Source organism: Amycolatopsis keratiniphila (assembly GCF_000400635.2).
GTDB lineage: Bacteria > Actinomycetota > Actinomycetes > Mycobacteriales > Pseudonocardiaceae > Amycolatopsis > Amycolatopsis keratiniphila.
The window spans coordinates 2,845,745-3,076,430 of the sequence record NC_021252.1 but is presented as its reverse complement, the minus strand read 5'-3'; the positions used below and the strand labels follow the sequence as shown (position 1 = coordinate 3,076,430).

Genomic DNA, 230,686 nt, shown 5'->3' with positions numbered 1-230,686 from the left:
GTCGACGTCCCAGTGGGCGAGGTAGTAGGGCATCACCGAGAGGTCGTTGGAACCGACCCTGACCCGGCAGGTGCGCTCGTCGATGGCCTCGATCGTCCCGGCGGTCGGGGACACGTACTCGGCGAGCGCCTCCGCCGAGGCGTTGACCCGAAGCACCATCTGGTGCGGATACGGCGACGACGTGATCCCGCGGGAGACGTAGGCCGCGAGGTCCTCGGCGGGCGGTTCCCTCGGCGTGAACCGGAAGCTGGTCGCCGGGACGCCGTCGATGCGGTCGACCCGGAAGGTCCGCCAGTCGTCGCGATCGAGATCGAACGCGACCAGGTACCACCGGCGCCCGGTGTGCACCAGGCGCAACGGCTCGATGTAGCGCTCGGTGACGTCGCCGCTGTGGCTGCGATAGCCGAACCGGAGCCGCTGATGGTCGCGGCAGGCGGACGCGATGACCGTCAGCGCGGCCGCGTCGATGACCGGGACGACGCCGCCGAGCGGGATCATCGCGGCGTTCAGCGCGGTCACCCGGTGCCGGAGCCGGGCGGGCAGCACCTGCTCCAGCTTCGTGAGCGCGCGCACCGAGGTCTCCTCGATCCCCGAGACCGTCCCGTTCGCGGCCGTGCGGAGCCCGACGGCGACCGCGACCGCCTCGTCGTCGTCCAGCAGCAAGGGCGGCAGCGCGGCCCCCGCGCCGAGCCGGTAGCCGCCCGCGACCCCGGGCGTGGCGTGCACCGGGTAGCCCAGCTCCCGCAGCCGCTCGACGTCGCGCCGGACCGTGCGGACGTCCACCTGCAGCCGGTCGGCCAGGTCGGCGCCCGGCCAGTCGCGCCGCGCCTGCAGCAGGGAGAGGAGCCTCAGCAGCCGTGCCGACGTGCCGGTGGTCATCGGTTCGCTCGCTTCATGGGAGGGAGTCTGGCAGACATTCAGGACAGGTCCGGTCCGCATTGGCTCGCGGCGCGGGTTGGGCAGCCTGAGGTACATGAAGGCCCCCTTCCTTGCGCCTGGCGCAAGGAAGGGGCCTTCATGTACTTGGGAGGTGCGAAGGTCGAGTTTCCTCGGCTGAGCCGAGGGAAGGGGTCCTTCACGCGCCACCAGTGTGACTGCTGAGGCTGCCGGTGCACCTGGGGCTAATGTCGCGAGCCGGGAGTCCGTGAAGGCCTCCTTCACTACCTTCAGAGTAGGCAAGGAGGCCTTCACGGAGCGGGCATGCGATCAAGCCGCGCCCAAAAGCCAGCAGGCACCTAAGACACCCTTGGCTCTAACGACCTAATCACTCACGCCCCTTGGCCACGGTGGCGTGGTGGGCACGAGCCGTAAGGTGGGCCAGGTGATCGATCCCGCGCAGCTGCTGTCCGTCGCCCGTGAAGAGGCCGAACTCGGCAAGGCCGAGGGCGGGGTCCCGATCGGCGCCGCCCTCTTCGACACCACCGGTGTCCTGCTCGGCCGCGGCCACAATCGCCGGGTCCAGGACGGCGACCCGTCGATGCACGCCGAGACCTCCGCGTTCCGGAACGCGGGCAGGCGGCCGCACTACCGCGACACCATCATGGTCACCACCCTTTCCCCCTGCTGGTACTGCAGCGGACTGGTGCGCCAGTTCGGCATCGGCCGGGTGATCATCGGCGAGGCCACCACGTTCGAGGGCGGGCACGGCTGGCTCGAGGAGAACGGCGTCGAGATCACCCTGCTCGACGACCCCGCGTGCACCGCGCTGATGACCGAGTTCATCCGGGATCACCCGGAGTTGTGGTTCGAGGACATCGGCGTCCCGTCCGAGGACTAGCTTTCGGCCTCGAAGACGACGGTCCGGTTGCGCCCGGCCCCCTTCGCCGCGCGCATCGCCTGATCCGCCGCGCCGACGAGCCGGTCGAGCGTCTCGCCGCCGGCGGGATGCGACGACACCCCGATCGAGACGGTCGCCCCCGCGAACGTCCCACCCAGTGAGACGAACGTCGAGGAGATCCGCATCCGGATGCGTTCGGCGATCGCGTGCGCGTCGAATCGCGTGGTGCCGGGCAGCAGGACGACGAATTCCTCGCCGCCGAACCGGCCGACCAGGTCCGCCGCCCGGACCTCCGCGCGCAAAGTGTCCGCGACCGCACGGAGGACGTCGTCACCGACGTGCCTCCCGTGCCGGTCGTTGAGCCGGGCGAAGTGGTCAAGGTCGAGCATCAGCAGCGAAAGATCCGCGCCACGGCCCCGAAGCAGTTCGAACTGGGTGCGCGCACCGTCCAACCAGGACGACGCGGTGAGCAGTCCGGTACCGGCGTCCGTACCCGCGTGGCCGCGCAGGGCGCGCATCGTCCCCGCCCGGTGGAGTACCACGAGTGCCCCAGCGAGTACCACGGCGACGTACGGCCAATCCGCCGCCGACCACGCGAGCAGCAATCCGAACGCGACCATCGCCGCGTCGAAGGCGAACCCCGACGGTTCGGCCCCGAATTCGGCGGCGGGCGCGGCCAAAGCGGCGTCGACGGACAGGAAAATCAGGCCGGTGGCGAAAACCAGGGCGAAACTCTCGAAATCCCTTGGCGCGTCGGCGAACGGCGGCGCCCCCAGCAGTACCGGGATGATCGAGGCACCGAGCGCCGAAAGCATGGTGGCGGAGGCCGCGAACACCTGGCGGTGCGGGATCCCGCGCCGGATCCGGCACCAGCGATAGCCCGCCGAAGCGACGACGAGCACCGCGGCGAGCGCGGGCGGCAACAGCAAAGCGCCCGCGAAAATCCACGCCGCGTCCAGTCCGGCCCCGAGCCGCGTGTCGGCACGGGACCGCTCGACGGGCCGCGAAAGCTCAGAGCTGAGGATCATTCCCCCCAGCAGAGCCGAAAACGGCAGCAAGGACGACGGCGCGGGCGGCCGCAACACGAAGAGGTAGGCGGTGGCGGCGAAAGCGGCGAAGTCGACGAGGAGCAGGTATCCGATCAGGCCCCGCCTGGGTAGTTCCCACAGGCTCCAGGACCCCAGGATCCGGCGCGGCGCGGCGAGCCGGTCTCTCCGGCCGCGGCTTCCGGTCGCCATCAGGGAGTCCCCCACCATTTCGGCAAACTAGCCGGTAATCGCGGTGGTGTCGATCCGCTTTCCGGGTCATGCCCTCCCTACTAAGGTCGGTCGTTTCCCCCGGGAATTCCGGTGAATTCTTGACAGTCCTCAATGGTCTAGTCCACTGTGAGTGAGCACACAGTGACCTCCCGGTTGATACGCCGCGTCAAGACGGAGGTGCTCCACACCTGCGCGCCTCGCCGCGCGCGTACCAGTTGGAGGACCTATGAAATCCCTACGACGCTGGGCAACACTGGCCACCGCCGCCGGCGCCGCTCTCGCCACGGCCGTCGGCCTCGCCCCCGTCGCCTCGGCGGCACCGGACCCCGTGCTCGCCTCGCCCTATCTGTACCAGTGGTCGGGACAGACGGACCCCATCGCCGCGATGAACGCCACCGGGGTCAAGGCCTTCACCCTCGCGTTCATCCTCTCCGACGGCGGCTGCAACCCGAAATGGGACGGCAGCCGTTCCCTCACGGGCTCCGACGCCACGATGATCAACAACATCCGGGCCAAGGGCGGCGACGTCATCCCGTCGTTCGGCGGCTGGTCCGGCACGAAGCTCGGGCCGAAATGCGGTACCCCCGCGGCACTCGCCGGCGCGTATCAGAAGGTCATCGACGCCTACAAGCTCAAGGCGATCGACCTCGACATCGAGAACACCGACGAATTCGAGAACTACACCGTCCAGGACCGGATCCTGAACGCCATCAAGATCACGAAGCAGAAGAACCCCGGACTGCGCGTGGTCATCACCATCCCGACCGAGGTGAGCGGCCCCAACGCGCACGGGAAGCGGCTGATCAACCAGTCGAAGGCGCTCGGCGCGGGTGTCGACGCGTGGTCGGTCATGCCGTTCGACTTCTCCAGCGGCGGTGACATGGCGGGCAAGACCCGCAGTGCCGTGGACGGGCTGAAGAACGTCGTGAAGTCCACCTTCGGCCTGAGCGACGACGCGGCCTACCGGCGCAGCGGGCTTTCGTCGATGAACGGGAAGACCGACGTGGCGGGCGAGACCGTCAGCGTCGCCGACTTCCGTGCGATCCGCGACTACGCGGCGAGCAAACATCTCGCCCGGCTGTCGTTCTGGGCGGTGAACCGCGACTGCGACAACTGCGCGGGAATCTCGCAGGGCAAGTACGACTACACCAAGATCGTCGCGGGTTACACCGGCTGACTTCCGTTCCCCACCGGTGTCAGTCCCAGGGTGAGCCCTCGGTACAGGTGGTCGTGAGTGGCGATTCGGGTTCTAACCCGAATCGCCACTCACGACTGCATCACCGGCCGCAGTCCGCCTTCGTGTTCAGCGGCCTCCCCCGCGACCACACCAGATCGACCGGATGCACCGAACCGTCCGGATCGATCGACAGGATCGGCAACGCCTTGTCGAGCTGATTCCCCGTCGCCTGATCGAAAGCGATGAAGCCCGTCGCGCCGGGCACCGGGGAGTTGCAGTCGATGCTCCGCAACACGTCCGGCACCGAGACCGGATCCGACGAAACGTTCTGCACCGCGGCTTCGACGGCCGCCGCGACGGCGTCGTGTTCGATCATCGCGGCGCCGTCCCACAGTTCCGCCTTGGGAAAACCGTGGGTACCGGTGAATTCGGCGACGAAGTTGTCGTAATTCTTCTTGTACGTCGGATGCGCCGGATCGGCGGTGAACATATCCCACTGGTCGGGATACGCGAGGGCGGTGTAGCGGAGACGGACACTGATGTCCTTGTTCAGCGGCAAGGGTTTCCCGGCGAGCGTGCTCGCGTCGTCCCCGGTCATCACGGTCACCGTGTCGAGCCCCTCGCAGGCGCCGTCGCCGGCCAGCGCCGCCACGAGGGCACCGAGGTCCAGTCCACGGCCGGCGAAGTAGATCAGATCGGGTCTCGCGCCACAGATGTCGTTGTGCCACCTGCTGAACAGCCCTCGCAGATACGCCTCACGCGAGGTGTCGGTGAGCGGCTTGACATCGTAGGTCTTCGTGAAGATCACCGGCACCTTCGAGGAGCTCTGAAAGGCTTCGGCGAGCGTGGTCGCGTAGGTGTCCTCTTTGCTGACGCCCTGGATCATCATCACGCGCTTGAAACCGTGCGCGGCGATGTATCCGGCCGCGGCGCGGGCCTCGTCGGTGTTGGTCGGGCCCACGCGGAAGAAGTTGTCGATCCGCACGCCCTTGGGGTCGGTGTTCATGTTGTCCGCGGTGACGGTCGCGCCGATCGTGGCGATCCCGTGCCGCGACAGTTCGGCCACCAGCGCCCGGCTGCTCTCCGTGCTGATGCCGATGTCGGTGACCGCTACGATGCGCTGGGCGGCGGCCGCGGCGACGATCTCCTCCGCGACGACCTGCCAGTGCTCGGCGTTACTCCCGTAGTTGGCCAGCAGGAGCTTGATGCCCGGCGGCCCGTTCTTCGGCCACGCGGCGGTGATCGCGCCCTGGACCTCCCGCCGGACGAACGGGAACGGCTGGCTGTCGACCTTCGGATCGGGCGCGAGGTTCTCCAGCACCACGATGGTCTTGAAGTTCTCGCCCGCCTTCTCGTTGCGGCTCTTGATGAGCTTCTCCAACGGGTCGAGCGGATCGTCGGCCCGCATCGGACCGGAGTCGAGGTTCAGCCCGACGCAGACGTACGACGAGCCGATCGACTCCTCGTCCGCGTCCACCGCGCGCAGCCCCCGGCCGCAGGATTCCCACGGGCTGATCGACACCAGCGCGGCACCCAGCAGCACGACGACGATCGCGATCAGCAGCACTCGATGGCGGTGGGCCCAGCCGCGTGGCCGCACCGGTGGCCCCGTCGCCGCGCGTTCACGGGCCTCGGACATACGTGTTCTCAACGAATCGAGCCAGGACATGACGGAGTTCCGTTCCGGGTCAGGGGAATTCGCCGCGACGGGCGGCTTCCTTGGCCGACACGAGCGCGCCGACGTCGGGCTGGTGCGAAGTGGTGGCCAGAGCGGCGAAGGCGTTCGCGATCACCTGATGCTGGGCCTGCCCGCGGACCGCGAAGGGGTTGGCGGTCAGCCAGCCCGCCGCGATGAGCCGGGCGACGTTGTTCCGGATCTCGGACCGGCCGGCCGGGCACTGCGCGTTGTCGAGGTTGACGAGTTCTTCGTACAGTTCCGCGTGATCCCGCTCGGGCGGCAGATCGTCCGGCGCGTTCAGCACCAGTTCGAGCTTCGCGATCCACTCCGCGTGCGGGATCCGGTTGAACTCGCGCTCGAAGAACGTGACCACTTCGCCGATGTCGCCCAGCGCGAGGTTGCAGTAGGCCAGGCGCACCGGATCCTGTGCGGTGTCCGGATCGTCGCGCAGTGCCTTGAACTGGCCGGTGTAGGTCGGCCCGTCCCCGTCCCCGCGCCGGGCCAGCGCGGACACCAGGTTCGCCGCGATCCACGGATGCAGGGCGGCCTGGTCGTCGGTCGAACCGGGCGAGTTCCTGGCCGTCACCCACAACGACGTGCGCAGTTCGGTCAGGATCCGCCCGACGTGCGGTTGGTCGATCCGGCTCTGCGCGGCGTCCGGGATCAGCCAGGGCGCGGTCGCGAACGGGGCCGCGGTCACGAAGTCGTCGACGTGGACGTCGTCGAGGTGTTCGGTCAGGGCGAGCTTGGTCAGCCTGGTGTAGCAGGGATCCTCCCCGCCACGCGGATCGGTGGTCAGCAGGTCCCGATCGCCCTCGCGCGCGTCGCTCGCCCGCAGGCGCCCGGTGAGCTGCTCGACCGCCGACGGAAGGCCGCCGGTCGCCCGGTGCGCGAGCGTGACCTTCGGCGTGCGCGCGCCGGAATCGAGGATCCGCGCGATCCGCCCGATCGACTGGGGCGAGATCCGGACCGGGTAGTAGGCCGAGTCGAGGGCGCCGTTGGCCGGGTTCGCCCAGTCGTCGTACGAGGCCTCCTCGCAGTCCACCATCGGCCGGGCCACGGACCCGGCGGCGGGCACGGGTTTCCACGGCGCCAGCCACGCGGTGCCCCAGTCGTCGTGCCACCGTCCGCTGGTGGCGATGACCAGCAGCGCGTCGTGTGCGTCGCGGTCGTTCGGATGCTGGACGGCATGTCGTTCCCTGGCGGCGATCAGGTCGGCGAGGAACTCGGTCCCGCCGGGGTGGTCGACGTCGTCGAGCACCACCACCCAGTTGTGCCAGTGCCGGCGCTGCTGCGAGATGTCGCAGGTACAGGGACTCTTCTCCTCCGGCCTGGCCAGCCGCGGATGGTTCTCCCGGACGTCGCCGAGGAACGCCGCCATCAGCCACTCGGTGACCGCCTTGGCGTCACGGGCGCTGCCGTGCGCGAGCCGGTTGAGTTCGAGCAGCGCGTCGAATGGGGATCGCCCCTCGGCGTGGGGGAAGTCCGCCAGCGACCGCAGCGCCTTCCCGAGCCGGGGCCGGATGTTCCGCACCAGATGCGGGAACGTCTGGCGGAACAGATCCGCGTACGGGGGCTCGACGAGACCGGTCGCCTTCGCCGTCTCGGTCAGCGTGTCGAGTGTGCTGTCCATCGCCGGTGTCCAGATGATCCGGTCGAGACTGCCGAGCAGCGACTTCAGTTGCGCCAGGTCTTCGTCGCGATTTCGACCGGAAAGTTCCGCCTGGACTGCGATCAGCGCGATCGTGAAACGAATGAACTGCGGTTTCGGTCGATTTCGCCATTTTCTCGAAAACGAGTAGGCCAGTTTCGTGAGCACGTCGATCGTGCCCGCCCGGCCACCCTGCCCGAAATCGAATCCGGCGTGCACGACGCCCCAGCCCAAGTCGCGGCGGATCGCTTCCAGCGCGGTGGTCTTCCCCGAACCGACCGGCCCGAGCAGCAGCGTCACCGGCTGCGGGCGCGACGGATTCCCCGTCTCGCGGTTGATCAGCATTCTCCGGGCGAACTGCACCGCGGGAGAATGTCGGTCCACACTCATTTTCCTGTTTCAGCCCCTAGCCGTGCTCCGGGAGGAATGGAGAGTGCGAACCATCGTAGATATCCGGCCCAAGGCGGGGCACAGGAAAAATGACAAGCAGACACGAACGGACGAAACCGGAGATGAATCGTGATTCTTCTTCGACGGTGAGCGACGCCGTCGATCACCCGATCGGCGCTACCGGCCCCATTGCGGCCAGCGACCGCCTTGATGGCCGCCGCCGTAGTACCACTCGTAATACTGCTCGAAGTCGTGTTGGCCGGTGCGCGGCTCCGGGCGCTCTTCAGGTTCCGGCGTCGGCGTGGGGGACGGCGTCTCCGAGCCGTGCAGCGACGCGGTCATCGGCGGCGGCGGTGCGACACTGCCGCCCGGGGGTCCCGAGGGGACGGGCGAGGAGACCGGGACGTCGATCGCCTGCGGGGCGATGGTCAGCGACGGCGGCGGAAGCGGGGTGCCCGGGACGACGTCGGCCGGGTCGGCCGGGACGAGCACGACGGCCAGCAGCCCGACGAGCACGCCGCCCGCCGAAAGCGCCGAGATCCGCCGGATCCTGCCGGTGCCGGAAGCGGTTTCCGGAGCCCGGTGCTTCGGCCCGCGCGGTCCCCGGCGACGGGGCGCCGCACCGGCTTCCCGCATCAACGTGCTCAGTGTCTGTTGATGAACCCGCTGGCGAGTTCGACACAGCGGGCTCAGGGCGTCCTCACCGGCATCGCGGCGAGCCGTGCGTGCCATCGGCACCTCCCAACCCGGGCCCGTCGCTCGACGACGGCCTCATCCCGGGGTGGATCCTAGGAACGCGGGAGGTGCTTGTAAACGGTCGTCGTCCACTGCGGACAGACGATGCGGTGAAAGGTCAGGCCGCTGCGGTGACCGCGATCGCGGCTTCGCCCGCCTCGGTCAGCTCGGCGGGCACCCGGCCGGTGACCGCGGAGGGTCCGGTGGACTCGGCGGGGCGGATGTAGCCGCCGCGGGCCAGCGCGTGCGCGGTCATCTGATCGCAGCAGGCGAACCCGTCGATGAAGAGATCCGGCTCGCAGCTGCACGACATCTGGGCACGGCGCGCCGCGACCGCTCGCAGCATCGCCATCGCGCGATGGGACAGTTCGACCTCTGAACCGGACACCGGACTGGACCTCTCTCGATCAGCCACCTGAATCAGCAGCACTCACACCGTGTTATCGGCCGCTGCTCCATCAGTGTTAACAAGATCTCAGACGTTGTCGGTGACTTGTCGGTTCCGTCAGATCTTCGCCGACGCCAAGGTGGGTTCCAGCACCCGCGCCCACTGCGCGACGATCTGCTTGCGCCGCTTCGTGTCGTCGGTCAGCAGGTTCGCCAGGCCCAGGCCGCGGGCGAGATCGAGAGTGGCCTGGACCAGCTCGCGAACGCCCTGGTGGGACTCGTCGACACCGAGCAGCTCGACGGTCACCCGGTGTGCTTCGCGGCCGACGCGGGCCTCCAGCGGCACCAGGGTCGCCCGCAGTGACTCGTCGGTCGAAGCCGCGACCCACAGGTGGAGCGCGGCACGGAACAGCGGCCCGCTGTAGAGGTTGAGCACCATGTCGACGGCCCGCTCGATCCGTGACCGGCCCGACGGCAGTTCCGCCGCGCGGGCGCGTAGTTCCACGATCTGGATCTCGCCGACGTGCTCGACCGCGGCCGCGACCAGGTCCTCCCTGGTCGGGAAGTGGTGCTGGGCGGCACCACGCGAGACCCCGGCGCGTTCGGCGATGACCGCGACCGTGGTCCCGTGCCAGCCCAGCTCCCCGATCGTCTCGACGGCGGCCTCGACCAGCCGCCGCCGGGTCGTGCGGCTGCGTTCCTGCTGTGGTTCGCGGATCATGGCCCTGATTCTGGGGTACGCGCTTCGACCCAGAAATCGAGCTGCAGGTCTTCCTCCCGCTCGCCGATGCGGTACTTCGAGAAGTCGGTGACGCCCTCGGCGGCCAGCACCTCGTCGTCGAGGTAGAAGTTCCCCGTCGCCTCGGTGCTCGGTTTGGTGAGGATCGCGTGCGCGGCGTCGGCCATGATCTCCGGCGTCCGCGACTTGGCCGCCAGCTCCGCGCCGACGACGTTGCGGATCGCCGCGGTGTCGATCGTCGTGCGCGGCCACAGCGAGTTCGCCGCGATGCCGTACTGCCGCAGTTCCGCCGCGAGCCCGACGGTCACCAGGCTCATCGAGTACTTCGCGATGCTGTACGCGAGATGCCCGGCCTGGAACCACTTCTCGTCGAGACTGATCGGCGGCGACAGCGTCAGGATGTGCGCGTTCTCCGCCAGCTTCAAATACGGGATGGCGAGCTTCGACAGCAGGAACGATCCGCGCGCGTTGATGTCCTGCATCAGGTCGTAGCGCTTCATGCTGACGGATTCGGTCGGGGTCAGGTCGATCGCGCTCGCGTTGTTGAGCACGATGTCGATGCCGCCGAACTGCTCCGCGGTCCGCGCGATCGCGGCCTCGACCGAGGTGTCGTCGCGGACGTCGCCGACGATCGGCAGCGCCTGCCCGCCGGCGTCCTCGATCGCCTTGGCCGCGGTGTAGAGCGTGCCCGGCAGCTTCGGATGCGGCTCGGCGGTCTTCGCGAGCAGGGCGATGTTCGCCCCGTCGCGGGCGGCGCGGACCGCGATGGCCTCGCCGATCCCGCGGCTGCCGCCGGAGATGATGATCGTCTTGCCGTGGAGCGTGCTCATGAGCCGACCTCTCAGTACGACCGGGGCAGGCCGAGGCTGTGCTGGCCGACGAAGTTGAGCACCATCTCACGGCTCACCGGCGCGATCCGGCCGAGGCGGACGGCCGTGACCAGCGTACCCAGCCCGTATTCGCTGGCCAGGCCGTTCCCACCGTGGGTCTGCACGGCCTGGTCGACGGCCCGGATGGCGACCTCGGCGGCGGCGTACTTCGCCATGTTCGCGGACTCGCCCGCGCCGAAGTCGTCGCCGGAGTCGTAGAGCGAAGCCGCCTTCTGCGTCATGAGCTTGGCCAGTTCCAGCTCGATCTTGATCTCGGCCAGCGGATGCGCGAGCCCCTGGTGGGTACCGATCGGCGCACCCCACACCTTGCGTTCGTTGGCGTAGCCGACGGCCTTGCCCAGCGCGTAGCGCGCGATGCCGAGCGAGAACGACGCGCCCATGATGCGTTCGGGGTTGAGCCCGGCGAAGAGCTGCGCGATCGCCGCGTCCTCTTCGCCGACCAGCGCGTCGGCCGGCAGGTGGACGTCGTCGAGGAACAGCCCGAACTGCTTCTCCGGCGAGACGATGTCCATGTCGATCTGCTTGTACTCGAAGCCGGGCGTGTCGGTCGGGACGGTGAACAGCGCGGGCTTGAGCTTGCCGGTCTTGGCGTCCTCGGTGCGGCCGACGACCAGGACGGCGTCCGCCTCGTCGACGCCGGAGATGTAGACCTTCCGTCCACTGAGGACCCAACCGTCGGCGTCCCGTTTCGCGGTGGTGGTGATCTTGTGCGAGTTCGACCCGGCGTCCGGTTCGGTGATCGCGAAGACCATCCGCCTGCTGCCGTCGGCGATGCCCGGCAGCCAGCGCTTCTTCTGCTCGTCGGTGCCGAAGCGCGAGATGACCGTGCCGCAGATCGCCGGCGAGACGACCATGAGCAGCAGCGGGGAGCCCGCCGCGGCGAGTTCTTCGAGCACCGCGGCGAGATCCGCGATCCCCGCTCCCCCGCCGCCGTACTCCTCGGGCAGGTTCACGCCGAGGTAGCCCAGCCGTCCGGCCTCGGCCCACAGTTCCTCGGTCTTGAGCCCGGCACGCGCCTGCTTGGCGTAGTACTCGTAGCCGTACTTCTTGCCGAGTTCGGCGACCGCGGCCCGCAGCGCGACGCGCTCCTCGGGCTCGGTGAAGTTCATCGCGTTCATTCGTCGTCTCCTACCACCGCGAGGATCGTGCCCACTTCGACCTGTTGTCCGACCACCACCGGGAGTTCCGTCACGACGCCGTCGGCGGGCGCCGCGATCCGGTGTTCCATCTTCATCGCTTCGAGCCACAGCAACGGATCGCCGGTCTTGACGGTGTCGCCCGCCTCGACCGCGAGCCGGACGACCGTGCCCGGCATCGGCGCCACGAGCGAACCGGCGGCGAGCGCCGCGTCGGGATCGGTGTACCGCGGCACCACACCCAGCTCGACGGAGCCGTCCGGCGAATCGACGTACACCGTGTCGCCGTACCGCGCGACGGCGAACTTCCGCCGCACCCCGGAGACCTCCAGGACCACGCCGCCGTTCTCGGCGGAAACCAGTTCGACGCCCTCGAATCCGTCGGCGCGCAGACCGTCCCGGCCGAGGCTGTAGCCGACCTCGATCTCGTCGTCGCCGTGACGAAAACGTTTGCGCTGTCCTTGGGAACGGACGTTGCGCCAGCCGCTCGGCAGCCTGCTCTGCACCCGGGCCTCCGAGCGATTCGCGGCCGCACCGGACAACGCCGCGGCGAGCGCGGAAATCCGTACAGTGTCCACAGTGGCCAGTGGAGCCGCCAGGGTTTCGAGCCCGTGCCGGTCGAAGAACGCGGTGTCGGTCTCCCCGGCGAGGAAAGCATCGTGGCGCAACACGTTCACCAGCAGGTCGCGGTTGGTCACCACACCGTGGATCTCCGCGCCGGCCAAGGCTGCGGCCAGTGCCCGCGCCGCGCTCCGGCGATCCGGGGCGTACGCGATGACCTTGGCGAGCATCGGGTCGTAATGCACGCCGACGGTCTGCCCGCCGACGAAACCGGAGTCGAGCCGGACACCCGGGCCGACCTCGAATTCCCGCTGTGCCGCGGGAAGCTCGAAACGGTGCAAGGTGCCGCTCTGCGGCTGCCAGCCCGCGGCGGGGTCCTCGGCGTAGAGCCGGACCTCGATCGCGTGGCCGGTCGTCGCCGGCTCTTCGATCGGAAGGTGCTCGCCCTCCGCGATCCGCAGTTGCAGCGAGACGAGGTCGAGCCCCGTCGTGGCCTCGGTGACCGGATGCTCGACCTGGAGCCGCGTGTTCATCTCCAGGAAGTAGAACCGCCCGTCCGGTCCGGCGAGGAACTCGACCGTCCCGGCGCCGACGTAGTCGATCGCCTGCGCGGCCTTGCGGGCGGCGTCGAACAGCGCCTCCCGCATCGTCTCGTCGACGAACGGCGACGGCGCTTCTTCGACGACCTTCTGGTGGCGGCGCTGGATCGAGCATTCGCGCTCCCCCACCGCCCACACCGTGCCGTGGGTGTCGGCGAGCACCTGCACCTCGATGTGCCGGCCGGTCTCCAGATACCGCTCGCAAAACACGGTCGGGTCGCCGAACGCCGACGCGGCCTCCGCGCTCGCGCCTTCGACGGCCTCAGCGAGTTCGCCGAGCGTACGCACGACCCGCATACCGCGTCCGCCACCACCGGCGGACGCCTTGACCAGCAACGGAAGGTCGGCTTCGGTGACCTCGGCCGGGTCCAATTCGGACAGGATCGGGACACCGGCCTCGGCCATCATCCGCTTGGACTCGACCTTGGAGCCCATGCTCTCGATGGCTTCCGGCGGCGGGCCGACCCAGGTGAGCCCGGCGTCGGTCACGGCGCGGGCGAACGCGGCGTTCTCGGACAGGAACCCGTAGCCGGGGTGGATCGCGTCGGCGCCGGTCTCGACGGCCGCCTTGATCAGCAGTTCGGCCCGCAGGTACGTGTCGGCGGGCGCGTTGCCCGGCAGGCGGACGGCGAGATCCGCCTCGGCGGTGTGCGGCGCGTCGGCGTCCGCGTCGGAGAACACCGCGACCGTGCCGATCCCGGCGTCGCGGCAGGTGCGGAACACGCGACGGGCGATCTCACCGCGGTTGGCGACCAGAAGTTTCTCGATCATGCCGCTCACATCCTGAAGACGCCGAAGCCCTCGGCGCCCTTCACTGGTCCGTTGTGGATCACGGACAGGCTGAGCCCGAGCACCGTGCGGGTGTCGCGGGGATCGATGATCCCGTCGTCGTAAAGCATCCCGGAGAGGAACATCGGCATCGACTCGGCCTCGATCTGGCCCTCCACCATGGCGCGCATGGCGGCGTCGTGCTCCTCGTTGTACTCCTGCCCACGCGACGCGGCGGCGGCACGGGCCACAATGGACAGCACGCCCGCCAGCTGCTGCGGACCCATGACCGCGGACTTCGCACTGGGCCAGGCGAACAGGAATCGGGGATCGTAGGCCCGGCCGCACATGCCGTAATGCCCGGCGCCGTACGAGGCGCCCATGAGCACCGAGAGATGCGGCACCTTCGAGTTCGACACGGCGTTGATCATCATCGCGCCGTGTTTGATGATGCCGCTCTGCTCGTACTCCTTGCCGACCATGTAGCCGGTGGTGTTGTGCAGGAAGACCAGCGGTGTGTCGATCTGGTTGGCCAGCTGGATGAACTGCGCGGCCTTCTGCGACTCCTCGCCGAACAGCACACCTTGGGCGTTGGCGAGGATGCCGACCGGGTAGCCGTGGATGCTCGCCCAGCCGGTGGCGAGGCTGCTGCCGTACAAGGGTTTGAACTCGTCGAAGTCCGAGCCGTCGGCGACCCTGGCGATCACCTCGCGCGGATCGAACGGCACCTTGAGGTCGGTGGGCACGATGCCGAGCAGGTCTTCGGCGGAGTACAGCGGCTCGGCGTAGTCCGGTTTCGGCGTCGGGCCCTGTTTGGTCCAGTTGAGCCGTTTGACGATGCTGCGGCCGAGCCGGATCGCGTCCTCTTCGTCCGCCGCGAGGTAGTCGGCGAGGCCCGACGTGCGGGCGTGCATTTCGGCGCCGCCGAGCGATTCGTCGTCGGATTCCTCACCGGTCGCCATCTTGACCAGCGGCGGGCCGCCGAGGAACACCTTCGCCCGTTCCTTGACCATCACGACGTAGTCCGACATGCCGGGCAGGTACGCGCCACCCGCGGTCGAGTTGCCGAACACCAGCGCGATCGTGGGCACCTTCGCCGCCGAAGACCGCGTGAGGTCACGGAAGATCCGGCCGCCGGGGATGAAGATCTCCTTCTGCGTCGGCAGATCCGCCCCGCCCGACTCGACGAGGTTGATCACCGGCAGGCGGTTCTGCGCGGCGATGTCCGCGGCGCGGTAGCTCTTCTTGGCCGTCCACGGGTTGCTCGCCCCGCCTTTGACCGTCGGGTCGCTCGCCGAGATCATGCACTCGACGCCTTCGACCACGCCGATACCGGTGATCACGCTGGCGCCGACCTGGTAATCCGAACCCCAAGCAGCCAGCGGCGACAGTTCCAGGAACGGCGAGTCCTCGTCGAGGAGGAGTTCGATCCGTTCGCGGGCAAGCAGTTTGCCGCGTTTGCGGTGCCGGGCGACGTACTTCTCGCCGCCGCCCGCGATCGCCTTGGCGTGCTCGCCGTCGATCTCGGCGAGTTTGCCGAGCATGGATTCGCGGTTCTCCGCGAACTCCTCGCTCCGCGTGTCCACAGTGGACCGTATCGTGCTCATGCGGTGTATCCCAATCGCTTCGCGGCCAAGCCGGTGAGGATCTCGTTGGTCCCGCCGCCGATACCGAGGATGCGCACGTCACGGTAGTGACGCTCCACTTCGGACTCCCGCATGTAGCCGAGTCCGCCGTGCAGTTGCACGGCCTCGTTGACCACCCATTCGGCGGTCTCGACGGCGGTGTTCTTCGCGAAACAGGCTTCGGCGATGACCTCTTCGCCCGCGACGTGCCGCTGGGCGACCTGCCGGGTGTAGGTGCGGGCGACGTCGATCTTGCGGGCCATCTCGGTGAGCTTGTGCTGCACCAGCTGACGGGAGATCAGCGGACGGCCGAAGGTCTCGCGCAGGCGGCACCAGTCCAAGGTCAGGTCGAGTGCCCGCTGCGCGTGCGCGTAACCCTGCACGGCCAGCGAGACCCGCTCGGTGACGAACTGCGTGGCGACCTGCGCGAAGCCGCTGTTCTCGGCGCCGATCAGGTTTTCGGCGGGCACCCGGACGTCCACATAGGACAGCTCGGCGGTGTCCGAGCAGAGCCAGCCCATCTTCTCCAGCTTGCGGGAGACGGTGAAGCCAGGAGTGCCGCGTTCGACCACGATGAGCGAGATCCCGTGGGCGCCGGCTTCACCGGTGCGGACCACGGTGGTCACGAAGTCGGCGCGGCAGCCCGAGGTGATGAAGGTCTTGGCGCCGTTGATGACGTACTCGTCGCCCTCGCGCACCGCCGTCGTGCGGATCCCGGCGACGTCGGAGCCGCCGTCGGGTTCGGTGACCGCGAGCGAGCCGATCTTGGTGCCTTCCAGCGTCGGCCGGACCCAGCGTTCGATCTGTACCGGATCCCCGGCCGCCGCGATATGCGGGACGGCGATACCGCAGGTGAACAGCGAGGCGAAGAGGCCACCCGACCCGCCCGCGTAGTGCAGTTCCTCGGCGATGACGACGGCGTCGAGGTAGTCGCCGCCCCCACCGCCGACCGCCTCGGGGAAGCCGACGCCGAGCAGCCCGAGTTCCCCGGCCTTGCGGTGCAGATCGCGGGGCAGCTCGCCGTCGCGCTCCCAGTCGTCGAGGTGCGGCAGGATCTCGGTTTCGGCGAACCGCCGGACGGTCTTGCGCAGTTCGGCGCGTTCCGGCGTGGCGAAGGGGTCGGTCACAGGAGGGCCTCCGGGATGTCGATCTCGCGGGAGCGCAGCCATTCCCCGAGCGCCTTCGCCTGCGGGTCGAACCGCGCCTGCGACGCGACGCCCTCGCCGAGGATGCCTTCGACGACGAAGTTGACCGCCCGCAGATTCGGCAGCAGATGCCGCCGGACCTCGAGGTCCGCGGTCTCCGGGAGCAGCAGTTTGAACTCGGTGACGGTGAGCCGGTGCGCCAGCCAGCGCCACGCCTCGTCGGACCGCGCCCAGACGCCGACGTTCGCGTTGCCGCCCTTGTCGCCGCTGCGCGCGCCGACCACTTTGCCGAGCGGCACCCTGCGGACTTCGGCCTGCGTGAACGGCGCGGGCAGGGCCGATTCGTCCACTTCGGACAGAGGCAGGGTTTCGGCGGCGGGCGCGATGTCGCGGCGCGTCCCGTCCGGCAGGACGGCGACGTGCGGGACCTCTTGCGCGTCGACGAAAGCGGCTCGGTAGACGCCGTAGGGCGAGGCGGCCGCGGGCGGCGCGGTGACATGGAACCCGGGATAGCTCGCCAGCGCGAGTTCGATCGCCGCACCGCTGAACGCGCGTCCGGCGACCTCCGGATCGGCGTCCTTCACCGCGACGTGCAGCAGTGCGCTCGCCTGCTGCTCGGTTTCGGCGTCGGGCCGGTCGGTGCGGGCCAGGGTCCACCGCACGTCGGCGGGCGGCCGGGCCTTGAGCGCGCCTTCGAGCTGTTCCTTGACCAGTGCGGCTTTCGCCTCGATATCCAGTCCGGTGAGGACGAACGTCGTCTCGTTGCGGAAACCGCCGAGCCCGTTCAGGCAGACCTTGAGCGTCGGAGGCGGCGGCTCACCGGTGACGCCGCTGATCCGGACGCGGTCCGGGCCGTCCTCGGTGAGGGTCAGCGTGTCGAACCGCGTCGTGACGTCCGGCCCGGCGTAACGGGCGCCGGTGATCTCGTACAGCAGTTGCGCCGTCACGGTTCCGGCGTTCACGACACCGCCGGTGCCGGGGTGTTTGGTGATCACGCTGGAGCCGTCGGCGGAGATTTCGGCGATCGGGAACCCCGGGACGCCGATCCCGTGCTCGGTGAAGAAGGCGTAGTTGCCGCCGGTGGCCTGCGTCCCGCATTCGATCACATGCCCGGCCGCGACCGCGCCCGCCAGCGCGTCGTAGTCGTCGCGCGCCCAGCCGAAGTGCGCGGCTGCCGGACCGACGATCACCGACGCGTCGGTGACGCGGCCGGTCACCACGATGTCGGCGCCCGCGTTCAGGCATTCCGCGATCCCCCACGCGCCGAGATAGGCGTTGGCGGTCAAGGTCTTGCCGAAGCCGAGCTCCTCGGCGCGCTGGATGAGGTCGTCGCCTTCGACATGCGCGATCGCGACGTCGACGCCGAGCTTCGCGGCGAGTTCACGGAGCGCGTCCGCGAGGCCGGCGGGGTTGAGCCCACCGGCGTTCGCGACGATCTTGACGCCTTTTTCCTTCGCCAGCCCGAGATTCTGTTCCATCTGCCGCAAGAACGTCTTGGCGTACCCGCGGTTCGGGTCCTTCATCCGGTCGCGGCCGAGGATGAGCATGGTCAGCTCGGCCAGGTAGTCGCCGGTCAGCACGTCGAGCGGGCCGCCGGTGAGCATCTCGTGGACCGCGGAGAACCGGTCGCCGTAGAACCCGGAAGCGTTGCCGATGCGGATCGGGGTCATGCGAACTGCCCCGGCTTCCGCCCGGCACCGGGAGGCCCGGCGAAGGCCTGCGCGATCCCGAGCCATTCCTCGACGTCCTTGCCCGTGGCGACCAGGTCGGTGTCGGCGGGGTGACGGCGCTGGGTGATCACGAGACAGAAGTCGACCGCGCTCCCGGTGAGCCGCTGTCCGGCGTCCTCGGGACCGAAAGCCCAGGTGGTGCCGTCGGGCGCGGTCAGCTCGACGCGGAACTCCTCGGTGGGCGGGGCGAGCGAGTTGAGCTTGTAGGCGAAGTCGCGCGTGCGGGTGCCGAACCGGGCGATGTGCCAGATCCGGGCGGTGTTCTCCCGCGCGACGCCGAGCGTGTCGAAGATGTCCTGGCCGTGGGCCCAGGTTTCCATGAGGCGTGCCGTCACCATGGACGCGGCGCTCATCGGCGGGCCGTACCAAGGGATCTTCTGCCCGTCGGGCACCGCTGCGAGCGCTTCGGCGAGCTCCGCGCGACCGGCGCGCCACTCCTCCAGCAGCTCACGGGGCGGCGTCTTCGCGCCCTCCGCGGCGCCGTCGTCGACGTAGGACTCGCCCGTCGCGAGGAGCCCTTCGATCTCGGCCTGCCACTCGGCCTCGGATCCGCGCGCCGCGATCAGCGCCTTCTTGTCCGTCCAGGCCAGATGGGCTATCTGATGGGCGATCGTCCAGCCTTCGGCCGGGGTCTGCCGCGCCCAGTCCGACGCGGGCAGAGCCGCCACCACGTCGTCGATGGCCTGCGATTCCGCCGCGAGATCCCCAAGGATCACGCCCAGGTCAGCCATGCCCGCCTCCTCGCGTCTTCCCCAGGCTGGCACCCCGCGCCGGAAAAATCAAGCACGCCTGATTGTTTTAACGGCAGAAGCTACCCGGCGGTCAGCCGGAGATGATGCCCAGAGCGACGGCACGTCCGCCCTCCAGCGCGCGGATCCCCTCTTCCGCCGCCAGCTTCACCTGCTCCGGCGTGGCCCGCTCGGGGCCGAGAAGCGCGGTGATCGACGCGGCGAACACCCGGGCGGGATCGCCGACCGGCAGCCTGCTCCCGATCGAAGGGGCCGCCGTCAGGAAACCCGCGAGGAGGGCCTGCAACGCGAAGGCCTGATCGGCTATCTCCCAATCGGTCCTGGCGAGGTCGTGCCGCCGCCAGATGGGCAGGATGTGATGCAGGAACGCGCCCGCGCCCAGCGTTTCGAGCAGGGTCGCCGACCGGGGGTCGTCGGCGAGGACCCCGAGCAGGACGTCGTCGCCGGTCTGCAGCGCGTTGACGTACGGATGCCGGGCCGCGACCTCCAGCATGTTCGGGCCGAGGCGCGACGGCCGGGCCAGCTCGGGGTCCGCGGTGACCGCCGCGACGACCTCGTCGGCGAGCGCGACGAAATCGCGGCTGATCAGCCCGAGCAGCAGGTCTTCCTTGGTCTTCCAGTAAAGGTAGACGGTGCCCTTGCCGACGTGGGCCTTGGTGGCGACCTCCGCGATGGTGACGCCCTTGCTGCCCCGGCTCAGGAGCAGTTCGCCCGCCGCCGCCAGGATGCGTGCCGCCTTGGGCGAGCCGTGTTCAGGCAGTTCCGCCAACAGTGGTCCTCTCCGGTATCGCGCCGACGATATCCGCATTCTTGTACAACGCGATCTCGTCGAGCCGCATGATCCGGTCGGTCAGCCGTTTGCCGAGTTTGAAACGGCTCAGCACCGGCACCGCGCGCCGCAGCAGGAGCTGCATCCGGTTGTCCACGACGAAGATCTTCCGGTCGGCGAACGCGCCGTCCTGGTAGTGGTCGACGTAAGGCCGCAGTGCCCGTTCCCATTCGGAGAGGGCGGTGCCGAGGTCGCCGGGGTGCCGCTCCAGCATGCCGCCGAGCAGATCGGCTCCGGTGAGCCCGGACGAGACACCCATGCCGGCGTAGAGCGTGACGCACCAGGCGGCATCACCGATCAGGACGACATGTCCCTTGTGCCAACGGTCCAGGCGCACCTGCTCCACGGAGTCGAACAGCACGTCGTCGGCGGACTCCAGCGCGCCGACGACGTCACCGAGCACCTTTCCCAGTGGCCGCGGGCCGAACGCCGCGCGCACGCGTTCCGCGGGTGGCCGGGTGAACTCGGCGTCGACGTCGTCGGTGCGGTAGGTCAGCATGACCGTCGGATCGTGGTCGGAGAACGCGAAGACCCACATCGAGCGGTCCGGTTCGAGCAGCGTCGCCCCCTGTCCGGAGGCGAGACCGGCGGGCGTTCCGGTGTACTGGAAGGCCGCGACCATATAGCCCATCCGCCGCAGATACCTCTCGTGCGGGCCGAACACCAGCGACCGCACCGTGGACCGCAGCCCGTCCGCACCGACGACGAGGTCGAAGCGTTCGGTCGTCGCGGTGTCCGAAGCGGTGTCGAGCAAGGTGACGTCGACACCGTCGGCATCCTGCTCGATGGCGGCGGGGACGGTCGAGTACCGGATCTCCACATCGTCGGGGAGAACGGCGAAGGCGGCCTTCTCGACGTCACTCCGCAGCATCATCCAGGGTTTGCCGGGCAGGTCGGCGTACGACATCCCCGGACGGCTCGAGCCGTCACGGGCGAGGTCGAGGCCCTGCGCCAGCGAGGCCCGGTCGTGAATGGCGCCGGCCATGCCCAGCCTGGTCGCGGCGGCCTGGCCCGCCCCGAACAGCGCGACGAAGTATCCGCCGGAGCGCCTTTCCGGCGCTTTCTCGATCAGCACCGGCCGCCATCCGGCCTTGCGCAACCGCGCCGCCGTCGCGATCCCGCTGACACCCATCCCGACTACGAGTACCCGTCCCGCTTCGCTCCCGGTCATACTTCCGAACATACTGACCAAAATGTTCAGTTGGTCAGTATGTTGCCTGCGTCACAGCCATGCCGTCCGCTCAGTCACGCGTGTCGTCCATCCAGTCACACGTGTCGTCCGCCTGATCACACCTGCCGTCCGCAGGCGTTCCATCCACGGGCCCGAAAGGACTACTCGCGCGTCCCGGAAGCACTCAAGACACGCGCGGCCTGATCCGCTTCACTCCCCCGGCCGCTCGAATTCCCGGATCAGCACCGGATACTGCTCACCCCCGTGCCCGGCGGCGATCGCGCGATCCGCCATCGCCTTGATCAGCTTCGGCAGTTCGGCGTTCACGCCCAGCGCCTCGCTCTCCTCGACCATGTGCGCCATCGCCCGCGCGTCGGTCTCCAGCGCCGACACCTCGGCGGGAAAGGAACCCTGGTCGATCTGCTCCGCGTAGCCGGGCAGCCAGTCCGCCACCCCGGCGGCGATCTGCCGCGCGAACGGCGCGTACGTCGCGGCGTCGACACCGGCCGTCTTGAGCATCGCGGTGCCCTGGAGCCACGCGTTCAGCACGCTCCACATCATCGTCAGGCCGGCGACGTCGTACAGGGACGCGAGGCCGGGATCCTCGCCGAGGTGACTGACCGTGCCGAGCGTGCCGAGGTCGAAGTCCGGGGCCGGTCCGCTCAGCAGGATCACCGCCTCGTCGGTCCCGATCGACGACGGGATGGCCATGATCGCGCCATCCAGGTAGCGGGCGCCCTGTTTTTCGGCCCAGGCGGCGGTTTCCCGTGCCTGCGCGGAGTCGCCCGAGGTGAGATTGACCAGTGTCGTGCCGTCGAGGCGGGCGTCGCCGAGCAGTGCGCGCACGGCGGAATAGTCGGTGAGGCACACGATCGTCACGCCGCCGAGCGCGTCACCGATCGCAGGCGCGAGCCGCGCGCCTTCGGCGACCAAAGAGTCCGCCTTGGCGGCGGTCCGGTTCCACACGGTCGTGGGATGTCCGGCCTTCAGGAACGCGCGGGCGAGCGCGGTGCCCATCAGGCCGAGGCCGACGACCGAAATCGGGGTGTTCGTTTTGTCTGTCATGGCACGATCGTCAACGTTGATACCGGTATGAAGGTCAAGTGGGGAAAGCGATGAAGATCGGTGAACTGAGTCACCGGACGGGCGTCAACGCCCACCAGCTGCGCTACTACGAGGCGCAAGGCCTCTTGGAGGCGAGCCGCGGCACGAACGGCTATCGCGAGTACGACGAGACGGCGTTGCTGCGGGTGAGGCAGATCCGTCATCTGCTCGCCGCCGGCCTGTCGTCCGAGGACATCGCGTATCTGCTCCCCTGCGCGATCGGCGAGGAGCCCGAGCTGATCGGCTGCCCCGAGCTGCTGGCCGCGATGCGCGAACGGCTCGGCCGCCTGGACGAGCAGCTGGCCAAGCTCACGCGATCGCGTGACGCGCTGGCCGAGTACATCGTCGTGGCCGAACGGGTCGGCGCCGAGACCTACCCGCCGTTCGACGGCACCGCCGCGTGAACGAGGCGATCCGGCTACGGGAGCAAGGCACCGACGAGGCACGCCTGCGGCTGATCGAGCTGGCCGGGAAGAATCCGCGGGACGCCGTGATCGCCTACCAGACCGCGTGGGCGCACGATTCAGCCGGACTGGAAGCCGAAGCCGCCCCGTTCTACGAGCAGGCGCTCGCCGGCGAAGGTCTGTCCACAGAGGACAGGCACGGCGTGTTCGTCGGGCTCGGCAGCACGTATCGCGTCCTCGGCCGGTACGACGAGTCGCTCGCGACCTTGCGGCGCAGCCTCGGCGAGTTCCCGGACGACGCCGCGCTGCGGACCTTCCTCGCGATGGCGCTCTACAACGTCGGGGAGGCGCGCGAGGCGGCGGGAACCCTGTTGAAGGTGCTCGCGGCGACCAGCGCGGACGACGGCGTCCGGCGATACCGGCGAGCGGTCGAGTACTACGCGGACCATCTGGACGACGTCGAATGAGCCTTGTTGACACCTTGTCAACACTGGCTTACTTTCACGTCATGAGCGCGTACGCCGAAATCACCTACGAGGTCGAAGACCGCATCGCGACGGTCACGCTCAACCGGCCCGAGGCCCGCAACGGCTACACCATCCGCATGGCCGACGAACTCGGCGACGCGATGGACCGCGCCGACCGCGACGAGGACGTCCGCGTGGTGATCCTGACCGGCAACGGCAAGGACTTCTCGGTGGGCGCCGACCTCACGCAGGGCGGTTTCGACTTCGATCCGGAGACCGGGCCGGACGCGGCGTGGCAGGAGCCGGCGGGCCGCTGCTCGAAACGGATCTTCACGATGAACAAGCCGGTGATCGCGGCCCTGCGGGGAGCGGCCGTCGGCGGCGGCGTCACGATCACGCTGTCGTGCGACTACCGCCTCGCGTCCACGGACTCCCGGTTCGGCTTCGTGTTCGTCCGCCGCGGGATCTACCCCGAAGGCGCGTCCGCGTGGTTCCTCCCCCGGCTCGTCGGGATGGGCACGGCACTCGACTGGATGATCAGCGGCCGCGTCTTCGGCGCCGAGGAGGCGAAAACGGCCGGACTGGTCCACAGTGTCCACGAGCCCGAAGAAGTGCTCGGCAAGGCCCGCGAGCTGGCTCGCGAGATCGCCGCGACCACGTCGCCGGTCTCGGTCGCCGTGACCCGCCAGCTGCTGTACCGGATGGCGAGCGCGGAATCGCCGTTCCCCGTGCACGAACTCGACTCCCGGCTGATCGGCGGTCTGGGCTCCAGCCCGGACGCGGTCGAAGGGGTCGTGTCCTTCCTGCAGAAACGACCACCGGAGTTCTCCATGCGCGTCGACACCGACCAGCCCGCCTACCTGCCGTGGCTGGACAAGTGACCGCCTATCCCCCGGAACCCTGGAACCTGGCGGGTCAGGCGTACCTGTCGATCTGGCGTGTCCCCGTGAGCGGACTGCCCGCACTGCCCGGCGGTGTCGAGCCGATCGTGGTCGGCGGCCGCGCCCAGGTGTTCACCGCCTGGATCGACTACCAGGAGCCCGGGCAACTCCAGTACCACGAGCTGCTGGCGACGGTCGCGGTCCGCGGCGAGCGCCTCTCCGGCTCCATCACCGACATCTGGGTCGACAGCGAGGTCTCGCTCGCCGGCGGGCGGGCGCTGTGGGGTATCCCCAAGGATCTCGCCGCCCTCGACTTCGCCCACGGGCGGACCTTCACCGCCTCGGCGGCCACCCAGGACGACTGGATCGCGACGGCGGCCTTCACGCCTCGGCCAAGCCTCCCGGTGCGGATGCCCGCGGCCTTCGACGTCGTTCAAATGCTGGACGGCCGTCTCAAAAGGAGCCCCGTCCGGGCGAAGGCGAGGCCTTGTCCGGCGGCCGCGGACTGGCGGATCAACGAGTCCGGGCCGTTCGGCTTCCTGGCCGGTCAGCGGCCCGTGCTGAGCGCCTGCCTGCGCGATTTCAAGATCCTCTTCGGCGGTTGACCAGCCGCTCAGCGTGATCGTCTAACCCGCCAGGGTGAGCCGACGACACGCCACCCATTGGGGCACGTGCAGCCTCCGACCCCTACATGTAGTCTCTGGGAACCGGCACCGCCCAGCGACGGGGAGACCGCTCGGGAGCGGTGGTCGGGCAGCTTTGTGAACCTGCAGCGCACGGCCTTGTGAGGCCTTGTGGTGCTTCGACGCGCCCTTTTGGAGTGACGCATGTCAGTGGAAACCGGTCAGCGGCCGCCCTCGTCTTCGGACACCACGCCCGCGACCGTGCGAGTCATCCGGCGGGACGGCAGCGTGTCCCCCTTCGACGCGAACAAGATCTCGGTCGCCGTGACCAAGGCCTTCCTCGCCGTCGAGGGCGGTGACGCGGCCGCCTCGTCGCGGATCCACCACCTGGTCAAGGAACTGACCGAGCAGATCGAGACCACCCTGCTCCGCCACGCCGGCCCCGAGACCGCGCTGCACATCGAGCAGATCCAGGACATCGTCGAGCTCGCGCTCATGCGCGGCGAGCACCACAAGGTCGCCCGCGCGTACGTCCTGTACCGCGAGGAGCGCGCGAAGGCCCGTGAGGCCGAGAAGCCCGCGTCGTCCGACGTCGCCATCAGCGTCAAGGCGGCCGACGGCTCGCTCCGCCCGCTCGACTGGGCCCGCGTCGCGCACGTCGTCGGCGAGGCCGTCGCCGGTCTCGACGACGTCTCGGCCGAGCCGGTGCTGGCCGAGGCCAAGCGCAACCTCTACGACGGCATCAGCGCCGACGAGCTCGCCCTCGCGCAGATCATGGCCGCGCGCGTGCTCGTCGAGCAGGAGCCGAACTACTCCTACGTCAGCGCCCGGCTGCTCGCGGACAAGCTCCGCGGCGAGGCGCTCAGCTACCTCGCGGGCGTGCCGCAGCAGGCCAGCCAGGACGAGATGACCACCCGGTACCCGCAGTACTTCCGGGACTACCTCAAGCGCGCCGTCGAGCTGGAGCTGGTCAACCCCGAGCTGCAGGCCTTCGACCTCGACAAGATCACCGCGGCCATCCGCGCCGAGCGCGACCTCGACTTCGGCTTCCTCGGCCTGCAGACCCTGTACGACCGGTACTTCCAGCACCACGACGGCGTCCGTTTCGAGCTGCCGCAGGCGTTCTTCATGCGCGTCGCGATGGGTCTGGCGATCCGCGAGGACGACCGCGAGGCTCGTGCCATCGAGTTCTACGAGCTGCTCTCGACGTTCCACTTCATGGCGTCCACCCCGACGCTGTTCAACTCGGGCACCACGCGCCCGCAGCTGTCGTCCTGCTTCCTGACCACGGTCGACGACGACCTGGACTCGATCTTCCAGGCGTACAAGAACAACGCGCTGCTGGCGAAGTACTCGGGCGGTCTCGGCAACGACTGGACCCCGGTCCGCGGCCTCGGCGCGCACATCAAGGGCACCAACGGCCAGTCGCAGGGTGTCGTGCCGTTCCTCAAGATCGCCAACGACACCGCGGTCGCGGTGAACCAGGGCGGCAAGCGCAAGGGCGCGGCGTGCGCGTACCTCGAGACCTGGCACGTGGACATCGAGGAATTCCTCGACCTGCGCAAGAACACCGGTGACGACCGTCGTCGTACGCACGACATGAACACCGCGAACTGGGTGCCGGACGAGTTCCTGCGCCGCGTCGAGGCCGACGCGCAGTGGACGCTGTTCTCGCCGAACGAGACCCCGGACCTGCACGACCTCTACGGCAACGCGTTCGCCGAGCGCTACCGCGAGTACGAGGCCGCCGCCGAACGCGGTGAGCTCAAGGTGTTCCGCAAGGTCCGCGCGGTCGACCTGTGGCGCCGCATGCTGACCATGCTGTTCGAGACCGGCCACCCGTGGATCACCTTCAAGGACCCGTGCAACCTGCGTTCGCCGCAGCAGCACGTGGGTGTCGTGCACTCGTCCAACCTGTGCACCGAGATCACCCTGAACACCACCACCGACGAGGTCGCGGTCTGCAACCTCGGCTCGGTGAACCTGCTCAAGCACGTCACCCCCGAGGGCCTGGACACCAAGCGCCTCGAGAAGACCGTGCGCACGGCCGTTCGCATGCTCGACAACGTGATCGACATCAACTTCTACACGATCCCGGAGGCGCGCCGCTCCAACCTGCGTCACCGCCCGATCGGGCTGGGCCTGATGGGCTTCCAGGACGCGCTGTTCGAGATCGGCGTCCCGCTGTCCTCGGACGAGGCCGTGCAGTTCGCGGACACCAGCATGGAGCACATCAGCTACTACGCGATCTCGGCCTCGACCGACCTCGCGGAGGAGCGCGGACAGTACCAGACGTTCGAGGGTTCCTTATGGAGCAAGGGAATCCTGCCGATCGACTCGATGCAGCTCTTGATCGACGCCCGCCAGGGCGACGCGCTCGACGTCGACACCTCGTCCACTTTGGACTGGGCGCCGCTGCGTGAGCGGGTCAAGACCGTCGGTATGCGCAACTCCAACGTGATGGCGATCGCGCCGACCGCGACGATCTCCAACATCTGCGGCGTCGGGCAGTCGATCGAGCCGCTGTTCCAGAACCTGTTCGTCAAGTCGAACATGTCCGGTGACTTCACCGTGGTGAACCCGCACCTGGTCCGCTCGCTCAAGGAGCGCGGGCTGTGGGACGAGGTCATGGTGTCGGACCTGAAGTACTTCGACGGCAGCCTCGGCCAGATCGACCGCGTGCCGGACGACCTGAAGGCGCTGTACGCGACCGCGTTCGAGATCGAGTCCAAGTGGCTGGTGGACGCCGGTTCGCGTCGTCAGAAGTGGATCGACCAGGCGCAGTCGCTGAACCTGTACATCGCGGCGCCCAGCGGCCGCAAGCTCGACGAGCTGTACCGCTACGCCTGGCACAAGGGCCTCAAGACCACGTACTACCTGCGGGCCCGGTCCGCGACGCACGTGGAGAAGAGCACCCTGCGCGGCACCGACGGCAAGCTGAACGCGGTCTCGGCCACCCCGGCCCCCGCCGCACCCGCTTCGCCGAAGCCCGCCGCCACCCCGGCTCCCGCCGCTTCGCCCGCGCCGTCGGCTTCCGCCGCGGTCCCGGCCGTGCCGGTGACCGCTCCCGCCCCGGCCGCCAAGCCGGAGCCGAAGGAGATGCCGAAGGTCTCGGACGTCGACTTCGTCGCCACCGAAGGCGCCGCCTGCCGGATCGACGACCCCGACTGCGAAGCCTGCCAGTAAGACATCGTCGTGAGTGGCGATTCGGGTTAGAACCCGAATCGCCACTCACGACCCCCGACTCGTGAAGTGAGCCTCCATGACCACCTTTGACGCCTCCACCGACGCCACGGGCCTCGGTGAGATCGAAGTCGGCGCCGCCCGCATCAACGTCGACGACAAGCGGATGATCAACGCCCGCGCCGACGTCAACCAGCTGCTGCCGATGAAGTACACCTGGGCGTGGGAGAAGTACCTCGCCGGCTGCAACAACCACTGGATGCCGACCGAGGTCGCCATGCAGGCCGACATCGCGCTGTGGAAGTCGCCCGACGGCCTCACCGAGGACGAGCGCACCATGCTCAAGCGCAACCTCGGCTTCTTCGCCACCGCGGAATCGCTGGTGGCCAACAACATCGTGCTCGCGGTGTACCGGCAGATCACCAACCCCGAATGCCGCCAGTACCTGCTGCGCCAGGCGTTCGAGGAGGCCGTGCACACGCACACCTTCCAGTACATCTGCGAGAGCCTCGGCCTGGTCGAGGGCGAGCTGTTCAACATGTACCGCGAGGTCCCGTCCATCTCGGACAAGGACGCGTGGGCACTGAAGTACACGCAGAACCTGGAGAACCCGGACTTCGAGACCGGCACCCCGGAAGCCGACCAGAACTTCCTGCGTGACCTCGTCGCGTTCTACGTGATCTTCGAGGGCATGTGGTTCTACACCGGTTTCGCGCAGATCCTCTCGCTCGGCCGCCGGAACAAGATGATCGGCATCGCCGAGCAGTACCAGTACATCCTGCGCGACGAGTCGATCCACCTGAACTTCGGCATCGACTGCATCAACCAGATCAAGATCGAGAACCCGCACCTGTGGACCGAGGAGTTCCAGGCGGAGATCCGGACGATGCTCACCGAGGCGTGCGAGCTCGAGGTCGCCTACGCCCGCGACACCATGCCGCGCGGCATGCTCGGGCTCTCGGCCGAGCTGATCGAGCAGTACATGCACTTCATCACCGACCGGCGGGCCCAGCAGATCGGCCTCGCGCCGATCTTCGGCGAGACCGAGAACCCGTTCCCGTGGATGTCGGAGGCGATGGACCTCAAGAAGGAGAAGAACTTCTTCGAGACCCGCGTCATCGAGTACCAGTCGGGCGGAGCCCTCGACTGGGACTGACCCCGACCTCGTAACTCGCGTGTTCGAATCGCGAACTCGCGTGATCAGACACGTAACTCGCGTGATTGAACGGCGAACTCGCGTGACCAGACGGACGACACGCCGGGCGGCCTCCGCCCGGCGTGTTCCGTCTCCAGACACGCGAGTTACGCCTTCGATCACGCGAGTTCGCCGTTCAATCACGCGAGTCGTCCATCCGATCACGCGTGGCGTCCGGTTCGTCACATGTCCAGCGGGCCACTGGCGCCCCTCGGTACGCTCCGGAGTGCTACTGGTTCGCCCGGCCCCAGGCCGGGCGAGGTAACAGGGAACCCGGTGCGAATCCGGGACTGCCCCGCAGCGGTATGTGGGAACGAAAGCCGTCACCGTGCGAGACACGGTAAAGCACTGGGACACGGCGTCCCGGGAAGCGACGGCCGGTAGGAGCGAGCGAGTCGCCCACGAGTCCGAAGACCTGCCCGTGGTACGCGCGCCGACGGCGTGCGTGAGTCCGGGCCTCGTGGGATGGGCACGACCGAACGGCGGTCACTCCTGCGCGCTCCGGGCTCGCCCGACAAGCTCGCGAGGAGAGAGCTGTGACCGAAATCGGCACGACAGTGCTGGGCTACCCCCGGATCGGACCGGACCGGGAACTCAAGCGTTCACTCGAACGCTTCTGGGCGGGCAAGATCGACGAGGCCGAACTGCTCGGCACCGGCCGCGCGCTGCGCACCCGCACCTGGCGGGAGCTCAAGGACGCGGGGCTGGATTCCGTCCCCTCCAACACGTTCTCCCACTACGACCAGGTGCTCGACACCGCCGAGCTGTTCGGAGCGCTGCCGGAGCGCTTCACCACGCTCGGCCTCTCGCCGCTCGACACCTACTTCGCCGCCGCACGCGGGGTGCAGGACGCGCCGGCGATGGAGATGACGAAATGGTTCGACACGAACTACCACTACATCGTCCCCGAACTCGGCCCGGACATGACGTTCTCGCTCACCGGAACCAAGCCGCTCGACGAGTACCGCGAAGCCCGCGCGATCGGCGTCGAGACCCGGCCGGTCCTGGTGGGTCCGGTGACGTTCCTGCTGCTCGCGAAGCCCGCCGAGACGGCTCCGGAGGGCTTCCGTCCGCTGGAGCTGCTCGACAACCTTCTCGACGGCTACGTCGAACTACTGCGTCGTCTGCACGACGAAGGCGTCGAGTGGGTCCAGTTCGACGAGCCCGCCTTCGCCGCGGATCGCAGCGAGCGGGAGCTCAACGCGCTCATCCGCGCCTACCACCGGCTCGCGAAGGAGACCGCGCGGCCGAAGATCCTGGTCGCCGGGTACTTCGGCGGGCTCGGACGCGGCCTCGGCGTGCTCGCCCGCTCTCCGATCGACGCCATCGCCGTCGACCTCGTCACCGATGAGTCCTTTGTGGACGCCGTCGCCGCCGAACCCGCCCTGCGGGACAAGGAAGTGCTGGCCGGCGTGGTGGACGGGCGCAACGTCTGGCGCACGGATCCGACCCGCGCGCTCAGCCGGGCGGCGATGGTGCTGGGCACCGCGAAGTCGGTCAGCGTGTCGACGTCCTGCTCGCTGCTGCACGTGCCCTACGACGTCGAGCGGGAGGACGGACTTCACCCGCGGCTGAAGAGTTGGCTCGCCTTCGCCAGGCAGAAGGTCGACGAGGTCGTCCTGCTCGGGCGCGCGTTGCAGGAAGAAGGTGTCGACCTCTCCGCCGCGCGTGCCGCCGCCACGGATCGCGCGACGGCGGCCGACCTGGCCGACAGCGGGGTCCGCGCCCGGCTGGAGGCGTTGCGGCCGGAGGACACCGTCCGTTCCCCCTATACCCGGCGCGCGGCGGCCCAGCAGGCCGCGCTGAACCTGCCGCCGTTGCCGAGCACGACGATCGGCTCGTTCCCGCAGACCACCGAAGTCCGTAAGGCACGGGCGGCGCACAAGGCGGGTTCGCTGGACGACGCGGGCTACGAAGCCGCGATGAAGGCCGAGATCGAGCGCGTCGTCCGGCTGCAGGAGGACCTCGGCCTCGACGTGCTGGTGCACGGCGAGCCCGAGCGCAACGACATGGTGCAGTACTTCGCCGAGCGGCTGGCCGGTTTCGCGACCACCGACTTCGGGTGGGTGCAGTCCTACGGTTCGCGGTGCGTCCGGCCGCCGATCCTGTACGGCGACGTCTCGCGTCCGGAACCGATGACCGTCGAATGGGCGCGCTACGCGCAAGGCCTGACCGGCAAACCCGTCAAGGGCATGCTGACCGGGCCGGTGACGATCCTGGCGTGGTCGTTCGTCCGCGACGATCAGCCGCTGGGCGAGACCGCCCGTCAGGTGGCACTGGCCATCCGCGACGAGGTGCACGACCTGCAGGAGGCGGGCATCCGCGTCATCCAGGTGGATGAACCGGCGCTGCGGGAACTGCTCCCGCTGCGCGCGACGGCGCACGAGGCGTACTTCGCGTGGGCGGTTTCGTCGTTCCGGCTGGCGACTTCCGGGATCGACGACGCCACGCAGGTCCACACGCACATGTGCTACTCGGAGTTCGGTGACGTGGTCAAGGCGATCGACGCGCTCGACGCCGACGTCACCAGCATCGAGGCCGCGCGCTCGAAGATGGAGGTCGTCACCGACCTCGGCGCGGCGGGCTTCGGCCGCGGTGTCGGGCCGGGCGTGTACGACATCCACTCGCCGCGTGTCCCCGGCGTCGACGAGGTCGCCGGCCTGCTGCGGACCGCCGTCGGCGCCGTGCCCGCCGAGCGGATCTGGGTCAACCCGGACTGTGGCCTGAAGACCCGCGGCTACGCCGAGGTCGAACCGGCCCTGCGGAACCTCGTCGCCGCGGCCCACACGGTGCGCTCCGAGCTGGCCTGACCGGCCCGTGAAGGCCTCCTTCCCTACCCTCAAGGTAGTGAAGGAGGCCTTCACGGAACTTCCGCCGAGGTATTGTCAACGCGTCAATAAGGGTGCGATGGTGGAGCGGTAACCGGTCTCAGCGGGGAGATGGTCACCATGGCGAACACCGTCGAAAAGGTCACCGGGGCGCTGCGCGAGCGCGTTCCGCCGCTCACCTCGATCCCCCTGCCGCGTTCGGTCGACCAGCGCTGGCTCGGCGCGACCTGGCCGGTCCGTGAACTCGCGCCCGCCCCGCCGGGTCTCAAACCCGTCCTCGGCGACGAGGGTCCGCCGGTCATCGGGCACGCGCTGGACTTCATGCGCTTCGGCATCGAGTTCGGCCTCAAACGCTACGAGACCTACGGGCCGGTGTCGTGGATGGGCGCGTTCGGGCGCCGCATCGTCGCGCTCACCGGTCCGGAGGCCACCCAGATCGCGTTGGTGAACAAGGACAAGGCCTTCTCCCAGGAGGGCTGGAAGTTCTTCATCGAGCAGTTCTTCGACCGCGGCCTGATGCTGCTCGACTTCGGCGAGCACCATCTGCACCGCCGCATCATGCAGGCGGCGTTCACCCGCCAACGGCTCACCGGTTACGTCGACCAGATGGGACCGGCCCTGCGCGACGGCATCGGCGCGTGGGCGGACCGGCCGAACCCGCGGATCTACTGGTCACTCAAGCAACTCACGCTCGACGTCGCGACACGCGTGTTCATGGGTATGAAGTCCGGCGACGACGCGGCCGCGATCAACCGCGCGTTCGTGAACTCCGTGCGCGCGGGCACGGCCATCGTGCGGTTCCCCGTTCCCGGCGGCCGCTGGGCGGCGGGCCTGCACGGCCGCAAGGTCCTCGAACGCTACTTTTCGGCGAACCTGCCCGCGAAACGGGCGAGCGACGGCGACGACCTCTTCACCGCGTTGTGCCACGCCACCACCGAAGACGGCGACCGCTTCACCGACGCGGACGTCGTCAACCACATGATCTTCCTGATGATGGCCGCGCACGACACGTCGACCATCACCAGCGCCGCCGCCGTCTACCACCTCGCCAAGAACCCCGAATGGCAGGAACGGGCGCGCCGGGAATCACTCGCGCTCGGCGACGACGTGCCGGACATCGAGGCGCTGGAGACCCTGACGACACTGGACCTGGTGATCAAGGAAGCCCTGCGCCTGGTGGCCCCGGTCCCCTCGCTGACCAGGAAGACGGTGAAGGACACCGAGGTCCTCGGGCATTTCATTCCCGAAGGGACACTCGTCGGGATTTCCCCCACCTACAACCACTTCTCGCCGGAGCACTGGACGGATCCGATGCGGTTCGACCCGGACCGTTTCGGCGAGGACCGCCGCGAGGACAAGTCGCATCGCTACGCGTGGATGCCGTTCGGCGGCGGGGCGCACAAGTGCATCGGCCTGCATTTCGGGACGTTCGAGGTGAAGGCGCTGCTGCACGAGATGCTGCGCGCGTATCGATGGTCGGTCCCGGAGGACTACACCGCACGCTGGGATTACGTGTCGCTGCCCGTGCCGGCGGACGGCCTGCCGATCCGCCTGACGCCGCGGTGAGACCACGCCACGATCGAGCACTCTTGGTAACTTCCGGTCACCACTCGTGTAGTAGCGATCACCCTTTCAGCCGGTAGACACCCCGGATCGCGCATGATGCCGTGGCACTACACCCGGTCGGCTCATACCTAGTGTGGGTCCATGGGCTCGGACACCCGGTCTGAGCTGGCCATCAACCGCGCATGAAGAGGTGAAGTGTGCCCGAACCTGGTTCAGCGCCAGGGTTGGTGGACGTGGCCCGGAGATGGGCCGAGACGCTCGCTGACACTAAAGGAGTATCGCTTCCCAAGGAGCAACTCGAACAGCTGCTGCTCGGTGTCGCCAAGGACGCCGTCCTGGCCGAGCCCGACCATCAGCCCGCCGTGCTGCGCTTCTCCAAGCTCTATTCCGCCTCTCCCATCGGGATCGCCCTCGCCGACGCCAACGGCGCGATCGTGGAGGCGAACGCCGCGCTCGGCCGCCTCCTCGGCTGCCGGCCGGGCTCGCTGCGCGGCCGGGAGATCCCCGATCTCGGCTCCGCCGACCACGACGTCGCCCGCCTGCGGAACGCCCTCGCCCAGCTCATGACGCACGGCCAGCCGACGCAGGAGGAACGCCTGCTGCTGGACCACAGCGAGGAAGGCGCGCTCTGGGCCGACGTGACCCTGACCGATCTGCCCGGCGACCGGCCCGGTTCGACCTATCCGGTGCTGATGGTCTCCGACGCCAACGAAATCCACCTGCTGCAGGAACAACTGCGGCATCAGAACGTGCACGACCCGCTGACCGGCCTGCCCAACGCCACCGCGTTCGGCAACGCCCTCGAAGCCGCGCTGGCCGGGTCCGGCACCGAGCAGGTCGCGCTCGTCTATCTCGACGTCGACGGCTTCAAGGTGATCAACGACGGCCTCGGGGCCGGCGTGGGCGATCAAGTGCTGCGCGGGGTCGCGAACAAACTCACGTCCGTCTTCGCCGGCCGGTACGACGGTTCGGTCGCCCGGCTGTCCGGCGACGGGTTCGCCGTCCTGCTGCGCGGCGACTTCACCCCGCCCGAAGTGATCTCGCTGGTCGAGCAGGCCTTGGAGGAGCTGGTCGAGCCGATCTACCTCGGCGGGCACGGGATCGGGGTCAGCGCGAGCGCGGGCATCGTCGTCCGCCCCGCCGCCGACGGCGGGCCCGAAGACCTGCTTCGTGCCGCGGAGATCGCCCTGCACCGCGCGAAGGAGGCGGGCAAGGCGCAGTGGATGCTGTTCGATCCGGAACTCGACGCGCGTGACCGGGGCCGCTACCAGCTCGGCGCGGTGATCGCGGGAGCGCTGGAGAACGGCGAGTTCTCGCTGATCTACCAGCCGACGGTGAAGCTCGCGAATCCCGACCAGCTGGCCGCCGTCAACGCCGGGCTGCGGTGGAGCCATCCGGAGAAGGGTGAGCTGGACTCCGACGAGTTCTACCCGCTGGCGCAGATCACCGGGATGACCATCCCGCTCGGCCGGTGGCTGCTGGCCGAATCGCTCGCCGCCACCGCGCGGTGGCGGAACAGATTCGGCGAGGCCGCCCCCGACGTCTGCGTGCGGCTGCCGAACCGGCTGGCCATCGAGCCCGATCTGGTCCTGCTGGTCAAGGAACAGCTCGACCGGCACAACCTGCCCGCCCAGGCGCTGCGGCTGTGCACGGACCGCGAGTCCGTGCTCGACTCGAGCGGCGAGGTGCTCGATTCCTTCGCCGTACTGGCGGATCTTGGCGCGCAGCTGGTGCTGACCATCTCCGGTTCGGACGATCTGGAGCTGATCCCGCGGCACAGGCTGCCCGTCCGCCACGTGATCCTGTCCGGCCCGGTCGTCGACGCGCTCGCCCACGGCGAGAACGAGGCCGACGTCCGCCACCTGTGCCAGCTGGTCGCCAGGGCCAAGGAGCTGAAACTGCGCATCGGCGCGGAAGGCGTCCAGAGTCACGAACAGGCCGAACGACTGCGGCGGTACGGCGTCCTGGCGGCGCGTGGTTCGTTCGTGGCGGATTCCGCGACCGGCGACGAGGTCGACGAGCTGATCGAACGGCACGCCCACTGACGTGACAGGATCGCTCCATGGACCAAGGTGACCTCGCCCCGGACTTCACGCTGCCCGACGACAAGGGCGAAGAGCGCACGCTGTCGGACTTCCTCTCGTCCGGTCCGGTGGTGCTGTTCTTCTACCCCGCCGCGATGACCAGCGGCTGCACCGCGGAGAGCTGCCATTTCCGCGACCTGGCCGCGGAATTCGCCGAAGTGGGCGCGCACCGCGTCGGCATCAGCCCGGACGCCGTCGCCAAACAGCAGGAGTTCTCCGCCAAGCACGGTTTCGACTATCCACTGCTGTCCGATGTGGACGGTGTGGTGGCGAAACAGTTCGGCGTCTGGCGCAAATTCAGCCCGCTGCACGCCAAACGGCATACCTTCGTCATCGACACCGACCGCAAGGTGCTCGAAGTGATCAAGAGCGAGCTGAAGTTCACCGTGCACGCCGACAAGGCGCTCGCGGCCTTGCGTGAGCGCAAGATCAAGGACGCTTGAGCCGCCAGAACCGGTTGACCCCCGCACAGGCGGGGGCGAGCGGCGGTTCGGCGGGCTCCTCGCCGACCATCGTGAACCCCAGCCGCGCGGGCACGGCGGCGCTCGCGAGGTTCTTCTCGTCGTGCCGGATCTCGACCTCCGGCGCGCCGAGCCGGAAGGCCTCGTCGGCCAAGAGCTTCGCGGCCCTGGTCACGTAGCCGCGGCCGGTGTGGTGGCGGCCGAGCCAGTAGCCGATCTCGATGCGGTCCGGATGCGTGATCATGCCCGCGCCGCCGACGAGCTCCTCCCCGGTGAGGATCGCGAAGTCGTAGGTCTTGCCATCGGCCCAGTTCTTCGCGCTCCGCTCCAGGAAGTCGGCGGCTTCGCGACGGCCGTAACCGTAGGTGGCCCAGATCATCCAGGCGCCGAGGTGTTCGGCGGAGTCGCCCGCGACGGCGGCGAGGGTTTCGAGCTGCTCCGGCTTCCAGCGGCGCAGGGTGACGACTTCGTCGGCGAGGGTTTCGGCGGGCGCTTCCATCCGCCCATGGTGACGGGCCTCGGCTCCGGGCGCCTCCGGTTTTCGGCGCCGAACAGGTTTCGCGGATGTCATGAAAGGGCCGTTCAGGACATCTTTCGTCCTGAACGGCCCTTTCATGACATCCGGCCGGCGGCAGCGGACGCCCGAGGCACACGAAGGCCCCCGAACGCTATGAAAGGTCCTTTCCTTGCAAATTTTGCAAGGAAAGGACCTTTCATAGCGCCTGAAGATCAGGTCAGGATCGCGCTGTCCGGGATCTCCGTGTCGTTCTTCAACGCGTCGAACAGCAGCTTCGACTTCGTCTTGTCCCAGTTCTCCGCCGAGCCGTTGGTCACCGGCACCGTCGTGGTGACGACGCCGCCCGACGAGATCCCGCGCATCGCCAGCGCCAGCCCGACCAGGTTGTGCACGTGGTCGCCCGAATCCATGGTCAGCGCGTCCGGCGCGGTCGACAGCAACGGGAACAGCGTGAACGGGTTCAGCAGCGTGCCGGGGCTGCCGATCTCGCTGACCATCGCGCCGATGAACTTCCGCTGGTTGGCGACGCGGTCGAGGTCCGAACGCGGGGTCGCCTCGCTGTGCCGCATACGGACGAACCCGAGCGCCTGCGGACCCTGGAGGTCCTGGCAGCCCGCCGGGATCTTGATCTTGGTGAGGGTGTCCTCCATCGGCTTCTCGACGCACATGTGCACCCCGCCGATCGCGTCGACGATCTTCGCGAAGCCGCCGAAGCCGATCTCGGCGTAGTGGTCGATGCGCAGGCCGGTGGCGCCCTCGACGGTCTGCGCGAGCAGCGTCGGGCCCCCGATCGAGAACGCCGCGTTGATCTTGTTCTTGCCGTGCCCCGGAATGCTCACCTGCGAGTCGCGCGGGAGGCTCAGCAGCGTGGGTTTGACGCTGTTGGACGGGATGTGCGCGATCATGATGGTGTCGGTCCGCTTGCCGCCGCCGGCGGCCTTGGAGTCACCGGTGACCAGCTTCTCCTGCTCCTCGGGGGTCAGCCCGTCCCGGCTGTCGGAGCCCACGATCAGCCAGTTGGTGCCCTCGGCCGCGACGGGGCGGCCGGAGTAGTCGGCCAGCGCGTCGACGCGATTGATGGAGAACTCCAGGTACACCCACACCCCGGCGAGGAACACCACGAACACGGTCAGCAGCGTGAGCAGCACCTTGCCGAAGCCCCAGCGCTTACGCCGCCGCGGCGGGCGCGCGTCGTCCATCGGGCGTCCCGGAGGGGGCTGCGGCGGGCCCGGACGGCGCGGAGGCGGACCGGGCGGGCGCTCCTGGCCTCCGTGCCCCATGGGGGTCGTCCGCTCGTCGTACGGGCTGCTCCCCCGCCCCGGCAGCGGCATCATCTGCGCGGGCTGGTGCCGCCGGGGGCGGCCGGACGGCGGCCGTTGTGGCGGCAGCCGTCGCCCTCGGTCGTCGCCTCCATACGTCATGCCGAATCACCCGTCCCGATCTCGCGTGTGGGGCCCAGTCAACCGCAGACCCTAGGTGAAGGACGTCCGGCACCCCGCATCGGTTGGGTGGTCCTCACCGTCCGGTTTCGGCGAATCCGAACTGGTGGACCTTGAGATACCCCGAACGGAACCCCGCTTCGGAGTACGCCAGATAGAACTCCCACATCCGCTTGAAGACGTCGTCGAAGCCCAGTTCGGTGATCTCGTCCCACCGCTGGGTGAACCTCTCCCGCCACAGCCGCAACGTGCGGGCGTAGTCCTGGCCGAACTCACGCACCCCCTCCAACCTCAATCGCGCGTGCTCCAGCAGGCCCTGTTCGACGGAGGTGGTCGACGGGATGAGCCCGCCGGGGAAGATGTACTTGTGCACCCAGGTGTACGAACGGGCCGCGGCGAGCATGCGCTCGTGGTCCATCGTGATGGCCTGGAGCCCCAGCCTTCCGCCCGGCTTCAGCCGCTTGCCGATGGTCTCGAAGAACGTCGGCCAGTACGCCTCTCCGACCGCTTCGATCATCTCGACACTCACGACTGCGTCGTACTCGCCGGAGGAGTCGCGGTAATCGCATAGCCGGACGTCGACGCGGTCGGCGAAACCCGCCGCCGCGATGCGCTCGGTCGCCAGCTTCGCCTGCTCCTGCGAGATGGTCAGTGACGTGACCGTCGCCCCGCGCGCGGCGGCCCGGATCGCGAGTTCGCCCCAGCCGGTACCGATCTCGAGCACCGTGCTGCCTTCGCGGACGCCGGCGTAGTCGAGGACGCTGTCGATCTTGCGGTGCTGGGCGGCGGTGAGGTCGTCGTCCGGGCCGAACAACGCCGACGAGTACATCATCGACGGGTCCAGGAACGCGCCGAACAGGTCGTTGGACAGGTCGTAGTGACGATGGATGTTCGCCCGCGCGCCCTCGACGGTGTTCTCCTCCCCGTCCGGATGCGCGCGGTCGACGAACCGGCGGAACCGCTGCAGCAGAGGCGGGATGAGCGTCGCCATCCGCTCCGCGAACGGGGTCAGGACCTCGGCGAGCGCGTCGCTCGTCCAGTCGCCGACCATGTACGCCTCACCGAAGCCGATCTTCGCGTCCACGCCGAGGCGGTGGAAGAAGGCGGCGGGACGGTCGAGCCGCATTTCGGGCGCGTCGGGACCGCCCGCGCCCAGGTGCGAGCCGTCGGGCATGCGCACGCGGACGTTCAGCGGGCGCACCGCGTGCCGGAACAACTGCTCGGCGATCCGCGCCCGGAACGGGGAATGCGGCGGGGTGGCCAAGCCGGGCCACCGGGTTTCGCCGGGACGGGGAAGGCCGGACGGACCTGCCGTCCGGTCGACGCTCGACGTGGACATGGGTACTCCCTCCCGCCCGGTCAGACCGGGATCCGCAGCCGCTCGGAGCTCGGCCGATCCCAGGCTCCGCTCAGCGTTTCGTCAGTGCCCCCGGCTTCGATCAGCTCGAGCGCGAACGCCCGTACGAGACGGTTCCAGACGCGAGACCTTCGTAGCATCGCGTGCCCTTCACCACCGATCTCAAACCGTGCCGACCGCGATGTCACCTTTTCGGCACGTTCGGCGAAAGCGTGTGATGCCACCGGATCCGTCATGCGGTCCTTGGTCCCGTGCGCGATCAGCACGGCGCGGCCGCCGACGGCGTCGATGGGTTCACCCGGTGGTGTCCACGGGGCCAGCGCGCAGACACCGATGACGGCCGGATCGTCGGCGACGCGCAGGCCGACCCGTCCTCCCATCGAGTGGCCGACGAGGATCACCGGCACGCCAGGGTGATCGTCATGGATCCGCGCCAGAGCCCAGCGCGCGTCGGCGAGCGCGTCGGTGCCGTGGTCGTTCCAGCCGTAGATCCGGTTGCGCAGCAGCCGCACCTCGACCCCGTGCCCCCGGCCCGCCCGGTGCACGTCCTTCGCCAGCGGCACCATCCGCTGGTACGCCAGCCGCCACGGCGCCACACGGGCATGACTGTGCTCCGCGCCGCCGTGCAGTACCAGCACCACGGCTTTCACCTGGCCGCGTGCTCGCCAAGTCCGCACCGCGGGATCAGCCTCGCTCACCCTGGACCCTCCAGTCTCCGAAACCCCGGCCGCAGTGATCGGGTCAACCTCGATCATGACCCCATGTATTCCACTTCGGCGATTGGTCCACGCGATACATTCGTCGCTGATCTCCAGACGGAAGGGCGGATGTGGTGAGCACCACCGAACGTTGTGCAGACGTCGCCGAACGGCTCGCGGAGGCCGAACGGGGTAACGCGGAGCAGATCCGGAAGTCGGCCGAGCTGATCCTGGGGGTCATCCGGGCCGACGCCCTGGTGTTCACCGCCGGAGCCGGCCATTCGCTGGCCGCGGTCGCCGAGACCTTCTACCGTGCGGGCGGGCTCGCCTGCGTCTACCCGGTCTACCACCCCGAACTGCTGCCGCTGCACGGCGCGCAGCACAGCACCAAGACCGAGCGCCGCTCCGGGCTCGCCGAGGAGGTGCTCGCCGAGCGCGCGCCGGGGCCGGACGACCTGCTGGTGGTGTTCTCGACGTCGGGCGTCAACCCGTACCCGGTCGAACTGGCCGCCGGGGCGCGCAAGCGCGGGGCGTCGGTCATCGCGGTGAGTTCGGCCGCGTCGGTGGCCGCGGCGCCCAAGCGCGCGGCCACGACGCTGATCGAAGAGGCGAGCATCGTGCTCGACTCCCATGTCCGTCCCGGCGATTCGAGCTACCCGCCGGAGGCGCCGCGGACCGCGCCACTGTCCACTGTGATCAACGCGTTCCTCTGGAACCTCGTGCTCGCCGAGGTCGTGGACCTCGGTGCGGCGCAGGGCGTCGACGTCCCGCTGTGGCGCAGCTCCAACGTGGACGGTGGTGACGAGGCCAACGCCGCACTGCTGGCCAAGTACGGCGCACGGGTCCCGGCTCTGCGGTAGCGATTTCGCGGGGACGGGCCTCTTGACTCGTCCCCGCGGCGCTTCTACGGTCACATACCGACCGGTCGGTGTCCCCACGGGAGGTCCGTGCCATGACCGAGATCCACGGTGAGTGCGCGGCGGGCTTCGAACCCGTCCGGGCCGCCTTCGAGGAGAACTTCGCCGCACGCGGCGAGATCGGCGCCGCGTTCTCGGTGACCCGGCACGGCGAGACGGTGGTCGATCTCTGGGCGGGCTGGGCCGATCCGGACCGGACGGTCCCGTGGCGGGCGGAGACGCTCAGCAACGTCTGGTCGACCACCAAGGGCATGACCGCGCTATGCGCGCACCACCTCGCCGACGCCGGCGCGCTCGACATCGACGCGCCCGTCGCGAAGTACTGGCCGGAGTTCGCGGCCGAGGGGAAACAGGACATCCCCGTGCGATGGCTGCTCTCGCACCGCTCCGGCGTGACCGGGATCGGCCTCGACCGGCCGGTGAAGGTCGAGGAACTCTACGACTGGACCACGTCACCGGACTGCTCGCCGCTCAGCCGCCGCTCTTCGAACCGGGCACGGCCAGCGGCTACCACGCGCTGTCGTTCGGTTTCCTCGTCGGCGAGGTGATCCGCCGGGCGAGCGGACAGGACGTCCGCGCGTACTTCGCCGAGCACATCGCCGGTCCGCTGGACGCGGACTTCCGGATCGGCCTGGATTCCGACGACGATCTGGCACGCTGCTCCACCCTTGTCGAGCCCGTGCTCAGCGCGGAGATGAAGACCGCCCTGACCCGGGCGTTCGCCAACGCCGGCCCGGTCGCCCTCGCCGCACTGGCGAACCCGCGCGTCCAAGGCCGCGACGCCAACGATCCCGGCTGGCGGCGCGCGATCCTGCCCGCGCTGAACGGGCACGGCACCGCCCGGGCCATCGCGACCATCTACGGCGCGCTCGCCTCCGGGCGGCTGCTCTCGGCCGGAGCGCTCGCGACGGCCCGCGAAGGGCAGGGCCGGGAGACCGACGTCGTCGGCGGGCTGGGCAACGAATGGGCGCTGGGGTTCTACCTCGGCAGTGAGGAACGCGGCTTCGGACCGAACCCGCGCGCGTTCGGCCACGACGGGCTCGGCGGCTCGTCCGGCGGCGTGGACCCTGAGAGCGGGATCGCGTTCGGCTACACGATGAACCGGATGGGGCCGCTCATGCGGGACGATCCGCGGAAGATGGCGCTGGTGAAGGCGACCTTCGCCTCCCCCGCCCTCGCCTGAGCCGCTCCGGATGTCATGAAAGGGCCGTTCAGGACGAAAAACGTCCTGAACGGCCCTTTCATGACACATCAGAAGGTCACGCCGCCGCAGGCTCCTCCGAGAACTGCGTCAGGTACAGCGCCGCGTAGCGACCTTCGCGCGCGAGAAGCTCTTCGTGCGTCCCCCGCTCGACGATCTCCCCGTGCTCGATCACCAGGATCTGGTCCGCCGCCCGGACCGTCGACAACCGGTGCGCGATGACCAGCGCGGTCCGCCCGTCCAGCGCGTCGGTCAGCGCCTCACCGACGGCCGCTTCGGACTGCGAGTCCAGATGCGCGGTCGCCTCGTCGAGGACGACGACCTTCGGCTGCGCCAGCAGGAGCCGGGCGATGGTCAGCCGTTGCCGTTCACCGCCGGAAAGCCGGTAACCCCGCTCCCCCACCACGGTCTCCAGCCCGTCCGGCAGCTCCCGGATCAGCTCGGCCAGCCGGGCTCGGTCCAGCGCCGACCAGATCTCGTCGTCGGTGACCCCGGGCCGCGCGTATTCGAGGTTCGCGCGGATGGTGTCGTGGAAGAGGTGCCCGTCCTGCGTCACCACGCCGACGGTTTCCCGCAGCGAGGCGAAACTCAGCTCTCGAACGTCCACATCGGACAACCGGACCGAGCCGGCGTCGACGTCGTACAGGCGCGGCAGCAGCGAGGCGATCGTCGACTTGCCCGCGCCCGACGAGCCCACCAGTGCCACCATCTGCCCGGGTTCGGCGCGGAAGCTGATGCCGTGCAACACCTCCTCACCACTCCGGTGATCCAAAGTGGACACGTCCTCCAGCGAGGCCAGCGAGTACCGGTCCGCCGCGGGATAGCCGAACCTGACGTCGGAGAACTCGACCGAAACCGGGCCTTCGGGAACTCGCCGCGCGTCCGGCTTCTCCTCGATCATCGGCTTGAGGTCGAGCACCTCGAAGACCCGCTCGAACGACACCAGCGCGGTCATCACGTCCACCCGGACGTTCGCCAGCGCGGTCAGCGGCGAGTACAGCCTGGTCAGCAGCAACGCCAGCGCCACGACGGTGCCCGGCGCGAGTGCCCCGGTCAGCGCCAGGTAGCCACCCAGCCCGTACACCAGCGCCTGCGCGAGCGCGGAGACCGTGGTCAGGCTGGTCAGGAACCAGCGCGTCAGCATCGCCGTCCGAACGCCGATGTCGCGCACCCGCCCGGCCCGCGCGCCGAACTCGCCCGCTTCGCGCTCCGGGTCGCCGAACAGCTTCACCAGCGTCGCGCCCGGCGCGGAGAACCGCTCGGTCATCTGCGTGGTCATCGACGCGTTGAGTCCGCCCGCCTCCCGCTGCAGCCCGGCCATCCGCCGCCCGAGCCGCCGCGTCGGCAGGATGAACACCGGCAGCAGCACCAGCGCCAGCAGGGTGACCTGCCAGGACAGCGTCACCATGACCACCAGCGACAGCGCCAGCTGGATCACGTTGGTGACCAGACCCGACAGTGTCGCGGTGAACGTGCGCTGCGCGCCGATGACGTCGTTGTTGAGCCTGCTCACCAGCGCGCCGGTGCGGGTGCGCGTGAAGAACGCGACCGGCATCCGCTGCACGTGGCGGTACACCGCGAGCCGCAGATCGAGGATGATCCCCTCGCCGATCCTCGACGACTGCGCCCGTTCGGCCAGCCCGAGCCCGGCGTCGATCAGCGCCAGCGCCGCGATCACCACGGCGAGCCACACCACCAGCGCGACGTCGTGCCCCCCGACGATCGCGTCGACCACCTTGCCGGCCAGCACCGGCGTGCTCACCGCCAGCACCGCCGACACGACGGTGAGCACCAGGAATATCAGCAACCTCCGCCAGTGCGGCCTGGCGAACCGTGCGACGCGGCGGAGCGTGCCCTTGTGCAGCCCCTTCGGAACGTCGGCCGACTTCATCGCCGAGTTCATCAGCGTCCACGTGTTGTCCATGAGAACCCTCTCTTCGCCCCCAAAACCTCGATATTAGTCGAGAGTTTTCCCGGATATAAGCATGACCAACACCGGAGCACACCGGATGCTTCCCGGTTTCCGCGTCCTCTTTCCGGCGAAGCGGGCCACGTCGGTAGCCTGGGCCGGTGACCAAGGACCCCGACCGGCGACGACTGACCATCGACCTGGTCTTCTACACGGGCTGCCTGATCTTCGCCGTCGTGAACACGGCCGTCGCGGAATTCTACGGCTATCGCGTGTGGGCGAACTTCGCCGTCGCGGGTTACGGCCTCGCCGTGGTCCACACCGGCTGGCTGACGATCGCCGCGCGGCGCGGCAAGGCGCTGCCCGGCGCGCTCGGCTCACGGTGGATCGGTATCGGCGCCATCGGGCTGTTCGCCATGATCCTTCCGTTGGGAATGCTCGTCATTCGCCGTCTGACCGGAGTGGACTGGCTCGTCACGCCGAATTCGTGGGCCGCACAGCCCGAGGTCTGGGTCATCGAACGGTCGGCGAAACTCCTTCTGGAGAACGGAACCCCGTACGTCGACGTCACCGCGCTCGGTCGCGCGGTGGAAGTAAACGATTACACACCATACGGTCCCGTGATGACGGTCTTCGGCCTGCCGCGCGCCCTGCTGGGCGGCGGGCCGGTCGCGAACGCCCTCACCGACGCGCGCTGGATGTTCGCGCTGGCGGCCGTCGCGTGTGTACTGCTGACGCTGCGGCTGCTGAAGTGGCCGAAAATCCCGGTCAGCGCGGCACAACTCGCGCTCGCCTGCCCGCTGACCGCGCTGACCTGGGCGGTCGCCGGTCCGGATCTGGCCATCGTCGGGCTGCTGGTGCTGTCCTTCGCGCTGGCCGCGACGGGCCGTGCCGTCCTGTCGGGTCTGGTGCTGGCCTTGGTGGTCAGCGCGAAACTCATCGTCGCACCGGCGATCGTGGTGTTGGGTGTCCTGTTGATCACGCGACGTGGCCCCCGCGCACTGGGCGGATTCGCCGCGGCACTCGTGGTGACGACCCTCGTCCTGCACGTACCCGTCTATCTGGTCGGCCCCAAGGCGTTCGTCGAACACGTCTTCCGGTTCCCGATGGGAATCGGCGTGATCAAGTCACCGGCGGCGAGCCCGCTGCCCGGCCACCTCATCGCCTCGCTCGGCCCGGTGGGCACGGCGGTTTCCTTCGCCCTGCTCGGGATCGCGGCCGTCGCGATCCTGGTCTGGCTGCTGCGACGCCCGCCCACGACCGGTTCGGACGCGTTGCTGCGCATGGCCGTCGGGCTCGTCGCGCTGATCATGCTCACTCCGGCGACGCGGTACGGCTACCTGGTGTATCCGCTGGTCCTGCTCGGTGCCAGGCTGGTCTTCCTGGCCGCGGAAACCCGTGAAACAGCGGTCCCTGGAAAGGGAACTGCGCCCCCCGCGCAGCAGTCCGCTACTTCCTCGTGACTACTTCTTCTTGACCCTGGTGGCACCGCCACGGCCGCGCAGCTGGACGCCGGACTCCGAGAGGACCCGGTGCACGAACCCGTACGAGCGACCCGTGGACTCCGCGAGAGCGCGGATGCTCGAGCCCTTCTCGTATTTCTTCTTCAGGTCAGCGGCCAGCTTGTCACGCGTGTTGCCGGTGATCCGCGCGCCTTTCTTGAGATCAGCCACGTCGATCGCCTTCCCGCCGAGAGTGTTCTGGGCCACATAACGGCCCCTGTCGCCGCAATGATCGAACACTGAGCGCCGGAATGCCAGACGACGAGCGCAAAACTGCTGAAACCGCGATCACATTGGGCCATTTCAGTGGCCGGATGGCATCGATCAAGCACCCGAACGGACGCAAGCCTCACGCAAGCTGGACAAGTTCCAGATAATCCGCCGACCAATGGTCCTCGGTTCCGTCCGGCAGGAGGATCACGCGTTCCGGCTCCAGCGCCTCGACCGCGCCCGGGTCGTGCGTCACCAGGACGACCGCTCCGGCGAAGCTCCGCAAGGCGTCCAGGACCTGGGCACGGCTGGCCGGGTCCAGGTTGTTCGTCGGCTCGTCGAGCAGCAAAACGTTGGCAGCGCTGGACACCAGACCGGCGAGCGCGAGCCGCGTCTTCTCACCGCCGGAGAGCGTGCCGGCGGGCTGATCGAGCTGCTCGCCGGTGAACAGGAACGAACCGAGAAGGTTCCGCAACTCCTGCGCGCCGGTGTCCGGTGCGAGGTGACGGATATTTTCCCACACGGACGCATCGTGGTCGAGCGTTTCGTGTTCCTGTGCGTAATAGCCCAAACGCAATCCGTGACCTGGAATGGTCTCGCCGGTATCCGGAGTTTCCATTCCGCCGAGCAGCCGGAGCAGAGTCGTCTTTCCGGCACCGTTCAATCCGAGCACGACGACCTTCGAACCGCGGTCGATGGCGAGGTCGACGCCGGTGAAGATCTCGAGCGAACCGTAGGACTTCGAGAGCCCCTCCGCGGTGAGCGGGGTCCGGCCGCACGGGGCGGGCTCGGGGAACTTGATCCGGGCGACCTTGTCGGCCTGGCGGGTCTCGTCGAGCGCGGACAGCATCTGCTCGGCCCGGCGGGCCATGTTCTTGGCGGCCACGGCCTTCGTCGCCTTGGCGCCCAGTTTGGCGGCCTGCTGCTGGAGCGCGGACGCCTTCTTCTCGGCGTTCGCGCGCTCGCGGCGGCGGCGCTTCTCGTCGGTGGCGCGCGCGTCGAGATACCGCTGCCAGCCCATGTTGTAGAGGTCGAGCTCGCCGCGGGTCGCGTCGAGGAACCACACCTTGTTGACCACGTCTTCGAGCAGTTCGACGTCGTGGCTGATGACCACGAGACCGCCGTCGTGCTGCTTCAGGAAGCCGCGCAGCCAGCTGATGGAGTCGGCGTCGAGGTGGTTGGTGGGCTCGTCGAGCAGCAGGATCGTCTCGGACTTGCCGCCGGCACCCGCTTCGGCGGCGGCGAACAGGATGCGGGCCAGCTCCACCCGTCGGCGCTGACCACCCGAGAGCGTCTGCAGCGTCTGCGCGAGCACCCGGTCGGCGAGGCCGAGGTTGGAACAGATCCGCGCGGCCTCGCTCTCGGCGGCGTACCCACCGAGGGAGGCGAAGCGCTCTTCGAGGCGGCTGTAGCGGTTGACCGCCTTGTCGCGTTCCTTCTCGTCCACCAGCTCCGACATCGCGTTCTGCGCCTTTTCCATGTTGCGCAGCAAGGAGTCGAGGCCGCGCGCGGAGAGCACGCGATCCTTCGCGGTGACGGACAGGTCGCCCTCACGCGGGTCCTGCGGGAGGTAGCCGAGCTCGCCGCTGCGGCGGACCTCGCCCGCGTACGGCTCGCCCTCCCCCGCCAGCACCTTGAGCGAGGTGGTCTTGCCGGCGCCGTTGCGGCCGACCAGGCCGATGCGGTCGCCCTGCTGGATGCGGACGTTGGTGTCGTCGAGCAGGATGCGCGAACCAGCGCGCAGCTGCAGGCCAGAGGCCGTGATCACGGGAACTCCCGGTACAAGGGGTGGATGAGCGGACAGCTTCGACTCGCCGGCCGATGGGCCGGCGAGGAGCTACTCCAAGAGGATGTCCACGCGACCAGTGTACGGGCCGCTGTCGAACGGTTTTATCGGACCGTGCCGGACGTCACGGCCCGGCGAGGGTGATTTCGACCGCGACGGCACGTTCCGCCGCGTCTTCGAGCACCGTCCGGCGCGGTTCGGGGATGTCGAGGACGCGGGGCTCGGCCCGCTCGAACAGCGGTGCCAGCCGCCTGTCCTCGCGCAGGGTTTCCAAGGCGCGGCGGTCGCCGCCGAGGACGACGGCGTCCACTTCGGACAGTTGAGGGACGAGCACCTCGAAGGCGTCTTCCGCGGCAGCCCGTAGCGCTGTGCGGACTTGCCCTTCCCGACGCCGCGCGAACCGCTGCTGCGACCACCCGCCCGCCGCGGACCGGCCTTGGACGAGATGACGGTCCGTCCTGGACTGGACGACCACTCCCCCGCGCGCGATCCCGACGCTGTGCCCGCCGCGGCGCACCAGCAGGAGCGCGATCCTGCGCGAGATCAGCGCGTGCTCGACGAGCGGGCCGACGGCCAGTCCCGGCACCGTTCCTTCCGCCTTCAGCGGTCCGAAAGGGACGTTCGCGACGGCGACGACACCGTTGTCCGCGACGACCGTGACGGTGTCCGGCTTCAGTTCCGTCGAGCGGACGCCTTCGTTGCGGACAGCGAAGCGGGCGTACCAGCCTTCGAGGCGATCCGGGGCGATCTCGACCGCCCGGCCCCCGCCCGCCACCTGCCGCTCCCTCGCCATGAGTCCAACGTACGGGGCCGGGCCGGATCGGCAACCCCGCACTCGCGTGCGCAGAGGCGTAACTTGCGTGCGGGAAAGCGGAACTCGCGTGATTGAAGGCGAAACTCACGAGTCACGCCTTCAATCACGCGAGTTACGGCTCCAAACACGCGAGTCACGCCTTCAAGCACGCGAGTCACGCCTTCAAGCACGGGGCGCGAAGGCGTGACTCGCGTGACCGGAGGACTAGACCGGCTTCACCGGCCCCTTGCCCACCGACTTCCCGACACCAGCGGGCCGCTCGGCCACCCCGGGCTGCACGAAACCGTTGATGTGCAAGGAGATAGCGCGGATCGAACCGGTGTCGCCACCGGCGACGTCGACCGCGGTGAACTTCCACGTGCCGTCGGCGGCCGCACCGGTCAAGCCGCCGAGTGCCTGCGCCGGCTTGTAGGTGCCGGTGAACGGCGCGTTCGCCGCGCTCACCGAGCTGAACGCGGCGGCCGCGTTGTCGGCGAAGACGACCTGGCACAGGTTGTTGCCCGAGCCGCCGCTGCGCTGGAACACGGTCGCCTTCGCGCCCGCGGGCGACGTCAGCGTGCCGACCAGGTCACCGACGTACGAGTGGTTGATGCCCACGGTCGTCGAGGTCTGGTCGGTGTTGCAGGTCGCTCCGTCCACCGAGAAGGTCAGCTTCGACGCGCGCCCGACGCCGCTCACCGTGATCGGCACGGTCACGCCGGTCGGGTCGCTGTCCGGGATCGCCACCGCGTCACCGGCGTAGGCGAAGTTCTGCGTCACCGGCGACGGGGTACCCACCGGCAGCGAGAACGTCGACGTCGTCGGCGAGTACGAACCCGCGAAGGTGACGCGCGCGTTCAGCACCACCGGCACCCCGAGTTCCTGCGTGGCGGGGACGGTGATGGTGAAGTCGTTCACGCCGGTCTGCCCGGGGCTGATCGTGCCGTACGACTTCGACCGCGGTGCCACCGTGACACCGGGGGTCGGGCTGGAGAGCACGACGCTGGTGGACGTCGCGGTGCCGTCGCCGCGGTTGGTCACCGGCAGGGTCACCTTGGCGGTGTCGCCCGGGTCGAGCGCGGAACCGCCGTCGGCCGGGGTGACCGTCGGCTGCCCCGCGGACGCGAGCGGCTGCGGGCTGGCTCCGGTGTAGGCGAGCACCTTGTCGGCGAGGATGACACCCGCGCCGCTGGAGTTGTCGCGGCCGGGGGCCAGGATGTCGACGGCGGTGTTGATCAGCGCCTCGCGCACCTCGGCCGGAGGCAGTCCGGGGTTGCCCGAGAGCACCAGGCCCGCGATGGCGGCGGCGTGCGGCGCGGCGGCCGACGTGCCGTAGAACGTGGTGAAGCCGGTGACGCTGGTGGAGACGCCGTCGGCCGCGGTGATGTCCGGCTTGTTCCGGACCTCGCCACCGGTCCCGGACACGTTGCCCGGGGTGATCGGCGTGCCGTCGGCCTGGTAGAACATCCGCCGCGGACCGTCCGAAGTGAACCGTTCGACCTGCGAGGTCGCGCCGAACGCGGCCGGGAACGGACCGGCGGGGTTGGCCGGGTCGCCCGGTTCGAGGGCTCGGGGGAACGCCTTGGCGGCGGGTGCCGCCGCGACACTGAACGCGTTCCGAGCGGCCGAGTGTCCCACGGTCACACCGGGCTTGGTGTAGGCCTTGAGTCCGTCGGCCGAATCGGTGAACCGGCCGCGCAGCGCGGACAGCGAAAGGTAGCGGCCCTCACCGGAGAACTTGACGATGGCCAGCCGCAGCCCGGCGACGCCCGTGGTGTCCACCCGTTCGTAGGCGTCCTGCGTGCCGGTCTGGACGTCCTGGCTGAAGTCGACGACGTTGCCCGCCGCGTTCAGCAGGTACAGGTCGTAGTCGTTGTTCGAGCGGCCCAGCGGATCCGACCAGAACAACGTGACCGGCACCCGGCCCGACGCGTTCGAGAGCGGCTGGAAGATCTGGTTGCCCGCGGCACCGGCGAAGTTGTGCGCCGTACCGGCGTATTTGCCGATGCTCTTGCCGGAGTCGACGAAGTCGCCTTCCCAGTGGCCCGAAGTGCCGTCGGTGACGTTGCCCTCGTTACCGGCCGAGGAGAAGTACAGCGCGCCGTCCGCGGTCACGTCGTTCACGGCCTGGGCGATGATCCAGTCCTGGAACGGGGATTCCTTGAAGTACAGGACATCGTCGACGATGACGTCGCAACCCGCGTCGAACCGAAGTTTGCGGATGTTGTCGGCGAAACTGGCATCGGAGTTGAACGCGCTGGCGAAACCGAGTGCCGCGTTCGGCGCGAGATCGTGGATGATCTCGAGCATCGCGGTGCCCTCGTCGCCGTCGCCTTCCTGGCCGGGGATCACGTCGACGCCCGCCGGGAGTTCGCCGCGCGCCTGCGAGGTCGCGAGCGAGTCGATGCCGTCGGACAGCGCGCAGATCTTGGTGTCCACACCGGTGACACCGAACTGCTGGCGCGCGGTGTCGGCGTTGTGCGCGCGGTCGCCTTCGCTGTTGGTCGGCCCAGCGGCGATGCCGGGCTGTCCCTTGGCCTCGACGGCCTTCTTCAGCTCGTCCGCGATCCGGGCGGCCTTCTCCTCCTTGCTTTCCCGCTTGCCCGCGGTGGCGGGCTCGGCGAGCTGGCGGGCGGTGAACGCCTCGTTGGCGGTCTCGACCTTCTTGACGTCGGCGCGCGCCGCGATCACCGGGACCGCGTTCAGGGGCACCTCGGCGCGGACACTGCCGTACCGCTCGGAGATCGCGCGGATTCCCGCACCGGATTCACGCAGTCCCTTGAGGAGATCCTCCGAGACCTGGCCCCGGATGTCCACGAGTACGGTGCCGGCCGCGGAGACATTCGCCCCAGACCCCAGTGCGGGAACCGCGGAGGCTGACATCCGCTGCGCGCGGAGTTTCTGTTCGACGAGCAGTCGGCTGTCCACTTTGGACTCGCCGGCGTTCTGGCTCTTCTTGATCGACTGCAGCGCCTCGATCTGCCGGACGGTGTTGGCCGAGAACGCGTCCGGGGACTGACCGGTTTCCGCCGCCGCGACGGGCGGGCTCACCAGGCCGAGCGCGGTGACGAGGGCCGCGGTGCCCGCGGTCAGGATCGTTCTTCTTCTCCTACTAGAACGGGTTGGACGCACGTGCGCCTCCGATTCCTAGGCGCGTGCCCCGACTCACGCTGACCGACGCCGGCGATCACCGGCTGGATCAAGCTAAGTACCGGGCGCACACCGGCGGCAGGAGCCGTTCGGGTGACGTCGGATGGAGAATTTCCGGATTCGGCCGCAGGTCGTGGGCCGTTCAGGGTAATCGTGTCGTCACAGGACGAACGAGTCCGACCAAGGCTGCGAAGCCCGGCCCGACAGGCCGTCCAAAAGGGTCACCGCCTGCTTGTCCGTCAACGACGCCACGAAGTCGACGACCGCGCGGCCCCGGGCCAGGCCCCGTACGGCGTCGGCCCCGGAGACCGGCTCCCCGGTCGCACCGATGAGCAGCTCCGGCGACGTCCGCGCCAACGCGGAGAACTCGGACTGCGCCAGTTCCACCAGATCGTGCAGCCGTCGCGGGAGCCGGTAGAACTCGTCGCGGTCGAGCAGCCACGCGTCGAGCGCGTCGACCAAGGTGGTCACCAGGCTCGCCTGCCCGCGCTGGTGCAGCGCGAGTTCCGGGCGCAGGAGGACGAACCGCCGGTGCACGAATTTCAGCACCTGCACCTCGTGCCACTGCGCGGGACGCAGCGTGAGATGCCCGGTCCGGGTGGAGGGCGACGCCACCACCTGGACGCCGTCGACGAGCCGCGCGGTCCATTTCGCCGAGAAGGCGGCGGTGGCCTGTTCGGCCTCGATGGAACCGTCGAACCCGGTGGCGAGCAGGCCGTCGACGAGTTCCGCGCGCACACGGACGACGGCGCTAGTGAAGGCGTCGTCGTCGACGATCCACCCGTCCTTGGCGTGCATCCGGCGGCGCAGCCGTTCCAGCGAACGGCCGGGCAGCCGCCGTTCGGCGGTCAGGGTCGCCTCGTCCAGCACGGCCAGTTCCACCGCGTGGTCGACCCAGCCGGTGAACTCGGCGGCGACCGGAGCGTGCTGCAGGACACCGATCCGGTGGAAGTCCTGGAGATCGTGGATGGCGTACGCGATGTCGTCGGCGGTGTCCATCACGGACGCTTCGACGGTCTGCTGCCAGGGTTCGATCCGGCCGTCGAACGGGGCCCGCGCCTGGGTGAAGTCGTCGAGTTCGGTGCTGTAGGCGGAGAACTTGCTCGCGCCGGTGCCGGGAGCGTCGGCCGGTTCGGCCGCGCCGCGCGGCTGGACGGCCATCGACGTCGGATGCGGATCGGGCACGTGCAACCGCGCCCACGGGTACTTCAGCACCGCGGCGCGCACCGCCGTGGTGAGGTCCAGACCGGACGCGGACGGGCCGCGCACGTCGGTGGTGGTGATGATCCGGAACGACTGCGCGTTGCCTTCGAAACCGTCCGCGAGGCCGAACCGGTGCCGGGCGATCCGGTCCAGGGTCTGCTCGCCGAGATGCCCGAACGGCGGATGCCCCAGATCGTGCGCGAGCGAGGCGGCCTCGGCGACGTCCGGGTCGCAGCCGCCCAGTTTCGCGGCCAGTTCGGCGGAATCGCTGGCGGAATTGATCCGCTCGGCGATCGCGCGGGCGACCTGCGCGACCTTGAGGCTGTGGGTGAGCCGGTTGTGCAGGAGCCCGGAACCGCCGGCGCTGACCACCTGCGTCACCCCGCCGAGCCGCGCGAAGAAGGGCGACGCGGCGATCCGGTCCCGGTCGATCCGGAACGGGCTCGTGGCGAGGTCGGTGAACCCGGCGCTCTCGCTCGCCGGATCGCGCCGCCACGTCCTCGGGTCCGTCTGTTCCATGCGCAACACCGTATCCGTCGGGGCGGCGTGATGAGATACGAAGGTGGCGGACGTGGTGATCGCGGGCGGCGGCCCGGCGGGCCGGGCGCTCGCGCGTGCCTGCGCCCGGCGCGGCCTGGCGACGGTCCTGATCGACCCGGCGCCGGGCAGGCGCTGGCGGGCGACCTACGGGCTGTGGGCCGACGAGCTGCCCGCGCTGCCGACGAGCGCCGTCGCGTGCGCGCCGTCGGCCACGCTCGCCTTCGGGACCGGACCGCACGTCCTCGACCGGCGGTACCTGGTGGTGGACAACGACGGCCTGCGCCGGTGGCTGAGCGAGGGCTACGAAGTCGTCGCCGGGACGGTGTCCGGCGTGGACCACGGACGGCAGGGTTCCTCGGTGCGCCTGGAGGACGGACGGACCCTCGCGACAGGTCTGTACGTGGACGCTTCCGGTGTCCGGCCGAGGGGGAACCGCTACGAACAGACGGCGTTCGGCGTCGTCCTCCCCGCCGAGGACGCGCTGCGGCTCGTCGACCGTCCGGACACCGCCGTGTTCATGGACTGGCGGGACACGGAGTCCGGATTCCTCTATGTACTGCCGCTCGGCGACGGCACGGTCCTGGTCGAGGAGACCTCACTCGCCCGCAAGCCCGGGCTTCCACTGGACGTCCTCGCGGCACGGTTGCGCGCCCGGCTCCGGGCCGTCGGGCTGACGTCGCACGGGCGTGAGGAACGCGTGCGGATCGTGCTCGACCTGCCCACGCCCCGGCGCGGCCGGACGGTGCCGTTCGGGGCCGCCGGCGCGCTGGTGCATCCGGCGACCGGGTACAGCGTCGCGGCGTCGGTACGGCTCGCGGAGCCGGTCGCGGACGCGGTCGTCCAGGCTTGGGATCGCGGTCCCACCGCGGCGGCGTCGGCCGCTCACCGGGCGCTGTGGCCGCCCTCGGCACGCACCGTGCACGGATTGCGACGGCATGGCTTGCGCGTGTTGTGCGGGATGCCGCCCGAACTGGTGCCGGTGTTCTTCGATCTGTTCTTCACGTTGCCCACGGAGCTCCAGCGCGCTTTCACCAGCGGTCGCGAAGATGTTTCAGGTACCACCGAAGCAATGTCGGCACTTTTCCGAATGTCACCGCGGCAAGTGAGAAAACACCTGATCGGGTGGCGTGCGTTACGCCGTTCTAGGTAACCCAGGTGCCTTCACGATGAACATCAGTTGACACGTATTTCGTTTCGTGCCGCCACCCGCGAACATTCGCTTGTGACGTTGCAGATCGCTGTCCGCTTCGCTTACCAGCCGTTGTACAGCCTGCACACCGGTGGCGTCGTCGCGTTCGAAGCACTGGCGCGGCCGGGCCGTGGGACCGCCCACGAGTTGCTCGCCGACGCGCGGCGCAACGGCAGGCTGGCCGAGGTCGACGTGGGGCTGGCCGCCGAGGCCGTGCGGCAACTGCGGGAACCGCAGGCCGCCCTCCCTCTGCACCTGAACCTGTCCGCGCGGACGGTGGCGGCGCCGCCGTCCCAGTTCGATCCGCTGACCGACGCGCTCAGCCTGGTCGGCCGCCGGACCAGGGACGTGGTGCTGGAGATCGGGCCGCCGTTCACGCAGATCCCCGCCGACCTGCTGCTGACCGGTATGCGGCGGCTCACCGAACTCGGCTTCCGGCTCGCGCTCGACGGTCTCGGCCGCGGCGACCTCCCGCTGACGCTGCTCGCTTCGGCGCCCGTCGACCTGGTGAAACTCGACCGCAGCGTGCTTCGCGGTCTGCCGCACGACCCGGCCGCCGTCGCGGTGGTCGAAGCGGTGCTGCATTTCGCGTCGCGGACGGACAACCGCCTGGTCGCGACCGGGCTGGAGACCACCGAACAGCTGGAGTCCGCCCGGCGGCTCGGGGTGCGGATCGCGCAGGGCAATCTGCTCGCCCCGCCGGACGGCGACCACGCGCCGCTGCCCGCGCCGGACGCGCCGGGGCCGTTCATCCCCGGCACCGCCCGCGCGCGCCGCGTCGGCGACTTCCTGCGGCCCGCGACGACCCTGCCGGAGGCCGCGACCTGCGACGACGTACGCGAGGTGCTGGCCGCCGCCGACGGCCCGAGCGGCATCGTCGGCATCGACGACCGCCACCGTCCACAGTGGTCGATCGACCGCACCCGGTTCCTGGTCGCGGTCACCGGGTTGTACGGCCACGCCCTCCATGCCAAACGGCCGGCGTCGCGGCTCGCCGACCGGCCGCACACGATCCACGCCGACGCGAGCGCGCTCGAATTCCTCGAACTGGTCACCGACGCGGACTGGGGCCGGACCGGCGACGACGTCGTCGTGGTCGACGACCGCGGCCGGTGCGTCGGCGTCGTGCTAGTGAACGAGGTCGTCCGCGGGGTCGCCGAGGCGAAGGTCGAGGAGGCGGTCTCGCTGAGCCCGCTGACCCGCCTGCCCGGCAGCGACGCGGTCGCGAGGGACGTCGACCGCCGGATCAACGCCCGGGAGCCGTTCGTCGCGGCCTGGCTGGACGTCGATTCGTTCAAGACGGTGAACGACACCGCCGGATTCGCCGCGGGCGACGATCTGATCCGCACGCTGGGCCGGACGCTCACCGATCTGGAGGCCCGGCTGCGCCGGATGCGCGTCAGCCACGTGGGCGGGGACGATTTCCTGATCGCCTGCGACGTCGACGAGATCGGCACGGTCGCCGCCGCGCTGCTGGACACGCCGTGGTCGGCCGACGGGCTTCCGGTGACGGTCTCGCTGGCGACCCTGGTGTGCGGGAATGGCGCCATCCGGTCCTACAAGGACGCTTCCCGGCTGCTGGCACCGTTGAAGAAGCAGGCCAAGGAGGTCCCCGGGTCGAGCTGGGTGCTCGGGCGGCCGGGCTCGGACCGGGTCGAGGTGCTGCGCGGGATCACGACGCGCGGCCTGCCCTCGCAGCGCGTCGCCGGCTTCTGACGCGTCCGCATTTCGTCCTCTGAATGCGTTTCTTGCGTGTGCAACTACCGCATTCAGAGGACGAAATGCGGGAGGTCAGAGGTCGTAGGCGGCGCGGTAGGCCGAGAACCGTTCGTCGACCTCGCCGGCGGTGAGCCCGAAGTCCGCGAGGTCGTACCGGTGCACGGGTTTCCTTTCCCCGGAACGGCTTTCGGCGTGCACGACCGTCATCGCATCTCGCGCGGCGTCGCTCAGCGGAAGACCGAAATGGCGGTACACGCCCTCGACCGTGCCGATCGGGTCGGCCACGAAATCCTCGTACCGGACATCGCAGAACTGTGCGGGATCGTGCCGTTTCCTCGCCTCCAGTGACTTTTCCGCGCCCCGCGCCCAGAGATCCAGCTGGCTGCGGCCGATCACGTCCCCGCGGAAGACGTCGGACCAGCCCTCGGAAGCCTGCTCGTTCAGGCTGCACACCGACGCGACGATGGTGCTCGGCGCGCGATGGGTCTGGACGATGAGCGCGTCCGGGTAGACCTCCAGCAGCGCGTCGAGCGCGAAAAGATGGCTCGGGTTCTTGAGCACCCAGCGGCGCCCGGCGTCGGGCAGACCGATGAGCTGCAGGTTGCGCCGGTGCCTGCGATAGGCGTCGGTCCAGCTCTGCCCGTCCAGCCAGCGCGAATACGACGGCACGTGCGCGAGGCATTCGTAGGACACCGATTTCAGCGACTGCCGCAGCAGCTGCCAGCATTCCTCGACCTGATCGGCGGACATGTGGTGCAGCCCCATGAACTCGGGATGCTCGACATGGTGCTTCTCGTAGCCCGCCTGGATCCCTTGGAACACCGGGTTTCCCGCCCACGTTTCGCGCGGCGGCCGCGGTTGCGGCACCTCGGTCAGCCAGACCTCCAGCCCTTGGTGCGCCGGATCCTCGGTGAGCAGCCGGTGCAGCGCGGTGGTGCCCGTGCGCGGCAGGCCGGTGACGAAAATGGGCCGCTCGACCGGTACCTCCGCGTACTCCGGGTTCTGCTTCCACGAAGCCTCGCTCAGCGACCTCGCCACCAGGGCCCCGCGCAGGAACGCGCGATGGATCTTGTTGCCGTACGGGGTCAAACCCGCCTCGCCGGCGTACGAATCCAGCAGCACGCGGAGACCTTCGAGATGGTCTTCGCCGCCGAAGTCGTCCAAGCCGGTGAGCTTCGCCGCCGACGCGTGCAGATCGTCCACGGTGCCGACGTTTTCCCGCCCTGGCAGCATGTTCTCTCCTTTGGAGCCGGTTGGCGGAGCTGAAGATGGATCTTGAAGGGTGACCGAACGCGTGAACCCGCCCTCGGCCGAAGGCCCCGCTGTCGCGGTGGCAGGGCGCCCTCTCCGCCTCCGTGAGCTGGAAGCCAGCGGCGCCCTGCCGACGTCGATCGCGGACGCGGGTTCCCCCATGGATTCAGTGGTGGTATTCGCCGGCGTTGACGTCGAGACACTGGCCGGTGACGCAGCGGGCGAGCGACGAGGTAAGGAATACGACGGTGTCCGCGATCTCGTCCGGCTCCGGAAGGCGGCGCAGGTCGATCGTCTCCGCCGTCTCGGCGTACACCTGCTCCGGCGGCACCCCGCGTTCCTTGGCCAGGTAAGCGAAATACCATTTCAGCGAATCCGCCCAGATGTAGCCGGGCGCCACGGAATTGACCCGGATCCCGCGTGGCCCGAGTTCCGAGGCGAGGCTCTGCGCGAGCGCGAGCAGGCTCGCCTTCGCCATCTTGTACGCGCCGAACGTCCGCCGGGAATGCCGCAGTACGGCCGAATTGATCATCACGACCGAACCGCCGCTCTCGGCGAGCGAAGGCGTGAACAGCCGCGTGAGCCGCAGGGCGGCGAGCACGTTGGTCTCGAAACCCGCCCGCACGTCGGCCAGGTCGACGTCGGCGAGATCCATGATCGGCGGGATGGCGAAAGCGTTGTTCACCAAGGCGTCCACCCGGCCGAACGCCTTCAAGGCCGCCTCGGTGAGGTTCACGGCCGAAGCGTCGTCGGTGATGTCGGTGGGCACGGTGACCGCGCGGCGGCCGAGCGCGTCGACCTCCTTCGCGACCTCGGCGAGCCGTGATTCGGTGCGGGCGGCGAGGACGACGTCGGCCCCCGCCGCGGCACAGCGGGTGGCGATGGACCGGCCGAGCCCCGGGCCGACGCCGGAGACCACGACCACCTTGTCCCGCAAGAGATCCGTCATCCCAGCATCCTCGCCGCGACGGCGGTCTGACGCGCCGAGATCCGGTCCGCCCATTCCCGCGGGGTCACCCGCGCTTCGTCGTAGTACGGCAACCGGTCGGTGAGTTCGCCGAACTTCACCACCTCGACCTCGGGACCGTCGGTTTCGTCGAGCGCACGGGAGAGACGCTGCCAGCGGATCTGGACGTACCCGCGGTCGTGCCCCGTGCGTTCGAGCCAGTTCGCCAGGCCCGGATCGCGTTCGCTGATCACGAAACGGATCTTGCCGTCCGGGTCGACCCGCGCCTGGTCGGCGGTGAGGCTCGTCTGATGGTTGATGTAGTCGAGCGAGAGATACCAGACGCTGCCGAGCTGGATGCCCTGATAGGGCGCGTCCGAACGCGGCACAGTCACGATCATGACCTCTTCGTCCCCGAGTTCGTAGTGCCCGGCCGACGAGTACTGCGTGGTCAGGCCACCCGGCGTGGGGCGCGGCTCGGTCATCGTGTTCACCGGCAGGTTCAGGTAGAACCACTTCGGGAAGGCGAGGAAGGTGCGCAGCCTGCTCAGCAGGATCTTGCCGGTGACGCCGTACCGCTTGGCCAGCCCGTCGCGGGTGAGCGGCGCGGGGGCGCCGCCCGCGGTGTCGGCGCACTGGATCTGGATCGTGCCGCGGCGTTCGGTGGCCCAGTCGCTGTAGACCTCGCGCACCACGAGCATCGACGAACCCGGGCCGAGGACGAAATAGTTGGGTCCGGGGTCGGCTTTCGCCGGGCCGAAGCGGAGTTCGAACGTACCGTCGTCGGCGATCTCGATCTCGCGGTCGTCGAAAGCGGCGAGGCTGTCCGGCACCTCGACGGGCGAGTAATCGCCGTTGAGGACCTGGAAACTGACGTCGGCCGTGCTCCCCCGCGTCCCGGTGACGACGTACTCGCGGTCCTCGCGGATGTTCGCGTTGAAGTACAGCGTGTCCGGGTTGTCCAGGCCCATCTTCGTGTACGGCCCGGTGGACTGGGTGAAGAACGGGTAGTCGCGTTCGTAGGCCCACGCCATCTGCAGGGAGGCGCGGATACTGCCGGCGAGGTAGTCGTACCCCTCGACCAGATCCTGTTCGGTGCGGATGTGCGGCGCCTCCGCGATGACCTTCTCGGCTTCGGCGATCGCGTCCGCGAACGGTTGAGTGAGCACCGGCGACTCCTCATACTGGTACAAATATGTACCGACTTGGTACGTTCTTCGCACGGTCAGACTAGAACGCGTTCTAAGGATGGGTCAATGGCCCGGCACTCGCCGCCCACTGAACGAGTCGTGCGGCTGCTCGACTTCTTCGCCGCGCACCCCGGCCGACGCTTCGGCCTTTCGGAGCTCGCGCGCGAGCTCGACCTGGCGAAACCGACCTGCCTCGGCATCGTGACCGAGCTGACGGCGGGCGGCTATCTGGTCCGGGATCCCCAGCCGGTCACCTACCGGCTGGGGCCCGCGATGGTCGCCGCCGGCCGCGTCGCGAGCGAGGGTTTCGGCGCGAGCGAGGTCGCGCGACGGCATCTGGAGGACTTGAGCAGGCGCTACGGCGCCACGTGCACGGCGTCGGCGGTGGTCGGCGACCGGATCCTGATGCTGCAGAGCGCCGGCCCGGGCCGGGTCAAACTCGGCGAGACGTATCCGTTCGCGCCGCCGGTGGGCCTGATGTACGTGCTGTGGGACTCCGACGCGGCGTTCGACGCATGGCTGGCCAAGCCGCCGGCGGTACCGGTGCGACTGGACGAAGCGCACCTTCGCCGCGTCGTCGCCGAATGCCGGGAGCACGGGTATCTGGTGGAGAGCCTGACTTCCGCGGGGCGGCGGCTGTACGCGCTGATGGCGGGCGTCGGCGCGGAGGAACTGCCGCCGGAAGTGCGGGGCCTGGTGGGAGAACTCGTCTCGAGCCTCGGCGAGCGCGTCTACCTCGGCGCCGATCTGGAGCCGCGCCGCAAGCACGCGGTGAGCCTGCTGGCCGCCCCGACGTTCGACGCTTCGGGACGGCAGGAACTGGTGCTCACGCTGTCGGTCGGCGAGCCGGTCACTGGCGCCGAGATCGCGCGACGGGGTGCCGCACTGGTCGCGGCCGCCGATGCCGTCACGGCGGAATCCGGGGGCCGCCACCCCACGCGTTTAGTCCTCTAAATGCGGAAGTTGCCCGCGCCGCCCGGTGTCCTGAAGGGCCCCTTCAGGACGCTCAACGTCTCAAAGGTCCCCTTCACGACACCCGAGCCAGCGCCGCATTTAGAGGACTAAATGCGAACCACGGCGCCACGCCCAGGACCAGCCGCCACCCGACGCCCCCAATGCCACATTGGGGACACTGAGCGTCTCCAATGCCGCATTGGGGGCACCGAATGAGCCGCGACACCTGACGCATTTAGTCCTCTAAATGCGGAAGTTGCTCGCGCCGCCGGGTGTCCCGAAGGGCCCCTTCACGACACCCGCGAACGCGTTTAGTCCTCTAAATGCGAATCACGAGGACCACCGGTTCGCGGTGAGCTTCAGGCTCGGCACGTCGTCCATCGACATCATCGTTTCGTACAGCCGGTCGTACTGGGTGGACGCGGTCAGCCACACGCCGTCCACCCGCCGATAGGTGTCCTCGTAGTACGCCGCGCCCTCGATGATCACCCTGTGCTCGGGCACGATCACCTTATCCCGCATCAGCCAGGTGCCCGTCGCGGTGTCGCCGTCGACGTCGATCTCCGGCTGCCCGGCGAAGTGCACCGTGGTGACACCGGGGCCGACGGCGTTCCGAAAGAACTCGACGATCGCTTCGCGGCCTTCGAAGGTCAGCGGTTTGCCGTACGACGGCGTTCCGTATCGCGCGTGCACGTCGGCGGTCAGCGTTCCGGCCATCTCGTCCCACAGCTTGAGGTCGAGGCAGCGGAGGTAGCGGGCTTTGAGGCGTCGGATCTCTTCGAGTGCGACCAGGTCCATGCCGACAGCGTCCTCCTCCCCTTGACCAAGCACAAGAACTTGTTCTACTTTTCTGGTCTCGAACGACGGAGGTCACGATGGCGTCCCCGGCCTACGAGCTCACCCATCTCGAAGCACTCGAAGCCGAAGCCGTGCACATCTTCCGCGAGGTCGCGGCGACCTTCGAACGGCCCGTCCTGCTGTTCTCCGGCGGCAAGGACTCGATGGTGATGCTCCACGTCGCGGCCAAGGCCTTCTGGCCGTCGCCGCCACCGTTCCCGGTGATGCACATCGACACCGGGCACAACTTCGACGAGGTCATCGAGTTCCGGGACCGCACGGTCGCCAGGTACGGGCTCCGGCTCGTCGTCTCCCGCGTCCAGGACGACATCGACGCGGGCCGGGTCGTCGAAGACCCGAAGGCCGGCCGCAACCGGCTCCAGACCGCCGCCCTGCTGCGCGGGATCCGCGAGCATTCCTTCGACGCGGTCTTCGGCGGCGCCCGGCGCGACGAGGAGAAAGCCCGCGCGAAGGAACGGGTCTTCAGCTTCCGTGACGAGTTCGGCCAGTGGGATCCGCGCAATCAGCGGCCGGAGCTGTGGGATCTGTACAACGGCAGGCACCGCAAGGGCGAGCACATCCGCGTCTTCCCGCTGTCCAACTGGACCGAGCTCGACATCTGGCAGTACATCGAAGCGGACAACGTCGACCTGCCCTCGATCTACTACTCGCACCGGCGTCCGGTCGTCCAGCGGGACGGCATGCTGCTCGCGCACACTCGCTTCCTCACCTTGCACGAAGGCGAAAGCCCTTACGAGGCAACGGTTCGCTTCCGCACCGTCGGCGACGCGACCTGCACCGGCTGCGTCGAGTCGACGGCGACGTCACCGGGCGAGGTGGTCGCCGAAGTGGCGGTCAGCAGGCTCACCGAACGCGGCGCCACCCGCGCCGACGACCGGATCTCCGAGGCGGGTATGGAAGACCGGAAGAAGGAAGGCTACTTCTGATGGGCGCTTCATTGGTCCGTCTCGCGACCGCGGGCAGCGTCGACGACGGGAAGTCGACGCTGATCGGCCGCCTGCTGTTCGATTCGAAGACGGTGTTCACCGACCAGCTCGAAGCCATCGAGCGCACCAGCCGCGACCGCGGCGAGGCGTACCCGAACCTCGCGCTGCTGACCGACGGTCTGCGCGCCGAGCGCGAACAAGGCATCACGATCGACGTCGCCCATCGCTATTTCGCCACGCCACGGCGGAAGTTCATCATCGCCGACACGCCGGGACACGTGCAGTACACCCGGAACATGGTCACCGGCGCCTCCACCGCGGATCTCGCGCTCATCCTGATCGACGCCCGCAAGGGCGTGCTCGAACAGTCGCGACGGCACGCGTTCCTGGCCAGCCTGCTGGGAATCCCGCATCTGGTGCTGTGCGTCAACAAGATGGATCTGGTCGGCTGGTCGCAGGAACGCTTCGAAGAGATCCGCGAGGAGTTCCGCCGGTTCGCCATGAAGCTTCAGGTGCACGACCTCACCTTCGTGCCGATGTCGGCCCTGCACGGCGACAACGTCGTGCACCGGGGCGCCAGTATGCCTTGGTATGAAGGGACTTCCCTGCTGCATCACCTCGAACAGGTGCACGTGGCCTCGGATCGCAACCTCATCGACGCGCGATTCCCCGTGCAGTACGTGATCCGGGAACACAGCCGCGACTTCCGCGGCTACGCGGGCACCGTCGCCGGCGGGGTGTTCAAACCCGGTGACGAGGTCGCCGTCCTGCCCTCCGGTTTCACCACCACGGTGCGCGCGATCTGGGGTCCGGGCGGCACCGCGGTCACCGAGGCCTTCGCCTCGCAGGCCGTCACGATCGAACTCGAAGACGACCTCGACCTCGGTCGCGGTGACCTGATCTGCCGCCCCGGCAACCGTCCCCACACGAGCCGGGACGTCGACGCGATGGTGTGCTGGTTCTCGGAACAAGGAGCTTTGAAAGCAGGGAATACCTTCGTCGTGCGGCACACCACCAGGGAGACCAAGGCCGAGATCCACGACCTGGACTACCGGCTCGACGTCACCACCCTGCACCGCGACGAGACGGCGAAGTCGTTGTCACTCAACGAGATCGGCCGGATCCGGCTGCGTGCCCGGCAGCCACTGCTGTTCGATTCCTACCGCCGCAACCGCTCCACCGGGGGTTTCCTGCTCGTCGACGAGCATTCCGGCGCGACGGTCGCGGCGGGCATGATCACCGGGCCTAGCGCGACCGCGTCGAACGTCGTCTGGCATACCGCCGCGGTCACCAGGGCGGAACGCGCGACACGCGGGCTCACCGTCTGGCTCACCGGGCTTTCCGCGTCCGGGAAGTCGAGTGTGGCCGTGGAACTGGAACGGCGGCTGGTGGCCTCGGGCAGGCCCGCGTACCTCCTGGACGGCGACAACCTGCGGCACGGGCTGAACGGGAACCTCGGCTTCAGCCCCGCCGACCGCGCCGAGAACGTGCGCCGCGTCGCCGAGGTCGCGAAGCTGTTCGCCGACGCCGGTGTGGTGTCGGTGGTCTCCTTGATCAGCCCGTACCGGGCCGACCGCGAACTCGCCCGCGCCACGCACGAGGACGCCGGGCTGCCGTTCCTCGAGATCTTCGTCGACACCCCGCTGGAGGTCTGCGAAGACCGCGACCCCAAGGGGATGTACGCGAAGGCGAGGGCGGGCGAGATCAGCGGGTTCACCGGGGTGGACGCTCCTTACGAGCAACCCGAAAGCCCGGATCTGGTGCTGCGCCCGGAAAACGGGGACCCCTCCGCGATGGCCGCGCTGATCCTCGTCGCCCTCGACTGACCCGATCCTCAGCCCGCCGGCGTGACGAATCCGGTGTCGTAGGCCTTGATCACCGCTTGCGTCCGGTCCCGTGCGCCGAGCTTCGCGAGCACGTTCCCGACATGCGTCTTGACGGTCTGCACGCCGAGATACAGCTCGCCCGCGATCTCCACATTGGACAGTCCGCCCGCCATCAGCCGCAGCACCTCGCTTTCGCGTTCGGTGAGCCCGGCACCGGCCAGACCGTCGAGCGGCCCCCGGTTCGCCTGCTGCGCGGCCAGCCGCCGGATCGCGGCCGGGAACAGCAGCGACTCCCCCGCCGCCACGGTACGGATCGCCGCGACGATCTCCTCGGGCTTGGCCCGCTTCAGCAGGAATCCGCTCGCCCCGGCGAGCAAAGCGTCGTAGACGTAGTCGTCGTTCTCGAAGGTGGTCACCACGATCACCTTCGGCGGATTGTCCATAGTGGACATAAGATGCGTGGTGGCGCGGATCCCGTCGACCGAAGGCATCCGGACGTCCATCAGCACGACGTCGGGCCGGAACCGCGACACCAGGCCGGGCACCTCGGCGCCGTCGGACGCTTCGCCGACGACCTCCAGATCGGGCTCCGAGGCGACGATCGCCCGCAGCCCCGCCCGGATGAGCTGTTCGTCGTCGACCAGCAGCACCCCGATGCTCATCGCCGTTCCCCCCATGGCACCGCCACCTCGACCTTCCAGAATCCGTCCGCGCGGCCCGCGGTGATCGTGCCCCCGAGCACTTCCACCCGTTCCGTCATTCCCCGCAGCCCCCGGCCGCCCCCGTCCCGTGACGGCGGCGCGGCGCCGAGCGGATTGGACACCCGTACCCGCAACAACTCCGCCCCGGCGTCGACGAGGACCGCCACGGGCACCTTACCGGCGTGCCGCAACGCGTTCGTCAGGCATTCCTGCAAGATCCGGTACGCCTCACGCGAGACGACCGGCGGCACCGCGGACGGATCACCACGCATCTCCGCCGACACCTCGGCGCCCGCCAGCCGGGTCGCCTCGACCAGCGCGGGCAGCTCCGCCAGCCCTGATTGCGGCGTCCGGGACGACGCTTCGTCGCGCAGCAGGCCGAGCACGTGGTCGAGATCGTCCAGCGCGGCGCGGGCCGAATCCTCGATCGCGGTGAGCGCCTGCTCGGTGAACTCCGGATCGGACCTCAGGGTGCGCCGTGCCGCACCGGCCTGAATGGTCACGACGCTCAGCGCGTGCCCGACCGAGTCGTGCAGTTCGCGCGCGAGCCGGTTGCGTTCGGCGAGCTGTTCGGTGCGCTTCTCCAGCTGGGCGATCCGCTCCGCGGCCGAGACCCCCAGCAGGCTCTTCGCGCACCGGGTCAGCACCGCCCCCGCACCCCACACGACGTAGGCCAGCGCGACGACGCCGAGCAGGCACGCCAGCGGGATCCACGCGCTCGCCCAGCCCTTCGGCACCTCGATCGCGCTCTCGTCGGTCAGGGCGATCCGGCCGCTGAACGGGGCCGCGATCGTGAAACCGAACGCGACCGGGACGAACAGGCTGACCAGGCTGACGAGACACCCGGTGCTCACGTGCAGCAGGAACATCGCGGTCGAACGCAGGCGGACGGGCCAGTTCCCCGCGGGACCGAACACGACTCCCGGCACGGGATCGTCCAGCAGTTCCCGCACGGCCGCGCCCTCCAGCACGCGGACGGCGGGGATGAACGACGACGCGATCATCACCACGACGACGGTGATCAACCCGATGACGGTCCCGCGTTCCAACGTCACGACGAGGGGCAGCAGCGACGGCACCATGATGGCGGCGAAGAGCAGATAAGGCACGCTCAGTGCGCCACCGAGGATGAAGTAGACCCACCTGCGGTAGGTCGCCCGATCCAGGAGCGGGCCGAAAAGTCGCATGGGGTCTTTCTAGCGTGTGCCCGCCTCGCGCGGATCCCTCATCAGTATCTCCGCGATCTCCCTCGCGAGTGTGACCCGGTGCGCGTCCCCGTCGATGCCGGTATGCGCGACGGCGCCTTCGAGCAGGAGGAAGAGCTGCTCCGCGAGCCGCTCCGGATCGGCCGCGCCCGGGACGTCCTCGCGAAGGAGTTCGGCGAACTTCGCCCGCACCGCCGCCTTGTGCCGCCGGATCACGTCGAGCCCGGGATGCCCGGCGGGCAGTTCGGCGGCCGCGTTGAGGAACGCGCAGCCCCGGTCGCTCGCGAGCTTGGGGTGGTCGACGTAGGCGTCGAAGACCGTCAGCGCCCGGGGCGCTTCGGCCTCCGCCAGCCGCTCTTCGAGGTACGCCCACCAGACGTCGTGACGGCTTCGCAGATACGCGATCGTCAGCTCCGTCTTCGACCCGAAGGACGCGTACAGCGTCTTCTTTGTGACGCCCGCGGCCTCGGCGATGGCCGCGACGCCCACGGCGTTCAGGCCCTCCTGGTAGAAGAGCTCGCTCGCGGCGCTCAGGACGCGTTCGCCGGCCGGTGTCAGCATGCCTCGACTATACCGATCGGTTGACCCGAGCACGAAATGCGGGAACACTCCATGTGTATACCGTTCGGTATACCTCTGGAGGAGAGCTGATGGTTTCTTCGTACAAACGAGAGCTGACGTTCACCGCGGCCGGGTTGTCGCTGATCGCGGTCTCGTACGGTCTCGCGAGGTACGCGTACGGTCTCTTCGCCCCGACACTCCGAACGGAGTTCGGCCTCGACGGCGGCACGCTCGGCGCCATCGCGGCGGGAAGTTACGTCGCGTATTGCCTCGCGGTCATCGCTTCGACCGCCGTGACGACCCGCTGGGGCGCGCGGGCGGGCGCGCTCGCCGCCGGGACGACCGCCACCGCGGGCACGTCCCTGATCGCGGCCGCGCCGAACGCGGGCGTCCTCGCGCTCGGCGTCGTCCTCGCCGGAGCCAGCACCGGCCTGGCCTCTCCCTCGCTCGCCGACGCGGTCTCCCGCGTCGTCCGCGTGACCCGCCGGGACCGCGCCCAGTCCGTGGTGAACGCCGGGACCGGCCTCGGCGTGCTCGTCTCGGGCCCGGTCTCCCTGCTCGCCGTCGGCGACTGGCGGATGGCTTGGTGGGCCTTCGCCGCGGCCTCGGCCTTGGTGACCTTGTGGATCGCGCGGGTCGTGCCGCCGGTGAAGCACGACCGCGCGCGAGGACTGCCGTCACCACTGTTCCCGCCCGCCACCGGACGGCTGCTGCCCGCCGCCGCGACCCTCGGCCTGGCCAGCGCGGCGATCTGGACGTTCGGCCGGGACATCGCCGTGAGCATCGGCGGCCTGGACGAAACCGCCTCGACGGTGGTGTGGATCGTGCTCGGCGCGGTCGGCCTCGCGGGTGCGTTCACCGCCGAACTGACCTCCCGCGCGGGACTGCGCCGCGCCTGGTCGGCGGGCATGGTCCTGTTCGCCGCCGCCACGGCCCTCTTCGCGCTCGCCACCCGCTCGCTCCCGGCGCTCGTCGTCGCGGCGGCACTCTTCGGAGCCGTCTACATCGGACTGACCGGTGTGCTGATCCTCTGGGGCACCAGGGCTTACCCGGCGGCGCCTGCTTTCGGTGTCGGCGTGGCCTTCCTGATGCTGGCACTCGGGCAGGCCGCCGGAGCACCGCTCATCGGCCTTCTCGGCGATCTCCTCGATCTTCGTGCCGGCTTCCTCGCGGCGGCGGGGATCGCCGTCCTGGGTGTCCTGTTCGCACCCAAGGAGGCGACCACTACCTACAACTTCGGGGTCCGTTCCCTCTCAGGGGTGAGCACCGTCCCGCCGGAGCGGGAATCCCGCGCGGGCTGCGCGTGATGTCCTCTTCGGCATGAACCTGCTGCTCGGCCTGCTCACCCTGCCCGTCTACGCGCTCATGCTGTGGCCGCTCGTGGTCGGCGCCCGCCGCGTGCTGGGGGTGCGGATCGGCCTGATCCGCGCGGGCTGCGCCGCCGGATTCGGCTGGCTGGTCGCGGGCGGCATCCTCGCCGCGTTCCCGCAGGCGATGTACGCGGGAAACGCCTTCGCCGGGCTGGTCATCCCGGTGGCGGGCAGCGCCTTCCTGGCCACGCTGATCTTCCTGTTCGTCGCGGAACTCGCGCTTCCCGCCGGTTCGGGTCTCGGGCTGATCGGCAGGATCAGGTCGATGCGCCGCCGCGCGGCCCGGACCCGGCGCTACTCGCAGATCACCCGGATCGCGATCAAGCACGGCCTCGGCCGCTATCTCACCGGCCGCCGCGAACCCGGCCTCGCCCAGGTCCGGCACGCCAAACTGGCGCGGTCGCTGCGGCGCGCGCTGGAGGAGGGCGGCGTGACGTTCGTGAAACTCGGCCAGCTGCTCTCGACCCGGTCCGATCTGCTGCCGCCGGTTTTCGTCGACGAACTCAGCAAACTCCAGGACCAGGTCGCCTTCGCCGACGCCGACGAGGTCGCGACGGTGCTGCGGGAGGAACTGGGCGGGAACCCGGACGAGATCTTCGCCGAATTCGACCCGGAACCGATCGCGGCCGCGTCGATCGCGCAGGTCTACCGGGCGAAGCTGCGGGGCGGGCAGGACGTGGTCGTCAAGGTGCAGCGGCCCGGCGTGCAGGCCCTGGTCGAGCGGGACCTCGACATCGTCCGCCGGGTGGCGGCCGCGCTGGACCTGCGCGCGGGCTGGGCACGCTCGCTCGGCGTCGTCGACCTCGCCGAAGGATTCGCCGACGCGCTGGTCGAGGAGCTCGATTTCCGCACCGAGGCCAGGAACATCGAAGCGGTCACCGCCGCGTCCCCGGACGCCGAGGTCGCTCTCCCGATCGTCCACAAAGAACTGTCCACCGAACGTGTCCTGGTGATGCGGCGTCTCGACGGCAAACCGCTCGCCGCCGCCAAGGAGCAGGTGCCGGTCGCGGAACGGGCGAAGCTCGCGCGGTCGATGCTGCGGTGCGTGCTCGGCCAGGTGATGGGCAGCGGTGTCTTCCACGCCGACCCGCATCCCGGCAACGTCCTGCTGCTCGCCGACGGCAGGCTGGGCCTGCTCGACTTCGGCTCCGTCGGCAGGCTCGACTCAGGCCTGCGGGGCGGACTGCAGAACCTGATCCTCGCACTGGATCGCGGCGACCCGGCCGCGTTGCGCGACGGCCTGCTGGAGATCGTCGACCGGCCGGACGAGATCGAGGAGCGGCGGCTGGAGCGGGCACTGGGTGCCTTGGTGGCCAAGCATTTCAACCACGGCCAGGCCCCGGATCTGGACATGTTCACCGACCTGTTCCGGGTGATCGCCGACTTCAGGCTCAGCGTGCCCCCGCCCATCGCCGCGGTGTTCCGCGCCCTGGCCACTTTGGAGGGAACGCTGGCCGCGCTGGCGCCGGGATTCAACATCGTCGTCGAATCCCGCGCCTACGCCGCCGAGCAGGTCGGTGCCGGCCTGCGCCCGGAATCGCTTCGGTCCACGGCCACCAACGAACTGATGGCGCTCCTGCCGGTGCTGCGACGGCTGCCCCGCCGCGTCGACCGGATCGGCGACGCGCTGGAGCAGGGCAGGCTTTCGGTCAACGTCCGGCTGTTCTCCGACGAACGCGACCGCGACGTGGTCACCGGGCTGGTGCACGAGATCCTGCTGGCGTTCGTCGGCGTGGCCACCGGCCTGATGGCCGTGCTGCTGCTGGGCAGCGCGACCGGCCCGGAGGTGCTGGCCGGGGTCACGCTGCACCAGATGTTCGGCTACAACCTGCTGGTGGTCAGCGCATTGGTGGGATTGCGGCTGCTCTTCGTCGTTTTCCGGCGGAGCGGACAACGGTCACGATCGCCCCGATGACCCCGACGGCGACGAGCCCGGCGCCACCGAACGCGAGATTGCGCGAAGTGCGGAACCCGGTGTCGGACACCGGATCGCCGGGCAGCCCGGCCTCGACGAAGGCGGTGGTCTGCGGGAAGGGGGCGGCGGCGAGGACACTCCCCAGCCCGACGACGACTCCGACCACTTTCGACAGCGGCACGGCGCCGTCACCCGGCATGCCGACGTAGAGCCGTGAGTCCCGGGAATTGTTCCGCTGGTCGCCCACGACGAACACGGCGCCCGGCGGAACCTGGACGCTGAACGGCCGGTACTCCTTGCGGCCGTACCCGTTGTCGTCCTCGGTGTAGGGCTCTTTGACCGGCTTCCCGTTGACGGTGATCAGGTTGTCCTGCGTGCAACAGACGACCTGGTCACCGCCGACACCGATCACCCGCTTGACGATCCGGCCGTCGGCGGGGCTCGAATCCGGGAACGCGGAAACCTCCATGAGGACGACCGCGCCGCGGGGGATCTCGGGCAGGGAGGTCCAGCGGTACAGCACGACCGCGCCCGGCTGGATCGTGGGCGCCATCCCGCCGCCGGGAACGCTCACCATCCGGTAGCTCATCAGGGTCGAGAACCCGTATCCGCCGACACCCACGCCGACGACCGCCAGCAGGATCATCACGAACAGGAGCGGGGAGAATCTTCGCTTCGGCCCGGGTCTGTCGGCGGGCGGCGCGGGAAAGTCCGTTTCGGTCACAGCGCAGAGTAGCGCCACTCAACCTCGAGGCGCGTACATGATGACTCCGACCCCGGCCAGGCAGATCAAGGCGCCGATCACGTCGTAGCGGTCCGGGCGGTAGCCGTCGACGACCATGCCCCACGCCAGCGAACCCGCGACGAACACTCCGCCATACGCGGCGAGGATACGGCCGAAGTTCGCGTCGGGTTGCAAGGTGGCGACGAAGCCGTAGAGGCCCAGCGCGACGACGCCAGCGCCGATCCAGAGGTAGCCGCGGTGCTCCCGGACGCCTTGCCAGATCAGCCAGGCACCGCCGATCTCCAGCAGGGCGGCGAGCGCGAAGAGCGCGATGGACCGGACGATCATCCCGGCAGCCTATTGCCGCGTGGTCCGCCCCTCATGTCCTGAAGGCCCCCTTTGAGACGTTGAACGTCTCAAAGGGGGCCTTCACGACATAGGGGTTTCGCGTGCTTGACCGGACGACTCGCGTGATCAGGCGGACGACACGCGTGTCTGGATGGACGACACGCGCCCGGCCGGGTTTCGCCGCGAGTCGTCCGTGCAATCACGCGTGTCGTCCGTCGGATCACGCGAGTCGTCCATCCAGACACGCGAACCGGCGTTACGCGCACCAGCGACGCCGTATAGGTCGTTATACGATCCGCGTCGCCGAACGCGTGAAGGCCCCCTTCCCTCGGCTGAGCCGAGGGAAGGGGGCCTTCACGCGCGAAAACAGGGAATCAGACGGTGAAGCCGAGCGCCCGCAGCTGTTCGCGGCCGTCGTCGGTGATCTTCTCCGGACCCCACGGCGGCATCCAGACCCAGTTGATCCGGAAGTCCTTGACCAGTCCCGTTCCCCCGCCGACGAGCGCGGCACCGGTCTGGTCCTCGATGACGTCGGTCAGCGGGCAGGCCGCCGACGTCAGGGTCATGTCGATGGTGGCGGTGTTGTCCGCCTCGACGCGGATGTCGTAGACCAGCCCGAGGTCGACGACGTTGATGCCGAGTTCGGGGTCGACGACGTCGCGCATCGCCTCTTCGACGTCCTCGACCTTCGCCACGTCGGCGCTGTCCGGGGCGGCGGCGGTCTCGGCGTCGAGGTCGGCGGCCGTGCGGCCCTCGCGGGTTTCGGTCTGCTGTTCGGTCATGCCGTCTCAACTCCGTTGGTCGTGCGGGCGACGGCGTCCTTGAACGCCATCCATCCGAGCAGGGCGCATTTCACGCGGGCCGGGTACTTGGCCACGCCGGCGAAGGCGATGCCGTCCCCCAGCACCTCCTCGTCCGGCTCGATCTGTCCCTTGCCCTGCATCAGCTCGACGAAGGCGTCCATGGTGGTGAACGCCTCCTCCACGGTGTGCCCGACGACGAGATCCGTCAAGACCGACGTGGACGCCTGGCTGATCGAGCAGCCCTGTCCCTCGTAGGAGACGTCGGCGACCTTCCCGTCGTCGACCTTCACCCGCAACGTCACCTCGTCGCCACAGGTCGGGTTGACCTGGAACGACTCGGCGTCGAACGGCTCGCGCAGGCCGCGGCCGTGCGGGTTCTTGTAGTGGTCCAGGATGATCTCCTGGTACATGCTCTCCAGGTTCATCACGCCACCCCGAAGAACTTCTGCGCCTCACGCACACCGTTCACCAAAGCGTCCACTTCGGACAGTGTGTTGTAGACGTAGAACGACGCGCGCACGGTCGCGGGCACCGAGCAAGCCCGGTGCAGCGGCCACGCGCAGTGGTGCCCGACGCGGACGGCGACACCGAGGCTGTCCAGCACCTGACCGGAGTCGTGCGGGTGGACGCCGTCGATGACGAACGACACCAGCCCGCCGCGGTCGGCCATGTCGGTGGGGCCGATGATCCGCACGCCCGGGATCTCACCGAGCCCGGCCAGTGCCGCCTCGGTGAGGACATGTTCGTGCGCGGCGACCCGGTCCATGCCGATCGCCGACAGGTAGTCGGCGGCCGCGCCGAGGCCGACGGCCTGCGACGTCATGGGGGTGCCCGCCTCGAACCGCTGCGGCGGCGCGGCGAAGGTGGTCTGCTCCATGCGGACCAGCTCGATCATCGAGCCACCGGTCAGGAACGGCGGCATCGCTTCGAGCAGCTCACGGCGACCGTAAAGGACACCGATGCCGTACGGGCCGACCATCTTGTGCCCCGCGAAAGCGGCGAAGTCGACGTCCAGCGCGTGCAGGTCCACCGGGAAGTGCGGCACCGACTGGCAGGCGTCCAGCACGACCAGCGCGCCGACCTTGCGGGCCTTCTTCACCAGGAACTCGACCGGGTTGATCGTGCCGAGCACGTTGGACTGGTGCGTGAACGCCAGCACCTTGGTCCGCTCGGTGATCAGTTCGTCCACATTGGACAGGTCGAGCCGTCCGTCCGCGGTGACGGAGAACCACTTCAGCGTCGCGCCGGTGCGCTGGCTGAGCTGCTGCCACGGAACGAGGTTCGCGTGGTGCTCCATCTCGGTGATGACGATCTCGTCGCCGGGCCCGAGCTTGAACCGCTCGGCCTCGGGACCGGCCGTGGCGGCGTTGCTCATCGCGTAGGCGACGAGGTTGATGCCCTCGGTGGCGTTCTTGGTGAACACCAGCTCGTGCGGGGAGGCGCCGACGAACTCCGCGATCCGCACGCGGGCGGACTCGTAGGCGTCGGTCGCCTCCTCGGCGAGCTGGTGCGCGCCGCGGTGCACCGCGGCGTTCGAGGTCTCCAGGAACCGGCGCTCGGCTTCGAGCACCTGCACCGGCTTCTGGGACGTCGCACCGGAATCCAGATACACCAAGGGTTTCCCGTCCCGGACCGTGCGGGTCAGGATCGGGAAGTCGGCCCTGATGGCCGCTACGTCCAGCGGAACAGAGTTAGCCGTGGTGGTGGTCATCGGGCCAACTCCTCTCGGTGTAGTCGTGAAGTTCAGTGATCAGACGGCGGCGGTCTCGGCGGAGCCGGTGTACTTGACGTACCCGTTCTCCTCGAGCTCGTCCGCGAGTTCACGGCCACCGGATTCGACGATCTTGCCGCCGGCGAAGACGTGCACGAAGTCGGGCGTGATGTGCCGCAGGATCCGCGTGTAGTGCGTGATCAGCATGACGCCGGCGTCGTTGTTGGCCTTGAACTCGTTGACGCCCTCGGACACGACGCGCAGCGCGTCGACGTCGAGGCCGGAGTCGGTCTCGTCGAGGATGGCGATCTTCGGCTTGAGCAGCGCCAGCTGCAGGATCTCGTGGCGCTTCTTCTCACCGCCGGAGAAGCCCTCGTTCACCGAACGCTCGGCGAACTCGGCCGAGATCTCCAGCTTGCCCATCTCCTCCTTGACCTCCTTGACCCAGTGGCGCAGCTTGGGGGCCTCGCCACGGACCGCGGTGGCCGCGGTGCGGAGGAAGTTGGACATGGACACGCCCGGCACCTCGACCGGGTACTGCATGGCGAGGAACAGGCCCGCGCGGGCGCGCTCGTCGACGCTCATCTCCAGCACGTCCTCACCGTCGAGCAGGACCTGCCCGGAGGTGACTTCGTACTTGGGGTGACCGGCGATGGCGTAGGACAGCGTGGACTTGCCCGAACCGTTGGGGCCCATGATCGCGTGGGTCTCGCCCGACTTGATGGTCAGGTTGACGCCCTTGAGGATCTCCTTGGGGCCCTCCTCGGTCGTGACCGAGGCGTGCAGATCCTTGATTTCCAGCGTAGGCATTTCTTTCCTAAAAGTCTGATGTGGACGGACGAGGGCTCAGGCGCCCACGGCTTCGAGTTCGGCTTCGATCGCGGCCTCGAGACGCTCGCGCACCTCGGGAACGCCGATCTTGACCAGGATCTCGTGGAAGAACCCGCGTACGACCAGGCGGCGCGCGGCCTCTTCGCCGATTCCGCGCGACTGGAGGTAGAACAACTGCTCGTCGTCGAACCTTCCCGTCGCGCTCGCGTGGCCGGCGCCTTCGATCTCGCCGGTCTCGATCTCGAGGTTCGGCACCGAATCGGCCCGCGCGCCCGGCGTGAGCACCAGGTTGCGGTTGAGCTCGTAGGTGTCGGTGGCCTCCGCGGCGGCGCGGATCAGCACGTCGCCGATCCACACGGTGTGCGCGTCGTCGCCCTGCAGCGCGCCCTTGTACATCACGTTCGACTTGCAGTTCGGCACCGCGTGGTCGACGAAGAGCCGGTGCTCCTGGTGCTGGCCCGCGTCCGCGAAGTACAGGCCGAGCATCTCGACGTCGCCGCCCTTGTCGGCGAAGGTCGCCGTCGGCGAGACGCGGACGAGGTCACCGCCCAGGGTGATGACGATGTGCTTGAGGCTGGCGTCGCGGCCGAGCTTGAGGTGCTGCTCGGAGACGTGCACCGCGTCGTCGGCCCAGTCCTGGACGCTGACCACGGTGACGTTCGCCGAATCGCCGATGACGAACTCGACGTTGTCGGCGTACGTGCCCGAGCCGACGTGGTCGAGGACGATGACGGCCTCGGAGAACTGCTCGGCGCGCACCTGCACGTGCCCGTAGGCGACCTTGCCTTCGCCGGGGCCGGTGATCTTCACCGTCGACGGCTTCGACGTCTTCGTCTCCTTGGGCACCGTGATGACGGTGGCCTCGGTGAACGAGGAGTACGCCTGCGCGGCGATCCGGTCGCTCGGGACACCCGCGGCGCCGAGGCGCTCGTCGTCCCGGCCGACCGTCTCGATCTTCAGTTCGGGGGCGGCGTCGGCGTCCACGGTGGCCGAACCCGAGGCGGCGGCGGACCCGTCGTGCAGGCCGCGCAGCCGCTTCATCGGCGTGAAGCGCCAGTTCTCCTCACGACCGCCGGGGACCTCGAAGGCCTCGACGTCGTAGGAGGTGAATCGCTCCGCGCGAGAGGTGGCCGGAACGACCACCCCTTCGCGCATCGCTTCGGAAACGTTGTTCTCGGTAACCGACATGACTAGCCGACGGACCCTTCCATCTGAAGCTCGATCAGGCGGTTCAGCTCGAGCGCGTACTCCATCGGCAGCTCACGCGCGATGGGCTCGACGAACCCGCGCACGATCATCGCCATGGCCTCGGCCTCGTCGAGACCGCGCGACATGAGGTAGAACATCTGGTCCTCACTGACCTTCGAGACGGTCGCCTCGTGGCCCATGGAGACCTCGTCGTTGCGGATGTCGACGTACGGGTACGTGTCCGACCGCGAGATCGTGTCGACCAGCAGCGCGTCGCAGACGACGCTGGAACGCGAGTGGTGCGCCCGCTTCGCGACCTTGACCAGGCCGCGGTAGGAGGTGCGGCCACCGCCGCGCGCCACCGACTTCGACACGATGGTCGAGGATGTGTGCGGCGCCAGGTGCTCCATCTTCGCGCCGGCGTCCTGGTGCTGGCCTTCGCCCGCGAACGCGACCGAGAGGACCTCGCCCTTGGCGTGCTCGCCCATGAGGAACACGGACGGGTACTTCATCGTGACCTTGGAGCCGATGTTGCCGTCGATCCACTCCATGGTCGCGCCCTCTTCGCACTTGGCGCGCTTGGTGACCAGGTTGTAGACGTTGTTCGACCAGTTCTGGATGGTCGTGTAGCGGCAGCGGGCGCCCTTCTTCACGATGATCTCCACGACCGCCGAGTGCAGCGAGTCGGACTGGTAGATCGGCGCGGTGCAACCCTCGACGTAGTGCACGTAGGCGTCTTCGTCGACGATGATCAGGGTCCGCTCGAACTGACCCATGTTCTCGGTGTTGATCCGGAAGTAGGCCTGCAGCGGGATGTCCACCTTGACGCCCTTGGGCACGTAGATGAACGAACCGCCGGACCACACCGCGGTGTTCAGCGCGGAGAACTTGTTGTCCCCGGCCGGGATCACGGAGCCGAAGTACTCCTTGAAGATCTCCGGGTGCTCCTTGAGCGCGGTGTCGGTGTCCAGGAACAGGACGCCCTGCGCCTCCAGGTCCTCACGGATCTGGTGGTAGACGACCTCGGACTCGTACTGCGCGGCGACACCGGCGACGAGGCGCTGCTTCTCCGCCTCGGGGATGCCCAGCTTGTCGTACGTGTTCTTGATGTCCTCGGGCAGGTCTTCCCAGGAAGTGGCCTGCTTCTCCGTGGACCGCACGAAGTACTTGATGTTGTCGAAGTCGATCCCGGAGAGGTCCGCACCCCAGTTGGGCATCGGCTTCAAGTCGAAGAGCTTGAGCGCCTTCAGTCGCGCTTCGCGCATCCACTCCGGCTCGGACTTCTTCGAGGAGATGTCGGTGACGACGTCCTCGTTCAGTCCGCGACGGGCGCTGGCGCCCGCCTCGTCGGAGTCCGCCCAGCCGAACGCGTACTTGCCAAGGGACTCGATGGTCTCTTCCTGGCTCATGGGCGCGGTGGTGGGAGTGCGCTGCTCGGCAGCGGCAGTCATGCGGGTTTCCCTCCATTCGGGATCCGTGCTGTGCGCCCTGGGGAGGGCGCCGTGCTTCCCGGCCCGGGTGTGGCCGGGTGACCCGTCGAGACGACGGGTACGTGTGTGGTGCACGCGTTGTCACCGCGTGCGATGGTCGCCAGCCGCTGGACGTGAGTACCCAGAAGTTCCGCGAAAGCCTCGGTTTCGGCTTCACACAACTGAGGGAACTCGGCGGCGACGTGGGCGACCGGGCAATGGTGCTGGCAAAGCTGTTCGCCGACACCGACCTGACGGGTCGACGCAGCGTAGCCCTCCCTGGTCAGCGCCGCAGCGAGAGCCTCGGCACGGGCCGCCGGATCCGTGTGCTTGGTGATCGCGTCCTGGTGCGGGCCCACCAGCGAAGCGACGCGAGCCTCCGCGAAGGCCTTCACGGCGTCTTCCCCGGCGTGTTCGGCGAGGAAGCGGATGGCCGAGGACGCGAGGTCGTCGTAGGCGTGCCCGAACCGGGCCCGGCCCGCTTCGGTGAGCAGGAAGTTCTTGGCGGGACGGCCTCGCCCGCGGGGGCCGCGGCGGGGCGCGTCCCGGGTTTCGGCCTCGCCGTCGGCGAGCAGGGCGTCGAGATGACGGCGGACGGCGGCGGCGCTGATACCCAGCTGCTCGGCCACCACCACGGCGGTCATCGGGCCCTGTTCCAGCAGCAGGCGGGCCACTTCGTGCCTGGTCCGGCCCTCGGGGCCGACCTGCACGGGGACAGGCTGGACCTCGGCGCGGGGCATGTCGCCACCGGCCTCGTCCTGCGTCCCCGTCTTTTTCACAACACAAGTGTGACGTATTTCCGGAGCGACGGCAAAGAGGGGTGCCTCACGGAGTGGCGTGGGTCACTTCGGCCGGTTCGGGCACAGGGGTAACCACGTACCCGCCCGGTCTGTTCCCGGGATCGCTACCCTTCGTGCGTGGCAGTGGGCGATCACCCGGCGCAGCGGGACACGGACGGGGCAGAGCCGGAAGACCGGGCTTCAGGGCCGGTGGCGACGCTCGTGCCCGGGCGCCCGCACGATCCGGAGCCGCTGGACGACAAGGAACTGCGCGGGCTGAACGTGGTCCGCCGGTTCGGCGCGGTCGGCTCCCTGTTCCTCGCACTCGGCTCGCTCGGCGCGGGAGCCGCCCCGGTGATCAACCCGGTGCAGGAGATCCCCGTCCTGCGGCTGTTCACCCGGATCCCGATGGTCTCGCTCGCGATGGGCCTGGCCGGGATGGCGATCATCGTGCTCAGCTGGCTGCTGCTCGGCCGGTTCGCGCAGCCCGCGCGCCGCCGCCTCGCCACCCAGGGCCAGCTCGCCCGCACCATCGCGCTCTGGTGCACGCCGCTGCTGTTCATCCCGCCGCTGTTCTCCCGCGACGTCTACAGCTATCTCGCGCAGAGCGAGATCGTCGCCCGCGGGATGGACCCGTACTCCCTCGGCCCGGCCGAAGCGCTCGGCGTCTCCGACCCGCTGACCTCGGGCGTCTCCAACATGTGGCGCGAGACCCCGGCCCCCTACGGCCCGCTGCTGCTGCGGCTCGGCGGCTGGCTCGCCCCGCTGAGCAGCGGCAACATCGTCACCGGCGTGCTGCTGCAGCGGGGGCTGGCGCTGATCGGCGTCATCCTGATCATCTGGGCGCTGCCCCGGCTGGCCCGGCGGTTCGGCGTGCAGCCCGCGACCGCGCTGTGGCTCGGCGCCGCGAACCCGCTGCTGATCTTCCACTTCGTCGCCGGCGCCCACAACGACGCGCTCGCGATCGGGCTCATGGTGGCCGGGCTGGAGGTCGGCCTCCAGCGGATGCCGGTGCGGTTCAAGAACGACGAGCCGCCGCCGCTGGCCAAGGGCGAACTCCTCTACATCGGGCTCGGGGTGGTGCTCATCACCCTCGGCGTCGCGGTGAAGATCAACGCCATCCTGGCGCTGCCGTTCTTCACCGTGATGGTGGCCAGACGCTGGCACGGCCGGATCAAGGACCTGCTCACCGCGGCGGTGCCGATGGCGTTGCTGTTCGGCGTGACCCTGGTGGCGGTCTGTTACGGCACCGGCCTCGGCTTCGGCTGGGTCGGCGCGCTCGGGACGCCGGGGCTGGTCCGCTCGTGGATCTCGCCGACGTCGGAGCTCGCCGCGCTCGGCGGTGTCCTCGGCATCGCGCTCGGCCTCGGCAACCACACCAACGCGATGGTGCCGATCCTGGGCGCGCTCGGCTATCTCGTCGCGGGCGCGGTGACGGTCAAGTTCCTCTGGGACAGCTTCAAATGGCGCTACCGGCCGATCATCGGCCTCGGTGTCTCGCTCGGCGCGGTGATGGTGCTGCACGTCGCGCTGCAACCCTGGTACCTGCTGTGGGCGATCATCCCGCTCGCCGCGGCGGCGGGGACCTCGCGGTTCCGCATCGCCGCGACGATCGTCACCGCCGTCCTGCCGTTCCTGCTGCCGACGACGGGGAGCACCTTCGAGGGCCGCGGTTTCGTCCTGCCGTTCGCGTGGGCGGCGGCCGGGGTCGTCACGCTTCTGGGGCTGTTCATCGTCCACCGCCTCTCACCACTGCTGCTGTCCAGACCGTCCCCGGAGCATTCGGTCCCGGCGTGAGGCCGTATCGTGACCTGTCGTGAACGCCCCCGCCGTCGAGATCACCGGGCTGGTGAAGCGCTACGGATCCACCACCGCCGTCGATGGACTCGACCTGCGGATGGAACGTGGCACCCTGCTCGCTCTGCTCGGCCCGAACGGGGCCGGCAAGACCACCACCGTCGAGATCTGCGAAGGCTTCCTGCGGCCTGACGACGGCGACGTCCGCGTGCTGGGCCTGAACCCGGCGCGCGACGGCGCGGCGCTGCGGCCCCGGATCGGCGTGATGCCCCAGGGCGGCGGCGCGTATCCCGGCGTCCGCGCCGACGAGATGCTCGGCCTGGTCGCCGCGTGCGCCGCGAACCCGCTCGACCCGGCCTGGCTGCTGGACGTCCTCGGTCTTTCGGGAGCGAGGAAGACGCCGTTCAAACGGCTTTCCGGCGGGCAGCAGCAACGGCTCTCGCTCGCCTGCGCGCTCGTCGGACGCCCGGAGCTGCTCTTCCTCGACGAGCCGACGGCGGGGATGGACCCGCAGGCCCGCCGCCTGGTCTGGGATCTGCTCGAAGCGCTGCGCGCCGACGGGGTCAGCGTGCTGCTCACCACGCATCTGATGGAGGAGGCCGAAACGCTGGCCGACACCGTGGTGATCGTCGACCACGGCAAGGTCGTCGTCGAAGGCTCCCCGCAGTCGCTGACCGTCGAAGCCGGCGAGACCGCGCAGCTGCGCTTCAAGGCTCGCACGAAGCTCGACACCGCGCTGCTGACCGCGGCGCTGCCCGAGGGGCATCTCGTCCACGAGTCGGCGCCGGGGACGTACCTCGTCGAGGGCGCGATCGACCCGCAGGTGGTGTCGACGGTGACCGCGTGGTGCGCGCAGCAGGGTGTCATGCCGGAGGAACTGCAGGTCGGCAGGCGCACGCTGGAAGAGGTCTTCCTGGAGCTGACCGGACGGGAACTGCGCGCATGACGACTTCCACTCCCCGGTTCCCCGCGGGGACGTTCACCCCCGCTCCCGGTCGCGGTTCGCTCGGCAAGATGCTGCGCACGCACGCGAAGGTCGAAGCGAGCCTGACGCTGCGCCACGGCGAGCAGATCCTGCTGACCCTGCTCATCCCGCTCGCGCTGCTGATCGGCCTGTCGCTGCTGGACATCCTGCCGTCGTCGCAACTCGGCGACGCGTCCAAAGTGGACTGGATCACGCCGAGGATCCTGGCGCTGGCGGTGATGTCTTCGGCGTTCACCGGACAGGCCATCGCGCTGGGCTTCGACCGACGCTACGGCGTCCTCAAACGGCTTTCCGCCACCGCGCTGCCCCGCTGGTTGCTCGTCGCGGGCCGGGTGGCCGCCGCGCTGGTGGTGGTCGCGCTGCAGGCGGTGATCCTCGGTGTGGTCGCCGCGCTGCTCGGCTGGTCGCCGTCACTCGGCGGCATCCTCGGCGCCATCCCGTTCCTGCTCGTCGGCACGCTCGCTTTCGGCGCGCTGGGGCTGCTGCTCGGCGGGGCGCTGCGCGCGGAGGCCGTACTGGCGCTGGCGAACATCGTCTGGTTCGTGCTCCTGCTCGCGGGCGGCATCCTGCTGGCGCCGTCGACGATGCCGTCCGGCGTCGCGTGGATCGTCGAACTGCTGCCCTCGGGCGCGCTCGCCGAAGGCCTGCGCTCGGTGCTGCTGGACGGTTCGTTCGGCTGGGGCCCGTTCGCGGTACTCGTCGGCTGGGGTGTCGTCGCCGGCGCGCTGGCGAGCAAGACCACCAAGCTCACCTGAGGCGGCCGACACAGCGGGTGCGGCCGGTGGAAGGCTCTCAGGAAGGGCGTTCTAGCATCGGACGGTGCCGTTCCAGAGCCTTGTAGCGCGTCTGCCGTATCCCTCGTTCGCGGTCCAGCGAGCGGTCGCGATAGCGGCGGTGATCGCACAGGCGGGCATCGGCGTCACCGGATCGGTCGTCCGGGTCACGGGTTCAGGCCTCGGCTGCCCGACCTGGCCGCAGTGCGTCGAAGGCAGCATCGTGCCGGTCGCACACCCCGAGTTGGACATGCTCACCCAGTGGATCGAGTTCAGCAACCGGTTGCTGACCGGCGTGGTCATCCTGGTCGCCGCGCTGTGCGTGATCACCGCGTGGCGCGTGCAGATCGAGCACCCGAGCCGCCGCCGTCTGGTGAAACTGGCCTGGACGATGCCCGCCGGCGTGATGCTGCAGGCCGTCGTCGGCGGGATCACCGTGCTCGCGAAACTCGAATGGTGGACCGTCGCGCTCCACTTCCTGGCCTCCACTCCCCTGGTCTGGCTCGCGGTGCTGCTGCTGCGGGCGTTCAAGGAGGGTGACGAGCCCGCGCGCTGGCTGATCCCGGACGCGGGCCGCAAGACCCTGATCGTGCTCGCCGCGGCCATGTGGGCCGTGCTCGTCGCGGGCACCGTGGTGACCGGCGCGGGCCCGCACGGCGGCGACCCCGGCACCCACCGGCTCCAGGCCCCGATCGAGACGCTCACCCAGGTCCACGGCGGACTGCTGGTGGTCTACCTGATCGTGCTGGCCGTCTTCGGGCTCCAGTTGATGCGGGGCGAGACGCCGAAGCCGGTGTGGCGGCGGTACACGATCGTGTGGGTCGTCGCGCTTTCCCAGGGCGTCCTGGGCTCGGTGCAGTACGCGCTCGGCGTGCCGGAAGCGCTGGTCTCGCTCCACGTCCTCGGCTCCGCGCTGGTGATCATCTCGACGGCCGCGCTGTGGTGCGGTTCGCGCGATCGTGGCCCCGCGCCGGTTTCGCCCGCCGCCGATCGGGAACTCGCCACTTCGAACTGACCCCTTGGCAAACCGGACGTAACCCCCGGGCGGCGTGCTCGCCAGACACTGCCCTTACGCTGCGCTCGGTGCCCCACTCGGGGGTCACCACCGAGTCGAGGCACGAGGTGTCGCATGACCGCCAGCACCGAGCCGGACGCACCGGCCAGTCCGTCCAAACCCCTGATCTCCCACCGCCGGGGTTCCGGCGAGATGCTGATACTCAAGACCTTCCTGCTGGTCCCGTTCGTCGCGCTGCTCGCCGCCGTGCCGATCGTGTGGGGCTGGGGCATGACCTGGGTCGATCTGGCGCTGGCCGCCGTGTTCTACACCGTCGGAACGCTCGGAGTGACCGTCGGCTACCACCGCTACTTCACCCACGGCGCGTTCAAGGCCGGGCGCCCGCTGCGGGTCGCGCTCGCCATCGCCGGGAGTTTCGCGGTGCAGGGTTCGGTGATCTTCTGGGTGGCCAGCCACCGCCGCCACCACGCCTTCGCCGACCGTGAAGGCGACCCGCACTCCCCCTGGCTGTTCGGGACGTCGCCCGGGGCGCTGCTGCGCGGCTTCTGGCACGCGCACATGGGCTGGATGTTCAGCCGCGAGGTGACCAACTACGACCGGTTCGCGCCGGACCTGGTGGCGGACAAGGATCTTCGCGTGGTGAACCGCTACTTCTGGCTGTGGATCACGCTGAGCCTCGCGCTGCCCGCGATCCTCGGTGGACTGATCAGCTGGTCGTGGTGGGGTGTGGTGACCGGGTTCTTCTGGGCCGGGCTCGTCCGGATCGCGTTCCTGCACCACGTCACCTGGTCGGTGAACTCGATCTGCCACCTGGTCGGCGAGCGCCCGTTCGCCAGCCGCGACAAGGCGGCGAACTTCTGGCCGCTGGCGATCCTGTCCATGGGCGAGTCGTGGCACAACTCCCACCACGCCGACCCGACCTGCGCGCGGCACGGTGTCCTGCGCGGACAGGTCGACGTGTCGGCGCGGGTGATCTGGCTGTTCGAGAAGTTCGGCTGGGCGCGGGACGTGCGGTGGCCGAAGCCGGAGCGGTTGGCCGCGAAACTCGTCAAACCCGCCTGACCCCCTAGCGCGCCATGAACGGGCCGTTCATGGCATCGGGTCAGGCGAGTTGCTGGCGGACGGCGGAGGCGAACCGCCAGGCCGCGGCGGCATCGGTCTGCCGGAACCCGAGCGAAGGCTCGACGAGCTCCAGCTCCAGCAGCAGCGGCCTGCCGTCCGGCCCGGCGACGAGGTCCACACGGGCGTAGAGCAGCTCCGCGCGCAGGATGCCCAGCAGCGCCGCCGTCGCGTCCAGAGCGTCTTCGGCCAGCGCACGGTATCCCGCGGCGGGCTGCACCGGCGCGAGTTTCTCCGTCACGTATAGCCCGGATTCGTCGAGTTCCCGGCCCAGCATCGCGGCCTTCGAGAACGCGTGCGAGTACACGCCGCCGAAGTACACCAGCGCGATCTCGCCGTCACTGTCCACACTGGACTGGTACGGCTGGAGCAGCACGGTGTTCCCGTCCGCCTGCAACCCGGACAGGTGCGCGGCGGCCGCGTCGCCCTCGGTGAACCGGCCCGCACCGCGCGAACCGGCGCCGATGGCGGGCTTCAGCACGAACTCGCCCTTGGGCCAGCGCGGTGCCTTGTCGTCCGGCGCGATCAGGGTCGTCGGCACGACCGCCACCCCGGCGTCGCCGAGTTCGGCCAGGTAGGACTTGTCGGTGTTCCAGCGCACGACCTCGGCCGAATTGGACAGCGACGGCACGGACTCGGTCCAGGACAGGAACTCGTCGTGGCGCTCCGCGTAGTCCCAGGTGGCGCGCAGCACGACGATGTCCGCGGCGCCGAAGTCGACCGTCGTGTCGTCCCAGGCGGCCCAGCGGGTCTTGAAGCCGAGGTCGGCCAGCGCCTCGGGAACGGCGTGCTCGTCGCCGTCGCCTTCCGGCAGCGTGGAGCAGGCGACGAAGATCGCGGAGCCGCTCACTTCCCCGCCATCCGGCGGCGGTGCTCGGCGCCGATCTTGGTGGCCTTCACGGTCTCGCTGTCCCATTCGGCGGGTTCGAGGTCTTCGACGGCCTCGACCAGCGCCTCGCCCGCCTCCACGGAGGTGACGACGACGTCGCCGAGCGCACCGTCGGCGCCCACGAGCACGACCCGCGCGCCGGCCCGGCCGATGTTCTCCACCACCGCGCGCGACGGCTTCCCGTGCCGCTTCACGAAGTCGCGGGCGGCCGCGACCTGGCGCGACGTGGGGGCGGCGGTCTCGGTCTTCTCTTCGGTCTCAGCCACGCGCCGAGCTTAACCGCGAAAGGCCCGGGACGCGGAATAACCGTGGCGTCGGCCATAGTTGTCCCGGTCGGAACGACCTTGAACGAGGAGGATGTATGCCCGCGGCAGTACAGATCCGGCGAACCGGTGGCCCCGAAGTCCTTGAACTGTCGGAAGTCGAGGTCGGCGAACCCGGTTCCGGTGAACTGCTCGTGGACGTCGCGGCGGCGGGCGTCAACTACATCGACACCTACCACCGCGAGGGCATCTACCCGGTCGACACGCCGTTCGTCCTCGGCATGGAGGGGGCCGGCACGGTGGCCGCGGTCGGCGCGGACGTGACCGGTTTCGCCGTCGGCGACCGGGTCGCCTGGCAGGGTTCGCTGGGCAGCTACGCCCAGCGTCGCCTGGTTCCCGCCACCATCGCGGTGAAGATCCCGGACGGCGTTTCCGAGGAGACCGCCGCCGCCACGATGCTCCAGGGGATCACCGCGCACGCGCTGATCGCCTCGACCTACGAGGTCAAGGCCGGTGACGACGTGCTGATCCACGCCGCGGCGGGCGGGATGGGCCTGCTGCTGGTCCAGCTGGCCAAGGCGCGCGGCGCCCGGGTGATCGGCACCGTCTCCACCGACGAGAAGGCCGAACTCGCCAAGCAGGCGGGCGCGGACGACGTCATCCGCTACGACCAGGTCGACTTCGCCAAGGCCACCCGCGACCTCACCGGCGGTAAGGGGGTCGAGGTCGTTTACGACGGTGTCGGCAAGTCCACTGTGGACGGCAGCCTGGCGAGCCTGAAGATCCGCGGCCTGCTCGCCCTCTATGGCGCGGCCAGCGGTCCGGTGCCGCCGATCGACCCGCAGTTGCTCAACCGCAGCGGCTCGGTGTACCTCACCCGCCCGACCTCCGCGCACTACGTGCTCACGCGCGAGGAACTGGAGTGGCGGGTGAACGAGCTGTTCGCCGCCGTTCAGGACGGCTCGCTGAACATCCGGATCGGCGGCCGCTACCCGCTGGCCGACGCCCGTCAGGCGCACGAAGACCTTCAGGGCCGTCGTACCACCGGCAAGCTCCTGCTGATCCCGTGACGGCGCTCTGGCCGGAAGAAGTCCGGCTCACCGGTGAGGGGCTCGTCCTGCGGGAGTGGGCCGAGGAAGACATCGCGTTCATGCCCGGGTTGTTCGACAACCCCGCGGTCGCGCGATTCACGCCACTGCCCTCCCCGTTCGACGAGGTGGCGGCGAAGGCGCACTACGAGAAGTACGTCGCTCGCCGTACCGAGGGCACGGGGCTGCGGCTGGCCATCACGGCCGACGGCGGCGAGCCGCTCGGCGAGGTGGTGCTGTTCCTGAAGGACGATGGGGCCGAGCTCGGGTACGCCGTCGGGCCCGCCCACCGCGGGCAGGACCTGGCGGCGCGGTCGCTGCGGGTGCTCACCGCGCACGCGCTGGACCTCGGGCTCGGCCCGCTCCAGCTGAAGATCGACTCCGAGAACGCCGCCAGCGCGGCCGTCGCCCGCCGCGTCGGTTACGCCCTGACCGACCTGCCTCCGGAGACGAAGGTCGAGAAGGGCCTGGAGATCAGCCTGCTCACCTGGGAGTACGCCGGCTGACTCGTGAGTGGTAAGGACGGTTCTAACCGTCCTTACCACTCACGAGGACTCAGCCTTTGTCGGTCGGAACGCTCACCGCGTCGGTCACGAACACCAGCGTCTCGTTCGGCTCGATGCCGTTCCCGCCCTGGCCGTAGCCGAGGTCCGGCGGGATGATCAGCAGCCGCCGCGCGCCCTGCTTGATCCCTTCGAGTCCCTGGTCCCAGCCCTTGATGACCATGCCGGCGCCGAGCGTCAGCTCGAACGGCTCGCCGCGGTCGAACGAGCTGTCCAGCTTCTGCTTGTTGGACCAGGTGACCAGCGAATAGTTCATCTTCAGGTTCGCGCCCGCCTTGGCGCCCTCGCCGGTGCCGGGCTCGAGGTCCTTGGTGATGAGCTTCTTCGGCGGATCGCAGTCGTCCGGGATGGTGATGGTCGGCGCCTCGCCGAACTTCCCGGTGGTCTTCACGTCCTCGGCCGTGCATTCCTTGCCCTTCGGGGCGGCCGGAGCCGACGACGCCTGCGACGCGGGGGCCGCGCCGGAGGTCTGGGCCGAACCTGCGGTGTTCTGTTTCTCGCCACAGGCCGCCAGCGCGAGGACGCCCGCGCCGATGACCACGATCTTGCCGAATGTGCGCATGCGGCCGACCTTAGCCAAGACCCTCCAGCGCCGGAACAAGGTCACCGGTCTGCACTACGCCCATCCGACGGGTCGCCCTGGTCAGGGCCACATAAAGATCGTTGAGCCCGCGCGGCGACTCGGCGACGACCTCGTCCGGGGCGACCAGCAGGACCGAATCGAACTCAAGCCCCTTCGCCCGCTCGACCGGCATCACCGACACCCGGTCCCCTGACTCGCCGAGCGTCTCCGAAAGAGCCGGGACCAAGGACGTCGGGCACAGCACCGCGACCGTCCCACCGTCCACAGCGGACAGTTCGGCGTCGACGAGGCCGGGCAGTTCCGCGGTGAGCCCCGCCGGGTCCACCGCACGCAGCCAAGGCTCGAAACCCGTCTCCCGCACCGAAACCGGTGCCTCCAGCTCCGGGTTGACGTCGGCGAGCACCCGGGACGCGACGGCCATGATCTCCGCCGGGGTCCGGTAGTTCACGGTCAGTTCTTCGAGCCGCCAGCGGTCGGCGACGTACGGCGAAAGCGCCTCTCCCCACGACTTCGCCCCACCGGCCGCGCCGGTCTGGGCGACGTCGCCGACCAGCGTCATCGACCGGTTCGGCGACCGGCGCATCAGCAGCCGCCAGTCCATCGCGGTCAGTTCCTGCGCCTCGTCGACGATCACGTGCCCGAAGGTCCACGTCCGGTCCTGGGCGGCCCGCTGCGCCGCGGTCATCTCGCTGCGGCGCTGCTGGCGTTCGGCGAACAGTTCGGCGTCGAGGACGTCGCCCACCCGCAGCAGTTCTTCGTCGACGATCTCCTCGTCCTGTTCGAGGATGTCGAGCACGCCTTCCGCGTAGGCGCGGTCCTCCCGCTCGCGGCGGGCGGCCTCGGCACGGGCCTCGGTGTCGTCCTCGCCGAGCAGCTCGGCGAGCTCGTCGAGCAACGGGACGTCCGACGGGCTCCATTTCGCGTCCGTCGGGCTGTAGAGATGCTCACGATCGGTGTCCGACAAGGCTTTCCCGGCCGCGCTGCGCAACCGTTCGCGGTCGGCGAACAGCTCGTCGAGCACGATCTCCGGGGTGAGTTTCGGCCACAGCCCGTTGATCGCTGCGGCCACGTTCCTGTCCGCGGCGACCTCGGCCCGGATGTCCTGGACGTCGCGCGCGTCGAGCAGGTCCTCCCCCAGTTTGCGGGCGGCCTGCCTGGTCAGCGCGTCGAGGAGGTCCGAGACGAAGATCCGCCGCGCGAGGTTGTGCGGACGGCGCGACCGCCGGGCCCGCGTCCGCGCCTCGGTGCAGGTCTTGCGGTCCAGCATGAGGATCTCGCGCTCGAACTCGATCTCCAGCACCGGCTCCGGTACCCGCTGACGGTCGCGGACCGCGTTGGCGAGCACGTCGGCCATCACCGGACGGCCCTTGATCTCGGCGGCCTCGCGCGTGACCGGCCCGGCGGCGTCCAGGCCGGGGTACAGCTGCCCGATCGTGGCCAGCAGCACCCCGGTCTCGCCCAGCGACGGCAGAACCTGCCCGATGTAGCGGAGGAACGTGCTGTTCGGCCCGACCACCAGCACGCCACGCGTGGTGAGCTGCTGGCGATGCGTGTAGAGCAGGTACGCCGCGCGGTGCAGCGCGACGGCGGTCTTGCCGGTGCCCGGCCCGCCCTGGACCACCAGGACGCCGTTCGGCGACGCGCGGATGATGCGGTCCTGCTCGGCCTGGATGGTGGCGACGATGTCGCTCATCTCGCCGGTGCGGCGGCGATCCAGCGCGGCCAGCAACGCCGCCTCGACCGCGAGCCCGAGGTCCTGACCCTGGTCAGCGGCGGAGAGGTCGAGGATCTCGTCGTCGACGCCGACGACCTTCCGGCTCAGCGACCGGATGTGACGGCGCCGCCGGACACCTTCGGGTGAAGCGGCGGTGGCGAGATAGAAGGGCCGCGCGACCGGCGCGCGCCAGTCGACCAGCAGCGGACGGTAGTCGTCGTCCTCGTCGAACAACCCGAGCCGCCCGATGTAGGTGGTCTCCTCCGCGTGGTCCGGCAGGAAGTCGAGACGGCCGAAGCACAGGCCCTGCTCGACGGAGCTCAGCTGGGCCAGCCTGTCGGTGTAGAGCGTCGTGGCGACGTCGCGTTCGGTGCGCGCCTGCGGGGTGCCGCCGGTCTGGCGCAGCGTCTCGTCGAGCCTGCGCTGCGCGTCGACGCGTTCGGTGTCGAGCTTGCGGTAGAGGGTGGTGACGTACTGCTGCTCGAGCGCGACGTCCTGCTCGAGCGCGTCGAGTTCCCGGTCCGGGGACACGGACAAAAGCAGCCTGCTTTCGAGAGGTGGGACAGGGGCCGAACGAAGTACAACGGCGCCCGCCATCATCTCATTCCCGCGCTTTCACCCGGACCAGGAGGAAGGCCGACAGGGACAGGACGGTCGCCACACTCGCCCACACGACGTTTTCGTGGAGCAGGACGGCGAAAGTGGCCGCGAGCCCCGCGATGGACTGCGCGACGAACCCGCACAACGCGACGGCGTAGGCGCCGTGTCCGGGAACCTCGCTCACCGCGACGGCCATGCTGCTCGGGAAGAGCGCGGCCTGGCCGAAGGTGGTCCCGCAGTACAGCGCGACGAACGTCACGAAGGCGGCCGTGAGCGGGATCGCGGGCACGAGCCACAAGACGACCGTCAGCAGGCCGGCGCCCGTCATGATCAGCGCGCCCGCGCGCATCAGCCACGGCGAACCCTTGCGTCCTGCCAGCCGGTTGACCAGCAGCGCGCCGGCGAAGTACGCGAGCCCGAACAGGAGACCGAGGGCGCCGTACTGGTCCGCGCTCAGCCCGAAGTGCTGCTGGAAGACGAACGGCGCGACCTCCTGGAGGAGCACGATCGTCGCGAAGCCGAGCCCCGCCGCGATCGTCGGCCGCAGGAACGCCGGAACGGTGAGGATCCGGAGGTAGATCCGGACCATGCCGGTCTTCTCCGCGCGGCTCTCGCGGAGCGGAATCGTCAGCGTGCCCAGGGCACAGAGCACGCCCGCCGCCGTCAGCACCACGAACCCGCCCTGCCACCCGCCGATCAGCCCGCCGGCGAACTGCCCGCCACCGAGAGCGGTGACGAACGCGATGGACAGCACCGAGAGGCGTTGGGCGAGCGCGTCGCCGTCGCCGAGGTCCCGCACGACGATGCGGGCGATGATCGCCGCGCCTCCGGCGCCGATCCCTTGCAGGGAACGGAGAACGAGCAGCCACGCGGGCGACGTGTTGACGATCAGGACCGCGCTGGATGCGACGAACAGGCCCAGCGCCGCCAGCATCGCCGCCCGTCGCCCGAGCCGGTCGGCCGCCCGGCCCCACAGCACCACCGGAGCCGCCGCGCCGACGACGAACAGCGACACCGAGAGCGCCGCGAAACTGCGCGAGACCGCGAAGTCGCGCTCGATCAGCGGGAGGGAAGGGAGGTAGATCGTCGTCGCCATCTGGGCCGTGAAGACGATCAGGCAGGCGACCGCCATGGTCGCTCGCCCGGCTCGGACGGTGACCGGACGCTCGGTTGTGCTCGTCACCCCGTCGGACGGTACCGACGGGTAACCCGGGTGGGCAACGCACGCCAGCAGGTGGGAAACCAGGTTGCGGTGGGACTTCTGGTCGCGTTAGTCGTGAGTGGTGAGGACGTTGGGGCGCCGCACTCACGTGATCGAAGGCGGAACACCCCGAGTGCCGCCTCCAATCACGCGAGTTATGCCTGTGCTCACCCCGCGCCTGGGGTGTCCAGTCCGTGAAGGCCTCCTTGAGGGACCCAGAGTCCCTCAAGGAGGCCTTCACGGACTTCGGACCAGTAGGTACAGAGGACACGGTTGGCTCTGACCCGAATCGCCACTCACGAGACGCGCCCCACTACGCCACTGTCACACTCGCTCGCCCAAGTACATGAAGGCCCCCTTCCTGTACCTAGGCGCAAGGAAGGGGGCCTTCATGTACTTACGGAAGGTTTGAAGGCCGAATTTCCTCGGCTGAGCCGAGGGAAGGGCCCCTTCACGCGCATCCGCTGTGACTGCTGAGGCTGGTGGTGTCGCAGAGCCGCGGGTGGCGATCGTGCAGTCCGTGAAGGCCTCCTTCCCTACCTTCAGGGTAGGCAAGGAGGCCTTCACGGACCTGCGGCCAATGGCCACCTGGACCGAACGCGCACCGCACCCAGCCCAACACGCGTGAAGGCCCCCTTCCCGCGGCTCAGCCGAGGGAAGGGGGCCTTCACGCGCTACAAGATCAGAAAGGCAGCCCGATGGCGGGAAGCCCGATCGCCGAGTCCACCGCCAGCGCGACGAACACGATCATCAGGTACGTGTTCGACCGGTGGAACAGCGACATCGGCTTGGTCTCCTCGCCGCGCCGCACCGCCGCGTTCAGGCTGTGCGCGTAGAAGAGGAACCAGCCGCCCGCCAGGATCGCGAACGTCGTGTAGATCCAGCTCGTCACCGGGACCAGCAGCAGCGTCCACGCGACCATCACCCACGAGTAGATGACGATCTGCCGCGCCACGTGCTGCGGGGTGGCGACCACCGGCAGCATCGGCACGCCGGCGCGCTCGTAGTCCTCGCGGTACTTCATGCCCAGCGCCCAGGTGTGCGGCGGGGTCCAGAAGAAGATGACGCCGAACATCACGAACGCGGGCCATTCGACCGTGCCGGTGACGGCGGCCCAGCCGATGACGACCGGCATGCAGCCCGCCGCGCCGCCCCAGACCACGTTCTGTGACGTACGCCGCTTCAACACCAGCGTGTAGACGAAGATGTAGAAGAGGATCGTCACGATCGCGAGGATCGCCGAGAGCAGGTTCACCGTGAAATAGAGCACGACGAACGACAGGACGCCGAGCACGAGACCGAAGATCAGCGCGCCTCGCCGGGGAACGGATTCCTTCACCAGCGGCCGGCGCTTCGTGCGGTTCATCACCTTGTCGATGTCCGCGTCGATCACGCAGTTCAAGGCGTTGGCGCTGCCGGCGGCCATGGTGCCGCCCACGAGCGTCGCGAGGACCAGCCACGGGGACGGGATTTCCCGGCCGGCGAGGAACATCGCGGGAATCGTGGTGACCAGGAGGAGCTCGATCACCCTGGGCTTCGCGAGGGCGGCGTACGCGCCGACGACCTGGCGGATTGTTCGCCGGCCACCGTGCGGTCGTTCACCGGTCGGATGTACGGCGCTGGTGCTGTCACTGCGTCCGTGCGCAGCGTTCACCAACGACATTTCACTCCCTGCGTCAGTTTTCGGGGCGGGGCCCACCAGGCTTCCGGGTGATGTGGCGGCCCCGGATCCCGTGTTCTGAACCCTTCCCCGATGGTAGACGTGCTGTTTCCAGAGGGTGATCGCGGGTCCTCGACCGGCCGAACCATTAGGCTGGCCGCGGTAGCTCGCGGCGTGCCCCTGCGAACGGCCCGGAGCAGGAATATCGTCCCTTCCGGATCGATTGAGATTAGTAGCGGTACACGTGGGCTATCCACGAGGGAAGAGAAGCCACAACCTGATGACGGGGAGTTCGAGTTCAGTGTCCGAAACCGCCTCTACCAGCGAGAAGAACCCACTCCTCCGGCGCAACGTGCCCGCCGACTGGACCGAGAACGACACGCGGGCCGTCGACACCGTGCGGGTGCTCGCCGCGGACGCGGTCGAGAACTGCGGCAGCGGTCACCCCGGCACCGCGATGAGCCTGGCGCCGCTCGCGTACACGCTCTTCCAGCGGACGCTGCGTCATGACCCGGCGGACCCCGAGTGGCCCGCCCGTGACCGCTTCGTCCTCTCCGCCGGTCACTCGAGCCTCACCCTCTACATCCAGCTGTACCTCGCCGGCTTCGGCCTGGAGCTGGAAGACCTGAAGCAGCTGCGCAAGTGGGACTCGAAGACCCCGGGTCACCCGGAGTACCGCCACACCAAGGGCGTCGAGACCACCACCGGCCCGCTCGGGCAGGGCCTGGCCAACGCGGTCGGCATGGCGATGGCGGCCCGCCGCGAGCGCGGCCTGCTGGACCCGGACGCCCCGCAGGGCGAGAGCATCTTCGACCACTACATCTATGTCATCGCCTCCGACGGTGACATCGAAGAGGGCGTCACCGCCGAGGCCTCCTCGATCGCCGGCCGCCAGGAGCTGGGCAACCTGATCGTCTTCTGGGACGACAACGAGATCTCGATCGAGGACGACACCAAGATCGCCCTCTCCGAAGACGTCGTGAAGCGCTACGAGGCCTACGGGTGGCACACCCAGGTCGTCGAGGGTGGCGAGGACGTCGTCGCGATCGAAGAGGCCATCAAGGCCGCGAAGGCCGAGACCGAGCGCCCGTCGTTCATCGCGCTGAAGACCGTCATCGGGTACCCGGCGCCGAAGAAGATGGGCACCGGCAAGGCCCACGGCGCCGCGCTCGGCGCAGAAGAGGTCGCCGCGGTCAAGGAGATCCTGGGCTTCGACCCGGAGCAGAGCTTCCAGGTCGACGACGAGGTCATCGCGCACACCCGCCAGGCCGTCGACCGCGGCAAGGCCGCCCGCGCCGAATGGCAGGAGAAGTTCGAGGCGTGGGGCGCCGCGAACCCGGAGCGCAAGAAGATCGCGGACCGGATGGCCACCCGCTCGCTGCCCGAGGGCTTCGCGGACAACCTGCCGAAGTGGGAGCCGGACGCCAAGGGCATCGCGACCCGCAAGGCCTCCGGTGAGGTGCTCAACGCGCTCGCCGACCCGCTTCCCGAGCTGTGGGGCGGTTCCGCGGACCTCGCGGAGAGCAACAACACCACCATGAAGGGGGCCGACTCGTTCGGCCCGGAGAAGGCTTCCACCGACATGTGGAAGACCAGCCCGTACGGCCGGACGCTGCACTTCGGCATCCGCGAGCACGCGATGGGCTCGATCCTCAACGGCATCGCGCTGCACGGCGGCACCCGCCCCTACGGCGCGACGTTCCTGATCTTCTCCGACTACATGCGCCCGCCCGTGCGGCTGGCCGCGCTGATGAAGGCGCCGGTCACCTACGTGTGGACGCACGACTCGATCGGCCTGGGCGAGGACGGCCCCACCCACCAGCCGATCGAGCAGCTCTCCTCGCTGCGCGCGATCCCCGGCCTCAACGTCGTCCGCCCGGCGGACGCCAACGAGACCGCGTACGCGTGGAAGGCCGTCCTGGAGGACGTCCACCACCCGTCGGGTCTCGCGCTCACCCGGCAGAACGTGCCGGTCCTGGAGGGCACCAGCGCCGAAGGCGTCAAGCGGGGCGGTTACGTCCTCGCCGAGGCGTCCAACGGCAGCCCCGAGGTCGTGCTGATCGCGACCGGCTCCGAGGTCCAGCTGGCCGTCGAGGCCCGCAAGACCCTCGAAGCCGACGGCATCCCGGCGAGCGTCGTCTCGATGCCGTGTGTCGAGTGGTTCGACGCGCAGGAGCAGTCCTACAAGGACTCAGTCATCCCGCCGTCGGTCAAGGCACGTGTCTCCGTGGAGGCCGGTGTCGCCCAGTCGTGGCACCGCTTCACCGGTGACGCCGGGGTGAACGTTTCGATCGAGCACTTCGGTGCGTCGGCCGACGCCGCCACACTGTTCCGTGAGTTCGGTTTCACCGCGGAGGCAGTCGTCGAGGCCGCCCGTCGCTCGATCGCCAACACCAAGAACTGAAGGGGAAAGCATGAGCAACGACAAGCTCGCGCAGCTGTCCGAGGCCGGGGTGTCGATCTGGCTCGACGACCTGTCCCGTGAGCGCCTGAACACGGGCAACCTCGCCGAACTGATCCGCGACAAGCACGTCGTGGGCGTGACGACCAACCCGACGATCTTCGCCAACGCGATGTCGAAGGGCGAGGCGTACGACGAGCAGACCCGCGAGCTCGCTGCCCGCGGCGCCGACGTCGAGGCCACCATCCGGGAGCTGACCACCACCGACGTGCGCAACGCCGCGGACCTGTTCCGCGACGTCTACACCGCCACGAACGGGGTCGACGGCCGGGTGTCCATCGAGGTGGACCCGCGGCTGGCCAAGGACTCCGACAAGACGGTGGCCGAGGCGCAGGACCTGTGGAAGACCGTGGACCGGCCGAACGTGCTGATCAAGATCCCGGCCACCGAAGAGGGTCTCCCGGCGATCACCAAGACCCTCGCCGAAGGCATCAGCGTCAACGTCACGCTGATCTTCTCGGTCGAGCGGTACCGAGCGGTCATCGAGGCCTACTTCGCCGGTCTGGAGCAGGCGAAGGCCAACGGCCACGACCTCAAGGGCATCCACTCGGTCGCGTCGTTCTTCGTGTCCCGTGTGGACACCGAGATCGACAAGCGCCTCGACGCGATCGGCACCGACGCGGCCACCGCGCTGCGCGGTGAGGCCGCCATCGCCAACGCGCGGCTCGCGTACGCGGCGTTCGAGGAGCTCTTCGCTTCGGACCGCTGGAAGGCGCTCGCCGAGGCCGGCGCGAACCCGCAGCGTCCGCTGTGGGCCTCCACCGGCGTGAAGGACCCGCAGTACTCCGACACCCGCTACGTGGACCAGCTCGTCGTCAAGGACACGGTCAACACGATGCCGGAGAAGACCCTCGACGCCGCGGGCGACCACGCCGAGATCACCGGTGACACGGTGACCGGCAAGGGCCCCGACGCGCAGGTCGTCTTCGACAAGCTGCGTGTGGTCGGCATCGACATCGACGACGTGTTCCTGACGCTGGAGAACGAGGGCGTCGAGAAGTTCGAGAAGTCGTGGACCGAGCTTCTCGAGACCGTCACCGGACAGCTGGAAAAGGCGAAGGACTGATCTGGACCATGGCAGGGGAAACGACCGGCGTCGAAATCGTCGACGCCGCCCTGGCCGGCGAAGCCGCTCCGTTCGCGGAGCGGCTCGTCGCCGACCAGGTCGCATCGAAACTGGCGTCCCAGGACGCCACACTGTGGGGTCCCGAAGCCGAGTCCGAAGCGTCGATCCGTCTCTCGTGGACGACGCTGCACAAGTCCTCGCGGCCGTTGATCGGCGAGATCGAGGCACTGCGGACCGACCTGCGTTCCGAGGGCGTCGACCGCGTCGTCCTCGCGGGCATGGGCGGTTCGTCGCTGGCCCCCGAGGTCATCACCGCGACCGACGGCGTCCCGCTGACGGTCCTCGACACCACCGACCCGGGTCAGGTCGCCGACGCGCTCGCCGGTGACCTGGAGCGCACGGTCATCGTCGTGTCGTCGAAATCCGGCGGCACCGTCGAGACCGACAGCCACCGCCGGATCTTCGCGAAGGCCTTCGCCGACGCGGGCATCGACGCGGCCCGGCGGATCGTGGTCGTCACCGACCCCGGCTCGCCGTTCGCGGAACTGTCCGAAAAGGAGGGTTACCGCAAGGTCTTCCTCGCCGACCCGAACGTCGGTGGCCGCTACTCGGCGCTGACCGCGTTCGGGCTCGTCCCGGCCGGGCTCGCCGGCGCGGACGTCGCCCGCCTGCTCGACCAGGCCGCTTCGGTGGCCGACGAGCTGGCCGCCGACTCCGTCGACAACCCCGCGGTCAAGCTCGCGGCGGCGTGGGGCGCGGCGCACGAAAAGGGCGCCGAGAAGGTCGTCATCGCGGACACGGGATCGGGCATCAAGGGCTTCGCCGACTGGGCGGAGCAGCTGATCGCCGAGTCCACCGGCAAGCAGGGCACCGGTCTCCTGCCGGTCGCCGTCGAAGGCCCGGACTCCCCCGGTTTCGCCGACGCCAAGGGCGACGCCACCCCGGTGGCCGTCGGCGCGGCGGAAGGCGCGGCGAAGATCTCCGTGACCGGCTCGCTCGGCGCGCAGTTCCTGCTGTGGGAGTTCGCCACCGCGCTCGCCGGACGGCTGCTCGGGATCAACCCGTTCGACCAGCCCGACGTCGAGGCCGCCAAGAAGGCCGCGCGTTCGCTGCTCGACAACCCGGACAAGCTCAAGGGCGGCGAAGAGCCGTCCACTGTGGACGGCGCGGTCGAGGTGTTCGGCTCTAAGGTGTTCACTGCGGCGCGCAGCGCCTCCGTTGAGGGCGGTGGCGGGGGCATGGATGGAGTTTCCACGGACGGGAAGCTCGCGGACATCCTGCGGGCTTTCTTCGACTCCGCACCGGAAACCGGCTACATCGCGGTGCAGGCGTACCTCGACCGGCTCGACGACGCGTCGACGGCCGTCCTGCGCGGCGAGATCGCCAAGCGGACCGGACGGCAGACCACCTTCGGGTGGGGGCCGCGGTTCCTGCACTCGACCGGGCAATACCACAAGGGCGGGCACCAGAACGGTGTCTTCCTGCAGATCACCGGCGCCGTCGAGGACGATCTCGACGTTCCGGACCGGCCGTACACCCTCGGCGTCCTGCAGCACGCGCAGGCGCTCGGTGACGGCCAGGTGCTCGCCGAGCACGGCCGTCCGGTGCTGCGCCTGCACCTCACCGACCGGGCCGCCGGCCTGGCCGGACTGGTCCGCGCGGTACAGGAGGCCGGCGAGTGACACGAGCCTGGAACAACCCGCTGCGCGACCCGCGCGACAAGCGGCTGCCGCGGATCGCCGGGCCGTCCAGCCTGGTGATCTTCGGCGTGACCGGTGACCTCGCCCGCAAGAAGCTGATGCCGGCGATCTACGACCTGGCCCACCGCGGGCTGCTGCCCGCCGGGTTCTCGCTCGTCGGGTTCGCCCGCCGGGACTGGGAGCACCAGGACTTCGGCGAGCTCGTGCACGACTCGGTCAAGGAGCACGCGCGGACGCCGTTCAAGGAGTCGGTGTGGAACCGGCTCGCCGAAGGCATCCGGTTCGTGCAGGGCACCTTCGACGACGACGAGGCCTTCGACAAACTCGCGCAGACGGTCAAGGACCTCGACGCCGAGCGCGGCACCGGGGGCAACACCGCGTTCTATCTGTCGATCCCGCCGAGCGCGTTCCCGGTGGTGACCAAGCAGCTCGCCCGCTCCGGCCTCGCCGACGCGAGCGAGGACACCTGGCGCCGCGTCGTCATCGAGAAGCCGTTCGGCCGCGATCTCAAGAGCGCCAAGGAGCTCAACGAGATCGTGAACGACGTCTTCCCCGAGGAGTCGGTGTTCCGCATCGACCACTACCTCGGCAAGGAGACGGTGCAGAACCTGCTGGCGCTGCGCTTCGCGAACCAGCTGTTCGAGCCGATCTGGAACGCCAACTACGTCGACCACGTGCAGATCACCATGGCCGAGGACATCGGCCTCGGCGGCCGCGCGGGCTACTACGACGGCATCGGCGCCGCACGCGACGTCATCCAGAACCACCTGTTGCAGCTCCTCGCGCTGACCGCGATGGAGGAGCCGGTCTCGTTCGCTCCGCGCGCGCTCCGCGCGGAGAAGGTCAAGGTGCTCTCGGCGACCAAGCCGCTGGCGCCGTTCGACGAGACCACCGCGCGCGGGCAGTACGCGGGCGGCTGGCAGGGCGGCATGAAGGTGCCGGGCCTGCTGCAGGAAGGCGGTTTCGCGAAGGACTCGACCACCGAGACCTACGCCGCGGTGACGCTGGAGGTGCAGAACCGCCGCTGGGCGGGCGTGCCGTTCTACCTGCGCACCGGCAAGCGGCTGGGCCGCCGGGTCACCGAGATCGCCGTGGTGTTCAAGCGGGCGCCGCATCTGCCGTTCGACTCGACCTCGACCGAGGAACTGGGCCAGAACGCGCTGGTGATCCGGGTGCAGCCCGACGAGGGCATCACGCTGCGGTTCGGGTCGAAGGTGCCGGGGACCACGATGGAGGTCCGCGACGTCACGATGGACTTCGGGTACGGGCACGCCTTCACCGAGTCGTCCCCGGAGGCCTACGAGCGGCTCATCCTGGACGTGCTGCTCGGCGAACCGTCGCTGTTCCCGGTGAACGAAGAGGTCGAGCTGTCCTGGGAGATCCTGGACCCGATCCTCGACCACTGGGCCAAGAAGGGCGCGCCCGAGGCGTACCCGCCCGGTTCGTGGGGACCGCCGTCCGCGGACGAAATGCTGGAGCGTACCGGCCGGAACTGGAGGCGTCCGTGATCATCGACCTGCCGTCGACCACGACGTCGCAGCTGAACAAGAAACTCGTCGAGATCCGCGAGCAGGGCGGGCAGGTCGCGCTCGGCCGGGTGCTGACGCTGGTCATAGTGGCCGACGACGACGACAAACTCGAAGAGGCGATCGAGGCCGCCAACGAGGCCAGCCGGGAGCACCCCTCACGGGTGATCGTGGTGGCCAAGGGCGCGCGGACCGCGGCACCGCGGATCGACGGCCAGATCCGGGTCGGCGGCGACGCCGGCGCGAGCGAGGTCATCGTCCTGCGGCTCTACGGTCCGCTGGCTTCGCAGGGGCAGAGCGCGGTCGTTCCGTTGCTGCTGCCGGACGCGCCGATCGTCACCTGGTGGCCCGGCACCGGTCCGAAGGCCCCGGCCAAGGACCCGCTCGGTGAGCTGGCGCAGCGCCGGATCACCGACTCGGCGGCGGAAAAGGCGCCCATAAGGGCACTCACCACGCGAGCGAAGTCCTATGTGGAGGGTGACACCGACCTGGCGTGGACCCGGCTGACCCGGTGGCGCGCGCAGCTGGTGTCCGCTTTGGACCTCCCGCCGTACGAGAAGGTCACCGGCGCGACCGTGACCGGCGAGGCCGACTCGCCGTCGACCGAACTGCTCGCCGGCTGGCTGGCCGAGTACCTCAAGGTGCCGGTGAAGCGGGTCAAGAGCAGTGGTGCCGCGGGCATCATCTCGGTGACGCTGGACCGGCGTTCCGGGCCGGTGGAACTGCACCGGCCGGACGGGCGGGTCGGCATGCTGACCCAGCCGGGCCAGCCGACGCGCCGGATCGCGCTGCAGCGGCGGGACAACAAGGACTGCTTGATCGAGGAGCTGCGGCGGCTCGACCCGGACGAGGTCTACGAGGCCTCGCTGAACGGGCTCGGCAAGATCTCGTCGGGCACCGCGAAGCCTGCTCCGGCGAAGAAGGCGGCTCCGGCGGCGAAGAAGGCTCCGGCCGCCAAGACCGCGAAGAGCGCCTCATGAGCAAGACCGAGGTCGTCGTCTACGAGAACCCGGATCTCCTGGCCGCCGCCGCGGCGGCCAGGCTGGTCACCCGGCTCGTGGACGTCCAGGCCGCCAAGGGCTCCGCTTCGGTGGTGCTCACCGGCGGCGGCACCGGGATCGCGATCCTGCGGGAACTGCGTGACTCCAGTGCCCGCGACGCCATCGACTGGTCGCGTCTGGACGTCTACTGGGGAGACGAGCGCTTCGTCCCGGCGGATTCGGACGAGCGCAACGAGAAGCAGGCTCGTGAGGCGCTGCTCGACCACGTCCCGCTCGACCCGAAGCGGGTGCACGCCATGGCACCTTCGGACGGCGAGTTCGGCGACGACGTCGACGCGGCGGCCGCCGCGTACGCGGAGATCCTGACCCCTGAGGTCCCGGCGTTCGACATCATGCTGCTGGGCCTCGGCGGGGAGGGGCACACCGCCTCGATCTTCCCGGACAGCCCGGCGGTGCACGAGAAGGAACGCTCGGTCGTCGCGGTGCGGGACTGCCCCAAGCCGCCGCCGACCCGGATCTCGCTGACCCTGCCCGCGATCCGTCGCGCGCAGGACATCTGGCTGGTCACCGGCGGCGACGCCAAGGCCGACGCCGTCGCGCAGGCGCTGGCCGGTGCGGGCGAGGTCGAGATCCCGGTCGCCGGGGCACGCGGCTCGCGCCGCACGCTCTGGCTGCTGGACCGAGGCTCCGCCTCGAAACTCACGAAGGTCTACCAGCCCCCTACGGGCTGACGCTTTCGCGCGTGAAGGCCCCCTTCCTTCGGCTGAGCCGTGGGAAGGGGGCCTTCACGCGCTTCCGGCGACGTGCCCCAAGGCGTAACTCGCGTGATCAGAGGCGTCACTCGCGTGATTGGACGCGCAACACGCGAGTGACGCCTTCAAGCACGCGAGTTGCGTCTTCGATCACGCGAGTTACGGGTCTGATCACGGGATGCGGCGGTGACACCCCCATGGCGGAAGTCCGTGAAGGCCTCCTTCCCTACGCTGAAGGTAGTGAAGGAGGCGTTCACGGCATCACGCCTTCTGTAACCGTCTGGGGGCGGAAAGTGACAAAGATCAACTCTTGCCGGCTTCGGCATCAGAAACGGTCCGTTCGCGCGTCGGAACGATCAACGGACCACCGAGCCCGGGTGGTCCGGTCCGCGCCTTGACCGACCGAACGTTCATGCACTTGTCCGCAGAACGGACAGTGACCGACCAGTCGCTAGCCCGACTGGGGGAAACTTACCGCCCTTGTACATCCACCCGTTAGCATCCGCACATTTGTTCGTTCCTGCGCGTCCCGATCGGGCGAAGAACACGTCTCACCATTCAAGTCCACAAGACGAGTGAGGTCGCCAGCGATGAGCACAGAGGGTCTCTCGATGCCAGGTATCTCGGTGGGCGGCTCCGGAGCGGAGGCCGCCGACCGGATGCGCCGTGCCGCCGGGGTCATGTCGTTCGCCAAGATCAAACGTCCGGCGCTGGTCGCGCTGGGCATCGACACACTCGCGATCTTCCTGGCCGCGCTCGACGTCTGGCTGGTGATCCCCGAGAAGGCCCAGCCGTACTCGATCTACCTGTCCGGCGCCGCGTGCCTCGGCCTCGCCTTCCGGCGCAAGCTGCCGTTCCTCGCGGTGATCGTCACCGTCCCAGGCTTCCTGGCGGGCTGGTCGCAGCTGGCCGCGATGATCGCGCTCGGCTTCCTCGCCACCCGCAAACAGATGCATTGGCAGACCTGGACCGGGTTCGCGCTCGTCTTCACCTGCCGGTTCGTGCAGTGGCCGCTGGCCGACTTCGTCGAGCTCAGCTGGCGCGAACACGTCCTGGACGGCATCTACGGCGTCATCGTCGCCGGCATGCCGGTGGCCATCGGCCTGCTCATCGGAGCGCGAACCGAGATCTCGCAGAAACTGTCCGAACTCGCCGCCAGCCGCGACCGCGAGCGCCGCTTCCACGCCGACGCCGTCCGCGCGGAGGAACGCGCCCGCCTCGCGCGGGAGATGCACGACGTCGTCTCGCACCAGATCACGCTGATCGCGATGCAGGCCGGCGCACTGCAGGCGCAGACCACCGACGCCCGGTCGCTCGAAACCGCGCAGGTCATCCGGAAGCTGAGCACCAAGACCCTCGAAGAACTGCGCTCACTCGTGAGCGTGCTCCGCTCGGGGTCCGAGGACGACGGGCCGCGGCCGGGGATCAACGAACTCGACCGGCTGATCCGCGGCTCGGACGTCCCGGTGCACCTCACCGTGGAGCGGATCCCCGACCTGCTGCCCAGCCAGGTTTCCGCGGCGGCCTACCGGACCGTGCAGGAATGCCTGACCAACGTGCACAAGCACGCACCCGGCGCCACCGCGACCATCCGGATCCAGGGCGAGCACGGTTCGCTCAAGGTCGAAATACGCAACGAGCGCGCTCGGACCCCCGGTGCGGCCCTGCCCTCGGGAGGGCACGGGCTGACCGGGCTGGCCGAACGCGCTCGACTGCTGGGTGGGAGCTTCGAGACCGCCGACACCGAGGACGGCGGGTTCCGGGTGCGTGCCCGGTACCCGCTCGACCGGTGAGCGGAGGCTAGATCTCCCGGCGCTGGCGCAACCGCTCCAGCGCCTCGGCGAGGATGGCCTCGCCGTCGGCGTCGGAACGCCGTTCCTTCACGTACGCGAGGTGAGTCTTGTAAGGCTCGGTCCGCGGCGCGGCAGGAGGGTTCTTCTCGTCCTGCCCACCGGGGAGCCCGCAACGCGGGCAGTCCCACTCGTCGGGAATCTCGGCGTCCATCGAGAACGAGGGCTGTGCCTCGTGCCCGTTGGCACACCAGTAGGAAATCCGGCGCCGCGGCGCCGACTCACCCCGCTCCGATTCGCCCGAAGGCCCGGCACCCACACGGGTGCCCCGAATCGCGTTACCGCCAACCATGAATCCTCACACCTATAGGGATCGGCGGCGCGCCCCCCATAGGCACGCCGAAACACCTGGATCGATCAGACCTTGAGCAGGAGCCCGAGGCCGATGATGCTGATCAGCCACACCGCGCCCAGCAGCAGCGTGATCCGGTCGAGGTTCTTCTCGGCCACGCTCGAGCCCGAGAGGCTCGACTGCATACCGCCACCGAACAGCGAAGACAGACCGCCACCACGGCCGCGGTGCAGCAACACGGCGACCACCAGCAGCACGCTGGAGGCGATCAACAGGATTTGCAGGAACAGCTTCATGTCATCCTCTGCGCTCTTGGAGAATGCAGGAAAACGGTGTGCCACCAGCGGCTCATGACCGCCAGAACACACCGTACTCCTGGACTCGTCCACTGCTGTGTGACGGACCGGATACCCAGGTTACCCGGTAGGTGCCCCGATCAGGGCAGGGGCCCGCCCGCGGCGAGTGCGCAGAGTTTGGTGAACTCGTCACCATCCAGGCTGGCACCACCGACGAGCGCGCCATCGATGTTCTCGCAGGCGACGAGGTCACTGATGTTGTTGGCCTTGGCCGAGCCGCCGTAGAGCACGCGGACCGAGGACGCGACCTCGGCACCGTACTTCTCGGCGAGGGTGGCACGGATGGCTCCGCACACCTCCTCGGCGTCCTGCGGGGTCGCGACCTTGCCGGTCCCGATCGCCCAGACCGGCTCGTAGGCGACGACGACGTCCTTGACCTGCTCGGCCTTGAGCCCCTTGAGGCCCTCGACCAGCTGGGTCGTGGTGTGGGTGATGTGCTCGCCCGCCTCGCGGACCTCGAGCTTCTCCCCCACGCACAGGATCGGCTTGATGCCGTGCTTGAGCGCGGCCTTGACCTTCTTGTTCACCAGTTCGTCGGACTCGCCGTGGTACTCACGCCGCTCCGAGTGCCCGACGGTGACGAAGCTGCAGCCCAGCTTCGCCAGCATCGGGCCCGACACGTCACCGGTGTAGGCACCGGAGTCGTGCGGCGACAGGTCCTGGGCGCCGTAGGTGAGCGACAGCTTGTCGCCGTCGGTCAGCGTCTGGACGCTGCGGATGTCGGTGAACGGCGGCAGGACCGCGACGTCGACCTTCGCGTAGTACTTCTCCGGCAGGGCGAAGGCGATCTTCTGAACCAGCGCGATGGCTTCGAGGTGGTTCTGGTTCATCTTCCAGTTGCCGGCGATGAGCGGTTTGCGCGCCACTAGTCGTTCTCTCCCAGCACAGCGACTCCGGGCAGTTCCTTGCCCTCCAGGTACTCCAGCGACGCGCCGCCGCCGGTCGAGATGTGCGAGAAGCCGTCCTCCGGCAGGCCGAGCTGCCGCACGGCCGCGGCGGAGTCGCCACCGCCGACCACGGTGAAGGCGTCGCTCTTGACCAGTGCCTCGGCCACGGCACGGGTGCCGCCGGCGAAGGACTCGAACTCGAACACGCCCATCGGGCCGTTCCAGAACACGGTCGCCGCGTCGGCCAGCTTGCCCGCGAACAGCTCACGCGACTTCGGGCCGATGTCGAGCCCCATGCGGCCGGCCGGGATGGCCGTCGCGTCGACGACGTCGAACTCCGCGTCGGCCGCGAAGCCCGTCGCGGCGAGGACGTCCACCGGCAGGATCAGCTCGACGCCGCGCTTCTCCGCCTCGGCGAGGAAGCCGCGGACCTGGTCCAGCTGGTCCTCCTGCAGCAGCGAGTTGCCGACCTCGTGGCCCTGGGCCTTGAGGAAGGTGTACGCCATGCCGCCGCCGATGAGGAGCCTGTCGACCTTGGTCAGCAGGTTGGCGATGACGCCCAGCTTGTCCGAGACCTTCGCACCGCCGAGGACGACGACGTACGGCCGCGCGAGGTCCTCGGTGAGCTTCTTGAGGACGTCGACCTCGGCCAGCACGAGGCCGCCCGCGTACGCCGGAAGCGCGCGAGCGATCTCGTAGACCGAGGCCTGCTTGCGGTGCACGACACCGAAACCGTCGGAGACGAACGCACCGCCGGGGACGAGCGCGGCCAGCTCGGCGGCCAGCTCCTGGCGCTCGGCCTCGACCTTGCTGGTCTCGCGCGCGTCGAAGCGCACGTTCTCCAGCAGGGCCACCTGGCCGTCGGTCAGACCGGCGACGGTGGCCTTGGCGGACTCGCCGACCAGGTCACCCGCCAGCGGGACGTCGACGCCGAGCAGCTCGGTGAGCTTCGCGGCGACGGGCGCGAGCGAGAACTTCGGGTCCGGCTCGCCCTTGGGACGGCCGAGGTGCGCCGTGACGACCACCTTCGCGCCCGCCTCGGCGAGCCGCTTGAGGGTCGGCAGGGCCGCGCGGACGCGGCCGTCGTCGGTGATGGTTTCCCCGTCGAGCGGGACGTTCAGGTCGGAGCGCACGAGCACGTACCGGCCTGAGACGTCCTCGCCCAGCAGGTCTTCGAGGTTCTTCAGCGCCATGGCTCAGGAGAGCTTGGTGCCGACGAGCTTGACGAGGTCGGCGAGGCGGTTGGAGTAGCCCCACTCGTTGTCGTACCAGCCGACGACCTTGACCTGGTTGCCGATGACCTTGGTCAGCGGCGCGTCGTAGATGCAGGAGGCCGGGTCGGTGACGATGTCGGCCGAGACGATCGGGTCGTCGCTGTAGCGCAGGATGCCGGCCAGGGGGCCCTCGGCGGCGGCCTTGTACGCGGCGTTGATCTCCTCGATGGTCGCGCTCTTGGCGAGCGTGACGGTGAGGTCGGTGGCCGAACCGGTCGGGACCGGGACGCGGACCGCGTAGCCGTCGAGCTTGCCGTTGAGCTCCGGCAGGACCAGGCCGATGGCCTTGGCGGCACCGGTCGAGGTCGGGACCATGGACAGCGCGGCGGCGCGGGCGCGGCGCAGGTCCTTGTGCGGCGCGTCCTGCAGGTTCTGGTCCTGCGTGTACGCGTGGATCGTGGTCATCAGGCCCTGCTCGATGCCGAAGGCGTCGTTGAGGACCTTGGCCAGCGGGCCGAGGCAGTTGGTGGTGCAGGACGCGTTCGAGATGATGGTCTGCGAACCGTCGTACTTGTCGTCGTTGACGCCCAGCACCACGGTCAGGTCCTCGCCCTTGGCGGGCGCGGAGATGATGACCTTCTTGGCGCCACCGGCGATGTGCGCCTTGGCGGCGTCGCCGTTGGTGAAGAAACCGGTCGACTCGACGACGACGTCCACGCCGAGGTCGCCCCAGGGCAGGTTGGCCGGGTCGCGTTCGGCGAGGGCCTTGATCGTCTTGCCGTCGACGACGATGCCCTCGTCGCTGACGCTGACCTCGCCCGGGAAGCGGCCGAGGATGGAGTCGTACTTCAGCAGGTGGGCCATGGTGGCGACGTCGCCGAGGTCGTTGAACGCGACCACCTCGATGTCGTGACCGGCGGCCTGCACGGCCCGGAAGAAGTTGCGGCCGATGCGGCCGAAGCCGTTGACACCTACGCGAACCGTCACTGCTGCCACTCCCTTGAGACTCGTCCGGGATCGCCCCGGTAAGACGTCCTTTACTCGGGCGCAACCCTAGCGTGCGTGCTCGGGCCACCCTCTTTGCCCTGACGAGACTTCCACCACTCGGTGGGTCAGGTCAAGAATCGATTAAGTGCGTCGCTACCAGGACGTCTTGGGAAAACTCTCAGCTTCACTGTGCTAGCCGTCGCTCCAGCGGCGTGCGCATCCGTGGCGTGACTCGCACCTCCCCGAACCACTCGGCCAGGTGGTTCGCCTCCGCCTCGACGGCCCGTTCGACGTCCGCGCCCACGTCCTCCAGGAGGTGATGGACGACCTCGCCGTCCGGCCGCTGCGCCCAGCCGCCGACGATGCGGCCGTCGGCCCAGACCGTGGGCCCGATGTTGCCGGTGCCGTCGAACAGCGGTGCCTTGTGCGGGCCGAGGTACCAGTCGCGCTCGATCCACCCCATCGCCGTCGGATCGAGGGACGGGAGCAGGGCGACCCAGGGTTCGGGCTCGGCCACCGGCTCCAGATCGTCGGCGAGCACCACGCCGGGGACACCGTCGAGATCGACCTCGACCGGCTGAATCTCCGCGAGCGCCTTCTTCGTCTGGCCGATCGTCCAGCCCGTCCACCAGCGGAGGTCCGCGATCGGGGCGGGCCCGTAGGCGTAGAGCCACCTTCGGGCGAGCTCGACCCTGGCGGCGTCGGCGTCCCAGCCGGCGAGGCCCTGCGGCAGCCAGCCCGCCATCGGCGCCCAGTAGTACTGGCTGCTGATCCAGCTGCCGCGCGGGCGGCCGCGCACGATGCGGCCGTCGACCGCGAGCTGGAACAGGACGCGGCTGGTGACGTTGGCGATCGCCTCGTACGGCTTTCCCTTCGCCATCAGGAGTTGCTGCTTCAGGCGCGGCTCGTCGTGGGAGAGCTCCTGCGCCGTGGCGGAACCGCGGGCCTTCAGCGCGCGCTCCGTCGCGTCCTCGACCTCGGCGAGCCAGCGTTCCGGCTCCGGCACGTTCTCCGGATGGCCCTGCGTGGCGAGGTGCTGTTCGAGCAGGCGGCGCTGCTTCTTGGCGATGTCGGCGGAACACGCGGCCTGCACGAGGGCCGCGTTCTCGTGCCCGAGGACGAAGACCGTGCGGCGCATGCCGAGCATCCGGATCAGCGTGCGCTCCTCGTAGAGCGCGCTCTCCAGTTCGGCGACGCCGTCGCCCTTCACGCGCGCCCACGCCGAGAGGTGCACCGACGCCGGATCCGTGGCGTGCAGCGCGACGACCGCGTCCGCGGCGGCGAGCACCGACTCGGCGGGCGTGGTGAGGCGATGACGCGTCGCGAGGCGGGCGCGGCGCTGCGCGGTGTCGATCTTGGGGGTCACGGATCGGTTCTATCACCGGGGCCCGACAGTTTCGGCCACAAACGGCTGAAGGGCGCTTTCCCCGCATGCGATGCGGGGAAAGCGCCCTTCACCGCGTGAGACGCGGGGAAAGTCCCCTTCAGCTCCCCTGGACGCGCTCCAGTTCGAACACCGGGATGACCCGGCTGGTCTTGCTCTGGTACTCGGCGAACTGCGGCATGATGGCCGACTGCCTGGCGTAGACCTCGTCGCGCTCGGCGCCGGTGAGGACGCGTGCGCGGACGGGGAAGGTCTCGGTGCCGAGCTCGACCTTGGTGTCCGGGTTGGCGACCAGGTTGTGGAACCACGCCGGGTTGTCGTCGGCGCCGCCCTTGCTCGCGAAGATGTAGATCCGGTCGTCCTCGAGGAGCGGGACGAGCGGCGCGATCCGCTCGGTGCCGGACTTCGCGCCGGTGTGGTGGACGAGCACGAGCGGGTAGCCCTCGAACATGCCGCCCGCCTTGCCGCCCTTCTCGCGGAACTCGGCGATCACGCTTCGGTTGATCTTGTCGAAGTCGAACGTCTCTGTCATGACCTCGATCGTATGACGCACAGAGTGACCGTATCGATGCTCGAAACCGCCAGGAACATATCCATCTGTCGCATTATCATCACCCTCATGGACCTCCTGGCCGAAGTGCTCGCCGTGGGCGGCGTCCGCGGCACCGCCGGAGCACGCATCGAGGCGTCCGGACCGTGGGGCATCCTCTGGCACGGCATCACCCGCGCCGCCTTCTACGCCGTCACCTGCGGGACGGCCTGGCTGGAACTGGCCGGTCAGCCGCCGCGGCAACTCATGCCCGGCGACGTGGTGCTGTTGCCGAACGGGCCGGAGCACACCCTGCGCAGCGCTCCGGACGTCGCGATCATTCCCAACGTGTGCACCGCGGCGGAGAAGGCGCGGGACTGCGGCGGCGTGCTGCGCCTCGGCTCCGGGGAGGTCGAGACGCACGTCCTCGGCGCGTCCTACGACTACGACCCGGCGGTGTCGACCCAGGTGCTCGCCACCCTGCCGGAGGTGGTGCACATCCGCGCGAACCGCGGCCGCGACGGGCTGGACGACACCGTCCGGCTGCTGTCGCGGGAACTGGCGAGCCCGCAGATCGCCACCGACTTCGTTTTGAACCGGCTCGTCGACATCCTTCTGGTCCAACTGCTCCGCGCTTGGCGGACCGAGAAACCGGCCGAGACGCGGGGAACCTGGCTCGGTGTCCTCGGCGACCCGCTGATCAGCGTGGCCTTGGCCAAGATCCACGAGGATCCGGCGAAATCGTGGACGACCGACGTGCTCGCGGCGGAACTGGCGACCTCACGCAGCACCTTGACCCGCCGGTTCCGCGAAACCACCGGGCGGACGCCCGGCGACTACCTGACCCTGTGGCGGATGGACCTGGCCGCGGTCCGGCTGCGCGACACCGACGACACGGTGGACGCCATCGCGCGCTCGGTCGGCTACACGTCGGTGTACGCGTTCAGCCGGGCGTTCCGGCGCGCCCGTGATCAGGCGCCCGGGCAGTACCGGGCCTCGGCGCGGGAGCGCCTCACGCCGGCCGGGTGACCGGAACGACGGGCTCGGCGGTCATGCGTGGTGCCCCAGTGGTCCGATGGCTCCCTTCACCGCGTCTGATGCGACGAAAGGAGCCTTCAGCCCAGCCGGTCGGTCAGGTTCCCGGCCGAAGATCCTGGCCACATCGCGCGTCAGGTCGTCTCTTCCTCCTGCTCGGGCTCCTCCGACGGCCGCGTGAACAGCCGCGTCGCCGAAAGCCGCGCGACACCGTCCGGCTCGCCGAGTTCGTCGGTCGCGTTCCGGATCGTCGCGTCGACGGACAGGTACTTGCGCCCCGCCCGCAGGTCCGCGTCGTTGCGCAGCCGCACGATGAGCGGGAACTCGCTCAGCGCGCCGGCGTCGAACAGGCCGGTGGTGTAGATCAGCTGGACGCCCAGCGCCTCCGCGACCGCGCGCTGCAGTTCCAGCAGGTAGCCCGCCGACGCGCGGCCGATCGGGTTGTCGAGGAACAGCACGCCGGAATGCCGGTTGCGGGCCTTGCCGCGGTTGTTCGCCCGCAGTGCCGCCAGGGTGCAGTACAGGATGATCGCCGCGGTCAGCTGCTGCCCGCCGGAGAACACGTCCCGGATCTCGGAGACGCGCTGCCGTTCGGTCCGCAGCACCGAGTCCGGCTTCAGCATGTCGACCCGGAAACCCTTGGGAGCGGCGGCCTGCACGCCGCGCAGCACGAGCGAAAGCCCGTCCCGTTTGACGTCCCGGCCGTCGGAGGTCTTCCCCACCGCGGCCTCGTCGACGACCTCGCCCAGTTTCTCGGCGAGCACGTTCTCTTCGAGTTCGGTGAAGCGGATCCGCAGGAACTCCTGGCCCGACCAGTCGCCGAGACCGTCCGGCAGCCGTGAGACCCGTTGCGCCGCACGGAGTGTGCGCAGCGCGCCGTCGACCATGCCCTGCAGGCGGGTGATGATGCCGCCGCGGTGCCGGTCGATCTGCGCGAGGTCGTCGGTGAGCGTGCGCAGCCGGGGCCGCAACGCCTCCGCCCATTCCCCGGCGTGGGCGGGCAACTGGTCGCGGCGGACCGAGATCACCTGCTGCCGCACCGGTGTGCTGAGCTTTTCGAATCGCTTGTCCGTGGCGTACTGCGCCAGCTGGTCGGCCGCGGCCCGCACCCGGCGGTCTCCCGCGTCGGCCGCGTCCTGTGCCTCGGTGAGCGCCGTGTTGAGCCGGGAGTGCTTGGTGCGCGCGGATTCGACGTCGCCTTCGAACGGCGCCTCTTCGTCCTCTTTGGACAACAGGTGTGCCATCGATTCGGCCAGGAGACCGAAGCCGGACGCGGACGTCTTCGCGGACTCCAGCGTCGCTTCGGCCGCGGCGCGGCGCTCCTGCAGTTCCTCCCATTTCCGCGCGGCGGCGGACACTTCGAGACCGGCTTCGTCGATCAGCTCCAGGCCGTGCTCGACGTCCTTCGGCCGCGCGTCGAGGGCGAGCGCGGACGGCTGTTCCGGGAGCTGGCCCAGTTCCGCCTTGCGGGTCGCGACCAGGCCGACGATCTCGGTGCGTTCCTCCTCCAGCACCGCGACGGCCCGGTTCGCCCGCGCCTGCGCCGCGGCCCGCGCCGAAGCGTCGGAGCCGTCCGGCGTCTCCAGCAGCGCCGAAGCCCGCTCGCGGACGGCGTCGTCCAACGCCTCCAAGGCCGCCCGCGCGGACGCCTCGACGCTTTCTGCCTGGTCGAGTTCGGCACGGAGATCGCTGCCGACCTCCACCTTCGCGTACGCCTCGGAAGCCGACGCGAAGGTACGCCGCAACGCGTCCACCGGTTCGGCGGGCACGGAGTCGTCCTCGGTGACGTCGCTCGATCCCGGCACCTCGGCCAGTTCCGCCTTCGCGGTCGTCGCCGTGCGCCGGTGCCCGTCGGCGGTGCGTTGTTCCTCACCCGCCTGTTCGCGCAGCCGAGAAGCCTTCACCGCGGCTTCGGACGCCGTGGCCTCGGCCCGCTCGGCGATCTCGGTCGCGCGTTCGACGTCGTCCGTCCACTCGGGGATCTTCGCGGCGCGTGTGGCGAGGGCTTCCAGCCCGCGAACGCGCTCCCCCGCCTCGGCCGAGGCGGTGCGCAGCTCGGGGATCCGTTCCCGCAGCCCGGCGGCCTTCTCCCCGAGCCGCTGGAACTCCTTTTCGGCCTGCTCCAACGCGGTACGCGCGGTCTCGTGCGCGGTGCGCGCGTTCTGGAGCTGCTCGGCGAGCGTCGCGATGCTGCCGGGCGGGTAGTCCTCGCGCCAGGTCTTGAGCTTCCACGACAACGCGCTGTCGTCGGCCAGCGACGTCGCGAGCGCCTCCAGCCGTCGCTGGCGTTCCGCGTGCCGGAGCGCGATGGCCTCACGCTCGGCGTCGGCGGCCTCCTCGTCGTACATCGCCGGGTTGGGCGGCACGAGGAATTCGATCCCGGCCTCGTCCGGCAGACGGTCGGTCGCGGTGGCCTCGGTGGTGGCGACCGGGATGATCGTGCTGGGCAGCAGACGCCGCTCCGCCAGGACCTTCTCGGCGAGCCGAACCTGCTCCGGCTCGTTCAACAGGATCCCCGAGACCAGCTGGGGAGCGCGCGCCAGCACGGCCGCCCGCCGCTTCTTGTCCAAAGTGGACAGATAGCGCCAGCCGGACCACGCGTTCATCCCGGCGGCTTCGAGCGCGTCAAGCGCGGCCTGGACCTCTTCCGGAGCGGGCAGGAGGCCTCCCGAACCGAGCGCGTTCAGCGCGCGCTCGTCGACGGATTCCTCCATCCGCAACGCGGTCTGTTCCTTTTCCGCGGCCGAACCGGCCTCGCGAAGGCGCTCCAGCAGCACCGGAAGGTCGGTCTCCAGCGTGACGTCGTCCGCGCCGAGGAGTTCGCTCAGCCGGGGTTCGACGGCGAGCGCGTCGGTGCGCCGGTTGGCGCGGTCGAGTTCGTCGGCCGCGCGTTCCAGCCGGTCCTTTGTGGACCCCGCGAGCCGGTGCGCGTCGTTGACCGTGGCCTGCGCGGCCCGCAGATCCTCGGCGACGCGTTCGAGTTCCTGTTCACGGCGGACGAGTTCGGCGGCGGTCGTCTCGGCCTCGGCCCTGGCCGCGCGCGCCGCTTCGGCGACGTCCGCCCCGGCCTTGAGCGCGCCGGACCGGACGGTTTCCGCGATCTCGTCCCGGATTTCGGCGATCCGCGCCGCCAGCCCCCGAGCCTCCGCCCGGCGCGACGCCGCGAGGTTCGCCGACTCGTCGCGTTCCGCCTGCGCCTTCTCCGCCTCGGCACGCAGGGCGCCGACATGGGCTTCGGCCTTCGCCGCCTGTTCGGTGGCGTTCTTGGCCAGCCCCAGCAGTCCCCTGGCGAGCGCGCCCGCGGCGGCGTTGCGCGCCTGCAGCGCGGGCTGCGCCTTCTGCTCGCGAGTCCCCACCAGTTCCCGGAAATCGCGTGCCTTGCGGGCGGCGTTGAGGTGGTTGAGCACGGTCGTGCATTCACGCCACGCCTCGGCGGCGGTCTTGGCCTCGGCCAGTTCGCCGTCGATCCGCTTCTTGCTCTCCTGCGCCTCGTCGAGCCGCAGTTTCCCGACCAGGCGGCGGAGTTCGGTGACCCCGGCGGCGAGACGGCGGTGGTCGCCCTCGGCCAGTTTCTCCGCGGACTTCACCTCGTCGACGTGCTGTTCGAGCCCGCTCAGCCGCTCGTTCTCCAGCTTGTCGCGGGCGGCGACCTGACCGGCCAGCGTCCGCATCTCGGCGCGGGCCGCGTCGGCGAGCTTCCGTGACGCGGCGGCGACGCCTTCCTCCTCCGCCAGCGGAGTGAGCAGGTCGAGCGCGCCCGCGACGAAATCCCGCTCCGACAACAGGTCCCCGCGCTGGGCGAGGTTGTGCGCGTAGGTCGCGACGACCTCGGCGAGGTCCTTCGGCTCCTCTTCCGAAAGCACCGCGCGCAACAGGAACTCGACGAACGCCTCGTCGGTGCTGAAGGCGAAGGCGTCGGCCGCCTCGCCCTCGCCGGCGTTCATCGCGCGCTGGTACCGGAAAAGCTCGGTGTCGAGGCCGAGACCGTCGAGCCGCGACGTCCATTCGTGGTGCCGCCGGGTCCAGAACAGCTCCAGTTCCGGCTCGCCGCCGTGCACCTTGTCGAGCTGGTCGTGGAAGCCGGACATCGTCAGCAGCCTGCCGTCCGACGTCAGCGGCAGCGAGTCCAGATCGAGCGAGGGCGTCGGCCGGAAGCAGTACCAGGAGTCGACGAGGTTCTCCGAGTCGGCCGACACCACGTGCCCGCGCCATTCCGACACCTTGCCGGTGATCACCCGGTGGCCGGTCTCGACCTGCAGCCACTCCAGCACGACGTGCGAAACGTCCTTGGCGGCGACGAACTTCTCCAGCACCTTGGTGTTCGTCGTGCCGACGACCTGGCGGCGGCCGGGCAGCATGACCGAGAAGATCAGCTTGATCAGGACGGATTTACCGCCGCCGTTCTCCAGGAACAGCACGCTCGCCGGCGACGGGCGCCGCGGCGGCCCCTCCCCCGCCAGGTGGATCCCGGCGCTGAACAGCGCGTCCTGTTGGGGCGCGGTGATGGCGGCGCCGACGCCGCTGAAGTCCAGCACGACGTCCTGGTACCGCGCGCCCGCCGGGCCCACCGAGTGCAGGCGAACCCGCGAAAGCTCGTACATCTCTTCCCCTCTAGAGCGTGTCCGACGCGGCCGCGCGCAACGTCCCGCCACCGTTGGCGACCGACACCACGTTCAGCTCGAGCAGATCGTCGAAGGCCGCGTCGGCGGCGAGTTCCCGCACCTGCACCTGGTAGCGCGGTGTCGTCCGGTAGGTCCCGCCCTGCTCTCCGCTGACCTGGACGAGAAAGCCTTGATCGGCGAGGAAACGCAGGGCCCGCGCGACCATGCCGCGCGTGGTGTCCGAGGCCAGCCTGCCGTCCTTGGTCGCGGCGGCCGCCGGACGCCGGGCGTAGGCCCGCCAGGCCTGTTCGAGTTCGGGCGCGTCGGCCAGCGGGTCGTTGTTCGCTTCGGCCTCCGCCGCGCGCTCGTCGAGGATCCGGCAGGCCTCGCGCACCATCGCGTCCACCTGCTCGACACTGACGCGGCCGATGTAGGTGTCGTTGGCGAGGTCGTCCGGCCGCGGGTAGCCGAGCGCGGCGGTGGCGAGATGGACGAGCCCGTGCAGGACCTTCTCGGTCTCCCGGCGTTCGCGGATCTTGCTTTGCCGCGCGTAGCTGTCCATCTTGATCTCGAAGACGGACTCGTCGGTCGCCGCCAGCACGGCACCGGCCTGGAGGTTGACCTCCAGCACCATCAGCCCGAGCCCGGCCGCGACCGCGTGCGTGAGCTGTTTGAACGCCCTGTCCTCGCCGTAGCGCCGGACGAGATCGCCGTATACGACGTCCCGTGACGGGAGCTGCTTCGGGCGCATGCCGAACGAGACGAGCCGGGCCGCGGATTCGACGTCCCCTGTGGTCGTCACGCGACCTCCCCTTCTTCTTCGTGGCGATCGACCCTGGCGGACGAGAGCAGGAGATCCGCTCCGCCGAACTCGGGGTCTTCGAGCAGCGTGCCGTCGTCGACGGCCAGCAGCACCTGGCGCTCCCCCTGCCGGAGCGCCGCGCCGACCTCGGGACTGTAGGCGTGCACCGCCCGCAGTGCGACCAGGGCGGGCAGCCCGGGATCGATCCGGCGGGCCTCTTCGAGCAGCCCGGACAGCCGTCGCGGCACCTCCGGGAGGTCGAGCAGGTCGTCGGCGAGGCGCCACTGCTCGTCGCCGAACTTGTCGGTGACGTCGGCGGGCATCAGCTCGGGTTCGGGGATCTCGCCGACGAGCTGGTCGCGCTCGGGCGCGGGCCGCAGCAGCAGCGACACCAGCGACGACAGCGACGGCACGGTCGGCGGGGAGATCCCGGCGCCGGCGTGGAAGAACGACTCGGCGGGCGCGACGGCCTCGGCGATCGGCAGGCCCAGCGTCGGCATCAGGAGCTGGCCGAACAGGTCGATCGTGGCGCGCTGCGGCGGCCCGGAGAACTGCTGGCGGTCCTGTTCGGCGCGGAACACCGCGCCCGCGTCGGCGAGCCGGGACTGGAGCCGCGTGTGGCGGCGGATGCAGTCTCCGACGATGTCGACCAGTTCGGCGGCGCGGCGTTTGCGGTCGAGGTCTTCGGTCTCGTCCCGCGACGCGGTGATGTTCTTGAGGATCGCGTTCTCGGCGCGGAACCGGGACTCGATATGGGACAGCGCCTGGTCCAGCAGATCCGGGACCTCGCGCTCCCAGTCGACCGCGCGCACGTCACGGCGGGTCGCGTCGAGTTTGGCGCGCAACGTCTCGCCGTACTGGACGGTGCGGTAGCGGGCCTGTTCGGCGGCGAGCTTGGCGTCGGCGAGGCGGCCGCGGTTGATCAGGTTCTCCAGTTTGACCTCGGCGGCGATCTGCGCGGACTCGACGTCGGTGTCCAGCGCGCCGACGAGCACGTTGATCGCCTCGTCGGTGGCGCGCAGGTAGACCTCGCCGTCGGGCGCGGCCAGCTCGACGAGCAGCTTGAAGTCGAACTGGCGGCGCTGGTAGCCGCCGCCCGGGCCGATGGAACCGTAGACGCGGCGGAACCCGCGATCGGTGGTGCCGACGTTGATCAGGTTGTCGAGCACCCAGCGGGCGACCTTGGCGTGCTCGTCCGGTGTCCGGCCGGGTGCCTGGAGCGCGACGAACGGCAGCAGCCGCGCGATCACCTGATCGTGGTCGGCGCCGGTGTCGAAGTCCATCGACACGGTGACCTGGTCGATCGTGTGCAGGGCGATCTCGGCCATCTGGTAGATCGTGGCGTCCGCCCAGTCCAGCTTCGACTTGCGCGCGTCGAGGTCGTGCAAGGGCGCTGTGCAGGCCAGCGCCTTGAGGCGGCGGGTCAGCCCCTCGTCGGCCAGCCCCATCCCGGTCAGCTCGTCGTCTCGCACAGCAGGCCAGGCTAGTCGCCGCCACCGACACCCCGCACGGGTGACCTGGGTGCCCGGCCCCCAGGGCGGCGGTAGCGTCTGGTTCATGCGTGAAATGAACCGGGACGAATGGTGGGAGTTCGCGAGCGCGGGGACGCGGACGGGCATGCTGGGCCTGGTCCGGGCGAACGGGGCGGCGATCGTGACGCCGGTGTGGTTCCTGCTGAACGAGGGGCCGGACGGTGACGAACTGATCTTCACGACCGGCACGGACACCCTGAAGGGGAAGGCGCTGCGGCGCGATCCTCGGCTCTCGCTCGCCGTCGACGACCAGAAGCCGCCTTACTCGTACGTGCAGTTCACCGCCGAAGCCGTGTTGCACCACGATCTCGACGAAATGCTCGAATGGGCGACCCGGCTCGGTGGCCGGTACATGGGCGAGGACAAGGCCGCGGCCTACGGCAAGCGGAACGCCGTGCCCGAGGAGTCCTTGGTACGCGCGCGGATCACGAAGGTGATCGCCCGGGCCGACATCGCCGGCTGACGCTTCCCACCCTCGCATTTAGTCCTCTGGATGCGGTACTTGCACACGCAAGGACCGCATCCAGAGGACTAAATGCATTCGGGGGTGTGACCCTCCGTGTTGATGTTGGTCAAGTATTGACACGAAGCACCCACTGGTGTGTGATCTGAACCATAGATAGGAAAGTTTCCTAACTAAAACTCCACCTCCCCGCCGGGCCCCGCCCGGTCCGCCGTTGTACCTCCCGACCCCCGAACTTCACGCATGGAGGCTCCAGTGGCACCCCGACCACCGTGGCGCGCGCTGCTGACGTGTGCGGCCGCGACGGCGATGACCATCGCCGTCCTGCCGGCCCCACCCGCCGGCGCGGCACCGACCGATCACGAATCCGAAGACGCGACGATCTCCCAAGGCGCCGTCGAGAAGAACCACGCGGGCTACTCCGGCACCGGGTTCGTGAACTTCGACAACGTCGTGGGCAGCTATGTCGAGTACACGGTGAACGCCGCACAGGCCGGAACCCAGACCCTGACCTTCCGCTACGCCAACGGAACCACGATCGACCGGCCGGTTTCCCTCAGCGTCAACGGCGCCGCGGCCGGGACGCTGTCGTTCCCCGGCACCGGCGTGTGGACCACCTGGAAGACCGTCACCAAGGACGTCGCGCTGGCCGCCGGGGCCAACAAGATCCGCACCACCGCGACGACCGCGAATGGCGGGCCCAACGCGGACAAGCTCACCGCGAGCGGAGTGACCGACGCCGAGGCACCGACCCCGCCGAAGAACCTGGCGGCCAAGGACATCAAGGCCCGCAGCGCCACCTTCACCTGGGAGGCCGCGACCGACAACGTCGGCGTGGTCCGCTACGACGTGATGCGCGGCGGCAACGTCCTCAAGACCGTCGACGGGAACACGCTCACCACGACCGTCGACAACCTGCAGCCGAACACGGCCTACGACATCTCCGTCGGCGCCTTCGACGCGGCCGGAAACCCTTCGCAGCAAAGCAATGTCGTCCAGTTCACGACGCCGCCCAGCGGGGACACCACCCCGCCGACCGTGCCCGGGAACCTGCGCTCGACGTCGGTGACCGCGAACAGCGTCTCGTTGGCGTGGAACGCTTCCACCGACGACAGCGGCACCATCGCCGGTTACGACGTGTACCAGGGCACCACGAAGGTCGCGACGACGCCGTCGCTCGAAGCCACGGTCACCGGGCTGACGGCGAACACGTCGTACACGTTCACGGTCAAGGCGCGTGACCTCGACGGCAACGCTTCGGCCGCGAGCAACGCGCTGACCGCGAAGACGAGTGGCGCCGCGGGTGGCGGGATTCCCGAGTACGACAGGGACATCACGAAGGTGGACCTCGCCTGGTCCGTCGACTTCCTGCCGGACGGCACGGCGCTGGCGACCGAACGGGACCGGTTCGAGATCCTGCGGATCACGCCGTCGGGTGAGAAGACCACGGTCGGCAAGGTCCCCGGCGCGGTCGGCACCAACGGCGAAGGCGGCCTGCTCGGCATCGCGATCTCGCCGAACTACGCCACCGATCACGCGATCTACCTGTACCACACGGCATCCGGGGACAACCGGATCGTGAAGATGACCTACGAGAACGGAAAGCTGTCCTCGACATCCACGCCGGTGCTCACCGGGATCGCCAAGAACCGTTACCACAACGGGGGACGGGTGCGGTTCGGCCCGGACGGCAAGCTCTACGCCACCGTCGGCGACGGGCAGAACAAGGCGACGGCGCAGGACAAGAGTTCGCTCAACGGGAAGATCCTGCGGCTCAACCCCGACGGCTCGGCGCCGAGCGACAACCCGTTCTTCTCCACCGGCGGCAACGCCCGGTACGTCTGGAGCTACGGGCACCGCAACCCGCAGGGCCTCGCGTGGGACTCCCGCGGCCAGCTGTGGTCGTCGGAATTCGGCGACGGCACCCAGGACGAGCTCAACCTGATCCAGAAGGGCGGCAACTTCGGCTGGTCCCAGTGCGAAGGGACCACCGGCAGCTGCGCCGGCACGATCGCGCCGAAGAAGACCTGGCCGACCAGCTCCGGCGGGCCGAGCGGGATCGAGATCGTCAACGACTGGATCTACGTCGCGGCGGTCACCAGCGAGCAGCTCTTCGCCACGCAGATCAACGCCGCGGGCAACGGTGTCGGCTCGGTGCAGTCGCTGTTCTCCGGCCGCTGGGGCAGGCTCCGCTCGGTCACCAAGACGCCCGACGGCGGGCTGTGGGTCACCTCGACCAACGCGGACAAGAACGGCGGCACGCCGAGCGGGATCGACAACGTGGTGGTGCGGCTGAAGTTCCCCGGCACCTCGCAGCCGGGAGCGTTCAAGCTGACCAGTTCCGCGTTCGCCGACAACGCGACCATCCCGGACAAGTTCACCTGTGCCGGTGACGGCACCGCGGGACAGGACACCTCGCCGCCGCTGGCGTGGAGCGCCGGCACCACCGGCGCCAAGGGCTACGCGATCGTCTTCGCCGACGTGGCCAACAACGGCAACAAACTGCACTGGGCGATCTGGGACATTCCGGCCTCGGCGGCGTCACTGCCGGAAGGCCTCGGCTCGGGCTTCACCGTCCCGAACCAGAACGGCGCCAAGCAGAAGGCCATGGGCAGCGGGGCGAACTCGCAGAAGTACTTCGGCCCCTGCCCCGGCGGCTCCAGCCATCCCTACACCTTCACGCTCTACGCGCTGAAGTCGGCGACGGTGCCGGGGTTGTCCTCGTCCTCGACGATGGCGCAGATCGAAACGGCCATCAAGAACGCTTCGACGGCCAACGTCAAGCTGCGCGGCAAATCCAGCGCCGCGTCCTGAGCACGGTCGGGGTGTCCGGAGCGGCGCCGGGCACCCCGACCGTATCCAGTTGTGACTGGAGGAACGCCACCCGTCCGGAATTTCCCGGCAGGTGGCGTTTCGTTAAGCATTTTGAATAGTCTCCTTGCCCACCCATCTTGAAGAAACCTGGCAGCGGGTACCGATTCACCAGAGACTGCTTAGCAGCGACAAAAAATTAGCAAGAAAGATGGATATTCAGTATTCCATCCGCTCTACCGAAAGGTTCTCACGGGAGGCCTGGCGGCCTGAAGCCGCCAGTAACGAACTCGACTCATCAGACGGCTGACAGGGTCAGTCGTGATCCATGGCGGCAGAGCCCGATGAGAAGGAAGAGCAGTGGCACATTCCAGACCCGATTCATCCGTCAGCCTCGACCTTAAAGCCTCACTTGACCCTAGCGTCGGCCTGGCATACAACGAATGCCGATCGCCCCCGACCAGAACGGCTTACGATATTCGGCCGGGTCGTGAGTGGCAAAGACGGTTAGAACGACCATTTTCACTCACGACCCCTGCACGAATGCCCAATCGGACACCACCAACTTGGCCAGCGGCCCTCACCAGCCGAACAGGTTCCGCATGATCCGCGAGCAGCGCTCGGTCATCGCCGCGGCGTCCTGATCCGGCTGGTCGATCCACCAGCTGATCAGGGAGTCGACCACACCGGTCCACACCTGGGCGATCGCCTCGATGTCGCGATCGTCGTCCAGTCCGCGCGCGTGCATCAGCTGCGCGGCGCCGACCAGCGCGAACCCGTCGAGCCGGTAGCGGTAGTCGACCGCGACACCGGCGATCTCACCGGTCGAGGGCACCGTCGGGTCGCGTAGCAGCTTCCAGGCGTACCGGTCGTTGTCGAACGTCTCGAAGATGGCCGAGAGCACCGCGAGCGGCATCCGTTCCGGCGGCTCGCCCTCCTCCGCCATCGTCTCGGCGACCCCTTCGGTCAGCCTGTCCCCCGCCCGGTGCAGGCAGGCGAGATACAGCCCGTCCTTCGAGCCGAAGTACTGGTACAGCAAGGGTTTCGTGACACCGACCCGGCGGGCGATCTCCACCATCGACGCCCCGGCGTACCCGTTCTTGCCGAACTCCTCCGTCCCGGCGCGCACGATCTGGGTCTCCCGCTCTTCGCGGGGCACCCCCTTCGTGCCGACGGCCCTTGCTTCTGTCACGGCGGTTATCTTACCCTGAGGTAAATGACCCTAGGGTAAGTTACCTGATGGTCAGATAACCGGGGGCGAGACAGGGAGAGGTGCGGTGGCGGATTTTCTTGCCCATCTGAGTGACCCGGTGCTGCTGGCGACGCCGGTGTTCCTGCTGTTCGTCGCGATCGAGATCCTCGCGCTGCACGTGCTGGGGCACGACGACAACGTCATCGGCTACAGCGTCAAGGACACCCGCACCAGCATGTCGATGGGCGCGGTGGCGGTGGTGATCAACGGCGTCTTCCGCATCGCCATGCTGTTCGTCTTCGCCGCGCTCTACGAACTCGCGCCGGTGAAGTTCAGCCCGCACGACTGGTGGACCTGGGTCCTGATGCTGCTGGGCCAGGAGCTCGTCTTCTACGCCTACCACCGGGCGAGCCACCGCGTCCGGCTCATGTGGGCCGGCCACCAGGTGCACCATTCGAGCGAGCACTACAACTTCTCGACGGCGTTGCGGCAGAAGTGGACCCCGTACTTCCAGCTGCCGTTCTGGTCGATCCTCGCCCTGGCGGGCATCCCGCCGTGGATGATCCTCACCGGCCTGTCGATCGACCTCGTCTACCAGTTCTTCGTGCACACCGAGAAGATCCGGAAACTGCCGCGCTGGTTCGAGTACGTGTTCAACACGCCTTCACACCATCGTGTGCACCACGGCAGCGACCAGGAGTACCTGGACGCGAACTACGGTGGCATCCTGATCATCTGGGACCGGATGTTCGGCAGTTTCGTGCCGGAAGGAAAACGCCCGACCTACGGGCTGACCAAGAACGTCGAGTCCTACAACCTGCTCAAGGTCGGCTTCCACGAGTACGGCTCGATCCTGCGCGACGTCCGCGCCGCCGGCTCGTGGCGGGACAAACTCGGGTACGTGTTCGGCCCGCCGGGCTGGCAGCCCAAGGAAGCATTAAGCGCTCCTGCGCAACGCGGGTGAGTTCTCCGGGCGGATCTCCGGCGGGAGGCTCTCCAGCGGCGGCCGCTGCGTGAGGGTCACGTCGGTGAGCACGAGTTCCCGCTCGACGGCCTCCCCCGCGCCGCGCCGGAACTGGGCGAGCGACGTCGACGGCGGCGCCGCGGAGATCACCCGGCCGCCGCGCTCCAGCCGGTCCATCAGGGTCAGCATGATCTGCGCGGCCATCCGGCCGAGTGCCTGGGTGCCCTGATGCCGGTGGGTCCGGTGACCGAGGTCGACCTGCGCGAGCGCGTCGAGCCCGTGCAGTTCGAGCAGGTCGATCAGGTGGCCGACCTCGACACCGTAATGCGTGACGAACGGGATGCCTTCGAGCACTTCGCGCCGTCCCGCGTACTCACCGGCGAGCGGCTGGACGAAACCGGCCAGCTCGGGCCAGTACATGTTGAGCAGCGGACGCGCGACGAGTTCGGTGACCCGGCCACCGCCGTCGGGTTCGACGCCCGCGGCCCCGGCGAGCGGGCGGTGGTAGAACCCTTTGACATAGGCGATCCCCGGGTCGGTCAGCAACGGTCCGAGCAGTCCGGTCACGTAGTCCGCGGTGAAGTCGCGGAGATCGCCGTCGACGAAGACGACGAGGTCCCCGCTGGTTTCGGCGACGCCCTTCCAGAGCGCTTCTCCCTTACCCGTCAGGCTTTCCAGCTCCGGGAACACCGAATCCTGCGCGACGACGTCCGCCCCGGCCGCCGCGGCCACCTCGGCGGTCGCGTCCGTGGAATGGCTGTCGACCACCAGGATCTCGTCGACGAGGGGAAAGCGTTCGACGAGTTCGCGCCGGATGGTGCCGACGATCGCGCCCACCGTCTCCGCCTCGTCGCGGGCCGGGATCACCACCGAAACCCGCGTCCCGCGTTTGGCGGCGACCAGCTCCGCCGCCCACCAGTCACCCGCCCGGCTGCTGCGCCGCGCGAGCCACGTGCCGACCTCCGCCGATACCCGCATGGCTTCCCCTTCCCTCGAAGATCACCTCACCGGTGAGCTTCGACGGAGGCTGTTTCCATCCGTCGTCGCCGCGGAAACCGCCGCGTTACGCCTGCCCGCCGGAGGTTAACGCCCGGGAGAGGACCTCGCCGGTGCGTCGCTTGGCGAGGTAGAACGCGGCCTCGTGCGGTTTCGCCCCGTTGTCGACCGTGTAGCCGCTGTCCAGGACCCCGTCGGCGCCGGGGAACAGCCCGGTGAGGTCGGGCCGGGCGGCGACGAGGTCGTCCCGGTCGGCCAGGTTCACCCAGCTCGCGACGCCGGGCGGCACGGACGGCGGCTGCGGGCGGGTCCGTTCGTAGACGACCGTGCGCAGGCCCAGCGGCGAGCCGAGGGTGAGCAGCAGCGGCAGCGGCCGGCCGTGCCGATGGGCGGCCTCGTAGGCGACGACGGAACCCAGGGAATGCCCGACGATCGCCTCGGTCTCCGGCCCGATGTGCTCGGCGACGCGGGCCTGCACGCGTTCCCGGATCGTCTCGTCGGTGAGGTACAGCGTCACCTGCTTGAGCGCCTTGACCACCACGCGTTCGGCGAACGCCACCCCGAGCCGCGCGAACGGCTTCAGCCGCACCAGCGCGTTCAGCACCGGACGGGCGGCCGCGCGCACACCTTGGGTCTCCCCCGCCGGACCGCCGAGCAGATCGAGTTCGGCCCTCGCCCGGTTCCGGTCCGCCTCGCGGGACGCCGAAGAGGCCGCGTTCCGGAGCCATTCCGCCGCCAGCACTTCGGCGAGTGCCCACTCGTCCGGGGTGAGTTCGTCCGCGCCGCCCTGCTGGCCTTCCTTCCGGAAAAGGTCACCGTAGAAGGCCATCCGCGCGTCGCCGGGCCGGGCGTCGCGCCACAGCGTGTCGGCCAGCGCGGCGTCACCGGCGAGGCGGACCCCGCCCGCCAGGCTCGGCAGCCATTCCGCTTCGAGCGTGTCCGCGGACTTCTGTTCCTGCGCGATGCCGTGCACCAGAACGATCCGAGCCATGGCGCACAGTATCGCGGCCGCCCTTGCCGGTGGCCCTCCGATGAGACAAAGTGATCGCCGTGGGAGAGCGGAGGTCGTTGGTGGTCGCGTCGCAATGCGACTCGCTGAACCTTCTCTCGTTCCTCCCCGACGCGGCCCATCAGGTCTCGAGGGCCCTGCTCGACCCCGAGATCGGTGGCTGCGTCCCCGCCCTCGAAGACGGTCGCGGCCTGCTCGTCGACCCGACGATGGCCGAGCTGGACGACGCGCTGGTGGAAGCCTTCGAGCGCGCGTCGGAAGACGAGGCGACGCTCTTCCTCTCGCTCGTCGGGCACGGCGAATACGCCGACGACGACTTCTACTTCCTCACCAAGGACACCGATCTGCCGGTGGACAGCCGCCGCTCCTTCCTGTTCGCCCAGCGGATCAAGGAACTCCTCGGCCGGTACTCGATGCTCGACGGGCTGGTGATCCTGCTCGACACCTGTCACGCCGGCATCGGGGCTCGACAGGCGGGTCAGCGCTGGCTGCGGATCGTCGGTGAGGCGGGCAAGCGGTTCGACCTGCTCACCGCCTCGGACGATCGGGTCGCCGCGAACGGGTGTTTCAGCCGGTCGCTGGTCTCGGTCCTGCGGACGGGGCACGCGGAGTTCGGCGAACGCGTCCGGTGCGCGGATCTCAAACGGGTGATCACCGGCCTGTGCCCGGCGCAGACCGCCGTCCACCTGGGTTTCGACGGCACCCGCGAGGTGGCCGAGGCCGATCAGGGGCTGTGGCTGGCGCTGAACTCCTCCCCCGCCTGGCGGCGTTCGCCGCTCGCCGGGAACCCGGCCGCGCCCACGATCGAACGGCTGACCGCGCGCTACCAACCGGATCCGCAACTCGGCGAGACCGTCGGGCATCTGCTCACCGGTGCCCGGCTGGTCGCGATCACCGGCGAGGAGGGGTCGGGGAAGTCGACCATGCTCGCCGCGCTCGCCCGGCCTTCGGTGGCCGGATCCTATGTGCCGCCCGATTTCCTGCACGCCGTGCTCTTCGCGAGCCGGGGCGACACGGCCGAGCGGCTCGCGAGCGAACTCGCCCGTCAGCTGCGGCGCAGCGTGCCCGGTTTCGCCGACGCCGAGCAGACGTACCGGACCGGGCTCGACGACGTCGGCCGGAGCGGTGCTAGCGCTTTCGATCTGGCGCTGCTCGGCCCGCTGCGGGCCCTCGCTCCACAGTGGACCGGAGCGCCCGTGCGGATCGCGATCGACGGGCTCGACGACCTCGATCCCGATGTCCGGGAACGGCTGTGCGGTCTTCTCCGCAGCCTGTCGACGGCACCGGAGCTGGCGCTGGTCAAGACTGTCGCGACCACGCGGGATCCGGCGTGCCTACCGCCCGCGGTCGAGGTCCGCCTGGTGATGGCGGGCAGTTTCGAGCCGCCCGAAGGCTGGGGACCGCCGGTCGCCGACCCGGCTCCCGTTATCCAGGAACCGGAGGACAGCGGAGACTGGGGCAGCCAGCCCGGCTACGACACGGGTTCGCCCACCTCGCCGAGGATCACCCCCGCCACGCTGATCATCGACGTTCCCGGGCAGCCGCCCGCGTACCACGAACTGTCCTTCGGGCTCACGACGCTCGGCCGCAGCAGGAACGCCGCGGTCCGGCTCGGCGACTCGCGGGTGTCGCGGCTCCACTGCAAGATCCGCTGGGACGGTACGAACGCGTGGCTGACGGACCTCGACTCCGCCAACGGCACCTTCGTCAACGGGCAGCGGGTGCCTGACGCCCGGCTGGCGCACGGGGACGTGCTCCGGCTCGGCGACTCGACGGTCACCTTCATCAGCGTGGCGCACGAGGACGCCGACGTCGAGCAGAGCACCGGCGCGGTGGCCTCGCCGCGGCCCGGGCACGCGGTCCTGCTGGAGTTGCTGGGTCTCGCCGCCTCCCGCGGGCCCATCCCGATCTCGATCCTCACCGCGGCGAGCGCGGCGGCGGGCGGTCCGGACCGGCGGGTGCGCGTCCGTGACTTCCTGGCCGGGCTCGGTGACTCGGTCAGCCGGGCACGGGCGGGCCTCGCCGACGAAACCGTCCTGTGGACCGGAGAGCCGCCCGTTCTCTTCCCCGACGCGGCGGCCCGGCTGTACGCCCGGCTGGCGGTGGCGACCTCGGAGGTGCCACTCGTGACCGGAGACGACGAGCCGACGCTGGAACAGAGCTACGCGGCGGCCGCCGAAGCCGAACACTTCTGGCACGCCGGGCTCCGTGAAGACGCCCTCGCCGCGTTGGAGCGACGGGCGTCCCACATCCCCGTCGAGAACCGGGAACGCTGGGCGGCTTGGGCGGACCGCGCGGCCAGGGAACTCGGTGACACCGACCGGATCACGTTGCGCTGCAAGGCACGGCACGCGACCTGGACCGGCAAGGCGGGTGACGCGGCCGGAGCGCTCGCCCGGTTCGAAGAGCTGTTGCCGATCGCCACGGCCGCCCTCTCCGGCGGCGACGAAGACGTCTTGAGCATCCGCAACGACATCGGGCACCTGCTCGCCGAGCCGAGCGGCATCGCGGAGCCGGCCCCCTGACCGCAGGACGCTCCACTGTGGACTGCCGACGGAGCGAGCACCGCATTTAGTCCTCTGAATGCGATCGATGCGCGTGCAACGACCGCATTCAGAGGACTGAACGCGGGTGGGTCAGGCTTCGTCTTCTTCCAGCATGTCCGGGGTGACGGCGGATTCGGTGTCCGGGATGCCTTGTTCCTTCGCCTTCTTGTCGGCCATCGCCAGCAGGCGGCGGATCCGGCCGGCGACGGCGTCCTTGGTCATCTGCGGATCGGACAGCTGGCCCAGTTCCTCGAGCGAGGCCTGCCGGTTCGACAGCCGCAGCTTGCCCGCGGCGAGCAGGTGCTCCGGGGCGGATTCGCCGAGGATGTCCAGCGCCCGCTCCACCCTGGCCGCCGCCGCGACGGCCGCGCGGGCCGAACGCCGCAGGTTCGCGTCGTCGAAGTTCGCGAGCCGGTTCGCGGTGGCGCGCACCTCGCGGCGCATCCGCCGCTCTTCCCAGGCGAGCACGCTCGTGTGCGCGCCGAGCCGGGTCAGCAGGGCACCGATCGCGTCACCGTCGCGCACCACGACCCGGTCCGCCCCGCGGACCTCGCGTGACTTGGCCTGGATGCCCATCCGCCGGGCGGCGCCGACGAGCGCCAGCGCGGCCTCGGGCCCGGGGCAGGTGACCTCGAGCGACGACGAGCGCCCGGGTTCGGTGAGCGAACCGTGCGCCAGGAACGCGCCGCGCCAGGCGGCTTCCGCGTCGGCGACGCCACCGGACACGACGGCGGCGGGCAGCCCGCGCACCGGGCGGCCGCGCTGGTCGATCAAGCCGGTCTGCCGGGCGAGTCCCTCGCCGTCCTTGACCACCCGGACGACGTACCGCGTGCCCTTGCGCAATCCGCTGGAGGAAATGACGTGCACGTCGGACTGGTGTCCGTACAGTTCGTGGATCTCCTTGCGCAGCCGCCTCGCCACCGAACCGGTGTCGAGTTCGGCCTCCACCACGACGCGGCCGGCCACGATGTGCAGCCCGCCCGCGAATCGCAGCATCGACGCGACCTCCGCGCGGCGCGGGCCGATCTTGGTGATCTCCAGCCGGCTCAGCTCGTCCTTCACGGCGGCGGTCATCGCCATCGCTGCCCCTCCATACCTTCAGCTCCTCCCCCGGTGAGACCGAGAGCGTCTCGCATACAGCCCGCGAGCGCATCAGGATCATGCCGCCCCGTCACGACCGGGTCAGCCACCGCCCCCAGCAACGCCCGCGCGCCCAGTCTCCCGGCCGCGTCCCGCAACCGGGCTGGTGAGGGCACCGAGTCCCGGTCCGCGATGACCGCGTCCACCCGTAATTCCGGGGCGTGCTCGAAGAGTACGTCCAAATGCTTCTCCGGCGAGAACCCCGCCGTCTCCCCCGGTTGGGGGATCAGATTGAGGATCACGACCTTCGTGGCGTCCGTTCGGAGCAACGCGTCGTGCAGATCCGGCACCAGCAAATGGGGCAGCACACTCGTGAACCACGAACCCGGGCCGAGGAACACCACGTCCGCGTCGAGCACGGCATCGATCGCCTCGGCACAGCCGCGCGGCGGCCGGTCGGCCTGCCCGGTCGGGTGCAGGCTGATCCGGTGCACCTGCCCCGGGGTCGTCGCCACCGCCACCTGACCGCGGATCCGCCGCAGCGCTTCGGGATTCTCGGCGTCCAGCCCCGAAACCTCGCCCTGGATCTCCAGCGGTTCGGGTGACATCGGCAGGACTCGCCCGGAGATGCCCATGAGCCTGCTCGCCTCGTCGAGCGCGGCGACCGGATCCCCGAGCACCTCGAACAACCCGGCCAGCAACAGGTTCCCGACCGCGTGCCCGGCGAGCGCGCCGTCGCCGCCGAAACGGTGCTGGAACACCTCCGCCCACAACGTCCCGCCGTCTTCGGCGGCGAACGCGGCGAAGGCCTGCCGCAGGTCGCCCGGCGGCAGCAGCCCCAGCTCCCGGCGCAGCCTGCCGGACGAGCCCCCGTCGTCCGCGACGGTGACCACGGCGGTGACCTGCGAGGTCACCCGGCGCAACGCGGTGAGGGTGGCGTGCAGGCCGTGCCCGCCCCCCAGTGCGACCGCGCGCGGTTCACTCGCGGCCAAGGTCGCGGTGCACCACCTTCACGGCCATACCGTCCTCATTGGACAGACGCTGGGCGAGCTCCTCGGAGATCGCGACGCTGCGGTGCTTTCCGCCGGTGCAGCCGACAGCCAGCGTCAGATACCGCTTGCCCTCGCGTTTGTAGCCCGCGCCGATCAGGCGCAGGAGCTGGTGGTAGCGATCGAGGAACTCGTCCGCGCCTTCCTGGCTGAGCACGTAGTTGCGGACCTCGCCCTCGAGACCGGTGTGGTCGCGCAGTTCCGGGATCCAGAACGGGTTCGGCAGGAAGCGGACGTCCATCACCAGGTCGGCGTCCATCGGCAGGCCGTACTTGTAGCCGAACGACAGCACGGTGACCCTGGTCTGCGTGCTCGCCTCGGAGCCGAAGGCGTCCTCGATCTTGGCGCGCAGGTCGTGCACCGAAAGCGACGACGTGTCGAGCACGAGGTCGGCCTCTTCCCGCAGCGGCTCCAGCAGCGTGCGCTCGGCGGTGATGCCGTCGGCGAGCCTGCCGTCGCCCTGCATGGGGTGGCCGCGGCGGACGGCCTCGAACCGGCGCACCAGCACCGCGTCGGTGGCCTCCAGGAACAGGACGCGCGGCTTGTAGCCGCGGGCGTCGAGGTCCTTGATGACCGAAGCCAGGTCGTCGGTGAACGCGCGCGAACGCACGTCCATCACCACGGCGACCTTGGTGATCGCGCCCCGCGCCTGCGCGCCGAGCTCGACCATGGTCGCGATCAGCTCGGGCGGCAGGTTGTCCACCACGAACCAGCCCAGGTCCTCCAGGCATTTCGCGGCGGTGCTGCGGCCGGCGCCGGACAGACCGGAAACGACCGCGACCTCCATCCCCGAACCGCGGCCTTCTTCTTGCGCACTCACAATGGTCCCTTCACCGATCACGTACCGGACTCCCCCGCCGCCGCGGCTGTCTCCCCTGCGAGCGCCGCGACGACCGCTTCGGCGGTGCGCCTGCCGAAGCCGGGCACCGCCTCGATCTCTTCTATCCGCGCTTCGCGGAGTTTCTTCACCGAGCCGAAATGCTTGATCAGCGCGGTACGACGAGCCTGCCCCAGCCCCGGCACACCGTCCAATGCGGACACCTGCATCCGCTTGGACCGCTTCTCGCGGTGGTACCGGATCGCGAAGCGGTGCGCCTCGTCGCGAAGCCTCTGCAGCAGATACAGCGCGTCGGAGGTGCGCGGCAGGATCACCGGATCGGGATCGCCCGGGAGCCACACCTCCTCCAGCCGCTTCGCCAGGCCGACCACGGCGATGTCGGTGATGCCCAGCTCGGAGAGCACGTCCGCGGCGGCGGTGGCCTGCGGGCCCGCGCCGTCGACGACGAGCAGATTCGGCGCGTAGGCGAACTTGCGCGGTTTGCCGGTCTCCGGGTCGATGCCCGGGCGGTCCGGATCGACCCCTTCGGCGTTTTCCTTGAGATACCGGTAAAACCGGCGGCGGACGACCTCCGCGATCGATGCGACGTCGCCTTCCTCCGCGGCCTCACGCAAGGCGAAGCGCCGGTACTCGGACTTGCGCGGGATGCCGTCCTCGAACACCACGAGCGAGGCGACCACGTCACTGCCCTGGATATGGCTGATGTCGACGCATTCGATGCGCAGCGGCGCCGTTTCCAGCGCCAGGTAGTCCTGCAGTTCCGCCAGCGCCGCCGAGCGCGCGGTGAGGTCGCCCGCGCGGCGCAGTTTGTGCTGGGTGAACGCCTCACCGGCGTTGCGGGTCACGGTCTCGGCGAGCGCGCGTTTGTCGCCGCGCTGCGGCACCCGCAGGCTCACCTTCGACCCGCGCAGCCCGGACAGCCATTCGCCGAGCGCCTCCGCGTCGGCGGGCAGCTCGGGGACGAGCACCTCGCGAGGCACCGGGGAGCCGCCGTCTGGGTCGTCCGCGCGTTCGGCCTGCTCACCGTAGAACTGCGTGATGAAGTGATCGACGAGATCCTTGACGTCCATCTCTTCGGCCTTGTCGATCACCCAGCCGCGCTGCCCGCGGACCCGGCCGCCGCGCACGTGGAAGACCTGGACGGCGGCTTCGAGCTCGTCGTGGGCGAAGGCGACGACATCCGCGTCGGTGCCGTCGCCGAGCACGACCGCCTGCTTCTCCATCGCGCGCCGCAGCGCGCCGAGGTCGTCGCGCAGCCGCGCGGCGCGCTCGAACTCCAGCTCCTCGGACGCGGCCGCCATTTCCTGTTCCAGACGGCGGATCAGCGCGTCGGTGCGGCCGGCGAGGAAGTCGCAGAAGTCCTCGACGATCTCGCGGTGCTCGTCGGCGGAGACCTTGCCGACGCACGGCGCGGAGCACTTGCCGATGTAGCCGAGCAGGCACGGCCTGCCGATCTGGCCGTGCCGTTTGAAGACACCCGCCGAGCAGGTGCGCGCCGGGAAGACCCGGAGCAGCAGGTCGAGCGTTTCGCGGATGGCCCAGGCGTGTGCGTACGGCCCGAAGTACCGCACGCCCTTCTTGCGCGCGCCGCGATAGACGTGCAGGCGCGGGTACTCCTCGTTCATCGTGACGGCGAGGACCGGGTAGCTCTTGTCGTCGCGGTACCGGACGTTGAACCGCGGGTCGAACTCCTTGATCCAGTTGTATTCGAGCTGGAGCGCCTCGACTTCGGTGCCCACGACGGTCCACTCGACGCTCGCCGCCGTGGTCACCATCTGGCGCGTGCGCGGGTGCAGGCCCGTGATGTCGGCGAAGTACGAGTTCAGCCGGCTTCGCAGGCTTTTCGCCTTGCCGACATAGATGACCCTCTTCGTGGCGTCACGGAATTTGTACACGCCAGGGGCGTCCGGGATGCTCCCCGGCGAGGGACGGTAGGTGGTCGGGTCAGCCACATCGCCAAGCCTATGGGGCACCACCGACAGTCTTACGGGGCCCCGTCCTTAGCCGCGGTCCGGTCAACCCTTCGAGTGGCCATCCCCACCATCCGGTCGGTCTTTCACTACGCATACCGACCTAAGTCGGGTCTTCGGCCGTAACCGACGTTCGTTGGTTCCTACCGGGTGAACGGGTTGATTACTTTCCGTCCCAGTTCCACTTCATTCGGTTCTTCGTCAGATGACGCTCGAAAGGACTCCTGCACCGTGAGCCGTCTTCGTACGCTGGGCGCCGCCACCCTCGCCGCCGCAGCCCTCACCATGACCGCGGGCGCCGTCGCCTCCGCGGGCACCCCCACCGGTGTCCAGCCCAACATCGTGGGCGGCGGCACCGCCCCGACCGTGAGCTGGGGCGCCCAGATCTACGTCAACACCCCGGGCCGTCAGTGGGACGGGTTCAACTGCTCCGGCAGCGTCATCGCCCAGCGCTGGGTGCTGACCGCCAAGCACTGCCTCGACTCCGACGGCAGCGGCATGCGGGTCCGCGTCGGCAGCAACCAGCTCCAGGGCGGCCGTGAGATCGCCGTCGACCGCAAGGTGTCCTCGCCCAACGGCGCCGACATCTCGCTGCTGCACCTGGCCTCCGACGCCGGCGTCACGCCGATCACCCTGACCGGCTCGAACCCGCCGGTCGGCAGCACCAACCAGCTCTACGGCTGGGGCCGCGAGACCCCGACCGGCCCGCCCGCCTCGGCGCTGAAGGTCGCCAACGTCCGCGTCACCGGCACCTCGCGCGACGCCTACGGCGGCCCCGCCATCCAGAGCGTCGGCATCGACGGCTCGGCGTGGAAGGGCGACTCGGGCGGCCCCCAGGTCTACAACGGTGTCCAGGTCGGTGTCGCTTCGACCGTGCAGAACCAGAGCGGCTCGAACATCCGCGGCACCAACAACTACGGCAGCGTCGCTTCGGCCCGCTCCTGGATCCGCTCGACCACCGGGGTCTGACCTCCACCCCGGCCGGCCCCTGTCGCGACGTGACCCGTCGCGGCAGGGGCCTTTCACGTCAGGGTGTCGGTGGGGTGTGGGACGCTCGCGGGCATGCGGATCGCGACCTGGAACGTGAACTCGATCAGGCCCCGGCTGCCGAGGGTGCTGGAATGGCTCGGTTCGGCCCAGCCGGACGTGCTGTGCCTGCAGGAACTCAAGAGCGGCACCGACGCCTTCCCCGTCGAAGCGGTGCGGGAACTGGGCTACGAGACGGCCGCCTACGGCATCGGCCGCTGGAACGGCGTCGCGATCCTGTCGCGCGTCGGGCTGGAAGACGTGACGCGCGGGCTGACCGGCGAGCCCACCTTCGAGGACAAGACCGACGCGCGGGCCATTGGCGCCACCTGCGGCGGGCTGCGGCTGTGGTCGGTGTACGTGCCGAACGGGCGCGACCTGGAGAACCCGCACTACGGCTACAAACTCGCCTGGCTCTCGGCGCTGGAGGCGACCGTGCGGGAGGAGCAGGCGCGCGGCCTGCCGTTCGCGGTGCTCGGCGACTTCAACATCGCGCCGACCGACGCGGACGTCTGGGACATCGGCGTGTTCGCCGAATCGACGCACGTGACCGAGCCGGAGCGGAAGGCGCTCGCCGCGTTGCGGGACCTCGGCCTGTCCGACGTGTTCCCGCGGCCGCTGAAGTACGACCACCCGTTCACGTACTGGGACTACCGGGCCGGGAACTTCCCGAACAACAAGGGAATGCGGATCGACCTCGTGTACGCCGACGCCGTCGTGGCCGGCGCGGTGACGGATTCCTATGTGGACCGTGAGGCGCGGAAGGGGAAGGGGCCCTCGGACCACGCGCCGATCGTGGTGGATCTTTCGCTCTGAACGGTCTGTGGGGTGGTCCCGGATGTCATGAAAGGGTCGTTCAGGACGTTTTTCGTCCTGAACGACCCTTTCATGACACTTGAGTGAGCCCGACGAAGGAGCCTGCCCCGGATGCTAGGAACGGTCCTTTCCTGGCAAATTTTGCCAGGAAAGGACCGTTCCTAGCACTTGAAGGAGCCGGAGAGCGGGCGTGCCTCCTTGGCTCAAGTTCGTGAAGGCCCCCTTCACTGCGTCTAGCGCAATGAAGGGGGCCTTCACGTATTTGCACACCGCAAGGATCGCATTCAGAGGACGAAACGCGGTCGGTCGAAGAGAGAGCGCGTCAGCCCTCCCAGGCCGCCTTGTGCAGCCGCCGCAGCGCCCGCACCGCCGCCACCGCACGTTCCCGGTCCACGGCCTGCACGGCCATGACCGAGTAATACTCGTCCTCCGGCAGCTCCAGCCGGGCCCACGAGGCCCCGTCCGGGAAGCTCACCGAGAGCACCTCGCTCCACGCGAACCTCTTGGTCATCAGCACGTTCCGGACCTCGATGCCGTCGGCGTCGGCCTTCACGCGCGCGGTCGCGAACAACATCGTGCCCGCGGCGAGCAGGACCCCGATGCCGATCATCGCCGCCTGGTCGGACGGCTGGAAGATCACGCCGGTGTCCGAGCCGCGCAGCAGCACCGCGACGACGACGAACGTCGCCAGCAGGATCACCGCCAGCACGGAGCACATCACCAGGGCGCGGCGCGGCCGCACCACCACGACCTCGGACTCCGTCATCACATCCGCCTCGACGCTCACACGAATCCCCGCTCGGTCCACGGCTGGCGCAGGTTCCGCAGCGCGTGCGCGGCGTCCAGCGCGGCGACCGTCGCTTCGTAGCCCTTGTCCTCGACCGAGCCGGGCAGACCCGACCGGTCGAGGGCCTGCTGCTCGGTGTCGCAGGTGAGGACGCCGTTGCCGACCGGGGTGCTCTCGTCGAGCGCGACCCTGGTCAGGCCCGCGGTGACCGCGTCGCAGACGTACTCGAAATGCGGCGTCCCGCCCCGGATGACCACGCCCAGCGCGACGACGGCGTCGTGCGTGCGGGCCAGTGCCTGCGCGGCGACGGGCAGCTCGACGGCGCCCGCGACGCGCACGACCGTCGGCTCCTCCTCCAGGTCGGCCACTTTGGCCGCCTCGAGGGCGCGTTCCAGCAGGGCACCGGTGATCTTCGTGTGCCAGCGCGTGGCCACGATCCCGAGCCGGATGTTCTTACAGTCGGACAGGTCGAGTTCGACGTCCGGACGGCCTTCGCCGCTCACCGCGTGCCACCTCCGTTGCCCTGGTCGACCTCGGCGCCGACCTGGTCGAAATGCTCCAGCTGGGACAGGTCGTGCCCCATCCGGTCCCGTTTGGTCTTGAGGTAGCGCAGGTTCTCCGGGTTCGGCGAGATCGGCAGCGACACCCGCCCGCTGACCCGCAGGCCGTAGCCCTCCAGCCCGACGCGCTTGGCCGGGTTGTTCGTCAGCAGCCGCATCGAGCGGACGCCGAGGTCGCACAGGATCTGCGCGCCGGTGCCGTAGTCCCGCGCGTCGGCGGGGACGCCGAGCTGCAGGTTCGCGTCGACGGTGTCCGCGCCGGCGTCCTGCAGCTGGTAGGCCTGCAGTTTGTGCAGCAGCCCGATACCGCGGCCCTCGTGGCCGCGGATGTAGAGCACCACGCCGCGGCCCTCCTTGGCGACCGCTTCCAGCGCGGCCTCCAGCTGCGGGCCGCAGTCGCAGCGCAGCGAGCCGAAGACGTCACCGGTCAGGCACTCGGAGTGCACGCGGACCAGGATGTCCTCGCCGTCGCCGATCTCGCCGTAGACGAACGCGATGTGCTCGATGCCGTCGAGCAGGCTGTCGTACCCGACCGCGCGGAACGTACCCGCCGAAAGCGGGATCCGCGCCTCGGCGACCCGCTCGACCTGCTTCTCGGTGCGCCGCCGGTACGCGATCAGGTCGGCGATGGTGATCATCTTGAGATCGTGGTCCGCGGCGAAGACCTCGAGTTCGTCGCGGCGGGCCATGTCGCCCTCGTCCTTCTGCGACACGATCTCGCAGAGCACCCCGGACGGCGAAAGGCCGGCCAGCCGGGCCAGGTCGACGGAGGCTTCGGTGTGCCCCGGGCGCCGCAGGACGCCGCCCTGCTTGGCGCGCAGCGGGACGACGTGGCCGGGCCGCCGGAAGTCCGACGCCTTGGACGCCGGGTCGGCGAGCAGCCGGACAGTGTGCGACCGGTCGGCCGCGGAGATCCCGGTGGTGATGCCCTCGGCGGCGTCCACCGTGACGCTGTACGCGGTGCCGCGCTGGTCCTGGTTCGTGTGGTACATCGGCGGCAGGTCGAGCCGGTCCGCCTCGTCCTCGGTCAGCGCCACGCAGACGTAGCCCGAGGTGTAGCGCACCATGAAGGCCATCAGTTCCGGCGTGGCCTTCTCCGCCGCGAAGATCAGGTCGCCCTCGTTCTCGCGGTCCTCGTCGTCCACCACGACGACCGGGCGGCCCGCCTTGATGTCGGCGATCGCCGCCTCGATGGCATCGGCGTTCACGGCCACCCCGCCTCCACAGGGGGTCAGATCGGCCGACCCCGGAATCGCACTCGTCTCGCTCACGCCCGCTCCTCCGTACCGCCATTGTCCCCCTGCGCGCGCAGGTGCGGCATGGCCAGCTTCTCGACGTACTTGGCGACCACGTCCACCTCGAGGTTCACCAGATCACCCGGGGTGTTCCGGCCGAGTGTGGTGAGTTCGAGGGTGGTCGGGATCAGGGCGACGGAGAACTCCTCATCGGTCACCGAAGCGACCGTGAGGGACACGCCGTCGACCGCGATCGACCCCTTCTCGACGACGTACCGGGACAGCTTCTTCGGCAGCGCGAACGTGGTGAGTCCCTGCTCGTCGCGTTTGAGGAAGACGCCGGTGCCGTCGACATGGCCCTGCATGATGTGCCCGCCGAGCCTGCCGCCCGCCGGCGTCGCGCGTTCGAGGTTGACGACGTCGCCGACCTGCACCTTCGCGAGGCTGGAGCGCTGCAGGGTCTCGTGCACGACATCGACGGTAAACTCACCGCCCGCCACCGCGACCACGGTGAGGCACACGCCACTCACCGCGATGGAGTCGCCGTGCCCGGCGTCGCTGGTCACCAGCGGCCCCCGAACGGTCAGTCTCGCGGCGTTCGGGACCTGCTCGACCGCGGTGACCTCGCCGAGTTCCTCGACAATGCCGGTGAACACTCCTGCTGCCCTCCTCCTGGCTCGCACCGCCGCTGGGAACGGTGCTCCCCTCATCCAACACCCATCGCGGCCGATTCCTTCTCCTGACCCGACGGCGGATCACGAGGCGGGATCAGCCGCGGACGCGCGCCGCCTGCTCGCGAAGCGCCGCGACGGCCTTACCAGGGTCTTCGGCGCCGTAGACGGCGGAACCGGCCACGAAGCAGTCCACCCCGGCCTCGGCGGCCTGCTCGATGGTGTCGGCGTTGATCCCGCCGTCGATCTCGACGACGAGCTTGAGGTGACCGGTGTCGACCAGGCGCCGCGCCGTGCGGACCTTGTCGAGGACGCCCTCGATGAACGACTGGCCGCCGAAACCGGGCTCGACCGACATCACCAGGAGCGTGTCGTAGTGCTTGAGGGTCTCGAGGTGGTCCTCGATCGGCGTGTTCGGCTTGATCGACAGACCGGCCTTCGCCCCGGCGGCGCGCAGGTTCTTCGCCAGCGCGATCGGGTCGTGCGCGGCCTCGACGTGCACGGTGACGTTGTAAGCGCCCGCTTCGGCGTACCCGATGGCCCACTTGTCGGGGTTCTCGATCATCAGGTGGCAGTCGATGGGGACGTCGGTGGCCTTGAGCAGCGACTGCACGACGGGCAGGCCCAGGGTCAGGTTCGGCACGAAGTGCGCGTCCATGACATCGACGTGGACCCAGTCCGCGCGGGTCTCCCCCTCCCCCGCGACAGCGCGGATCTCGTCGCCGAGCCGGGCGAAGTCCGCGGACAGGATGCTGGGTGCGATCAAAGGTCGGTGAGCCACGCGCCCGAGTGTAGGAGGGCGCCGCTAACGCCCGCTAACCGGCTGTGACCGGCGACCCGGTCTGGAGTATGACGCGAAATGGCACCGCAGTGGGAGGTGCGCGCACGCGCCGCCGAATAGCGTTCCCCTCATGGTCAACCCACTCAAGCCCCTCGTGCGGATCGGCAGCTACCGCAGCGTCCCGTTCGGACTCCTCGGCATGGCGATGACGGCGATCCCGTTCCCGATCGCGCTCATCCCCGCCGTCCTCATTCCAGGTGACGTGTGGGCGAAGCTGATCTACGGCGTGCTCGCCATGGCCGTGCTCGTCGTGCTGGCCGGTTTGCCGGGGCCGATGCGCCGGGTCGGTATCTGGTTCTCCAACCAGATGCTGGGCACCCGGATCGCGCAGCCCCCGCCGCATACGAAGGTCGCGTGGGCGGAGCGGTGGCGTTCGGCGGGCTGGCTGCTCGCGCACACCGCGCTCGGCTGGGTGCTGTTCGGCCTCGGCTGTTTCCTGATGCTCGGCTTCGTCTTCGCCATCGTGTGGGCGGGAGGCGGCGGCAGCCCCATCGAGTTCTTCGGGGAACGGGTGACGATCGAGCCGGGCACCGGTGGACTGTGGACACTGCCGATCGCCCTGGTCACGCTCGTCGTCATCGCCTACGTGCTCGCCGGCTTCAGCAAGCTTTTCCAGTACACCGCGGTCGCCCTGCTCGGCCCGTCCGCCGCCGAGCGCGTCGCCGCCGCGGAAGTCCGCGCGAACCACTTCGAGCAGCGCAACCGGCTGGCCCGCGAACTGCACGACTCCATCGGGCACACGCTGACGACGTCGACCATCCAGGCCGCCGCGGCCGCCGAACTGGTCGATTCCGAACCGCAGCTGGTGCGCCGGGCGCTGGGCACCATCGAGGAGTCTTCGAGGGCTGCGCTCGAAGACCTCGACCACGTCCTCGGCCTGCTGCGGGACGACCGGTCGTCCCGCGAGCCCGAACGGCGGCTCATCGAGGCCGGGACACTGGCCGAACGGGCCCGCGCGGGCGGCGCGGTGATCGACTACGAGCTGACCGGCCCGGCCGCCGAGCTGCCCGCGACCCTTTCGCGGGAGGCGTACCGGATCGTCCAAGAAGGACTGACGAACGCGTTGCGGCACGCCCACCCCGGCCCGGTGACCGTGCGGGTAGCGGTACTCGCCGACGCGCTGCGGATCGAGATCGTGAACCCGCTCATGGAGCACGCGGCCGCCTCCGGCCGCGGCGGCAACGGGCTGCCGGGGCTCACCGAACGTGTCGAAGCCCTGCGAGGGGAACTCGTCGCGGGCCCCGCCATCGACGGGGAACCGTTGTGGCGGCTGGTGACCACGATCCCGCTACGGTCGCACTCATGACACTGCGCGTCCTGATCGTCGACGACGAACCCTTGCTGCGAGCCGGATTGCGCTCCCTGCTGGACAACCAGCCCGACCTGACCGTGGTCGGCGAGGCGGGCGACGGCGGCGAGGTGGTCGACCTGGTGCGGCGGACGCATCCCGAGGTGGTCCTGATGGACGTGCGCATGCCCGGGGTGGACGGGATCGAGGCGACCCGGCGGCTGTTGGCCGAGATCCCCGACCCGCCCAAGGTCCTCGTGATCACGACGTTCGACAACGACGACTACGTCTACGACGCGCTGCTGGCCGGGGCGAGCGGCTTCCTGCTGAAGCGGGCGCGCAAGGAGGAGTTCGCGCACGCCATCCGGACGATCGCCGCCGGGGAGACACTGCTGTTCCCCGACGCGATCCGCCGGATGGTCACCGCGCGCCCGGCGCCGTCCGGCCTCGCTCCCCGCCCGTCGTCGCTGACGAAACGGGAGACCGAGGTGCTGCGGCTCATCGCCACCGGGAAGTCCAATGTGGACATCGCGGCCGAGCTCGTCATCAGTCTCGAAACCGTCAAGACCCATGTGGGCAACATCTTCGGGAAACTGGGCGCGGCCAACCGGAGCCAGGCAGTGGTGTTCGCCTACGAAACCGGCATCGTCGCGCCAGGGCACAGCCTGCGCTGAGCCTCTCGATGCGGCCCCGCGGCCGTTGATCAGGCGAGTGAGCCCACGGCGACAGACCACGAGAGTTCCCGGCTTGCACCCTCGCGCAGCCGTGCACGGGGTCGTGAGTGGCGATTCGTGTTCTATTGAGGGAAAGCCAAATGTGGCGCGTTGTGCCGTCTGAGGCATTAGTGTCCACAGTGGTCACTTCCTGGGCAGCATGCGCCCGCTTTGTGCCTGTAAGTCCGTTTTCACGGGGAGTCGTGAGTGGTAAAGAGGGTTAGAACGACCATCGCCACTCACGACCCCGGGGCAATACTGCGCAAAGTACTCAAATCGGACGCCTTGATCTCGGAGATTGTCCTTCTGGGACAGTCTGAGGGGCACGGTGCCAGGTCTCGGTGACGAGCCCGCTCGCACCGCCGACTCCATCACGCCACCTTTGACTTACCCCTCAATAACCCTGATCGCCACTCACGATTCGCCGAACCGCGATGGTGGGGCAAACCTCAGTATGACGTTGCGGTGCACCCCATGGTCACCGCGCCCGAGCGTCCCTAGCGTGGAATCCATGCGAAAATCCTTGCCAGGCAAGAAGATCATCGCCATCGGTTCCCTGGTCGCGCTGCTCGCCGCGACGACCGCCACCCCGGCGCTGGCCGTGACCCATCCGCGAGACGAAGTCGACAAGGCGCTGAAAACGCTGGTACAGGACGGCGTCCCCGGCGCGCAGGCGACCGTGTCGAGCCCGTCCGGGCGGACGTGGTCGGAGCGCGAAGGCGTCGGGAACGTCGAGACCGGGACACCGTTCCCGCACGGCTCGAAGTTCCGGGCGGCCAGCATCACCAAGACCTTCGTCGCGGTCGTGGTCCTGCAGCTGGTCGCCGAGGGGAAGGTGCGGCTGGACACGCCGATCGAGGCCTACCTGCCCGGTCTCGTCCGCGGGAACGGCAACGACGGCACCAAGATAACCGTACGGCAGCTGCTGCAGCACACCAGCGGGATCTACAACTACCTCCGCGACCTCGACCTCGAAGAGTGGCGCCATCGCGGTGCCGAACCCGAAGAACTGGTGGCGATCGGGCTCGCCCATCCACCGTTGTTCGCCCCCGGCACGGACTGGTCGTACTCCAACACGAACTACATCATCGCCGGGATGCTCATCGAAAAGCTCACCGGCCGGTCCGTCGCCGAGGAGCTCAGGAGCAGGATCACCGGGCCGCTGGGCCTGCGCGACACCTTCCTGCCGTCACGCGGGGAAGAAGGCCTGCCGCACCCGCACGCCAGGGGTTACGCGCCCGGGCCCGGCGGTCACACCGATTACACCGAATTCGATCCGTCCGCCGCGGGTGCCTCCGGCGGGCTCATCTCGACCGGTGCGGATCTGACCCGCTTCTACGGTGCGCTCGTCGACGGCAGGCTCCTGCCGCGCGCGCAGCTGGCGGAGATGCAGCGGACCGTTCCGGCGCCCGTCGGGATCCCCGGCGCGGAGTACGGCCTCGGCATCGCGTCCGTCCCGCTGTCGTGCGGGGGCCGGTTCTGGGGGCACGGAGGGAACATCGTCGGCTACGCGAACCTGTCGGGCGCCGTCCCGCACGGCAGGCGGGTCAACGTCGTGGTGAACCAGGATCCCTCGCCGTCGAAGGTGGGGGACGACCTCGCCAAGGCGCTCGACACGGGATTCTGCGCCCGCTAGGGAGCCGGGAGCAGGTCCAGCACGGAGGTCCACGAGGCTTCCGGGGTGAGCCTCGTGGTGGTGACCCCGGCGGAGACGAGCGTGTCGAGATGGCGCCGCCACGCCGGATGGTGGATCCGGGTGTCCTGGATCTGATAGCCCAGCACGATCGTGATGCCCGGCGTGCCGAGAACGTCGCCGAGCAGGGTCAGCGCCTGGTTGTCGGCGATGCCCAGCGCCAGTTTCGCCACGGAGTTGGCGGACGCGGGCGCGAAGAGGAACACCTCGGGATCCGGATGCGGGCGAGGTTCGCCCGGCAGCCGGGAGGTGCTGCGGACCGGCAGCCCGGTGTGCTTCTCCAGGTCACCGAGCCCGCCGGTCGTCTCCAGCCAGCGGGCCGCGGTGGGGGTCAGCGTGATCGCGAGCTCCCAGCCGCGGTCCGCGGCCGGTTTCGCGAGCTGCGCGGCGAACCGGGTGTCCAGTCCGCCGCACGAGCTCGCGACCAGGCCGAGGACCCTGCTCACCCGGCGGTGTCCGGCTTCCGCAGGACGGCGCAGAACATCGCGTCCGTGCCGTGGCGATGCGGCCAGAGCTGGACGTACGGGCCGTCGCCGAGCTGCGGGACGCCGGGGAAGAACTCCCGCGCGTCGACGATCTGGGCACCGGCGCGGCGCGCGGTCTCCCCCACGACGCCTTCGGTCTCGGCCAGATGCGGCGAGCAGACGACGTAGGTGACGATGCCGCCGGGCCGCACCAGGTCCAGCGCCGCGGTGATCAGCTGGCCCTGCAGTTTCGTCAGGTCCGAGATGTCGCTGGGCTGGCGGCGCCAGCGTGCCTCGGGACGGCGCCGCAGCGAGCCGAGACCGCTGCACGGCGCGTCGACGAGGACGCGGTCGTAGCCCGGTTCGAGACCGGTCTCGCGGCCGTCGGCGACGTGCACGGTCACCGGCAGGTCCTGGACGGCCTTCTCGATCAGCTTCGCCCGGTGCGGGGCCTTCTCGACGGCGTCGACGGTCGCGCCGGCGGCCACCGCCAGCGCGCCGAGCAGCGCCGCCTTGCCACCCGGGCCGGCGCACAGGTCCAGCCACCGCACGTCGGTGCCGGAGACCGGGACCCTCGTGACGGCGTAGGCGCACAGCTGGCTGCCCTCGTCCTGGACCGCGGCCAGCTTTTCCTTGATCGGTTCGAGGTCGCCGGGGTCACCGGAGCCCGCGGGCAGCCGGACGCCGTAGGGCGAGTACGGCGCGACGTCGCCACCGGTGATGGCGGCCAGCTCCTCGGCGCTGATCTCGCCGGGCCGGGCGACCAGGTGGACGTCGGGGCGGTCGTCGTCGGCCTCCAGGGCCGCCTTCAGCTCCGCTCCCTTGTCCCCCAAGGCTTCCGCGAACGACCGCGCCACCCAGCGCGGATGCGCCGTCCGCAGGGCGTAGGCGCCGATCGGGTCGGCGGCCTCGTCGGGGGCCAGTTCGTTCAGCCAGGTCTCTTCGTCCTTTTCGGACACCGAACGCAGCACGGCGTTGACGAAACCCGCGATCCAGGAACCGACTTCGGCGCGGACTAGGTCCACAGTGGACCCGACGGCGGCGTGCTGGGGGATGCGGGTGCGCAGCAGCTGGTACGCGCCGAGCCGCAGCCCGTCCAGCACGACGGCGTCCACCTTGGCCAGCGGCCGGTCGAGGCAGGCCTCGATGACGGCGTCCAGCATGCCCACCGCGCGGCAGGTGCCGTAGGTCAGTTCGGTGGCCAGCGCGGCGTCGCGGCCGGAAATCCGGCGGTTGCGCAGCAGTTGCGGCAGCACCAGGTTCGCGTACGCGTCGTCTTCGCGGACCGCGCGCAGGACGTCGAAGGCGACCTGACGAGCCGGGTCGATCTGCGGCGGGCGGCTGGGCCCTTCCTTGCGCGGGGCCGGACGGCCTCGCTGCGGCCTCGACGGCCGGCGTTCCCTACGCTCGTTCACTGCAGGCGCTCTCCTTGTTCGATCCTCGTACCGCGCGCCCAGTCGGTGGCCGCCATCCGCTTCTTCCCCTGCGCCTGCACCTCGCCCAGCCGCACCGGCTTCGACGCCGTGCCGACCAGCACCCGCTTGCGCTCCACGACCAGTTCACCGGGCGGGGGCCCCGGCTCGTCGACGATCGTCACCGGGCCGAGCTTCAGCCGCTCGCCCCGGAATTCCGCCCACGCGCCCGGCTCCGGCGTGACCGCGCGGATCTGCCGGTCGACCGCCGCGGCCGGGTCGGCGAACGACACGCGCGCGTCCTCGACGGTCACCTTGGGCGCGTAGCTCACGCCGTCGCCGGTCTGCGCGACCGCGCGCAGCGAACCGTCGGCGATTCCGTCCATCGTGGACACGAGCAGCTTCGCCCCGGACTCCGCCAGCCTGCCGAGCAGTTCGCCCGCGGTGTCGGTGGCGGCGATCTGCTCGGTGACCACGCCGTAGACCGGGCCCGCGTCGAGTTCCTTGACGATGCGGAACGTCGAGGCGCCGGTGATCTCGTCTCCGGCGCGGATCGCGGCCTGGACCGGCGCGGCGCCGCGCCACGCGGGCAGCAGCGAGAAATGCAGGTTGACCCAGCCGTGCGCCGGGATGTCCAGCGCGGCCTGGGGCAGCAACGCCCCGTACGCGACCACCGGGCACGCGTCGGGCGCGATCTCCGCGAGCCGGGCGAGGAACGCGGGGTCGCTCGCCTTCGGCGGGGTCAGCACCTCGATCCCGTGCTCGTCGGCCAGCGCGCCGATCGGCGACCGGACGACCCGGCGGCCGCGGCCCGCCTGCGCGTCCGGACGGGTCACGACGGCGACGACCTCGTGCTGCTCGGACGCCAGCAGCGCGCGCAGCGACGGGACCGCGGGTTCGGGGGTGCCGGCGAAGACGAGGCGCATCAACGCACCTCCGCCGGGGGGACGGGTACCTCTGACTGGGCGAACATCGCCGCTCAGTCTAGAAGGAGCTCACCGCCGGGGCGCGCTCGCTCTCCCTGTGCGGTGCGGCGGCTGCAATGAAGGGGCCTTTCATCGCAAATTTTGCGATGAAAGGCCCCTTCATTGCACGCTCGGAGTTCCCTAACGCGGCGGCCAGGGCAGCACGACGGCCGCCGAGCCACCTCCCCGGCGCGTGGGTTCGGCCGCCGCGAGCCACCGGCCGTCCTTCAGCCGTTCGACGCCGGTCGCCGCCCCGATCTCCGCGGGTGTCGTCGAGAAGCCCTGCCCCTTGGCCTTCAGCGCCGCGAGCACCTCGGTCTGGTCCAGGAACGCCTGCTCCACCTGCGCGGCCGCGGAGTTCCGCTGCGAGGCGCGCGGTTCGGCGATCGCGTCGACCAGCTTCAGCCCACGGTCGATCCGGCCGGTGAGGATCTGCAGCACCGTGGTGATGATCGACGCGCCACCGGGCGAGCCGACGGCGAGGAACGGCTTGCCGCCCTCGAGCACGATGGTCGGCGCCATCGACGAACGCGGCCGCTTCGCCGGGCCCGGCAGGTTCGGGTCGGGCACGCCCGGCGTCACCGGGGTGAAGGAGAAGTCGGTCAGTTCGTTGTTGAGCAGGAAGCCGCGGCCCGGCACGACGATGCCGCTCCCGCCCTCCTGCTCGATGGTCAGCGTGTAGGCGACGACGTTGCCCCACCGGTCGGCGACCGTGAGGTGTGTGGTGTTCTCGCCCTCGTACGGGGTCGGCGCGGGGTTCGTCCCGGCCACGCACGGCGTGGGCTTGCGCGGATCGGCCGGCGCGACCGGGCTGGTCCCGGCCTTCGCGGGGTCGATCAGGCACGCCCGGCTGTCGGCGAACTTCTGGCTGATCAGCTCCTTCGCCGGCACGTCGACGAAGGCCGGGTCGCCGATCCACCGGTTGCGGTCGGCGAAGGCGTATCGAGTCGACTCCAGGAAGTAGTGCAGGTAGTCGGCCTTCTCCAGCTTCGAGAGCTTCGTGTTCTCGAGGATGTTCAGCGCCTCGCCGACGGTCAGCCCACCGGACGACGGCGCGGGCATGCCGTAGACGTCGAGACCGCGGTACCGGGTCTTCGTCGGCTTCCGCTCGACCACGCGGTACTTCGCGAGGTCGGCGGCGGTCATGTCACCGGGACGCACCTTCAGCGTCGAAGCGGGGTCGACCGGCGGCTTCCGCACGGTGTCGACGACGTCCGCGCCGATCGGGCCGCGGTAGAGCACGTCGGTGCCCTTCGCGGCCAGCTGCGCGTACGTGCCCGCGAGGTCCGGGTTCTTGAACGTCGAGCCGACCGCGGGCGGCGCGCCGCCGGGCAGGTACAGCGACCGGGTGGACGGGAACGCCGAGAAGCGGGCGGCGTTGTTCGCGATCTGGGTGTTGAAGGTCTGGTCGACGGTGAAACCCTTGCGGGCGAGTTCTTCGGCGGGCTTGACCGCCTTCGCCAGCGACTTGGTCCCCCATTTGCGCAGGGCTTCCTGCCAGGTGGCGGGCGTGCCGGGCACGCCGACGCCCAGTCCGCTGGTGACGGCCTCGGCGAACGGGATCGCCTTGCCGTTCTCGACGAAAAGGTTCTCGTTCGCGGTCGACGGGGCGGTCTCGCGGCCGTCGAGGGTGTGCACCTTGCCCGAGCGCGCGTCGTAGTAGACGAAGAAGCCGCCACCGCCGAATCCGGCGGAGAACGGGTCGGTGACGCCGAGCGCGGCGGCCGTCGCGACGGCGGCGTCGACGGCGTTACCGCCCTCGCGCAGGATCTTCGTGCCGATCGCGGTCGCGTCCGCGTCGATGCTCGACACCGCGCCCAGATAGCCGACGGCGGTGGGCGATTTGGGTGTCGGTGGCGCTGCCGCCGCCATCCCCGGCGCGGCGGTGCCGACCAGGACGGCGATCGCGGTGACTGCGGTGATGCGTACCGGAGTTCTTCTGTGCGCGGCCATGGCGCGAGTCTGCCCCGCCTGTCCACCCCGGACAAGACCCGCCGAGACCTGCGTTCGTCGGTGGTGCGGCCCTGGCGGGATGAGCAGAATGCGGGCCATGAAGACTCCCGGCAGGCGGTGGGGCGCCTTCCTCCCGCTGCTCATCGCTCTTCCCGTCCTCGCTGTCCCCGGTGTCGCGCAAGCAGAAGGCGCGAGCGCCTGCTTCGACGACTCCGCCGCGATCACCGTCGAGGAGAAGCGGCTCACCGCGACCATGCCTTCGGGTGGTCCGGCGGTCGGCCCGGAACTCGTCCGGCTCGCCGGATTCGACAAGCTCGTCTCCGACTTCACGACACGTCTCTGCGCCACGAAGACCGCCTTGCGGGCCGAGAAGCTCGCCGAGACCGCCGGTGAGGGTCTCTGGCGCACGGCGGTCGACCGCGCGCAGGGCCGCCGTCCCGATCTCGGCACGATCGACAAGGCCGACGACCGGCCGCTCTACTGGGCCCGCCTCCAGATGAGCAAGGCGTTCCGGCAGTGGACGCCGCGTTTCCCGCTGTCCGCGCCCGCCCGGGCGGAGCTGCTGAAGACGTTCGATTTCGGCGCGCGGGGACTCGACGACTCCCGCTTCCCCGCCGGCCCGAAGCTGCGCAGGGTGCTGGTGAGCGGTTTCGACCCGTTCACCCTCAACGGCGCGGGCGTCCGCATCGCGAACCCGTCGGGCGCGGCGGCGCTGCATCTCGACGGCAAGACGATCCAGACGCCGACCGGGCCCGCGCTGGTGCAGGCCGTGTCGTTCCCGGTGGTGTGGAGCTACTTCGACGCCGGCATCGTCGAGGCCGCCTACGGTCAGGCGTTCAAGGACCGGTTGCGCCGTCCGGAGCTGATCATGACGATCAGTCAGGGCCGGCCCGGCCGCTTCGACATCGAGCGGTGGGCGGGTGCCTGGCGCGGTGGTTTCCCGGACAACCTCGACGAGCCCGTTCGCGGCCCGGTCCCGCCCGCCGACGGCTGGCCGCAGCCGGACGTCCAGTTCATCGAAACCACGCTGCCGCACGAAAAGATGCTCGCCGCGCCCGCCGGGGCGTATCAGGTGCTGTACAACGAGGCGTTCTGCGTCTGGCCGGACAGCACGAAACCGGGCACGGGGACCGCGGTGTGCCGGACGGACGCGCCGAAGCCGGGCGAGATCGCCGCTTCGGGCGGGGGCGGAAATTATCTGTCGAACGAGTCCATGTATCGCAGCAACCGGCTCCGGACGGGCCTCGGCCTGACCGGGATCGCGGGCGGGCACCTGCACACGCCCGTCCTCGGCACGCCCGCCGATCCTTCGGCCCTGACCGACGCCGATTTCGAGGCACGGCGGGCGGCGATCTCCTCGCAGATCGTCACCCTGCTCACCGCCGCCCTGGGCGGCTCCGCCACGAAGCCCGCTTCGCCCGCTCCGGGCGCTTCGGCCCGCGCCGACGTCCTCGCGACCCCCGGCACGACCCTCTGACCCCACGCATTTCGTCCTCTGAATGCGGTCGTTCGCTGTCGAACTACCGCATTCAGAGGACGAAACGCGGGGCGCTAGATGAGCTCCAGCGGGTCCAGCTGGATCCGGATGGGCTCGGACGCCTTACGCGCGTCCCGCCGGGCGGCCGCGGCGTGGACGGCGGCGGCGAGCGCCTTCCCGTCCGGACGCGCGACGCGCACCAGCGCCCGCTCCCGTTCGGCGTTGCCGTCCTCGTCGACCTCGCCGAGCGGCACCGGGCCCAGCACCTCGCCGGTCTCCGGGAGGGCCAGGTCGTCGAGCAGTCCGGCGACCGCGTCCGGCGTGCCTTCGATACTCGCCATCCGCATCGCGGGCGGGAACCCGAGTTCGCGCCGCTCGGCCAGTTCGAGGCTCGCGTGCCAGCCCGGGTCCCAGCGCACCAGCGCCTGCACCACCGAAAGACCCGCTTCCGCGCCGACGAACACGCGGCCGCCTTCGGTCCCCGGCCGCACCAGGGCCGCCGCCGCCATCCAGCGGCGCAGGGTCTCCTCCCCCGCGCGCAGGTCCTGCCGCCCCAGCAGCGCCCAGCCGTCCAGCAGCAGCGCCGCGCCGTAGCCGCCTTCCGCGACCGGCTCCGCGCCCGGCGTGCACACGACCAGCGCCGGTTTTCCCGGCACTGAAGCCAAAACCTCCGTCGCGCCCGACGTCCGCACGGGGAACCCGGAGAACGCGCGGCCCAGTTCCTCCGCGGTGCGCTTCGACCCGACGACGACCGCCCGCAGCCGCACCGAACCGCAAGCCGCGCAATGGAAGTTCGTCTCGGGGACGCCGCACCACCGGCAGGCGGGCGGCCTCGGCGCGCCGTCGATCAGCCCGCCCGGCAGGGAAAGCGGGCCGGCGCAACGACGGCAGTGCGCCGACGTCCGGCAGTTGCCGCACGCGAGCCCCGGGACGTACCCGCGGCGCGGGACCTGCACCAGCACGGGGAATCCGCCTGCCAGCGACTGCCGCGCCGCCTCGAAGGCGACCGACGGGAGCCGCGCGGCCTTGGCCGCTTCGTCCCGGGCGACGTCGAAGTCCTCGCCGACCGGAGTGACCCGCGGCGCCGCCGCCCGCAGTTCCGGCCGGGCGGCCACGAGAGGCTGCGCCCAGCCCGATTCCACCAGGAACTGCGCCTCCGCGGTGCGCGCGAAACCGGCGACGAGCATGGAGCCCTTCGCGGCGTGCGCGCGATCCATCAGCACGTCGCGGACGTGGGGATACGGCGCGTGCTGGTCGAGGTGGACGTCGTCGCCGTCGTCCCACACCACGAACAGACCGGGATCGGCGACCGGCGCGAACATCGCCGCGCGTGTGCCGACGACGATGCGCACCGCGCCGCGCAGCACCGCGAGCCAGCGGCGATACCGCTCGGCGGGCCCGAGCCCCGCGATCAGCGCGACCACGGATTCGGGGCCCAGCAAGGAAACGCACGCGTCGTGCAGCCGGGTCAGGTCACGATGGTCGGGCACGACCATGACCACACCCCGGCCCGCCGAAGCCGCGACGGCCGCCGCTTCGGCGAGGCGGCGCGGCCAGTCCTCCCCCGGCAGCGCCTGCCAGACCGCGTTGGCCGGCCGCCGTTCCGCGACGGCCTCCAGGAACGCCGGACCGCTCTGGTACTTCTCCCAGGCGGTGGTGTCGGGCGGTTCCGGCGTCGGCGCGGGCTCGGCGGGCGGTTCGCCCTCGGCCTTCGCGTGCCGGGACGGGATCGCGAGCCGCAGGACGTCGCTGAGCGTGCCGCCGTAGCGGTCCGCGACGGACCGGCAGAGCGCGAGCAGCGCCGGGGGCAGCACGGGCTCGCTGGAGGTCACCCGGTCGATGTACGCGAGCTTGCCGGTGAACTCCGTGGTGTCGGCGCGCTCGACGAGGTACCCGTCGACGAGCTGACCCGCGAACCGGACCCGCACCCGGCAGCCGGGGACGGCGGTTTCGTGCAGTTTCTCGGGGATCCGGTAGTCGAAGGTGCGGTCGAGATGGGTGAGCGGGATGTCCACGACGATCCGCGCGACCGGGTTCTCGGGCGCGGGGTTCTGCGCCCCACGACGGCTGGCCGTTTTCGCGCGCGCCGGTTTGGCCTTCCGCGCCGGCTCGGCCTTCGGCTCCGGAAGGTCCCACAGAGGGGTCGGTTCGGGACTGCTGCTCACCCGGTGATCTCTACCAGACGCTGTCGCCGGTGCCCGCCACCGCGTGCAATGAAGGCCTCCTTGAGGGACCCAGAGTCCCTCAAGGAGGCCTTCACGGACCACGCAATGCCCCGTTCGCCCCAGGTGCATCAGCAGTCACAACGGTCTCGCGTGGTTGAAGGGACGACACGTGTGATCCGGCGGACGACACGCGTGACTGGATGGACGACACACGCGCAACCGGGGCTCCGACCCGAAGACGCCGTGAAGGCCTCCTTCCCTACCCTCAAGGTAGGCAAGGAGGCCTTCACGGAAAGGAACGGGATCAGGCGCCCGCGGCCGACTTCAGGTCCGCAGCCCGCGCCGTGCTCTCCCACGGGAGAGACAGCTCGGGACGGCCGAAGTGGCCGTACGCGGCCGTCGGCGCGTAGATCGGGCGAAGCAGGTCGAGGTCGCGGATGATCGCGGCCGGACGCAGGTCGAAGACCTCCGTGATGGCGGCCTGGATCTTCGTCGGGTCGACCGTCTCGGTGCCGAAGGTCTCGACGAAGAGGCCCACCGGGGCCGCCTTGCCGATCGCGTACGCGACCTGGACCTCGGCGCGGGCCGCGAGCCCGGCGGCGACGACGTTCTTCGCCACCCAGCGCATCGCGTACGCGGCCGAGCGGTCCACCTTGGAGGGGTCCTTGCCCGAGAACGCGCCGCCACCGTGGCGGGCCATGCCGCCGTAGGTGTCGACGATGATCTTGCGGCCGGTCAGGCCCGCGTCGCCCATCGGGCCGCCGATGACGAAGCGGCCGGTCGGGTTGACCAGCAGCCGCACGTCGGAGGTGTCGAGCCCGAGCTCGGCGATCTCCGGGGCGACCACGTGCTCGCGGACGTCGACGCCGAGCATCTGCTCCAGGTCGATGCCGTCCGCGTGCTGGGTGGACACGACCACCGTGTCGAGCCGCACCGGCTGGTCGCCGGCGTACTCGATGGTGACCTGGGTCTTGCCGTCCGGGCGTAGGTACGGCAGCACGCCGTCCTTGCGGACCCGGGTCAGCCGCTGCGAGAGCCGGTGCGCCAGCGCGATCGGCAGCGGCATCAGCTCGGGGGTGTCCGAGCAGGCGTAGCCGAACATCAGGCCCTGGTCACCCGCGCCCTGGCGGTTGATCTCGTCCTCGTCGGATTCCACGCGGGACTCGTACGCGGTGTCGACACCCTGCGCGATGTCCGGCGACTGGGAACCGATCGCGACGTTGACGCCGCACGAGTTGCCGTCGAAGCCCTTGGCCGACGAGTCGTAGCCGATCTTCAGGATCACGTCGCGGACGATGGTCGGGATGTCCGCGTAGGCCTCGGTGGTCACCTCGCCGGCGACGTGCACCTGGCCGGTGGTGATGAGGGTTTCGACCGCCACGCGGCTGCGAGGGTCCTTGGCCAGCAGACCGTCGAGGATCGAGTCGCTGATGGCATCGCAAATTTTGTCGGGATGACCCTCAGTCACCGATTCCGATGTGAACAGTCTGCTCGTGGACGCGGTCACGGTGCCCGTCACTCCCTCACCTAGACGTCTGATGCCTAGAAAGTTAGGCACCCCTCAGCTCGAACTCAAGCCTACTGACTATCGCTTTGGGGGCTCTCAACGCTTCATCAAGGTCACAACAGCATCCCACAATGTGGACGCGAGTTCTGCCTTGGCGCCGAGCGGGATCGGGATCTCGGTGCCGTCGGCCCCGAGCAGCCAGCCCGAGTTGTCCTCGGTCCCGAAGGCCTTCCCTTCACCGACGGCGTTCACCACCAGCAGATCCGCGCCCTTGCGCTTGAGTTTGACCCGGGCGTGGTCGAGGACGCCACCCTTATCGTCCCCTGTTTCGGCGGCGAAACCGACGACCACCTGCCCCTGGGCGCGATTCCGCACCAGCTCGGCCAGGATGTCCGCGTTGCGGGCGAGCTCGACGACGGGATCCGGCGCGTCGTCGGACTTCTTGATCTTGTGGTCGGCCCGGTTCGATGGCCGGAAGTCGGCGACGGCGGCGGCCATCACGAGGACGTCGGCGGAGGCGGCCTCGGCGTGCATGGCCTGGCGCATCTCCTCGGCGGTCGACACGTGGACGACCTTCGCGCCCGCGGGCTCCGGCAGCGCCACGGTGTGCGCGGTGACCAGCGTGACCTCGGCGCCGCGCTGGGCGGCGACGCGGGCCAGCGCGTACCCCTGCTTGCCCGACGAGCGGTTGCCCAGGTACCGGACCGGGTCCAGCGGCTCACGGGTGCCGCCCGCCGAAATGGCCACGCGCACGCCTTCGAGGTCACGCGGGAGGGCCTTCGGCACGGCGAGCAGGAGCCGGGCGAGGTCGACGATCTCGGCCGGGTCGGCGAGCCGTCCCTTGCCGGTGTCCTTGCCGGTCAGCCTGCCGGCGGCGGGTTCGGCGACGACCAGGCCGCGCGAACGCAGCAGCGCCACGTTGTCGCGGGTGGCCGGGTGCTCCCACATCTCGGTGTGCATCGCCGGGAAGAAGGCGACCGGGCACCGGGCGGTGAGCAGGGTGTTCGTCAGCAGGTCGTCCGCGATGCCGTGCGCGGCCTTGGCGAGCAGGTTCGCCGTGGCGGGCACGACGATCACCAGGTCGGCTTCCTTACCGACGCGGACGTGCTGGACCTCGGGCACTTCGGTGAACACGCCGGTGTGCACCGGGTTCCCGGACAGTGCCTCGAAGGTGGCCGCGCCGACGAAGTTCAGCGCGGCTTCGGTGGGGACCACGCGGACGTCGTGACCGGATTCGGTCAGTCCGCGCAGGACCTCACAGGCCTTGTAGGCGGCGATCCCGCCACCCACGCCCAGTACTACGCGAGGCTTATTCACCCTCGGTGTGCTCGAGCAGACCGCCGTGGATCTCGCGCAGGGCGATGGACAGCGGCTTCTCGCGCGGGCCCGGCTCGACCAGCGGGCCGACGTACTCCAGGAGACCCTCGCCCAGCTGGGCGTAGTAGTCGTTGATCTGGCGAGCGCGCTTGGCCGAGTAGATCACCAGCGCGTACTTCGAGCTGACCTTCTCGAGGAGGTCGTCGATGGGCGGGTTGGTGATGCCTTCGAGCTCTTCGTGCAGCGTGGCCTGAGTCGTCACTCGTGGTGCTCCGAATCTTCGGGTCTAGTTGTCGCCGGTTATCAAGTTTAGCAACTGCTCAGCGGCCTCTCGCACGTCGGCGTTGACGACGCGCTCGTCGAACTCCCCGGCGGCGGCGAGTTCGCGTTCGGCCTCGGCCAGCCTGGCCTTCACGGCGGCTTCGTTCTCGGTGCCGCGGCCGGTCAGCCTGCCGACCAGTTCGTCCCACGACGGCGGCATCAGCATCACCAGCCGGGCCTCCGGCATCGCCTTGCGGACCTGCCGCGCGCCCTGGAGTTCGATCTCCAGGATCGCGTTGCGGCCCTCGGCCAGCACCCGCTCCACGGGCCCGCGCGGGGTGCCGTAGCAGTTGCCCGCGAACTCGGCGTGTTCGAGCAGTGCGCCCTCGGCGACCATGCGGTCGAACTCGGCCCGGTCGATGAAGTGGTAGTGCTCGCCGTCCACCTCACCCGGCCTCGGCTTCCTGGTGGTCACCGAGACGCTGAAATAGATCTCCGGATCCAGCTTGCGCAGCTCCTTGGCCACGCTCGACTTCCCGACCCCCGAAGGCCCTGAGACGACCGTGAGCCGGTGCCGGGATTCGACTCCCGCCACCGGCTCACCGCCGCGGTCAGCGCCCGGGTTCACCGGGTGGTCCTGACCGATGCCGCTCACTCGCCGCTGAATTCGGCCAGCAGCGCCTTGCGCTGCCGGTCGCCGAGGCCGCGAAGACGACGGCTGGGTGCGATCTCCAGTCGTTCCATGGTCTGCTGGGCACGGACCTTGCCGACGCCCGGAAGAGCCTCGAGCAGAGCCGAGACCTTCATCTTGCCGAGGACTTCGTTCTCCTCGGCCTGCTTCAACACGTCGACCAGAGTGGTACCGCCCCGCTTCAGCCGCTCCTTCAGCTCAGCACGGATGCGGCGGGCGGCGGCGGCCTTCTCCAGCGCCGCAGCGCGCTGTTCCTCTGTCAGCTGGGGAAGTGCCACGTTTTCCTCCGGTAGTTCTCAAATCTGGGTGGGTGTGGCGACGGTACCCACCCGTTACCTCGGCCCACAATGCGGGGGTGGCTGGTCATGACGGATTCCCGGGCCTGCTATTGGCCTTTTTCCAGGGGCCCGAGGGAATCCCGGGTCCGCCGAACGGCCGCACGCAACGCCTTCGGGTCCGGCCCGTGCTTGAGGACGTCACGAGAGGACGCCGGGAGCACACCCGGGAGTCCTGGGCCGAAAAGGCCCCGGAGATCGGCCACGGTGGCTCCCTGGGCCCCGAAACCGGGCGCCAGGATCGGACCGTTCAGCTGGCTCAGATCGAGCTCTCCCGGCGCGATGGTGGCGCCGACGACGACACCGATGTCCCCCAGCGGCCCGACGCCGGCGTTGTACGCGGCCGCCGTGTCGACGATGTCCTGCGCGACGGTCTTTCCGTTGGGCAGAAAGGCGTTCTGCAGTCCCTGCGCCTCCGGGTTCGAAGTACGCGCGAGGACGATCAGACCCTTGCCCTGCGTCTGCGCGACGTCGATCGCTGGGGCGAGCGAACCGAACCCGAGGTACGGCGACACCGTGATGGCGTCCGCTTCGAGTTCCGCCCCGGCGGGCAGGAACGCCGCCGTGTACGCCGCCATCGTCGAACCGATGTCGCCGCGTTTGACGTCCAGCAGGACGAGCGCGCCCGCCTCCCGGCACACCTTCATCGTCTTGGCCAGAACGGCGACCCCAGGAGGCCCGTAGGCCTCGAAAAAGGCCGACTGGGGCTTGATCACCGCGACCTCGGGCGCGAGCGTCTCAGCGGCCGTGAGGGCGAACTTCTCCAGTCCGCCCGCGTCCGCCGGGAGACCCCACGCCTGGAGCAGCCCGGGATGGGGGTCGATGCCGGCGCAGAGCGGTCCCTTCTCCGCGACCGCCCGCGCCAGCCTCGCCCCGAACCGCTCGCTCATGCCTTGGCCTTCAGCGCCGCCTGCAGGCTCTGCAGCGACCGCACGCCGATGTCGCCCTTGATGACGGCCTCGATCCCGTGCACGGCCGCCGCCGCGCCCTGCACCGTGGTGATGCAGGGAATGTCGCGCGACACCGCGGCGGTGCGGATCTCGTAGCCGTCGATCCGCGGACCGCTGTTGCCGTAAGGGGTGTTGATCACCATCTGCACTTCGCCGCTGAGGATTACATCCACGACGTTCTGTTCGCCTTCGGCGGAACCTTCGTAGTGCTTGCGCACGACGGTGCAGGCGATCCCGTTGCGCCGCAACACTTCCGCGGTACCCGAGGTGGCGAGGATCTCGAACCCGAGATCCGCCAGGCGCTTCACCGGGAACACCAGCGAACGCTTGTCGCGGTTGGCGACGGAGACGAACACCTTGCCCGACGTCGGCAGCGAACCGTAGGCACCGGCCTGCGACTTGGCGAACGCCTTGCCGAAGGAGACGTCCACGCCCATGACCTCGCCGGTGGACTTCATCTCCGGGCCGAGCAGCGAGTCGACGCCGTGGCCCTCGGGGGTGCGGAAGCGGTGGAACGGCAGGACCGCCTCCTTGACCGCGACCGGCGAATCGGCGGGCATGTGGCCGCCGTCACCCTCGGCCGGGAGGACGCCGGACTCGCGCAGATCCTTGATCGACGAGCCCGTCATGATCAGCGCGGCGGCCTTCGCCAGCGGCACCGCGGTCGCCTTGGACACGAACGGCACCGTCCGCGAAGCGCGCGGGTTGGCCTCCAGGACGTACAGGACGTCGTCCTTGAGCGCGTACTGGACGTTCAGGAGCCCGCGGACGCCGACGCCGCGCGCGATGGCCTCGGTCGAGCGGCGCACCGTCTCGATGTCGGTCCGGCCCAGCGTGATCGGCGGCAGCGCGCACGAGGAGTCGCCGGAGTGGATCCCGGCCTCCTCGATGTGCTCCATGACGCCGCCGAGGAAGAGCTCGTCGCCGTCGAACAGCGCGTCGACGTCGATCTCGATGGCGTCGTCGAGGAACCGGTCCACCAGCACCGGGTGTTCCGGGGTGACCTCGGTGGCGCGGTGGATGTAGCCGGCGAGGGATTCCTCGTCGTAGACGATCTCCATGCCGCGTCCGCCGAGCACGTAGGACGGCCGCACGAGGACCGGGTAGCCGATCTGGTCGGCGATCCGCTTCGCGCCCTCGAACGAGGTCGCCGTGCCGTACTTCGGCGCGGGCAGCCCGGCGTCGGTGAGGACCTCGCCGAACGCGCCGCGGTCCTCGGCGAGGTGGATCGCGTCCGGGGAGGTGCCGATCACCGGCACACCGGCGTCGGCGAGGCGCTTCGCGAGCGAGAGCGGCGTCTGGCCGCCCAGCTGCACGATGACCCCGGCGACGGTGCCCGACTCCTGCTCGGCGTTGACCACTTCGAGGACGTCCTCGAACGACAGCGGCTCGAAGTAGAGCCGGTCCGAGGTGTCGTAGTCGGTGGAGACGGTCTCGGGGTTGCAGTTGACCATGACGGCCTCGAAACCGGCCTCGCGCAAGGCGATCGCGGCGTGCACGCACGAGTAGTCGAACTCGATGCCCTGCCCGATGCGGTTCGGCCCGGAGCCGAGGATCAGCACCTTCGGCTTCTCGGTCTGCGGGGTGATCTCCGACTGCGCCGCGGGGTCGGTCTCGTAGGCCGAGTAGTGGTACGGCGTCTTGGCCGCGAACTCGGCCGCGCAGGTGTCGACGGTCTTGTACACCGGCCGCACGCCGAGACGGCGGCGCAGCGCGCGGACGCCGTCCTCGCCCGCCAGTTCCGGCCGCAGCGAGGCGATCTGGCGGTCGGAGAGGCCGATCCGCTTGGCGCGGCGCAGCAGCGGCTCGTCGAGCACCTGGGCGTCGCGGACCTCGGCGCCGACCTCGCCGATGAGGGCGATCTGGTCGATGAACCACGGGTCGATCCCGGAGGCCTCGTGCACCTGCTCGACGGTGGCGCCGAACCGCAGCGCCCGCTCGACCTCGTAGATCCGCCCGTCGTGCGGGGTGCGCAGCGCCTCCAGGGCGGACTCCAGCGACGCGCCTTCGGGGTCGGGGCGGGTCCAGAAGCCGGTGGCCTTGGTGTCGATGGACCGCAGCGCCTTGCCGAGCGCCTCGGGGAAGCTGCGGCCGAACGACATCGCCTCGCCGACGCTCTTCATCGTCGTGGTGAGCGTCGGGTCCGCGCCCGGGAACTTCTCGAAGGCGAACCGCGGCACCTTCACCACGACGTAGTCCAGCGTCGGCTCGAAGGCCGCCGGGGTCTCGCCCGTGATGTCGTTGCGGATCTCGTCGAGGGTGTAGCCGATGGCGAGCTTCGCGGCGATCTTGGCGATCGGGAACCCGGTCGCCTTCGACGCCAGCGCGCTGGAGCGGGACACACGCGGGTTCATCTCGATGACGACCATGCGGCCGTCCTCGGGGTTGATCGCGAACTGGATGTTGCAGCCGCCGGTGTCGACGCCGACCTCGCGCAGCACCGCGATGCCGACGTCGCGCATGTGCTGGTACTCGCGGTCGGTCAGGGTCATCGCCGGCGCGACGGTGACCGAATCGCCGGTGTGCACGCCCATCGCGTCGAAGTTCTCGATCGAGCAGACGACCACCACGTTGTCGTGCCGGTCGCGCATGAGCTCGAGTTCGAACTCCTTCCAGCCGAGGACGCTCTCCTCGATGAGCACCTCGGTGACCGGCGACTCGGTGAGGCCGGTGGAGGCGAGGCGCTCCAGTTCCTCGTCGGTGTGCGCCATGCCCGAGCCGAGCCCGCCCATGGTGAACGACGGCCGGATGACCACCGGGAGGCCGACCTCGGCGACGGTCGCGCGGACCTCGTCCATGTCGTGGCAGACCCGCGAACGCGGGACCTCGCCGCCGATCGTGCGGACGATGTCCTTGAACTTCTGCCGGTCCTCGCCGCGCTGGATGGCCTCGACGTCGGCGCCGATCAGCTCGACGCCGTACTTCTCCAGCACGCCGCGCTCGTGCAGGGCGACGGCGCAGTTCAGCGCCGTCTGCCCGCCGAGGGTCGCGAGGATCGCGTCGGGGCGCTCCTCGGCGATGACCTTCTCGACGAACTCCGGGGTGACCGGCTCGATGTAGGTGGAGTCGGCGAACTCGGGGTCGGTCATGATGGTCGCCGGGTTCGAGTTGACCAGCGAGACGCGCAGCCCCTCCTGGCGCAGCACGCGGCAGGCCTGGGTGCCGGAATAGTCGAACTCGGCCGCCTGGCCGATCACGATCGGCCCGGAGCCGATGACCAGGACGTGCTGGATGTCTGTCCTCTTCGGCATTACTTGGCCTTCTTCTCCATCAAGCTGACGAACTCATCGAACAGGGGCGCCGCGTCGTGCGGGCCGGCGGCGGCCTCGGGGTGGTACTGCACCGAGAACGCGGGGACGTCGAACGCGCGGACACCTTCGACGGTGTCGTCGTTCGGGCAGTAGTGCGAGATCTGCGCGGCGCCGAACGGCGTCTCGAACCGCTGACCCGGCTCGCCTTCGAGGGCGAACCCGTGGTTCTGCGCGGTGATCGCGACCCGTTTGGTGGCCACGTCGATCACCGGGATGTTGATGCCGCGGTGGCCGTAGCGCATCTTGTAGGTGCCCAGCCCCAGCGCGCGGCCGAGGATCTGGTTGCCGAAGCAGATGCCGAACAGCGGGATCTCCCGCTGCAGCACCGATTTCGTCAGCTCGGTGGCGTGCGCGGTGGTCGCCGGGTCGCCGGGACCGTTGGACAGGAACACGCCGTCCGCCTCGACCGCGAGCAAATCGTCCACAGTGGACGAAGAGGGCAGCACGTGCACCTCGATGCCGCGCGCGGCCATCAGACGCGGGGTGTTGGACTTGATGCCCAGGTCCAGCGCGGCCACGCGGAACTTCCGCTCGCCCTGCGCCTCGACGACGTACGCCTGCTTCGTGCTGACCTCACCGGCGAGGTCGGCGCCCTTCATCTGCGGGCTCGCCTGCACCTGCGCGAGCATCTCCTCGTCGGAGCCCAGCGCGTCGCCCGAGAAGACGCCGGACCGCATGGCGCCCTGCTCGCGCAGGTGCCGGGTCAGCGTGCGGGTGTCCACCTCGGAGATCCCGACGACGCCCTGGCGCTCCAGTTCCTCGTCCAGCGTGCGCTTGGAGCGCCAGTTGGACGGGGTGCGCGCGGGGTCGCGGACGACGTAGCCCGAGACCCAGATGCGCGAGGACTCGTCGTCCTCGTCGTTCCAGCCGGTGTTGCCGATCTGCGGCGCGGTCTGGACCACGATCTGCCGGTGGTAGGAGGGGTCGGTCAGCGTCTCCTGGTAGCCGGTCATGCCGGTGCAGAACACCGCCTCACCCAGGCTGCGGCCGCGGGCGCCGTACGCGGAGCCGCGGAACACCCTGCCGTCTTCGAGGACCAGTGCGGCGGGGGTCCTGGTGTTGTTCGCGGTGCTCATCAGGCACCTCCCTTGATGTCGTTGCGGGTGTCTTGCAAAGCTTCGATCCACTGTGGATAGTCGTCGACGTCGTCGCCGCGGAATCCGGTGTCCAGCTCGACGTCGCCGGCCAGCCAGGTGATGACGAGCAGCGCGTCGATGCCCATCACCTTCCCGGCCATCCCCTTGTCCTTGCGGACGCCGATGACCGAGGCGCGCGGGATCCAGAAGTCCGGGGCGCCGCCGCGTTCGATGGCGATGCCGTCTTCGTGCAGCCGCCACACCGCGCCGGTGCGCAGACCGGCGCCGCGGGTGACGACGCGGTCCTGCCAGTGCCCGGCGGTGGTCGTGCTGACATAGAGGCCGGTCGATTCGAGCGATGCCTCGCCGGGCTCGGCGGGGATCTCGGCGAACGGCGGGACCTGGACGCTCTGCGCCCGGGACTTCCGCCGCCAGCCGCGCCACATCAGGAACACGCAGAAGAGGAAGAAGGCGAAGACCGCCAGGGTCAGCAGGATCCGGTCACTCATTGCGCGATCTTCCCTTCCCGCGCGGTGATCCGCCCGCGCAGCAACGTCGCCGTCACCACGCCGGGGAGCCGCATTCCTTCGTACGGGGTGTTGGCCGCGATACTCGCGAACTCGGCCCCTCGTACGGTCCATTCGGTGTCCGGGTCCACCAGCGTCAGGTTGGCGGGCTCGCCGACCTCGATCGGGCGGCCGTGGTCGGTCAGGTTGCCGATCTCGGCCGGCCGCTCGCTCATCACGCGCGCGACGCCCCGCCAGTCCAGCAGGCCGGTGCGGACCATGGTCTCGACCACGATCGACAGCGCGGTCTGCAGGCCGAGCATGCCCGGGCGGGCGTGACTCCACTCGCAGTCCTTGTCCTGGACCGCGTGCGGCGCGTGATCGGTGGCGACGCAGTCGATGACGCCCTCGGCCAGCGCGGCGCGCAGCTTCTCGGCGTCGGATTCCGTGCGCAGCGGCGGGTTGACCTTGTTGACCGGGTCGTAGGTGGCGAGCCGCTCGTCGGTCAGCAGCAGATGGTGCGGGGTGACCTCGGCCGAGACCTTCGTGCCGCGGTCCTTGGCCCACTTCAGGATGTCCGCGGTGCCCGAGGTCGAAACGTGGCAGACGTGCAGCCGCGCGTTCGCGTGCTCGGCGAGCAGGCAGTCGCGGGCGACGATCGACTCCTCCGCCGAGGCGGGCCAGCCGGTGTAGCCCAGGCGGGCGGCCTGCTCACCTTCGTGCGCCTGCGCGCCGACGGTCAGCCGCGGCTCCTCGGCGTGCTGCGCGATGACCACGCCCAGCGCCGTCGAGTACTCCAGCGCGCGGCGCATGAGCAGCGGGTCCGCGACGCAGAGGCCGTCGTCGGAGAAGACCTTCACCCGGGCTTCGGATTTCGCCATGGTGCCCAGTTCGGCGAGCTTCTCGCCCTTGAGGCCCACGGTGACCGCGCCGACCGGGTGCACGTCGACCAGCCCGGCCTCCTGGCCGCGGCGCCACACGTGGTCGACGATCACCGCGTTGTCGGCCACCGGATCGGTGTTGGCCATGGCGAACACCGCGGTGTAGCCGCCGAGCGCGGCCGCGGCCGAACCGGTGGCGATCGTCTCGGTGTCCTCGCGACCGGGTTCGCGCAGGTGGGTGTGCAGGTCGACGAAACCGGGGAGCAGCACCTGGCCGCCCGCTTCGATCACTTCAGCGTCTTCGGGCGCGTCGAGGGAACCGATGTCGGTGATGACCCCGTCCTCGACGAGCACGTCGACCGGGTCGCCCTCGCCGTAGGGTCGGGCGCCCTTGATCAGGACGGTGGTCATGCAGCGGCTCCTTCACTGGCGAGCAAGTGGTAGAGGACCGCCATGCGCACGTGGACGCCGTTGCGGACCTGTTCGGTGATGGCCGAGGCCGGGGAGTCGGCGACCGCCGAGGCGATCTCCATCCCGCGCAGCATCGGGCCGGGGTGCAGGACGACGGCGTGCTCGGGCAGGAGCTTCATCCGCCGTTCGTTGAGGCCGTAGGCGATCGAGTACTCGCGCGCGCTCGGGAAGAAGCCCCCGTGCATGCGCTCGGCCTGGACCCGCAGCATCATGACCGCGTCGAGCGCGGGCAGTTCGGCGTCGAGTTCGTGCGAAACGGTGACCGGCAGGCTCTCCACACCGGCGGGCAGCAGCGTCGGCGGCGCGACGAGCACCACCTCCGCGCCCAGCGCCGACAGCAGGTGGATGTTCGACCGCGCGACCCGGCTGTGCAGGACGTCGCCGACGATCCCGATGCGGCGGCCTTCGAACGAGCCGAGGCGCTCCCGCAGTGTCGCCGCGTCGAGCAGCGCCTGCGTCGGATGCTCGTGGGTGCCATCCCCGGCGTTGACGACCGCCGTCCCCGCTTCGGCGAGCCAGCCCGAAAGCCGCTGCGCCGCACCGGAAGCGGGATGCCGGATGATCACGCAGTCGGCGCCGGCCGCGGCGAGCGTCAGCGCGGTGTCCCGCAGCGATTCGCCCTTGTTGACCGAGGAACTGGACGCGGAGACGTTGATCACGTCGGCGCTCATCCACTTCCCCGCGATCTCGAACGAGACACGGGTGCGGGTGGAGTTCTCGTAGAACAGCGTGATGACGGTGCGGCCGCGCAAGGTCGGCAGTTTGCGGACCTCGCGGCCCAGCAAGGTGTGCTTGAGCTCTTCGGCGGTGTCCAGCACGGCTGTCGCGAGCGCCGGGTCGAGCCCGTCGGTGGCGAGCAGGTGCTTCACGATCGATCTCCTTCTGGTTGCGCGCGAAGCAGAACCGTGTCCCGTCCGTCCACTTCGGACAGCAGGACCTCGATCCCCTCGGCGCGCGAGGTGGGCACGTTCTTGCCCACGTAGTCGGCGCGGATCGGCAGTTCGCGGTGACCGCGGTCGACCAGCACGGCGAGCTGGACCGCGCGCGGGCGGCCGTGGTCGCGCAGGGCGTCGAGGGCGGCGCGGATGGTGCGGCCGGAGAACAGCACGTCGTCGACCAGGATCACCACCGCGTCGTCGATACCGGTCGGCGGCAGCTGCGAATGCTCGAGCGCGCGGGGCGGACGGCGGCGGAGATCATCGCGGTAGAGCGTGATGTCCAGCGCGCCGGTGGGCGGACGGATGCCGGAGAACTCGGCGATCTTGTCCGCGAGCCGCAAGGCGAGCGGCGTTCCCCTGGTGGGGATGCCCAGCAACACGGGCGGAGTCGAGCCACCGGCACCGAGAGCGGTCTTCTCGATGACCTGGTGGGCCATTCGGGCGATCGTGCGCGCGACATCGCCGGACGAGAGCAGCTCACGCTCTCCCGCCGGTTCCGCCGCGCCACGCGGGCGTGACGACAAGGCGGACCTCCTTCCCCGCCTCTCTGGACGGGTCCTTAAAGGACGTCGACTTCCTGCGTAGCGAGGAAATCCCCCCGACACTAGCAGGAGCGATGGCTCATTCTTACGAGTGGCGCGCCCCAGGTGACGAAGGCCTCTCGAAAGCACCCGCTTGACCTGGTGACAACTATGCGTAACCATTACTCTGAGTATTCGACTCTAGGAGTCCCCTGGACCGGTCACCCCGACCGGTTGGGGGTGAGGAAACGGAGAACCACCAGATGGGCGATTACGCCAAGGCGCTCGGGGCCAAGCTCCGCGGGATCCGCCAGCAGCAGGGCCTGTCCCTGCACGGGGTCGAGCAGAAGTCCGGAGGCCGCTGGAAGGCCGTCGTCGTCGGTTCGTACGAGCGCGGGGACCGCGCCGTCACCGTGCAGAAGCTCGCCGAGCTCGCCGATTTCTACGGCGTCCCGGTGGTCGAGCTCCTGCCGGAGGGCCGGGTGCCGTCGGGCGCCGAGCCCGCCACGAAGATCGTCATCAACCTGGAGCGTCTCCAGCAGCTCCCGGCGGAGAAGGTCGGGCCGCTCGCCCGCTACGCCGCCACCATCCAGAGCCAGCGCGGCGACTACAACGGCAAGGTGCTCTCCATCCGCACCGAGGACCTGCGTTCGCTGGCGATCATCTACGACATGACCCCCGGCGAGCTCACCGAGCAGCTGATCGACTGGGGTGTGCTGCCGCCCGAGGCTCGACCGTCCAAAGAGGACTAGAGATGGCGACGTTTTCGGTCCGGGGGGACCGGAAACGCCAACCGGCACCACCGAGCACGAGAACGGGCCGTGCCCTCGGCAGAGGACACGGCCCGTTGTCGTACGTCTTCTAGAGGACCGCGCGCAGCCTGTCGGCGATCGTGCCGATCCGGCCGAGCACGCCGTTCACGAAGCGCGGCGAGTCGTCGGTCGACAGCTCCTTCGCCAGCCCGACGGCCTCGTCGATGGCCACCGGGTCCGGCACGTCCTCGGCCCAGAGCAGCTCGTAGACGCCGACCCGCAGCACCGCCAGGTCCACTGGCGGCATCCGGTCCAGCGTCCAGCCCTGAGCGTGCTCCGCGAGCAGCTCGTCGATCTGGGTCTTGCGGCCGGTGACGCCCTCGACCAGCGAGATCGTGTAGTCCGCGATCGGGTCCACCTCGACCGAACCGACCCGGTCCGCCAGCAGCGTCACCGCGTCGGCACCGCGCTGGGCGGCCTCGTACATCATCTCGACCGCGCGCTTGCGGGCCTGACGACGGCTGATCGGCCCGCCGCGGTTCGGCGACTTGCCCGATTTGGCTGAGTCGGCCATCAGCTGGAAACGCGGCCCAGGTAGCGGCCGTCGCGGGTGTCGACCTTGATCTTCTCGCCGGTGGTGAGGAACAGCGGCACCTGGATCTCGGCGCCGGTCTCCAGGGTGGCCGGCTTGGTGCCACCGGTGGAGCGGTCACCCTGCAGGCCGGGGTCGGTGTGCTGGACGATCAGCTCGACCGAGGTCGGCAGCTCGATGTACAGCGGGACACCCTCGTGCACCGCGACCTGGACCTCGGTGTTCTCGAGGAGGTAGTTCGCGTTGTCGCCGACGGTCTCGTTCAGCACGGTGATCTGGTCGTAGGTCTCCGCGTCCATGAACACGAAGTCCTGACCCTCCTTGTACAGGTAGGTCATGTTGCGGCGGTCGACGGTGGCCGTGTCGACCTTCGTCCCCGCGTTGAAGGTCTTGTCGACGACCTTGCCGGTCAGCACGTGCTTGAGCGTGGTGCGGACGAACGCGCCGCCCTTGCCCGGCTTGACGTGCTGGAACGCGGTGACGGTCCAGAGCTGGCCGTCGAGGTTGAGGACGAGCCCGTTCTTCAGGTCGTTGGTGGTGGCCACGAGTGTGCAGTCTCCTGTGTCGATCTTCCGGGCCGTCGTCAGACGACCACGAGTTCCTTGGTGCTCAGCGTGAGGAGTTCGGGCGTACCTTCCCGCACGACCAGCGTGTCCTCGATGCGCACGCCTCCGCGTCCGGGCAGATACACACCAGGCTCGACGGTGACGGCCATACCGGCGGACAGTGTACCGACGCCGGTGGTGGCCAGGCTGGGCGCCTCGTGCACCTGCAGTCCGACGCCGTGGCCGAGGCCGTGGCCGAACTCCTCGCCGCGCCCCGCGTCGACGATCACGCCACGGGCCGCTTTGTCCACTTCGGACACTTCGGCACCGGGGAGGACGGCGTCGCAGCCCGCCGCCTGCGCGCGCTGGACCAGCTCGTAGATCTCCTCCTGCCACGCCGCGGGCTTGCCGATGACGAACGTGCGGGTCATGTCGGAGTGGTAGCCGTCGACCGTGGCGCCGAAGTCGATCTTGACGAACCCGCCGGTCTCGAGCGGCGCCGAGGTCGGCCGGTGGTGCGGGATCGCGGAGTTGGCGCCCGCCGCGACGATGGTGTCGAACGACGGCCCGGTCGACCCGTGGCCGAGCATGCGGTTCTCCAGGTCGCGGGCGACGTCGAGCTCGGTACGGCCCGGCCGGAGCCCGCCGGCGGACACCAGGTCCTCCAGCGCCCGGTCGGCCGCCGCGCACGCCTGGCGCAGCGCCTCGATCTCCTGCTCGTCCTTCACCAGCCGCAGCTGCTCGACGAGCCCCGGCGTCCGGACCAGCTCGACGCGGTCGAAGCGGACTTTGAGGTCCTCGTGCTGCTCGACGCTCACGTGCTGGCTCTCGAAGCCGGTCTTGCCGAGCTTCTTCTCGGCCGCCAGATCGGCCAGCTTCGCCGCGCTCGCGCGGTCCAGCACCCGTTCGAGGTCGGGCACCTCCGTCGCCGACTGGACCTGGTAGCGGCCGTCGGTGCAGAAGATCGTCTTGTCGTCGCCGCTCCCGTGGACGAGGAGAGCGGCGTTGGACCCGGTGAAGCCGGTCAGGTACCTGATGTTGAGCAGGTCCGTGACCAGCAGCGCGTCCACCCCGGAGTCGGCCAGCAGGGAACGCAGCGCCGCGCGGCGGCGAGAGAAGTATTCACGCACGTCATGGAGTTTAGGGGGTGGGCCGCCCGCGGCACGCGTTTCGCCTGCTGCTTGCGTTCACTGTGGCGCGCGGTCGTCCGTGAAGGCCCCCTTCACGCGGCTGAGCCCAGGGAAGGGGCCCTTCACGCGCATTCATCGTGGCTACTGGTGTACCTGGGGCGAATGTGGCGGTCCCGATTCCGTGAAGGCCTCCTTCACTACCTTCAGGGTAGGCAAGGAGGCCTTCACGGACTGGACGGCCGACCGCTACCGGCACGTGGGGGTACCGGTCGCTACTGGCGAGTTAAGCTTCACCAATGGCACCGTGGCTGACTCGTGGACTCGTGATGGCGCTGCTGCACGGCGCGGCCGTCACCGTGCTGGCCAAGTACGAGGTCTTCAACCCCACCGACAAGACCCTCGTCACCTCCCTCGCCCTCGCCGTCCTGGTCGGCGCGGCGGCGGGTTGGGGCGCCGTGGACGCCTGGCAGGGCAAACCCGAACGCGGCAAGAACTGGTTCATCGCGGCGCTGATCGCCGGCCCGGTCTCGGGCGTGCTGTACGTGATCGGCCGCGCGGTGTTCGTCGACCAGACCGGCGCGTCGGAGCTCGGCGGCGCGCTCACCGGCGGCGCCGCCTTCTCGGCCCTGCTGGTGCTCATCCCGGCCGGGATCGGCCTGTTCGTCGGCGGCCGCATCACCAAGGCCGGCGACGACGAGGATCAGCCGGCGAGCGGGAAACCGGCCGGGAAGCCGTCCCAGGCCTGATCACTGATCTCTTCGACGGTCGAGTCGTTCAGCGCCGCCGTCCCCGCGTCCGGCACCGCGTACAGCTTGCCGTCGAGCACCACGCCGAATCCGCGCCCCGGCGCGTGCACCGTCTTCGCCCCGGCGCTCAGCCGCGCGGCCTGCGGGAACTTGTCGACGACCTTGAGCCGCTGGTCCAGCACCTCGCCGGCGAGCGCCGCCGCCACCGAGCGCCGGTCGACCCGCACCAGTTTGCCGTCGGCCACCAGGTCGATGGTCCGCTGCGGCGACGGCATCGCGACGCCTTCGAACGAGGTCCGGATCCGGGCGTCGCCGTCGCACGCCCGCGAACCGCGGACGTCCAGGCCGAAATGCTTGAGGTCGGTCGGCGCCCCCGCGCCGCCGACGACCGTGGCGCGGACGACGTCGAAGGGCACCCGATCGCAGACGTCGCCCGACGAGAGCGGCGCGTGCCCGTCGGGCCGCCGGACCAGGCCGGGGCCTTCCTTCCAGGCGCCGGGGATGAGCGACGGCCGGTACGGCTGCGCGGTGAAGTCCCTGGTCCAGAAGGTGAGCGTGGTGCCGGCGTCGGTCTCGTGCGCGATCACGAAGGCGTCGAGCGCACCGACCCACATGAGGTCGGTGCTGAACCCGTCGACCAGCGAGCGGGTGCGCGGCGAGATCGTCGTGGGCTTGGCGACGAAGCCCTGCTCCCCCAGCGTCTCCACGCCCCGGGTGAACGCCGCGTCCCTCGCGCGGAGCAGGAACTGCCCGGCGCCGTTCCACCCGGCGGCCTTGGCCGTGGTGTCGGTGAAGAGCACGTAGAACCAGCCGTCGAGGTACACCGCCGAGGGCTGGCCCGCGCCGTAGACGTTGGCGCGGTGGACGTCGTGCGCCGGTCCGATGATCGGCTGCCCGCCCGCCGCGCGGGTCCAGTTGAGCCCGTCGGGGCTGGTCGCGAGGCCGATCGAGTTGCCGAGGGCGTGATCGCCCGCCGCGCCGGTGTAATACATGTAGTAGGTCGAGCCGACCTTGATCACCGACGGGTCGCAGGTGTGCATCCCGTCGAAACCGCCGGGCGCGCCGGAGAACACCGCCGCCGGTCCGCCGCCGGACGGGCCGGTGAAGGGACCGTCGAGCGAGGGCGACTGCGCGTAGAGGACGTCGTCACCGGGCGGCTGGGCGCTGCCGTACTGGCTGCACCACCACATCTTGAGCTTGCCGCCGTCCCGCATCACGGTCGGGCTGTAGTTGTAGACCGCGTCCTGATCGCCCGCGGCGATCACGCCGCCGCCGGCCCGGGGATCGCTCGTCGCGAGTTCGACGTCCATCGGCCGCGGCTTTTCCTGGGGCGCCTGCTGGGCTCCGCCGATCCCGCCGCCCTTGCCGTCGGCCTGGGACTGCACATTCCCGTCGCTGCACGCCGCGAGGACCGCGCCCGCCGCGACGACGGCCACCACGGCACGGGCGGGTCGCCGACCCCCACGAAAAAGGCGCATGATGGCCGAGTGTAGCGAGGCTTAACCCGGCCGGGTGACGTCAGTACCCGGGAGGGCGACCAATTCCACTTCGAAGCCGTCGGCGTTTTCGAGGTAGGCGGCGTAGTGATGGTCACCGCCCGCATTCGGATAGCGGTCCGCGAACAGGGGCGACCAGCCGTGTTCGACGGCCTTCGAAGCCAGTTCGTCCACCCGATCGCGTGACTCGACATGCAGGGCGAGATGGTTCAGGCCCGGCGCGGTGCGGTCGTGCTCTTCGCCGCTGAGCGCGGGCGAACGCTCGACGACGAGATAGGTCGCGCCGTGCTTCCAGCTGACCCCGGCGGGCCAGCGCTGGAACTCCCGCCAGCCGAGTTCGCCCAGCAGCCAGCCCCAGCTCTCCTCCGCGCGGCCGAGATCGGGCACCCACAGCTCGATGTGGTGCGCGCGGCCGTGATCCGAGGGCAACGCGACGAAGACGCGATGCGGCCCGCTGCCGTAGTGGTCGCCACCGCCGACGTCAAGGAAACCCAAGCGCCGCACCAGGTTCTGACTGGCCACATTGGACTCGCCGACCAGCGCCCACACCGACGACAGGCCGAGCCCGACGAGTCCGTGCTCCAGCAGGGCCTTGGCGGCCTCGGTCGCCAGCCCCTGCCCGCCGTGCGCCCGCGCCAGGTAGTACCCGAGCTCCGGAACGTCGCCGGGAAGCTCTTGCGACGGCCGCAGATGCGCGAGCCCGATCACCTCGCCGTCGCGTTCGATCACCCAGTGCCCCATGCCCGCCGGGCCGTCGTAGGACAGCCTGCGGCCGACCATTTCGCGAATACGGTCCGGCTCGGTGAGCGGCACCGCGAAATGCGAGCTCATAGCCGGGTCGGCGAAGAGCCCGATGATCGCGTCGGCGTCGGCTTCGGTCAGCGCTCGCAGCCGCAGCCTCTCCGTCTTGAGCTCGGGAGGGTTGTTCATGCCGCGTTCGCGGCCATCCACCGCAGTGCCAGCGGGTATCCGTCGACCCCGAGCCCGGCGATCACGGCGGTGGCGATGTCCGACAGCACGCTGTGGTGCCGGAATTGCTCACGTTTGTGCACGTTGGAGATGTGCAGTTCGATCAGCGGCGCCTTGAGCTGGGCGGCGGCGTCGCGGACGGCGATCGAGTAGTGCGTCCAGGCGGCGGCGTTGAGCACCACCGGCCAGCCGGCGTCGGCGGCTTCGTGCAGCCAGCCGACCATCTCGCCCTCGTGGTCGGTCTGCCGGACCTCGACCTCGATCCCCAGCTCCTTGCCGGTCTCGACGCAGGTGGAGGCCAGATCCGCGTGCGTGGCCGAACCGTAGATCCCGGGTTCGCGCAGGCCGAGCCTGCCGAGGTTGGGACCGTTGAGGACGAACACCTTCACAGCAGCACGCTCCCGCCGGGCTTGGGGGCTTCACCGGCCACCACCGAGTACGCGGCGGCGAGCAGCGACGGGTCCGGGCCTTCCAGCCTGCCGGGTTTAGCGAGCCCGTCGAGGACGACGAAGCGCAGCACGCCCGACCGGGTCTTCTTGTCGCCCTTCATCGTCTCCAGCAGCTGCGGGAGCGCGTCGGGGTCGTAGGTGGTCGGCAGGCCCAGCAGCTTGAGCACCTTCGCGTGCCGCTCCGCAGTGGCGTCGTCGAGACGGCCGGCCAGCCGCGCGAGTTCGGCGGCGAACACCAGGCCGACGCTGACCGCCGCGCCGTGACGCCACCGGTACCGCTCGCGGCGTTCGATGGCGTGGGCGAGTGTGTGGCCGTAGTTGAGGATCTCGCGCAGATCCGACTCGCGCAGATCCGCGGCGACGACGTCGGCCTTGACCTGGATCGAGCGGCGGACCAGCTCGCCGAGGACCTCGCCGGTGGTGTCCAGCGCCGCGGCGGGATCCTGCTCGACGAGCTCGACGATCCGCGGGTCGGCGATGAAGCCCGCCTTGACCACCTCGGCCATTCCGGCGACGAGTTCGTTGGGGGGCAGCGTTTCCAGCGTCGCGAGGTCGACGAGGACCGCGCTCGGCTCGTGGAAGACGCCGACCAGGTTCTTGCCGGCCTCGGTGTTGATGCCGGTCTTCCCGCCGAGGGACGCGTCGACCATGCCCAGCAGCGTGGTGGGCACGTTGACCAGGCGGACGCCGCGCATCCAGGTGGCGGCGACGAATCCGGCGAGGTCGGTCACGGCGCCGCCGCCGAGCCCGACGACCACGCCCTGGCGGTCGAGGCCGATGCGGCCGAGGACCTCCCAGCAGAAGCTGGCGACGGTGAGCGCCTTGCCGTCCTCGGCGTCGGGGATCTCGACCCGGTGCGCGTCGATCCCGGCCTCGGCCAGCTCGTCGCGGATGGCCTCGGCGGTGGTCGTCAGCGTCGGCGGGTGGATCAGCGCGACCTTGGAGGCGTCGGCGAGCTGCTCGGTGAGCTCGCCCAGCAGGCCGCGGCCGATGACGACGTCGTACGGCTTGGCGGTGTTGACGGTGATGCGGACCGGCTCGGTCATCGTTCCCCTCACTTCGGCGGAAGCCGCTTGGCCCTCGCGACCTCGCAGGTGATCTTGCCCTTGACCGGGGTGTCCCCCGGGATCTCTTCGGTCACCTTCTGGCCGGGCGTCATCCGGTTCTTCGCGAACAGCGCTTCACCGGCGGCCTTGCCCTCGGCGTCCTTGATCGCGATGGTGACGGCGTACCGCGCGTCCTCACCCGTGCTGTTGGTGACCTCGATGGTGATCTTCGGGGTGTAGCTGTTGCTGTCGCATTTGGTGACCTTGACGTCGGCCGCGACATCGGCCTCGGGCGCGGCGCTGGTGGCCGCGCTCGTCTGGATCACGTCCGCGCCGGGAGGTTGCTTTTCCTCACCGCACGCGGTCAGGGTCAAGGCCACGACGGCGAGCAGGACTCCGGCGGTGGTGCGCTTCATGCTCGTTCCTTGCTGATCTCGGTCAGCCCGATGACGGCGGCCTCGACGACCTCGTCGGCGGTCAGCTGGTCGGTCTCGATCTCGAACGTGGCCACCTCGCGGTACACCGGCAGGCGCGCGTCGAGGAGCGCCTTGTAGGTGGCGCGCGGGTTCACCCCGGCCAGCAGCGGACGCGCGGTCGAGAGCCCGGCGCGCTGGACGCCCGCGGCCATCCCCACGTTTAGGAAGATCACGGTGTGCCCGGCCAGCCGTTCCCGGGTGCCCGGCGTGATCGGCGCTCCCCCGCCCAGGGAAAGGACACCTTCGTGCTCGGCGAGCGCCTTCGCGACCATCTCCTCCTCCAGCGCGCGGAAGGCGGGCTCGCCCTCCTCGGCGAAGATGTCGGTGATGGGCTTGCCCGCGCTCGCGACGATGTCGTCGTCGCTGTCGCGGAAGGCGAGACCGAGTCGGGTGGCGAGCGCCGGGCCGACCGTGCTCTTGCCCGACCCCGGCGGCCCGATGATCACCGCGCGAGGAGTCACCAGCGCTCCTCGAGCGCCTTCAGGTAGGCCTCGACGTTGCGCTTGCCCTCGACCAGCGAGTCGCCGCCGAACTTCTCCAGCGCGGCGTCCGCGAGCACGAGTGCGACCACCGACTCCAGCACGACCCCGGCGCGGGGTACCGCGCAGACGTCGGAACGCTGGTGGATGGCCACCGCGGGTTCCCCGGTGGTGACGTCCACAGTGGACAGTGCTTTGGGGACGGTCGAGATCGGCTTCATGGCCACGCGCACCCGCAGCGGCTCGCCGTTGGTGATGCCGCCTTCGAGCCCGCCCGCGCGGTTGGACCGGCGGGTCACGCCGACCGGACCGGTGCCGCGGTCGATCTCGTCGTGGGCCTGGCTCCCCCACCGCTTGGCCGTGGTGAAGCCGTCGCCGACCTCGACGCCCTTCATCGCCTGGACGCCCATGAGCGCGCCGGCGAGGCGGGCGTCGAGCCTGCGGTCCCAGTGGACGTGCGAGCCGAGGCCCGGCGGCAGGCCGTAGGCGATCACCTCGATCACGCCGCCGACGGTGTCACCCGCCTTCCGCACGGCGTCGACCTCGGCGACCATCGCGTCGGTCCCCTCCTGGCCGAAGGCGCGGACCGGGCTCTCGTCGATGGCCGGAAGGTCCGACGGCACCGGCAGCGGCCCCTCGGGCGCCGAGGCGCCGCCGATGGACACCACGTGGCTGAGGATCTCGACCCCGAGCAGCTGCTTGAGGTACGCGCGGGCCACCGTGCCGAGCGCCGTGCGGGACGCCGTCTCACGGGCGCTCGCGCGCTCCAGCACCGGACGGGCCTCGGGGAAGCCGTACTTCTGCATACCGGGCAGGTCGGCGTGGCCGGGCCGGGGACGCGTCAGCGGCTCGTTGCGCGCGAGGCCTTCGAGCTCCTCGGCGGGCACGGGATCGGCCGACATGACCTTCTCCCACTTGGGCCACTCGGCGTTCTCGATCTGGACCGCGACGGGTCCACCCTGGGTGAGCCCGTGCCGGACACCGCCGGTGAACTCGATGTGGTCGGTCTCGAAGCCCATCCGGGGACTGCGGCCGAAGCCGAGCCTCCGGCGCGCGAGCTGCTCGCCCACTTCGGCGGTGGTGACCTCGACCCCGGCGGGCATCCCTTCCAGGATGGCGGCGAGGGCGGGTCCGTGCGATTCCCCTGCGGTTATCCAGCGCAACACCTGACAGATCCTGTCACAACCTCCTCCGAAGTCCCGGTACAGGCCGGACTATCCAGGACCGGGTCCGGCGAAGACGGCGAGCGCCCACGCCGCGACCAGGAGACCGGGGCCGTGCGGCACCGTGGGATGCCGGGGTCCGCCCACCGCGAGCGCCACGCTCAGTAACGCCGCTGCGACGGCGCCGAGCACGATGGACGGCCAGCCCGTCGCCGCGAGGACCGCGCCGAGGCTGCCGGCGAGCTTCACGTCCCCGGCGCCGAGCGAGCGCGGCGACACCGCGTGCACGAGCGCGTGCGCCCCGCCGAAGACCAGCGCGCCCAGCACCGCCCGCCACGTGATGGCGGCTCCTCCCCCGTGCGCGGCGATCCCCAGCGCGACGGCGAGCGCCGGGTACGCGGGCAGGGTGAGGATGTCGGGCAGACGGCGGTACTTGAGGTCGGCGAGCGCGAGCGGGACCGCGAAGACGGTCAGCACGGCCGGGACCGCGAGCCACCACGACGGCCAGGCTCCCGACTGGTACCTGAGGCAGACCGCGACGAGCGCCACCGCGGTGAGGGCGGCGGCCCATGCCGTGATCGGCGCTCCGGCCCGGCGCAGGCAGGGGCGCGTGACGAGCGCCGACCCGGCGCCCGCCACCGCGAAGGCGATCGGCGTGAACACGAGATCAAGAGTGCGTCCGATGCTGCGCGGACGGCAAGATTTTCTTTTTGTGACAGGGACTTTCACGCACTTTCGGCAGGTGGGGCGGGGGTGCGGAAGTCGTGAACGGACCGTTCACGCACGGGCGCGCGGCGCGGGGGCTGCCGGGTTGGTCGTGAGTGGCGTTTCGGGTTAGAACCCGAAACGCCACTCACGACCAACTGGACCCAATCCACCCCGCCCCCGGCACCGAAGACCTGTCATGCCACCGGGATCAGGGGTTCATCCGCAGCAGCGGGAGACCCGACGGCGTGCGGATCTCGAGTGCCTTGATGTCCCCGGTGCGCATCGCGGTGCCGACCACGATGTGCGCGGTGTCCTTGGGCATCGCACGCCAGGAGGCGAGCTCGCTGGTGCCGCCGTCGGCGCCGACGGCGACCAGGATGTAGTCCCCCGTGCGGGTGCCGCCGTAGCTGCACGTCATGTCGACCTTCGTGCCGGTGTCCGTGGCGGACATGGCGATTTCGGCGGTCACCGGGTAGTCGCCGAGCGGGATCATCGGGTCGCCTGCCGCCGCCGTCGGCCCGGTCAGGACGACCACGAGCGCGACGCCCGCGGCCACGGCCATCCCGGCCGCGGTGGTGGTGATGGCCCGTTGGATCCGCCTTCCCCGGCGGACCCGTTTGAGCACCGTCGGCAGCAGATCCGGCGAGGGCGCCGGTTCGTCCTCCAGCAGGGCGGGAGCACCCGCCTGGGCGAGCAGCCCCGGGATCCCGGCCAGGTCGCGCACGGAGGCCGCGCAGCGGTCACAGACGCGAAGGTGTTTCTCGTAGGCGGACCGGTCTTCCGGGGACAACGCACCGAGCACGTAGGCCGCGTCGTAGGTGGCGAAGGGGTCGGTCATTGAGTCACCCCTCTTTCCTCCAATATCAGCCGCAACGCGCGCAACGCGTAGTGCGTCCGCGACTTGATCGTCCCTTCGGCCACACCCAGCCGCTTCGCGGCGTCGGCGACGGAGTAGCCCTGGAAGTAGCACAGGACCAGGACGTCCCGGTGCCTCGGCGAGAGCTCACCGAGCGCTTCGGCGACCAGCCAGCCCTGGACCGCCCGTTCCGTGCCGTCCGTGACCGCCGTTTCGGGCGGTTGACCGGTCACCACCTCCGGATGCGCCTCGGAGGCCCGCCAGTCGTCGATGGCGATCCGTCTCGCCACGGTGAACAGCCAGCCGCGCGCCGAGCCCTCGGTCTGGTCGAGCACCTTGGCGTTGCGCCAGGCCCGCAGCAGCGTCTCCTGGACGACGTCCTCCGCGCGGACCCGGTCGCCGCTGGTGAGGTGCAGTGCGTAGGACCAGAGCGCCGCCGCGTGCTCGTCGTGCAGAGCCCGCATCAGCCGGTCCTCCGCGAATTCCTTCACCGATCCGTGCCTTCGCGGTTGAAGAGCAGCGGAAGGGCGAAGACCACGCAAGCCACCTCGGTGATCAGGCCCCACAGCTCGGCCTGGGTCGTGAAGCGCTCAGAGACGCCGAAGAACCCCGTGGTCAGCGAGAGCACGTACGCGCCCAGCGTGGCCAGGCCGAAGCCGGTCGCCGCGAGCGCGGGAAGCCAGTGGTGCCAGACCAGGACGGCGATCGCGATGATCACGCCCGCCACGACGTTCACCAGGAAGAGCGGGCCGACCACGTCCGTTTCCGAGGCCCAGTCCTGCCATACGACGTAATGCACCCATGCCGAGCCGAGGAGGCCCGCCGCCACCACCGCCCGTGACAACCACCGGATCATGTCCGTATCTCTTTCCCGCGTGTTCGGTTCCTATGCCTTTGAACACGGAAAAGACGGCCTCGCGGTTCAATCCGGCACCCGATGGCCGCCGAAATTGAACCGGATGGGTGCTCGGGCCGTGTGTATGGGCATGACTGCCGAACTCCACTCCCGCCGCAAGGTCCTGACCACCGGCGCCGCCGTCGCCGGTGCCGCCGCCGGGGCCGTGGCCCTCACCGCCTGCGGAAGCGACAGCGCGCCGTCCGGTTCGACCGCCGCACCGCCCGCCGCGGCGCCGGGCGAGACCCTGACCGCGCTCTCCGACATCCAGGTCGGCCAGGCGAAGGCCGCCAAGACCGCCGACGGCAAGGACGTCATCGTCACCAGGACCGCCGAAGGCACGGCCGCCGCGTTCAGCGCGATCTGCACCCATCAGGGATGCGCGGTCGTCCCCGAGGGCGCGGAGCTGAAATGTCCCTGCCACAACTCGATCTTCGACGCCGCGACCGGCGCGGTCAAAAAGGGACCGGCTGACCAGCCGCTGCCCTCGATCGCGGTCAAGGTCACCAACGGCCAGGTCGTCACCGCCTAGAAACACGAGAAAGGTCCCTTTAGGACGCGAATACCGTCCTAAAGGGACCTTTCTGGCGAACTTTCAGCTGTCCCAGGTGAAAATCGGGTCGCCCGCCTCGACGTCGCCGCCGGTGAGCAGTCCGGAAAGGACCTCCGCCTTCGCGTCGAGCGCCACCACGGGCACGATCGGCGAGTAGCCGGCGGCCTTGACCGCGTCGGGGTCCCAGCCGACGACCGGCTGCCCGGCGCGGACGGCCTCACCCTTGACGACGTGGAGGGTGAATCCCTCGCCCTTCTGCTTCACCGTGTCGATCCCCAGGTGGACCAGCACGCCGCGGCCGTCCTCGGTGGCCACCACGAAAGCGTGCGGGTGCAGCGTGACGACCGTCCCGTCCACCGGGGCGACCGCGTCCTGGCGCCCGCCCGAGGGCAGGACCGCGATGCCGGGGCCGACCATCGCCTGCGCGAAGACCGGATCGGGCACTTCGGTCATAGCGGTCGTCTTGCCGCTCACCGGGCTGAGGATCTCGAGACTCACAGCAGATCCTCGATCTCGCTGGCGATGTTGTCGGCCTCGGGGCCCACGATGACCTGGACACCGGCGCCCATGCGGACCACGCCCATCGCCCCGGCGGCCTTCAGCGCCGCCTCGTCGAGCAGATCCATGTCTTCGAGCTCACACCGCAGCCGGGTGATGCATCCCTCCACCTCGATGACGTTCTCGGCGCCGCCGAGCCCCGCGAGGATCTTTTCCGCCCTGTCATCCGCCATCGCGGTCTCCCTGTTCCCTGTCGGTTTCCCACATGCGAACCAGCTCTACTACGCCGTTCGCCGACTCGCACGCGATCCCTGGCCACGAACGCGTAACGGTGGTTGACACCCGCTCGTGCGACGGAGCATCCTGCCCCATCGGATCATTGGTCTAGACCGGAACGTACCAATCTTCCGGACCAGATGCGAGTACGAGTTGCCCGAACAGACCGGCCCGAAAGGACGGTGAACGTCATGAGCGCTTCGGCGCAGCTGCCGCCGTCCGACCGTGTGATCAACGGACCGACGCCCAAGCACGCCCAGCTGCGGGAGATTCTGCGCCGCACGGTGGAGCGTGAGCTACCCCCCGGCTCGCCGATCCCCTCGGAACGTGACCTCGCCGAGACCTACCAGGTGTCGAGGCTCACGGTCCGCTCGGCGATCGGCAAGCTGGTCGAAGAAGGGCTCTTGTCGCGGGTGCGCGGCAAGGGGACGTTCACCGCCGCGAGGCGGATGGAACTGCAGCTCTACCTGATGTCCTTCACCGAGGACATGCGCCGTCGCGGGATGACGCCGACCACGGAGGTCGTCAAGACCGCCACCGAGGTCCCGCCCGCCCCCTCGGCGCACGCCCTCGGCCTGACCGCCGGGACCCCGGCGCACCATCTGGTCCGGCTCCGCCGGGCCGACGGGGTGCCGCTGGCGGTCGAACGCGGCTGGTATCACGCGGGCCGGATGCCCGGCCTGCTCGACCTCGATCTCACCCGATCGTTGTACGTCCAACTCGCCCAGTCGTACGACCTGCGCCCGGATCACGCGTGGCAGACGGTCTGGGCCGAATCCGCGGACCGCGAAACGGCACGCCTGCTCGGCATGCGCGCCGGCAGTCCGCTTCTCGTCTTCCGCCGGGTCTCCAGCGTCAACGGGGAGCCGATCGAAGACATGACTTCCTGGTACCGGGGCGATCACTACCAGGTCACCATGCAGCTGGACCGGAACACCCCGGATTCCGGTCAACATCCTCACTACGGAGGTACCCGATGAGCTCCACCACCGCGGAGGGGGCGAAGGGCAAAGGCAAGGGACTGGCCGGGCTTCAGCGCTTCGGCCGTAGCCTCATGCTCCCCATCGCCGCCCTGCCCGCCGCCGCGCTCCTCAACAGGTTCGGTCAACCCGACCTGCTCGGCGAGAAAGGGCTCGGCTGGAACAAAGTGGCCGAGGTTCTCGGCGCGGCCGGCAACTCGCTGTTCAGCTGGCTGCCGCTCCTGTTCGCGGTGGGTATCGCCGTCGGCTTCGCCCGGAAGAGCGACGGCGCGACCGGGCTGGCCGCCGTGGTCGGCTTCTTCGTGTTCACCAGCGTCCTCCAGGTCTTCGCGCCGTTCTCCGAGCTGCCGGGCTGGAACCCCGAGAAGCCCGCGGGCCTGATGCTCAACCCGATGAAGTGGCCCTACAGTGTGCTGGCCGGTGTGATCGTCGGCCTGGTCACCGCGCTGCTGTGGCAGAAGTTCTATCGCATCAAGCTGCCGCCGTACCTGGCCTTCTTCGGTGGCCGCCGGTTCGTGCCGATCATCACCGCCGTGACCCTGATGGTCCTCGCGGTGCCGCTGGGCCTGGTCTTCCACTGGGTCAACGACGGCATCCAGGCCGCGGGCGAAGCGGTCACCGGCGCCCCGGTGGTCGGTGGCGGTATCTACGGTGTGCTCAACCGCCTGCTGATCCCGGTCGGTCTGCACCAGCTGCTGAACGTGCCGGTGTGGTTCATCTTCGACGGTGGCGACCTCACCATGTTCTTCGAGGGCGACCCGACCCGCGGCACCTTCATGACCGGCTTCTTCCCGATCTTCATGTTCGCCATCCCCGCCGCGGCGCTGGCGATCTGGCAGAGCGCCAAGCCCAGCCAGAAGAAGATCGTCGGCGGTGTGATGATCGCCGGTGCGCTGACCTCGTTCCTGACCGGTATCACCGAACCGATCGAGTTCTCGTTCATGTTCGTCGCGTGGCCGCTGTACCTGATCCACGCGGTGCTGACCGGTACGTCGCTGGCACTGGTGAACGCGCTCGACATCCACCTCGGCTTCGGTTTCTCGGCCGGTGCGATCGACTTCGCGCTCAACAGCGGTCTCCCGGCGGCGAGCGGCAACGTCTGGCTGCTCATCCCGATCGGTCTCGCCTACGCGGTCGTCTACTACGTGATCTTCCGTTTCGTGATCAAGAAGTGGAACCTGCGGACCCCTGGCCGCGAGGACGACGCCATCGAGGCGGATCTCGAAGCCACCGCGGCGAAGCCCGTCAAGTAGTTTCAGCTCAGCAGAACCAAAGGCACGAAAGGGAAAGAACATGCCGGAGAAACGCGTCACCGTGGCCAGCAAGGTGGGCCTGCACGCCAGGCCCGCGGCGACGGTCGCCAAGGCGGCCGCGGCGCAGCCCGTCGCGGTGCACATCGCCAAGGCGGGCGGTGACCCGGTCGCGGCCGGCAGCGTGCTGAACCTGATGACGCTCGCCGCCGGTTACGGCGACGAGGTCATCATCAGTGCCGAGGGTGAGGGGGCCGAGGCGGCCGTCGACGCCATCGCCGAGCTGGTGGCGACCGACCTCGACGCCTGATCCCGATCCCTGCCGTCCGTGGTGAACCCGCGACCGCGATCGACGTCGGCAGGGCGCCACCTGATCATCCACGTCACGGATGTGGACGAGGCGCCCTGCCACCGCGATAGCGGGGCCTTCGGCCGGGGCGGGTCCACGCGTACGGTCGCTTGAGTGGTAGATCTCCAGCTCCGCCCCCGACCTCTGCGAAGCCCGGGCCGCCCCGACCGGCCCGGGCTTCGTAGGGTGTTGGGCATGGAAAGCGTGCGCAGGATCGAACAGTGGCCGGTGGACAACGCCGCCACGGCCGTGGTGACCGCCGCCGGTGACGTGCTGGGCACGCACGGCGACCCGACGAAGGTGTACCGGCTGGCGTCGGTGACCAAACCCCTCACGGCCTACGCTACGCTGATCGCCATCGAAGAGGGCGTCGTCGAACTCGACACCCCCGCCGGGCCGGAGGGCTCCACGATCCGGCATCTGCTCGCGCACACCTCGGGCCTGGCCTTCAACGAGCACAAGCCGATGGCCGCGCCCGGCAACCGGCGCCTGTACTCCAACGCCGGCTTCGAACAGCTCGCCGACGCGCTCACCGAGCATTCCGGCATCCCCTTCGCCGACTATCAGGCGGAAGCGCTTTTCCAGCCGCTGGGCATGAAGTCGACCAAGCTGACCGGCTCCCCCGCTTCGGGCGCGGAGTCCACTGTGGACGACCTGGTCGCGTTCGCCGCCGAACTGCAGGCTCCGAAGCTCATCGCGGCTGAGACGGTGCGCGAGGCGACTTCCGTGGTTTTCCCCGGGCTTTCCGGTGTCCTGCCCGGCTTCGGCCACCAGAAGCCGAACGACTGGGGCCTCGGCTTCGAGATCCGCGACCACAAGAGTCCACATTGGACCGGCGCGGCGAGCTCGCCGCGGACCTTCGGCCACTTCGGGCAGTCGGGCACCTTCCTCTGGGTCGATCCCGACGCCGGCGCGGCCTGCGTCGCGCTCACCGACCGCGCCTTCGGCCCGTGGGCGGCCGAGGTCTGGCCGCCGTACACCGACGCCGTGCTGGCCGAGCTGGGTGAACGCGACGGGTGACCGGATGGCCCGGTGGGTCGTGAGTGGCGTTTCGGGTTGGAACCAAGGGTGCTTCACCAGCAACCACAACAGTCATAACGGCAGCGCGTGAAGGCCCCCTTCCTTGCTCCTGGCGCAAGGAAGGGTGGCGATTCGGTCAGAGCCAACCGTGTCCTCTGTACCCATCCGGTCCAAAGTCCGTGAAGGCCTCCTTGAGGGACTCTGAGTCCCTCAAGGCGGCCTTCACGGACTGGGCACACAGGCGCGGCGTGAGCAAAGACGTGACTCGCGTGAGTGCGGCCTGGCTGGGCAAATAACCAACCTGAAACCCGGCCACCACCCGAGCGGGTGACGTGACCGAGGTTGCATCACGCAATGGCCACAATGCCTTGTCAGTCCATTAGGTGAGCTTTACCTTAGCCGCGACACAACCGTGGGGGCTGATCGAAGGAGGACCCCGTGGCTGTGGTCCGGGTAGCCGTCGTCCTGTTCGTCGCGGCGTTGCTGGCGACTTCCGTCGCAGCCTGCGACAGCGCGGAGGAATCCGACGCGCTGGTGATCTACTCCGGACGCAACAAGGAGCTCGTCGGCGGGCTCCTCGACCGGCTGAAGCAGGCCACCGGGACCCCCGTCGAAGTGCGCTACGGCGGCAGCGGCGAGATGGCCGCGCAGCTGCTCGAAGAGGGTGAGCGGACCCAGGCGGACGTCTTCTTCGCCCAGGACGCGGGCGCGCTCGGCGCGGTCGCGGGCCAGGGCAGGCTCGCCACTCTCCCCGGCGACGTCCTGGGCCTGGTGCCCGCCGGGTATCGCGCCGACGACGGCCGCTGGGTCGCCACCTCGGCCCGGGTGCGGGTCGTGGCCTACGACCCGCGCGCGGTCGCCGAAGCCGACCTGCCGAAGAGCCTCGACGACATCGTCGACCCGAAGTGGAAGGGCAGGCTGGGGTTCGCCCCGACCAACGGCTCCTGGCAGGCGTTCGTGACGTCGGTCCGGGTCCTCAAGGGCGAGGACTTCGCCCGCGACTGGCTGCGCAAGTTCGCCGCGAACGACCCGAAGCGGTTCGACAACAACGTCGCGATCCTCAACGCCGTCAACGACGGCCAGCTTCCCGCCGGGTTGATCAACCACTACTACTGGTACGCCAAGGTCGCCGAGGCGGGCGCCGGCGCGGTGCGGGCGAAGCTGCACTACGTCCACGGCGGTGACCCTCTCGGCCTGGTGAACGTCGCCGGGGCCGGTGTCGTGGAAGGGACAGACCGCCAGGAAGCCGCGCTGAAGGCCGTCCGGTTCCTGCTTTCCGAGGAGGCGCAACGGCACTTCGCCGACGTCACCGCGGAGTACCCGGCCGTCCCGGCGGTGAAGGCGTCGAAGCACCGGTTGCCTCCGCTCACCGAGTTGCACGGTCCCGACATCGATCTCTCCAAGCTGTCGTCGCTTCAGCAGACCGTCGCGCTGCTTCAGGAAACGGGCCTGTCCTGAAAGGCGTCTTCCGGGCCGCCCCCGCACTGACGACGCTCGGTGTCCTGGTCGCGGCCGCGGCGGTGACGCCGCTCGGCTACCTCGCGGTCCGCTCGTTCGACCGCGGGGCGGACGAGGTGTGGCGGGTCCTGTGGCGGTCCCGCACCTTCGACCTCGCCGCGCGCAGTGTCGCGCTGGCGGCCGCGGTCACCGCGGCCTGCCTGGTCCTCGGCGTGCTCACCGCGTGGCTCGTCGTGCGCAGCGACCTGCCGGGACGCCGGTCCGCCGGGATCCTCCTGGTGCTGCCGCTGGCCGTGCCGTCGTACGTCGCCGGGTTCACCTGGCTGGCGCTGGCCCCCGGGCTGACCGGGTTCTGGGGCGCCTTCCTGGTGCTGACGCTGGTGTCGTACCCGTATGTCCTGCTTCCCGTCGCGGCGGCACTGCGCACCGCGGATCCGGCGGTCGAAGAGGTCGCGCGGTCGCTGGGCCGCACGAGCACGCGGACGTTCTTCTCGGTGACCCTGCGCCAGATCCGGCCCGCGGCCACCGCGGGCGGGCTGCTGGTCGCGCTGTACGTGCTGAGCGATTTCGGCGCGGTGTCGCTGATGCGGTTCGAGGCGTTCACCCTCGGCATCTACACCAGCTATCGCGGCACCTTCGACCGGACGCCCGCCGCCATCCTCGGCTGCGTCCTGGTCGTCCTCGCGATCCTGCTGACCGTCGGCGAACGGCGCGCGCGGGGCCAGACCGGAGGCCGAGGGGATCGCGAGCCCGTCCGCGTTCCGCTGGGCGGGGCGAAGATCCCGGCGGTGGCAGGGACGGCGGCGGTGCTCCTGCTCGCCCTCGGCGTGCCGGTGGCCAGCCTCGTCCGATGGCTGGCCGCGGGCAGTTCGGCCGCGGGCGGCGATCTGCTTTCGACAGCCGGGAACACCGTGGCGGTGGCGGCCTCCGGCGCGCTCCTCACCATCGTGTTCGCCCTGCCGGTCGGGATCCTCGCGGCACGGCAACGGGGACCGCTCGTCCGCGGGATGGAGCTGGCGAGCTTCGCCGGGCACGCGCTGCCGGGTATCACGGTCGGACTGGCGCTGGTGTTCTTCGGGATCCGCGTGCTGCCGGAGCTCTATCAGACGACGTCGATGCTGGCCTTCGCCTACGCGGTGCTCTTCCTCCCGCTGGCGGTGAGCGCGGTGCGGACCGCCGTCGCGCACGCGCCACCGGTACTGGAAGACGTCTCACGGTCGCTCGGGAGGGGCCGCTCGGCCACCCGTCTGCTAGTCACCGTGCCGCTGGCGGCTCCGGGCATCTTGGCAGGCGCGGCGCTCGTCTTCCTGACCTGCGCCAAGGAACTGCCCGCGACCCTGCTGCTCCGGCCGACCGGGGTGGACACGCTGGCCACCGAACTGTGGACCAAGACCGAGATCGGCGCCTACGCCGCGGCCGCGCCCTACGCGGCGGTCCTGCTGGTGGTGGCGGCCGTCCCGGCCGTCGTCCTCGACCGGTTCCTGCGAGGAGTGACGCGATGAGCGGCTTGGACGTGAAGGGCCTGATCGCCGGGTACGGACCGGAACCGGTGCTGCGCGGGCTGGATCTGCGGGTTCCCGAGGGCGGGCTCGTGGCGGTGCTCGGCCCGTCCGGCTGCGGGAAGACGACCCTGCTGCGGGTGCTCGCCGGGTTCCATCCGGTCCGCGACGGCGAGGTGCGCCTCGGCGGCAGGCTGCTCGCCGGCGGAGCCGCGCACGTGCCGCCGGAGCGGCGCGGCATCGGGATCGTGCCGCAGGAGGGCGCCCTGTTCCCGCATCTGAGCGTCGCGGGCAACGTGGGTTTCGGCTTGTCCCGCGCCGGACGGCGCGACGGCCGGATCGGCGAACTCCTCGCTCTGGTCGGGCTTTCCGGTTACGAGGCGAGGAAACCCGGTGAACTGTCCGGCGGGCAGCAACGCCGGGTCGCGCTCGCCCGCGCGCTCGCGCCGAGGCCGGGTGTCGTGCTGATGGACGAGCCTTTCTCGTCACTCGACGCCGGTCTGCGCGACGAACTCCGGGTGGACGTGCGCGCGGCGCTGCGCGCGTTCGGCGCGACGGCGTTGCTCGTGACGCACGACCAGGAGGAGGCGCTCGGCATGGCCGATCTGGTCGCCGTGCTGCGCGACGGTGTCGTCGCCCAACTCGGGACACCGCAAGAGATCTACGCCCGGCCCGCCGATCTCGGTGTCGCGCTCTTCGTCGGCGAGGCGGTCACTTTCCCCGGGCACGCGGAAAACGGGACGGTGGACACACCGCTGGGCAGGCTTCCCGTCCAGGGCAGCGGCGGCGGAACCGTTCTGCTGCGCCCGGAACAACTGCACGCCGGTGCCGACGGCGTGCCGGCCACAGTGGACGATGTCCGGTTCCACGGGCACGACGCCACCGTTTCGCTGCGGCTCGCCGGAGGCGAGCGGGTGCGCCAACGTGTCCAAGGACCGCTCGGGATCTCCCCCGGCGACGAGGTCCGCGTGCGGGTGTCCGGCCCTGCCTTGTTCTTCGCCGGGGAGCCGGCATGACCAGAGCGGCCGATCTCGGCTTCCTCGGCGATCTGGCGGTCCACGGCGACCGGACCGCGCTGATCGACCCGGACGGCTCGGCGCTGACCTATCGGGACCTGGACCGGCGAGTGTCCACTGTGGCCGATCGGCTCGGCCCGGTACGCAGGCTGGTGCTGCTGGCCGCCGCCAACGACGTCGACACCCTGGTGGCCTACCTCGCGGCGCTCCGCGGCGGACATCCCGTGCTGCTGGTCCCCCGCGGCCAGGCGGGCACGCTGATGGAGAGCTACGATCCGGACGTCGTCATCGACGGCGGCCTGATCGAGCGGCGGCCGGGCACCGCGCACGAACTGCATCCCGAGCTGGCGCTGCTGCTCTCCACCTCGGGATCCACCGGCTCCCCCAAACTGGTGCGCCTGTCGGCCGAAAGCCTGCGGGCCAACGCCGCCGCCATCGCCGAGTACCTCGACATCCGGGCCGACGACCGCGCCGTCGCCGCGCTGCCGCTGTCCTACTGCTACGGGCTTTCCGTGGTGAACAGCAACCTCCTGCGCGGCGCGTGCCTGCTGCTGACCGAGCGGTCCGTCCTCGATCCCGCGTTCTGGACGCTGGTGAAGGACCGGCGCGCGACGAGCCTGCATGGTGTCCCGCACACCTTCGCCCTGCTCGACCGGGCCGGGTTCGATCGGCTCGAACTGCCCGATCTCCGCTATGTCACGCAGGCGGGTGGCCGGCTCGATCCCGCGAAGGTGGCCGGGTACGCCGAACTCGGGAAGCGGCGCGGCTGGCGGTTCTTCGTGATGTACGGCCAGACCGAGGCCACCGCCCGGATGGCCTATCTGCCGCCGGAGCTGGCGAGCACACACCCCGCCGCGATCGGCCTGCCCGTCCCGGGCGGTGAGTTCGGTCTCGCCGACGACGGGGAGCTAATCTATCGCGGTCCGAACGTGATGCTCGGCTACGCGCACACCCCCGCGGACCTTGCTTTGGGCCGGACGGTCCACGAACTCCCGACCGGCGACCTCGGGCGGCGGAACCCGGCGGGGCTGTACGAGGTGACCGGCCGCAAGAGCCGCTTCGTCAAGCCGTTCGGGCTGCGAGTCGACCTCGACCGGGTGGAACGTCTCCTCGCCGAGGCCGGGATCGAGGCGGTGGCCGCGGGTGACGACACCCGGGTGGTGGTCGCCGTCCACCGGTCCGCGGAGCGGGCGGCCGCCCTCGTCCGCGCCCGGTTCGGCCTGCCGCCGTCGAGCGTCGTCGTCCGCCGCATGCGCGAATTCCCGTTGCTGCCCAACGGAAAACCCGACTACCGGGCCATCGCCGCGGCGGGGGAACCGGCGAGCGCGGAGCCTGGATCCGTACGCCAGGCGTTCGCCGCCGTCTTCGGCCGCCGCGACATCCCCGGTGACGCGACCTTCGTCGGGCTGGGCGGCGATTCCCTTTCCTACGTCAGGATGTCGATCGCGCTGGAACGTGTGCTCGGACGGCTTCCCGACGACTGGCCGGACACGCCGGTCTCGGAACTCGAGCGTCTGCGCGCGACGCCCTCGCGGTGGGCGACGCTGGAGACCAACGTCCTCCTGCGCGCACTGGCGATCGTCTTCATCGTGGGCACGCATATGGAGCTGTTCACCGTCCACGGCGGCGCACATCTTCTGCTGATCGTGGCTGGCTGGAACTTCGCCCGGTTCGTGCTGCCCGGCACCGCGACGCGGATCGCCCGCGCCGCACTGCCGATCGCCGTGCCCGCGGTCGCCTGGCTCGGTTACCGGCTCGCCGTCACCGACGACGTGTCGTGGACGAATGTGCTGCTGATCAACAACTTCACCCTCACCGGCGCATACGGGTACTGGTTCGTCGAAGTCCTCGTGCACGCGTTCTTGGCGCTGTCACTGGTGTTCGCGATCCCGGCCGTGCGCCGTGCCGAGCGGGATCACGGGTTCGCCACGGCACTGGTCGCGCTCGGCGCCGGGCTCCTGCTCCGGGTGAGTCTCGGCGAGGCGCCGTCGTTCCCCGAACTGCACTGGACGACCCTCGGCACGGTCTGGTTCTTCGCGCTCGGCTGGCTCGCCCACAAGGCGCGCACGGGCACGCAGCGGGCCGTCGTGCTGGCGTTCGGTTTCCTGCTCGTCCCCGGGATGGTCGGCGACCCGCTGTGGGAGGCCGTGGTGCTGGGCGGGCTGGTGCTGGTGCTGTTCCAGGTCCGCGTCCCGGTGCCGGGTGTGGCGGTCGGCGCGCTCGGGCTGCTCGCGAGCGCTTCGCTCTACATCTATCTGACGCATTGGACGGTCTTCCCCGCCCTCCTCCCGCATCTTCCGGCGCCGGTCGTGCTGGCGCTCAGCCTGGCGGCGGGCACGGCCGTGTGGTGGCTCGTGCAGCTCGCCACACGCAGGCTCACTCCATGACGCGGATCGGTGAACCCGCCTGGAAGGCCGCGATGTCCTCGACCGCGTCGCGATAGAAGATCTCGTAGGCCTCACGGGTGACGTAGCCGATGTGCGGGGTGAGCACGACGTTGTCCAGCGTCCGCAACGGATGCTCCGACGGCAACGGCTCCACGTCATAGACGTCCAGCGCGGCGACCGCGATCTCCTTGCGGCGCAGGGCGTCCACCAGCGCGGCTTCGTCGACGATCGGCCCGCGCGAGGTGTTGACCAGCATCGCCGTCGGCTTCATCGCGGCGAGTTCGGACGCGCCGACCAGCCCGCGGCTGCGGTCGCCGAGCACGAGGTGGATCGACAGGACGTCCGCGCGGGCGAACAGTTCGTCCTTCGACACCGCGGTCACCCCGTGCGGGTCGGCCTTCTCCTGGGTCAGGTTCGGGCTCCACGCGATGGTCTCCATCCCGAACGCCTGGCCGACCTTGGCCGCGCCCGCCCCGAGCCTGCCGAGCCCGAGCAGGCCGAGCGTCTTGCCGGACAGGATCGTGCCGACGGTGGTCTGCCAGCCACCGTCGCGCATGTTCCGCGACTCCACCGGCACGTTCCGGGCGGCGGCGAGGATCAGCGCCCAGGTGTGCTCGGCCGCGGGGGCCGCGATGTACCCGGTGGACGAGACGACCACGCCGTTGCGCCGGGCGGCGGCCACGTCGATCGCGGCGTTGCGGTGGCCGGTGCTCACCAGCAGCTTGAGCGCGGGCAGCCGGTCGAGGACCTCGGCGGGGAAGCGGGTTCGTTCGCGCATCGCCACCACGACGTCGAAGTCACGCAGGCGGCCCACCACGTCGGCGGGATCCGCGAACGGCTTCGTGAACACCTCGATCTCGGCGCCGAGGGAATCCCAGTCCCCGAAACCGAGCGCCACGTCCTGGTAGTCGTCGAGAATCGCGATCTTCATACCCTCAGGCTAGTTCAGCTCTTTCGAAGAACCCGAACGGCGAGGCCTGTGGTTCCATGGCGGCGAAGTGTGTCTCCGAGCGGAGGAGCGGGATGGACGACGGCGGGATCCTGGCCTGGACCGAGACCGAACGGCGGAGCTTCGCGGATCTGCTGGAGAGCCTCGACGAGCAGGACTGGTCGGCGAAGACGCTGTGTACGGAGTGGACGGTCCGCGCGATGGCCGGCCATCTCGCGCAGACCACCAGGAACCGGCTTAAGGACACCCTCGTCGGCATCGTGAAGGCCAAGGGCGACTGGGATCGGATGAACACCGACCAGGCCATCGCCTACGGCGCGCGGTTCTCCCCCGCCGAACTCGTCGCCCAGATCCGCGAGGACGCCGGCTCGGCCCGCCGTTCGCCCGGCGCCAAACCGATCGACCCGCTCGCCGACGTGCTCATTCACGGCCAGGACGTCGCCCGCCCGCTCGGTATCGCCCGGCCGATGCCGGAGGAGCCCGCCATCGCGGCGCTGGAGCACCTGCTCGTCAGCCCGTTCTGGGGCGCGAAAAAACGCTGCAAGGGTCTCCGGCTGATCGCCACCGACGCCGGGTGGGCCGGTGGGACGGGCCCCGAGGAGGTCCGGGGCCCGCTCGTCGACCTGCTGCTGTCCGTGAGCGGCCGGAGCGCCGGGCTGGCCACCTTGACCGGCCCGGGCGCGGCGCTGCTCGGCTCCCGCTGAGTCCTACCAGCGAGGAACGAACACGTCGACACGCACCAGGTGGTGGTCCGAAGCGTCGTTGAGCCGGGCCAGCGGTGACTCGGGCAGCGGCCAGAAGACCTCGGCACGCCAGGGGATCAGGCCCTTCGACGGCAGGACGTAGTCGATCCGCAGGTTCCCCGGCGCCTTGTCGTTGAAGTCGCCGGTGTCGTGGTACGGGTCGCCCTTCTGGCCGATGTTGGCGCCCGCCTGGTCCTGAGCGGCCCGTACACCGCCTTCGCTGCCCGGCCTGGTCTCGATGACGCGAGGCGCGTTCAGCAGGCGTGAGATGGCGCCCGGGACGCTGTCGCCGTCGAGCGGGTCGGAGTTGTGGTCGCCGGCGACGACGAACTTCTCGTGCGCGCCCAGCCCGCCGCGGCGGCCGCGGTCGTCGTGGATGTAGCGGCCCTTGCCCGGGGTCACGTAGTCCGCCCAGAAGCGGATCTCGTCGTTGTTGCGGGTGCCGTTGCGGTCTTCGGGACCGTCGAAGGTGGGCGGCGTCGGGTGCGCGGCCAGGAAGTGCACGGTCGAGCGGCCGATCCGGATCGGAACGTCCCAATGGGACTTCGACGACAGGCGCAGTACGTCGAGCGCCTGCGGCGAGTACCAGTCGTTCGGCGCCGCGGTGGCCGGGTCGTCCGGCAGCAGCGCGCCCGGCATGTCCTTCCAGAGGAATTTCTGGAACGTCCGCACGCCGTCGGTGTCGATCGGGTACCTGGACAGCACGAGCATGCCGTACTGGCCCTCGAAGAGGCCGAAGCCGTGCGCGTCGCTGCCGCCGCCGACCTTGCCGTCGCGGTCGAGGTCGAAGCCGGTCGCGACGCCGGTGTTCGAGGGCGCGGTGAAGGCGTACGGGTAGTCGATCGGGGCGGCGCCGTTCTGGCCGCGCTTCAGGTAGTTCTCGCGGAACAGGTCCGCGGCGCGGTTGCCGGGCACGTAGTCGAACTCGTTGATCAGCAGCACGTCGGGCCGGTTGCGCTGGATCACTTCGGCGACCTCGTTCGCCTGCGCGTTGCCCGGCTGCGACAGATCGGTCACGAGCTGGCCGGCGGCTCCGCGGTTGAGCGAAGCGTTGTACGTCGCGAAGCGGACGTTCTTCCCGACGGCGGCTTCCGCCGGTGTGGCGGCCAGCAGCGTGCCGGCCAGCAAGGCGCCCGACGTGAGCACGGCGGCGATGCGTTTCACGGTCTTACCTCCAGAGTTCGAGGCGACCTTACGCATCCCTCGTGGCCGGTGGGGTGAGGTTCAGGTGAACAGCGTCTCTTGAACGCGTTCAAAATCTGGGCTACGGTTCTTCTTGAACACGTTCAAAAAGGAGGTCCCCATGCAACCCGTAGTCGTGGCCTACGCCCTCTACCTGGCCGTCACCGTTCCGTTGACCGTGCTGGTCGCCCGCACGCTGAGCAAGCACGGCAAGACGTTCCTCGAAGACGTCTTCCCGGACAACCCAGCGCTGGCGCAATCGGTGAACCAGCTGCTCGTCGTCGGGTTCTACCTGGTCAGCCTGGGTTTCGTGACCCTGTTCCTGACCAGCGACGACACCGTCCTCGACGCGCGCGACGTCTTCGAGATGCTGTCGGTGAAGGTCGGCACCGTGGCGCTCGTGCTCGGCGTGATGCACGTCGGGAACGTGCTGGTGTTCAACGGGATCCGGCGCAAGCACCTCAACCACGCCGCCGAACGGCCCGCGCCGGTGCCGCCGCCCTACCCCGGCTACCCGGCGCCCGCTCCGCACCCGGCGCCCTGACCGGATAACGTGCAGTGGTGGCGAAGAGTGAGGAAACCAGGTCACTGATCGTGGCGACCGCGTTGCGGCTGTTCGCCGAGAACGGCTACGACCGCACGACCATGCGGGCCATCGCCGCGGAAGCGGGCGTCTCGGTCGGGAACGCCTACTACTACTTCGCCTCGAAAGACCAGCTGATCCAGGGTTTCTACGACGAGATCGCGAAGGCGCACCTGACGTCCGCGCGTCAAGCGATCGAAGGTGAGCGGGACTTCAGCGCGCGGCTCAAGACCGTCCTGCTCACCTGGCTCGACGTCGCCGAGCCGTATCACCGCTTCGGCACCCAGTTCTTCGTCAACGCCGCCGACCCGGACTCTCCGCTGAGCCCGTTCAGCGAGGAGTCTTCGCCGGCCCGTGACGCCTCCGTCGGCCTGATGCGCGACGTCATCGCCGACTCCGACGTCAAACTCGACCCGGACCTGCGCGACGACCTGCCGGATCTGCTGTGGCTGTATCAGATGGGGGTCGTGCTGTTCTGGGTCCACGACCGGTCCGCCGGGCAGAAACGCAGCCGGATCCTGGTGGAGCGGACGGTGCCGCTGATCGCACGGCTGGTGGGGCTTTCGCGGTTGCGGGTGCTGCGGCCGGTCAGCCGGGAGATCGTTTCGCTGATCCGGGACCTTTCCAAGCGGGACGACATCGCTTGACGCGCGTTTAGTCCTCTGAATGCCGCTGGGGCCGCCCCAAGACGGCAGAGCCGGCCAGAGCGACAGCCTCCGAGGACGCGTTGTCCGATTGACACCTCCGCACGGTTTCCGGGTCGCGAGTGTCCACAAGGGACACTTTTAGCGGCAAAGTGCCTGATTTGGTCGTTTTGCGCAGGGGTCGTGAGTGATTCGGGTGGTTCTAACCCTCATTAGCACTCACGACCCCGCACGAAACGCCCGAATCGGGCACCCTGACGAGTCAGGGCTCCCGGACGGTCCGGAAGTACAGGAACCGCGGCTCGGTCCGCAGCTTCGCGTACCACTTCGGGTCCGATTCGGCGACCGCCTCGTCCGGCATCGGCTCGACCAGCCTGTCGACGGCGAACCCGGCGTCCCGCACCGCGCCGAACGTCCAGCTCAACGGCCGCCGGTAGAACCGCACCCGCTGTCCGGCCGGGAACTCGTCCTCCAGCAGTTCGAGCTGGAAGTAGTTCCGCTTGCCGAACCACCGCCAGTCCTCGCCCGGATGATGCACCGAGAACACCAGCAGCCCGCCGGGTTTGAGCACCCGCCGGAACTCCGCCAGCGCCGGGCCCCACTCCTTCAGGTAGTGCAGCACCAGCGACGCCGTGATGACGTCGATCGACGCGTCCTCCACAAAGGACATCGGCCGCGAGACGTCCGCCGTCTCGAAGCGGGCGACGTGCCCGAACTTCTCCCTGGCGACGGCGACCATCCCCGAACTCGCGTCGACGCCGAGGACGTCCGCGCCCTTCTCGGCGAGCAGGGCGCTGAGGTGTCCCGCCGCGCTGCCGACGTCCAGCACCCGTTTGCCCGCCACGTCCCCGGCCAGCTCCACGATGGCGGGACGGTCGTAGTGGGCGTTGGTGGTACTGGTTTCGGCGTGCGCCGCGTAGAGCCGCGCGAAGCCGTCGTACTGGGCCGCGCGCGCCCGCTCGATGATCTCGTCGATCACCTCGTTCTTGGCGTCGGCGTAGTGCTGGATGTACTTCCAGGTGCGCGACGCCAGTTCGCGTTTCTTGGCCTCGTAGAGCTTCAGCTCGTCCTCGTGCGCGATGAGACGGTCACGGAAGAGGCGGTAGCGCTCGGTCTGGCCGTTGTCCGGCGAGTAGACGTGCAGGTTGACGTTCGTGTCCGGGCCTTTGAAGCAGCGGTGCTTCTCCCAGTCCGGCTCGCGGATGACGAGCTTGTAGCCCTCGGCCTCCAGCTGCGGCACGTAGGCGTCTTCGTCGTCCGAATCCGCGACGATCAGCATGATGTCGATGATCGGTTTCGCGCACAGTCCCGGCACCGACGTGGAGCCGACGTGCTCCAGGACCAGCGCGCGTTCCCCCAGGATCCCCCTGATGCGCTTGGCTTCCCGGTCGAACAGCTCGGGCCACTCCGGGTCGTATTCGGCCAGGGTGACGGTGGAATTCAGTACCGGAGCCTCATCGACCCACGAGTTGTTGATGTCTTCTTCGGTGTAGTGGTCTCGATCGGGTTTGGGCATCGACCCCTCGTTCCTTCCTCAGCACTCTTCGCGAGCTCTGCGCGCGACGCGATCACGTCGCCAGGGCGCGAGTAGGAACAAGACGTCCCGTCCCCCATCAAGAGCGCCCTGCCGCCGAGATCGCGGGGCCGTTCGGCCAGGGGCGCGCGCGGTGGTCACCTGGTTGCCGCGACGCCCCTCTCGAGGCAGTCGGCCAGATTATCGAACCAGCGCGATCTTGTCAGGCGCTTTCACCGAAGAAAGTTTCCGCTCACCAGTCCGTGAATGTCTGCTTGGCGCAGGTTTGGGCGGTTTTTGCTGATGTGCGTGGGCTGAAGGCTCCCTTCGCCGCATCTGATGCGGTGAAGGGAGCCTTCAGCCCACGCCGGGCCGTGCGGGTGTCCGCTCAGCCGATCGGCAGAGCAAGGATCCCGCCGGTCGCCTCGCGCAGCGCGTCCCGCATCTCCGCCCGCGGCGCCGGCTGCCCGGTGAAATACTCGGACTGCCCGAAAGCCTGATGCAGCAACATGTCCAGTCCGGTCGCGAGCCGGCCGCCCCGCTCGGCGACGGCTTCGGCGAGCGCGGTCGGCCAGGGGTGGTAGATGACGTCGAGAACGCATCCGATCCCGGACAGCTCCGCCAGATGCGGCCGGACGGCGTCCGGGGGCACGGTGTTCACCAGCACCGCCGAATCCGCCGCGAGCTTCCCGAAGTCGGCCTCGGCCCAGCGCAGGACCTCGACGTCGAGACCGGCCCGCTGAGCCGCCTCGACCGTTTCCGCCGCCCGCGCCGGATCCCGCACGACGAGCCGGACCGTCCGCACGCCGAGCGAGGCCAGCCCGACGACGGCCGCGGCGGCCGTCCCGCCCGCACCGAGTACGACGGCGGCGTCGTCGGCACCGGGCGAGTACTCCCCCGCGATCCGCAACGCCTCGGTGACCCCGTCGACGTCGGTGCAGTCCGCCAGCCAGCCGGTTTCCCGGCGCACCAGCGTGTTCGCCGCACCGACCGCCGCCGCACGCGGCGTGACCTCGCCGGCGTACTCCAGCGCGGCCCGTTTCCCGGGCATCGTCACCGACAGCCCGGCCCACTCCGGGCCGAGGCCGTCGACGAACGCGGGCAACCCGGGACCGTCCATCTCGACCCGCTCGTAGGTCCAGCCGTCCAGGCCCAGCGCGCGGAAGGCGGCGCCGTGCAGCACGGGCGAGAGCGAGTGTTCGACCGGTTTCCCGAGGATCGCGGCCTTGCGGCTAGTAGACACCACGTTTCTGCGCGTCCAACCTGTTCTTGTTGTGCTCGTCGTTCGTCACCGCGAAGCACGAGAGCCCGTTCTTCTCGCACTTGACGAAGAAGATCCACTCGCCCGCGGCCGGCTTCAGCGCGGCCTGGATCGCCTCGGCGCTCGGGACGGCGATCGGCGTCGGTGGCAGGCCGACGGATTTGTACGTGTTGTACGCGCCCGCTTTTTCCCGTTCCTCGGGTTTGGTGAGCAGGGTCGGCCGGTCGAGGACGTAGTTGACCGTCGAGTCCATCTCGAGCCGCATCTTCTCGTCGATCCGGTTGTAGATGACCCGCGAGATCTTCCCGAAGTCGGCCTTCACCGCCTCGCGTTCGACGATCGATGCGATGATCAGCGTCTCGTACGGCGACTTGCCCTCGCCCTTCGACTGCTCGCTCAGCCCGGCGTTGAGGATCCGGTCCGCCGACGCCTTCACGACGTAGGTGAGCAGTTCTTCGGCCGTCCAGCCGGGTTTGATGTTGTAGATACCCGGGGCGATCAGTCCTTCGAGGCGCCGGTCCTTGTGCTCCGCCTTCGTGGCCGGCTCGACGGCCCACGCCGGGACGCCCAGTTTCGCCAGATCCGCCGTCTCGATCGTCTTGCGCAGTTCCTCGACCGGGAGACAGGTGCTCGTGCCGTTCAAGTCGGCGCAGGAAGCCTTGGACAGCAACGTGTACACCCCGGGTGTGACCTTGCCGTCGGGCTGGGTGATGTCGTGGAACTGGGTGTACGGCCGGATCTCGACCTGGCCGACCTTCGACGCGGGAGCGATCATCTTCTCGACCGCGCTGGCCCCGGACATCTTCGTCTTCATGACGTAGTAGCCCTGCTGGAGCCGCGAGACGGCGGTGTTGTCCTCGCCCGCCTTCACGAACGCCTTGCCGCTGGCGACCACCCCGGCCGCCTGGAGCCGGTTGCCGATCGCCGACGTCGAGTCGCCCTTCTCCACCTGGACGAGTACGTCGCTCTCGCCGGTGCCCTCGTAGTCTTCGTAGCCGAAGATTTCGGTGAAGCCGTAGTAGGCGCCGCCGGCGAGCAGGACGAGCACCGTCAGCGCGGCGATCCAGCCCAGCGCGCGCTTCTTCTTGCGCTTCTTGGGCGGCGGTCCCTGACGTTCCGAGCGCTCGTCCTCGATGCGCTCCGGCTCGGCACGGTCCTCGTCGTCGTAGTCCTCGTAATCCTCGTAGTCGTCGTACTCGTCATAGTCGTCGTACGCGTCGTCGCCGAAGATCTCGTTGTACTCCTCTTCGCTGCCCTGAGGCGGCGAAGAGGGAGCCGCGCCGGGACGCCGTGCCAGCGGCGCCTCCTGGATCGCGGGGAGGACGTCGGTCGGCCGCTCGTCCGGGAGCGGGCCGTCGTCCTCGTGGCGCCTGCGGCGGCCGGGACGGGGCGCCTCGTCCTGGGCATAGGCGGGCATGCCAAGACCCCGGTCACCCGGCTGGGGGGACCGCCGCTGCGGCGCGGGAGGTGGCGGCGGGACCGCCTGTTCCGGAGCCCGCCTGGCCGGGGCCGGACGCGGTGCCCGGGGCGGCGGCTCGTCGGCGGCGCGCCGGGCACGCGGTGGTGGCTCTTCCGGCGACCGGCGGGCACGCGGCGGTTCCTCCGCCGGACGCCGTACGGGCGGTTCTTCCCGGATGTGCCGTCGTCCCGTCGGCTGGGGTTCGGGCCGTCGACGCGGCGGGGCCGGTGGCTGAATGGCCTCCTCAGGCTCCCGCAACCGTCGTCTACCGCCCTGACGGCGTTCGGGCCGGCCGTGGGGCTCGGTCATGTATCGCCCTTCCGTGCGCGATGTGCCGCTACCGCGTCGATCCACGCCTGCAGGATCTCGACCGCGGCCGCCTGATCGACGACGGCACGTTGCTTACGTCCCTTCACCCCACGCTGCGACAGCATCCTGGATGCCGTCACCGTGGTCAACCGCTCGTCGGCCAGTCGCACCGGTACCGGGGCGATCCTGGCGGCGAGCTTTCCGGCGTAGTCGAGTGCCGCCTCGGCCGCGGGGCCGTGACGGTCCTTGAGCGTCCTCGGCAAGCCGACGACGACTTCGACCACGTCGTGTTCCGTGACGAGTTCGACGAGCTGGTCGACGTCCTTGTCGCCCGCCGCGTCGCGAGTGAGGGTAACGAGCGGGCTCGCGAGGATGGGGTCGGGATCGCTGAGCGCGATCCCGACCCGGACGGATCCGACATCCACCCCGAGCCGCCTGCCGCGCCCCGGATCGGACTCCCCTGGCCGATCCGGGCGCCGCTGAGGGGCGTCGTCAGCCAACTTGGGCGACCGCCGCGCGCAGGGAGGCGATGGCCTGGTCGGCCCCGGCCGGGTTGGTGCCCCCACCCTGTGCCATGTCCGGCTTGCCGCCGCCACGGCCGCCGATCGCCTCGGCGAACGACGGGACGAGCTTGCCCGCCGCGACGCCCTTCTGTTGCGCCGCCTTCGTGGTGGCGACGACGAAGGCGACCTTTTCGCCCTGCGGGGCGAACAGCGCGACGATGCCGGGCCGGTCGCCGAGCCTGCCGCGGATGTCCGAAGCCAGCGCGCGCAGACCGTTCGAGTCGACGCCTTCGCCGAGCTTCTCCGCGACGACCGCGATCCCGCCGATGTCCTCGGCCTTGTCCGCGAGCGAGCCCGCCGAGCCGAGCACCTGCTGCGTGCGCAGCTGCTCGATCTCCTTCTCGGCGTTCTTGAGCCGGGTGAGCACGTCGTCGATCCGCGACGGCAGCTGCTCCGAGGGCACCTTGAAGGTGTTCGCGAGCTGCGAGACGAGCAGCTGCTCCTTGCGGACGTACTTGAGCGCGTCCGTGCCGACGAGCGCCTCGACGCGGTGCACGCCGGAACCGATGGACGAGTCGCCCACGAGCTTCACCAGGCCGAGCTGGCCGATGCGGTCGACGTGGGTGCCACCGCAGAGTTCGCGGGAGTACTCGCCCATGTCGACGACGCGGACGTCGTTGCCGTACTTCTCGCCGAACAGCGCGACCGCGCCCAGTTCGAGGGCCTTGTCCTTCGTGGTGACGAAGGTGTTCACCTCGACGTTGGTCTGGAGGTAGTCGTTGACCTCCTCCTCGACCTCGGTGAGCACGTCGGCCGACACCCCGCCGGAGGTGGTGAAGTCGAAGCGCATCCGGCCCGGCGAGTTCAGCGAACCGGCCTGCGCCGCGCGCTTGCCGTACGCGCCGCGCACGGCGGCGTGCACGAGGTGCGTCGCGGAGTGCGACCGCTCGATCGACAGGCGGCGGTGCTGGTCGACCGAACCGGTCAGCGCACTGCCGATGCCGATCTCGCCGTCGAGCACCTCGACGCGGTGCACGAACAGGCCCGGCACGATCTTCTGCACGTCGTGGACCTTGAGCTCGACGCCGTCGCCGAGCAGCACGCCGGTGTCGGCGACCTGGCCACCGCTCTCGGCGTAGAACGGCGTGCGGTCCAGGACCAGCTCCGCCTTCTTGCCCGCGCCGACGCGGGAGACCGGCACGCCGTCTTCCAGCAGCGCGACGACCTTCGCCTCGGCCTGCAGGTCGGTGTAGCCGAGGAACTCGGTCTCGCCGTGCTGCTCCAGCACCTTGCGGTACTCGGACAGGTCGCCGTGACCGGTCTTGCGCGACGCCGCGTCGGCCTTCGCGCGCTGCCGCTGCTCGTTCATGAGCGTGCGGAAGCCCTCTTCGTCGACGGTCAGGCCCTGCTCGGACGCCATCTCCAGGGTCAGGTCGATCGGGAAGCCATAGGTGTCGTGCAGCTGGAACGCCTTGTCCCCGGCCAGCAGCGAACCGCCGGACCGCTTGGTCTCCTCGGCCGCGAGGTCGAAGATGCGCGAACCGCTGGTGAGCGTGGAGAGGAAGGCCTCCTCCTCGACGCGCACGACGTCCTCGATGCGGTCGAACCCGGAGACCAGCTCGGGGTACGTCGGGCCCATAGTGTCGCGGACGACCGCGGCGAAGGCGGGCAGCACCGGCTCGTGCACGCCGAGCAGGCGCGCGGAGCGGATGATGCGGCGCAGCAGGCGGCGCAGCACGTAGCCGCGGCCGTCGTTGCCCGGGGTGACGCCGTCGCCGATGAGCAGCACGCCGGTGCGGGCGTGGTCGGCGATGACGCGGAAGCGGACGTCGTCGGTGTGGTCGGAGCCGTAACGGCGGCCGGAGAACTCCTCGGCGCGGCCGATCACCGGGCGGACGAGGTCGGTCTCGTAGACGTTCTCGACACCCTGCAGGATCGTCGCCACGCGCTCGACGCCCATGCCGGTGTCGATGTTCTTCTTCGGCAGCTCGCCGATCGGCTTGTGGCCGTGCTTCGGGCTCTTGTCGCCCCGCACGTCCTGCATGAAGACGAGGTTCCAGATCTCGATGTAGCGGTCCTCGTCGGCGACCGGGCCGCCCTCGCGGCCGTAGTCCGGCCCGCGGTCGTAGTAGATCTCCGAGCAGGGGCCACCGGGACCGGGCACGCCCATGTCCCAGTAGTTGTCCTTGCCGTCACGGGACTGGATGCGCTCGCCGGGCAGGCCGGTGAGCTTCTTCCACAGGCCGGCGGCCTCGGAGTCGTCCTCGTAGACGGTCGCCCAGATCCGGTTCGGGTCGAGGCCGTAGCCACCCTCGCTCTGGGGCTTGGTGATCAGCTCCCAGGCCGCCTCGATGGCGCCTTCCTTGAAGTAGTCGCCGAAGGAGAAGTTCCCGGCCATCTGGAAGAAGGTGTTGTGCCGCGTGGTCTTGCCGACCTCGTCGATGTCCGGCGTGCGGACGCATTTCTGGACACTGGTCGCGCGCGGGTACGGCGGCGGGGCCTCGCCGAGGAAGTACGGCTTGAACTGGACCATGCCGGCGTTGACGAACAGCAGGTTCGGGTCGTCGAGGATCAGCGGCGCGCTGGGGACGCGCGTATGTCCCTTGTTCTCGAAATGGCTCAGAAAACGCTGGGTGATTTCGTGTGTTTCCACGGGATCGTCCTTGTATACGGGCTCGCGCGAAGGCGCTGGGAATGCGGACAGGCGGGAACGGCGAAGGGCTGGGCTTCCGGACGCGGCCGGATCAGCCCTCCGCCCGGCGAGCTCGCCGGACCGGGCGCCGCGACGACGCCGCGTGCCTGCCCTCGGTCACGGGGGCCGTGCTCAAGCCGGTCCGTTCGGACACCATGTCGTGCAACTCCTGTTCCCGCTCGCTCATCCCGGCGCGGACCTCCGCGCCGAACGAACCGACGGCGCCCGCGAGTTCCCGCACGGCGTCGCCCAGGTTCGAGGCTAACCCCGCGGGCGTGGCCTGGCGAGCGGTTTCCGTCGCTTTGCGTGATAGGGCGACGCCGGCGACCACGCCGACGCCGAGCCAGAACAGGCGCTTCATTTGCGGCCTCGCTTCTTCGCCGGTCGGGACGCCTTCGCTTCCGCCTTCTTCCGGCGGGCCTTGATGGCCTTGCTGAGGCCGTAGGACAGCGCGGCCGTCTTCACCAGCGGCCCGCCGAGCGTCGCGGTGAACACCGACGACAGCGCGGACACGTTGCCGGACACGGCCTGCGCGTTGGCCGTGATGCCGTCGACCCGCTCCAGCTGCGTGTTGACGTGCGTGATCGTCTCGTTCGCACCGATCAGCAGCGGGTCGGTGTTCTCGTGCGCCTTGCGGATGGCGATCGTGGCCTCGTCCAGGGTCCGGCCGAGCTTGAACAGCACGATCGCCAGCAGCACGACGAGTACGACGAATGCTCCTGCGGCGATCAGCGCGGCGATCTGCCCTGCCGACACGGGCCCTCCTCAAGGGTCTGCGGTCTTGGTGCACGTGAGGTTACCGCGCAGGCGGCCTTCCGGCGGTGCCACCCCGCCGGACGGTCACTCAGCGTCCACAAGTGACCTCGGTGGAGCGCTCTGGCCGAGGCGGTCGAGTTTGTGCCAGGGCAGCCGGGCACCCGCCAGCGCCGTCATCACCGACTGGATGACCACGAGGTACATCAGCTGGCGGTAGACGAACTGTTGCAGGGGAAGGAAAAGCAGCGGGCGCAGCGATTCCCGGTCGAGCCGGAAGGCGATCACGCCCGGGACCAGCTGCAGCAGCAGGAACACCGACCAGTACAGCAAGGCCGTCTTCCAGTCCCCGGTCAGCACGCCGAAGAGGGCGGCGACGTCGACGAACGGCCCGAGCACGGGCAGTGCCACCTGGAACAGCAGCAGATACGGGATGCCGCGGCGGCCGAGCCTGCCCGCCGCACCCTTGGCGACGACCGCGCCCCGATGCTTCCAGATCGCCTGGAGCGTGCCGTAGCACCACCGGTAGCGCTGTTTCCACAGCTGTCCCAGCGTCGCGGGCGCCTCGGTCCAGGCGCGGGCCTCCTGTTCGTAGACCACCCGCCAGCCGTCGCGCTCCAGAGCCATCGTGAGGTCGGTGTCCTCGGCGAGGGTGTCCTCGGGGACGCCGCCGAGCGCGAGCACCGCCGACCGGCGGAAGGCCCCGACCGCGCCGGGCACCGTCGGCATGCACTCGCCGACGTCGTACATCCGCCGGTCGAGGTTGAAGCCGATGACGTATTCGATGTGCTGCCAGCGGCCGAGCAGCCCGCCGCGGTTGGCGACCTTGGCGTTGCCCGAGACCGCACCGACGGACGGGTCCGCGAACGGCTGGATCACCGCGCCGACGGTGCCGGGTTCGAGCACGGTGTCGCCGTCGACCATGACCACCAGTTCGGTGCGGGCGGCGGCGAGGCCGGTGTTGAGCGCGGCCGGTTTGCCCGCGTTCCGTTGCCGGATCAGCGTGACCCGGCGCAGGGCGAGCCGCTCGACGACGTCGGCGGTGCCGTCGGTGGACCCGTCGTCGACGACGATCACCCAGGTCGGATGGTGGTCGGAGGCGAGGATCGAGCGGATGGTCGCCTCGATCCCGGCCGCCTCGTTGTAGGCGGGGACGATCACGGTCACCGGCTCCCGCACCGGCGGGCGCGACGGCGCGGTCCTGCCCCGCCGGACGTGGATCGCCGTGGTGACCAAGACCAGGACGGTGCGCAGGAGGGCGAGCACACTCGCCGCGACCAGCAACCAGCCCAAGGCCGTCGAGAGGGCTTCGCCCGTCTGGACGGCGGCGATCAGGAGCCAGCCGCCGAAGCGGGTCAGCCCGTCCACTCCGGCCGTGGTCCCGCTGAGCCCGGCCGCCCCGCTGACGGTGTCGAACCGCCAGCCCTTGGCCTTGAGCTCGGGGATCACGCGGTCGAGCGCGGCGAGGGTCTCCGACCGGTCGCCGCCCGCGTCGTGCAGGAGGACGACGGCGCCGTCGTCCGTCCGCGGGGTGATCGCGGCGGAGATGGCGTCGACGCCGGGCCGCTGCCAGTCCCGTGAGTCGAGTTCGGACAGCACGATCAGCCTGCCCTCGCCGCCGAGGCGGCTCGCCGCCCGCCAGCCCGCGTCGTCCACCGCGTCGGCGGTCGAGGAATAAGGCGGCCGGACCAGTGAGGTCCCCGTCCCCGCGGCACCGGCGATGGCGAGGTCGGTGGCGCGGAGTTCGATCTGCGCCCGGACGTCCCCTGCGGCGCCGAGGTCGGTGTGGGTGGCGGTGTGGTTCCCGAGTTCGTGGCCACGGTGGACGATGTCCGCCGTCAGCCCGGGATGACGCGTCACCTGCCCGCCCGTCACGAAGAACGTGGCGTGGATCCCGTGCCGGGCGAGGACGTCGAGGATCCGTGGCGTCCACTCCGGATCGGGACCGTCGTCGAAGGTGAGCGCCACCGTCTTCGGCCGGAGCCGGGAGGTGACGGGCTCGGCTCCGCGCGGGTCGATGATCGGGCCGCCGTCGCGTACCGCGGCCGGGACCGCCGCGCCGCCCTCTGTCGTGTGCGTCCCGTCGGCGGCGAACCGGCCGCCGACCAGGGCGGTCAATCCCAGCAGGACGGTGACGGCGAACAGCAGGGTCGCCAGGAGCGCCCAATGTGCCTTGGGCGGCGGCAATCGCCGATGGTGGGGCAAGTGGATTTCCTCGGGGTCAGTGCCCGTTGCCGGGTGGCGCGGTCCTCGTCTGTCCCGGCGGGGCGTCGGGCGCGCGGCTGTTGCGGCGGTCGGCGCCCGGCGAGGAGGTGCTCGTGAGCCCCGGTGGCGTCGTCCTGGACGAGGCGGGGTTCACCGGCGTGGTCCGGCCGGCGCTCGTGTCCACCGGCGCACGCTCGGTGGCGGGCGCATCGGCCGGGTCCGCCCGCGAAGATGTGGACCTGGGGCCGGACGAAGTCGTCTCGGACGGCGGCTCGGTGGTCGCCGAGGGCGCGGGCGGAGGCGCGGGGATCAGCGCGGAAGGCAGGGTCGGCGCCCCGAAAAGCGCCGCCGTGAGAAGGATCCCATAGCCGACGACGACCGCGCAGGCACCGATCGCGATCCGCCGGACGACGGTGCGGCGACGGCCGCTGGGGTCGACGAACACCGGTCTCGCGGGGTCTCCCCCGCTCTCGTTTTCGTTGTGATGATCAGGAAACACGGCCATCCAGGGGTTCGTACGGGCGGCATACTCTAAACACAGCGACGGCCCGGGACCAAGCCCGGAACGGCGGATCGACGCGGTGTCACCACCCGGCTACGACTCCGAGTCGACCTGTTCGGTTCTTGTGACGTTCATGTTCCTGGGACAAGGTTCCGGCATGCCTGAACTGTCACGCCGTACGTTGCTGGGCGCCACCGGCGCCGCGGCCGCCACCACGCTTCTCCCGCCGTCCGTGCACGCCGCCATGGCCGAACCCATGCGGCGGGGCGGGCTCGACGCCATCGAGCACGTGATCGTGCTCATGCAGGAGAACCGGTCGTTCGACCACTACTACGGCAGCCTGCGCGGTGTCCGTGGCTTCTCCGACCCGCGACCGCTCGAACTGCCGTCGGGGAGATCGGTGTTCGAGCAGCCGAATCCCGCCGGTGGCACGGTGCTGCCGTTCTCGGTGCGCAAGGCGGCCGAACTCGCCGGCCGGAACGCGGACGACATCCAGTACCTCGGCGACCTCGACCACAGCTGGAACGGCAGCGGCAAGGCGTGGGCGCGCGGCTGGAACAACGGCTGGATCGCGGCGAAGACGCCCGCCACCATGACTTACTACGAGCGCCGCGACATCGCGCTGCAGTACGAACTCGCGGACACGTTCACCATCTGCGACGCCTACCACTGCTCGATCTTCGGTTCCACGAACCCGAACCGGAACTTCCTGTGGACCGGCACGACGGGATTCGAACCGGGCAGCACGACCAACCGCGCGGTGACGAACGCGGCGTACTCCTACGACCACAAGGGCTACGACTGGACGACGTACCCGGAGCGCCTCGAAGCCGCCGGCGTGCCGTGGCAGATCTATCAGGAGTGGGACAACTTCACCGACAACGCGGTCGAGTACTTCGTGCCGTTCAAGAAGGTCGGCACGAAGATCCTCGCCTCGGTCGAGGAGAAGTTCCGCACCACCGAGGAGTTCTACGACGCGCTGCCCAAGAAGACCGCCGAGGAGCGCGCGAAACTGCTGGCGCAGTTCGACGCCGGGGTCGCCAAGCTGACGCCCGCCGAGCGGAATCTGTTCACGAAGGCGATGTACCGCAGCGAGCCGGAGACACTGGTGACCCGGCTCAAGGCGGACATCCAGGCGAGGCGGCTGCCCGCGGTGAGCTGGCTGGTGCCGTCCGCGAAGGACTCCGAGCACCCCGGCGCGTCCACTCCGGTCGGCAGCGCGAACCTGATCTACCGCGTGCTCGACGCGCTGGCCTCCGACCGCGAAACGTGGTCGAAGACGGTGCTGCTGATCAATTTCGACGAGAACGACGGGTATTTCGACCACGTCCCGCCGCCGATGCCGCCCGGGAACGCGGCGAACGACGCGGACCACTTCAACGGCCAGCCGCTCGGTTTCGGCCCGCGCGTGCCGATGACGGTCGTCTCGCCGTGGTCGATCGGCGGCCACGTCGATTCCACCGTGTACGACCACACCTCGGTGCTGCGGTTCCTCGAGCGCTGGACCGGGATCGCCGAGCCGAACATCAGCAAGTGGCGGCGGACCGTCGCGGGCGACCTCACCGGCGCCTTCGACTTCTCGCGCGCCGGTCGTCAGCCGCGGGTGAACCGGCCCGGCCCTGTGCCCGCGCCGATCAGCCGCTGGCGGCCGTCCGCCCCGGCGGAGCAGAGTCTGCCCGTGGCCGAACCCGGCAACCGGCCGTCCCGCCCGCTGCCATACCAGGTTTCGGTGTCCGGCGCGGTCGACAAAGCGGGAAATCTGGCGCTTTCGCTGGCCAACAGCGGCTCTTCCTCGGCGCATTTCGCGCTGTACCCGTACAAAGGCGAGTTCGCCGAGCCCGCGCACCGCGATGTGCGCGGCGAGGCACCGGAACTCGTGAAGCTGCCCGGTGACGAGTACCGCGTCGTCGTACAGGGCCCGAACCGGTCGTGGTGGGAACTGCGCGGGAGCCGGTCCGGGGCCGCCGCCGGCGTCGATGTCCGGACACGGTTCCTGACGTGGCGCTCGGGCGTCGAATTCAAGCTGTCCAACTCGGGCACTTCGGCGCTGACGCTGCGGCTGTCGTCCTCACGCTTCACGCGGGTCGTGCGGGTCGGGGCCGGACGTTCGGTCACGGTCGACTGGCCGGTTTCCGGCGGCTGGTACGACGTTCGCGTGACGGCGGACGGAGATCCGTCGTTCCTGCGGACGCTGACCGCGCGGGTGGAGAACGGACGTCCCGGCGTCTCCTGCTGACCGTTCCGTGAAGGCCTCCTTCCCTACCCTGAGAGTAGGGAAGGAGGCCTTCACGGACCTTAATCGGGTTGCGTACCGGCCGCCGCTGTTCTTAGCGTCGCTTATGACCGCCACCCTGCACGCGCTCCGCATCGCCGCGCACGATCCGCACGCTCTCGAACGGTTCTGGTCCGGACTGCTCGGCCGGGCGATCGAGGAGACCGGTTTCCGGCTGAGTTTCGTGCGAAGCGACGAACCGAAGACCCGTCAGAACCAGATGCATTTCGACCTGACGAGCGAGTCGCTGGAGGACCAGCGCCGGACGGTCGCGAAGGCACTCGAACTCGGCGGACGGCACATCGACGTCGGCCAGCTTCCCGAAGAGAAGCACGTCGTGCTCGCCGACCCCGAGGGCAACGAGTTCTGCGTCATCGAGCCGGGCAACGACTTCCTCGCCGAATGCGGTTTCGTCGGCGCCGTCGCGAGCGACGGTTCGCAGGAGGTCGGCTACTTCTGGAGCAAGGCGCTCGGCTGGCCGCTGGTGTGGGACCAGGACCAGGAGACCGCCATCCGCTCGCCGCACGGTGGCCCGAAGATCACCTGGGGCGGTCCGCCGTTCACGCCGAAGACGGGACCGAACCGGCTGCGTTTCGTTTTGACCGGCCCGCTTTCCGAAGTCGAGCGGCTGGTTTCGCTCGGCGCTGCCCGGCTCGGCGCCGGGCGCGACGGACAGGTGGAGATGGCGGATCCCGACGGGAACGAGTTTTCTGTCATGGTGCCCCGCTAACCTCCGCCGTGTGGACATGAGAGCAGTGACCCGAAGCCTCATCGCCGACGACTACATCAGCCCCTGGGATCTGCAAGACGCCGGGCCGGAAGACTTTCCCGAACTGCACGAGATCCGGCGCACCGGTGATCAGGCGCAGCGCAACGCGGCACGCGCCCTGCTGTTCGCCTTGGGCGGCCCCGAAGCGCTCGGCGAGTACGACCTCGCCCTCGTCCGCCGACTGATCCAGGGCAAGCTCGCCGACGATGTTCCCGTCGCGATGCAGGCCTGCGAGTTCTGGTACGCCATCCCGACCGCGGACCAGGCGGCGGTGCTCGACGCGTTCGGCCTGTCCGATCCGGAACCGGTGACCATGTCGCTGGGCACGGAAATCTGGCACCAACGCCATTTCGGTCCTGGGCATCAGCGATGCGCGCGGGTCTACGTGAGTCCCGCGCTCGACGGGTGGACGCTCGTCTTCGGCGGTCCGTCGGAGGACGCGCACCCCGCGGACGTCACCGACGAAAGCTCCTGGAGCAGCGAGCCGCGTGAGCATTATCAAGCCATGCTCGCGAACGAGAAAGTCTGGCGCCGCGTGGTTCGCGACAGGTGCGCGGAGCTGAGCCGTAAGTTCGGCGAAGCCCATCACTACTACCGCAGCCACGGCGACTCCATGACCTCGTGGTGCGTCGCTGAAAACGGCTCACTGGTCCGGTTCTACGACAACGCCGCGCCGGAGGAGTCGGTCGGCGCCCTCCCGGCCGAGAACGACTACCTGCTCCCCCATGAAGACGCGCCGTTGCCCGAAGGCTGGGCCGACGACATCCACCACACCGAGGATCCCCTGGACTGGCAACGAGAATTCGTCCGCCGTTACCGGCGTTTGAAGACGGAGATCGGGTTCCCGGACCACTGCGACGCGGACACGATCGCCGAAGCGGTGTCGGTCCACCCCGGCAAGATCGGGCCGCACACCCGCGTCGAAGGAAACGGGGTCATAGCCCTCACGGGATGTGGCCGGCGTTATGGCCATCCGAGAACCCTTTTGCGGGGCCTGACTTACACCCCGCCGCCGGACCGGCTCACACTCCTCGACGAGGACCGGACCTGACGGACCACAGGTACGCTCCGCCGTACGACACAGGATGGAAATTGGTCTACACCTATTGACGCGCGCCAGGTCGGCGGCTCAAGCTGCTGTGACCGAGGGCCATCTTCCACTGTCGGAGGTTCGGCGTGCCAAGGAGAACCAGGAAACTACTCCCCCTGCTGGCGTCGCTCATCACGCTGGCCGGACTCATGATCGTCGTCATCAGCCCGTCCACGTCGAGCGCGGCAGGCCACGAGGACTGCCGCCCCGACGGGCTGTACCGGACACCCGGCGTCGACACCCCCTACTGCACCGTCTACGACACGAACGGCCGGGAATCACTGGGGCAAGGGCATTCCCGCCGCGTGATCGGCTACTTCACCAGCTGGCGCACCGGGAAGAACGGCGCGCCCGCGTATCTGGCGAGCAACATCCCGTGGACCAAGGTCACCCACCTCAACTACGCGTTCGCCCATGTCGACGCGCAGAACAAGGTGTCGGTCGGCGCCGCGGGCCCGAACAACGAGTCCATCGGCATGGAATGGCCGGGCGTGCCCGGCGCAGAGATGGATCCCTCGTTGCCCTACAAGGGGCATTTCAATCTGCTGAACAAGTACAAGAAGCAGCACCCGAACGTGAAGTCGCTGATTTCGATCGGTGGCTGGGCCGAGACCGGTGGCTTCCTGAACCCGGACGGCACGCGCAACGCGTCGGGCGGGTTCTACAAGATGACGCAGAGCCAGGCCAGCATCGACACCTTCGCGGATTCCGTCGTGAAGTTCCTGCGCGACTACGGATTCAACGGCGCGGACATCGACTACGAGTACGCGACGTCGGCGAACTACGCCGGAAACCCGGACGACTACTGGATCGCACAGGCCAACCGGGGCACTCTCTGGGCGGGCTACGAGAACCTGATGCGCACGCTGCGCCACAAGATCGACCAGGCGGGCGCCGCCGACGGCAAGCACTACCTGCTGACCGCGGCCGTCCCCGCGTCCGGCTGGCTGCTGCGCGGCCAGGAGGTCTACGGCGTCACGCAGTATCTCGACTACGCCAACATGATGAGCTACGACCTGCACGGCGCGTGGAACCAGTTCGCCGGGCCGAACGCCGCGCTCTACGACAACGGCAAGGACGCGGAACTCGCGCACTGGCAGGTGTACACGACCCCGCAGTACGACGGGCAGGGCTATCTCAACACCGACTGGGCGTATCACTACTTCCGCGGCGCCATGCAGGCGGGCCGGATCAACATCGGCGTCGGGTTCTACACCCGCGGCTGGCAAGGCGTTTCCGGCGGGACGAACGGTTTGTGGGGCACCGCTCCACTGCCGGACCAGAAACAGTGTCCACCGGGAACCGGATCCCACGTCGGCTCGACGGTGCCGTGCGGCAACGGCGCGATCGGCATCGACAACCTCTGGCACGACATGAGCCTGACGGGCGCCGAGGTACCGGCGGGCGCGAACCCCATGTGGCATGCGAAGAACCTCGAGAACGAGATCACCCCGGACTACCTGGAGAAGTACGGGCTGGACCCGAAGAACAACCCCAAGGACCGGCTCTCCGGCTCCTACAACAGGTTCTACGACAACACGATGGTGACGCCGTGGCTGTGGAACAACGACAAGAAGGTGTTCCTGTCCACTGAGGACGAAGAGTCGCTCGCCACGAAGGCCAAGTACGTGGCCGACAAGGGTATCGGCGGCATCATGATCTGGGAGCTGGCGGGCGACTACGCCTTCGACAGCGCCAAGGGTCAGTACTTCATGGGCGACACGCTGATCACGAAGATCAACGACGGCCTGCGCGGCGCCGCGCCGTACGGCAACGTCAAATCGCCGCGTCCCGCGCCTTCGTCGGTGCTGAACGCGCACGTCAACCTGACCGGATTCGCGCTGGGCGACGCGAACTACCCGATCACCCCGCGGATGCGCATCACCAACAATTCGACCACCACCATCCCCGGTGGGACGAAGATCGAATTCGATTACGGCACGAGCGCGCCCGGCAGCATGTCCGACCAGTCCGGCTTCGGCCTGACGGTCACCAGCAAGGGCCACAGCGGGCCCAACGTCGGCGGGATGAAGGGAGACTTCCAGCACGTCGCGGTGACCGTGCCCAGCTGGCAGAACATCGCCCCGGGCGCCACGGTCGAGATCCGGCTGAACTACTACATGCCGATCGCGTCGCCGTCGAACTTCACGTTCACCTTCGGCGGGACGACCTACGCGATCGCGTCGGACAACCCGCGTGGCGGCGGCACCCCGCCGACGACCACGACCACACCGACGACGGGAACCACGACCACGACCACCAGCCCGACCACCACGACCCGGACGACCACCACCACGCCGACGACAACCACCTCGGTGCCATCGGATGCCTGGAAGCCGGGTGTCGACTACGCCACCGGCGCCAGGGTGACCTACAACGGCACGGCGTACGTGTGCCGGCAGGGCCACCGGTCGCTGACCGGCTGGGAGCCGCCGAACGTGCCCGCCCTCTGGGCACCGGCCTGATCGACCCCGGCAGCGCGTCCGGATATGTCATGAAAGGGTCGTTCAGGACAGGAAACGTCCTGAACGACCCTTTCATGACACCCGAGAGAAGCGATCCTCAATAACGCCCGGCGGTCAACTCGTCGAACCCCGGGAAGTCCCCCGCCAGCGTCGCGCCGGTGAAGTTCCCGACCCACCCGCCGTCGTCGTGGAAGAACCGGACGGACACGTAGTCGGGCCGCGTCCCCATGTCGAACCAGTGCGTGGTGTTCGCGGGCACGCTCAGCAGGTCCCCCGCCTCGCACAGCACCGCGTACACCTTGCCCCCGACGTGCAGATAGAACACGCCGGCCCCCCGCGCGAAGAAGCGGTCTTCGTCATCGTCGTGGGTGTGCTCGGCGAGGAACTTCTGCCGGGCTTCGGCGGCCGTGGCGGCCCAGCCGGGTTCGTCGGACGGGGTCATGCGGACGGCGTCCACGAACGTGTAACCCTCGGCCGCCGAGACCTTGGCGATCGGCTCCTCGTAGGCGGCCAGCACCTGTTCGGGCGTCACTTCGCGCGGCAGGTCCTCGACGAGGTCCCACCGTTCGAACCGGACGCCGAGCCGCCCCAGTTCGCCGGTGATCACGGCCGGATCCTCGGTCCTGAGCGCGATCTCGCCGGGCCGGTCGTCCGGCCATACGGTCAGCAGGGTCATCGCACTCCCCTTTCCTCTCCCACGAGTCTTGTCTCTACCCGGAACCGGAGCAACCACTCCAAACATTCCAGGCGATGACGCGCGTGGCGCAGGTCATCGCCCCAGACGTAGATCCCGTGCCGCGCGACGATCACCGCCGGCGTGTCCGCCCGGAACCCCGCCTCGAACGCGTCGCCGAGGACACGCATGTCCTGGCCGTTGGCGATCACCGGGATGGTCACCAGGTCGTCGTGCGCGGCGCGGCCGAAACCCTTGAGCATCTCCAGGTCCCGCAGTTCCACGCCGTCCGGCCAGTGCTCGGCGGCCACCACCGGCGCGAGCGCGTGCACGTGGACCACCGCGCCCGCGCCCGACACCGCCGCGATCCGGGCGTGCAGTCCCGCCTCGGCCGACGGCACCTTGTCCGGATGCGGCTGGTCCGCGACGGTCAGCCCGTCCTCGCCGACCACCACGACGTCGTCGCTGGTCAGCTCGCCTTTGTCCCGGCCGCTGACGGTGACCGCGACCCGCAGCGGGTCACGGTCCAGCACCACCGAGAGGTTGCCGGACGTGCCCCGCATCCAGCCCAGCCCGGCGAACCGGGCGGACTCCTCCGCCAGCGCGCGTCCGGCCAGTTCCAGCACACTCATCGAGGGACGACCTTGATCTCGTCGAACGTCCGGATCGTCCGGTGTGTCCCGAAATCCGCGTCGCCGAACGGTTCACCCTCGCGGGCGAGCCCGACGGTCTGCCAGCCGTCGGCCGCCGCGCCGTCGAGTTCGGCCGGGACGTCGGAGAAGAACACGATGTCACCCGGCTCGGCCTCCAGTGCGGAGGCGATCGCGCGGTACGACGGCGCCTCGCGCTTCGGACCGGCGTTGACGGTGTCGAAATGCCGCTCGAACAGGCCGGTGACGTCGCCGTCGGTGGTCCGCGAGAACGACGCGATCTGCCCGGCGACCGAACCGGACGAGAACACCGCGAGCCGCAGCCCGGACTCGTGCCACGACCGCAGGGCCGGGGCGACGTCGCCGAAGAACTCCGTCGTGAGGTCGCCCTCGGCGTACCCGCGCTGCCAGATGAGTCCCTGCAACGTCTTCAGCGGCGCGATCTTCTGGTCCGCGTCCATCCAGCCGTGCAGCACCCGCACGACGTCCACAGTGGACGCGTCCGCCGGGAGCCCGCCGAGTTCCTTGATCCGGGCGACGGCGTCGACGACCTCCGGATCCTCCGGGTGCTCGTCGATCCACGGGCCCAGCCGCGGGCGCGCGTAGTCGTAGAGGGTCACGTGCACGTAGCTGGTGGCGGTCAGCGTGCCCTCGATGTCGAGGACCACCCATCGGGCGGTCAGCGTTGCGGTCACTGGTTCGCTTCCCCTTCTGCGTAGTACTCGCGGAGCCGTCCGGGTTCGAAGGCCCCGCGGTCGGTCACCACCGTGGTCACGAAACGCGGTGGTGTCACGTCGAAAGCCGGATAGTGCCCACGGGCACGCTCGCCGGCGACGCGGTGCCCGAGCGCGCTCAGCACCTCGTCTCCGTCGCGGAATTCGATCGGCACGTCGGCGCCGGTCGGCGCGGCCTGGTCGGGCGCCTGGACCATGGCGTGGAACGGCACGCCGAACGCGTCCGCCGCCACCGCGAGCCCCAGCGTGCCGATCTTGTTGACGACGTGACCGTCCATGGTGACGCGGTCGGCCGCGGTCACCAGCGCGCCGACCTCGCCCGAGGCCAGCACCGCGGCCCCCATGCCGTCGGTGATCAGCCGGGTGTCGGCGCCCATCTCGGCGAGCGTCTCGGCGGTCAGCCGCGCGCCCTGCAGGTACGGCCGGGTTTCCGTGCAGAAGAAGGAGAACTCCTTGCTCTGCCGTCGCGCGGCGAGCACGAATTCGACGAGGTACAGATCCGCCCAGCAGTGCGTCAGCACGGTCGCCCCGTCCGGCACCAACGCGGCGGTGTGTTCGCCGAGCGCGCGGCTGCGCGACCGGTACAGCTCGTCACCCGCTCGCGCCCCGGCCGTCGCGGCCTCGACGAGGTCGCCCCCCGCTTTGTCCACTTCGGACAGCACGGCGGCGACGGCCTTGCGCAGATGGTTGTTGGTCTTGCGGGTCGCGACGATCCGCTCCCCCGCCCGCCGCAGGTACGCGCGCGGGTCCGCGTGCCCGGACGCCTCGCGCGCGGCGAGCACCATCGCGCCCAGCGCGGCGAAATACGGCCCGGACGACTGCGTGACCATGTCTTCGATGGCGACCGCGACCTCTTCCGAGGTCCGGCAGAGCACCCATTCCCGCTCGAACGGGAAGACCCGGCGGTCGAGGATGTGCACGCCTTCGTCGTCGAGGCGGACGCTTTCGGCGAGGATCGGCGGCGTCATCAGCTGTACCCCGAGAGGCACGGCGGGATCCCGTTGAGGAAGTGGTCGCCGACCTCGCGTGCCTTGTACGTCACGGGATCGTGCAGGGTCAGCGTGCGGGCGTTGCGCCAGAAGCGGTCGAAGCCGTATTTCGTCGCGGTGGCCCGCGCGCCGGTGAACTCGAAGACCTTGCTCGTGGTTTCGACGGCCGCCCGGCTCGCCACGATCTTCGCCGACGAGATGGCGATCGCCGCTTCGGCACGCTCGGCGGGGGTCAGGTCGAAGCCGCGTTCGTCGGCCTCGCCGAGCGCGGAAACCGCCGCGTCGACGGCGAATCCGGCCGCTCGCGCCGTCGCGACCAGCTCACCGTAGCCCGCCAGCGTGTACGGATCCTGCGTCGCTTTGTCCACATCGGACAGGGTCCAGGGCCGGGCGGTCTCCCGCGTGTACACGGCCGCGGCGTCGAGCGCGCCGAACGCGAGGCCGACGTACACCTGCGCCAGCATGAGCTGGAACCCGATCGCCGCCAGGGAGATCCGGGGCACCTTCGGATCGGACTGGTCCTCCGGCTGGGCGCCGAGCACGTCGTCGTGCGCGACGCGGACGGCCTCGAACCGCACCGCGCCGCTCGCGGTGAGCCGCTGGCCGATGTTGTCCCAGTCACCGGGGAAGGTGATCCCCTCGGCCCGCGCGTCGACGACGAAGGTCAGCTTCTCGCCGTTGTCGGTCCTGGTCGCGCTGACCACCAGCCGGTCGGCGACGGCCGCGCCGGTCGCGAAGGTCTTGGTGCCCTCGACGGTGAACCCGCCGTCCGCCGGGGTGAGGAGCAGGGCGGCGTCGAGCGGGTTGCTCACGCCGGCCCAGAACCAGCCCGGTTCGCCCGCCGCGCGCGGCCCGAACAGGCCGGTACGCCACAGCTGCAGGTAGTGGTAGCCGAGGAGATGGCCGACCGACGCGTCCGCTGCGGAGACGATGCGGGTGGCCTCGTTCGCGGCCGCCCAGCCCGCGGTGTCGAGCAAGGGCAGCAGCCCGGACTCGCGCAACAACGCGACCTCGGCGACGGGGAGCCGTCCGGCCAGATCACGCTCGGCGGCGTCCGCCGCCAAGGTGCCCGCCAGCTCGTGAGCCGCCTTACGCCACACTTCGGTCATTCCGCCCCTTCCACGTCGATGAGAGCGTCTAGCGCCACGCGAGTAGCCCTCGCCACTCCCTCGGCCACGACGTCGCGATGCGGGTCGTAGGCCGACGGGTCGGGGTGCTCGGGCCGCGCGTCGCCGTCGATCACGAGCACACCACCGGCCCGCAGGCCACGCAATGCCGCGAACACCAGCAACGTGGAGAGTTCCATCTCAATGGCGATCACCCGCGCGGCCAGGTACTCGGCCATCGGGAGGGTGAGCACCAGCGGGCTGAACGCGGCCCGCGTCCACACCACGCCCCGGTGCGCCTCCGGAGCCACGCGGCTCAGCGCCACCACGAGCTCAGGGGTGGCGAACGCCGGGTACTCCGGATGGATGAGCTGCTGGGTGACGCCGTCGTCGCGGACCGCCGCCTCCGCGATGACGAGGTCGCCATCGGTGATCCCCTCGGCCAGCGACCCGGCGGTGCCGAGCCGCAGGAACGTGCGGACGCCCGCTTCGGCCAGTTCGCCGAACTGGCACAACGCTCCGGGCCCGCCGACGCCGTGCGACGACACGACGACCGGGACGCCCTTCCACGTGCCGGTGTAGCTGCGGTACTCACGGTTCTGGCCGACGAGGACGGCGTCGGTCAGCGACCCGGCCACCGCGGTCGCGCGGTCGGGATCGCCCACGACCAGCGCGCGCGGCGGCAGTCCGTGCCGGGGGATCTTGGTGATGGGCAGGACGTCGCTCACGCGGGCTGTCCCTTCTTGCGCTTGAAATTGGACAGGAACAGCGCCACGAGCGTGACGACATACGGCGCGGCGTCGGTGGCCTGCTGCGGCAACCCGATGCCCTGGAGCCGGAAGCCGAACGCCTCGGCCAAGCCGAACAGGAGCGCCGCGAGCAGCACGCCGAACGGATGCGCGCGGCCCAGCATCACCGCCACGACGGCGATCCAGCCGCGGCCGGCGGTCATGTTCTCGGCGAAGAGCGTCACCGAGCCCAGCGCCAGTTGCGCGCCGCCGAGACCGCACAGCGCTCCCCCGGCGAGGATCACGCCGTAGCGGTACTTGGTGACGTTGACGCCGAGGCTGGACGCCGCCTCCGGGCGCTCCCCGACCCCGCGCAGCCGCAGCCCCCACGGATGCCGGTAGAGCAGCACCGCGAGCGCGGGCACGGCCAGCCAGGAGAGGTAGACCAGCAGCGACTGCCCCGGGATCGGGCCGAACTGGCCCAGACCTTGCAGCGACGGGTCGCTGAAGGAGCCTTCGGTGCCGAAGACGGTGCGGATGAGGAAGCTCGTCAGGCCGACCGCGAGCAGGTTGCTCGCGACGCCCAGCACGATCGGGTCGCCGTCGAAGGTGATCGAGCCGATCGCGAGGATCAGCGAGTAGGCCGTCGCCGCGATCACCGCCACGACGACGCCGATCCACGCGCTGCCGGTGTACCAGCTGCCGGCGACCGCGCCGAAGCAGCCGACCAGCAGCGAGCCTTCGAGGGAGATGTTGAAGACCCCGGCCCGCTGGCACAGCGCGCCCGCGAGCGCGGCGAACAGGATCGGCGTCAGCGCGGTGAGCGCCGAGGAGAACAGGCTCGCGTCGATCATGCGCGCCTCGCCTTCCGTTTGAAGACGCCCGAGGTCGCCGCGAGGAAGATGATCAGCACCGCCTGCAGGACCGCGGTGAGTTCGCGCGGGACCTGGGTGGCGCGTTCCATCGCGAACCCGCCGCTGGTCAGCGCCGCGAAGAAGACCGCCGCGAGCAGCGTGCCGAGTGGGCTCGCCCCGGCGAGCAGCGCCGCGAGCAGGCCGATCCAGGTGTACTGCGGCGTGATCAGCGCGCCGTCGATGAACCGGTACGGGAAACCGAGGACGGCGATCGCGCCGACCAGTCCGGCCGTCCCGCCCGAAGCGGCCAGCAGCCGAAGCGTGAGTTTCGGCCGGTCGATGCCGGCGTAGGCGGCGAACCGCGGCGCCCAGCCGGTCACCTTGGTCTCGAAACCGGCGGGCGTGCGGGCGTCGATCACCGTGTAGACCGCGATCACCGCCACCACCAGGAAGATCCCGGTCGTCACGCCGTCGATTTCGGGCAACCGCGCGCCTTCGGTCAGTTGCGGGCTCTGCGGCAGGCTGGAACCGGCGTCCTTCATCGGGAACCGCACCAGATAACCGGCGAACGACATCGCCGGATAGCTCAGCAGCAGCGTGCTGATCAGCAACGGGACGCCGAGCCGGTTCTCGCAGACCGCGGCCAGCGCGGCGTACGCGGCTCCGGCGGCGATGCCCGCGAGCAGCGCGAGGATCACCTTCACCGGACCAGGCCCGGGCACGTACAGGCCGACGGCGAGCGCGCTGATCGCGCCGAGCACCAGCTGGCCCTCACCACCGAGGTTCACCATGCCCGCGCGCAGCGGGATCGCGAGCGCCGTGGCCATCCCCGCGACGGGGACGGCGTAGGCGAGGGTGTCGCCGATTCCGTCGGGCCCGAACGCGCCGGAGACGATCGCGCCGTACGCCGCCAGCGGGTCGGTTCCGGTGGCCAGCAACAGGATCGCGCCGAGGACGAGCGCCGCGGCGACCGGGACGGCGATGAGACGGACGCGGCTCATCCGGCGCCTCCGGCCATCGCGAGCCCGACCGTGTGCTGATCGGCCTCGTCCTTCGTGAACTCCGCGACGATCCGGCCTTCGAACAGCACCAGCACCCGGTCCGACAACGCGAGGATCTCGCTGAGCTCGGCGGAGATCAGCAGGACGGCGTGCCCGGCGTCGCGATGGGCGACGAGCCTCGCGTGGATGTTCTCGATCGCGCCGACATCGACGCCGCGAGTGGGCTGTTCGACCAGCAGGAACGGCGCGTCGTGGGTGAGTTCACGGCCGAAGATCGCCTTCTGCTGGTTGCCACCGGACAGCGTGCCCATCGCGGCGGCGGGGCCGGACGCGCGGACGTCGTAGTCTTCGATGATCGCCGAGGCGTGGTCGTCGATCGCCTTGCGGCGCAGGAATCCTTTGCGCACCAACGGCCGCTTCCGGTGGAAGCCGACGGCCAGGTTCTCCCGGAGCCCCGCCGTGGGCGCCGAGCCGACCTCGGCGCGGTCTTCCGGGACGTGGGCCAGCCCGGCGTCCCGCCGTGCGCGGACCGACAGGCCATCGAGGCTCTGTCCATTGAGGACGATGGTTCCGCCGGTCTTCAGGAGACCGGTGATGGCGCCGGAGAGCTCGGCCTGCCCGTTGCCCGCGACCCCGGCGACGCCGACGATCTCCCCGGCCCGCACGGTCAGGGACACGTTGTCCAGCAACGGTTTTCCTTCCACACCGGGAACGGTCAGGGAACGGGCTTCGAGGACGGTCTCGCCGGGCGCCCCGGCCGGGTGAACGCGATCGAGGTCGACCTCGCGTCCGGTCATCGCCGCGGCGAGCCCGGCGGCGGTCTGGTCCGCCGTGCGGCCACGGGCGCTGACGCGGCCGTCACGCAGCACCGTGACGTGGTCGCTGACGGCGAGGACCTCCTGGAGTTTGTGCGACACCAGCAGGATCGTGCGATCCTCGGCGGCGAGTGCGCGCAGCACGCCGAACAGGCGCTCGGTCTCGGGCGGGGTCAGCACGGCGGTGGGTTCGTCGAGGATCAGCACTCCGGCGTCGCGGTACAGCAGTTTGAGGATCTCGACGCGCTGCCGAAGCCCGACTGGCAGGTCACGGACCCGGTCGCCGGGCCGCAGCCGCAGTTCGTGCCGTTCGATCAGTTCGGTGACGCGGGCCGTCGCCGCCTTGCGGTCCAGCAGGCCGCGGCGGGTCGGTTCGCTGCCGAACACGACGTTCTCGGTGACGGTGAGTTCGCCGAACAACGCGAACCCCTGCTGCACCATGCCGACACCGGCGTCGATGGCCTGCGCGGGCGAGCCGAAGGAGACTTCCTCGCCGTGTAGGGAGATCGTGCCTTCGTCGGGGCGATGCAGCCCGTAGAGCACGGACATGAGCGTCGATTTGCCCGCGCCGTTCTCCCCCATCAGGGCGTGGATCTCGCCCCTGCCGGCGTCGAGGTCGACGTGGTCGTTCGCGAGCACTCCGGGGAACCGCTTGACGATCCCCCGGAGTGAGACGGCGTCAGGATTTGGCGGGGTCATCGACGACGATCGCGCCCGAGATGATCTGGTCCCGCAGTTCGCCGACCTTGGCCAGCACGTCGGGGTGGCTCGCGACGACGCACTGCGAGGTCGCGGCGTCCGGCTCCAGCCCGGTCAGGGAGATGCCTTTCTCCTTGACACCATAGGACTTCGTCTCGCCGGTCTTGCCGCCGAGGATCGCGTCGACCCCGTCGCCGATGACGACGTTGGTGCGTTTGATGACGTTGTCCACGACCTGCCCGGGGCTGGCCGGGCACTGGTTGGCGTCGACTCCGAACGCGAAGAAGCCGACCTGTTTGGCCGCCTCGAACACCCCGAGGTTGCCCGCCGCGGAGGCCGCGCCCATGACGTGGTCGACACCCTGACCGGCGAGCGTGGCGGCCAGCGCCTTCGCCCGGGCGGGGTCGTTGAACGGGTTCGCGCCGCCGATGAACAGCGGCGCGAGGGTGGTGCCGGGCTTGGCCTTCTCGGCGCCCTGCCCGAACGGGATCGAGTACCGGCGGAACTGGGGCGCGTCGAGGACGACGACCGCGCCGACCTTGCCGCTCTTGCTCAGCAGCCCGGCTTCGGCGCCGGCGAGGTAGCTGCCCTCGTGCTCGCGGAAGGTCGCGCAGGTGACGTTCGGGAACGGTTTGGTGGTGCAGGAGTCCACGAACAGGAACTTCTGCTCGGGATTGCGCTCGGCCTCGGCGGCGATCGCGTCGGCGAAGTTGAAGCCGACGGCGACGATCACGGCGGGCTTCTCGCGCACCGCGGCCGCGAGGTTCTGCTGGATCGAGGCGGGATCGGTGCTCTGGTAGACCTTTTGCGTCCCGTTGTGCTTCTTGGCCGAGTCCTCGATGCCCTGGACGGCGAGCTTGAGGAAGTCGTTGACACCGACCGGGCTCGGCGTGATCAGGACCAGCGCGGGCCCGGCGGCGTTCTGCGCGGCCGGATCCTTGGCCGAGGCGTTGCACGCGGCGAGGAGCGTGACGGCGGAAACGGCCATGACGGCCCGCAGGAGGGTTCTCGGCGACATGTCCCGGACTGTATGTCTCCGGTCCACGATATGACACCGAGTCCCACCATGCGGAACCGTGTAGGGCGTTATACGTCGCCCGGGTCGGCGCCCAGGACAGCGGGCCGCGACCGATGGAGACCGGCGGTGCGGCGCAGGGTGAACCGGTCGATCTCGGCGCCGTCGTTGCGGAGGGTCCGCACGGTCAGCGTCGTCCGGCGGCCGGCCCAGGCGGGCTCGACGTCGATCGCGAGGAACGAGTAACCGGTGTAGCGCACGCGGGACCAGGACACGGTCTCGGTCACCTTCTCGCCACCCTTGACCCAGTGATACGACTGGAACTCGCCCGCGAACGTGTCGGGCACGGGGAAGCTGTAGAGACTCTTCCCGCCACCACCGCAAGTCGCGTACACGGTGCCGTCGCGATCCGGCTCGACGGTGTCGCCGATCTTGACCTCGCGGGTCACCTTGCCGCCGCGCAGGGCGTCGGTGCGCTCGTAGATGTGGTTGTGCCCGTTGATCACGAGGTCGACCCGGTACTCGTCGAACAACGGGACCCACTGCTCGCGGACGCCGCCCTCCGACGCGTGCTGATTGGTCGTCGAATAGGCGCAATGATGGAAGAAGACCACGATGAAATCGACGTCCGGCTGCGACCGCAGGTACCGCAGGCGGCGCTTGAGCCAGGCCGTCTGGGAGCCGCGCGAGTAGCCGAGGTTGGCGGGGATCTCGTAGGAGACGTCGTTGGCGTCGAGCGAGATCACGCCGACGTTGCCGTAGATGAAGGAGTAGACGCTGGGGCAGTCGTGCGGGCCCGTGCCGGGGAAATCCCAGCGTTTGACCTGGCCGCCGTAGCCGTCGGGCGAGTAGAGGGCCTCCATGTCGTGGTTGCCGGTGGTGACCATCCACGGCACCGACGCCGCGACACCCTCGATCTGGCGGTAGTAGGCGTCCCAGACCTTGGGGTCGAAGAGATCGTGGTCCGCGTCGGGCTTGGACCCGGGCGGTTTGCCCGCGCCACTCGGGTCGGCGTACGCGATGTCGCCCGCCAGCAGGTGGAAACGCGGGTTCTGACGCGCGACGGCGCCATCCTGCGCGAGCGCCGTCGTCGAGACCCCTTGGTCGCCGAACGCGGTGAAGGTGAACTTGCCCGCCGGGATCCCCCGCGCGGGCGCGGTGGTGAACGTCGAGATCGCGGCGGACCCGCCGTCCCCCGAAGCCGGGTCGAAGCCCTCGTGCCCGACGGCGTACCGGTAAGTGTGACCGGGCCAGAGATGGTCGGCCTCGGCGTGCAGGTAATACTGGTCGTACGGCGCGATGACCCCGGCAACCTCGGAATGCAGCGCGCGGACCTCCGCCGGGATCCGATGACTCCAGCCGCCGTGGCCGTCGGCGATCCGCAGGAACGGCTTTCGCACCGGCGCCGGCACCTGCCACGCGACCCGCATCGACGTCCGCGGATTCCGGCCGAACGCGAGATGCCGCCCCGCCGGGACGACCTTGTCACCGTTGGCGTACGCGGTGCCCTGCAACAGAAGCGGACCGGCCGCGAGGACGGCGCCCTTCAGAATCGTGCGGCGGCTGAGGAATTCGTGTTGTTCGGCCATCGTGAGGCGCGAGGCCAGCGCCTCGGGAACACCGACCCTGGGGATTTCCATGCGCGGCATCGTCGCCGACGGACATGTTCGGCTCGCGACGGCGAGACCAACGGGAGTGGTCGAACTGTCCAGGGTGGGATCAAGGGGTTCTCAAGCGAACTTTACCTTTGTCCCGCATTTAGTCGGCTGACTGCGGCGCGCGCTTCGCATTTAGTCGACTAAATTCGAGTCGCTTAGAGTGATTCGACGCTGGCACCTGTTTCACCCTTCGGTGTTGTTCATACAGGTTGGCTGGTTGCTTAAAATTACGAACACATGTTCGACAGTTTTCGGTATTATGGAGGGGTGTCCGAGACCTTCCTCCCCGAACTGCCGCAGGAGCTGTGGCGCGCCGGCAAGCTGGAGCTTGCCCATGGCGTGCAGCAGTTCTTGCAGGTGATTCGCATGGCCACTGCCGGATTGGGGCAGTTTCTGGCGGAGATCGAGAATCGTGGCGTCAAAGACTTATACGGGCATGGCAGTACAGCGAGCTGGTTCGCGGAGATGGCGGGGTTGTCGCGCGGTGAGGCGGGCGCGGTGGTGAAGCGGGCTCTCGCCCTGAACCCCACCCGGGCCTTGGATGGCACCGAAGTTCCGCCTGTCGCTCCCTGCACCGCCGCGGTTGCCGCTCAGGGATTGGTCGGGGATGAACGGATCGATCAGATCCTGGAGATCTTGAAACGGCTCCCTGCCGACACCTCTGCCGAAGATCGGGCGGAGGCGGAGAAGATTCTGGCCGAGCTGGCTCCGAACGCCGGTCCCCGTCAGCTCTCCGAGGCTGAGGCGAAACTGCTGGGCTGGCTGAACCCGGACGGCAACGAGCCCAAGGATCCCGAGCCCAAGGAACCGCGCCGCGAGATCACCCTGGAACGCCGGAAAGACGGCTTCTGGAAACTCACCGGCCTCCTCGACGATGAGACCGGGGCCCGGACCGCCGCCGCCCTGGAAGCGCATGCCCAGCCACGACCCGTCGACGAGTTCGGCCAAGCGGATCTGCGGATGAAGTGCGAGCGCATGGGAGATGCCTGGGCAGAGCTTCTGGACCTGGCGATCGCGTGCCCGGATCAGCCGGGAACCAGTGGCTACCGGACTCTCGTCCACGTGACCGTCGGGCTGGAAGAGTTGAAGTCGGGGCTCGGGACAGCCTGCCTGGACTTCGTCGGCACGATGACCGCCCGCGAAGCCCGGCTAGCGGCCTGCGACTGTCTGATGTTGCCGGTCGTGCTGGGCACCTCGGGTGAGCCGTTGGATATGGGACGGCTCAGACGGTTCGTCACCCCAGGCCAAAGACGCGCACTGAACATCCGCGACGGCGGCTGCGCCTTCCCCGGCTGCCATCGGAAACCCAAGAACTGCCACGCCCACCACATCCATCATTGGGCAGACGGCGGACCGACGGATCTCCGAAATCTGGTGTTGCTCTGCGGTTTCCATCACCGCCTGATCCACCACGGCGACTGGGAAGTACGCATGGCCGCCGACGGCCTACCGGAATTCATCCCACCCCAATACCGAGATCCGCTCCGACAACCCCGACGCAACACCCTGCATCACGTCTGAACCCCCGAGGAGCCCGCCAGCCACCCAGGCGACGGGCCCCTCGGCATGCCCAGCGCCGGCCACGACTGGCGACCGTGCGGATTTCGGGACGTCTGACGCCCGAAAGTCATCCTCATCCGTCCCTAACGGACGACCACCGTGACCGGACCGATCACGCACGACCGTGTGGATTTCAGGTCATCCAACGCCCCGAAATCCACACAGTCCGTCGTCACCGGACCGATCACGACCCGTCCACCGTCTCAGCGGCACAATCCCCGTCTCCAGGTACGCCCGCCACTGCGCAAGAGATCGCTCCGCAGGACACGCCCTGGTCTACGGCATCCCCCACCGATCACGGCGACAGTGCGCCGATCGCGGGCTACCGCTCCCCCCGAATGGTCCTCCGCAGCTTCGGCACCCGCTCGTGCAATGTCCGCTCCGCCCCACGCTGCGTCGGCTCGTAGTAATCCCGCCCCACCAGCTCGTCCGGCGGATACTGTTGCGCCAGAACACCTTCCGGCACGTTGTGCGGATACCGGTAGCCCTTCGCGTTGCCGAGTTTCTCCGCCCCCGCGTAATGCCCGTCGCGCAGATGCGGTGGCACCGTCCCGATCCGCCCGGACCGGACGTCGCTCAGCGCGGCGTCGATCCCGGTGATGACGGCGTTCGATTTCGGCGCCGTCGCCAGGTGCACGGTCGCCTGCGCCAGCGCGAGACGGCCTTCCGGCATGCCGATGAACTGCACGGCGTGCGCCGCCGCGACGGCCGATTGCAGTGCCGTCGGGTCGGCCATGCCGATGTCCTCGCTCGCGTGCACGACCAGGCGCCGGGCCAGGAACCGCGGGTCCTCCCCCGCCTCGATCATCCGCGCCAGATAGTGCAACGCGGCGTCCACGTCCGATCCCCGGATCGATTTGATGAACGCGCTGATGACGTCGTAGTGCTGGTCGCCGTCGCGGTCGTAGCGCACCGCCGCTTTGTCCACTGTGGACTCGACGATGGCGAGATCGATCGTCTTGGCCTCGGTCGCGCTCGCCGCGTCGGCGGCCGCTTCCAGCGCGGTGAGCGCTCGCCGCGCGTCGCCGGAGGCCAGCCGCACCAGATGCGCTTGCGCGTCCTCGGTCAGGGTGAGTTCGCCACCGAGACCGCGCTCATCCGCCAGCGCGCGCTCGATCAGCGCGACGATGTCGGCGTCGGTCAGCGGTCGCAGTTGCAGCACCAGTGACCGCGAGAGCAGCGGCGAGACCACCGAGAACGACGGGTTCTCCGTGGTGGCGGCCACCAGCAGCACCGTCCGGTCCTCCACCGCGCCGAGCAGGGCGTCCTGCTGGGTCTTGGAGAACCGGTGGACTTCGTCGATGAACAGCACCGTGTTCTCGGCGTTGTAGTTCCGGCGGCGGCGGGCCTCCTCGATGACCCCGCGCACCTCCTTCACCCCGGCCGACAGCGCCGACATCGCCACGAACCGGCGGCCGGTCGCGGCCGAGACGAGGTTCGCCAGCGTGGTCTTGCCGGTGCCCGGCGGGCCGTAGAGCAGCACGGAAGCGGGGGCCGCGCCTTCGACGAGCCGCCGCAGCGGCGCGCCCTCACGCAGCAGGTGCTGCTGGCCGACGACCTCGTCGAGCGTCCGCGGCCGCATCCGCACCGCCAGCGGCGAGCCCGCGGGTAAGGCGGTGTTCTTCCCACCCCCCTCTCCGAGGGACCCACCCCCCTTGTTCTCCCTCGGCTCGGCCGGCTCCGGCGGCGGACCGAGGTCGGGGTTCACGGTGAAGAGTTCGTCCTGTGCCACGGTGTCGACGGTAGCCGTACCCACCGACGGTTCCGGCCACAGGTCAGCGCAGCCGCTCCCGGAACGAATGCCACATGATCACGGCCGCGTACGGCACGAACTCGCGGCCCCGCCGCCACACCCACGGGATGCCCTTGAGCACCAGCCAGCCGACGTGCCCGGCGGTACTCGGCTCCACGCCTCCCGAGCAGGTCAGGCTCACCGGCCGCGGCACCGCGAACCCGGCCTCGGCGAGCCGTTCGGTGAACCCGGTCGCCAGCATCCGGTGCCCGAGTTCCGACGGGTGCAGCCGGTCGACGCTCCACGCGGTGAGGTCGTAGGCGCCGGGCAGCAGTTCGAGGTCGAGGCACGGCACGCCCTCGCGTTCGACGACCCCGTCGATGGCGGCGTTCAGCTCGGCCACCCGCTGGCTCAGCGCGCGCCGCAGCGACTGCGGGAGGCGGAACACCTTGCCGTGGTCGTGGTAGCGCACCGGGACCACGACGGTGCCGACGGCGGCCAGCGAACGGATCACCTCGGTGAGGTCCGCGGCGATCTTCTCGGCGCTGAAATCGGGGCGCAGCGTGTCGTTCATGCCCGCCACCACCAGCGCGACGTCCGGCCGGTGCGCCACGGCCGCCGGAAGCTGCTTCGTCAGCACGCAGCCCATGCGCGCTCCGGTGAACGACGGGTTCAGATAGCCGTCCGGCTCGACGCCGAGCGCGTCGGCGACGAGCGGGCCGACCCCGCGCCAGCCGCCCCGGCCCGGAAGGGGGTCGCCGAGGCCCACGGCCGTGGAATCGCCGAGCACGACCAGTCTGCGGGCGGACCGCGGGACGGCCGGTGCGGGAGGAAGGAGGGGTTCGGGACTCGGAGTGACTTCGACACTGATCACGGTCACGGTAGCCACCATCGGCCACGCAGGCTCACCGGCGGTGATGCCTGGGTAACGCGGCGAGGACGGCCGAGCGAAAAGTCCGTGCGGCGGTTACCGGAACGCCGGATAGAAGGCGAGATCGGCGTGCGGCCCGAGCCGGGCACCGAGCGCCGCGGCGACCCTGGTGGCGTGCTCGGAGATATGCGTCAGGCGGGCACGCAGCGAGTGTTTGGCCAGCTCCCGCCACCAGGTGACCAGCGCGGCCTCCCGGCTGATCGGCGTCGCGTGCCGGTCCAGGTCCAGTTCCGGGAGGATCTCCCAGGTCAGCACCCACAGCAGGAGCAGCTGACCGTCCATCAGGTGCTCGGCCAGCGCGTCCTCGTCCGCGAGCCCCGGCCAGACCGAGACGACCTCGGACCGCCAGGCCGCGATCATCGCCTCGCTCATCCCCGGCGGCAGGGCCAGCGCGTCCGCGCTCGACGCGAACGGGAGCCGCAGGTACGCCACGTCCATCAGGGTGCTGCGCACCCGGCCGCGTTCGAAATCGAGGAACCGCACTCCGCCGCTGGTCACGAGGTTGTTGTCCGGGCTGAGATCGACGGGGCTGAACGCGCGGTACGACGGCGCGCCCGCCCGCTCGGCGACCTCCATGACCCGCCGTTGCACCGGCTCCGGCGTCTCGACGTCGAGCAGTTCCTCCAGCACGCCCGGCAGCTGCGCGCAGACCGCGGGCAGCGGCGCGTCCTCGTTCTTGACCGGGCCGCCGAGGCGGCGCAGCAGCGCGTTGAAATCCGGCTCGCGGCTCGCGGTGGTCGCGTGCAGCCTGCCCAGCGACCGGGCCCAGGACAGCAACGCGCGTTCGGCGCCGCGGGCGTCACGGGCGTGGAGTTTGTCGTGCAGTGTCGGGACGCCGCCGAGGTCCTCGATCACCAGGACCCGGTCCCGGCCGTCGTGCGCCAGCAGCTCCGGGCACATCCGGTCCTCCGGCGCGAGCGCGGTGAACAGCTGGTAGCTGACCGCCTCCTGCGCGAACGGATCGGGCCGTCCCGGTTCGGGTGGATCGGGGTAGTGCTTGATCACCAGGGTGCGCGGCAGCGCGAACGGCGACGACGCCACCCGCGCCCGCACGACCGTGGCCGGGCCGCTGCCGGCGAGGTCCTCGGGGGCGACAAGGGTGATCGCGCTGCCGAATCGGCGCGTGAGGACCGACTCGCCGGCGGCGACCGCGGCCGCCACGGCGAGGGTTTCGGCTCCAGCTCCGACGGTCGAATCGTCGGCAGAGGAGGTATCGACTGTCATTGCCACCGACCCTACTCGTGACTGAGCAACCATGACCACTGAGATCCGGGCAATCGCGCGCACTGGCGCGATCGAGGACTCATCCGCGTGAAAGCGGACGTTCCGTCACCCTCGATCGTTGCCCACGACGGCGCAATGTCAGCACAATGGCCGCAGCTGCAACGATTCCGATGAGATTGACCAGCAGCTGCCCGGCCGAATAAAGGCACCGTTCCCACTGACCGGCAACCGCCGCGACCACCGCGTAACCGGCCGCGGGCACCGTCGTCACCGAGATGAACACGCCCACGAGCGCGGCGGATTTGGCCGACGTCATGGAAAGCATGCCCGCGGCGCCGGCGAGGAGCGCGACGATCAGCGACGCGATTCCCACCTGGTAAACGAAATCCACTTCATGGTTTTCCGCCAGCTTGCTGACCTCGAGCACCCCGGTGGCGTTGCCCACCAGCACCACGCCGAGCGTGATCACCATGGCGATCGGGAAACCACCCAGCAACGCGACGGCGCCCTGCTTCACGAGATCTCCCCGGCGTAGCACCACCCCGACCGCGATGGCCGCCAGCGGCCCGAATTCCGGCCCCACGACCATGGCGCCGACGATGGTGACGGCCGAGTTCGTGATGACGCCGACCGCCGCCAGCAGGCACGCGATGGTCAGGAATGCCTGAAATGTCCAGGTGAGCCGGGACTCCTCGCCGGAGCGGCCGACGAGTTCCTGCCACACCACCGCGTCCGCGCCTTCACCCGGCGCGGCCTCCTCGGCCTTGTCGGCGGCGTCGGACACCGCGGTGTCCAGTGCTTCCAGCGTGATGCCGCCGGTGTGGTCGAGGTCGAGCCCGCACAGCGACTCGATGATCTCGTCGGCCGCCTCACGGGCGATGTCCGCCTCGATCAGGTCGCCCTCGGGCGCGACCGCCACCCCGTGATGCACGACGAGGTGCGCGGTCCCGGTGTGTGCCCGCAGGATCCGGATCGCTTCGCCGGTCCGGTCCGGCGGGCACACGGCCCTGAGGTGGAGCATCAGTTCTTGACGGGAGACGCGGGCTTGGCGTCGATGCCCGCCTCCTTGCGCTGCTCCGCCGTGATCGGGGCGGGAGCGGCGGTCAGCGGGTCGAACCCGCCACCGGTCTTCGGGAACGCGATCACGTCACGCAGCGACTCGGCCTTGGCCAGCAGCATGACGATCCGGTCCCAGCCGAACGCGATCCCGCCGTGCGGCGGCGGGCCGAAGGCGAAGGCGTCGAGCAGGAAGCCGAACTTCTCCTGCGCCTCCTCCTCGGACAGGCCCATCAGCTCGAAGACCTGCTTCTGCAGCTCCTGCTGGTGGATACGGATCGAGCCGCCGCCGATCTCGTTGCCGTTGCAGACGATGTCGTAGGCGTAGGCCAGCGCGTTGCCGGGGTCGTCGGCGAGTTTGCCGATCCACTCCGGGGTCGGCGAGGTGAAGGCGTGGTGCAGGGCCTTCCACTTGCCGCCGCCGACGGCGACGTCGTCGGACTCCTCGGCCGAGATGAACATCGGGAAGTCGACGACCCAGACGAACGACCAGGCGTTCTCGTCGATCAGGCCGAGACGGCTGCCGATTTCGAGCCGGGTGGCGCCCAGCAGCGCCCGCGCGTCGGCGGGCTTGCCGGCGGCGAAGAAGACGCAGTCGCCGGGCTTGGCGCCGACGGCTTCGGCGACCGTCTCGCGCTCCTTCTCCGACAGGTTCTTCGCGACCGGCCCGCCGAGCGTGCCGTCCTCGTTGACCAGGATGTACGCGAGCCCGCGGTGGCCGCGCTGCTTGGCGAAGTCCTGCCAGGCGTCGAGGGTGCGACGCGGCTGGTCGGCCCCGCCCGCCATCACGACGGCGCCGACGTACGGCGCCTGGAACACGCGGAACGGGGTGTCGGCGAAGAACGCCGTCATGTCGGTGAGTTCGAGGTCGAAGCGCAGGTCCGGCTTGTCCGAGCCGTACTTCTCCATCGCCTCGGCGTAGGTGATGCGGCGGAAGGGCTTCGGGATCTCGGCGCCGATCAGCTTCCACAGCGCCGTCACGATGTCCTCGCCGAGTGCGATGACGTCGTCCTGCTCGACGAAGCTCATCTCGATGTCGAGCTGGGTGAACTCCGGCTGCCGGTCGGCGCGGAAGTCCTCGTCCCGGTAGCAGCGCGCGATCTGGTAGTACCGCTCGAGACCGCCGACCATGAGCAGCTGCTTGAACAGCTGCGGCGACTGCGGGAGCGCGTACCAGGAGCCGGGCTTGAGCCTGGCCGGGACCACGAAGTCGCGGGCGCCTTCGGGGGTGGAGCGGGTCATGGTCGGGGTCTCGACCTCGACGAACTCCTGGGCGTGCAGCACCTCGCGGGCGGCGCGGTTGACCTCGCTGCGCAAGCGCATCGCGGCCGCGGGGCCGCTGCGGCGCAGGTCGAGGTAGCGGTGCTTGAGGCGCACCTCTTCGCCGACGTCGACGCGGTCGTCGATCGGGAACGGCAGCACGGCGGCCTCGGAGAGCACCTCGAGCTCGGTGGCCAGCACCTCGATCTCGCCGGTGGGGATCTCGGCGTTGGCGTTGCCCTCCGGCCGCTTCGAGACCTCGCCGACGATGCGGACGCAGTACTCGGAGCGCAGCTGGTGGGCGCGCTCGGCCATCTCGCCCTCGCGGAAGACGACCTGGCTCACGCCGCTGGCGTCACGCAGATCGATGAAGATGACGCCGCCGTGATCGCGCCGCCGGGCCACCCATCCGGTGAGGGTGACCGTCTGACCGGCGTGCTCGGCACGCAAGGTGCCGGCTTTGTGGGTGCGAAGCACTGCGGGTGCTCTCCTTCGGCATCACGATTCTGCGATTCGACGGCTTCTCGCCGACGTCAAAGGCTAACGAATCACCCGTGATGCCTCGCGACCAGGTGTTCTCAGATCGTCGGCCAGGCCTCCAGCGCGGCGACCATCCGCCGCGTATGCGCCAGATAGTCCGGCACGGACAGGACCCGGCCGTCGATGTTCTCCAGCAGCCAGCCCGCGGCCGCCTCCTTCGACGCGAAGAACCCCGTACAGACCAGCGCCTCGACGTAGTCCTGGCCGAGGGCGAGGTCGATCCCGGACAGCCGTGACGCGGCGACCACGGCGTGCGGCGGGTCGACGCTCAAGACCCTCTCGCGGGTGAAGTGGACTCGGACGCGTGCCCCGGTCGCCGGGCAGACCGCGTCCGCGTGCACGGGTTCGCCGGTGGCGACGGCCAGGAGGAACAGGTCGACCCGGTACCGGTCGGAGCCCGGCCGGTCGGCCGGGCGCGAGCCGCGGTCCATCACGACCAGGCCGTCGCGGATGACGAAGCCCATCAGGTCCATCAGACGGTGCGCTTCGGCCGGATCCATGCCGACGGTGGCGGCGAGTCTTCCGATGGCGATGGGGTGTCTGCCCGCTCTGGTCAGCTTGGTCGCGGCCCAGGCGATGCGGACAGCGGCGGTGCGATCCGTACGGGTGGTCAACAGGGCACCTCCTCGCCTTCGTCCCCTTGAGATTAGGCACGAAAAGGTTTTCCGCCAAGCCACTGCGCCGAACGGCCGAACCCGTTGTGCGGTAAGACTTTCGGACGCTCCAGGCGAAAGTGCGCCTACAGCAGTTTGAGCTGCTCGGCCGGCGGTACCACCGCCTCCCCGGAACGCTGCACGGGCATCGTCACCTGCATTCGTTCCCCGTCGTCCGCACGGGAACCGAAGCCGTGACGGCGCAACAACGGGCCGACCCTGGCGCCGAGCCGCTCCCGATAGGACTTCGGGAGATACGCGCCACGCGAGTACAGCTCGCGGTATTTCGGCACCAGCTCCGGATGCTCCCGGCCGAGCCAGCGCGCGAACCATTCCCGCGCACCCGGCCGCAGATGCAGCGGCAGGACGGTGACCCGGGTGGCACCGGCTTCGGCGAGCCGCGAGAAGAGGGCGTCGAGCGCGGCCACCGAATCGGTCAGGTACGGGAGCACGGGGGCGACCAGCACCGAACACGGCAGCCCGGCGTCGCGCGCCTTGCGGATCAGGTCGAGCCTCGCCCGCGGGCTCGGCGTCCCCGGCTCCAGCCGGTGTTGCAACTCCTCGTCCAGCAGCGCGAGCGAGATCGCCAGCCCGGCGGGCACGTCCTTCGACACCGATCCCAGCAACGGGAGATCCCGCGCCAGCACCGTTCCCTTGGTCAGGATCGACAGCGGCGTGCCCGAATCGGCCAGCGCGGTGATGATGCGCGGCATCAGCTTGTACCGGCCTTCGGCGCGTTGGTAGGGATCGGTGTTCGTGCCCATCGCGACGTGCTCGCGTGTCCAGCCCGGCCGCCGCAGCTGCGCGGCCAGCACCTCGGGCGCGTTGACCTTCACGATCACCTGCGTGTCGAAATCGCGTCCGGCGTCGAAATCGAGGTACGTGTGGGTGCTCCTGGCGAAACAGTTGTGCGTGACCATGCCGTCGGCGATGAAGTCGCCCGTGCCGGTGGTGATGTCGAACAACGGCAGCTCGATGCCCAGCGGCTCGATGGACGTCACCTTCCGTCTCGTCCGGCCGATGGGGAGGCCGTCGAGCGACCGTTTCCAGCCGACGGCGGGGTCGGCGAGGTGGAAGAACCGCACCTCCTCCGCGGGCCCGCCGAGGATCTGCACCGTCCACAACGGACGGAACTTGGCGTTCTCGCTTCTGACATAACGGAAGCCGAAGTTGTCCAGCGCGGAACAGAAGGTGGAGACGATGTCCTGCTCGTCATGGGTGACGCGCAGCGTGCCGTGCCGGTAGCTTCCCGCGAGGTCGAACAACCCGGCCAGGAATCCGCGCAGCCAATGGGAATCCGGCGACGGCGGCACCTGCACGAAGCCGACCGAAGCACCGAAATCCGGCAGGTAGCGCAGCGCGCGGTCCGCGGCGTCCTTCTCGGCCGAGAACCCGCCGGAGCGCAACATCCCGCACAGATACCCGGCGCGGTAGCCGAGGGTGTCGTCCGGAGTGCGCGCGAGCCTCCCGACGCCGACGAGTTCGGTGCCGCCGACCAGATGCGGCCGTTGTGCCGCGCCGAACCGGGTTCCGGTGACGTGTTTCCAGCCGCGGCCGGTCAGGAACCGGTGATCGCCGCTGGCCACGATGGACGTTCCGTCGTCGAGGGACAGGCGGTACGCCGGTTTCAGTGTCGACCAGTGCGCGAGGACCTTCGTCGGCACCAGGCGGCGCCCCGCGCCACGCCCGCGCGTCCCGTAGATCGCGTCGCCGGGCGCCAGCTCCGCCAAGGGCTTCGTCCGGCCGTCGGCCATCAGGACCGGCGTCCCGCCTTCGAGGCAGTACGTACACGCGTGAGAACAACCGCGGTACGGGTTCACCGTCCATCCGAACGGGACACCCGAGCCCTCGGACACCTTGTTCAGCACGGATTTGGCGTGCACCTCGTGAAAGGTGACGCCGTCGAACTCGGGCGTGCGCACCGAACGCAGCAGCCCGTCCAATCCGGGCAGTACCGGCTCGCCGCCGTCCGCCCGCTGTCGATCCCATCGCACCCGGCCAGTCGAACACACGTTCTAGACAGGTGTCAAACGTATGTTCGAACGAGGGTGATCTTCACAGCTAGAGCTTCGTGATCTCGTCGGCCACGTACCCGGCGGGCTGGATCAGCCCCGCGCACCGGCTTTCCCCGCGCGGCGCGGCCGAACGCCGCCGCACCGTCACCGAGTAGAAGTCCTCGCCGCCGCGCACGGTGACGACCCGCGCGTCGGATTCGAGCAGCGGCTCCTCCTGCACGGCGAGCACGTCGTCCAGACCGGGGAGGTCCAGCCGCCGCCGGAGCGCGATCTCCGCGAACTGCGCCCACGCCGTCCGGGCGGACGTCCGGCCGCGGAGCTGCTCCGGCTCGACCTGGCCACGCAGCGCGGCCTTGGCGACCAGCGCCGCCTCGGCCGGGTTCAGCTGGCCGTGCAGGAAGCCGTCCGGGACCACCAGCAGGTTGCCCGCCCAGCGATCGCCGCCGACGTGACTGACCTCCCAGGCCCGGCCGGGGTGGTTGGTGTTCAGCGTCGAGGCCAGCGGGCGGCCGAGGACCGCGCAGCACATGTCCTTGGTGCCGTGGGTGCAGACCAGGAACAGCGGCCCGTCGACCCGGGGACCGAGCCCACCGGTGCCCTCGGCGACGGCTTCGAGGTCCAGCTCGGCCAGTTCACCCAGGTCGTGGATTTCGAGGCGTTCCAGCCAGCGGTTGCCCGGTTCACCCCCGCCGACGTACACGGAACGGGGACGGTCCGGATCTCGCTGGTGCTTGCCGGGACGACGGATGAGCAGCGGACGGAGCCCGTGCGACCGTCTCAGGTTTTCGAGCAGCTCACGGCGCTCGGCGGGAAAGGCCTCGTCGAGGACGTTTTCCAGCGCGTCCGCGGGCCAGGGGCCCGGCTGCTCGATGAGCAGCCAGCACCGCATGTCCGCCGCGGTGCCGGCGGGGCTCGCCCCGAGCATGCGCGCGACGGTGGCGCAACCCGGCAACGCGGCGGGCGGCGCTTGCGTGTCCGAGAGCTGAGCGGTCATCGGCTGACCCCTCCGGACCTCACCTTAGGCATGCCTTAGCTTACCCCGTCCGGGCTCCCTTCACACTTCTCGCCTCCTGTGACTTTCAGCCGATCGAGAGCAATCCCTGCGTGGTGAGCTCGCCGAGGAACGCCCGCACCGTCCCCCGATCGAGTTCGGACAGCTCGGCGAGTCGCTTGACCGCCTGCGGCGTGCCGTCGAGCAGCGCCTTCAGCAGCGGTGCCGCGGCTCCCGCGAAGACGAACCGTTTCCCGTCCGCCAGCAGGGTCACCCGGCCGTCGCCTTCTTCGAGCACCGCCCTCGGGACCAGGAAGCGGACCTCGGTCTCGTCCCCGTCCGGCAGCAGGCCGGGGGTCGCCGCCCAGGGCAGGCCGACGCGCGGATGCGCCGGGGCCGCCGAGTCGCGTTCGGCGAGGAACCTGTCGACGAGGTCGGTGGTCAGCGTGGCTTCCAGCTCCGCTCGCAGTGCCGCCGCGCGGGCCGCGCGCTCCTCCGCCGTCCCGAACCTCGGCAGGTCCTGCCGGAAGGCGGTGCTCGTCCGCAGCTTGTCGGCGAGCCACGAGACGAGGTCGATCCCCGTCGCCGGGCTGAAGCCGAGCGTGAGATGCAGCGACATCTCCCCCACCGCGGTGACGTCGTGCCAGTGCCCGCGCGGGACGTAGAGGACGTCGCCGTCTTCGAGGACGAAGTCGTCGATCGGCTCACCGGGCCGCTCGGGCTGCTCGACGTCGCGATGCAGCGGGGCGGGCCTGGTCGGGCCGTGCATCCGCCAGCGTTTGCGGCCGGCGACCTGGATGATGAACGCGTCGTGGTCGTCCCAGTGCACGTCGAAGCCGTGGGTCACGCCCCAGCCGGCGTACAGGTT

The 230,686-nt window shown here is 69.7% G+C and carries 201 protein-coding genes, 1 pseudogene and 1 riboswitch (2 of these 203 cut by a window edge); of the genes and pseudogenes, 67 read left to right on the top strand and 135 right to left on the bottom strand.

From position 1 onward, the window contains the following. On the bottom strand, window positions 1–879 hold the 5' portion of the coding sequence (locus AORI_RS55360; RefSeq protein WP_016333228.1) for a helix-turn-helix transcriptional regulator. The gene continues 81 nt to the left of window position 1, outside the view; 879 of the gene's 960 nt are visible here — the first part of the coding sequence; the start codon lies at window positions 877–879; its stop codon lies beyond the left edge, outside the window. Window positions 880–1,312: 433 nt separating this feature from the next. Between AORI_RS55360 and AORI_RS55355 the strand changes: the two genes are divergently transcribed. Further along, the gene (locus tag AORI_RS55355) at window positions 1,313–1,777 is read left to right on the top strand and encodes a nucleoside deaminase (RefSeq protein ID WP_016333227.1); all 465 of its coding nucleotides are present in this window, start codon (window positions 1,313–1,315) and stop codon (window positions 1,775–1,777) included. On the opposite strand, the gene AORI_RS55350 is transcribed toward AORI_RS55355, so the two are convergent. Beyond that, window positions 1,774–3,033, bottom strand: coding sequence for a GGDEF domain-containing protein (locus AORI_RS55350; protein ID WP_051552891.1), 1,260 nt, complete (start codon window positions 3,031–3,033; stop codon window positions 1,774–1,776). The genes AORI_RS55355 and AORI_RS55350 overlap by 4 nt on opposite strands. A gap of 229 nt (window positions 3,034–3,262) precedes the next feature. On the opposite strand from AORI_RS55350, the gene AORI_RS55345 reads away from it, so the two are divergent. Next, complete coding sequence (locus AORI_RS55345) at window positions 3,263–4,213, top strand: chitinase (RefSeq protein WP_016333225.1); 951 nt, start codon at window positions 3,263–3,265, stop codon at window positions 4,211–4,213. A 100-nt stretch (window positions 4,214–4,313) separates the two neighbouring features. On the opposite strand, the gene AORI_RS55340 is transcribed toward AORI_RS55345, so the two are convergent. The 15 genes from AORI_RS55340 to AORI_RS55270 form a co-directional block, all read right to left on the bottom strand. Continuing rightward, window positions 4,314–5,882, bottom strand: coding sequence for an ABC transporter substrate-binding protein (locus AORI_RS55340; protein WP_228688351.1), 1,569 nt, complete (start codon window positions 5,880–5,882; stop codon window positions 4,314–4,316). A 19-nt stretch (window positions 5,883–5,901) separates the two neighbouring features. Next, window positions 5,902–7,932 carry a hypothetical protein gene (locus AORI_RS55335; protein WP_228688350.1) on the bottom strand — a complete coding sequence of 677 codons (2,031 nt, stop codon included), beginning with the start codon at window positions 7,930–7,932 and terminating at the stop codon, window positions 5,902–5,904. A gap of 177 nt (window positions 7,933–8,109) precedes the next feature. Next, entirely contained in the window at window positions 8,110–8,568 is a 459-nt protein-coding gene (locus AORI_RS55330; protein ID WP_016333222.1) for a hypothetical protein, read from the bottom strand. Window positions 8,569–8,785: 217 nt separating this feature from the next. Next, the gene (locus tag AORI_RS55325) at window positions 8,786–9,055 is read right to left on the bottom strand and encodes a hypothetical protein (protein WP_043848031.1); all 270 of its coding nucleotides are present in this window, start codon (window positions 9,053–9,055) and stop codon (window positions 8,786–8,788) included. 117 nt (window positions 9,056–9,172) lie between these two features. Beyond that, complete coding sequence (locus AORI_RS55320) at window positions 9,173–9,775, bottom strand: TetR/AcrR family transcriptional regulator (RefSeq protein ID WP_016333220.1); 603 nt, start codon at window positions 9,773–9,775, stop codon at window positions 9,173–9,175. Continuing rightward, window positions 9,772–10,623: an SDR family oxidoreductase gene (locus tag AORI_RS55315; RefSeq protein ID WP_016333219.1), complete on the bottom strand. Its 852-nt coding sequence runs from the start codon at window positions 10,621–10,623 to the stop codon at window positions 9,772–9,774. Before AORI_RS55315 ends, AORI_RS55320 begins: the two co-directional genes overlap by 4 nt. A gap of 11 nt (window positions 10,624–10,634) precedes the next feature. Next, window positions 10,635–11,801 carry an acyl-CoA dehydrogenase family protein gene (locus AORI_RS55310; RefSeq protein ID WP_016333218.1) on the bottom strand — a complete coding sequence of 389 codons (1,167 nt, stop codon included), beginning with the start codon at window positions 11,799–11,801 and terminating at the stop codon, window positions 10,635–10,637. Next, a complete protein-coding gene (locus AORI_RS55305) occupies window positions 11,798–13,750 on the bottom strand; it encodes an ATP-binding protein (RefSeq protein WP_016333217.1) in 1,953 nt (650 codons plus the stop codon). The genes AORI_RS55310 and AORI_RS55305 overlap by 4 nt, the downstream gene beginning before the upstream one ends. A gap of 5 nt (window positions 13,751–13,755) precedes the next feature. After that, entirely contained in the window at window positions 13,756–15,354 is a 1,599-nt protein-coding gene (locus AORI_RS55300) for an acyl-CoA carboxylase subunit beta (protein WP_046199778.1), read from the bottom strand. Further along, window positions 15,351–16,499, bottom strand: coding sequence for an acyl-CoA dehydrogenase family protein (locus AORI_RS55295; protein WP_016333215.1), 1,149 nt, complete (start codon window positions 16,497–16,499; stop codon window positions 15,351–15,353). The genes AORI_RS55300 and AORI_RS55295 overlap by 4 nt, the downstream gene beginning before the upstream one ends. Then, window positions 16,496–18,187 (bottom strand): acyclic terpene utilization AtuA family protein, encoded by a 1,692-nt coding sequence (locus AORI_RS55290; protein ID WP_016333214.1) that lies wholly within the window; start codon window positions 18,185–18,187, stop codon window positions 16,496–16,498. Before AORI_RS55290 ends, AORI_RS55295 begins: the two co-directional genes overlap by 4 nt. Further along, on the bottom strand, window positions 18,184–18,978 hold the full coding sequence (locus AORI_RS55285) for a TIGR03084 family metal-binding protein (protein ID WP_016333213.1): 795 nt from the start codon (window positions 18,976–18,978) through the stop codon (window positions 18,184–18,186). Before AORI_RS55285 ends, AORI_RS55290 begins: the two co-directional genes overlap by 4 nt. 91 nt (window positions 18,979–19,069) lie before the next feature. Further along, window positions 19,070–19,765 carry a TetR/AcrR family transcriptional regulator gene (locus tag AORI_RS55280; RefSeq protein ID WP_016333212.1) on the bottom strand — a complete coding sequence of 232 codons (696 nt, stop codon included), beginning with the start codon at window positions 19,763–19,765 and terminating at the stop codon, window positions 19,070–19,072. Next, window positions 19,749–20,996, bottom strand: coding sequence for an FAD-dependent monooxygenase (locus tag AORI_RS55275; protein ID WP_046199776.1), 1,248 nt, complete (start codon window positions 20,994–20,996; stop codon window positions 19,749–19,751). Before AORI_RS55275 ends, AORI_RS55280 begins: the two co-directional genes overlap by 17 nt. Before the next feature lie 210 nt (window positions 20,997–21,206). Continuing rightward, on the bottom strand, window positions 21,207–22,061 hold the full coding sequence (locus tag AORI_RS55270; RefSeq protein ID WP_016333210.1) for an NAD(P)-dependent oxidoreductase: 855 nt from the start codon (window positions 22,059–22,061) through the stop codon (window positions 21,207–21,209). Window positions 22,062–22,111: 50 nt separating this feature from the next. Between AORI_RS55270 and AORI_RS55265 the strand changes: the two genes are divergently transcribed. The 10 genes from AORI_RS55265 to AORI_RS55220 all read left to right on the top strand — a co-directional run bounded on the left by AORI_RS55265 (window position 22,112) and on the right by AORI_RS55220 (window position 35,774). After that, a complete protein-coding gene (locus AORI_RS55265) occupies window positions 22,112–22,504 on the top strand; it encodes a MerR family transcriptional regulator (protein ID WP_016333209.1) in 393 nt (130 codons plus the stop codon). Continuing rightward, complete coding sequence (locus tag AORI_RS55260; protein WP_016333208.1) at window positions 22,501–22,971, top strand: tetratricopeptide repeat protein; 471 nt, start codon at window positions 22,501–22,503, stop codon at window positions 22,969–22,971. Before AORI_RS55265 ends, AORI_RS55260 begins: the two co-directional genes overlap by 4 nt. A 41-nt stretch (window positions 22,972–23,012) precedes the next feature. After that, window positions 23,013–23,852 (top strand): enoyl-CoA hydratase-related protein, encoded by an 840-nt coding sequence (locus tag AORI_RS55255; protein ID WP_016333207.1) that lies wholly within the window; start codon window positions 23,013–23,015, stop codon window positions 23,850–23,852. Then, window positions 23,849–24,457, top strand: coding sequence for an acetoacetate decarboxylase family protein (locus AORI_RS55250; RefSeq protein ID WP_016333206.1), 609 nt, complete (start codon window positions 23,849–23,851; stop codon window positions 24,455–24,457). Before AORI_RS55255 ends, AORI_RS55250 begins: the two co-directional genes overlap by 4 nt. A 222-nt stretch (window positions 24,458–24,679) precedes the next feature. Then, complete coding sequence (locus tag AORI_RS55245; protein ID WP_016333205.1) at window positions 24,680–27,661, top strand: ribonucleoside-diphosphate reductase subunit alpha; 2,982 nt, start codon at window positions 24,680–24,682, stop codon at window positions 27,659–27,661. Window positions 27,662–27,737: 76 nt separating this feature from the next. Beyond that, window positions 27,738–28,814, top strand: coding sequence for a ribonucleotide-diphosphate reductase subunit beta (locus AORI_RS55240; protein ID WP_016333204.1), 1,077 nt, complete (start codon window positions 27,738–27,740; stop codon window positions 28,812–28,814). 255 nt (window positions 28,815–29,069) lie between these two features. Next, a riboswitch (cobalamin riboswitch) is annotated at window positions 29,070–29,290 on the top strand. Between the two features lie 99 nt (window positions 29,291–29,389). Then, entirely contained in the window at window positions 29,390–31,663 is a 2,274-nt protein-coding gene (metE, locus tag AORI_RS55235) for a 5-methyltetrahydropteroyltriglutamate--homocysteine S-methyltransferase (protein WP_016333203.1), read from the top strand. A 138-nt stretch (window positions 31,664–31,801) separates the two neighbouring features. Continuing rightward, window positions 31,802–33,247: a cytochrome P450 gene (locus tag AORI_RS55230; RefSeq protein WP_016333202.1), complete on the top strand. Its 1,446-nt coding sequence runs from the start codon at window positions 31,802–31,804 to the stop codon at window positions 33,245–33,247. A 233-nt stretch (window positions 33,248–33,480) separates the two neighbouring features. Next, window positions 33,481–35,292 (top strand): putative bifunctional diguanylate cyclase/phosphodiesterase, encoded by a 1,812-nt coding sequence (locus tag AORI_RS55225; RefSeq protein WP_016333201.1) that lies wholly within the window; start codon window positions 33,481–33,483, stop codon window positions 35,290–35,292. 17 nt (window positions 35,293–35,309) lie between these two features. Further along, window positions 35,310–35,774, top strand: coding sequence for a peroxiredoxin (locus AORI_RS55220; protein WP_016333200.1), 465 nt, complete (start codon window positions 35,310–35,312; stop codon window positions 35,772–35,774). Here the strand turns inward: AORI_RS55220 and AORI_RS55215 are convergent. From AORI_RS55215 to AORI_RS55200, 4 genes are all read right to left on the bottom strand, one after another. Next, window positions 35,761–36,291, bottom strand: coding sequence for a GNAT family N-acetyltransferase (locus AORI_RS55215; RefSeq protein ID WP_016333199.1), 531 nt, complete (start codon window positions 36,289–36,291; stop codon window positions 35,761–35,763). The genes AORI_RS55220 and AORI_RS55215 overlap by 14 nt on opposite strands. Before the next feature lie 230 nt (window positions 36,292–36,521). Next, the gene (locus tag AORI_RS55210; protein ID WP_043848029.1) at window positions 36,522–37,730 is read right to left on the bottom strand and encodes an LCP family protein; all 1,209 of its coding nucleotides are present in this window, start codon (window positions 37,728–37,730) and stop codon (window positions 36,522–36,524) included. 94 nt (window positions 37,731–37,824) lie between these two features. Continuing rightward, window positions 37,825–39,087, bottom strand: a complete 1,263-nt coding sequence (locus AORI_RS55205; RefSeq protein WP_016333197.1) for an SAM-dependent methyltransferase — start codon at window positions 39,085–39,087, stop codon at window positions 37,825–37,827. A 20-nt stretch (window positions 39,088–39,107) separates the two neighbouring features. Continuing rightward, entirely contained in the window at window positions 39,108–39,803 is a 696-nt protein-coding gene (locus AORI_RS55200) for an alpha/beta hydrolase (protein ID WP_016333196.1), read from the bottom strand. A 131-nt stretch (window positions 39,804–39,934) separates the two neighbouring features. Between AORI_RS55200 and AORI_RS55195 the strand changes: the two genes are divergently transcribed. From AORI_RS55195 to AORI_RS84565, 3 genes are all read left to right on the top strand, one after another. Beyond that, window positions 39,935–40,663 (top strand): SIS domain-containing protein, encoded by a 729-nt coding sequence (locus AORI_RS55195; RefSeq protein WP_016333195.1) that lies wholly within the window; start codon window positions 39,935–39,937, stop codon window positions 40,661–40,663. A 92-nt stretch (window positions 40,664–40,755) separates the two neighbouring features. Further along, entirely contained in the window at window positions 40,756–41,268 is a 513-nt protein-coding gene (locus AORI_RS84570; protein ID WP_267283974.1) for a serine hydrolase domain-containing protein, read from the top strand. Further along, window positions 41,163–41,903 (top strand): serine hydrolase domain-containing protein, encoded by a 741-nt coding sequence (locus AORI_RS84565; RefSeq protein WP_267283983.1) that lies wholly within the window; start codon window positions 41,163–41,165, stop codon window positions 41,901–41,903. Before AORI_RS84570 ends, AORI_RS84565 begins: the two co-directional genes overlap by 106 nt. A gap of 76 nt (window positions 41,904–41,979) precedes the next feature. Here AORI_RS84565 and AORI_RS55185 read toward each other — a convergent pair whose 3' ends face one another. Next, window positions 41,980–43,845 (bottom strand): ABC transporter ATP-binding protein, encoded by a 1,866-nt coding sequence (locus tag AORI_RS55185; RefSeq protein WP_016333194.1) that lies wholly within the window; start codon window positions 43,843–43,845, stop codon window positions 41,980–41,982. Window positions 43,846–43,991: 146 nt separating this feature from the next. On the opposite strand from AORI_RS55185, the gene AORI_RS55180 reads away from it, so the two are divergent. Further along, a complete protein-coding gene (locus AORI_RS55180; protein WP_016333193.1) occupies window positions 43,992–45,293 on the top strand; it encodes a glycosyltransferase family 87 protein in 1,302 nt (433 codons plus the stop codon). Here the strand turns inward: AORI_RS55180 and AORI_RS55175 are convergent, their stop codons facing one another. The 5 genes from AORI_RS55175 to AORI_RS55155 all read right to left on the bottom strand — a co-directional run bounded on the left by AORI_RS55175 (window position 45,294) and on the right by AORI_RS55155 (window position 52,993). After that, window positions 45,294–45,503 (bottom strand): helix-turn-helix domain-containing protein, encoded by a 210-nt coding sequence (locus tag AORI_RS55175; protein WP_003071237.1) that lies wholly within the window; start codon window positions 45,501–45,503, stop codon window positions 45,294–45,296. 178 nt (window positions 45,504–45,681) lie between these two features. After that, window positions 45,682–47,310 carry an ABC-F family ATP-binding cassette domain-containing protein gene (locus AORI_RS55170; RefSeq protein ID WP_016333192.1) on the bottom strand — a complete coding sequence of 543 codons (1,629 nt, stop codon included), beginning with the start codon at window positions 47,308–47,310 and terminating at the stop codon, window positions 45,682–45,684. A gap of 142 nt (window positions 47,311–47,452) precedes the next feature. Then, window positions 47,453–48,121: an acVLRF1 family peptidyl-tRNA hydrolase gene (locus tag AORI_RS55165; protein ID WP_016333191.1), complete on the bottom strand. Its 669-nt coding sequence runs from the start codon at window positions 48,119–48,121 to the stop codon at window positions 47,453–47,455. Between the two features lie 225 nt (window positions 48,122–48,346). Further along, window positions 48,347–51,217, bottom strand: a complete 2,871-nt coding sequence (locus AORI_RS55160; protein ID WP_043848736.1) for a S8 family serine peptidase — start codon at window positions 51,215–51,217, stop codon at window positions 48,347–48,349. A 213-nt stretch (window positions 51,218–51,430) separates the two neighbouring features. Further along, window positions 51,431–52,993: a deoxyguanosinetriphosphate triphosphohydrolase family protein gene (locus tag AORI_RS55155; protein ID WP_016333189.1), complete on the bottom strand. Its 1,563-nt coding sequence runs from the start codon at window positions 52,991–52,993 to the stop codon at window positions 51,431–51,433. A gap of 43 nt (window positions 52,994–53,036) precedes the next feature. Here AORI_RS55155 and AORI_RS55150 point away from each other — a divergent pair, with 43 nt between their 5' ends. After that, on the top strand, window positions 53,037–54,164 hold the full coding sequence (locus AORI_RS55150) for a lycopene cyclase family protein (RefSeq protein WP_016333188.1): 1,128 nt from the start codon (window positions 53,037–53,039) through the stop codon (window positions 54,162–54,164). Between the two features lie 72 nt (window positions 54,165–54,236). Further along, on the top strand, window positions 54,237–55,919 hold the full coding sequence (locus AORI_RS55145; protein WP_016333187.1) for a GGDEF domain-containing protein: 1,683 nt from the start codon (window positions 54,237–54,239) through the stop codon (window positions 55,917–55,919). A gap of 75 nt (window positions 55,920–55,994) precedes the next feature. Here the strand turns inward: AORI_RS55145 and AORI_RS55140 are convergent, their stop codons facing one another. The 3 genes from AORI_RS55140 to AORI_RS55130 all read right to left on the bottom strand — a co-directional run bounded on the left by AORI_RS55140 (window position 55,995) and on the right by AORI_RS55130 (window position 59,288). Continuing rightward, the gene (locus AORI_RS55140) at window positions 55,995–57,155 is read right to left on the bottom strand and encodes a sulfotransferase family protein (RefSeq protein ID WP_016333186.1); all 1,161 of its coding nucleotides are present in this window, start codon (window positions 57,153–57,155) and stop codon (window positions 55,995–55,997) included. Window positions 57,156–57,339: 184 nt separating this feature from the next. Continuing rightward, entirely contained in the window at window positions 57,340–58,122 is a 783-nt protein-coding gene (locus AORI_RS55135) for an SDR family oxidoreductase (protein WP_016333185.1), read from the bottom strand. Continuing rightward, window positions 58,119–59,288 (bottom strand): hypothetical protein, encoded by a 1,170-nt coding sequence (locus AORI_RS55130; protein WP_016333184.1) that lies wholly within the window; start codon window positions 59,286–59,288, stop codon window positions 58,119–58,121. The genes AORI_RS55135 and AORI_RS55130 overlap by 4 nt, the downstream gene beginning before the upstream one ends. 87 nt (window positions 59,289–59,375) lie before the next feature. Here AORI_RS55130 and AORI_RS55125 point away from each other — a divergent pair, with 87 nt between their 5' ends. Beyond that, a complete protein-coding gene (locus tag AORI_RS55125) occupies window positions 59,376–60,263 on the top strand; it encodes a helix-turn-helix domain-containing protein (protein ID WP_016333183.1) in 888 nt (295 codons plus the stop codon). Between the two features lie 330 nt (window positions 60,264–60,593). Here AORI_RS55125 and AORI_RS55120 read toward each other — a convergent pair whose 3' ends face one another. After that, window positions 60,594–61,061 (bottom strand): nuclear transport factor 2 family protein, encoded by a 468-nt coding sequence (locus AORI_RS55120; protein WP_016333182.1) that lies wholly within the window; start codon window positions 61,059–61,061, stop codon window positions 60,594–60,596. Between the two features lie 77 nt (window positions 61,062–61,138). Here AORI_RS55120 and cysD point away from each other — a divergent pair, with 77 nt between their 5' ends. Next, window positions 61,139–62,047 carry a sulfate adenylyltransferase subunit CysD gene (gene cysD, locus AORI_RS55115; RefSeq protein WP_016333181.1) on the top strand — a complete coding sequence of 303 codons (909 nt, stop codon included), beginning with the start codon at window positions 61,139–61,141 and terminating at the stop codon, window positions 62,045–62,047. Next, window positions 62,047–63,873 (top strand): adenylyl-sulfate kinase, encoded by a 1,827-nt coding sequence (gene cysC / locus AORI_RS55110; RefSeq protein WP_016333180.1) that lies wholly within the window; start codon window positions 62,047–62,049, stop codon window positions 63,871–63,873. The genes cysD and cysC overlap by 1 nt, the downstream gene beginning before the upstream one ends. Before the next feature lie 8 nt (window positions 63,874–63,881). Here the strand turns inward: cysC and AORI_RS55105 are convergent, their stop codons facing one another. From AORI_RS55105 to AORI_RS55095, 3 genes are read right to left on the bottom strand one after another with little or no spacing between them, the layout of a single operon-like run. Then, window positions 63,882–64,535: a response regulator gene (locus tag AORI_RS55105; protein WP_043848028.1), complete on the bottom strand. Its 654-nt coding sequence runs from the start codon at window positions 64,533–64,535 to the stop codon at window positions 63,882–63,884. Next, the gene (locus tag AORI_RS55100) at window positions 64,532–65,761 is read right to left on the bottom strand and encodes a sensor histidine kinase (protein WP_016333178.1); all 1,230 of its coding nucleotides are present in this window, start codon (window positions 65,759–65,761) and stop codon (window positions 64,532–64,534) included. The genes AORI_RS55105 and AORI_RS55100 overlap by 4 nt, the downstream gene beginning before the upstream one ends. A gap of 9 nt (window positions 65,762–65,770) precedes the next feature. Then, window positions 65,771–66,340 carry a TetR/AcrR family transcriptional regulator gene (locus tag AORI_RS55095; RefSeq protein ID WP_016333177.1) on the bottom strand — a complete coding sequence of 190 codons (570 nt, stop codon included), beginning with the start codon at window positions 66,338–66,340 and terminating at the stop codon, window positions 65,771–65,773. Between the two features lie 89 nt (window positions 66,341–66,429). On the opposite strand from AORI_RS55095, the gene AORI_RS55090 reads away from it, so the two are divergent. Beyond that, window positions 66,430–67,647 carry an MFS transporter gene (locus AORI_RS55090; protein ID WP_016333176.1) on the top strand — a complete coding sequence of 406 codons (1,218 nt, stop codon included), beginning with the start codon at window positions 66,430–66,432 and terminating at the stop codon, window positions 67,645–67,647. A gap of 13 nt (window positions 67,648–67,660) precedes the next feature. Next, a complete protein-coding gene (locus AORI_RS55085) occupies window positions 67,661–69,625 on the top strand; it encodes an ABC1 kinase family protein (RefSeq protein ID WP_016333175.1) in 1,965 nt (654 codons plus the stop codon). On the opposite strand, the gene lepB is transcribed toward AORI_RS55085, so the two are convergent. The 9 genes from lepB to AORI_RS55040 form a co-directional block, all read right to left on the bottom strand. After that, window positions 69,549–70,349 carry a signal peptidase I gene (gene lepB / locus AORI_RS55080; RefSeq protein ID WP_123798381.1) on the bottom strand — a complete coding sequence of 267 codons (801 nt, stop codon included), beginning with the start codon at window positions 70,347–70,349 and terminating at the stop codon, window positions 69,549–69,551. The two genes, AORI_RS55085 and lepB, sit on opposite strands and share 77 nt — an antisense overlap. A gap of 18 nt (window positions 70,350–70,367) precedes the next feature. Continuing rightward, window positions 70,368–70,697 carry a YnfA family protein gene (locus AORI_RS55075; RefSeq protein ID WP_016333172.1) on the bottom strand — a complete coding sequence of 110 codons (330 nt, stop codon included), beginning with the start codon at window positions 70,695–70,697 and terminating at the stop codon, window positions 70,368–70,370. A gap of 374 nt (window positions 70,698–71,071) precedes the next feature. After that, the gene (locus AORI_RS55070; protein ID WP_016333171.1) at window positions 71,072–71,479 is read right to left on the bottom strand and encodes a metal-sulfur cluster assembly factor; all 408 of its coding nucleotides are present in this window, start codon (window positions 71,477–71,479) and stop codon (window positions 71,072–71,074) included. Next, window positions 71,476–71,925 carry a Fe-S cluster assembly sulfur transfer protein SufU gene (gene sufU / locus AORI_RS55065; RefSeq protein ID WP_016333170.1) on the bottom strand — a complete coding sequence of 150 codons (450 nt, stop codon included), beginning with the start codon at window positions 71,923–71,925 and terminating at the stop codon, window positions 71,476–71,478. Before sufU ends, AORI_RS55070 begins: the two co-directional genes overlap by 4 nt. Then, window positions 71,925–73,211, bottom strand: coding sequence for a cysteine desulfurase (locus AORI_RS55060; RefSeq protein WP_016333169.1), 1,287 nt, complete (start codon window positions 73,209–73,211; stop codon window positions 71,925–71,927). Before AORI_RS55060 ends, sufU begins: the two co-directional genes overlap by 1 nt. Window positions 73,212–73,250: 39 nt before the next feature. Next, window positions 73,251–74,021: a Fe-S cluster assembly ATPase SufC gene (gene sufC / locus AORI_RS55055; RefSeq protein WP_016333168.1), complete on the bottom strand. Its 771-nt coding sequence runs from the start codon at window positions 74,019–74,021 to the stop codon at window positions 73,251–73,253. Between the two features lie 36 nt (window positions 74,022–74,057). Beyond that, the gene (sufD, locus tag AORI_RS55050; RefSeq protein WP_016333167.1) at window positions 74,058–75,230 is read right to left on the bottom strand and encodes a Fe-S cluster assembly protein SufD; all 1,173 of its coding nucleotides are present in this window, start codon (window positions 75,228–75,230) and stop codon (window positions 74,058–74,060) included. Between the two features lie 2 nt (window positions 75,231–75,232). Continuing rightward, complete coding sequence (gene sufB, locus AORI_RS55045; RefSeq protein ID WP_420805372.1) at window positions 75,233–76,639, bottom strand: Fe-S cluster assembly protein SufB; 1,407 nt, start codon at window positions 76,637–76,639, stop codon at window positions 75,233–75,235. A 38-nt stretch (window positions 76,640–76,677) separates the two neighbouring features. Then, window positions 76,678–77,478 (bottom strand): helix-turn-helix transcriptional regulator, encoded by an 801-nt coding sequence (locus tag AORI_RS55040; protein ID WP_016333166.1) that lies wholly within the window; start codon window positions 77,476–77,478, stop codon window positions 76,678–76,680. A gap of 210 nt (window positions 77,479–77,688) precedes the next feature. On the opposite strand from AORI_RS55040, the gene mptB reads away from it, so the two are divergent. The 5 genes from mptB to AORI_RS55015 all read left to right on the top strand — a co-directional run bounded on the left by mptB (window position 77,689) and on the right by AORI_RS55015 (window position 83,110). Beyond that, window positions 77,689–79,275 carry a polyprenol phosphomannose-dependent alpha 1,6 mannosyltransferase MptB gene (mptB, locus tag AORI_RS55035; protein WP_016333165.1) on the top strand — a complete coding sequence of 529 codons (1,587 nt, stop codon included), beginning with the start codon at window positions 77,689–77,691 and terminating at the stop codon, window positions 79,273–79,275. 19 nt (window positions 79,276–79,294) lie between these two features. Then, on the top strand, window positions 79,295–80,221 hold the full coding sequence (locus AORI_RS55030) for an ABC transporter ATP-binding protein (RefSeq protein ID WP_016333164.1): 927 nt from the start codon (window positions 79,295–79,297) through the stop codon (window positions 80,219–80,221). Beyond that, a complete protein-coding gene (locus tag AORI_RS55025) occupies window positions 80,218–81,015 on the top strand; it encodes an ABC transporter permease (protein WP_016333163.1) in 798 nt (265 codons plus the stop codon). Before AORI_RS55030 ends, AORI_RS55025 begins: the two co-directional genes overlap by 4 nt. A 64-nt stretch (window positions 81,016–81,079) precedes the next feature. Then, window positions 81,080–82,048 (top strand): COX15/CtaA family protein, encoded by a 969-nt coding sequence (locus AORI_RS55020; protein ID WP_016333162.1) that lies wholly within the window; start codon window positions 81,080–81,082, stop codon window positions 82,046–82,048. A gap of 114 nt (window positions 82,049–82,162) precedes the next feature. Then, a complete protein-coding gene (locus AORI_RS55015; protein WP_016333161.1) occupies window positions 82,163–83,110 on the top strand; it encodes an acyl-CoA desaturase in 948 nt (315 codons plus the stop codon). Window positions 83,111–83,150: 40 nt separating this feature from the next. On the opposite strand, the gene AORI_RS55010 is transcribed toward AORI_RS55015, so the two are convergent. Both AORI_RS55010 and AORI_RS55005 read right to left on the bottom strand, forming a co-directional pair. Beyond that, on the bottom strand, window positions 83,151–84,017 hold the full coding sequence (locus AORI_RS55010; RefSeq protein ID WP_016333160.1) for an ATP-grasp domain-containing protein: 867 nt from the start codon (window positions 84,015–84,017) through the stop codon (window positions 83,151–83,153). Then, window positions 84,014–84,322: a hypothetical protein gene (locus AORI_RS55005; RefSeq protein ID WP_016333159.1), complete on the bottom strand. Its 309-nt coding sequence runs from the start codon at window positions 84,320–84,322 to the stop codon at window positions 84,014–84,016. The genes AORI_RS55010 and AORI_RS55005 overlap by 4 nt, the downstream gene beginning before the upstream one ends. 95 nt (window positions 84,323–84,417) lie before the next feature. On the opposite strand from AORI_RS55005, the gene AORI_RS55000 reads away from it, so the two are divergent. Both AORI_RS55000 and AORI_RS54995 read left to right on the top strand, forming a co-directional pair. Next, entirely contained in the window at window positions 84,418–85,389 is a 972-nt protein-coding gene (locus AORI_RS55000; protein WP_016333158.1) for a quinone oxidoreductase family protein, read from the top strand. Continuing rightward, a complete protein-coding gene (locus AORI_RS54995; protein ID WP_016333157.1) occupies window positions 85,386–85,913 on the top strand; it encodes a GNAT family N-acetyltransferase in 528 nt (175 codons plus the stop codon). The genes AORI_RS55000 and AORI_RS54995 overlap by 4 nt, the downstream gene beginning before the upstream one ends. A 49-nt stretch (window positions 85,914–85,962) precedes the next feature. Here the strand turns inward: AORI_RS54995 and AORI_RS54990 are convergent, their stop codons facing one another. The 4 genes from AORI_RS54990 to AORI_RS54975 form a co-directional block, all read right to left on the bottom strand. Continuing rightward, window positions 85,963–86,532 (bottom strand): FKBP-type peptidyl-prolyl cis-trans isomerase, encoded by a 570-nt coding sequence (locus AORI_RS54990; RefSeq protein WP_016333156.1) that lies wholly within the window; start codon window positions 86,530–86,532, stop codon window positions 85,963–85,965. Between the two features lie 10 nt (window positions 86,533–86,542). Beyond that, complete coding sequence (locus AORI_RS54985; protein WP_123798876.1) at window positions 86,543–88,798, bottom strand: HelD family protein; 2,256 nt, start codon at window positions 88,796–88,798, stop codon at window positions 86,543–86,545. 70 nt (window positions 88,799–88,868) lie between these two features. Further along, on the bottom strand, window positions 88,869–90,050 hold the full coding sequence (locus AORI_RS54980; protein ID WP_200870968.1) for an MFS transporter: 1,182 nt from the start codon (window positions 90,048–90,050) through the stop codon (window positions 88,869–88,871). 700 nt (window positions 90,051–90,750) lie between these two features. Continuing rightward, window positions 90,751–91,731, bottom strand: a complete 981-nt coding sequence (locus AORI_RS54975; protein WP_016333153.1) for a heme o synthase — start codon at window positions 91,729–91,731, stop codon at window positions 90,751–90,753. A 298-nt stretch (window positions 91,732–92,029) separates the two neighbouring features. Here AORI_RS54975 and tkt point away from each other — a divergent pair, with 298 nt between their 5' ends. From tkt to AORI_RS54940, 7 genes are all read left to right on the top strand, one after another. Beyond that, window positions 92,030–94,132, top strand: coding sequence for a transketolase (gene tkt, locus AORI_RS54970; protein ID WP_016333152.1), 2,103 nt, complete (start codon window positions 92,030–92,032; stop codon window positions 94,130–94,132). Between the two features lie 10 nt (window positions 94,133–94,142). Further along, the gene (gene tal / locus AORI_RS54965; RefSeq protein ID WP_016333151.1) at window positions 94,143–95,255 is read left to right on the top strand and encodes a transaldolase; all 1,113 of its coding nucleotides are present in this window, start codon (window positions 94,143–94,145) and stop codon (window positions 95,253–95,255) included. 8 nt (window positions 95,256–95,263) lie between these two features. After that, on the top strand, window positions 95,264–96,937 hold the full coding sequence (locus tag AORI_RS54960) for a glucose-6-phosphate isomerase (RefSeq protein WP_016333150.1): 1,674 nt from the start codon (window positions 95,264–95,266) through the stop codon (window positions 96,935–96,937). Beyond that, window positions 96,934–98,463 (top strand): glucose-6-phosphate dehydrogenase, encoded by a 1,530-nt coding sequence (gene zwf / locus AORI_RS54955; RefSeq protein WP_016333149.1) that lies wholly within the window; start codon window positions 96,934–96,936, stop codon window positions 98,461–98,463. Before AORI_RS54960 ends, zwf begins: the two co-directional genes overlap by 4 nt. Beyond that, window positions 98,460–99,461: a glucose-6-phosphate dehydrogenase assembly protein OpcA gene (gene opcA, locus AORI_RS54950; RefSeq protein WP_016333148.1), complete on the top strand. Its 1,002-nt coding sequence runs from the start codon at window positions 98,460–98,462 to the stop codon at window positions 99,459–99,461. Before zwf ends, opcA begins: the two co-directional genes overlap by 4 nt. Then, a complete protein-coding gene (gene pgl / locus AORI_RS54945; protein WP_016333147.1) occupies window positions 99,458–100,213 on the top strand; it encodes a 6-phosphogluconolactonase in 756 nt (251 codons plus the stop codon). Before opcA ends, pgl begins: the two co-directional genes overlap by 4 nt. Before the next feature lie 611 nt (window positions 100,214–100,824). After that, window positions 100,825–102,027: a sensor histidine kinase gene (locus AORI_RS54940; RefSeq protein ID WP_016333146.1), complete on the top strand. Its 1,203-nt coding sequence runs from the start codon at window positions 100,825–100,827 to the stop codon at window positions 102,025–102,027. A 7-nt stretch (window positions 102,028–102,034) separates the two neighbouring features. On the opposite strand, the gene AORI_RS54935 is transcribed toward AORI_RS54940, so the two are convergent. The 7 genes from AORI_RS54935 to AORI_RS54905 form a co-directional block, all read right to left on the bottom strand. Further along, window positions 102,035–102,376 (bottom strand): RNA polymerase-binding protein RbpA, encoded by a 342-nt coding sequence (locus tag AORI_RS54935; RefSeq protein WP_034311760.1) that lies wholly within the window; start codon window positions 102,374–102,376, stop codon window positions 102,035–102,037. Window positions 102,377–102,441: 65 nt separating this feature from the next. Continuing rightward, window positions 102,442–102,672 (bottom strand): preprotein translocase subunit SecG, encoded by a 231-nt coding sequence (gene secG, locus AORI_RS54930; RefSeq protein ID WP_016333144.1) that lies wholly within the window; start codon window positions 102,670–102,672, stop codon window positions 102,442–102,444. Window positions 102,673–102,812: 140 nt separating this feature from the next. Further along, window positions 102,813–103,598, bottom strand: a complete 786-nt coding sequence (gene tpiA, locus AORI_RS54925) for a triose-phosphate isomerase (RefSeq protein WP_016333143.1) — start codon at window positions 103,596–103,598, stop codon at window positions 102,813–102,815. After that, complete coding sequence (locus tag AORI_RS54920; RefSeq protein WP_275451466.1) at window positions 103,598–104,806, bottom strand: phosphoglycerate kinase; 1,209 nt, start codon at window positions 104,804–104,806, stop codon at window positions 103,598–103,600. Before AORI_RS54920 ends, tpiA begins: the two co-directional genes overlap by 1 nt. A 9-nt stretch (window positions 104,807–104,815) precedes the next feature. Then, window positions 104,816–105,820 (bottom strand): type I glyceraldehyde-3-phosphate dehydrogenase, encoded by a 1,005-nt coding sequence (gene gap, locus AORI_RS54915; RefSeq protein WP_016333141.1) that lies wholly within the window; start codon window positions 105,818–105,820, stop codon window positions 104,816–104,818. A gap of 184 nt (window positions 105,821–106,004) precedes the next feature. After that, window positions 106,005–107,186 carry a winged helix DNA-binding domain-containing protein gene (locus tag AORI_RS54910; RefSeq protein WP_016333140.1) on the bottom strand — a complete coding sequence of 394 codons (1,182 nt, stop codon included), beginning with the start codon at window positions 107,184–107,186 and terminating at the stop codon, window positions 106,005–106,007. A 118-nt stretch (window positions 107,187–107,304) separates the two neighbouring features. Continuing rightward, entirely contained in the window at window positions 107,305–107,736 is a 432-nt protein-coding gene (locus tag AORI_RS54905; RefSeq protein WP_043848026.1) for a nitroreductase family deazaflavin-dependent oxidoreductase, read from the bottom strand. 87 nt (window positions 107,737–107,823) lie between these two features. On the opposite strand from AORI_RS54905, the gene AORI_RS54900 reads away from it, so the two are divergent. Then, on the top strand, window positions 107,824–108,762 hold the full coding sequence (locus tag AORI_RS54900) for an AraC family transcriptional regulator (protein ID WP_016333138.1): 939 nt from the start codon (window positions 107,824–107,826) through the stop codon (window positions 108,760–108,762). Window positions 108,763–108,902: 140 nt separating this feature from the next. On the opposite strand, the gene AORI_RS54895 is transcribed toward AORI_RS54900, so the two are convergent. From AORI_RS54895 to AORI_RS54885, 3 genes are read right to left on the bottom strand one after another with little or no spacing between them, the layout of a single operon-like run. After that, entirely contained in the window at window positions 108,903–113,369 is a 4,467-nt protein-coding gene (locus AORI_RS54895; protein WP_016333137.1) for a coiled-coil domain-containing protein, read from the bottom strand. Window positions 113,370–113,379: 10 nt separating this feature from the next. Next, window positions 113,380–114,120 (bottom strand): hypothetical protein, encoded by a 741-nt coding sequence (locus AORI_RS54890; protein WP_046199931.1) that lies wholly within the window; start codon window positions 114,118–114,120, stop codon window positions 113,380–113,382. Window positions 114,121–114,167: 47 nt separating this feature from the next. Then, the gene (locus AORI_RS54885) at window positions 114,168–115,619 is read right to left on the bottom strand and encodes a hypothetical protein (RefSeq protein WP_016333135.1); all 1,452 of its coding nucleotides are present in this window, start codon (window positions 115,617–115,619) and stop codon (window positions 114,168–114,170) included. Window positions 115,620–115,728: 109 nt separating this feature from the next. Between AORI_RS54885 and AORI_RS54880 the strand changes: the two genes are divergently transcribed. After that, entirely contained in the window at window positions 115,729–116,166 is a 438-nt protein-coding gene (locus AORI_RS54880) for a PPOX class F420-dependent oxidoreductase (protein WP_016333134.1), read from the top strand. 309 nt (window positions 116,167–116,475) lie between these two features. Beyond that, window positions 116,476–118,980, top strand: coding sequence for a PQQ-dependent sugar dehydrogenase (locus tag AORI_RS54875; protein ID WP_016333133.1), 2,505 nt, complete (start codon window positions 116,476–116,478; stop codon window positions 118,978–118,980). Between the two features lie 577 nt (window positions 118,981–119,557). On the opposite strand, the gene AORI_RS54870 is transcribed toward AORI_RS54875, so the two are convergent. Then, window positions 119,558–120,169, bottom strand: a complete 612-nt coding sequence (locus AORI_RS54870) for a TetR/AcrR family transcriptional regulator (RefSeq protein ID WP_228688349.1) — start codon at window positions 120,167–120,169, stop codon at window positions 119,558–119,560. 85 nt (window positions 120,170–120,254) lie between these two features. Here AORI_RS54870 and AORI_RS54865 point away from each other — a divergent pair, with 85 nt between their 5' ends. Further along, complete coding sequence (locus AORI_RS54865; RefSeq protein WP_016333131.1) at window positions 120,255–121,133, top strand: sterol desaturase family protein; 879 nt, start codon at window positions 120,255–120,257, stop codon at window positions 121,131–121,133. Here AORI_RS54865 and AORI_RS54860 read toward each other — a convergent pair. Both AORI_RS54860 and AORI_RS54855 read right to left on the bottom strand, forming a co-directional pair. After that, entirely contained in the window at window positions 121,107–122,111 is a 1,005-nt protein-coding gene (locus AORI_RS54860; protein ID WP_016333130.1) for a glucosyl-3-phosphoglycerate synthase, read from the bottom strand. The two genes, AORI_RS54865 and AORI_RS54860, sit on opposite strands and share 27 nt — an antisense overlap. An 85-nt stretch (window positions 122,112–122,196) precedes the next feature. Further along, complete coding sequence (locus AORI_RS54855; RefSeq protein ID WP_016333129.1) at window positions 122,197–123,120, bottom strand: hypothetical protein; 924 nt, start codon at window positions 123,118–123,120, stop codon at window positions 122,197–122,199. A gap of 80 nt (window positions 123,121–123,200) precedes the next feature. On the opposite strand from AORI_RS54855, the gene AORI_RS54850 reads away from it, so the two are divergent. Beyond that, window positions 123,201–125,663 carry an FHA domain-containing protein gene (locus AORI_RS54850; protein ID WP_016333128.1) on the top strand — a complete coding sequence of 821 codons (2,463 nt, stop codon included), beginning with the start codon at window positions 123,201–123,203 and terminating at the stop codon, window positions 125,661–125,663. Window positions 125,664–125,774: 111 nt separating this feature from the next. Here AORI_RS54850 and whiA read toward each other — a convergent pair whose 3' ends face one another. The 4 genes from whiA to uvrC are packed head-to-tail and all read right to left on the bottom strand — an operon-like array spanning window position 125,775 to window position 130,603. After that, the gene (gene whiA, locus AORI_RS54845) at window positions 125,775–126,764 is read right to left on the bottom strand and encodes a DNA-binding protein WhiA (protein WP_005152315.1); all 990 of its coding nucleotides are present in this window, start codon (window positions 126,762–126,764) and stop codon (window positions 125,775–125,777) included. After that, window positions 126,755–127,756: a gluconeogenesis factor YvcK family protein gene (locus AORI_RS54840; protein WP_016333127.1), complete on the bottom strand. Its 1,002-nt coding sequence runs from the start codon at window positions 127,754–127,756 to the stop codon at window positions 126,755–126,757. Before AORI_RS54840 ends, whiA begins: the two co-directional genes overlap by 10 nt. Further along, window positions 127,743–128,600 (bottom strand): RNase adapter RapZ, encoded by an 858-nt coding sequence (gene rapZ, locus AORI_RS54835; RefSeq protein WP_034311885.1) that lies wholly within the window; start codon window positions 128,598–128,600, stop codon window positions 127,743–127,745. The genes AORI_RS54840 and rapZ overlap by 14 nt, the downstream gene beginning before the upstream one ends. A gap of 50 nt (window positions 128,601–128,650) precedes the next feature. Then, entirely contained in the window at window positions 128,651–130,603 is a 1,953-nt protein-coding gene (gene uvrC / locus AORI_RS54830; protein ID WP_081809663.1) for an excinuclease ABC subunit UvrC, read from the bottom strand. Between the two features lie 249 nt (window positions 130,604–130,852). Between uvrC and AORI_RS54825 the strand changes: the two genes are divergently transcribed. Then, on the top strand, window positions 130,853–131,590 hold the full coding sequence (locus AORI_RS54825; RefSeq protein WP_016333124.1) for a S1 family peptidase: 738 nt from the start codon (window positions 130,853–130,855) through the stop codon (window positions 131,588–131,590). A gap of 93 nt (window positions 131,591–131,683) precedes the next feature. Continuing rightward, window positions 131,684–132,463 carry an exodeoxyribonuclease III gene (locus AORI_RS54820; RefSeq protein ID WP_016333123.1) on the top strand — a complete coding sequence of 260 codons (780 nt, stop codon included), beginning with the start codon at window positions 131,684–131,686 and terminating at the stop codon, window positions 132,461–132,463. Window positions 132,464–132,785: 322 nt separating this feature from the next. On the opposite strand, the gene AORI_RS54815 is transcribed toward AORI_RS54820, so the two are convergent. The 5 genes from AORI_RS54815 to rpe all read right to left on the bottom strand — a co-directional run bounded on the left by AORI_RS54815 (window position 132,786) and on the right by rpe (window position 136,482). After that, window positions 132,786–133,229: a PH domain-containing protein gene (locus tag AORI_RS54815; RefSeq protein WP_043848734.1), complete on the bottom strand. Its 444-nt coding sequence runs from the start codon at window positions 133,227–133,229 to the stop codon at window positions 132,786–132,788. Between the two features lie 17 nt (window positions 133,230–133,246). After that, window positions 133,247–133,753 carry a 6,7-dimethyl-8-ribityllumazine synthase gene (gene ribH, locus AORI_RS54810; protein ID WP_016333121.1) on the bottom strand — a complete coding sequence of 169 codons (507 nt, stop codon included), beginning with the start codon at window positions 133,751–133,753 and terminating at the stop codon, window positions 133,247–133,249. Then, complete coding sequence (locus AORI_RS54805; protein WP_016333120.1) at window positions 133,750–135,024, bottom strand: bifunctional 3,4-dihydroxy-2-butanone-4-phosphate synthase/GTP cyclohydrolase II; 1,275 nt, start codon at window positions 135,022–135,024, stop codon at window positions 133,750–133,752. Before AORI_RS54805 ends, ribH begins: the two co-directional genes overlap by 4 nt. Window positions 135,025–135,077: 53 nt before the next feature. Then, on the bottom strand, window positions 135,078–135,701 hold the full coding sequence (locus tag AORI_RS54800; protein ID WP_016333119.1) for a riboflavin synthase: 624 nt from the start codon (window positions 135,699–135,701) through the stop codon (window positions 135,078–135,080). 112 nt (window positions 135,702–135,813) lie between these two features. Further along, window positions 135,814–136,482 (bottom strand): ribulose-phosphate 3-epimerase, encoded by a 669-nt coding sequence (gene rpe, locus AORI_RS54795; protein ID WP_016333118.1) that lies wholly within the window; start codon window positions 136,480–136,482, stop codon window positions 135,814–135,816. 145 nt (window positions 136,483–136,627) lie between these two features. Here rpe and AORI_RS54790 point away from each other — a divergent pair, with 145 nt between their 5' ends. From AORI_RS54790 to AORI_RS54780, 3 genes are all read left to right on the top strand, one after another. Beyond that, complete coding sequence (locus AORI_RS54790; RefSeq protein WP_016333117.1) at window positions 136,628–137,863, top strand: sensor histidine kinase; 1,236 nt, start codon at window positions 136,628–136,630, stop codon at window positions 137,861–137,863. After that, complete coding sequence (locus AORI_RS54785) at window positions 137,860–138,519, top strand: response regulator transcription factor (RefSeq protein ID WP_016333116.1); 660 nt, start codon at window positions 137,860–137,862, stop codon at window positions 138,517–138,519. The genes AORI_RS54790 and AORI_RS54785 overlap by 4 nt, the downstream gene beginning before the upstream one ends. A 550-nt stretch (window positions 138,520–139,069) precedes the next feature. Continuing rightward, the gene (locus tag AORI_RS54780; protein ID WP_016333115.1) at window positions 139,070–140,194 is read left to right on the top strand and encodes a serine hydrolase domain-containing protein; all 1,125 of its coding nucleotides are present in this window, start codon (window positions 139,070–139,072) and stop codon (window positions 140,192–140,194) included. On the opposite strand, the gene AORI_RS54775 is transcribed toward AORI_RS54780, so the two are convergent. The 4 genes from AORI_RS54775 to ggt all read right to left on the bottom strand — a co-directional run bounded on the left by AORI_RS54775 (window position 140,191) and on the right by ggt (window position 145,045). Beyond that, window positions 140,191–140,697 (bottom strand): flavoprotein, encoded by a 507-nt coding sequence (locus AORI_RS54775; RefSeq protein WP_016333114.1) that lies wholly within the window; start codon window positions 140,695–140,697, stop codon window positions 140,191–140,193. The two genes, AORI_RS54780 and AORI_RS54775, sit on opposite strands and share 4 nt — an antisense overlap. Beyond that, a complete protein-coding gene (locus tag AORI_RS54770) occupies window positions 140,694–142,130 on the bottom strand; it encodes an RsmB/NOP family class I SAM-dependent RNA methyltransferase (RefSeq protein WP_016333113.1) in 1,437 nt (478 codons plus the stop codon). Before AORI_RS54770 ends, AORI_RS54775 begins: the two co-directional genes overlap by 4 nt. Continuing rightward, a complete protein-coding gene (fmt, locus tag AORI_RS54765; RefSeq protein WP_016333112.1) occupies window positions 142,127–143,053 on the bottom strand; it encodes a methionyl-tRNA formyltransferase in 927 nt (308 codons plus the stop codon). Before fmt ends, AORI_RS54770 begins: the two co-directional genes overlap by 4 nt. A 180-nt stretch (window positions 143,054–143,233) precedes the next feature. After that, window positions 143,234–145,045 (bottom strand): gamma-glutamyltransferase, encoded by a 1,812-nt coding sequence (gene ggt / locus AORI_RS54760; RefSeq protein WP_016333111.1) that lies wholly within the window; start codon window positions 145,043–145,045, stop codon window positions 143,234–143,236. Between the two features lie 97 nt (window positions 145,046–145,142). On the opposite strand from ggt, the gene AORI_RS54755 reads away from it, so the two are divergent. Beyond that, window positions 145,143–146,522 carry a pyroglutamyl-peptidase I gene (locus tag AORI_RS54755; RefSeq protein WP_043848732.1) on the top strand — a complete coding sequence of 460 codons (1,380 nt, stop codon included), beginning with the start codon at window positions 145,143–145,145 and terminating at the stop codon, window positions 146,520–146,522. A gap of 74 nt (window positions 146,523–146,596) precedes the next feature. Here the strand turns inward: AORI_RS54755 and AORI_RS54750 are convergent, their stop codons facing one another. The 13 genes from AORI_RS54750 to pyrR form a co-directional block, all read right to left on the bottom strand. Next, window positions 146,597–148,687, bottom strand: coding sequence for a primosomal protein N' (locus AORI_RS54750; RefSeq protein ID WP_016333109.1), 2,091 nt, complete (start codon window positions 148,685–148,687; stop codon window positions 146,597–146,599). A gap of 304 nt (window positions 148,688–148,991) precedes the next feature. Further along, entirely contained in the window at window positions 148,992–150,194 is a 1,203-nt protein-coding gene (metK, locus tag AORI_RS54745; protein WP_043848731.1) for a methionine adenosyltransferase, read from the bottom strand. A 96-nt stretch (window positions 150,195–150,290) separates the two neighbouring features. Then, a complete protein-coding gene (coaBC, locus tag AORI_RS54740; RefSeq protein WP_076153689.1) occupies window positions 150,291–151,511 on the bottom strand; it encodes a bifunctional phosphopantothenoylcysteine decarboxylase/phosphopantothenate--cysteine ligase CoaBC in 1,221 nt (406 codons plus the stop codon). Beyond that, window positions 151,504–151,773: a DNA-directed RNA polymerase subunit omega gene (gene rpoZ / locus AORI_RS54735; RefSeq protein ID WP_005152353.1), complete on the bottom strand. Its 270-nt coding sequence runs from the start codon at window positions 151,771–151,773 to the stop codon at window positions 151,504–151,506. Before rpoZ ends, coaBC begins: the two co-directional genes overlap by 8 nt. 24 nt (window positions 151,774–151,797) lie before the next feature. After that, entirely contained in the window at window positions 151,798–152,427 is a 630-nt protein-coding gene (gene gmk, locus AORI_RS54730) for a guanylate kinase (RefSeq protein WP_016333106.1), read from the bottom strand. Continuing rightward, window positions 152,424–152,741: an integration host factor, actinobacterial type gene (gene mihF, locus AORI_RS54725; protein ID WP_003096398.1), complete on the bottom strand. Its 318-nt coding sequence runs from the start codon at window positions 152,739–152,741 to the stop codon at window positions 152,424–152,426. The genes gmk and mihF overlap by 4 nt, the downstream gene beginning before the upstream one ends. A 107-nt stretch (window positions 152,742–152,848) precedes the next feature. Beyond that, window positions 152,849–153,688 (bottom strand): orotidine-5'-phosphate decarboxylase, encoded by an 840-nt coding sequence (gene pyrF / locus AORI_RS54720; RefSeq protein ID WP_016333105.1) that lies wholly within the window; start codon window positions 153,686–153,688, stop codon window positions 152,849–152,851. Continuing rightward, window positions 153,685–156,999 (bottom strand): carbamoyl-phosphate synthase large subunit, encoded by a 3,315-nt coding sequence (carB, locus tag AORI_RS54715; RefSeq protein ID WP_016333104.1) that lies wholly within the window; start codon window positions 156,997–156,999, stop codon window positions 153,685–153,687. Before carB ends, pyrF begins: the two co-directional genes overlap by 4 nt. Beyond that, the gene (gene carA / locus AORI_RS54710) at window positions 156,999–158,135 is read right to left on the bottom strand and encodes a glutamine-hydrolyzing carbamoyl-phosphate synthase small subunit (protein ID WP_016333103.1); all 1,137 of its coding nucleotides are present in this window, start codon (window positions 158,133–158,135) and stop codon (window positions 156,999–157,001) included. The genes carB and carA overlap by 1 nt, the downstream gene beginning before the upstream one ends. Further along, complete coding sequence (locus tag AORI_RS54705) at window positions 158,135–158,644, bottom strand: PH-like domain-containing protein (RefSeq protein WP_016333102.1); 510 nt, start codon at window positions 158,642–158,644, stop codon at window positions 158,135–158,137. Before AORI_RS54705 ends, carA begins: the two co-directional genes overlap by 1 nt. Then, entirely contained in the window at window positions 158,641–159,933 is a 1,293-nt protein-coding gene (locus AORI_RS54700) for a dihydroorotase (protein ID WP_016333101.1), read from the bottom strand. The genes AORI_RS54705 and AORI_RS54700 overlap by 4 nt, the downstream gene beginning before the upstream one ends. After that, window positions 159,930–160,862, bottom strand: a complete 933-nt coding sequence (locus AORI_RS54695; protein WP_016333100.1) for an aspartate carbamoyltransferase catalytic subunit — start codon at window positions 160,860–160,862, stop codon at window positions 159,930–159,932. Before AORI_RS54695 ends, AORI_RS54700 begins: the two co-directional genes overlap by 4 nt. Then, window positions 160,859–161,455 (bottom strand): bifunctional pyr operon transcriptional regulator/uracil phosphoribosyltransferase PyrR, encoded by a 597-nt coding sequence (gene pyrR / locus AORI_RS54690; protein WP_016333099.1) that lies wholly within the window; start codon window positions 161,453–161,455, stop codon window positions 160,859–160,861. Before pyrR ends, AORI_RS54695 begins: the two co-directional genes overlap by 4 nt. Before the next feature lie 260 nt (window positions 161,456–161,715). Here pyrR and bldD point away from each other — a divergent pair, with 260 nt between their 5' ends. After that, window positions 161,716–162,204 (top strand): transcriptional regulator BldD, encoded by a 489-nt coding sequence (gene bldD, locus AORI_RS54685; protein WP_003096372.1) that lies wholly within the window; start codon window positions 161,716–161,718, stop codon window positions 162,202–162,204. 109 nt (window positions 162,205–162,313) lie between these two features. On the opposite strand, the gene nusB is transcribed toward bldD, so the two are convergent. Genes nusB through AORI_RS54670 form a run of 3 tightly spaced genes read right to left on the bottom strand, consistent with a single transcriptional unit; the run spans window position 162,314 to window position 164,471 of the window. After that, a complete protein-coding gene (gene nusB / locus AORI_RS54680) occupies window positions 162,314–162,778 on the bottom strand; it encodes a transcription antitermination factor NusB (protein ID WP_016333098.1) in 465 nt (154 codons plus the stop codon). Continuing rightward, window positions 162,778–163,341: an elongation factor P gene (gene efp, locus AORI_RS54675; RefSeq protein ID WP_016333097.1), complete on the bottom strand. Its 564-nt coding sequence runs from the start codon at window positions 163,339–163,341 to the stop codon at window positions 162,778–162,780. The genes nusB and efp overlap by 1 nt, the downstream gene beginning before the upstream one ends. A 38-nt stretch (window positions 163,342–163,379) precedes the next feature. After that, on the bottom strand, window positions 163,380–164,471 hold the full coding sequence (locus tag AORI_RS54670) for a M24 family metallopeptidase (protein WP_016333096.1): 1,092 nt from the start codon (window positions 164,469–164,471) through the stop codon (window positions 163,380–163,382). A 296-nt stretch (window positions 164,472–164,767) separates the two neighbouring features. On the opposite strand from AORI_RS54670, the gene AORI_RS54665 reads away from it, so the two are divergent. Continuing rightward, window positions 164,768–165,217, top strand: a complete 450-nt coding sequence (locus AORI_RS54665) for a B-4DMT family transporter (protein ID WP_167337767.1) — start codon at window positions 164,768–164,770, stop codon at window positions 165,215–165,217. Here AORI_RS54665 and AORI_RS54660 read toward each other — a convergent pair. The 11 genes from AORI_RS54660 to AORI_RS54610 form a co-directional block, all read right to left on the bottom strand. Next, window positions 165,172–166,656 carry a glycoside hydrolase family protein gene (locus AORI_RS54660; RefSeq protein ID WP_016333094.1) on the bottom strand — a complete coding sequence of 495 codons (1,485 nt, stop codon included), beginning with the start codon at window positions 166,654–166,656 and terminating at the stop codon, window positions 165,172–165,174. The two genes, AORI_RS54665 and AORI_RS54660, sit on opposite strands and share 46 nt — an antisense overlap. A 60-nt stretch (window positions 166,657–166,716) precedes the next feature. Further along, window positions 166,717–167,643, bottom strand: coding sequence for a GNAT family N-acetyltransferase (locus AORI_RS54655; RefSeq protein ID WP_016333093.1), 927 nt, complete (start codon window positions 167,641–167,643; stop codon window positions 166,717–166,719). Then, the gene (gene aroQ, locus AORI_RS54650) at window positions 167,640–168,071 is read right to left on the bottom strand and encodes a type II 3-dehydroquinate dehydratase (protein ID WP_016333092.1); all 432 of its coding nucleotides are present in this window, start codon (window positions 168,069–168,071) and stop codon (window positions 167,640–167,642) included. Before aroQ ends, AORI_RS54655 begins: the two co-directional genes overlap by 4 nt. Then, window positions 168,068–169,177, bottom strand: a complete 1,110-nt coding sequence (gene aroB / locus AORI_RS54645; RefSeq protein WP_016333091.1) for a 3-dehydroquinate synthase — start codon at window positions 169,175–169,177, stop codon at window positions 168,068–168,070. The genes aroQ and aroB overlap by 4 nt, the downstream gene beginning before the upstream one ends. Window positions 169,178–169,185: 8 nt before the next feature. Next, the gene (locus tag AORI_RS54640) at window positions 169,186–169,593 is read right to left on the bottom strand and encodes a hypothetical protein (protein ID WP_016333090.1); all 408 of its coding nucleotides are present in this window, start codon (window positions 169,591–169,593) and stop codon (window positions 169,186–169,188) included. Further along, the gene (locus tag AORI_RS54635; RefSeq protein ID WP_016333089.1) at window positions 169,590–170,114 is read right to left on the bottom strand and encodes a shikimate kinase; all 525 of its coding nucleotides are present in this window, start codon (window positions 170,112–170,114) and stop codon (window positions 169,590–169,592) included. Before AORI_RS54635 ends, AORI_RS54640 begins: the two co-directional genes overlap by 4 nt. Beyond that, complete coding sequence (aroC, locus tag AORI_RS54630; RefSeq protein WP_016333088.1) at window positions 170,111–171,298, bottom strand: chorismate synthase; 1,188 nt, start codon at window positions 171,296–171,298, stop codon at window positions 170,111–170,113. Before aroC ends, AORI_RS54635 begins: the two co-directional genes overlap by 4 nt. A 48-nt stretch (window positions 171,299–171,346) precedes the next feature. Next, complete coding sequence (locus AORI_RS54625; protein WP_016333087.1) at window positions 171,347–171,958, bottom strand: prepilin peptidase; 612 nt, start codon at window positions 171,956–171,958, stop codon at window positions 171,347–171,349. Between the two features lie 253 nt (window positions 171,959–172,211). Next, window positions 172,212–172,841 carry an anti-sigma factor family protein gene (locus tag AORI_RS54620; RefSeq protein ID WP_016333086.1) on the bottom strand — a complete coding sequence of 210 codons (630 nt, stop codon included), beginning with the start codon at window positions 172,839–172,841 and terminating at the stop codon, window positions 172,212–172,214. Then, window positions 172,838–173,350: a sigma-70 family RNA polymerase sigma factor gene (locus tag AORI_RS54615; protein WP_016333085.1), complete on the bottom strand. Its 513-nt coding sequence runs from the start codon at window positions 173,348–173,350 to the stop codon at window positions 172,838–172,840. Before AORI_RS54615 ends, AORI_RS54620 begins: the two co-directional genes overlap by 4 nt. After that, window positions 173,347–173,715 (bottom strand): hypothetical protein, encoded by a 369-nt coding sequence (locus AORI_RS54610; RefSeq protein ID WP_016333084.1) that lies wholly within the window; start codon window positions 173,713–173,715, stop codon window positions 173,347–173,349. The genes AORI_RS54615 and AORI_RS54610 overlap by 4 nt, the downstream gene beginning before the upstream one ends. A gap of 130 nt (window positions 173,716–173,845) precedes the next feature. Between AORI_RS54610 and AORI_RS54605 the strand changes: the two genes are divergently transcribed. After that, window positions 173,846–174,286 (top strand): QcrA and Rieske domain-containing protein, encoded by a 441-nt coding sequence (locus tag AORI_RS54605; protein ID WP_043848728.1) that lies wholly within the window; start codon window positions 173,846–173,848, stop codon window positions 174,284–174,286. 63 nt (window positions 174,287–174,349) lie between these two features. Here AORI_RS54605 and AORI_RS54600 read toward each other — a convergent pair whose 3' ends face one another. Together AORI_RS54600 and AORI_RS54595 are read right to left on the bottom strand one after the other, a co-directional pair. Continuing rightward, entirely contained in the window at window positions 174,350–174,805 is a 456-nt protein-coding gene (locus AORI_RS54600; protein WP_016333082.1) for a PTS sugar transporter subunit IIA, read from the bottom strand. After that, a pseudogene (locus tag AORI_RS54595) lies at window positions 174,802–175,047 on the bottom strand (PTS sugar transporter subunit IIB); the annotation flags it as partial. The pseudogene AORI_RS54595 and the gene AORI_RS54600, both read right to left, overlap by 4 nt. Window positions 175,048–175,272: 225 nt before the next feature. On the opposite strand from AORI_RS54595, the gene AORI_RS54590 reads away from it, so the two are divergent. The 8 genes from AORI_RS54590 (at window position 175,273) to AORI_RS54555 (ending at window position 185,040) form a co-directional block, all read left to right on the top strand. After that, on the top strand, window positions 175,273–176,061 hold the full coding sequence (locus AORI_RS54590) for a GntR family transcriptional regulator (RefSeq protein ID WP_043848727.1): 789 nt from the start codon (window positions 175,273–175,275) through the stop codon (window positions 176,059–176,061). Continuing rightward, the gene (locus tag AORI_RS54585; protein ID WP_016333079.1) at window positions 176,058–177,314 is read left to right on the top strand and encodes a PTS transporter subunit EIIC; all 1,257 of its coding nucleotides are present in this window, start codon (window positions 176,058–176,060) and stop codon (window positions 177,312–177,314) included. Before AORI_RS54590 ends, AORI_RS54585 begins: the two co-directional genes overlap by 4 nt. Before the next feature lie 40 nt (window positions 177,315–177,354). Beyond that, window positions 177,355–177,621, top strand: a complete 267-nt coding sequence (locus AORI_RS54580; RefSeq protein WP_007031200.1) for an HPr family phosphocarrier protein — start codon at window positions 177,355–177,357, stop codon at window positions 177,619–177,621. A gap of 234 nt (window positions 177,622–177,855) precedes the next feature. Further along, on the top strand, window positions 177,856–178,680 hold the full coding sequence (locus AORI_RS54575) for a serine hydrolase domain-containing protein (protein WP_016333078.1): 825 nt from the start codon (window positions 177,856–177,858) through the stop codon (window positions 178,678–178,680). A 438-nt stretch (window positions 178,681–179,118) separates the two neighbouring features. Continuing rightward, window positions 179,119–180,138, top strand: a complete 1,020-nt coding sequence (locus tag AORI_RS54570) for an iron ABC transporter substrate-binding protein (RefSeq protein ID WP_016333077.1) — start codon at window positions 179,119–179,121, stop codon at window positions 180,136–180,138. 62 nt (window positions 180,139–180,200) lie between these two features. Further along, entirely contained in the window at window positions 180,201–181,640 is a 1,440-nt protein-coding gene (locus tag AORI_RS54565) for an ABC transporter permease (RefSeq protein ID WP_016333076.1), read from the top strand. Continuing rightward, window positions 181,637–182,653 carry an ABC transporter ATP-binding protein gene (locus tag AORI_RS54560; RefSeq protein WP_016333075.1) on the top strand — a complete coding sequence of 339 codons (1,017 nt, stop codon included), beginning with the start codon at window positions 181,637–181,639 and terminating at the stop codon, window positions 182,651–182,653. Before AORI_RS54565 ends, AORI_RS54560 begins: the two co-directional genes overlap by 4 nt. Beyond that, on the top strand, window positions 182,650–185,040 hold the full coding sequence (locus AORI_RS54555; protein ID WP_016333074.1) for an AMP-binding protein: 2,391 nt from the start codon (window positions 182,650–182,652) through the stop codon (window positions 185,038–185,040). The genes AORI_RS54560 and AORI_RS54555 overlap by 4 nt, the downstream gene beginning before the upstream one ends. Here the strand turns inward: AORI_RS54555 and AORI_RS54550 are convergent. After that, a complete protein-coding gene (locus AORI_RS54550) occupies window positions 185,030–185,971 on the bottom strand; it encodes a D-2-hydroxyacid dehydrogenase family protein (protein WP_016333073.1) in 942 nt (313 codons plus the stop codon). The genes AORI_RS54555 and AORI_RS54550 overlap by 11 nt on opposite strands. Window positions 185,972–186,063: 92 nt before the next feature. Between AORI_RS54550 and AORI_RS54545 the strand changes: the two genes are divergently transcribed. After that, window positions 186,064–186,693, top strand: coding sequence for a maleylpyruvate isomerase family mycothiol-dependent enzyme (locus AORI_RS54545; protein WP_016333072.1), 630 nt, complete (start codon window positions 186,064–186,066; stop codon window positions 186,691–186,693). A 3-nt stretch (window positions 186,694–186,696) separates the two neighbouring features. On the opposite strand, the gene AORI_RS54540 is transcribed toward AORI_RS54545, so the two are convergent. Next, window positions 186,697–187,896, bottom strand: a complete 1,200-nt coding sequence (locus tag AORI_RS54540; RefSeq protein ID WP_016333071.1) for an endonuclease/exonuclease/phosphatase family protein — start codon at window positions 187,894–187,896, stop codon at window positions 186,697–186,699. A 139-nt stretch (window positions 187,897–188,035) separates the two neighbouring features. Here AORI_RS54540 and AORI_RS54535 point away from each other — a divergent pair, with 139 nt between their 5' ends. Both AORI_RS54535 and AORI_RS54530 read left to right on the top strand, forming a co-directional pair. Continuing rightward, entirely contained in the window at window positions 188,036–188,458 is a 423-nt protein-coding gene (locus AORI_RS54535; protein ID WP_016333070.1) for a hypothetical protein, read from the top strand. Between the two features lie 17 nt (window positions 188,459–188,475). After that, window positions 188,476–189,144 carry a TetR/AcrR family transcriptional regulator gene (locus AORI_RS54530; protein ID WP_043848726.1) on the top strand — a complete coding sequence of 223 codons (669 nt, stop codon included), beginning with the start codon at window positions 188,476–188,478 and terminating at the stop codon, window positions 189,142–189,144. A gap of 259 nt (window positions 189,145–189,403) precedes the next feature. Here AORI_RS54530 and AORI_RS54525 read toward each other — a convergent pair whose 3' ends face one another. From AORI_RS54525 to AORI_RS83300, 9 genes are all read right to left on the bottom strand, one after another. Beyond that, complete coding sequence (locus tag AORI_RS54525) at window positions 189,404–190,657, bottom strand: GrpB family protein (protein WP_016333068.1); 1,254 nt, start codon at window positions 190,655–190,657, stop codon at window positions 189,404–189,406. A gap of 385 nt (window positions 190,658–191,042) precedes the next feature. Continuing rightward, on the bottom strand, window positions 191,043–191,900 hold the full coding sequence (locus AORI_RS54520) for a shikimate dehydrogenase (RefSeq protein WP_016333067.1): 858 nt from the start codon (window positions 191,898–191,900) through the stop codon (window positions 191,043–191,045). After that, entirely contained in the window at window positions 191,887–193,332 is a 1,446-nt protein-coding gene (mltG, locus tag AORI_RS54515) for an endolytic transglycosylase MltG (RefSeq protein WP_016333066.1), read from the bottom strand. Before mltG ends, AORI_RS54520 begins: the two co-directional genes overlap by 14 nt. A 347-nt stretch (window positions 193,333–193,679) precedes the next feature. Next, window positions 193,680–194,183 (bottom strand): Holliday junction resolvase RuvX, encoded by a 504-nt coding sequence (gene ruvX, locus AORI_RS54510; protein WP_043848020.1) that lies wholly within the window; start codon window positions 194,181–194,183, stop codon window positions 193,680–193,682. Continuing rightward, the gene (alaS, locus tag AORI_RS54505) at window positions 194,176–196,839 is read right to left on the bottom strand and encodes an alanine--tRNA ligase (RefSeq protein WP_016333064.1); all 2,664 of its coding nucleotides are present in this window, start codon (window positions 196,837–196,839) and stop codon (window positions 194,176–194,178) included. Before alaS ends, ruvX begins: the two co-directional genes overlap by 8 nt. Window positions 196,840–196,930: 91 nt before the next feature. Beyond that, window positions 196,931–197,239, bottom strand: a complete 309-nt coding sequence (locus AORI_RS54500; RefSeq protein ID WP_016333063.1) for a hypothetical protein — start codon at window positions 197,237–197,239, stop codon at window positions 196,931–196,933. Further along, window positions 197,236–197,634, bottom strand: coding sequence for a DUF948 domain-containing protein (locus AORI_RS54495; protein ID WP_007031187.1), 399 nt, complete (start codon window positions 197,632–197,634; stop codon window positions 197,236–197,238). The genes AORI_RS54500 and AORI_RS54495 overlap by 4 nt, the downstream gene beginning before the upstream one ends. An 84-nt stretch (window positions 197,635–197,718) precedes the next feature. Continuing rightward, window positions 197,719–199,818, bottom strand: a complete 2,100-nt coding sequence (locus tag AORI_RS54490; protein WP_228688347.1) for a bifunctional polysaccharide deacetylase/glycosyltransferase family 2 protein — start codon at window positions 199,816–199,818, stop codon at window positions 197,719–197,721. Between the two features lie 34 nt (window positions 199,819–199,852). Next, window positions 199,853–200,341 (bottom strand): hypothetical protein, encoded by a 489-nt coding sequence (locus AORI_RS83300; RefSeq protein WP_123798377.1) that lies wholly within the window; start codon window positions 200,339–200,341, stop codon window positions 199,853–199,855. A gap of 154 nt (window positions 200,342–200,495) precedes the next feature. Here AORI_RS83300 and AORI_RS54480 point away from each other — a divergent pair, with 154 nt between their 5' ends. From AORI_RS54480 to AORI_RS54465, 4 genes are all read left to right on the top strand, one after another. Beyond that, the gene (locus AORI_RS54480; RefSeq protein WP_043848019.1) at window positions 200,496–202,574 is read left to right on the top strand and encodes a phosphocholine-specific phospholipase C; all 2,079 of its coding nucleotides are present in this window, start codon (window positions 200,496–200,498) and stop codon (window positions 202,572–202,574) included. A gap of 103 nt (window positions 202,575–202,677) precedes the next feature. Next, the gene (locus AORI_RS54475; RefSeq protein ID WP_016333059.1) at window positions 202,678–203,340 is read left to right on the top strand and encodes a VOC family protein; all 663 of its coding nucleotides are present in this window, start codon (window positions 202,678–202,680) and stop codon (window positions 203,338–203,340) included. Between the two features lie 16 nt (window positions 203,341–203,356). After that, window positions 203,357–204,430 (top strand): hypothetical protein, encoded by a 1,074-nt coding sequence (locus AORI_RS54470; RefSeq protein WP_043848724.1) that lies wholly within the window; start codon window positions 203,357–203,359, stop codon window positions 204,428–204,430. Window positions 204,431–204,555: 125 nt separating this feature from the next. Then, window positions 204,556–206,934: a chitinase C-terminal domain-containing protein gene (locus AORI_RS54465; RefSeq protein WP_016333057.1), complete on the top strand. Its 2,379-nt coding sequence runs from the start codon at window positions 204,556–204,558 to the stop codon at window positions 206,932–206,934. A gap of 97 nt (window positions 206,935–207,031) precedes the next feature. Here AORI_RS54465 and AORI_RS54460 read toward each other — a convergent pair whose 3' ends face one another. The 11 genes from AORI_RS54460 to AORI_RS54410 form a co-directional block, all read right to left on the bottom strand. Next, window positions 207,032–207,610 (bottom strand): 1,2-dihydroxy-3-keto-5-methylthiopentene dioxygenase, encoded by a 579-nt coding sequence (locus AORI_RS54460; RefSeq protein WP_016333056.1) that lies wholly within the window; start codon window positions 207,608–207,610, stop codon window positions 207,032–207,034. Next, complete coding sequence (gene mtnB / locus AORI_RS54455; protein ID WP_016333055.1) at window positions 207,607–208,239, bottom strand: methylthioribulose 1-phosphate dehydratase; 633 nt, start codon at window positions 208,237–208,239, stop codon at window positions 207,607–207,609. Before mtnB ends, AORI_RS54460 begins: the two co-directional genes overlap by 4 nt. Then, on the bottom strand, window positions 208,236–208,952 hold the full coding sequence (mtnC, locus tag AORI_RS54450; RefSeq protein WP_016333054.1) for an acireductone synthase: 717 nt from the start codon (window positions 208,950–208,952) through the stop codon (window positions 208,236–208,238). The genes mtnB and mtnC overlap by 4 nt, the downstream gene beginning before the upstream one ends. Then, window positions 208,949–209,959, bottom strand: coding sequence for a translation initiation factor eIF-2B alpha/beta/delta subunit family protein (locus tag AORI_RS54445; protein WP_016333053.1), 1,011 nt, complete (start codon window positions 209,957–209,959; stop codon window positions 208,949–208,951). Before AORI_RS54445 ends, mtnC begins: the two co-directional genes overlap by 4 nt. Further along, entirely contained in the window at window positions 209,959–211,089 is a 1,131-nt protein-coding gene (locus tag AORI_RS54440; RefSeq protein ID WP_016333052.1) for an acyl-CoA dehydrogenase family protein, read from the bottom strand. The genes AORI_RS54445 and AORI_RS54440 overlap by 1 nt, the downstream gene beginning before the upstream one ends. Then, window positions 211,086–211,814 (bottom strand): nucleoside phosphorylase, encoded by a 729-nt coding sequence (locus tag AORI_RS54435; RefSeq protein ID WP_016333051.1) that lies wholly within the window; start codon window positions 211,812–211,814, stop codon window positions 211,086–211,088. The genes AORI_RS54440 and AORI_RS54435 overlap by 4 nt, the downstream gene beginning before the upstream one ends. Then, a complete protein-coding gene (locus tag AORI_RS54430) occupies window positions 211,811–212,668 on the bottom strand; it encodes an ABC transporter permease (RefSeq protein WP_016333050.1) in 858 nt (285 codons plus the stop codon). The genes AORI_RS54435 and AORI_RS54430 overlap by 4 nt, the downstream gene beginning before the upstream one ends. Then, entirely contained in the window at window positions 212,665–213,669 is a 1,005-nt protein-coding gene (locus tag AORI_RS54425; RefSeq protein WP_016333049.1) for an ABC transporter permease, read from the bottom strand. Before AORI_RS54425 ends, AORI_RS54430 begins: the two co-directional genes overlap by 4 nt. Then, window positions 213,666–215,183, bottom strand: a complete 1,518-nt coding sequence (locus tag AORI_RS54420; RefSeq protein ID WP_228688346.1) for an ABC transporter ATP-binding protein — start codon at window positions 215,181–215,183, stop codon at window positions 213,666–213,668. Before AORI_RS54420 ends, AORI_RS54425 begins: the two co-directional genes overlap by 4 nt. Next, window positions 215,164–216,201 (bottom strand): BMP family ABC transporter substrate-binding protein, encoded by a 1,038-nt coding sequence (locus AORI_RS54415; protein ID WP_016333047.1) that lies wholly within the window; start codon window positions 216,199–216,201, stop codon window positions 215,164–215,166. The genes AORI_RS54420 and AORI_RS54415 overlap by 20 nt, the downstream gene beginning before the upstream one ends. A gap of 68 nt (window positions 216,202–216,269) precedes the next feature. After that, window positions 216,270–217,838 carry a purple acid phosphatase family protein gene (locus AORI_RS54410; protein WP_016333046.1) on the bottom strand — a complete coding sequence of 523 codons (1,569 nt, stop codon included), beginning with the start codon at window positions 217,836–217,838 and terminating at the stop codon, window positions 216,270–216,272. 285 nt (window positions 217,839–218,123) lie between these two features. On the opposite strand from AORI_RS54410, the gene AORI_RS54405 reads away from it, so the two are divergent. Next, window positions 218,124–219,377: an HNH endonuclease signature motif containing protein gene (locus AORI_RS54405; RefSeq protein ID WP_043848722.1), complete on the top strand. Its 1,254-nt coding sequence runs from the start codon at window positions 218,124–218,126 to the stop codon at window positions 219,375–219,377. Window positions 219,378–219,738: 361 nt separating this feature from the next. On the opposite strand, the gene AORI_RS54400 is transcribed toward AORI_RS54405, so the two are convergent. The 9 genes from AORI_RS54400 to AORI_RS54360 all read right to left on the bottom strand — a co-directional run. After that, entirely contained in the window at window positions 219,739–221,148 is a 1,410-nt protein-coding gene (locus AORI_RS54400) for a replication-associated recombination protein A (RefSeq protein WP_043848721.1), read from the bottom strand. A gap of 43 nt (window positions 221,149–221,191) precedes the next feature. Next, a complete protein-coding gene (locus tag AORI_RS54395; RefSeq protein WP_043848018.1) occupies window positions 221,192–222,040 on the bottom strand; it encodes an SGNH/GDSL hydrolase family protein in 849 nt (282 codons plus the stop codon). Between the two features lie 75 nt (window positions 222,041–222,115). Beyond that, window positions 222,116–223,303, bottom strand: a complete 1,188-nt coding sequence (locus AORI_RS54390) for a phosphotransferase (RefSeq protein WP_043848017.1) — start codon at window positions 223,301–223,303, stop codon at window positions 222,116–222,118. 79 nt (window positions 223,304–223,382) lie between these two features. Then, window positions 223,383–224,324, bottom strand: coding sequence for a DUF389 domain-containing protein (locus AORI_RS54385; protein WP_016333041.1), 942 nt, complete (start codon window positions 224,322–224,324; stop codon window positions 223,383–223,385). After that, window positions 224,324–226,096 carry an aspartate--tRNA ligase gene (aspS, locus tag AORI_RS54380; RefSeq protein WP_016333040.1) on the bottom strand — a complete coding sequence of 591 codons (1,773 nt, stop codon included), beginning with the start codon at window positions 226,094–226,096 and terminating at the stop codon, window positions 224,324–224,326. The genes AORI_RS54385 and aspS overlap by 1 nt, the downstream gene beginning before the upstream one ends. Window positions 226,097–226,197: 101 nt before the next feature. Next, entirely contained in the window at window positions 226,198–226,773 is a 576-nt protein-coding gene (gene merB, locus AORI_RS54375) for an organomercurial lyase (RefSeq protein ID WP_016333039.1), read from the bottom strand. Window positions 226,774–226,898: 125 nt separating this feature from the next. Next, window positions 226,899–228,806, bottom strand: coding sequence for an intein-containing Rv2578c family radical SAM protein (locus AORI_RS54370; protein ID WP_016333038.1), 1,908 nt, complete (start codon window positions 228,804–228,806; stop codon window positions 226,899–226,901). A 67-nt stretch (window positions 228,807–228,873) separates the two neighbouring features. Continuing rightward, a complete protein-coding gene (locus AORI_RS54365) occupies window positions 228,874–229,821 on the bottom strand; it encodes a sucrase ferredoxin (protein WP_016333037.1) in 948 nt (315 codons plus the stop codon). An 85-nt stretch (window positions 229,822–229,906) separates the two neighbouring features. Further along, window positions 229,907–230,686, bottom strand: partial view of a cupin domain-containing protein gene (locus AORI_RS54360; protein ID WP_016333036.1) — the 3' portion only. Its footprint extends 402 nt past the window's final position; the window shows 780 of its 1,182 coding nt (coding positions 403–1,182); its start codon lies off the right edge, out of view; its stop codon occupies window positions 229,907–229,909.

What these genes read in the sequence shown, in the direction of transcription:
- AORI_RS55350 (WP_051552891.1), bottom strand. Translation starts at nt 3,033, where the DNA reads ATGGTGGGGGACTCCCTGATGGCGACCGGAAGCCGCGGCCGGAGAGAC.
- AORI_RS55345 (WP_016333225.1), top strand. Translation starts at nt 3,263, where the DNA reads ATGAAATCCCTACGACGCTGGGCAACACTGGCCACCGCCGCCGGCGCC.
- AORI_RS55340 (WP_228688351.1), bottom strand. Translation starts at nt 5,882, where the DNA reads ATGTCCTGGCTCGATTCGTTGAGAACACGTATGTCCGAGGCCCGTGAA.
- AORI_RS55335 (WP_228688350.1), bottom strand. Translation starts at nt 7,932, where the DNA reads ATGAGTGTGGACCGACATTCTCCCGCGGTGCAGTTCGCCCGGAGAATG.
- AORI_RS55330 (WP_016333222.1), bottom strand. Translation starts at nt 8,568, where the DNA reads ATGCGGGAAGCCGGTGCGGCGCCCCGTCGCCGGGGACCGCGCGGGCCG.
- AORI_RS55320 (WP_016333220.1), bottom strand. Translation starts at nt 9,775, where the DNA reads ATGATCCGCGAACCACAGCAGGAACGCAGCCGCACGACCCGGCGGCGG.
- AORI_RS55315 (WP_016333219.1), bottom strand. Translation starts at nt 10,623, where the DNA reads ATGAGCACGCTCCACGGCAAGACGATCATCATCTCCGGCGGCAGCCGC.
- AORI_RS55310 (WP_016333218.1), bottom strand. Translation starts at nt 11,801, where the DNA reads ATGAACGCGATGAACTTCACCGAGCCCGAGGAGCGCGTCGCGCTGCGG.
- AORI_RS55305 (WP_016333217.1), bottom strand. Translation starts at nt 13,750, where the DNA reads ATGATCGAGAAACTTCTGGTCGCCAACCGCGGTGAGATCGCCCGTCGC.
- AORI_RS55300 (WP_046199778.1), bottom strand. Translation starts at nt 15,354, where the DNA reads ATGAGCACGATACGGTCCACTGTGGACACGCGGAGCGAGGAGTTCGCG.
- AORI_RS55290 (WP_016333214.1), bottom strand. Translation starts at nt 18,187, where the DNA reads ATGACCCCGATCCGCATCGGCAACGCTTCCGGGTTCTACGGCGACCGG.
- AORI_RS55285 (WP_016333213.1), bottom strand. Translation starts at nt 18,978, where the DNA reads ATGGCTGACCTGGGCGTGATCCTTGGGGATCTCGCGGCGGAATCGCAG.
- AORI_RS55275 (WP_046199776.1), bottom strand. Translation starts at nt 20,996, where the DNA reads ATGACCGGGAGCGAAGCGGGACGGGTACTCGTAGTCGGGATGGGTGTC.
- AORI_RS55270 (WP_016333210.1), bottom strand. Translation starts at nt 22,061, where the DNA reads ATGACAGACAAAACGAACACCCCGATTTCGGTCGTCGGCCTCGGCCTG.
- AORI_RS55265 (WP_016333209.1), top strand. Translation starts at nt 22,112, where the DNA reads ATGAAGATCGGTGAACTGAGTCACCGGACGGGCGTCAACGCCCACCAG.
- AORI_RS55255 (WP_016333207.1), top strand. Translation starts at nt 23,013, where the DNA reads ATGAGCGCGTACGCCGAAATCACCTACGAGGTCGAAGACCGCATCGCG.
- AORI_RS55245 (WP_016333205.1), top strand. Translation starts at nt 24,680, where the DNA reads ATGTCAGTGGAAACCGGTCAGCGGCCGCCCTCGTCTTCGGACACCACG.
- AORI_RS55240 (WP_016333204.1), top strand. Translation starts at nt 27,738, where the DNA reads ATGACCACCTTTGACGCCTCCACCGACGCCACGGGCCTCGGTGAGATC.
- AORI_RS55230 (WP_016333202.1), top strand. Translation starts at nt 31,802, where the DNA reads ATGGCGAACACCGTCGAAAAGGTCACCGGGGCGCTGCGCGAGCGCGTT.
- AORI_RS55220 (WP_016333200.1), top strand. Translation starts at nt 35,310, where the DNA reads ATGGACCAAGGTGACCTCGCCCCGGACTTCACGCTGCCCGACGACAAG.
- AORI_RS55215 (WP_016333199.1), bottom strand. Translation starts at nt 36,291, where the DNA reads ATGGAAGCGCCCGCCGAAACCCTCGCCGACGAAGTCGTCACCCTGCGC.
- AORI_RS55210 (WP_043848029.1), bottom strand. Translation starts at nt 37,730, where the DNA reads ATGACGTATGGAGGCGACGACCGAGGGCGACGGCTGCCGCCACAACGG.
- AORI_RS55205 (WP_016333197.1), bottom strand. Translation starts at nt 39,087, where the DNA reads ATGTCCACGTCGAGCGTCGACCGGACGGCAGGTCCGTCCGGCCTTCCC.
- AORI_RS84570 (WP_267283974.1), top strand. Translation starts at nt 40,756, where the DNA reads ATGACCGAGATCCACGGTGAGTGCGCGGCGGGCTTCGAACCCGTCCGG.
- AORI_RS55185 (WP_016333194.1), bottom strand. Translation starts at nt 43,845, where the DNA reads ATGGACAACACGTGGACGCTGATGAACTCGGCGATGAAGTCGGCCGAC.
- AORI_RS55165 (WP_016333191.1), bottom strand. Translation starts at nt 48,121, where the DNA reads ATGGCGAGGGAGCGGCAGGTGGCGGGCGGGGGCCGGGCGGTCGAGATC.
- AORI_RS55155 (WP_016333189.1), bottom strand. Translation starts at nt 52,993, where the DNA reads ATGGAACAGACGGACCCGAGGACGTGGCGGCGCGATCCGGCGAGCGAG.
- AORI_RS55140 (WP_016333186.1), bottom strand. Translation starts at nt 57,155, where the DNA reads ATGCTGCCAGGGCGGGAAAACGTCGGCACCGTGGACGATCTGCACGCG.
- AORI_RS55135 (WP_016333185.1), bottom strand. Translation starts at nt 58,122, where the DNA reads ATGACGGATCTCTTGCGGGACAAGGTGGTCGTGGTCTCCGGCGTCGGC.
- AORI_RS55125 (WP_016333183.1), top strand. Translation starts at nt 59,376, where the DNA reads ATGGCCCGGCACTCGCCGCCCACTGAACGAGTCGTGCGGCTGCTCGAC.
- AORI_RS55120 (WP_016333182.1), bottom strand. Translation starts at nt 61,061, where the DNA reads ATGGACCTGGTCGCACTCGAAGAGATCCGACGCCTCAAAGCCCGCTAC.
- cysD (WP_016333181.1), top strand. Translation starts at nt 61,139, where the DNA reads ATGGCGTCCCCGGCCTACGAGCTCACCCATCTCGAAGCACTCGAAGCC.
- cysC (WP_016333180.1), top strand. Translation starts at nt 62,047, where the DNA reads ATGGGCGCTTCATTGGTCCGTCTCGCGACCGCGGGCAGCGTCGACGAC.
- AORI_RS55105 (WP_043848028.1), bottom strand. Translation starts at nt 64,535, where the DNA reads ATGAGCATCGGGGTGCTGCTGGTCGACGACGAACAGCTCATCCGGGCG.
- AORI_RS55100 (WP_016333178.1), bottom strand. Translation starts at nt 65,761, where the DNA reads ATGCGACTTTTCGGCCCGCTCCTGGATCGGGCGACCTACCGCAGGTGG.
- AORI_RS55095 (WP_016333177.1), bottom strand. Translation starts at nt 66,340, where the DNA reads ATGCTGACACCGGCCGGCGAACGCGTCCTGAGCGCCGCGAGCGAGCTC.
- AORI_RS55090 (WP_016333176.1), top strand. Translation starts at nt 66,430, where the DNA reads ATGGTTTCTTCGTACAAACGAGAGCTGACGTTCACCGCGGCCGGGTTG.
- AORI_RS55085 (WP_016333175.1), top strand. Translation starts at nt 67,661, where the DNA reads ATGAACCTGCTGCTCGGCCTGCTCACCCTGCCCGTCTACGCGCTCATG.
- AORI_RS55075 (WP_016333172.1), bottom strand. Translation starts at nt 70,697, where the DNA reads ATGATCGTCCGGTCCATCGCGCTCTTCGCGCTCGCCGCCCTGCTGGAG.
- AORI_RS55070 (WP_016333171.1), bottom strand. Translation starts at nt 71,479, where the DNA reads ATGACCGAACAGCAGACCGAAACCCGCGAGGGCCGCACGGCCGCCGAC.
- sufU (WP_016333170.1), bottom strand. Translation starts at nt 71,925, where the DNA reads ATGAACCTGGAGAGCATGTACCAGGAGATCATCCTGGACCACTACAAG.
- AORI_RS55060 (WP_016333169.1), bottom strand. Translation starts at nt 73,211, where the DNA reads ATGACCACCACCACGGCTAACTCTGTTCCGCTGGACGTAGCGGCCATC.
- sufC (WP_016333168.1), bottom strand. Translation starts at nt 74,021, where the DNA reads ATGCCTACGCTGGAAATCAAGGATCTGCACGCCTCGGTCACGACCGAG.
- sufD (WP_016333167.1), bottom strand. Translation starts at nt 75,230, where the DNA reads ATGTCGGTTACCGAGAACAACGTTTCCGAAGCGATGCGCGAAGGGGTG.
- sufB (WP_420805372.1), bottom strand. Translation starts at nt 76,639, where the DNA reads ATGAGCCAGGAAGAGACCATCGAGTCCCTTGGCAAGTACGCGTTCGGC.
- AORI_RS55025 (WP_016333163.1), top strand. Translation starts at nt 80,218, where the DNA reads ATGACGACTTCCACTCCCCGGTTCCCCGCGGGGACGTTCACCCCCGCT.
- AORI_RS55015 (WP_016333161.1), top strand. Translation starts at nt 82,163, where the DNA reads ATGACCGCCAGCACCGAGCCGGACGCACCGGCCAGTCCGTCCAAACCC.
- AORI_RS55000 (WP_016333158.1), top strand. Translation starts at nt 84,418, where the DNA reads ATGCCCGCGGCAGTACAGATCCGGCGAACCGGTGGCCCCGAAGTCCTT.
- AORI_RS54990 (WP_016333156.1), bottom strand. Translation starts at nt 86,532, where the DNA reads ATGCGCACATTCGGCAAGATCGTGGTCATCGGCGCGGGCGTCCTCGCG.
- AORI_RS54975 (WP_016333153.1), bottom strand. Translation starts at nt 91,731, where the DNA reads ATGTCGTTGGTGAACGCTGCGCACGGACGCAGTGACAGCACCAGCGCC.
- tal (WP_016333151.1), top strand. Translation starts at nt 94,143, where the DNA reads ATGAGCAACGACAAGCTCGCGCAGCTGTCCGAGGCCGGGGTGTCGATC.
- AORI_RS54960 (WP_016333150.1), top strand. Translation starts at nt 95,264, where the DNA reads ATGGCAGGGGAAACGACCGGCGTCGAAATCGTCGACGCCGCCCTGGCC.
- pgl (WP_016333147.1), top strand. Translation starts at nt 99,458, where the DNA reads ATGAGCAAGACCGAGGTCGTCGTCTACGAGAACCCGGATCTCCTGGCC.
- AORI_RS54940 (WP_016333146.1), top strand. Translation starts at nt 100,825, where the DNA reads ATGAGCACAGAGGGTCTCTCGATGCCAGGTATCTCGGTGGGCGGCTCC.
- AORI_RS54935 (WP_034311760.1), bottom strand. Translation starts at nt 102,376, where the DNA reads ATGGTTGGCGGTAACGCGATTCGGGGCACCCGTGTGGGTGCCGGGCCT.
- secG (WP_016333144.1), bottom strand. Translation starts at nt 102,672, where the DNA reads ATGAAGCTGTTCCTGCAAATCCTGTTGATCGCCTCCAGCGTGCTGCTG.
- AORI_RS54905 (WP_043848026.1), bottom strand. Translation starts at nt 107,736, where the DNA reads ATGACAGAGACGTTCGACTTCGACAAGATCAACCGAAGCGTGATCGCC.
- AORI_RS54900 (WP_016333138.1), top strand. Translation starts at nt 107,824, where the DNA reads ATGGACCTCCTGGCCGAAGTGCTCGCCGTGGGCGGCGTCCGCGGCACC.
- AORI_RS54895 (WP_016333137.1), bottom strand. Translation starts at nt 113,369, where the DNA reads ATGTACGAGCTTTCGCGGGTTCGCCTGCACTCGGTGGGCCCGGCGGGC.
- AORI_RS54890 (WP_046199931.1), bottom strand. Translation starts at nt 114,120, where the DNA reads ATGCGCCCGAAGCAGCTCCCGTCACGGGACGTCGTATACGGCGATCTC.
- AORI_RS54885 (WP_016333135.1), bottom strand. Translation starts at nt 115,619, where the DNA reads ATGGGGCTGGCCGACGAGGGGCTGACCCGCCGCCTCAAGGCGCTGGCC.
- AORI_RS54880 (WP_016333134.1), top strand. Translation starts at nt 115,729, where the DNA reads ATGCGTGAAATGAACCGGGACGAATGGTGGGAGTTCGCGAGCGCGGGG.
- AORI_RS54875 (WP_016333133.1), top strand. Translation starts at nt 116,476, where the DNA reads ATGACCATCGCCGTCCTGCCGGCCCCACCCGCCGGCGCGGCACCGACC.
- AORI_RS54860 (WP_016333130.1), bottom strand. Translation starts at nt 122,111, where the DNA reads ATGCGGGTATCGGCGGAGGTCGGCACGTGGCTCGCGCGGCGCAGCAGC.
- AORI_RS54855 (WP_016333129.1), bottom strand. Translation starts at nt 123,120, where the DNA reads ATGGCTCGGATCGTTCTGGTGCACGGCATCGCGCAGGAACAGAAGTCC.
- whiA (WP_005152315.1), bottom strand. Translation starts at nt 126,764, where the DNA reads ATGGCGATGACCGCCGCCGTGAAGGACGAGCTGAGCCGGCTGGAGATC.
- rapZ (WP_034311885.1), bottom strand. Translation starts at nt 128,600, where the DNA reads ATGGAGGTCGCGGTCGTTTCCGGTCTGTCCGGCGCCGGCCGCAGCACC.
- AORI_RS54820 (WP_016333123.1), top strand. Translation starts at nt 131,684, where the DNA reads ATGCGGATCGCGACCTGGAACGTGAACTCGATCAGGCCCCGGCTGCCG.
- AORI_RS54815 (WP_043848734.1), bottom strand. Translation starts at nt 133,229, where the DNA reads ATGACGGAGTCCGAGGTCGTGGTGGTGCGGCCGCGCCGCGCCCTGGTG.
- AORI_RS54790 (WP_016333117.1), top strand. Translation starts at nt 136,628, where the DNA reads ATGGTCAACCCACTCAAGCCCCTCGTGCGGATCGGCAGCTACCGCAGC.
- AORI_RS54785 (WP_016333116.1), top strand. Translation starts at nt 137,860, where the DNA reads ATGACACTGCGCGTCCTGATCGTCGACGACGAACCCTTGCTGCGAGCC.
- AORI_RS54780 (WP_016333115.1), top strand. Translation starts at nt 139,070, where the DNA reads ATGCGAAAATCCTTGCCAGGCAAGAAGATCATCGCCATCGGTTCCCTG.
- fmt (WP_016333112.1), bottom strand. Translation starts at nt 143,053, where the DNA reads ATGCGCCTCGTCTTCGCCGGCACCCCCGAACCCGCGGTCCCGTCGCTG.
- ggt (WP_016333111.1), bottom strand. Translation starts at nt 145,045, where the DNA reads ATGGCCGCGCACAGAAGAACTCCGGTACGCATCACCGCAGTCACCGCG.
- AORI_RS54755 (WP_043848732.1), top strand. Translation starts at nt 145,143, where the DNA reads ATGAAGACTCCCGGCAGGCGGTGGGGCGCCTTCCTCCCGCTGCTCATC.
- pyrF (WP_016333105.1), bottom strand. Translation starts at nt 153,688, where the DNA reads ATGAGCGAGCGGTTCGGGGCGAGGCTGGCGCGGGCGGTCGCGGAGAAG.
- carB (WP_016333104.1), bottom strand. Translation starts at nt 156,999, where the DNA reads ATGCCGAAGAGGACAGACATCCAGCACGTCCTGGTCATCGGCTCCGGG.
- carA (WP_016333103.1), bottom strand. Translation starts at nt 158,135, where the DNA reads ATGAGCACCGCGAACAACACCAGGACCCCCGCCGCACTGGTCCTCGAA.
- AORI_RS54705 (WP_016333102.1), bottom strand. Translation starts at nt 158,644, where the DNA reads ATGAGTGACCGGATCCTGCTGACCCTGGCGGTCTTCGCCTTCTTCCTC.
- AORI_RS54700 (WP_016333101.1), bottom strand. Translation starts at nt 159,933, where the DNA reads ATGACCACCGTCCTGATCAAGGGCGCCCGACCCTACGGCGAGGGCGAC.
- bldD (WP_003096372.1), top strand. Translation starts at nt 161,716, where the DNA reads ATGGGCGATTACGCCAAGGCGCTCGGGGCCAAGCTCCGCGGGATCCGC.
- nusB (WP_016333098.1), bottom strand. Translation starts at nt 162,778, where the DNA reads ATGGCCGACTCAGCCAAATCGGGCAAGTCGCCGAACCGCGGCGGGCCG.
- AORI_RS54665 (WP_167337767.1), top strand. Translation starts at nt 164,768, where the DNA reads ATGGCACCGTGGCTGACTCGTGGACTCGTGATGGCGCTGCTGCACGGC.
- AORI_RS54655 (WP_016333093.1), bottom strand. Translation starts at nt 167,643, where the DNA reads ATGAACAACCCTCCCGAGCTCAAGACGGAGAGGCTGCGGCTGCGAGCG.
- aroB (WP_016333091.1), bottom strand. Translation starts at nt 169,177, where the DNA reads ATGACCGAGCCGGTCCGCATCACCGTCAACACCGCCAAGCCGTACGAC.
- AORI_RS54640 (WP_016333090.1), bottom strand. Translation starts at nt 169,593, where the DNA reads ATGAAGCGCACCACCGCCGGAGTCCTGCTCGCCGTCGTGGCCTTGACC.
- AORI_RS54620 (WP_016333086.1), bottom strand. Translation starts at nt 172,841, where the DNA reads ATGACCGACCCCTTCGCCACCTACGACGCGGCCTACGTGCTCGGTGCG.
- AORI_RS54610 (WP_016333084.1), bottom strand. Translation starts at nt 173,715, where the DNA reads ATGATCCGGTGGTTGTCACGGGCGGTGGTGGCGGCGGGCCTCCTCGGC.
- AORI_RS54605 (WP_043848728.1), top strand. Translation starts at nt 173,846, where the DNA reads ATGACTGCCGAACTCCACTCCCGCCGCAAGGTCCTGACCACCGGCGCC.
- AORI_RS54590 (WP_043848727.1), top strand. Translation starts at nt 175,273, where the DNA reads ATGAGCGCTTCGGCGCAGCTGCCGCCGTCCGACCGTGTGATCAACGGA.
- AORI_RS54585 (WP_016333079.1), top strand. Translation starts at nt 176,058, where the DNA reads ATGAGCTCCACCACCGCGGAGGGGGCGAAGGGCAAAGGCAAGGGACTG.
- AORI_RS54580 (WP_007031200.1), top strand. Translation starts at nt 177,355, where the DNA reads ATGCCGGAGAAACGCGTCACCGTGGCCAGCAAGGTGGGCCTGCACGCC.
- AORI_RS54575 (WP_016333078.1), top strand. Translation starts at nt 177,856, where the DNA reads ATGGAAAGCGTGCGCAGGATCGAACAGTGGCCGGTGGACAACGCCGCC.
- AORI_RS54560 (WP_016333075.1), top strand. Translation starts at nt 181,637, where the DNA reads ATGAGCGGCTTGGACGTGAAGGGCCTGATCGCCGGGTACGGACCGGAA.
- AORI_RS54555 (WP_016333074.1), top strand. Translation starts at nt 182,650, where the DNA reads ATGACCAGAGCGGCCGATCTCGGCTTCCTCGGCGATCTGGCGGTCCAC.
- AORI_RS54550 (WP_016333073.1), bottom strand. Translation starts at nt 185,971, where the DNA reads ATGAAGATCGCGATTCTCGACGACTACCAGGACGTGGCGCTCGGTTTC.
- AORI_RS54545 (WP_016333072.1), top strand. Translation starts at nt 186,064, where the DNA reads ATGGACGACGGCGGGATCCTGGCCTGGACCGAGACCGAACGGCGGAGC.
- AORI_RS54535 (WP_016333070.1), top strand. Translation starts at nt 188,036, where the DNA reads ATGCAACCCGTAGTCGTGGCCTACGCCCTCTACCTGGCCGTCACCGTT.
- AORI_RS54525 (WP_016333068.1), bottom strand. Translation starts at nt 190,657, where the DNA reads ATGCCCAAACCCGATCGAGACCACTACACCGAAGAAGACATCAACAAC.
- mltG (WP_016333066.1), bottom strand. Translation starts at nt 193,332, where the DNA reads ATGCCCGCCTATGCCCAGGACGAGGCGCCCCGTCCCGGCCGCCGCAGG.
- AORI_RS54500 (WP_016333063.1), bottom strand. Translation starts at nt 197,239, where the DNA reads ATGAAGCGCCTGTTCTGGCTCGGCGTCGGCGTGGTCGCCGGCGTCGCC.
- AORI_RS83300 (WP_123798377.1), bottom strand. Translation starts at nt 200,341, where the DNA reads ATGGCCGTGTTTCCTGATCATCACAACGAAAACGAGAGCGGGGGAGAC.
- AORI_RS54480 (WP_043848019.1), top strand. Translation starts at nt 200,496, where the DNA reads ATGCCTGAACTGTCACGCCGTACGTTGCTGGGCGCCACCGGCGCCGCG.
- AORI_RS54475 (WP_016333059.1), top strand. Translation starts at nt 202,678, where the DNA reads ATGACCGCCACCCTGCACGCGCTCCGCATCGCCGCGCACGATCCGCAC.
- AORI_RS54470 (WP_043848724.1), top strand. Translation starts at nt 203,357, where the DNA reads ATGAGAGCAGTGACCCGAAGCCTCATCGCCGACGACTACATCAGCCCC.
- AORI_RS54460 (WP_016333056.1), bottom strand. Translation starts at nt 207,610, where the DNA reads ATGACCCTGCTGACCGTATGGCCGGACGACCGGCCCGGCGAGATCGCG.
- mtnB (WP_016333055.1), bottom strand. Translation starts at nt 208,239, where the DNA reads ATGAGTGTGCTGGAACTGGCCGGACGCGCGCTGGCGGAGGAGTCCGCC.
- AORI_RS54445 (WP_016333053.1), bottom strand. Translation starts at nt 209,959, where the DNA reads ATGACGCCGCCGATCCTCGCCGAAAGCGTCCGCCTCGACGACGAAGGC.
- AORI_RS54440 (WP_016333052.1), bottom strand. Translation starts at nt 211,089, where the DNA reads ATGACCGAAGTGTGGCGTAAGGCGGCTCACGAGCTGGCGGGCACCTTG.
- AORI_RS54430 (WP_016333050.1), bottom strand. Translation starts at nt 212,668, where the DNA reads ATGATCGACGCGAGCCTGTTCTCCTCGGCGCTCACCGCGCTGACGCCG.
- AORI_RS54425 (WP_016333049.1), bottom strand. Translation starts at nt 213,669, where the DNA reads ATGAGCCGCGTCCGTCTCATCGCCGTCCCGGTCGCCGCGGCGCTCGTC.
- AORI_RS54420 (WP_228688346.1), bottom strand. Translation starts at nt 215,183, where the DNA reads ATGACCCCGCCAAATCCTGACGCCGTCTCACTCCGGGGGATCGTCAAG.
- AORI_RS54415 (WP_016333047.1), bottom strand. Translation starts at nt 216,201, where the DNA reads ATGTCGCCGAGAACCCTCCTGCGGGCCGTCATGGCCGTTTCCGCCGTC.
- AORI_RS54410 (WP_016333046.1), bottom strand. Translation starts at nt 217,838, where the DNA reads ATGGAAATCCCCAGGGTCGGTGTTCCCGAGGCGCTGGCCTCGCGCCTC.
- AORI_RS54395 (WP_043848018.1), bottom strand. Translation starts at nt 222,040, where the DNA reads ATGGTGGCTACCGTGACCGTGATCAGTGTCGAAGTCACTCCGAGTCCC.
- AORI_RS54390 (WP_043848017.1), bottom strand. Translation starts at nt 223,303, where the DNA reads ATGACAGTCGATACCTCCTCTGCCGACGATTCGACCGTCGGAGCTGGA.
- AORI_RS54385 (WP_016333041.1), bottom strand. Translation starts at nt 224,324, where the DNA reads ATGCTCCACCTCAGGGCCGTGTGCCCGCCGGACCGGACCGGCGAAGCG.
- AORI_RS54365 (WP_016333037.1), bottom strand. Translation starts at nt 229,821, where the DNA reads ATGACCGCTCAGCTCTCGGACACGCAAGCGCCGCCCGCCGCGTTGCCG.